Origin of the sequence: Nonomuraea sp. NPDC050153, from assembly GCF_044460125.1 — a bacterium.
Classification (GTDB): Bacteria; Actinomycetota; Actinomycetes; order Streptosporangiales; family Streptosporangiaceae; genus Nonomuraea.
Genome location: NZ_JBITJQ010000011.1, coordinates 1 through 226,030, shown reverse-complemented (window position 1 = coordinate 226,030; position 226,030 = coordinate 1). Strand labels below are relative to the sequence as shown.

Sequence of the window (226,030 nt, the reverse complement as noted above, 5' to 3'; positions counted from 1 at the left end):
GGTGTTCGGCCCGTCCGGGACGACGTTGTGGATGCCGCCCGCCTGCGCCTCGACCCGGTCCAGCACGAATGCCGAGAGGTCACGCACGTCGATCAACTGCAGGCCGCGGTCAGGGTCGCCGGGCGCGATCACCCGGCCGCCCTCCGCGATCCTGGTCAGCCACCACGGCAACTGGCCCAGGTTGTCGTACGGCCCCACGATCGACCCGGCGCGCGCGACCAGGCAGGCGCCAAGCCCGTAGGTCTGCTCGACCGCCAGTTCGCAGCCGCGTTTGTGAACGCGCAAGTTCTCCAGGTCAGCCGGGTCTCCGTCCTGGTCAGCCGCACCGGGCCAGGTCGCGGCCGACTCGTCCGTCGATGCGGCGTTCCAGGTCCGGTAGACGGCCGTGGTCGAGACGAACGCGTAGAAGGGGGCCGACCCGGCCGTCGCCCGCGCGGTGCGCAGGACGTGGGCCGGCACCAGGCCGCCCGGGTCGATGACCGCGTCGAAACCACGGCCGGCGAGCGGCCGGACACCCTCGTCCGTGGACCGGTCGCCGCGAAGCGCCTCGACGCCGTCGACGTCCTTGCCGGTCAGCCCGCGATTGAAAGTGGTGACCTCGTGTCCCCTGCCGAGGGCGTCGCCCACGATGGTACGGCCGACGAACGATGTTCCGCCGATGACCAACAGCCTCATGTTCCCACCCACTTGATCGTCGTTGACAACAGATGTTGTCGCCCGCATCATGGTGAGGTCGTAAACAAGTGTTGTCAAGGGAGTCGCCGTGGAGGGCATGTCCGACGCGCACCGAACCGATGTGACCACCGCCGTCGAGCAGCTGGCATGGACGATGGCGCGGAAGATGCTGCAGCTCGAACCGGACGCCGGGCCTCGCTCGGACCTGCCGGACGCGGACGTGCGGCAGATGTGGCTGGCCGCGCTGACCTCGTTGCTGGCGATCCGGGACAGCGCGGAAGTGCTGGCGGCCTCCGCCGCGCTGTCCGCGGCACAACGCGGCGCCGACTATCCCGCGATCGGTGACGCGGCCGGGATGACCAGGCAAGGCGCCCGGCGCAAGTGGCCGGGTCTGGCGGGGCTCAGCGATGAACGGCAGCGCAAGCTCCGCTGGTGGAGCCGCCGCGGGGACCAGTTCATACAGTGTGTCCGTGCCGTGCTGGCGACGTCGGAGGAAGGGCCGCGCCTGGCCGCCCTCCGCGAACGGCTCGACGACATCGAGCAGTCGTCTCCGGCGCAGCGGATCGACGCATTCGACATGGCGCTGGTGGACGCGCATACGGTGGCGGTGGGCGCTCCCGCGCCTGCCGGGCCCACGGCGGAGCGCGCGAGCGGGCTGCTCGCCGCGCTGACCGCCGACGCGTATGCCGCCATGAGCAGCCATTCGTCCCTGGTGGTCCGTGAGGACCTCGTCTGTGGGACGGACGGCTGCCCCTCGGAGCCGATCGTGGAGCTGTGGCGCCCCGACTTCGGTGACCGGCCCGTGCCTGCCTGCCGCGAGCACGCCGTCGAGGCCCTCAGGCAGCCGGCCACCAGGATCGTGGCCGCTCACCAGCCGGACGTCGCGCTCTCGGTGTTCGCCGAAGCGCACCCCGCACACTAGGAGGCGGCCGGTCGGCTTCCCTCCGACCGCCGCCCCGAACACGCCGGAAAGGACCCGCAGGCCGATGTAACCCCAGGCCAACGGCGCCGGATGCGAAACCCGGGTTTCCACGCGTCCACCGCCCGTCACGTTTCGACCCCTGCCCGGCACCCGTTCTACGACCTCGGGTACCGGTACGCAGGGCTCTCGTCGATCGGTGGGGCGGGTGCGCCGGCTCGATCGAGCTCAGCCGGTCCGACCTCCGCGCGGTCACCGCCTACGCGCTGGCGTGCGCCCGGCCCGCATCGGATCGGCCGCTCATGCCGCACGAGCGTCCGAGCTCACCGCCGGAGACGATCCCACCGTCGGAGCCGACCGCATCGCGCAGTCGCGGATAACGTCGTGATGGAGGTCCTGAGGCGTTACCCGGCCGCGCCGCCTGGCGGTGGGCGCGTCGGTGAGCTGATCCGCCAGTTGGGCGCGTCGCCCGGGGCCGGCTGACTTCGAACCCTCGCACCACCACACGGACACGGGGCCGGTTGCCGTGGTCCCGGACGTCTCCGCTTGAGCACGCGCGGCAGGCGGGCCGGCCTCCTGGCGGAAATCCAGACGACACCTCATGATCGGCGACAGTAGAGTGCTTGCTGTGCGGGACGAGGTCTACGAATACAACCAGGAACGCTGGGAAGCCCTCGTGGCGGCGGACGCCCTGTTCACCCGTCCCATGCTCGACCTGGACGCGGAGAAGGCCCGCGCTTACCTGGGTCTGGAGAGGCTGGGCATCGCCGGCGACCTGGCGGGCCGGAAAGTGCTCTGCCTGGCGGGAGGAGGAGGCCAGCAGTCTGCGGCCTTCGCCCTGCTCGGAGCGGACGTGACGGTTCTCGACATCTCGTCCGGGCAGTTGGAGCGCGACCGTTTGGCCGCCGAGCACTACGGCGTCGACGTGCGCACGGTCCAAGGAGACATGCGGGACTTGTCGGCCCTGGATGGCGCTTCGTTCGATCTGGTCTGGCATCCGTACTCGCTGACGTTCGTCCCGGATTCCCGGGTCGTCTTCCGCGAGGTCGCCAGAGTCGTCGCAAGAGGCGGCCACTATTACGTGATGTGCGCCAACCCGTTCTTCTCCGGGCTTACTCACGACTCGTGGAACGGGGAGGGCTACACGCTCAAGCAGCCGTACACGGACGAGGCCGCGACCTCCTATCCCGACCAGGACTGGGTTTACGACGGGAAGCCGGCCGGCGGCCACATCTGCGAACCCAGGGAGTACAGGCAGACGCTGGGCCGAATTGTCAACAGCCTCATTCAGGTGGGCTTCGTACTGACCTACATTTCCGAAGTCCGCAACGGCCACCCCGATGCGGAACCGGGAAGCTGGGTGCACTTCACTTCGGTAGCCCCGCCGTGGCTGGAATTCGTCTGGCAGTTCCACCCCGGCATCCTCGAAAGATGAGGGTGACTTCCTGCGCTACCGCCACGGCGCCGACAAGCGGGAGCCGGAGCGCTTCGCCGCGATTGCGTCATCCAACTGCAGGCGGCCGCGTAGCTCGGGCTCGGCTCGGGCTCGGGCAAGGCGTGCTGGATGGTCGGCGAGTACGGGTGGATGGGGGCGGCTCAGCTCATGCCGACGGTCTGCCGCTCGGGCTCGACGACGGCGACGATGCGGTCCTGGTCTCGGGAGCAGGGCCGGCCGAGGTACTTCGTGGAGATCTGGTCGATGAGCTCCCAGGCCGGGTCGCCTTCGAGGCATTCGATGACCCGGCCGCGGCCTTGGCGGGGCTGGGCGCCTACTTCGCGACGGTGTCGATGGCTTCATGATCCCGGGTTTGACCGTCCAGAACCTCCGTCTGACGAGCTCAAGCTGTGGCCGGCGATGCGGGAGGCCGGCCTTTGTCGCATGTTTCGGCCGCTGTCGGCGGGAACGGGGTTTGAGAGGCCCGCCGGCGCCGGCTACGACTGGGGGAGACTGTCATGGGCACGCAGCAAGACGTGATCGCGGTCCTGGTCACCGACCATCGTGCGGTCGAGCAGATGTTCGCCGAACTCGACGGCATGAGGGGCGAGATCGGCGAGGAGGCCAAGATCCTGGTCGAACAGGTGGTCATCGAGCTCACACGGCATTCGATCGCCGAGGAGGCGCACCTGTATCCGGCCGTGCGCGAGCACGTTCAGGGCGGCGACAAGCTGGCCGACCAGGAGATCGCCGAGCACTCGGACGCCGAGCGGACCATGAAACGGCTTGAGGGCCTGGAGCCCGGTGACGCCGGCTTCTGGCCTGCCGTAGACCTGCTGATGAGCCAGATCCGTGCCCACGTCCGAGAAGAGGAGAACGATCTGTTCCCGCGGCTGCGCGAGGCCTGCCCGCCCGAGGAACTGAGGGAGCTGGGGGCCAAGGTGGAGCGGGCCCAGAAGATCGCTCCCACCCGGCCCCGCCCGGCCGCGCCCGGCGCCTCACCGGCCGGCAAGCTGACGGCGCTGGGGGCAGGGCTGGTGGACCGGATCCGCGATGCGCTGACCGGCCGCGGGCGCTCTTGACCGGCGGACGATCTCCGGCCCGGCGCGAAGTCCGCCGCGCGACCGATGGCCGGCCTGCCGTCCCCCACGCGGGCACGGCTCCGGCGGGCGGGCCTCCTCAGCAGCAGGTCGACGCCCGGGGCTGCCCGGCTCCGCTCTCGACCGGGGCCGGTTCCTAGGCCGCCTGCTCGGCCGTGGTGCAGCAGGCCGACCCGGTCTGCCTGGTCAGGGTGTCGGCGTCGGCCTTGACCACGTACACCTCCCACGGCTCGGCGCCCGGGCCGGTGACCCAGACCTTGTCCTGCAGGGCGTAGCAGCAGGAGGTGTCGTTCTCCTCGAACGTGGCCAGCCCGGCGTCCTTGAGCCGCCGGGCGGCGGCGTTGACCTGGGCGGTGTCCTCGACCTCGACGCCGAGGTGGTCCATGCGGGTCGCCTCGTCCGCCTCCCCTTCGATGAGCACCAGCTTGAGCGGGGGCTCGGCGATGGCGAAGTTGGCATAGCCGGGGCGGCGCTTGGCCGGTTCGACGCCGAACAGCTTGGAGTAGAAGGTGATCGAGCTCTCCAGGTCGGCGACGCGAAGGGCGAGCTGAACGCGTGACATGCCGGTCTCCCATCTCACTGTTTCGACGAATGTCTAATCAGCTCGAGTTTGCGCCTCTGCTTAGAAATCTGTCAAATTAGAGGTATGTCGAAGCAGGAGTTGCCGCTGCTCACCTCCGAGTGCTGCACGCCACTGGTCGCCGAGCCGGTCGCGGAGGACGAGGCGGCCGAGCTGGCGCGGGTGTTCAAGGCTCTGGGCGACCCGATCCGGGTGCGGCTGCTGTCGCTGATCGGCGCGCACGAGGGCGGCCGCGTCACCGGCACGGGGGTGTGCGTGTGCGAGCTGACCGGCGCGTTCGCGGTGACCGCGCCGACGATCTCCCACCATCTCAAGGTGCTGCGCGAGGCCGGCCTGATCGACAGCGAACGGCGCGGCACCTGGGTCTACTACTGGATCATCCCGGCCACGCTCAAGCGCCTGACCGGCGTGCTCGCCCTGCCCGAGACGCTCACCGCGGACGCCCGGTGAACCTGGCCCGCCGGGGGCTGGCCGAGTTCGCCGGCACCGCGGCGCTGGTCGCCGTGGTGGTCGGCTCGGGCATCATGGCGACCGGCCTGTCGCGCGACGTCGGCGTGCAACTCCTGGCCAACAGCCTGGCCACCGCCGCCGGCCTGGCCGGGCTCATCGTGGTGATCTTCGCCTTGACCCGGCAGGGCCGCGCCGCGCTGGCGCCGGTCGGGGTCGGGGGCTACATCGGCGCCGCCTACTGGTTCACCTCTTCGACGTCCTTCGCCAACCCCGCCGTCACGGCCGGCCGGGCCGTCACCGACACCTTCGCGGGGATCGCGCCCGCTTCGATGCCCGGTTTCATCGCCGCCCAACTGGTCGGGGCCGCGCTCGGCGCCCTGCTGCTGGCCGCCCTCTATCCGAACGCCAGGGCTCCCGTCCCTGGCCCCGTACGCCAGGCGGCCGTCACCGACCTGCCTCGCTAGGGAAACGTCGTTCGGGTGCGGGTGCGCGACGCCGGCCGCTCCGAGGTGGCCGCGACCTTCCTCGCCCACCTGGCCCGCACGGTCACGGCGGCGTCCGGAGCGAGGTCCCCGGGTAAGGCTGCTCGACGGTGACCCGAGTGCCGTCCGGCCCGCGCGCCCGGTCGATCGCGCCGGCGTGAGCCGGTGGCCTTGGTCCACCCGAACGGCCCGGGAACCGTTCCCCCTCGCTCCGGAGCGGCGGAGCATGGGGAGGACGGCGCCTTGGCCGGGATCTCAAGCACCAGCCGGCCTGTGGTCCGCGGAAAGGCTCAGTCCACCAGGCCGGCGCGGTAGGCGACGATGGCCACCTGCACTCGGTTGGTGACGGCGAGCTTGTCGAACAGGTGGGAGATATGGCTTTTGACCGTTGCCTCGCTCATGTGCAGGCCGGCCGCGATCTCGGTGTTGGAGCGGCCGAGCCCCACCTCGGTGAGCACTTCACGCTCGCGGCCGGTGAGGGTCTCCAGCCGGGCGAGCGCGTCACGGCGGCGCCGGATGGGCGCGTCGGTGGTGACCCGGTGGATCAGCCGCCGCGTCACCTGCGGGGACAGCATCGAGTCACCGCCGTGCGCGATGCGGACGGCACGGATCAGGTCGTGCGGCGAGGTGTCCTTGAGCAGGAATCCGCAGGCCCCGGCCTCCAGCGCGGTGAAGACGTGCTCGTCGCTGTCGAACGTGGTGAGGATCACGACCGCGGGCGCACGGACGAGCCGGCGGATGGCCTCGGTGGCGGCCAGGCCGTCGGTCCGCGGCATCCTGATGTCCATGAGGATGACGTCCGGCCCCAGGCGGTGAACGGCGTCGACCGCCTCGTCCCCGTCCGCGGCCTCCCCCACGACCTCCACGTCGGGTGCGGATTCGAGGATGAACCGCAGCCCGGCGCGGATCAGCGACTCGTCATCCACCAGCAGTGTCCTGATCATGTGTGTCCCTCGCGGACGCGTCCCACGGCAACCGGCCCTCCAGACGCCAGCCTCCCGCATCGTCGGGCGCGCTGCGAACCGATCCGCCGATCAGCCGGAAACGTTCCGCCAGGCCCACGAGACCGGCCCGGGCGCCGGGAGGGCGCGCGGCGGGGCGGAGTGATCGCTCGTTGGTGACCGTGATCGTGACGCCGTCCTCCGGGCTCCCGGTCACCGAGACGGTGACGGGTGCTCCGGCGGCGTGCCTGTGCGCGTTGGTCAGCCCTTCCTGCACGAGCCGATAGGCGGCCCGGGCCGTGGCCACCGGCAACGGGTCGAGGTCGCCGCGCAGCGTGACGGTGTTGCCGGCCGACGCCCAGGACTCCACCAACCGCCGCAGGTCGGGAAAGCCGTCGTCGTGTCCGGCCCGCAACACGCCCACGATCTTCCGCAGCTCTTCGAGGGCCTCCTGCGCGGTGCCCCGGATCAGCGCCGCCTCCCGCTCGATCCGGGCCGGTTCCGCGCCGGGGTTGACCTCCAGGCCGCCGGCGTGCAGCGAGATGAGGGTGACCTTGTGCGCGAGCACGTCGTGCATCTCCCGGGCGATCCGGCCGCGTTCGGCGGCCTTGGCCTGTTCGTCGCGCAGGTGCTGTTCGGCCTCGGCGCGCTCCGCGCGTTCCCGCAGTGATCTGGTGAGCTCGCGGCGGGTGGCGACGTACCCGCCCGTCACCAGCACGGCGGCGGTGGCGACCGTCGCGGGGACCAGCGCGTCCGTGCCGAACCTGCCGCTGTCGACCCACTGCTGCGCCAGGAATCCCGTCACGCCGATCGCCGCCAGCGCCGCGAACCGCGAGCCCGGCCGCGCTCCCGCGCCGGAGAACAGGCCGATCAGCAGCGGCCCGGGGTTGCCCGACAGCGCGTACGCGCCCGCCCCGATGGCGGCGACCGCGGTCGGCCACCGATCGCGGAACCACACGGCACCCGTGGCGACCAGCCCGGCCGCCGCGATGACCACGCGGGGCAGCGGCGCCCACGGCGTCTTGACCGCCAGGACGGTCAGGAACAGGCAGACCGTCACGGAGGCCGCGCTGATCGCGTGCGGGCCCGGGGTGAGGACCCGCCGCAACGCCTTCCGGTACGTCACCATCGGCCCAGCGTAGGCCAGGGCGGCGGCGCGTCACCTCCTACGAGCGTCGGTGCCGGCCGTCCGAAAATCTCCGACTTTAGTGTGATGCGGCGATGGCCGTGATGGCGATGTGGCCGCGCCCTCGCAGGCGCGAACGTTGATGACCCCGACAACGTCAGGAGTCACGCCATGCGGCCAGTCCCCCTTCCACGCCTGCTGCTCATCGCCGCGCTGTCGCTCGCGGCCCTCTGCTTCCCCACCACGGCGGCGGCCTCGGCGCGCGTTCCGGACACCCGCGAGCTGACGGACTTCTTCGACACCGCGATGGCGAGAGGACTGGAGGCCAACCACGTGCCGGGCGCGGTGGTTTCGGTGGTGGGCGCCGGTAAGACCCTCTTCAGCAAGGGGTACGGCCTGGCCGACCGCGAGAACGGGACGCCGTTCGACCCCGGCGCCTCGTTGGTGCGGATCGCCTCGATCACCAAGCTGTTCACCTGGACCGCGGTGATGCAGCAGGTGCAGCAGGGCCGGCTGGACCTGGACGCGGACGTGAACCGCTACCTCACCACGTTCCGCATCCCCGCGACGTACCCCCGGCCGATCACGCTGGCGCACCTGATGAGCCACACCGCCGGGTTCGAGGACCGGACCATCGGCACAGGCGCGCGCAGCAAGGCCGACGTGCTGCCGCTGGGCACGTATCTCGCCGAGAACGTGCCGGCGCGGGTGCGCCCGCCCGGAGAGGTGTCGGCCTATTCGAACTACGGCGCGGCGCTGGCCGGCTACATCGTGTCGCAGGTGAGCGGACAGCCCTACGACCAGTACGTGAAGGACCGCGTCCTGGACCCGCTCGGCATGCGGCACAGCACGGCCTCCGAGCCGGTCCCCACTCCCCTGGCCGCCGGCCAGGCACGCAGCTATGACTACGAGGAGGGGACGTACCAGCGCAAGCCCTTCGTCTTCGACAACCTGCCGCCCGACGGATCGATCAGCGCCACCGCGAACGACATGGCCCGCTTCATGATCGCCCATCTGCGGAACGGGCAGATCCTCGACGAGCCCACCGCCCGTCTCATGCACCAGCGCTCCTTCGCCGCCGACCCCCGCATCGACGGGTACGCCCACGGATTCAAGGAGCAGACCGTCAACGGGCATCGCGTGATCATGCACGACGGCAGCTGGGAAGGCTTCCAGAGCGTGCTGCTGCTGGTGCCCGACGCCGATATCGGCCTGTTCGTCTCCACCAACAGCATCGGCGGCATCGATGCCGTCACCGAGCTCCTGCCCGCCTTCTTCGACCGTTTCCTTCCCGGCGAGCGCGCCGCGCCCTCCGCCCCTCCCGCCAAGGCGGCCACGCCCGTGGCGGGCTTCTACAAGCCGGCCCGCACCGTCGAGTCGACCATCGAGAAGGTGCTCACCCTCACCAACTCCTTCCGGCTGCGGGTCGAGGGCGGCGGGAGACTCGCCTTCAAGGGCATGACCTGGAGCCCGCTGGCCCCGGGGCTCTATCAGCAGGACGGCGGCTCCCAGCGACTGGCGTTCGTCACGAGCGGCGCCGGCGTCACGTACGCGGCCACCGACGGGCCCGCCTACGAACTCATCCCCTGGTGGGACACCCCTCCGGCCAACGTCATCGTCGTCCTGGCGTTCGCCGTCACCGCTCTGACGGCCGTGCTCGGCCTGCCGCCGGCCGCCGCGGTCCGGCGGCTGCGCGAACGTCCCTCCAGAACGCCGCGCGCCTGGCGCGCCGGCCGCCTCCTCGCCGGCCTGGCCGGCGCCGTCGGGCTGGTGTTCATCGTCCTGTTCGCGCTGACCCTGACCGGCGACACGAGCATCCTGTACGGCGTGCCGACGTCCCTCCGGCTTCTGCTGCTCCTTCCCCCGCTGTTCCTCATCCTCACCATCGCCGCGATCACCACCACCGTGATCGGCTGGAGACACCGGCACGTCGGCGTCCTGGCCCGCGGTCACCAGGTGGCCCTGCTGGCCGGAATGCTGGCCCTGATCTGGTTCTGCCTGCACTGGAACCTGCTCGGCTGGCAGTTCGGCTGATGCCGGGCGGGCGACCCGACGTCACTCCATTGACACGTCTCCGTGAGGAGATCCACGATCCGATCGAATCGATTCGCTCAGCACGTCGGCCGACCTTCCGCCAGACCAGCCTTCATATGCACCGCGCGTTCGCCGCCCGGCTCCTGGCCGTGCTGCTCTCACCTACGCGGGCAACAGTCCCCGGGACCACCAGCTCATCGCCCGCCACAGCGGCAAGTGCGTCGACGTCAGCACCATCTCGACCGCACCCAGGGCCCCTGTCCACCAGTGGACCTGCAACCCGGCGGGCCAGGCCGGTCCGCCCAACCAGACCTGGCGGCTCCGGGGCCGGTGACTCCCGGGGTTACGTCTCGCTTCGCCTCTCGTGAGCGGCGGCCAGCAGCTCGGCCCCGTTTACGTCGCCGATCACGATCGCGCGCTCCATGTGCACCGCGCGCCGCACGGCCGGCGCGCCGCGCTCGAACTCGGTGGCCCGCCCCACCATCACGGGCAGCCCCGCTCCCGCGCCGGCTCGGCGACCGCCGCCGGCAACCGGCTCTTGCCGATCCCCGGGTCCCCGGTCATCAGCATTGCCCACGAAGATCGCCGGTCTCACCCCATCTCCATCCCGCTCAGCGGCCCCGTCAAGGATTACGTGATCTCCCCGAAGATTCCGCCAAGCAGGGGGCGCCGAGGACGCGGAGGGTAGCCACGGCAGAACGGATGGTGAACTGCCCGTGAATCTTCTTGATCATGCACAGGGCCCTTCTGCGGCTTCTGCTTGGATCATTCCTGGCCGTAAATGACCGGAAATGGCGTTAACAAGTAGGAGAGATGCGCATGGCAGCCCCGGATCAGCCCGATTTCCTCGACCAGTTCGCCGCCCTGCGAGAGACGGCGGTAGCGGCGAACGGCCTGGTCGAGGTGGAGGTCGACGGTACGAGCGACCTGGTCGGACTGGAGATCGATCCGAGGGCGATGCGCCTTTCCTCGCGCGAGCTGGGGGCCGCGATCAGGGACGCGTTCGGGCGGGCGCGCGAGGCCGCGCAGGAGCGGGCCACGCAGGCCGTCCCCGAGGCACTGCGCCAGGAGACCCCCGAGCTGACCGCCCTGCTCCAGGACGTCAAGTCCGACGCCCACGCCCGGATGGACGAGATCCTCGTCGTCGCGAACGAGCTGACCGCGCGGCTCGATCGGCTGATGCAGCCCAGGTCGTGAACGTCAGGCCCACCGAAGCAGACGATGTGAAAGTTCGAAGATGAGCGACACCGACAGGGAGACCCAGGTCGTCTACGGCACCCGGCTGGCCTCGGCCGACCGGCTGTCGGAGGCCGCCGACGGTCTCGAACGCGCCCTCCACGCCTCTCTCGCCCGGGCCCGCAACGCGGGGAGCACCGGCGACCCGGATGACCTCAGCGAACAGTTCGACGCCGAGTTCGCCGAGCTGCCCGGTCTGGCGCGGGACGCGTACGCCGCCACGGCCAGACTCCTGCGCGAACGCGCGGACAAGGTCGGTCTGTCCGAGCGGAACTACGCGAAGGCCGAGCACGCCGACGTGGAGTCCGCCCGCCACCTGAGCACCGCCATGGAGGAGCTGTGACCTGGGAACTGCCCCCCTCGCTCCGGTGGGTGCACAGCCTGGTCGCGGACGAGGCCCACTGGCCCCGCGACGAGATGACCCGCCTCGACGGGGCCGGCGGGCTGATGGATCTCGCCGCTGCCAACCAGGGCACCCAGTCGCAGGCGGGGTCGGCCGTCGCCGGCGTTCGGGTGGCCGGCAACGTCGGCTCCGACGTCGACGTCTTCGAAGACTCGTACACCTTCGAAGAGCCGCGGATGAACGACGGGGCCCTGGCCGGCCTCATAGCGGGCGCCGCGACGACCGTCCACGTGGTGCTCAAGACCATCTGGAAATGGCTCGTCGTCATCGCCCTCATCGTGTTGCTGCTCAACCTCATCCGCGCCTTCACCCTGAACCCGGGGCTGGGCGCGCTGCTCAGCAGGCTGCGCGTCGCGGCGACGCGCAAGGAGCTCAGGGCCGCCCGGGGCCAGGTGAAGAAGAACATCGCCACCAGCGCGGTCCATCCCATCCGGACCGCGAAGGCGCTGCTGAGCGCGCTGCTGGACTTCCTGCTGGCCAGGCCGGGCACGCTGCTGCTCGCGAGCGGTACGGCGCTGCAGACGCTCTTCGTGACGGCCGGCGCGCTCGCCCTCGACCCCTTCGACGACAACCCGCAAGCGCGCCGGGACGCCGAGCGCGTGCTGGAGCAGACCCCCGAGGGCCGGGCGGCGCTCGCCTACGCCAGGGAACACGGGATCACCACCCTGTATCAGAGCGACCGCAACATGGCGTGGTCCAGCTACGACCCGCAGCTCAATGTCATCCGTATCGGCGGATCCGACACCGCCAGCCCCGAGGGCCTCGCGGGAGAGTTCGTCCGTCAGGTCACGGTCGCCAAGGACAGGTGGGACACGCAACCGGAGGGAGACAACTACGACGCCTGGAACAACGCCCGGGAGAAGGAGGAACAGGCGGCCAACGAGGCCGCGTACCGCATGGGCAGTCAACTCGGCCACGAGGAGGCGGCCCGCGAGAGGTACCTCAAGGACAACGACAACGCCTACGAGAACTACGGCTCGGGCAGCTACGAACGCGGAACCGAGTACCTGAACCAGAACGGTCTGGGGGCGGCGATCCTCGAATGGCCTTACAGAAAGGTCGAAGGACTGTTCAACGACGGCCCCCTCGACTGGAACCCGTGACCCCATGACTCCTCGCCGACCTCGTTAGTGCTCGGAGAAGCGGCCACATCCTGTCCGCTTCCCTTGAGAGGATGATCCGCAAGCGAAGCTGACGACCGGCGAAGGAGCACATCATGTCCGTACGGCATGATCCAATGACCGTACTCGACACCCGGGCACTCAACCGCGCGACGCTGGCGCGGCAGTTGCTGCTCGATCGCGCCGGCTTACCGGTGCGGGACGCCGTCGCGCATCTGTGCGGCCTGCAGGCGCAGGAGCCGCAGGAGCCGTTCGTGGGGCTCTGGTCGCGGCTGCGCGCGTTCGAGCCGGCGGCCCTCTCGGACCTGCTGACCGAGCGGCGCGTGGTGCGGACCATCCTCATGCGCCGTACCGTCCATCTCCTCACCGCGGAGGACGCGCTGGCCTGGCGCGCCCGCCACGACGCCATGCTGCGCCAGCGGATGCTCGGGGTCTACCGCCGCGAGCTCGACGGGGTGGACCTCGACGAGCTGCTGGCGGCGGGCCGGGAAGTGATGGCCGACGGGGAGCCGCGCTCGATGTCGGAGATCGGGCGGGCGGTCGCCGGCCGCTGGCCGGCGCCGGGGCCGCGTGTGCTGGGCGAGATGCTGGTCGCCGCCCTCATCCCGATGGTGCAGCTGCCGCCGCGCGGGTTGTGGCGGACGAAGGCGGGCGTAAGCAACGTGCCGCTGTCCTCCTGGCTCGGGCGCGAGATCGACCCGCCCGCCCCGAACGGCTCGGACCCGGTCGGCGAGGCGCTGGTGCGGCGCTACCTGGCCGCCTACGGCCCGGCGGCCTCGGCCGACCTGCGCGCCTGGTGCGGCCTGGCCGGGCTCCCGGGCGCGGTGGCCGCCGTACGCCACGAGCTCGTCTCCTTCCGCGACGAGCGCGGCCGGGAGCTGCTGGACCTGCCCGACGCGCCGCGCCCCCACGCCGACACGCCCGCGCCGGTACGGTTCCTGCCCGCCTTCGACAACGCGATCCTCGGCTACCACGACCGCGGCCGGATCATCGACGACGCCCACCGCGGCCTGTCGGTCGCCGGCGCCCGGGTGGTCCTGGTCGACGGCCGGGTGGCCGCGACCTGGACAGTCGAGGCCGGCACGGTGGCCGTCACCCCGCTGGGCCGGCTGTCCCGGGCCGACCGGGACGAGGTTGCCGAGCAGGGGCGGGAGCTGGCGGCGTTCCTCTCCGACCAGGACAGCCACGGGGTGCGGATCGACGACTGAGGTCTGTGTAAACTCCTGGGATGCCGTCCTCCCTCGGGCGAAGTACGCTCCGTGGCACGTGGGGCACCGTCCTGCTGCCGTTACGAGACGACGACTCGATCGACTTCGCCCGCCTCGCCGACGAGATGGACGTGCTGGCCGGGGCCGGCCTCGACGGCCTCTACGCCCACGGCACGGCCGGTGAGTTCCACGAGCTCACCGACGAGGAGTACGTGCGGGTCAACGAGGTGCTCGCGGGGCGCAGCGGCGGCCTGCCGTACCAGATCGGCGCGAGTCACATGAGCGCCGCCACGACGCTGCGCCGGGTCGGGCTGGCCCGTGGGCTGGAACCGGCGGCCATCCAGGTGACCCTGCCCGACTGGGTGCCGATGTCGCGCGACGAGGTGCTGGGGTTCGTCGAACGGGTCGCCGAGGTGGCCGCTCCGGTCCCGCTCGTGCTGTACAACCCACCGCATGCCAAGACCCGCCTCGGGCCCGGCGACTTCGCCGCGCTCGCCGCCGGGGTGCCGGCGTTGATCGGGGTGAAGGTGGCCTCGTGGGAGGCGGTCGGGGAGTCGGAGCTCGCGGTGTTCGTGGCCGGCCATCAGTACGCCGGCGGGGCGCGGCAGGGGGCGAAGGGGTCGTACTCCAACATCGCGGCGTTCAGTCCCCGGGGCGCAATGGCCTGGCAGCGGCTCATGGGGGCCGACCCCGACGCGGCGCTCGACGTCGAACGGCGCATCGCCGCGTTCTTCGCGGCGCACGTGGAGCCGCTGGTCAGGCAGGGATACGCGAATCCCGCGCTGGACAAGTTCCTGGCGCACGTCGGAGGGTGGGCCGACATCGGCACCCGAGTGCGCTGGCCGTACCGCTCCGTCGACGCCGCCCACGCCGCGGCCCTGCGCCCCGCGGCCCGTCGCGACCTGCCCGAGCTGTTCCCGTAGGACTCAAAGAAGGCGGGCGGGCCTCCGGCTCAGCCGACGAGGCCGGGACGGGGTGTGAGGGCGACGGCCAGTTCGGCGAAGGCGGTGGCCGTGGGGAGGGGGTCGGCGGGCAGGGCGAGGAGGATGGTGCGTTCGGCGGCCGGGTCCAGCGGGATCGCGTGCACGCCCGGGCGGTGGGCGGGCAGCGACAGTTCGGGGACGATGCTCACCCCGAGCCCTTCGGCGACCATGGCCAGGATGCTGTTGGTGTCGCGCACGCGGTAGTGGCATTTCAGGATCGCCCCCGCCGCCCGCGCGAGCGCCGTGATCAGCGGCTCGCAGCCGCCCGTGGACATGATGAACGGGTGCCGGGACAGTTCGGCCACCGGCACCGAGTCGCGGACGCCCAGCTCGTGGCCGCTGGGCAGGACGGCCAGCATGCGGTCGGCGGCGAACGGCCGCGCCACGGCGTCGGCGGGGATCGCGGCGGCCCCGGCTGACACGGTCGCGATGTCCGCCGCCCCCGTTTCGAGCCATTCCAGTACCTCGTCGTCCGAGCCCTCCATCACCGTGAGCCGCACCTGCGGACAGGCCTCCCCGAACCGCCGCAGGATCGGCGGCAGCAGCCGGACGTTGGCGCTGGGGATGACCCCGACGCGCAGGGTGCCGCGATCGTGTTTCCGGGCCGCGGCCACCTCCTGCTCCAGCGCTTCCACCTGGGTGAGGATGAGCGTGGCGCGGCGGCACACGGCACGCCCGGCCGCCGTCAGGCTCACCCCGTGGTTGCCCCGCACCAGCAGCGCGACCCCGAGCTCGCTCTCCAGGGCGCGCAGCGCGTGGCTGACGGCGGACTGGGTGGTGGCCAGTTCCTCGGCGGCCCGGGTCATGTTGCCGGTCCGGGCCACCGCCTGCAGGATCCTCAACTGGGTGAACGTCACAGCGCCGCCCGCAGCAGGCCGACGACCAGGGGGTGCGGGGCGCCGGGACGCGAGCGGGCCTGCGGCACGAACAGCGTCGCCACGTAGTAGGGGTGGCCGGGGATCTCCAGCACCCGGGCCTCGCCGTCGCCGTCCGCGCCGGTGACCGCGAAGCCGCCGTCGTGCAGGGTCCCCTGCCGGCGAGGGTCGAGGCCGAAGTTGCAGTAGTACTGCTCCTCGACCTCGGCCCGCCCGTACAGCGCGGCCACCCGGGAGCCGGGGACCAGGGTGACAGGCATGGTCCTGCCCGCCAGGGAGCAGGTCAGCTCCGACACGAACAGGGTGGAGGCGTACGGGTCGTACTCGGCGTGCTGGGCGTCGGCATGGCCGAGCACGTGGCGGGCGTACTCGATGATCATGTGCTGGCAGCCGCCGCACGTCCCCAGGGTGGGCACGCCGTGCTCGCGGCCGTGCCGCAGCGCGGCGAGGGCGCCGCGCAGGCTCCGGTACGGGCTGCCGGGCGCGCACCACAACACGTCGGCGGCCTTGACCTCGGCCAGGTCGGATTCGAGCGGTTCGGTGGCCAGCCAGCGCACGTCCACCCCGATGCCGAGGTGCGCGGCGGCGTGGCGCAGCGCGTCGTCGGTGGCCACGTGCGGGGGAAACGCGGGGTCGCGGTCGCCGATGACCGCGACGCGCAGAGATCGGTCCATGGCCCTCACTATGCGAGAGCCCTGCCCTGAACGCCAATGCCGGACCACGCGTACGCCATGAGCGATCGCTCATGTCCACCTGGGCACCGACGTGCTGTTTCGCCGTTCTGACTCGCGGCCGGGCGCCCCGGCGGGCGCCGCGGACACCCGGCCGGGCGTCACTTGCTGTGGCGGATCGCCGCCCGTACGGCGGTGTAGATGACGACCCAGAGCACCGCCATGGAGATGAGGAGTTGGATGACGATTTCGACGACACCGAAGCCGGCCATGCCCGCACCGTACGGGGCCGTGGTTGCGGATCTGTTGAGGATCGGTTGAACCGGCGTCCGTGGACAGGCAGAAAACCGCCGCCACCCATATGCGTCGCATATCAATCACACCAAAGGCGATTCACGCCGCGGATTGCCAGGAAACAGGGCGGAAACCCACCCTTGACAGACCTGACAGCGTGCCCATAACCTCCCCGTGTTTATATCGATTTAATACGGCGGAGGCCGAGACGATGAGACCCCCCGGCGGCTTCCGCCGCGCCCTCACCACCGCCCTGGCAGCGCTCCTCGCCCTGCCGCTGGCGGCGTTACCCGCCGCCGCGGAGCCGTACGGCCGGATCCGGCTCGAACGCCTCGACCGCGGGCTGGTCGCGGCCACGACCGGCGACGGGGTGTACCTGAGCTGGCGTCTGCTCGGCAGCGAGGTGACCGGGCACGGCGCGACCGGCATGACGGGCGCCGACTTCAAGGTCTACAGGGACGGCCGCCCCATCGCGACCGTCACCGACAGCACCAACTACCTCGACCGCGGCGCGACGGCGGGCTCCGAGTACCGCGTGGCCCCGATCGTCAAGGGCAGGGAGGGCCGCCACAGCTCCGCGGCCACGCCTTGGGATAAATCGTTTTACGACCTGCCGTTGAAGAAGCCGGCCGACGGCGTCACCCCGGCCGGGGAGGCGTACACGTACGCGGCCAACGACGTGAGCGTCGGCGACGTGGACGGCGACGGCCAGTACGAGTACGTCGTCAAATGGGACCCCTCCAACTCCAAGGACGTCTCCCAGCGCGGCTACACCGGCAGCACCTACATCGACACCTACGAGCTCGACGGCACCCTGCGCTGGCGGCTCGACCTGGGCGTGAACATCCGCTCCGGCGCCCACTACACCCAGTTCCTGGTCTACGACCTCGACGGCGACGGCCGTTCGGAGATGATGCTGAAGACCGCCCCCGGCACGAAGGCCATCCGCTACGGGGCGGACGGCCGGGTCGCCTCCGAGCATTACGTCACCATGCCGCGCCAGGACGTCAAAGCCGGATATTCGCACCGCGACGACTATCGCAAGAGCGCCGCGGACTATTTCGACTATCTCATCGAGACTTTCGCGAAATGGCAGGAGCATCCCGAGGTGGTCGCCGGGCGCTGGCCCAAGACCCTGGAGGAGGCCTTCGGCATCGAGCCGACCAACCGGTATCCGCTCTCCCATGAGGACGCCGTCGAGCTCGCCACGTACTTCGTCGACGTCTACGCGCCCAAGCGCAGCGGCAACAACCGGCTGCGGGAGTTCGCCGGATTCGTCATCACCGGTCCTGAATACCTGACGGTGTTCGACGGCGGCTCCGGCCGGGAGCTGCAGACGATCCCGTACAAGCCGGGACGCGGCGACGACGGGCTGCTGTGGGGCGACTACGCGATGGCCAGGATCGAGCCGGGCAACCGGGTGGACCGGTTCCTGTCGTCGGTCGCCTACCTCGACGGCCGCCGCCCTTCGGCGATCTTCGCCCGCGGCTACTACACCCGCACCACGCTCGTGGCCTACGACTGGGACGGCCGGCGGCTGAAGGAGGTCTGGTACGTCGACAGCGGCCACGTGCCGATGTCCAACCCGTTCAACGGCGCGCCGCACGGCGTCCCGGGCAGCAACCCGAAATATGCCGACCTGACCACGCAGGGCTTCCACTCGATGAGCGTGGCCGACGTGGACGCCGACGGCCGTCAGGAGATCGTCTACGGCTCGGCGACTATCGACGACGACGGCGATCTGCTGTACTCCTCGTTCGCGACGGCGCCGCCGCAGAGCAACGTGCCGGGGCAGAACGTCCGGCTCGGTCACGGCGACGCCATGCACGTCGGTGACTTCGACCCCGATCGTCCCGGCCTGGAGATCTGGACGGTGCACGAGGGGGGCCCGTACGCCCCGTACGGATGGGCGCTGCGCGACGCGGCCACCGGCGAGGTGATCCACGGCGGCTACAGCGGCGTCGACACCGGCCGCGGCATGGTCGGCGACATCGACCCGGCGGTCCGCGGCGTGGAGACCTGGTCCTCGATGCCGCCGAACCAGGCGATCGAGGCCGGACTGTGGTCGGCGCGCGGCGACTACCTGGGCCGCTCCACGCCCAGCACGAACATGAGCATCCGCTGGGCGGCCGACATGACGACCCAGCTCGTCAACGGCACCGCCACCACGGTCCTGCAGACGCCGACGATCGACGACTGGAAGCGCGGCACGCTGCTGACCGCCGAGGGCACGCTGGCCAACAACTGGACGAAGGGCAACCCCGGGCTGGTCGCGGACGTGTTCGGCGACTGGCGGGAGGAGCTGCTGGTCCGTACGGCCGACAGCGGCGCGCTGCGGATCTACCTCAGCACCGAGGTGACCGGGCGCAAGCTCTACACCCTCATGCACGACCCGCAGTACCGGGTGGAGGTGGCCAGGCAGCAGACGGGCTACAACCAGCCGGCGTACCCGAGCTTCTACTTCGGCTCGGACATCGACTGGTCCCGCGTCCCCCTGCCCCGTCCGCGGTGACGCCGCTCGGCCCCCGGCCGGGCCTGGCCGGGGCGCCGCCGGTACGCGTGCTGGTGGGTGAGCGGCGACATGTGAGCGTGGATCGGGCCCTGCGTTTCCTGGGCGTCGGGCGGGCGTCGCTGACCGTCGTACCGTCCGACTCCTGGGCGCGCATGGACGTGGCCCGGCTGCGTGAGCTGCTCGGAGAGGGCCCGGCGATCGTCTGCGCGCAGGCCGGCGAGATCAACACCGGCGCCTTCGACGAGCTGGACGCCGTCGCCGACCTCACCACGCGGGCCTTCGCCGATGCGTTCATCCGTGTCACCGCCCCGCGAGCCCGACAGCGCGCTATGTAAAAGATTCTAGACATGAAGTCTGCGCTGCTTTACATTCGATGCATGGCATCCGAAGAGAGAAGCGCGTGGGTCATGCTGGTGGTCTCGGTCTGCGGCTATGGGGCGTACCTCGCGGTCATCCTGAGCCGGGCGCGCACCATCCCCCTCACCGACGTGCCGTACGTGGCTCCGCTGTTATGGAGTGTCGGCGGCGCGATCGTGGGGTCGATCCTGCTGGTGATCGTGGTCAGCATGTTCGCGCCCGGCGACGCCGGTAAGAAGGACCAGCGCGACCGGGAGATCTACCGGTACGGCGAGTACGCCGGCCAGTCGTTCCTCGTCGCCGGCGCCATCGCGGCGCTCCTGATGGCGATGGCCGAGCTGGACCACTTCTGGATCGCCAACACGCTCTACCTGGCGTTCGTCCTGCAGGCCGTGCTCAGCTCGATCGTCAAGATCGTCGCCTACCGGCGGGGGCTGCCGTCATGGTGAAGTCCACGAAGGTCACGAACTCGATCCGCGCGCTGCGGTTCGCGCACGGCGAGATGACGCAGGCGGAGCTGGCCGACCGGGTCGGGGTGACCAGGCAGACCATCATCGCCATCGAGCAGGGCCGCTACTCGCCGTCCCTCGAGATGGCCTTTCAGGTCGCGCACGTGTTCGGCGTGCCGCTCGACGACGTGTTCCAGTATCCACACGGTGAACAGGAGAAGTGACGTGAAAGCCATCATTCGGGACGCGTACGGCCCGGCCGACGTCCTGCGGCTGGGAGAGGTGGACAAGCCGGTGCCCGGCGATGACGACGTGTTGTTACGCGTCCACGCGGCCGGCGTCGACATGGGCGTCTGGCATCTCTTGGAGGGGGTGCCGTACCTCATGCGCCCCGCCATCGGCTTCCGCAAGCCCAGGAATCCCCTGATCGGCAACGACATCGCGGGGGAGGTCGAGGCGGTCGGCGCCGACGTCACCAGGTTCAAGCCCGGCGACCGCGTGTTCGGCACGTGCGACGCCGCTTTCGCCGAGTTCGTGCGCACGCCGCAGGACAGGCTCGTGCCGATCCCGGAGAACCTCACGTTCGAGCAGGCAGCGGCGCTGCCGACGTCCGGGATGACCGCGCTGACGGCGCTGCGTGACGCGGGGAAGGTGCGTCCCGGGCAGCAGGTGCTGGTCATCGGCGCCGGCGGGGGCGTGGGGACGTTCGCGGTGCAGCTGGCCAAGGCCTTCGACGCGGAAGTCACCGGCGTGTGCAGCACGTCCAAGGTGGAGCTCGTCCGGTCGATCGGCGCGGACGACATCGTGGACTATACGGTCGAGGATTTCGCGGACGGCAAGCGCCGCTACGACCTCATCATCGACATGGCGAGCAACCGCTCGCTGTCACACCTGCGGCGGGCACTCACCCCGCGCGGTACGTTCGTCATCGTCGGCGGGGAGGAGGGCGGCCGGTGGCTGGCGGGAATGGACCGGCTGCTCCGTGCGGTCCTGCTGGGCCCGTTCGTCCGCCACCGGCCGAGGGTCGTCTTCGCCTTCCCCAAGCTGGAGCTGCTTGAGACGCTGGCCAAGCTCGCGGAGCAGGGCAAGATCACGCCGGTTGTGAGCAAGACATTCCCGTTGAGGGAGACACCCGAGGCCGTCCGCGAGCTCGCGAAGGGCCACGCGCGCGGGAAGATGGTCATAACCGTCAAATGACGTTCACCGTGCAACGGACTCCGGGGCAACTCCACAACAAGCGCCCCGCCGGCCCTGGGAAATTTCCATGCCGGTGACATACCTCCGCTATACCGCACGTCCCTAGGTTTCTCTCATCTCAGAAACCACACTAGATAGGGGCCAATCCATGCGCGGAGCAAAACAGCTCGGCATCCTCGCCGCCGTCACGATCAGCACCAGCGCTCTGCTGGGGGGAGTCGCGGCTGCCGCTGATGAGATCCCAGAGGACGCGGCCGTCGCCAGCTCCGAAGTGGACGTCATCTCTTCCAGGGAAACGACCATGCCGGATACGAAGGGCACGGGCGTTCCGGCGATCAAGTGCAAGACGTACCAGACCACCAGAACAGCGAAGAATGCCTTCGGGTCGACGCAGTTCAAGTTCCATCAGAAGGTGACCTGGTGCTACAACGGCAAGAAGATCACGTCCGCGTCATCGAAGGCGTGGGCGGACAGCCTCGCAAGTGGGTGGAACTACAAGGGCGTCCAGTCCACGGAAACCTCCGGCGGGGCTGGAAAGGCCTCCTACACCGCTTGGCGGCAGGGCAAGTTCTGCCTCGTCGTCCCCGGCACCGGCGAGCGCTGCATTTCGGAGAAGCGGCCCTGGATTGAACAGAAGGTCACGAAGACCGGCGGCGCCTCGTCCTCGGGGGGCATGTGATCGGCGGGCGTGGGAACACCAGGTCGGTATTGCCGGCCAGCGGCAGCCCTGAACGTCTCTCACATGCCTGAAGGACTGCGGGAACCCTGGATACTCGTGAAGGCATGTGAGAGATCAGCAAACCTGCCTCACGAGGTCGTTCGAAGTGAGCGGACGCGTCAGCCCTCCCGGACTGGGAGGAGCCGCGGATGCGGCGGGCGTCGGACCGGTTGCCGGACGGCCGGTGGCAGGTGCGCGCGGAGGGCGTCTCAGAGAGCACCCCGGTGCCCCTCTGATGGAAACAGGGCCTTTCCCGCAACCTGGCAGCGCCAGTAGGCCCTCACTTCTGGATCGAACGGCACCTCCCGACCGCTGACCTGGGAGGTTCCGGCCCCCGTGGAGGGCACATGGGGAGAGCCAGGAGCTGAACGTCGGCGGCCGGCTCAGCCGGAGGCCGGCCGTCCTGGTTGTGGCGAGGTAGTGGTGCAACGCGCGGCGGGTGGCGGCCGCCCGATCGCTCTCCTGGACGATGTCGTCGGCTTGTTCGCGGGCGTAGAGGCGGACGAGGTCGTGCATCCGGTAGCGGCCCGGTCCCGCCGATTCGAGCAGCCGGGCATCCAGGAGGCGGTCCAGCGTGGCCTCCACCGTGCGCTTCACCGACGCGGCGCTCCTCACCCGCCGCGCCCGGCGATGAGCGGACCCGGCGGCCAGTTCGGCACCCAGGCGCCATAAGGGGTCTCGTCTGAGAAAGTTACGCATTTCGCGGAACCCACGGCAGAAACACTCGTACGTGCCATTCTTAATGCCATAACTCCGGCACGGCCAAGAAGAACACCACTCGGGAGTAAATGGAACCTTACGCCTACGGGCGGGGGCTGAGCGGGAGGCAGAGGACGAGACGAGCCCCGTGGGTTCCGGGAGCGGGGTCCTGGGCTGTCAGGGTGCCGCCGTGGCTCTCGGCGATCAGGCGGGCGATCGGCAGCCCGAGCCCGAACCCGCCGGCGTCCCTGCTGCGCGCGCTGTCCAGCCGGGCGAATCGTTCGAAGACGGCCGCACGCCGGTCCGGCGGGATGCCGTCCCCGTCGTCGGCGACCTCCAGCACCGCCGTGCCCGAGGCGAACCCGCCGTCCTGCGCACCGAGCTCGTACTCGCGCCGGACGACGAGGGTGATCGTGCTGTCGGCGTGGCGCTCGGCGTTGTCAAGCAGCCTGGTAACCAGTTCGCGCAGCCGCGACGGCTGGCCGGTGACGAGGACGTCCGGCGCCAGGTGGTCGACGACGGTCTTGGTCCAGGGCCGGCTGCTCTGCGCCATCGACGCGATCTCCGCCAGGTCCACCAGCTGGAGTGGTTCGCCCGCGCCGCGGTCCAGCCCGCTGAGCAGCAGCAGGCCGGAGGCGATCGCTTCCAGCCGCTCCACGCTGGACAGCACGGCGTTCGACAGCGTGGGCACATCGGTGTCCTCGGGCGCTATCAGCGCGTCCTCGATCTGGACCCGCATGGCGGCCAGCGGGGTGCGCAGTTCGTGGGAGGCGTCGGTGCTGAAGCGCCGCTGCTCCTCCAGCGCCCGCTCCAGCCGGTTCAAGTACTGGTTGACGGTGCCGGCCAGGTAGTGGATCTCGTCCTTCGCCTCAGGGACCGGCACTCGGGCGCTGAGGTCGGCGTTGCGGATGTCGTCGAGGCGTCGTTGGATGTGGGCCACCGGCGCGAGGGAGCGGGCCACGATGTGCCGCGCCCCCAGCGCGGCACCGCCGGTCAGCAGCACCGTCATGCCGACGAGCAGCGGCAGGAGCCCCGGGTGGACGTAGAACGGCACCGTCGGCGCCGCGGTGTAGACGGTCCAGTCGCCGTCGCTGCGATGCACCCGCTGCGCGACCACGACGTCGCACGTGCCGGAGAACACGGTCCCGCAGATCACCGTGCTGGCCGTGCGCCGCGGCGGCTCCGGCACCAGCCGGGTCATCGCGGGCTTGCCCCGCAGGTCGTCGCTGGCGGCGACGACCTTTCCGTGAGAGTCGACCACCTGGACGGGGCGGATGAGGTCGCGCGGGATGGCGGGCAGCGGATCCACAGGGTCACCGCGCTCGACGTAGTACGCGGTCACTTCCCCATCTGCCGTCACTTCGTCGATGAGGCCCAGCGTGGCCGCGTGATGGGCCACGTTCAGCAGCACCACGGAGAAGACGCCGCAGAGCAGGCAGACCGCCACGCCCGTGAAGAGCGCCAGACGGGTCCGCATGCTCATTCCGTTGCCTAGTCTCACGTTCAGTCCCCGTGTTCCTCCCCCGCACAGGTTCTCCTTGCCGATGGCCGGTGTGCCAATCGCCCAGCTCGGCAACTGTTCTTCCAGGTGCGGCGGCGCCGGCGACCTGACGCCGGGGGCCAGGGCATTCCTGGAAAGGCACCGACAAGCAGCGCTGCGACAGAGTAAAGGTTCCATTTCTCCGAGCGGTTTCGACGACCGCTAGAAGGAGAGCGAAAATGCCGGGGCTTTCCCGAGCGGCCGGCCTGGGCCGGCCGCTCGGACGGTCACCTGGTCACGACGGCCGGATCCGGTAGGCCCGGATGATCGTCTGCTCCGCCGTGTTGCCCGCCCGGTCCACCGCTCGGGCGCGCAGGGACACGTACCCGTCGCCGGCCGGGTGGCGCAGGACGGCCGCCGACCCGTGGATCGCGGCCTCGGCCCAGGTGGCGCCGTCGTCGTAGGAGACCTCCACCGACAGCCGCCTGACGGGACGGGCGGTGCTTCCCTCCAGCGGCTGAACGGTCACCGGCACCGTGAAGCGCCGCCCGGACGGGGCGGAGTTCTCGGCGTCGAGGGCGGGGCCGAAGCGCACGACCGACACGGGCAGCCGCGCGGGCGTGTCGCCCGCGACGTGCCCGGACCGGAACGTCCACACGCCGGACACGCGCGTGGACAGCGTCGCGGGTGCTCCGCGTTGGCTCTCGACGACGAGCCGGTAGGCGGCCTCCCCCGCCGGTACGGTGAAGCTCGTCCTGATCTCCGGCTGCTCGCCCACGAGGGCGCCGTCACGGTACAGGGCGGTCCGCTGCGTGGCCCGGGTGGAGTTGCCGAGCGACCCTCGGCCGTCGCCGTACATGAGCAGGTCGGTCGAGATGACGTCGCCGGCGCGGCTGACGCCGCTCAGGTCCTCCGCGTCCGCCCAGGGCAGCGCGGGCGAGAAGACGCCGCGGTTCCAGAGCTCCGTGTACGCCCGACCGGGCCGGTAGGCCGTGAAGGGCGAGTCGAACCGGTTGAGCCGGCCGTCGGAGCCGTACTCGAACAGGAGCCGCTGCCAACGGATGCCGTCGTCGGTGTTGACGTACTCGACCTGCTCGAACGGCGTGCCGAACGTGGTGGGAGCCAGGAAGGCGAAGACGCTGCCGTCGCGCGGCCAGGCACGGCTGTACCTGTTGGCCTCCGCGTCGGGCAGGTGGCGGGCGATCCCGGTCCGGACGGCGGCCAGATCGCGCTGCGCCACGCGCCGCTCGAACCCGTCGACCATGCCCCCGGAGTGGAACCAGGTCAGATGGTAGACGTACGGGCTGCCGACCCGGGCGGCGGCCCACAGGCCGGCGACCTTGGTACGCACGCCCGGATAGGCCCGGGCGGGGCCCAGCTGAGCGGTGAAGGTGTCCTCGTAGGAGCCGCCGATCCAGCCCCAGACACGCGACGTGCCGTTGGCCACCCGGTACTGGTAGACGATCTCGGCCTGCAGCGGGACGGCGTCCGCGCGGGGAGGCGTCAGTGAGATCGGCCGGCCCAGCCGCGCGTCGGCCTCCACGGTCTGCGACCGGTCCAGGTCGAGCCCCGGGTGAACGAGGAGCGTCCTGCTCCGGCCGTCGCGGATGGAGGTCCTGATCAGCCATCTGCCCTTGGGCAGCCGCAGGGTGACGGGCCCCTCGGGGTTCTCCAGGTCGATCGGGGTCTGGTCGGCGTCCAGGCGGTACAGCGTCGTGTACGCCTCGGTGGCCGGCCCGCCGTTCCTGCCGGTGAACCTGAGGGTGAGGTCGTAGCTCTCCTTCTCCTTGTCGACCCCGACCGGCGTGCTGAGGACCAGGTCGCCGTCGCCGGTCGCGACGACGTGCCCGCTGAGGAAGCCGTCGGGCCCGCCGACGCGGGTGTCGGAGGTGACGGTGGCCTCGGCCTGCCCGCCCGCGGGGACGGTCAGCGTGGCCGGTGTGACGCTGAAGGACCTGTCGCCGCGTACCTCCAGGCGGAGGGTCAGCGGCTGCTGCCGGTGGTTGCGGTAGACGATCTTCTTGCCGGCCGGCTGGTCGTCGTCGTGCGGCCACGCCTGCCGTCCGAAGCCGAGGCCGGGAGGTTCGGCGGTGAGGGCCTGGCTCGTGCCGCGGCCGGCGTCGACGAGACCTGCGCCCTGCGCGAAGACCCCGATGCCCGGCAGCGGCCGGGCGGTGCCCATGAGGGCCGCCTTGAGCGTGCCGCCCTGCCAGTCCGGATGCGCCCCGGCCAGCAGCGCCGCGACGCCGGTGACGTGCGGGGTGGCCATGGAGGTGCCGGACATGGCGACGTAGGAGCCGTCGCCGGGGCTGTCCTTGCCGCGGGCCGCGGTGATGTCCACGCCGGGGGCGGTGATGTCCGGTTTGAGGCCGTCGTCGCCGACGCGCGGCCCGCGGCTCGCGAAGTCGGCCTGCTCGCCGGACTTGGTGACGGCGCCGACCGCGAGCGCGGCGTCAGCGCTGGCGGGCGAGCCGAGCGTGCGATCGCCCCCGGAGTTGCCGGCCGCCACCACGAACAGGGTGCCGTGACGCTCGCTGAGCGTCCGCACGGCCTCCTCCAGCGGGTCGAGCGCGGGGGTGTCCGGGCCGCCGATGCTCATGTTGACGACTCTCGCGCCCTGCTCGACGGCCCACTGCATGCCCGCCAGGATGGCCGAGTCCGTGCACCAGGTCGACTCGCACACCTTGCCGTCCAGCAGCGTCACCCCGGGGGCGACGCCACGGTACCTGCCGTCCGAGGCGGCGCCGCTGCCCGCGATGGTGGAGGCCACGTGCGTGCCGTGCCCGATCACGTCGCGTTCGTCCTGGGCCTCGGTGAAGTCGGCCCGGGCCGCGACCCGCCCGGCGAGGTCGGGATGGGTCGCGTCGATCCCCGTGTCCAGCACCGCCACCTTGACACCCTGGCCGGTGTGCCCGCGCTCCCACGCCTGCGGCGCGCCGACCTGCTTGACGCTCACGTCGAGCGAGACGCGCCGACGCCCGTCGAGCCAGATCCTGCCCGTGCCGCCCGCGAGCGCCTGCCACGTCCGCGCGGCCTCGCCCCTGCGCTGCCGTACGGCGAAGCCCCGCACCGCGCCCAGCGGCCTGAACCCGCTCATCGCGCGGACGGCCGGCGCGGGACCGGCGGCCCCGGTGACGAGCAGCGGGAGCTCCTCGCGGCCGTCGTCGTATCCGAGCTCCAGCAGCCCGGTCACGTCGAACAGCCGGGGGTCCAGCCGCCCGGCCTGGACCAGCGGCGCGGCGTCGCCGGGTAAGACGCGCAGCCGCCCCCGCGCCTCGTCGGTGAGGAAGGTGACCTTCTCCCGGCCCTCCCCCGGCTCGACGATCGCGCTCGTCGGGCCGGTCACGGTCACCTTGTCGCCGGTGACCAGCGTGACCGTCCGCACGCCGGTCTGTTCTCCGGCCTGCTCTCCGGCCCGTTCTCCGGCTTGCGCGACCGCCGGTGGCGGGACGGTCAGGGCCGCGGCGAGCACGGCGACGCCGGCCCACCTTGTCGTTGTCCGCACGCAGTTCTCCGATCATCGGGGAAACGTCACTACGTACTGGCCGGTGATCGGGAGTTGTTACCGTCAGCATGCCGCCGGTGCGAGGAGAGGTCCGGCTCGATGGGGAAATAGGCGTCCATGCCGCGACGCCCAGTGCCCGGCCTCGGTCGTGAGCCGCTGACTGCCCGGTCCTTGACCCTTTCGGCCCTGCTCGGGACCGTGCGATTCCCGCGGTCGGAGCCGATCTTGGGCGGCGACCGGCCTCTCAGGGCTTGTCGTCGGTCCAGCCCGCCTTGATCAGCGCGGTGGAGTTCCACATCGTGCCGGGCTCGAAGCCGGCCTGGAGGCCGCGTGGCTTCACCGCGACGTACTCGCTCGCCAGGGCCTGCCCGGTCGCCTCGTCGATGATCAGCCGGTGCTCCGCGACGCCGCCGCCGAGGGTCGGCTCGTCGATCGCCACGGCCGTGCCGGTGCGCCCCTCGGCGTCCGTGACGTCCTCGATGACCCGTACGTCGTCGAGCTCGGCCAGCATGCGGAACGCGGCGCCGCGCACCTCGGGCGTCACCGGCATGTCCATGATCAACCCCGCGCTGACCGCGAACAGCCACGCGTCACCCGACATCGGCACGTCGGTGTCCTGCCCCTTCCAGGCCAGGAGCCGTTTCTTGAGTTTGCCCGGGTCGCCCGGCAGGTGGCGCAGGTCTTTCATGGTGACGTTGCGGCCCAGCCAGAACACCTTGTCCCCGTCGGTCAGCGGGCTGTGGCCGGTCCTGGCCCGGCCCGGCGACGTCTTCAGGACCATGGGCTTGGGCTTCCCCGGGACCGTGACCTCGATGGAGGCGGGCGATCCGGCACGTTCCCACGCCTGCCGGTCCGCCTCGGTGGCCGGGCGGGCTCCGAGGGACTGCTGGCGGCCCCACTGCTCCTGGCCGGCACCGGTGGCGCTGGGCGTCCAGCCTTCGCTCCGCTGCTGGTCGAGAACCCGGTAGTCGCCCTTGGCCGCGGCGAACAGGGTCCGGCGCACCGACACGGTGTGCCAGTACCCGCCCGTGCCCTCCGGTTGCCGCTCCGCCCTCGCGGCCGCGGCCAGCAGCACCTCCCGGGCCGACAGCGTCACCGTCTGCCGGGTGCTCGACGGCTTGTCGGGGGCTCGCGGCGGGGACGCCGTGCCGTTCATCGAGACGACCACGGCCACCGCGGTGACGGCCGCAGCGGCTCCGGCGAGCCCCAGGCTCCATACGGGCCGCGCGGGCCTGCGCCGGCGACGGACCGGCCGGGGCTGCGCCATGGCGCGGGAGAGCTCGGCGGTCCTGGTGCGGGGGTCGATCGGCCGGTCTCCGAGGTGGGCGGGCCGGGCTGCCCTGAGTTCGTCGATGGGGTTCATGACCACTCCTCGTTGAGGTTCCGGACGTGGGGCACGGGCTCGCGCCGGGGGCCGGCGTCGGTGGCCTCCATGGCCTGCTTGAGCCGTTTGCGCGCGCGATGCAGCCGTACGCGGAACGCCGCCGACGAGCAGCCGACGACCCGCGCGCCCTCCTTCGGCGACAGCCCGTGCCAGGCGACCAGGACGAGGATCTCCCGATCGTCCTCGGGCACGGCGGCCAGCGCGCGCAGCACGCCCATCCGCTCGGTCACGTGATCGGCCACGTCGCCCTCGGCCCAGGCCCGCAGCTCCGCCGTGATCGCCTCGCGGCGCACCTCGGCGCGCACGTTGTCGCGCAGGACGTTCCTGGCGACGCCCAGCAACCACGGCAGCGCCGGATCGGGCACGTCCTCCAGCCGCCGCCAGGCGATCGCGAAGGTCTCGCTCACCACCTCGTCCGCCACCTGGCGGCCCGCGCGGCTCACCACGTAGGCCCACACCCGTTGTCGGCATTCGTCGTACATGCCGGTGAACCGGTGCTCATCATCTGACACCGCCCAGCCCCTTCGTTCGGGATGCGTTCTTCTGACACCACGAAGTGGCCGCGACGCTCCCGTTGTTACACGTCGAGGGCCTCGAAGATTCCGGACGGTCCCTTCAGCTGATCGGGACGGTGAGACGGCGGCTGGTGGGCGGCGGCTCCTTGCGCTCGCCGAGGAGGGTCATGAGCTGGTCCATGGCCACCTGGCCGAGCTTCTCGCCGTCCACGTCGATCGCGGGGACGTCGCTCAGGCCCAGGCTGTCGACGATCATGCGCTCCGAGCTGACCACGACATCGCGGATTCCGCGGCTGAGCAGGGCGAACATGAGGCCGAGGCCGATCGAGGTCGCGTACGGGACCACGGCGGTGGCGCGGGCGGCCACCACGGCCTCCGCCGTCTCCACCCCGGCGGCGAACGTCGAGGGGTAGGGGCCGAGCATGGTCAGCGTCGCGCCGCTCGACTCCGCCGCGGCGCGGATGGCCGCCTGGCGCTGGCGATCCTGCCAGGAGCCCGCCGGGCCGCCGACGTACACGATGCGCTCGTGGCCCTTCTCGGCGAACCAGCCGACGAGCGAGCCGAAGGCGGTCGCCGTGTCGGCGACCGCCGAGGTCATGCCCTCGATCTCGCGGTCGATGAGCACGGTCGGCTTGAACGACGCGGCGGCGCGGACGATCTCGTCGGAGCCTCGGGGCGCGGTGAGCAGGAAGCCGTCGACCTGATGCGCGAGTTGCTCGACCGCGGCGAGCTGGGCCGCGTGCTCCAGGGAGTGCACCGCGATGGTCAGCTGCATGCCCGAGTCGGCCGCGCGTGCCTGGGCGCCGCCGATGATCGGGGTGAAGAAGGTGTTGTCGAGCGTGGGCACCACCACGGCGACCACTCCGGTCCGCCCGCGGGCAAGCTGGGTGGCTGCCCGGTTGGGGACGAATCCCAGCTGCTCAGCGGCTGCGCGGACGCGGGCCACCGTTTCCGGGGCGGCCAGGTCCGGCCGGCCCAGGGCGCGGGAGGCCGTCGTCTTGGAAACCCCGGCCAGCGCGGCGACGTCCGCGAGTGTTGGCAATGATCCTCCTTGGGTCGTTTACCGGGAATTCACATGGGGGTTTGTGCGCGAGGCCGCTCATAATCTATGGTCAGGCTCCTGGAACCGGTTCCGCAACCGGTTCCAACAAGCGTACGCCACGGAGAAAGGACGCCGACATCTCCCGCAAATCGGCCCTTCTGCTGGTGCCTGGTCTCGTCCTTCTCGTGGCGGGTTTCCTCATCCCCTCCGCCGCGATGCTCTTCGCGCCGCCGGACGTGCCGACCAGCGAGATCTTCGCGCGCCTGGGCAAGATGCTCACCGATCCCTACGACCTGGAGGTGATCGGGCGCACGGTCGGGCTGGCCCTGGCTGTCACGATCATCTGCGTCGTCCTCGGCTTTCCCATCGCCTACTGGCTCGCCCGCTCGCCGTCCCGCTGGAGCGGCGTCTTCCTGGCAGTGGCGATCTTCCCATTGATGCTGAGCAACGTGGTGCGGACGTTCGGCTGGCTGGTGATCCTCGGCTCCAAGGGGGCGCTCGGCCGGCTGCTCGTCCAGCTTGGCATCGTCGACGTGGCGCCGCAGCTGCTCTACACCAAGCCGGCGATCGTCCTCGGCCTCACCCAGCTGTTCCTGCCGCTGGCGATCATCTCCTGCTACTCCGCCGTCGCCCAGGTCGACCCCGGCCTGGACGACGCCTCGCGCGGGCTCGGCGCGGGCAGGATCCGCACGATGTGGAACGTCGTCATCCCGCTGACCATGCCGGGCATCGTGGTGGCCGCCACCCTGGTCTTCGCGGGGTCCGTCACCGCCTACACCACGCCTTATCTGCTCGGCGGGTCCAGCCAGCGGATGTTGTCCACCCAGCTGTTCAACTACGCGAGCACCACGCTCGACTGGGCCTCCGCCTCGGCGACGGCGCTCATCATGACGGTCCTGGTCTTCCTGGTCTCCGGGCTGTCCTCGCTGATCGGGCGGAAGGGGGCCACCTCATGAAGCGGCCCATCACGGCGGCACTCGCGGTCATCGGCTACGTCATCATGATCGTGCCGATCATCTTCGTGGTCGCCACCGCCTTCACCGCCGGAAGCACCCTGAGGTTTCCGCCCGACGGGATCTCGCTGCGCTGGTTCGGCGAGGCGCTCGGCTACGAGCCGTTCATCGAGGCCGCGATCTCCAGCCTGGAGCTCGCCGTGCTCGCCGGCGCGCTCGCGCTGCTGATCGGCGTGCCGGTCACGCTCGCCGTCCATCGTGGCAAGCTGCCCGGCAAGGGCCTGGTCGAGGGGCTGTTCCTGTCGCCGCTCATCGTCCCCGAGCTGGTCGTCGGCCTCGCGCTGTTCCAGCAGCTGATGGTCGGCCTGGGCCTGGACAACTTCAGCACCCTGCTGGTCGGGCACACCGCGCTGATGCTCCCCTACGCGGTACGCGTGACCGGCGCCTCGCTCGCCCTGGCCGACCCTGTGCTGGAGGAGGCCGCCCGGGGTCTGGGCGCCTCGCCGCTGCGCGCGTTCTTCAACGTGACGTTGCCCGTCCTGCGTCCGGGGATCTTCTCCGCCGGGCTGCTCAGCGTGGTCACGTCCTTCAACAACGTGCCGCTGTCGCTGCTGCTGCAGGGACGCGACTTCCGGACGCTGCCGGTGACGATGCTCGACTACGTGCAGCAGTCCTATGACCCGATGGTCGCCGCCGCTTCCACCCTCATCCTGGCCGCCACCGTGGTCATCGCGGTGATCGCCGAGCGCACGGTCGGATTCGCCAAGATCTTCGGAGGGATCAGCCAATGACCGCCGCCGCCGAGTTGATCGGAGTCACCCAGAGGTTCGGCTCCTTCACCGCCGTCGATCAGATCGACCTCGCCGTACCGGCCGGGAGGCTGACGACGCTGCTGGGCCCGAGCGGCTGCGGCAAGACCACCACGCTCAGGATGATCGCGGGCTACTCGGCGCCGACGTCGGGGACGATCCGCATCGACGGGGTCGACAGCACGCGCATGCCGCCGGAGAAGCGGGATCTGGGGATGGTCTTCCAGTCGTACGCGCTGTTCCCGCACATGACGGTGGCCGACAACGTCGGTTACGGGCTCAAGCTGCGCAAGGTGCCGTCCGCGGAAAGACGGTCGCGGGTCATGGAGACGCTCGACCTCGTCGGGCTCGCGCACCTGGCCGGCCGCAAGCCGAAGAAGCTCTCCGGCGGGCAGCAGCAGCGGGTGGCGCTGGCCAGGGCGATCGCGATCAGGCCCAAGCTCCTGCTGCTCGACGAGCCGCTGTCCAACCTCGACGCCCGCCTGCGCGTCCAGATGCGCGCCGAGATCAGGCGCATCCAGGCCGAGACCAGGCTGACCGTCATCCTCGTCACCCATGACCAGGACGAGGCGCTGGAGATGTCCGACGAGATGGTCATCATGAACGAGGGCAGGATCGTGCAGCAGGGCTCTCCCCAGGAGGTCTTCCCCCGTCCGGCCGACCGCTTCGTCGCCGAGTTCCTCGGCTACGAGAACTTCCTCACCGCGGCCGACGGCACCCCTCTGACCATCAGGCCCGAGCATCTGCGCATCGCCGAGAACGGCCCCGGCCTCGACGCGAAGGTCGTCGACGTGGCCTTCCGCGGCGTCGACCTGCTGGTCTCGCTCGACGTGGTCGACCCGTCGGGCGAGACCGTCCGGCTGCTCGCCGACGTGCGCGGCGGCCAGGCCCCGACACCCGGATCGAGCGTCACGGTGCTCGCGCCGGACGACCGTCTGGTCTCACTCCCCCGCTGAAAGAAGGAACGCTCCCATGCCCACACGCCGTGCCGTACTGGCCGCTGCCCTGACGGTCCTCGCCGCAGCCGGATGCTCCGCCTCCGGCTCGGGCTCCGATGCGAAGCAGGCCGATCAGAACACCATCGTCGTCAGCACCTTCCCCTTCGGCGTGAAGGAGTTCGAGCAGGCGGTCGTGGCTCCGTTCACCAAGCAGACGGGGATCAAGGTCGAGCTGGACACCGGATCCAACGCCGACCGGCTGTCGAAGCTGAAGCTCGCCAAGGGCAAGCCGGAGGCGGACGTGGTGCTGATCTCCGACTACTTCGCCGCGCTCGGGCAGAAGGAGGGCCTCTTCCAGAAGGTCGACGTGCCCAACATGAAGACGCTCGCGCCGTTCGCGACCGAGGGCACCTACGAGGGGCCGGCGTACACGCACCAGCTCAACGGGATCATCTACAACACCGGCAAGCTCAGCCGGCAGCAGGCCGCCGACTGGGAGCTGTTCGCGAACGCGGCGAACAAGGGGAAGGTCGCGCTGCCCGACATCTCGGTGACCGCCGGACAACTGATGATCTCGGGGGTGGGCGAGTCGTACGGCAAGGGCCCCTACGACATCGACACCTCGCTGAAGACCCTGGCCGGCTGGGCGCCGAACATCCTGCAGTTCTACACCTCCTCGACCGAGGTCACGAACCTGCTGACCCAGGGCGAGATCGTCGCCGCCGACGCGCTGAGCGGCTTCGCCACCAAGCTCGTCACCTCGGGCGAGCCGATCGCCTGGACGGCTCCCGCCAAGGGCCGCTACATGGCCACCAACCGGGCGATGATCCCCAAGGGCGCGCGCAACCAGCAGGGAGCGGCGAAGTTCATCGACTACATGCTGTCGGCCGAGGCGCAGAGCGCCATGGCGAAGGCCGTCGGTGACCTGCCCACGAACCCGAAGGCCGAGATCCCCGCCGACGTCGCCAAGGTGACGGGCGAGGCGGCGAAGGACCCCGTGGCCGCCGGGTTCAAGACCCTCGACCCCGCCCAGCTCGTCGACACCCGCGCCACCTGGGTCGACCGCTTCACCCGCGAGGTGGCCGGCAAGTGAACCTTGACCTGATGCCCAAGGTCGACCTGCACTGCCACCTCATCGGCACCGTACGCGCCTCGACCTTCGCCGAGCTGGCCAGGCGGGAGCGGCTCGACCTGCCCGACACGCCCGAGCGGATCTACGCGGACGTGAACTCGCGGCCGCCGGACCCGGCGCTCTACCTGAACACCCGGATCCCGGTGCCGCAGGGCACGAGCGCGGACGAGCCCGCGGTCTCCTACTCGCTGTTCCAGGTGTCCTCGTGGGTTCTCCAGGTCCTGCGCGACGCCGACGATCTCACCAGGATCACCTACGAGGCGTTCGAGGAGGCCCACCGGACCAGCGCGACCAGGCATCTCGAGGTCTCCTTCGACGCGCTGACCGAGCATCAGGAGAAGCTCGGCTACGCCACGGTGGTCGAGGCGTACGCCGAGGGCATCAGGATGGCGGAGCGCGACTTCGGCATGTCGGGCCGGCTCATCGCGGCCGTCGACCGGAGCACGTCGGGCGAGGAGGCGCTCTCCTGGGTACGCACGGTCGTGGACCACCCGCACGACTACGTGGCGGGGATCGGGCTGGACAACCTGGAGACCGCCGGGCCGCCCGAGCGGTTCGAGGCCGCCTTCCGGCTCGCCGGAGAGGCCGGGCTGCGCCGCACCGCCCACTCCTCCGAGCACGCGCCCGTCGCCGTCAACACGCTCACCTGCCTCGACGTGCTCGGGTGCGACCGGATCGACCACGGCTACTTCGTGCTCCAGGACGACGAGGTCGTCGCCAGGGTCAGGGACGAGCAGATCCCGTTCACCGTCATCTCGACCACCTCGCGGCGCTCGTGGCGGCCGTGGCGGCGGGCCTCGATCGCGGCGATGATCGAGGCCGGGCTCAACGTCATCCCCGCTTCCGACGACCCCGGGATGTTCCCGACGTCGCTGGCGGAGGAGTACCGGATCCTCTCCGATCAGCTCGGCGTACCGGATGAGCGGTTGCGGGCGATGGCGCTGGCCGGGGTGGAGGCGTGCTGGCTGCCCGAGCCCGAGAAGGACGCGCTGCGCAAGCGCTTCGAGAGCGAGCTCGCGGAGTAGGCATGTCTCAGAGGTGCGCCACCGCGGTGTGGGCGTGGCCGCGGCTGCCGCCGAGCTCCACCTTGACCGCGCCCTTGGACCTGCGCACGCTGCGGTCGTTCTCCTTGACCGATTTCACCCGCCAGGGCAGCTTGATCCGCACCTCGTCGGCGGTCCTGGACGGGTCGGAGACCGCGAGCCGTACCCGCTCGCTGTCACGGTGGAGCAGCAGCGCGCAGGGGCCGTCGGCGGCGAGCGGCCCGTCCGCGGTCTCGACGGTCCCCGCGCGCCAGAAGACGGCGGCGACCACGTTGTCGCGGGAGATGGCCTGCACGGCTCCGGAGTTGGCGAGGATCTCGACCCGGCCGCGGTAGGCCGCGGTCTGCGTGACGGAGGCGTCGGGCAGCACGGCGTACGCGTAGCGCGCCCTGCGCGGATCGACGCCGTGGTCGATGAGGATCGTCGTGTAGTGCCTGGTGATGGCGGTCTTGTCGCCTCCGGTGGTGGCGCCCTTGTCGATGTCCCGCCAGCGGCCGGTGCGCTTCTTGCGGATCACCTTCGCGTCGGCGCCGCCGAGCACCGCGTAGCCGGCCACGCCGGACAGGTGGACCCAGCCGTCGCCCTGAGTCAGGGGCGGATGCGTGTCGTGGGTGTTGCGGTTCTCCACGATGGTCTCGACGCGGCGGCCGTCGGAGGCGGTGATGCCGGTGCCGAGGGCGATCACCGCGTCATCGAGGAGGAACCACGCCTTCTTGGCCCGCAACGAGGAGCCGTCGGCGATCAGCTTCATGGCCGCCACGCCGTACTCGCCGTCGAGTGCCACGCCGCCCGCCCACGGGGTGGGCGGTAAGCGCCGCTTGCCGTGCCGGAGATCGGCGCGTCTGCGGGTGTCGACCGTCGTGCCCGGCAGCCGGTACGGGTCGATCGTGGGCCACAGCTCGTCGTTCCAGTGGGTGAGGTCGCCGGTGTAGAGGTAGGTCATGCCGTCGCCGGTGTGCCAGCCGTGCAGGTTCTCCCGGTTCATGGCCTCGGCCGCGCCGATCCGCTCCGAGCTCATCGCGATCGCGTAGGCCCAGGTGGGGCGGCGGTGCACGACCCGGTCCATGTCGGCGAAGACGTACGTGCCCGTCATGCGCGGGCCGACCGGCACCGACGGGTCCGCCAGCAGGGCCCTGGCCTCCGCGATGCTCGGCAGCGGCGCGAGCGTGTCGTAGGGGATGGCCTGGTTGCGGGTGAGCCAGCCCTTCACCAGCGGACGCCAGCGCTGGGCATAGCGCTCGGGCGCCGCCTCCAGCAGGTTGAGAACGGCCTCGACCGTCTTCTGCCCCGAGTGGTAGTCGCGGTGGCCCTGCACCGAGATCTGCCGGCCGCGTACGCAGTCCATCATCAGCCCGTCGAAGACGAACGGGATGAACGAGCGATCCACGATGTCGAAGACGTTCCCGATCCCGGTGATCTCCCACGGTGACCTCGCGAGCATGGCGATCAGCTTGGCCACGCTCTCCAGGTAGTCCACGCCGTAGCTGCCGTTGTAGGGGTACACGTCGTGCTGGATGAACGACCCGTCGCGGTAGAACCCGTCGCCCGGCCCCCTGGTCGGCCGCAGCAGGTCGGAGACCGCGTCCCTGGCCCGCTTGATCAGGCGCGCGTCGTGGGTGAGCAGTCCGCGCATCGCCACCGCCATGGCCTTGCCCGCCCGGTTGGCGCCGGTCTCGACGACGCCGGGGTGGCTGACGCGGCGCTCCGGGTCGGGGCACCAGCGGCGTAACGGGCGCAGCCAGCGCACGAGGCGGTCCTTGGGCAGGCCGTCGTACAGCAGGGCGCAGGTGTCGGTCAGCGCGCGGGGGACGCCGATCTCCCACCAGTACCAGTTGCTGCCCCGCCGGTCGAGCCCCTCGTGGTAGGCGTGCTCGTACAGGAAGTCCAGCGCGCTGACCGCGGTCTCGGCGACCTGCCCGTCCCGGTGCATGGCGGTGCCCGGCGTGGCCCAGCCCAGCGCCAGCGTGCGCATGCGGTTGTAGGCGCGGTTGAAGTTGCCCGTGCTGGGGTCCGCGAGCGGCAGGTCGGGCCACAGGCTCGGGCGGCCGGGGGTGGGCTTCAGCTTGCGCAGCACCGCGTAGGCCGAGCCCTCGACCGCCTGCGTCTTGTCGGTGTAGGCGGCGTTGTACGACCCGCCGGCCAGCATGCTCACCCACCGCTCACGCGCGGCGTCGAACGCGGCGGCGCCGACCGCCTCGGCCGGCCTCTCCCACAGGGCGAGGCCGGCTACGGCCGCGGCACCCAGCAGGGCGGACCGCCGGCTGAGGGGGTGGTGGGTCATGAACGCCTTTCCGCTGATCGGGCAAATCTCAGATGAAAGGATCATATGTCGAGGTGGTGCGGGTCCGGTGCGCCCGCAAGGGCTGAGGCGGCCCCCTCCCGGCGCGCACCGATGGCGGTGGACCTGGCGTCCGCACGACGCGTCCATGACTCCGCGAGTGAAGTCGACGAGGCTCTCGTGAAATCAGGAACCTCCTTGGCGAGCGTACGCGTCCGCCAGGTCACCGGCCTGGGGCCGAACGGCCGCGTCGGCCCGCCCAAACGGTTGAGAGCAGCCGTACCTAGGTGAGCGTTTCGTCCTCGCGCTGGCCCTGCACCGAGCGCATCATGACCTGCCGCGCGCGCGTGAGGTGTTCGCGAAGCTCTCTGATGCCCGCGTCGACGTCGCCCTTGACGGCGAACTCGAGGAGCCTGACGTGCTCCATCACCGAACGCTGGAGGTCGGAGACGGGCCGGATCGACAGCCTGAAGAGCACGGAGAAGGTGGGGCTGTACTGGTCCCAGAACGCCTCCAGCCGACCGTGTCCGGCGTTGCGGTAGTAGGTCTGGTGGAAGAGGAGGTCCGCTTCTCCGAAGAGGGCGATGTTCTGCGTGGCGGCCGCGTTCTCCATCGTCCGGATGGCCTCGCGCGCCGGGTCCCACCTGGAGTCGGGGCCCTCGGTGGTGGCGGCGCGTTCGAAGGCGAGCTGCTCCAGGGCGAGCCGGAGCGAGTAGAGCTCGTCGATGTCGGACGGGCTGAGGCCGACGACCAGGACGCCTCGCCGGCGGCCGTCGCGGACGAGCCGTTCGACGGTCAGCCGCTGGAGGGCTTCACGGACGGGGGCCCGGCTGACGTCGTACTCGTCGGCCAGCGCACCCTCGACGAGGTGCGTTCCTGCAGGTAGGACGCCGGTGATGATGCGGGCGCGGAGGTCGTCGGCGATCCTATCGCCCAACGATCCCTGTCGAATGGTCGCTGCTGTGGACATGCCTCTCCGTCGATCATGGGCCCCGGCTGGGTGATGGTCACATTCTGGCACAAGCTCTAGTGAGACCGTTGACGGTCGACCGTCGACCAAACATATACTCTCGGCACTCGCGGCTGTGAGCTGCGGCCCAGGAGCCGGATGTGGCGTGAACGAAGGAGCAACGATGGCCTGGAGAAAAATGACGCGGGCCGGCGCGGCCTGTGTCGGGGTCCTCGCGATGGCGGTGTCGATCGGCGCCTGCTCGTCCTCCGGCGGCTCCGGTGGGAAGGGCACGATCACCGTGTGGATGAAGAAGCAGTTGATCGACGGCCAGAACACCGCGTTCACCGACCGCGTCAAGGAATACGGCAAGGCGAAGAACGTCGACGTCAAGGTCGAGGTCATCGCCTACGAGGACTTCTACCCGAAGTGGGCCGCCGCGCTGGAGTCGGGGAACGTCCCGGACGTCTCGTTCTTCGGCTACCAGGAGATCGGGCAGTTCTACTCGCAGAAGGTGCTGCGTGACGTCACGTCCCTGGAAGGCAAGATCGAGCAGGCCAACGGGAAGATCTCGGACACGCTGAAGAAGCCGGTGACGTTCGGCGGGGCCATGTACGGGATTCCGGCGTGGTCCGAGACGCAGGTGCTGATCTACCGCAAGGACCTGCTGGAGGCCAAGGGCGTCACCGCCGCGCCCAAGACCTGGGACGAGTTCCGCGCCGACGCCGCGAAGGTGACGGACACGGGCAAGGGCGTCTACGGGGCCGGGATCGGCTACGGGCAGAAGAACAGCGACGCCGAGTTCTGGACCCGCGCGGTGGCCTGGTCGTACGGCGGCTCGCTCGACGCGGCCCCGCAGGAGGCCGCCGCCGCCCAGCCGGCCAACGTCCAGGCGGCGAACTTCATCAAGGGCGTCTTCGACGACCGCTCCGCCCCGCCGGACGCGCTGAACTGGGACGACGCCGGCAACAACCGCTCCTACCTGTCCGGGCAGTCGGCGATGGTGTTCAACGCCGGAAGCCTGCTCGCGACGCTGAGCAAGGAGGCGCCCGAGATCTACGCCAAGACCGGGGTCGCGCCGTTCCCCGCGGGCCCGAAGGGCGTGGTGGCGCCGGGGATCATGAACACCTTCGGCATCTTCTCCGCTGCCAAGAACCCGCAGGGCGCCGAGGACCTGATCTCCTTCCTCATGCAGAAGGACTGGTACGGCAAGTGGACCGATCTGGGTGCCCCGCTCGCCATCCCCGTCTACGACGCGATGCGTTCCGAGGGCGTGTGGGCCAAGGAGCCGAACAAGGCGTTCGCCGACTCCGTCAACGGCGCCACCTATCTGGGCTCGCCGAGCCAGTACAGCCCGGCCGCGGGTGAGATCTACAACAACCGCCTGGTGAACAAGACGTTCCAGGAAATGCTGATCAAGGGCGTGGGCGTCGAGACGGCTCTCGGGTCGCTCCGCAAGTCCGCCGACCAGTCATACGCCAAGTAGGGAGATACCCATGTCGCGCGCGGCGGTGTCGCGTCCCGCGGATGCCTCTTCACCCGAAGGCACCGCCTCGGCGCCCGTGGACCCCGGTCCGGGACGGACGGCCGGCCGCCGTCCGGACCGGACGGGGGGTGTCCTCGGCTACGTCTTCGTCTCCCCCATGATGTTCTACCTGCTGCTGATCATGGCGGTGCCCCTGCTGTGGGCCGTCTGGGTCAGCCTGACCGACAAGCGGGTGGGCGCGCCGGGCGAGTTCGTCGGCCTGGCCAACTACGGCGACCTCCTGACGGACGGCCTGTTCTGGCGGACCACCTGGAACACCCTCGTGTTCACGCTGGGCGCGGTCGTGCTCAAGGTCGTCTTCGGGCTCGCCATGGCGCTGGTCCTCAACGAGAAGTTCCGCGGTCGCGCCCTGTTCCGGGTGCTGCTGTTCCTCCCGTGGACGGTGCCCACGATCGTGTCCGTCTTCGCCTGGCAGTGGATGTTCTCCGACGTCGGCGGAGCGTTCAACGCGATCCTGCGGATGGTGGGCCTCGCGGACGCGCCGGTCCCGTGGCTGACCGACCCGCATCTCGCCATGGTGTCCGTGATCCTCGTGAACGTCTGGCGGGGGACGCCGTTCATCGGCATCGCGATCCTCGCAGGGCTGGCGGCCGTCTCCCAGGAGCAGTACGAAGCCGCCCGGGTCGACGGCGCGACCGCGTTCCAGCGCTTCTTCCACATCACCCTGCCGTCCGTCAGGAACGTCATGATGCTGGCCTCCGTCATCACGACCATCTGGACGCTGAACGACTTCGAGATCATCTGGCTGCTCACGCGCGGCGGCCCCGCCGACGCGACCCAGGTCTTCTCCACGCTCAGCTACACCCTGGGCTTCCAGAACCTCGACATCGCCAAGGCGACGACCATCTCCATCCTCTCCATCCCCCTGCTGGTCATCTTGATCAACTACGTGACCAAGCGGACCCTGAAGGACCAGGACTGACCATGCCCGTGTTGAAAAAGGTGTTCCTGTACGGGGTGCTGATCGTCATGACGACGATCGCCCTCTTCCCGATCTACTGGATGCTCAACACGTCCCTGAAGTCCAACGCGGAGATCTACCAGGTCAACCCGACGTTCTGGCCGGAACGGATCACCTTCGACTCCTACGTCACCCTCTTCGAGGGATCCTTCCCCCAGCAGATCGGCAACAGCTTCGTCGTCGGCCTGACCGTGTCGATCCTGTCGATCGTCGTCAGCGTGCTCGCCGCGTACGCAATCGCCCGGCTGAGGTTCCGCGGCCGGAAGGTGATCTCGAAGAGCGTGCTGTACGCGTACCTGATGCCCCGGGCCGCGCTGTTCATCCCGCTGTACATCCTCGTCTCCCAGCTGCGCCTGTCCGACTCGCTGTGGGCGCTGGTGCTCGTGTACCCCACGATCACGATCCCGTACGCGACGTGGATCCTGGTGCCCTACTTCGCCTCCGTACCGCTCGCGCTGGAGGAGGCGGCCATGGTCGACGGCGCCAGCCGGCTGCGCGCCATGTTCCGGGTCACCCTTCCCCTCTCGGCCCCCGCCATCGCGGCGACCCTCGTCTTCAGCTTCACCCTGTGCTGGAGCGAGTACCTCTACGGCCTCGTGATGATCAACTCGTCGGAGCGCAAGACCCTCCCGCTCGGGCTGGCGGACATGATCAACGGCGACGTCTTCGCCTGGGGTCCGCTCATGGGCGGCGCCGTCATCGCCACCCTGCCGATCGTCGCGCTCTATCTGGTGGCGAACCGCTGGATGGTCAGCGGCCTGGCCCTCGGCGGAGTGAAATGACCAGCCGGCCGGCCCCGACCGTCAGCATCGCCCAGCTGGAACGACGCGTCAGCCGCATCATCCTGGCGCTGGGCGGCGAGCCTGACATCGCCGCGGAGGTGGCGCGGCACCTGGTCCGCGCCGAGGCGTCCGGGCACGCCTCGCACGGCGTCCTGCGCCTGCCGCAGTACCGCGCGGAGGTCGCCCGGGGCGTCATCGTGCCCGCGGCCCGGCCCAAGATCGTCCATGACGGCGGGGCGACCGCGGTGGTCGACGCGCACCACGGGTTCGGGCACTACTCCACCGCCTTCGCCACCGCGCTCCTCGCCGATCGCGCGACGGAGCACGGCATCGCCGCGGTGGCGGTCCGCCGGACCACGCACATCGGCCGGCTCGGGGAGTACAGCGAGCGGCTCAACGCCCGCGGGCTGCTGTCGATCATCACGGTCGGGGCGGCCGGGCCGGGGATCGGCTCGATGGCCCCCTTCCGCACGAAGTCCGGTCCGCATCTGAACTCCAACCCCTTCGCCCTCGCGTTCCCCGCGGCCCGGCACGACTTCGTCTTCGACGGCTCCATGTCCAACATCGCCGAAGGGAAGGTGCACGCGGCACGGGACCGCGGCGTGAGCCTGCCGGAGGGCGCCATCCTGGACGCCGAGGGAAAGCCGTCGACCCACCCCGGCGACTTCTACGACGGCGGGACCCTGACCCCGCTCGGCGGTGACCTGGCCGGTCACAAGGGGTACGGCCTGGCCCTCGCGGCGGCCCTCCTCGGTGGGCTCGCCCACGCCGACGGCTCCAGCCCGGATGTCACCGGCATCGCCGCCACGGCCGCCGCGCGGCCCGACGCCCCCCGCATCGGCGGCACCACCCTCCTCGCCGTCGACCCCCGCTCGTTCGGCAGCCGGGCCGAAAGCTACAGCAAGACCGTGGGCCAGGTGCTCGACGCCTTCCGCGACTCCGGGGCTATGGTCCCCGGCGACTTCGAGGCCGACCGGCGCGGAGACGGCGAGCACCTGACCTTGGAGAGCCGCACCGAGCAGACGCTCGCGCGGCTCGAAGCAGACCTGGGAGACCTCCTTGACCATTCCTGACACGCACTCGACCCAGCCCTCCGTCGGAGCCGGCCGGACCGTGATCGTCGGCCCGGTTCGCTACCAGGAGCTGTGCGGCGACGGCCGGCGGCTGCTCCTCGACGCCGGCTTCACCCTCGTGGAGAACGAGACGTCCATCCCGTGGACCGCCGACGACCTCGCGCCGCTGATGCCCGGCGCCGACGCCGTCGTGTGCGGCGTCGAGGAGTACACCCGGCAGATGATCGAGATCGCGCCGAAACTGCGCGTCATCTCGCGCCTGGGGGTCGGGCTCGACAACATCGATCTCGACGTCGCGCGGGCGCACGGGGTCGACGTCGTCAACGCCCCCGGCGGCAACGCCGCCGCCGTCGCCGAGCTCGCGATCGGGCTGATGCTCGCCGTGCTCCGCAAGATCCACCTGATGAACCGCGACATCAGGCTCGGGCAGTGGGACCGCTACGTCGGCAGCGAACTCGCCGGCAAGACCGTGGGGCTCGTCGGATTCGGCGCCACCGCCCGGCTCCTGGCCACCCGGCTGCGCGGCTTCGAGGTCACCGTGGAAGCCTACGACCCGGCGCCGGACCAGCGCGCGGCCGACGAGCTCGGCGTCACCCTGCGCCCCCTGGACGAGGTCGTCCGGCGGGCCGACATCCTGAGCCTGCACGCGCCGCACACGCCGAAGACCTACCACCTCGTCGGCTCCGACGCGCTGGCGGCCATGCGCCCCGGCGCGATCCTGATCAACACCAGCAGGGGCGCGCTGGTCGACGAGGACGCGCTGGCGTCCGCCCTCAAGGAGGGGCGGCTGGCCGGAGCCGGCCTCGACGTGTTCGAGACCGAACCCGTCTCCGCCGCCAACCCCCTGCTCGGCCTGGACACCGTCGTGGCGACCACGCACGCCGCCGCGGACAGCAGGGAGGCGTACGAACGCATCGGCCTGTCGTCCGCCCGAGCCATCATCGACGTCTTCTCCGGGCGCACGCCACCCACCCTCGCGAACTAGCCGCCGCGAACCACCCTCACCTCACAGGAGCCCACCATGACCCGCCGCGACATCATCACCGCGGTCCCCGTCGCCTTCCACCAGGACGGCCGCCTCGACATGGACGGCTCACGCGCCATCCTGCGCTACGTCGCCGCCTCCGGCAACGAAGGCGCGTTCGTCGTCGGCACGACCGGCGAATTCCCCTCCCTCTCCCTGGCCGAGCGCGGCGAACTGGTCGCCGCGAGCGTCGAGGAGCTCGCGCCGCACATGAGGGTGATCGCCCACGTGGGCGCTTCGAGCCTGTACGAGACGCTCGCCCTCATGGACCAGGCGCGCGCCGCCGGCGCGACCGAGGTCGCCGCCATCACCCCGTACTACCTCCCCACCACCGAGTCGGCCCTTCTCGACTTCTTCACCGCGGTCTCCGACGCCGCCGACGGCCTCGACGTCTACGTGTACGTCTACCGCAAGCGCACCGGGAACTTCATCGAGTCCGCGCTCATGGCGAAGATCGCGGCCCTGCCGAACATCGTGGGCGCCAAGGTCAGCGAGGAGCCGCTGGCGCAGATCGCCGCGTACCGCGAAGTGGTCCCCGCGAACTTCACCCTCTACACCGGCGCGGACAGCGAACTCGGGCGCGCCGCCGACTTCGGCGCGCAGGGCGTGGTCTCCGGGGTGAGCTCGGTGCTGCCCAAGCCGTTCCGCGCGCTGGCCTCCGCCGCGGACTCCGGCGACGCCCAGGCGCTCGAGCGGGCGCAGCAGGCCGTCGACGACGTCGTGGACGCCGTCGCCGGTGACATGGCCCGGATGAAGGCGGTCTACGGCCTGCTCGGCATCCCCGCGGGCACCACCCGCATGGCCATCGAACCCCCCTCCCCCGAGGTGCTGGCGAACCTGGCCCGCGTCGTCGAACTGTACGGCTGACCGTTCCGGCGCCCCTGCGGGCGTCCGCAAACTAGTAGTATTTATTGTCATATTCATATTACCGTGCGCTCGGTCACGCTGGTTCCCGTGCGCCGGGCGGGGCACCGCCCGGCGCCGCCCGCGTCCCGGAGGTCTAGCGTCCGGCCTGCTCCCCGTGCACCTTCTTGGCCAGGTCGACGTCCGCGATGGAGCGCTCGATGAGCGCCCGCATCGCGGCCTCGGCCCCCTTCGGCCGCTGCCGGCGCACGGCCAGCAGCACCTCGGCGTGCTTGTCGGTGGACTCGCTGGTGAGCGTCGTGTGCACGAACTGGTCGCGCAGCCGCAGCCCGGCCTCGATCGCGGTGGCCATCTGCGCCATCAGCTCGTTGTGGGCGGCGCGCAGCAGGGCGTGGTGGAAGGCCAGGTCGGCCTCCACCTGTTCGCCGGCCGGCCGGCCCACGGCCTCTCGCATGGCGGTGAGGGCGTCCTCCAGATCGGCCAGGTCGCGATCGGTGCGGCGCAGGGCCGCCATGCGGGCCACCGCCGGCTCGACGGTCAGCCGCACCTCCCCCAGTTCGTCCAGGAATCGCTCGTCCACCCGGTCGGCGAAGCGCCAGCGCAGCACGTCGGCGTCGAGCAGCGCCCACTGCTCGCGCGGCGCGACGAACGTGCCGCGCCGAGGCCGGGCGCCCACCAGGCCCTTGGCGGCCAGCACGCGCAGCGCCTCCCGGACGGCGGTCCTGCTCACCCCGAACCGTTCCTGCAGCGCCGCCACGTCGAGATCCTCGTCAGGCGCGATGTCGCCGGTGACGATGGCCGCGCCGAGACTGCTGACCACCCGGTCGTGCGCACCGGATCTCCCGATCTCCGTCATGGCGGAATCATGCCATATCCGCACCCCTGACCGCCGTTCCCATAGATCACCCACGTTACCCATGAAGCATACTAGTGTAAAAAGTAATCATACTTATTATTGACATCGACGAGGTGGGGCGGCATCCTGCTCGTCAAGTCCCGTATCCGGGCAGATCAATCCCCCCACTGAAGGAGTCGACGATGAGCGACGTGACGCGGCGGACATTCCTGCGCCGAACCGGCCTGATCGGCGGTGGCCTGCTCGCCGCGCCGGTGCTCGGCGCCTGCGGCGGTGGATCGAGCGGCGGTGGTCCGGCGGTGAAGTCGGGCGCCGTGACGATCAACTTCTGGACCCACGACCCGGGCTACGTGAAGACCTTCACCGAGTCCGCCAAGCGGCTCACCGACGCTCCGAACGGGGCCTTCGACTACACCCTGAAGGTCACCCAGGCCGACAGCGAGGCCCTGGTCACCAGGATGATCTCGCAGGGCGCGGCCGGCACCGGCACCCCGGAGATGATCGGCATCGTGATCAGCGTCTTCCCCCGGGTCATGACCGCCGGCATCGGCAAGCAGCTGCTGCTCGACCTGGACGGCGTCGTCGCCCCGGTCAAGGACGACCTGCTGCGGACCGCCCCGTACACCATCGACGGCAAGCTGTACGCCCTGGAGTCCGACACCTGCCTGAGCGTCCTGTACTACCGCGAGGACGAGTTCAAGAAGAACGGCATCCCCGAGGACGTCGCCACGTGGGAGGAGCTGGCGGAGATCGGCGCCCGCCTGCACAAGAAGACCGGCCAGTCGCTCGGCACGGTCGCCACCGGCGACAACACCTCCATCACCAACGCGTTCCTGCAGCTGCTGCTGCAGCGCGGCGGCGGCTACTTCGACCAGGGCGGCAACCTCGTCCTGGACTCCCCCGAAGCCGTCGAAGTGCTCGACTTCATGGCCAAGGGCGTGGCCAGCGGTTTCCTGCTGGCCCTGCCCGACCCGTACGGCGCCCCCAACACCGCCGCGCTCAAGAACGGCAAGCTCATCTCCACCGTGATGCCGAACTGGTACAACGTCTACGGCTTGCAGGCCAACGTGCCCGAGCAGAAGGGCAGGTGGCGCATCCGCAACCTGCCCCGCTTCGCCGGCGGCGGCCACCTCGCCTCCGCGCTCGGCGGCACCGGCTTCGCCGTGCTCAAGGACAAGCCCGCCACCGCGGCCGCCACCGAGCTGCTCAAGCAGACGTACCTGACCAGGGAGGGCCAGCTGCTGCGCTTCCAGCAGGGCGGCTTCCTGCCCACGCTCAAGTCGCTGTACCAGGACAAGGAGTTCCTCGGCACCGAGGACGCCTACCTGGGCGGGCAGCGCCTGTTCGACGTCTACACCCCCGCCTCGCAGGACAGCCCGACCTTCTACCAGCACCCCCAGCTCAACGTGCTCATCGAGGCGCTGGGCGGCCCCATGCTGGAGACGCTGCAGGGCAAGAAGAAGGCCGCCGACGCGATCAAGGAGGCGGTGGCCGCCTTCAACAGCAAGAAGGCGAACTGAGGTGCCGGCTCTCACGCAGCGGCGGGCGCTGGCGCCCTACGCCTTCATCTCCCCGTTCTACCTGCTGTACGCGCTGTTCCTGCTGGTCCCGATCGGCATCGGCGGCTACCTGAGCCTGACCGAGTGGGCCGGGCTCGGCACGCCGCTGTGGGTGGGGCTCGACAACTACACCCGGCTGTTCGGCGACGACAGTTTCCTGCGCGCGGTCGTCAACACCGTCCTGTACGTGCTGTTCTCCGTCTGCGTCGTGGTGCCGGTCGCGCTGCTGATCGCCCAGGCGCTCAACGTACGCGGGCTGCGGGGCCGGGACTTCTTCCGGTTGACGTTCTTCATGCCCGTGGTGCTGTCGCCGATCATCATCGCGCTGGTCTTCACGCTGTTCTACGACCGTGAATACGGCCTGCTCAACGCCGCGCTGCGCGGCTTCTTCGGGTGGGGCGGCATCGACTGGCTGGGCGAGCCCTCCTGGGCCAAGGTCAGCGTGATGCTCCTGGTGCTGTGGCGCTGGACCGGCTACCTGACGATCTTCTTCCTGGCCGGGCTGAAGAACATCCCGCGCGAGCTGTACGAGGCCGCCGCCATCGACGGCGCCGGCCGCCTGCACAGCTTCTTCAACGTCACCCTGCCCATGCTCAGGCCGGTCACCGCGTTCGTCGCCGTCACCGTCATGGTCGGCACCGCGCAGATCCTGGAGGAACCCATGCTGCTGACCAAGGGCGGCCCGGGAGAGGCGACGTTGTCGGTGGCCATGTTCATCTACCGCGAGGCGTTCACCCGCCAGCAACTCGGCTACGCGGCCGCCGCCGGCGTCGTCATGTTCGTCATCGTCTTCCTGATCGGGCGCACCGCCAACGCGGTCTTCGGGGTGGGGAGGGAGAAATGAGCGCCTCGCACGCCAGGCGCGTCCGGGCCAGGCCCGCCCGCCGCCGGCCCGGACTCGTGTACACGCTGCTCGCCGCGCTGGTGGTGGTGTTCGCCCTGCCGCTGCTGTGGGCGCTCAGCTCGTCGTTCAAGCGCCGGGGCGACATCTTCGTCTACCCGCCGCAGCCGCTGCCCTCCCCGTTCACGCTGGAGAACTACGCGCGGCTGCTGGAGACGCAGCCGTTCTGGGGCTGGTTCGCGACCAGCACCGTCGTGGCCGTGGTGTCCACCGCGGTGTCGGTGTTCGTGTGCTCGCTGGCCGGGTTCGCCTTCGCCAAGTACCGCTTCCGCGGCAAGCGGCTGCTCTTCGACATCATGTTCAGCTCCATGGCCGTGCCGTTCGCGGTGATCGTCGTGCCCTTGTTCGTCATGCTCATCAAGGCCGGCGTCACCGACGTCTACTTCAGCCTGATCGTGCCGTGGGTCGCCCCCGCGTTCGGGATCTTCATGATGCGCCAGTACGCCGAGCAGGCCGTGCCCGACTCGGTGCTGGAGGCCGCCCGCATCGACGGCGCCTCGGAGTTCGGGCTGTTCACCCGCGTGGTGCTGCCCCTGCTGCGCCCCGCCCTGGGCGCGCTGGCCGTGTGGAGCTTCCTCAACAGCTACAACAGCTTCTTCTGGCCGCTCATCGTGGTCTCCGATCCCGCCCAGTACACCCTGCCGCTGGGCATCCAGGCGCTGTACGGCGCCGAGAGCCGCCAGGTCGACCTGGTGCTGGCCGGCAGCGTGCTGGCCGCCATCCCGAGCCTGGTCATGTTCATGCTGCTGCGCAAGCAGTTGCTCGACGGCCTGACGGCCGGGGCCGTCAAATCCTGAGGAGCCGACCTTTGTCCGAACTGACCATCTCGCTCTGGGACTTCACCTGGTACACCAGGACCGGCCCCGGCGAACCCTTCGAGGACCTGGACCGCGCCTTCGCCGACGCCGTCGCGCGCGGCTACAACACCGTGCGGATCTGCGCCATGCCGTACCTGCTGTTCGGGTCCGGGCTGGACACCTCCGCGCTGACCTTCGCCCCCTTCGGCCGCGGTTACGGCCTGCGCACCCGCTGGTACGACGTGCGCGAGAGCGCGACGATCGACGGCCGCGCCCACCTGCTGGCGCTGTTCCAGGCCGCCCGCCGGCACGGCTGCCGGGTGATCGTCTCCTCCTGGGAGTACCAGCAGAGCTCCAGCTTCCTGAGCGATCCGGCCTGGTACGAGGCGCTGCGGGCGGTTCCCGCCGACCGTCGCGCCCACGCGCTCGCCCGGGCGCTGGCCGACCTGGTCGACTTCGTGGCCGGGCACGGCCTGGCCGAGCGGATCGCGTTCGTCGAACTGCACAACGAGATCCAGTCCACCTGGCTCACCGAAGCGCTCGCGCCCGGCGAGCCCCGGGTGCTCGGCCTGCGACCGTACCTGGAGCGGGCCGTCGACACGTTCAAGGAGCGGCATCCGGACACGCCCGTGACCGTGAACTACGCCCGGGTGCCGCATGCCGAGATGCGCGGCATCCCGGGGAACGTCGACGTCGCCGTCTTCCACCCCTACGTCTACGGGGTGCTGGACGAGCTCATCGAGACCTTCGCGCTGCGCGACACCTCGGTGCCGTTCCCGCAGGAGCGCGCCCGGCGGGAACTGCTGCGCCCGGACGCCCCCGACCTGGAGGACTGGCGTCCCGAGCAGGCCTGGCGGAGCGCGGCCACGGTGGTCCCGGCCCGCGAGGTCTATCTGCACGACTGGTGCGACCCCGCCCGGTTCGACCGCTGGTTGTACGACCGGTACGCCGTCTACCGCTACGGCATGGCCGAGAGACTGCGCCTGTGGATCGAGGTGGCCGCCGACTGGGCCGCCGCCCGCGGTCTTCCCCTGGTGTTCGGCGAGGGCTGGGTCGGGTACACGCCGCTGCACGGCACGTTCGAGGAGGGCACGGTGGGAGCGGAGATCTGCCTCCAGGCCGTCGCGCACGCCCGCCGGGTCGACGCGTGGGGCACCGTCGTGTGCTCCAACGCCGCTCCCCAGCACCCCATGTGGGCCGACGTCGAGCTGCAGCGTCGCGCCAACGCCCTGTTCACCGGAGGCCGCTGATGGGTCGCTTCGCCGGCAAGGTGGCCCTGGTCACCGGCGCCGCGTCCGGCATCGGCGCCGCCACGGCCACCCGGCTGGCCGCCGAGGGCGCGCACGTGCTGCTCGCCGACGTGGCCGACGAGCGCGGCGAGCGCCTGGCCGGCTCCCTCGGGGGCACCTACCTGCACCTCGACGTCGCCTCGGCCGCCGACTGGGCCGCCGCCCATGAGACGGTGACGGGTCGCTTCGGGCGTCTGGACGTCCTGCACTGCAACGGTCCCGGACGCGTCGTCCCCGCCCGCCCGGCGCACCAGCTGCCCGAGGCCGACTGGGACCTGCAGATCGACGTGGTGCTGAAAGCGGCCTACCTGGCGGCCCGCTCCTTCTGCCCGCTGCTGGCCGAGACCTCCGGGGCCCTGGTGATCACCTCGTCGGTGCACGCGAGGACCGGGATCCCCGGCTGCGCCCCGTACGCCGCCGCCAAGGGCGGGCTGGAGTCCCTGACCCGGCAGCTCGCCGTCGAGTACGCCCCCCGCGTACGGGTCAACGCGGTCGTCCCCGGCCCCGTCATGAGCCCCGCCTGGGACGGCATCGGCGAGGAAGGACGCGCGGCCACCATCGCCGAGACCCCCGCCGGCCGCTTCGGCACCCCCGAAGAGGTGGCCGCCGCCGTCGCCTTCCTCGCCGCGCCGGAGGCCTCGTTCGTCACCGGCGCCTGCCTGACCGTCGACGGCGGCTGGAGCATCTCCACCACCTCCTCCTAGAACGGACCCCCATGAAGATCGTGTCCATGGACACCTTTCTCGTCCCGCCGCGCTGGCTGTTCCTGCGCGTGCGCACCGACGAGGGCATCACCGGCTGGGGCGAGCCGGTCGTCGAAGGACGGGCGGAAACCGTGCGCGCAGCCGTGGCCGAGCTGGCCGACCACCTGATCGGCGCGGACCCGCTGCGCATCGAGGACCACTGGCAGGTCCTCACCAAGGGCGGCTTCTACCGGGGCGGCCCGGTGCTGTCCAGCGCGGTCGCCGGCATCGACCAGGCATTGTGGGACATCGCCGGCAAGGCGGCCGGGCTGCCCGTGCACGCCCTGCTCGGCGGGCCGGTGCGCGAGCGGGTGCGCATGTACGCCTGGATCGGCGGCGACCGTCCCACGGAGGTGGCCGACCTGGCGGCGGCGCAGATCGAGGCGGGGTTCACCGCCGTCAAGATGAACGGCTCGGCCGAGCTGACCGCCATCGACACCCCCGCCCGCACCATGGAGGTCGTCGAGCGCGTCGCCGCCGTGCGCGCGGCCATCGGCCCCGGCCATGACCTGGTCGTGGACCTGCACGGCCGCGCCTCCACCGCCATGGCCCGGCGGTTGCTGCCGCTGCTGGAGCCGTACCTGCCGCTCTTCGTGGAGGAGGCGGTGCTGCCCGAGCACTCGCGCAACCTGGTCGCCCTCGCCGCGGGCACCTCGATCCCGCTCGCGACCGGCGAGCGCCTGTACTCGCGCTGGGACTTCCGCGACGTCATCGGGCACGGTATCGCGGTGGCCCAGCCCGACGTGAGCCACGCCGGCGGAATTTCGGAGGTCCGCCGGATCGCCGCGATGGCCGAGACCTACGACGTGGCCATGGCCCCGCACTGCCCGCTCGGCCCCATCGCGCTGGCCGCCAGCCTGCAACTCGCCTTCGCCGTCCCCAACTTCCTCATCCAGGAGCAGAGCGTCGGCATCCACTACAACCAGGGCAACGACGTCCTGGACTACCTCGTCGATCCCGGCCCGCTGACCTTCACCGCCGGGTACGCCGCCCGCACCGTCCGCCCCGGACTCGGCATCGAGATCGACGAGGCCGAGGTGGAGCGGATGGCCCGGCAGGGCCACCACTGGCGCACCCCGCTCTGGCGGCACCCCGACGGCTCCTTCGCCGAGTGGTGACGCGACATCACGACCTCCGCCATCCCACGAGAAGGAGCCCTTCATGAGACATCCACGGGCGATCATCGCTTGTTTGACCACCATGGTGCTGTTACTCGCCGCGTCACCCGCCACGCCCGCCGCCGCGCAGCACCGGTTCCTCAAGGGAGGTGACATCACCATGCTCAACTGGGTCGAGGACAGCGGCGGCGTCTACCGCGACGCCGACGGCCGCCGCCGCGACCCGCTGGACATCATGCGCGACAACGGCGTCAACCTCGTCCGCCTGCGCCTGTACAACGACACCGGCCCCGACCACCCGCGCATCGGCTACCCCGACGACCACCTGCCCGACGGCTACCAGGACGAGAACGACATGCTCGACCTGGCCCGCCGGGCCGCCGCCTGCGGCATGCGGATCCAGCTCACCTTCCACTACAGCGACTACTGGTCCAACGGCGCCATCCAGGACATCCCCAAGGACTGGCGGCAGGTCACCGCGCTGCCGGAAGAACAGGCCGTCACCGCGCTGGAGAGTTACGTCCACGACTACACCAAGCGCGTCCTGCGGCGGATGAAGGCCCAGGGCACCACCCCGCAGTTCGTCTCCCTCGGCAACGAGATCCAGGGCGGGATCCTCTTTCCGTACGGGAAGTCCTACGGCCAGAGCGACCCCTTCGCCAAGCTGGGCCGCTTCCTCAAGGCCGGGTACCGCGCGGTCAAGGAGGTGTCCCCGTCCACCCAGGTCATCCTCCACCTGGACGACGCCGGCAACGACGGCAAGTACGAGTGGTACTTCGGCGAGCTGGACAGGCAAGGAGTGCCCTACGACGTCATCGGCGCCTCCTACTACCCGTACTGGACGCAGAAGGACATCCCCACGGTCCTGGGGTTCTTCGACCGGATCAGCGCCCGCTTCGGCAAGAAGATCATGGTGATGGAGACCGGCGTCAACTGGAACCCGGTCACCCACGACGGCGTCGAAGGCCAGCTCATGGACAACGGCCCCGTTCCCTACCCCGAGACGCCGCAGGGCCAGCACGACTTCCTCAGCGCGCTGTTCGCCGGGCTCAAGAGCGTCCGCGACGGCGCCGTCCTCGGCGACCTGTACTGGGACCCGGTGATGATCCCCGCACCTGGGGTGGGCTGGCAGGTGGGCGGGCCGAACGTGGTCAGCAACACCACGCTGTTCGACTTCCGGGGCCGGGCGCTCCCCGCGCTGAAGGCCTTCAAGAACAGCTGACGGCCGCGCTCCCGGCCAACCAGGTCAGCGTCGGCCGCCGCCGTCCGGGCTGGGCACCCCGGGCCTGGTGAGGCTTTCGGGTCTGACGATCCGGTCGTAGAGGTCCTCCGCGATGCCGCACTGGAGTGCGGCATCGCGGAGCGGGAGGTCGTTGTCCAGCGCGTGGTGGGCGATGCGGGCGGCCTGGTCGTAGCCCACGACGGGGCTGAGCGCGGTCACCATCATGATCGAGTGGTCGATGTAGTGGCGCAGCCTTTCGGTGTTGAGCTTGGCCCCTTCGACCAGGTAGGTGCGGAAGTGATCCATCATGTCGGCCAGGATTCGCGCCGAATGCAGGACGTTCTTGATGATGACCGGGCGGAAGGCGTTCAGCTCGAAGTTGCCCTCGGCGCCGGCCATCGAGACGGCGGTGTCGTTGCCGGCCACCTGGATGGCGACCATCAGCATGGCCTCGGCCTGGGTCGGGTTGACCTTGCCGGGCATGATCGACGAGCCGGGCTCGTTGGCCGGCAGGATCAGCTCGTGCAGGCCGGTACGCGGCCCGGAGCCGAGCCAGCGCAGGTCGTTGGCGAACTTGAACAGCGGCACGGCCAGGGCGCGCAGCGCCGCCGAGGCCCGTACCAGGTCGTCGCAGGAGGCCTGGGCGGCGAACTTGCTCGGCGCGCTGACGAAGGGGCGCCCCGTGAGCCCGGCGATCTGCTCGGCCACCTCCTCGCCGAACCCCGGCGGCGCGTTCAGCCCGGTGCCGACCGCGGTGCCGCCGATGGCCAGCCGGTACAGCCCGATGCGGGTGCGTTCGAGATGGTCGATGGCGTCGCCGAGCTGGGCGACGTAGCCCGACCACTCCTGGCCGACGGTCAGCGGCGTGGCGTCCTCCAGATGGGTACGCCCGATCTTGACCTCGTGCTCCCACCGCCGGCTCTTGGCCGCGGCGCTCTCGCGCAGCCGGGTCACGGCGGGCAGCACGTGGTCGTCGACGGCCTCCGCGGCGGCGATGTGCATGGCGGTGATGAAGGTGTCGTTGGACGACTGGCCCATGTTCACGTGGTCGTTCGGGTGGACGGGGTCCTTGCTGCCCAGCCTCCCGCCGACGAGCTGGATCGCCCGGTTGGAGATCACCTCGTTGACGTTCATGTTCGACTGGGTGCCCGAGCCGGTCTGCCACACGTACAGCGGGAACTCACTGTCCAGCTCGCCGCTGATGACCTCGTCGGCGACCCGGCTGATCAGGTCGGCCTGCCAGCGGGGCAGCCGGCCGGCGCGGGCGTTGACGATCGCGGCGGCCTTCTTGATGTAGCCGTAGGCGCGGTAGACGGCCTTGGGCATGCGGTCGTCGCCGATGCTGAAGTGGATCAGCGACCGCTGGGTCTGCGCGCCCCAGTAGTGCTCGGCCGGGACCTCCACCTCGCCGAGCGAGTCGTTCTCCGTCCGGGTGCCGGTGGCCCGCAGCCCGATCGGCACCTCACGGACCCGCGGCGCGGTCACAGCCCGTTCCCGTGGACGCGGCGGTAGGCGGGCCGCCACATGCTCTCCAGGACCCGCTGCACGGTGTCGCGCAGGTCGACGCGGGCCAGGTGTTCCTCGGCGGCCCGGTTCGCGACGGCGACGGCGACGGTGGCGGAGACTTCGCGCAGGTTGTCCACCTGGGGCAGCAGGGACGCGCCCGGGGCGGAGACGTCGACCATGTCGCCGACCGCCTCGGCGGCGGCCTGCAGCATGCCGGGGCTGACCCGGCGGGCCCGCGCGACCACCACGCCCAGCCCCAGCCCCGGGTAGAGCAGGGCGTTGTTGGCCTGGCCGATGGCATGGGTGACGCCCTTGTACGTGATCGGCTCGATCGGGATGCCGGTGGCGATCAGGGCCCGGCCGTCGCTCCAGCGGATCAGGTCGGCGGGCATGGCCTCGATGCGCTCGGTCGGGTTGGAGATCGGGAAGATGATCGGGCGGTCCACGCCCGCCGCCATGGTGCGCACGATCTTCTCGGTGAACGCGCCGTGCGCGGTGGAGGTGCCCAGCAGCATGGTCGGCTTGACGCGCTCGACGACCTCGGCCAGCGAGATGCCGTGCCCGTCGCGGGCCCAGCCGGCGACCTCGTCCGGCGGGCGGGCGTAAGACCGCTGGTAGTCGCGCAGGTCCGTCATGTCGTCGGTGAGCAGGCCCTGCTTGTCGATCGGCCAGATCCGCCGGGTCGCGGTGTCGAGGTCCAGGCCGTCGCGGACCATCGCGTCGCGCAGCTGGTCGGCGATGCCGATGCCGGCGGTGCCCGCGCCGAAGATGACGATCCGCTGCTCGCGCATGGGGGTCCGGGACACCCGGACGGCGCTGAGCATGGCGGCCAGCACGATGGCGCCGGTGCCCTGCATGTCGTCGTTGAAGGTGCAGACGCGGCCGGTGTACTTCTCCAGGATCCGGCGGGCGTTGGACGGGCCGAAGTCCTCCCAGTGCAGCAGGGCGCCGGGGAACATCCGGGTGGCGGTGGTGACGTAGGCGTCGATGAAGTCGTCGTAGCGCTTCCCGCGTACCCGCGCGTGCCGGTTGCCGACGTAGGCCGGGTCGTTCAGCAGCGCCTCGTTGTCGGTGCCCACGTCCAGGGCGACCGGGATGACGCGGGCGGGGTCGATGCCCGCGGCGGCGGTGTAGACGGCCAGCTTGCCGGTGGCGATGCCGATGCCGCCGCCCACCCCCCAGTCGCCGATTCCCAGGATCTCCTCTGCATCGGAGGCGACGATCAGGTCGACGTCGTCCGGGCCCAGCCCGGTGTTCGTCAACGCCCGCTCGATCCCGGCGGGGTCCTCGACGGACAGGTAGACGCCCCTCGGGCGGCGGTACTCGTGGCTGTAGCCCTTGATCGCCGCGGCGACGGTCGGGTCGTACACGACGGGCAGCATCTCCCGCAGATGATCGACCAGCAGCCGGTAGTAGAGCACCTCGTTGCGGTCCCGCAGCGCCTCCAGGTAGACGTTCTTGAGCAGGTCGCTCGGCTGCGCACGGTACTGCAGGTACATCCGGCGCACCTGCTCGTCCAGCGACTCGACCGCCGTTGGCAGCAGGCCTTCCAGGCCCAGCTCGGCGCGCTCCTCCGGTGAGAACGCCGTGTCCTTGTTCAGCAGCGGCTCGTGCAGCACCGCCTGGCCCCGCAGGGACGTCACGTAACTCCCGTCCGGCTGTTCGGCGAACATGAAGCTCACCAGATCCGGCTTCCTCTTCCCCGGTGACATCGTCGGCATCCCCCTGTCAGCACAGCGCCGGTCACGGCTGAGCCGCTCCTGTCGCGGATGCTGCCCCGGCCAGGCCGGTGGACGCCGAGCCGCGCCTCATGAATGCCTCAAATCACAACAAATCAGCGGCAGCGATCGGGGTGCCCAGATGTTCATCAATGAGACTTTTGTGCGTTATGTCGCACCCGTCCCCGTTCGGCAGGATCTAAGGGTGACAACCGATCAAGAGCGCCGCGGCCTCGACAGGGGACGGTTCCTGTGGGAGTTCGTCAGGTCTCCCCTGCGGACGGCTTCGGCGGTGCCGAGCTCGGCGTGGCTGGCCGAGCGGATGGTGGTGGGGATCCCGGAGCGCGGGGAGCCGGTGGTGGTGGAGCTCGGCGCGGGGACGGGCGCCTTCACCTCCGCCGTCCAGCGGCGGCTGGCCGGCCGGGGCAGGCACGTCGTGGTCGAGCTCAACGACCGGTTCGCCGCGGGGATCGCGCGGGCGTACCCGTCGGTCGAAGTGATCTGCGAGGACGCCGTGCGGCTGCCCGAGCTGCTCGCCGAGCGCGGCGTCGGGCCGGCGGACGCCATCGTCAGCGGCCTGCCGTGGGTCGCCTACGCCGGCGAGCCTCCCCTGATCGAGTCGGTCCCCCGGGCGCTCGCCTCCTCCGGGGTCTACACGCAGTTCGCCTACAACTGGACCCGCTGGGCGCCTCCGGCCAGGCATCTGCTCGACGGCCTGCGGACGGAGTTCGAAGAGGTCATGACGAGCCGGACCGTCTGGCGCAACCTGCCGCCCGCGGTGGTCTACCTCGCCCGCCGCCCCCGGCGGGTGTGAACGGCTCCCGGGTCAGCTCCACCAGCCTCCGACGACCTCGACGCCCTCACGCTCCAGGGCCTCGTGCCACACCGGGTCACGCAGCAGCCGCGCCTCCCAGGTCCGCACGATGCCGTCCGGTCCCGTGACCGCGTCCTCGCGGGACGGGTGCAGGAACAGCTCGCTCGTGCCCTCGGGGAGGGCCGCGAGCCGGCGGAGGTAGTCGTCCCGCAGCCGCTCGTAGCCGCCGAGCTCGTGTGCCGTGCGCCGGTTGGTCGCGATCGTCTCCGGGATGGCCACGCCGAGCGCGTCGGCGAGCGCGACGGCCTGCTCATGCGCCGCCGCGAGCTGCGGCGGGAGCGGCCCGCCCAGGTACGGTTCAGGGTCGCGGGGCAGCCGGAAGGCGAGGCCGTGGCGCGCGCACCACTCGAGCGTCTGGGCCAGCCACGATCTGCCGTGCAGCCCGTAGAGGGTGCCGGCGTGGGAGTCGGCCGCCTCGGGCACGAGGCCCCGGTCGCGCATCCAGCGCAGCTGCGCGTCCGCCTCCCGTACGACGTCCCCGGCCTCGCCGCGGGCTCCGAGGACGAACGGATCGTCGCTCAACGTCCCGTCCGGATCGACGAGGCTCGCCGCGCCGTCGAGCGGCCGCCAGCGCGGGACCCCGCGCTCGCTCGTGAGCGTCACGTGCAGCCGCGGCAGGACGCCGAGCCCCCGGACCCGGTCCGCGGCTCGCTGCCCGGCCGGCGAGACGCAGATGAGCGTCGTCGCGCTGACGTGGCCCTCGGCGAGCAGCGCGACGATGACCTCGGTCGTCCCGGGCTCCCGGCCGAGATCGTCGGCCGTGATCACGACCCGGCGGGTCACCGGGGGCGCTCCGCGGCGGGCTCGTCCACGGGACCGGAGGGCGGCGGCTCGACCGGATCGGCCGCCCCGGGCGGCGGCTCCAGCGGGACCGAGACGAACCGCGCCGCGACCGCGCCGATCGCCGTCAGCACGAACGGGTACCCGCATAAGTACACCCGGAACGCGAGCCCGGGGTCGGCGCCGGGGTCGTCGCCCGAGTTGTAGCCGAAGAACACGCCCAGCGAGGTGAGCGCGAGCCCGGTCACGATCCCGTTGAGCCGGGTGAAGAAGCCGAACGCGGACAGGAAGAGCCCTTCGCGGTGCTCCCCGTTGCGCGCGGCGTCGGCGTCCAGCACGCGCGCGACGATGAGGTCGTTCGTCGCGAGCATCCCCGACCATCCGGCCCCGACGAGCACCCCGGCGGCGATCGCGGTGACGAGGTCGGTGGCGAAGAACAGGGCCGCGAAGCCGGCCGCGAGGACCGCGAAGGCGAGCCGCCAGGTCCGCAGGGCGCCGCGGCGGGCGACGACGCGCGTCCACACCGCCAGGCCGCCCGCCGTGACGAGGATGACGATGCCCTGAAGGTAGAGCGCGTTCCCGACCGGGAGCCCGAGGGAGTAGCGGACGTACAGCTGGATGCCCGCGAGCACGAGCGCCATGGCCGTCCCGTAGCAGGCGCCGGTGAGCCCGACCGTCCAGAACATCGGGTTGCGCACGATCGACCACACGCTGGGCAGCAGCCGCGGCCGCTCGCGCGTGGAGTAGCGGGGACTCTCGCGGGCGCCGAGCGCCATGAACACGATCACGACGAGCGCGACCGCGCCGTAGATGATCGCCGTGATCTGGAAGCCCTGGGTGGACTCCTCGGTGCCGAACACGCCCGTCGTGAGCAGCGGGGTGACCGCGAGCGAGATCACCAGCGCGATGAGCTGGAAGCCCTGGCGCAGCCCGTTGGCGACGGCCCGGTCGCGCTCCCGCGGATAGAGCTCCGGCAGCAGCGCGCCGTAGTTGGCGTTGAGCATCGAGTCGAAGGCCTCGCACAGGATCGCGAACACCGCGAACCAGAGCACGAGGCCGACGCCCCGCAGCGAGGCCGGCGCGGAGAAGAACGCGATCATGCAGGCCGTGAGCATCGGCGCGCCGACGAGCAGCCACGGCCGGCGGCGGCCGAACCGGCTGCGGGTGCGGTCGGAGAGGTGGCCGAGCAGCGGGTTGTCCAGCGCGTCGATGACCGCGTAGATCACCATGACCACGCCGTACGCGCGGACGTCGAGCCCGAGGATGTCGACGTAGAAGAGGATCATCGATCCTTTGATCATGTTGATCGGGATGGAGGTGCCGAACATCCCGATGGCGTAGCGCCACGCCGGAGTCCGCCCAGGGGCGGTGGCCGTACCGGGCTGGGACACGCGATCACCTTCCTTGCCGCGCCGGACGTCGATCGCCGATCCCGAGCATGCCAAGAACATGCCCGGCCGCACAAAGGGCCGGTGCCACGTCGCCGGACTCCATGGAGCTATTCATGGAGCTATGTGGAGCGGAACATGGAGCCATCCTGGTACGGTGGCGGCATGTCGGGCGAGTCCGGGCCGCGGCGGCGGGCACGGGGTGAGGTCGAGACCCTCCCCAGCGGATCGCTGCGGGTCAGGGTCTACGCCGGCGTCGATCCGGTGTCGAAGAAGCGCGACTACCTCGTGGAGACGGTGCCTGCCGGCCCGCAGGCGGCCCGGCGGGCCGAAGAGGTGCGCGCCCGCCTGCTGCGGGAGGTGGCCGAGCGCCGGGCGAGCGCCGCACGGGCCGGCGAACGGCGCGCGACTCCCGGCGCCCCAGGCGCGAAGGCGACTCCCAGCGCGAAGGCGGCTTCCGGCGGAAATGCGGCTCCCGGCACCCCCGGTGGGAACGCGGCGCGACGGCGGCCGCGCGGCGCGTTGACGGTCGCAGCAATCGCGCGGCTGGCCGGGGTGTCGCCGCCCACCGTGTCGAAGGTGCTCAACGGGCGTTCCGGGGTCGCGCCGCAGACCCGCCGGCGCGTCGAGGAGCTGCTGCGCGAGCAGGGCTACCGGCGCCCCGAGAAGGTCGTCCGGGCCGCCTGCGTCGAGGTGGCCCTCTACACCCAGCAGAGCCACGTGACGGTGGAGATCATGCGCGGGGTGAAGGAGGTCGCCGTCCGCCACGGCCTGGCCGTCGGCTTCACGGACGTGCTGCGGGAGGCGTCGACCGGGCGCAACTGGGTCCAGGACCTGCTGGCCCGGCGCCCGACCGGGGTGATCGCCGTGCACGCGGGCGTCATCCCCGAGCACGGGCTGCTCGGCGCCGGCGCGATCCCGCTCGTGGCCCTGGATCCCACCAGCGAGCCGCTGCACCCCGTCCCGTCGGTGTCGGCGGCCAACCGGCGCGGCGCCTTCGCCGCGACCCGGCACCTGCTCGACCTCGGCCACCGGCGGATCGCGGTGATCGCCGGACCGCTCGAACGCCTGTGTGCCCGGGCCCGCCTCGACGGCGTGCGCGCGACGTTGCAGGCCGCCGGGGTGCCGCTGGACGAGCGCCTGGTGCGGGCCGGCATGTGGTTCTCCTTCGAGGACGGCTTCAGCCACGCCCGGGAGCTGCTGCGCCTGCCCGACCCGCCGACGGCGGTGCTGTGCGGCAACGACCTGCAGGCGTTCGGCGTCTACGAGGCGGCCCGGCAGGCCGGCGCCGGCATTCCGGGCGACCTCAGCGTCGTCGGCTTCGACGACATCTCCTACGCCCGCTGGTGCGGGCCGCCGCTGACCACCGTGCGGCAGCCGTTCGCCGAGATGGGCGCCACCGCGGCCGAGCTGGTTCTCGCCCTGGCCGCCGGTGAAAGTTTCACCCAATCCCACATCGAGCTGGCGACCGCTCTCATCGTGCGTGACAGCACCGCGCCGCCGTCCGGCCGCTGATCCCGCGGGCCTCGCGGGTCTCGCGGGCGAAACGATCCTTGCTTTCACCGATTGTTCCTGTCATTCTCACGGCAGCCACGCAGGCGGGCCGAAGGGAGTGGCCATGTCGCACGGATTCCGGCGGGTCGCGCAGGCATCGGTGGCGCTGGCGGCGCTGCTCGGCGCCGGCGCCGTGATCGACTCGCCGTCGTCGACCGCGTACGCGGCCTCGGCGGCCACCGTCAACGGCGCCGGCGTGCAGCAGCCGATCGACGGGTTCGGCATCTCGGAGTTCTTCGGCCGGTCCGCCATCATGCACGGCTCGCAGGGACTGTCCGCGCAGCGTCAGAGAGAGATCCTCGACCTGCTCTTCAACCGCACCGGCGGGGCCGGGTTGAGCATGCTGAGGTTGGGCATCAGCTCCACGTCCAGCTCGATCCAGCCGACCGACCCGGGCGGCCCGAACGCCACCCCGCGCTACGTCTGGGACGGCAACGACGAGGGTCAGGTGTGGCTGGCCAAAGAGGCCAAGGCGTACGGGGTGAACCGCTTCTACGCCGACGCCTGGAGCGCGCCCGGCTACATGAAGACCAACGGCGACGAGGCCAACGGCGGCAGCCTGTGCGGCCTGGCGGGCGCCTCGTGCTCCGGCGGCGACTGGCGGCGGGCGTACGCCGCCTATCTCGTGCAGTACGCCAAGTTCTACGCCCAGGAGGGCGTCACCATCAACGACCTCGGGTTCACCAACGAACCCAACTGGACCACGTCCTACTCCTCGATGCGGTTCACCCCCGCGCAGGCGGTGGAGTTCGCGAAGATCCTGGGCCCGGTCGCCGGCGCCGCCGGGCTGAGCATGACCTGCTGCGACGTGGTGGGCTGGAGCGGGCAGCGCGACTACACCACCGCGATCGCGGCCGACTCCGAGGCGCACCGGTGGGTCGCCACCCACACCGGCCACTCCTACGGCAGCGCCCCGACCACGCCGCTGCCGGTCAGCGGGCGGCGCACCTGGATGTCGGAGTGGAGCCCGGACGGCACCACCTGGAACGAGAACTGGGACGACGGCAGCGGCTACGACGGCTTCACCGTCGCACAGGCCATCCACACCGCCCTGACCGGCGGCAACGTCAACGGCTACATCTACTGGTACGGCGCCTCCACCGGCGCCACCCGCGGCTTCATCCAGATGAACGGCGACTCCTACCGCGTCTCCAAGCGGTTGTGGGCGATGGCCGCCTACAGCCGGTTCATCCGGCCGGGCGCGAACCGGATCGCGGCGACCACCTCCGACGGCAACCTGCGGTTGTCCGCCTACCGCAACGGCGACGGCTCGATCGTGGTCGTGGCGCTCAACGCGGCCGGCAGCGCCACCGAGGTCTCGTACGCCCTGCAGAACACCGGGATCACCACCGGCACCGCGACGCCGTACCTGACCAACGGCTCCAGCAGCATGGCCGCGCAGGCGCCGATCGCGGTGGGAGGCGGCGCGTTCACCGCCACCGTGCCGGCCCGCTCGCTGGCGACCTACGTGCTCCGCCCCGGCGGCACCGTCACCCCGCCACCCGTCACGCCGCCACCCGTCACGCCGCCACCGGTCACGCCGCCGCCCGGCGCGGCCTGCCGGGTGATCTACACGACCAACGCGTGGAACACCGGCCTGACCGCCGACCTCGCCATCGCCAACACCGGTGGCAGCCCGATCGGCGGCTGGTCGCTGACGTTCACCCTGCCCGCCGGGCAGAGCATCACCTCCGGCTGGAACGCCACCTACAGCCCGGCGAGCGGCCAGATCACCGCCCGCAACGTCAGCCACAACGCGACGATCCCGGCCGGCGGCTCGGTGAGCGCCGGTTTCCAGGCCACCCACACCGGCAACACCGGCGAACCCACCCAGTTCACCCTCAACGGCACCGCCTGCGCCGTGACGTAGCCCGACCGCCCGTCGACGCTCGCCCCGACCGGCTCCGCCTGTCAGGTCCTGCCGCCGGCAGGCTACGCCTGGCCGCCCTCCCGGGGCCCGGACTCCGCGTCCTTCGCCAGATCGAGCGTCTCGACGATCCACGCGTCGAACTCCATCGACGCCCGCACCCAGCTCACCGTGCTGGCCACGAAGTGCTCCAGCGCCACGCCGTCGCCCACCAGCATCTGCACCTCGCCGACCAGCCGGACCGAGCCCTCGTCACCGGTGTGGGTGTAGACCTTGGGCCACAGCGTGCGGCGGTTCCAGTCGTCGATCGTCTCGTGCAGCCGCGGCTTGTCCTCGATGCCGTACGGACGATCGTAGAAGGTGCGGACCGAGTAGACCTGCTGGTTCCCCTCACCGCGGAACATGAAGTACGTCCGGTAGTCCTCCCAGGGCGCCGCGAGATCGCCCTCGTCATCCACGACGTACTTCAGCTCCATCTGCTCCAGCAACTGCTTGACCATGTCCTGGTCGGGCACGATCACCGGCCCGGCGGGCTCTGACCGGTCGGGTTCGACGCTCATCATGAAGATCCTTTCCTGGGTTCCCGCCATCTTTCCCTATCTCGGGCGGTGAGGAGGAACGCACAGGAAACCGCACGCCCGTACCTGCTCCTAGACCAGGCGGGTGACCTGCCCGGAGTCGAGGGAGTAGTACGCACCCACGATCTTGAGCTGTCCGCGGGCGACGCGCGGGGCGAGCAGCTTGCCGGCCTTCAGCCCGGCCACGGTCCGGGCGGTGTTGATCCTGATCATCTTGTCCACGTCGCCCCGGGCGCTCCTGTACGCGGGGCGGAGGGCCTCGACGATGCGCTGGAGGTCGCCGGGCAGCGCGGTGCCCTGGTCCAGCGCGTGCGCGGCGGCGGTCACCGCCCCGCAGCGCTGGTGGCCGAGCACCACGATCAAGGGGGTGTCCAGTTCGACCGGCCCGTACTCGACGGCTCCCGACACGAGCGGGTCGATCGTCTGCGCGGCGCTGCGCACGCCGAGCAGGTCGCCGAGGCCCGCGTCGAAGACCAGCTCCGGAGGCACCCGGGAGTCGATGCAGGAGACGACCACCGCGTACGGCTCCTGCTTCCGGCCGACCTCGGCCCGCCTGGCGAGGTCCTGGTGGGGGCGGATCGCGGCATCGGCGGCCCAGCGCCGATTGCCCTCCCTGAGCTTGGCCCAGGCCGCGTCGGGGGCGGCGGGCCGCGTAAGGCCGTGCGCCGGCCCGCCGTCCAGCAGCAGCCCTCCGGCCACCAGCCCGGCGGCGCCTAACAGGGCGCGACGGTTCATGATCTTAGGCATGCATACAGTATGCAGTATGAAATCAGAAGCACAACGGCCGGGATCGCGGACCGAGCCGCGCGTGTGGGGAACGGCCGGTCCCCGACGCCTCAACAAAGGGCCGGGTCGGTCTCTCCCGCCGCTTCGGGGAACGCGCCAGGCGTCCCCTCAGCGTCCGCGACCTGCTGGAACTCCTGCCCCGCCTGATCCTGCCGCAAGAGGCACATCAGGCCACCCGCTTCGCGGGCCTGGTCATCGTGCCCGCGGGGTCGACGACGATGCCGATGACGTCCAGGTCGGCGACCATGCCACGCAGCGCCGGAGCGGTGAGCAGTACCCATCGCTGGTCGGGCCCGAGCACCTTGGCCAGCTTGAGCGGCGAGGAGAACGCGACCGCCGTCCGCTTGCCCGAGGCCGTGCGGAACAACCGAAGGGTCAAGGCGCACGTGCCCACCGTGACGGGGACGCACAATCGGGGCTCTGACATCTGCTTCCTTCCAGCGAAGAGTCGTACCCGGCAGACGCTAGAGCCATCACCGGCCACAATCCGCGATCATTACGAAATTCGGACGCCGGCCGCGGAAATACTGACGCGACGTTGACGACGGCGGACCGGCCCTTCAGACGGACGGGCGTTCATCGCCACCCGCGCGCTCCAGGAGCACCTGGAGCGCGCCCGGCTACGGCCCTGATGAACCGTACTCGCGCCACTCCCGATCCAGCCGCAGGGCGGCGTGGCGGGCGGTCCACCACGGCAGCAGCGCCCCCACGACCAGCCAGCTCAGCGCCCCGGCGGGGACGGCGGCCACCAGGGCGCCGAAGACGACCTCCACCGCCCCGATCGGCCGCGGCGCCAGACGACCCCGGCCGTCCAGCCACACCCGGGCCGTCGTGTCCGAAACCCGGTCCAACGGCCCGCGAACCCAGCCGCCCTGCTGCCCACCGTCCCAGACCACCCGCGAGACGATGGGCCGCTCCTCGACGACCCGCGCGATGACCGGCCGGTGCGCGACCTCGTAAGCGTCCATCTCGCGCAGGAGCGAGCCGGCCGCCAGCAGCCCGGCCAGACAGCCCGCCAGCACCGCGACCAGCGCCGTCAGACCGTGCGGCCGATGGCCGCCGGCCGCCCACGCCCACTCGCCCGCGGCGCTCATGAGACGCGGAACCTCATCCGGCACACCACCGCGTCGGTACGCCGCCGCAGCGCCCTGGCCAGCACCGCGCCACGCTGGTTCTGCAGCATCCGCTGCCAGGCGTGCTCCGGCTCGACCTCGGCGATGAGCACGAACACGTGCGGCTCGGGCACCTGCGCCAGATACGTCAGCAGCGGCTCGTCAAGGTGCCGGTGCGCGTCGAACAGCTGCACCAGCTCCACGCCCGGATCCCACCGATCCCAGTCCTCGACGAACGCCCGCGCCTGCCGCTCGTCCTCCGGATGGGTGACGTTGACGGCCACCACCCGATCGCCCAACGACAGCGCCGCCGACAACGCATCGCGCGTCAACCGGGTGACCGCGTGCACCGGCACCACCACCAGCGAACGGCGCGGCCGCGGCGGCTCGGGGGTCCTGCCCAGCTCCAGCCGCCCGCCGATCCGCGCGTACGAGCGGTGCACCCACTCCATGCCGGCCACCATCAGCGGCAACGCCACCACGATCAGCCAGCCGCCCTCACCGAACTTCGACGCCGTGACCACGATCGCGGCCACGAAGGTCAGCAACGCGCCGAACCCGTTCAGCCCGGCCCGCCACCGCCACCCGGCGGGCCGCTCGCCCACCCAGTGCCGCACCATGCCGGCCTGCGACAGCGTGAATCCGACGAACACCCCGATCGCGAACAGCGGCACCAGCAGGTTCATCTCGCCGCCCGCCACGATCAGCAGCAGCGCGCTGGTGACGGTCAGGAACGCGATGCCGTAGCGGTGCACCTGCCGATCGGCCCGCAGGGCGAAGAAATGCGGCAGGTTGTTGTCGCGGGCCAGCAGCTCGGCCAGCACCGGCAGACCGCCGAAAGAGGTGTTGGCGGCCAGCGCCAGCAGCACCACGGTGGCGAACTGCACCACGTAGAACAGCGGCCCGTCCCCGAGCGAGGCCCGCGTGACCTGGGCGAGCACGGTCACCCCGTCCACCGGGACGATCGCGAACTTCTCGATCAGCGCCGCGATGCCCATCAGCATGACCGCCAGCAGGGCGCCCAAGGCGACCTCGGCCCGCTGCGCCCGCCGTACCCGGGGCTTCTTGAAGGACGGCACGGCGTTGGCGATGGCCTCCACGCCGGTCAGCGAGGCACAACCGTTCGCGAACGCCTTCAGCAACAGCAGCACCCCGACCGTCTGCAGGCTGCTCACCTGATGGGAGACGTCCACGGCGGGCTCACCACGGATCAGCCCGGCCACGACGACGAGCAGGATCGCACCCACGTAGATCGCGGTGGGCGCGATGAACGCGCGGGCGCTGTGCGCGATCCCGCGCAGGTTGACCGCCGTCACCAGCGCCAGCACGCCCAGGCACAGCCACACCGTGTACGGCAGCAGCTCGGGGAAGGCCGAGGTGAGCGCGGCCACCCCGGCGGCGACCGAGACGGCGACGTTGAGCACGTAGTCGATGACCAGCGAGGCCCCGGCGACCAGGCCGGCCCGGCGGCCGAGGTAGGTCTTGGCCACCCCGTAGGCGCCGCCGCCCTCGGGGAAGGCGGCGATGACCTGCCGGTAGGAGAAGGTGAGCACGGCCAGCAGGCCCGCGATGGTCAGCGTGACCGGGATGGTGAACCCGAGCCCGGCGCCGCCCGCCAGGGCGAGCACCAGCACGATCGCCTCGGGCCCGTACGCCACCGACGCCATCGCGTCCAGCGACAGCGCGGCCAGCCCACCGATGACAGTCAGCCGATGCCGTTCGCCGGTATCAGCAGGCTCCTTGGCAGCAGAGGGCGTTTTCACAATCGACATGGAGAATGCTCCTGAATGAGGGTTTCGTCCCCATGTTGGGCCCGGCGCGAGCCTATGGGCCCCATCCATATGCATTCCTTACACGCTCAGCGCAAATAACTACGCGAAACGTACGGGAGCGGGTCAGCCGACGTGGACGCGCGGCCTGCGTTCCGGATCCGGCTCGCCCGCACCCGGCTACGAGCTCGACGGCCGCCGGGTTCAGTGCCGGGCCGTCTGCATCAGGCGCAGCGCCGCCTCGGCCGTCTCATACCGCCAGGCGGCCACGACGTGGTCGAAGCCATGCGCCTGGTCGCGTTGGGCGCGCAGTCTGTCGATGATCGGCTCGATGCGCTCGGCCTGCGCGTCCAGCAGCGGGCGCGGGTCCGCGCCCGCTCGCTGGAGCAGGGCGAACTTGGTCAGGAACTCGGTGCGGATGTCGCGGATGTGCTCGACCGGGCACATCAGCCACCCGTCCACGGCCGACCTCCCGGCCGCCGTCGTGGTGAAAACCGTACGCCGCGGACCACCCTGCCCCGGCTCCTCGCCGCACGGCTCGATGAGGGCAAGGTCGGCGAGCCGATCGAGCGCACGGTAGACCCGGGGCCGCGGCACCTGCCAGATCGCGCCGACCGCACCGGTGGGAGCCGTGAGCCTCGCGACGGCGAAGCCGTGCGTGGGCCCCTCCGCCACGAGCGCGAGCACGACCCACTCGGTGAGTGACAACGCGCGAGAGTCCACACGCTCAAGGGTAGGGCCAGTCGCGGAGTTCAGGAGGCCACCAAGTAGTCTCTGGTGGACTAGCCACGGCTGCGGAGGTCTGCTTTGTGAGGGACAACGAGGCCGGCGCCTTGATGCGTGGCCCCGGATGAAGCCCGCCCCGAACGCCATCTGCCTCGGCGGCCCCTACGACGGCATGCTGACCCACATCGACCAGGACGTCGGCATCGTAGAGGTCGTCGCCTTCGAGCCGGACAGCTCAACGCGCAGCGCCCCCTATCGGGTCACGACCGGTCGCGTCCACCATCCGTCGTGCGCCACCCCGTTCGTCGTGTTGAGCTGGGTCGAGACCGCCGACGGCCGGCCCTGACCGTTTCCGGGCGCGCGCCGGCCGCGCTCGGACGGGGTCAGCCGCGACCACGGGCCGTCGAAGGCGCGGCGGGCGGCCCGTACGGCGCGTTCGACGTCCTCGGCGTCGGCCTCGGCCACGTGGGCGAGCGGCCGGCCGGTGGCGGGGTTCGGGGTGGCGAAGGTCTTGCCGGAGGCGGCGTCCACCCACCGGCCGTCGATGAAGAGCTGCCGAGACGTCGCCACGAAGTCTTCGACGCTCTTGTCCAAGGTCACCGTCATCAGCGTCGGCTTCCTCTCGAGGAACGTGCGCCCGCCCGGGACCCGGCCTGGCCCGGTCGACCGAGCTGGAGCTTGGTAGTCCCTATGAGACTACTGACGGCGGAAGAAGGCAAGAGGGGACGGTCGCCACCAGCCGCACACCGCCGGCGGCTGCTTCACGGGCGCGCCGATCCGCGGCTCCGCGCTCCGGGAATGGCGCACGAGGTCGCCGTCCAGCGCCTGGGCGTCACGCGCCGCCCGGCTCGGCGGTCCGCTCCCACATCGACTTCATCTCGGCGAACCCCTGCTCCATGATGCCCACCATGGCCTCCCGGGCCCGCTCTCCGTCGCGCCGCTGGATCGCCTGGGCCACGTCGGTGTGCAGCTGCAACGCCTGCTCGTCCGGGTGGTGCGGCATCAGGTGGTAATGGTGCCGGCCGGCGAGCACCTCGGCGACGATCAGCTGCAGTTTCGCGAACATCTCGTTGCCGGAGGCGGCCAGCACGCGCCGGTGGAACTCGATGTCCAGGGTGAGGAAGCGCTCCTCGTCGCCGGCCTTCCCGGCGGCCCACATCCTGGCCGCGAGCCCGACCAGCTCGCTCGCCTCGTCGTCGTCGATCCGCTCGGCGGCCAGCCAGGCGGCGTGCGGCTCGATGGCGGTGCGCAGCTCGGTGATGGAGCGCAGCTGTGCCATCCGCCCGTCCGAGGCGAGCCGCCAGCGGATCACCTGCGGGTCGAAGACGCTCCACACCCCGGCGGCCTGGATCATGATCCCGACCCGGCGCCGGGTCTCGACGAGCCCCATGGACGCGAGCACCCGCAGCACCTCGCGGATCACCGAGCGGGAGACCTGGTAGCGGTCGACCAGGTCTTCGATGCTCAGGACGGAACCGGCGGGCACGTCGCCGCTGCAGATGGCGGTCCCGAGATGGTCGAGGACGCGTGCGTGCAGCCCAGCCTCGGCAGGGGCGTGCCGGGTGGGGGCGCCCCCCGCGGTGAACTGATTCACAAATAGAGCATATCAGTCGGAGCCAACCCTTGAATAAGTCAGCTTTTTTGGCCTAGCATCCCGGCACTAAGCAGATGTTACGAGCGTGTGTCGCTCTTCCGGGGGGCGGCGACCATGACAGGAAGGCGGGATGACGTGCGACGTCGATCGATATTCGGTACATCTCTGGCCGTGGTTGTCGCCATGGGCCTGTCCGCCTGTGGCGGTGGCGGCGACGGCGGGTCCAAGACGGTCCGCGTCACCCTGGCCAACCACGTGTGGACCGAGAACATCAAGCAGGCGCTGCCCGAGTTCGAGAAGCAGACCGGGCTCAAGGCCGAGATCACCCAGCTCGGCGAGGACCAGCTCTCCGACCAGTACAACGTCAAGCTGAACGCCGGCTCGTCCGACATCGACGTGATGATGTACCGCCCCCTTCAGGAGGGCAGGCTCTTCGCCAAGAACAAGTACCTGGCCGACCTGTCGGACCAGGTGAAGGCCGCCAAGGACTGGGACTTCGGCGACTTCCAGGCCGGCCCGGTGGAGGCCACCACGCACGAGGGCAAGCCGGTCGGCGTCCCGATCATCACCGAGCAGGAGGTCCTCTACTACCGCAAGGACCTGCTCGCCAAGGCCGGGCTGAGCGCCCCGCCGAAGACCCTCGACGAGCTGAAGGCCGCCGCCGCCAAGGTCAAGGCGGCCGAGCCGGACGTCGCCGGCTTCGTCGCCCGTACCGGCAAGTCGGCGGCGGTCACCCAGTTCTCCAGCTTCCTCTACAGCTTCGGCGGCGACTTCGTCGACGGCGGCGGCAAGGCCGCGGTCAACAGCGACGCGGCCAAGCAGGCGTACGCCTACTACGGCGGGCTGATCAAGGACTCCGGCCCGGCGAACGTCAGCACCGACATGGGCTGGCCCGAGGCGATGGCCATCTTCACCCAGGGCAAGGCCGCCTTCTACACCGAGGCCAACTCGCTCTACAAGAACGCCACCGACCCGGCCAAGTCCAAGGTCTCGGACCAGGTCGGCTTCGCGCCGTTCCCGGCCGGGCCTGCCGGGTCGAAGCCGTACAACATCCCGTCGTGGGCGCTGGGCATCAACTCCAGCTCGGAGAACGCGGGCAACGCCTGGAAGTTCATCGAGTGGGCCACCAGCAAGGCGCAGACGCTCGCCCAGCAGAAGTCCGGCGTGCCGGGCGCCCGCAGCTCCGTCTGGGCCGACCCGGAGAGCACCTCGACCTTCCCGAAGGACCTGGTGGAGGCCATCGCGGCCAGCACCAAGGCCGGGGTGGGCCATGACCGGCCGCTGGTCGTGAAGGTCGCCGAGTCCCGCGAGATCGTCGGCCAGCCGATCGTCGACGCGATCACCGGCAAGGACGCCGCGGCGGCCACCGACACGGCCAACGCCGCGTTCCAGAAGTTCCTGGACGACGAGGCCAAGTAGGCCCGCCCACCCCTGGAGACCTCATGGCAACGATCACCACCACCGAGCCGCCGCGCAGCGCCTCCGCCGCCTCGGACACGCCCGGCTGGGTGCGCTGGGTCGACGACCACCGCAAATGGCTCTTCGCCGCGCCCGCGATGGCCTTCGTCGCCGCGCTGCTCGTGTTCCCGCTGGCCTGGACCGGCTACCTCAGCCTGACCGACGCCGAGGGATCCGTCCGCGCGGAGAGCGAGTTCGTGGGCCTGCGGAACTACCTCGACGTCTTCTCCGACACCGACCGGTTCTGGCCCGCAGTCGGACGGACCGCCGCGTTCACCGTGGTGGCGCTGCTGTTCGAGGTGGTGCTCGGGATGGCGGTCGCGCTGCTGCTCTGGCGGCCGTTCAAAGGGCAGCGGTGGGTCCGGGTCGCCATCCTGATGCCGCTCGTCGCCACCCCGGTCGCGGTCGGCATGATGTGGCGGCTCATCTTCGACCCGAACATCGGCCTGGCCAACCAGGCCCTCGGCTGGGTCGGCATCGGGCCCCAGCCGTGGCTCGCCGGCCGGTACTCGGCCCTGCCCACCACGATCTTCATCGACGTGTGGCAGTGGACGCCGATGGTGGTGCTGATCCTGCTCGCCGGGCTCGCCTCGCTGTCGGACGAGCCGCAGGAGGCGGCGCGCATCGACGGCGCCAGCACCTGGCAGCGTTTCCGGCATGTCACCCTGCCGCTGCTGATGCCCACGCTGACCGTGGCGGTCCTGCTGCGCGGCATCGACGCGCTGAAGACCTTCGACGTCCTCTACGCCACGAAGGGCCGCGGCGGCGGTTCGTTCCACGAGGTGGAGACGTTGAACGTGTACGCCTACGGCCTCAGCTTCGACTACAACGAGTACGGGGTCTCCTCCACGGTCCTCATCCTCTTCTTCCTCATCATCATCGGGGCGATGTGGGCCCTGACCGCCCGGCGCAAGGAGGCGCAGCGATGAAGCCCCGGCCCGCGTACCAGGTGTTCCGGGTGGTGGCGCTCACCTTCGTGGTGCTCGCCCTGCTCGCGCCGCTGCTCTGGATGGTCGCCGCGTCGTTCAAGACCAACGTCGACATCTACGACCCGGGCAAGGCGCTGGTCTTCTCCCCCACCCTCGACAACTACGCCAAGGTGCTCCAGCAGGCGAACTACGTCGAGTTCATCGTCAACAGCCTCTGGGTCGCGTTCGCCGCCACCGTGGCGTCGCTGATCCTCGGCGTGCCGGCCGCGTACTCGATGAGCCGGTTCAACATGAGGAAGTCCGCGCTGGTGGTGCTGATGGCCCGGGTCATCCCCGGCGTCTCGCTGCTGGTGCCGTGGTACTACGTCTTCTCCAACCTGAAGATGGTCGGGGGCTTCGGGGTGCTGATCATCAGCCACATGTTCGTCTCGCTGCCGCTGGTGGTCTACATCATGATGGGTTACTTCGACAGCCTGCCCGAGGAGCTGGAGGAGGCGGCGCTGGTCGACGGGCTGACCCACGTGGGCGCGTTCCGGCGCATCACCCTGCCGCTGTCCGTGCCGGGCATCGCCACCGCCGGGATCCTGTCGTTCATCTTCTCCTGGAACAACTTCATGTTCGCGCTCGTGCTCTCCGACGCGGACACCAAGACCCTGCCCGTGGCGATCTTCGACTTCGTCGGCTACGCCAGCATCGACTGGGGCGGCCTGATGGCCGCGACCACCGTGGTCACCCTGCCGATCATGGTGATCGCCCTGTTCGTACAGAAGTACGTGGTCTCGGGCCTCACCGCCGGCGCGACGAAGGGCTGAGCGGCATGACGACCATCGCGCGCATCGAGACCTTTCTCGTCGCCCCCCGCTGGCTCTTCGTCCGGGTGGAGACCGGCTGCGGGATCGTCGGCTGGGGCGAGGCCACCTGCGAGGGGCGCTCCGAGACCGTCCGCGCCGCCGTCGACCAGCTCGCGGAGCTGCTGATCGGCCGGGACGCGCTGCGCATCGAGGACCACTGGCAGGTGCTGACCAAGGGCTCGTTCTACCGGGGCGGCCCGATCCTGGCCAGTGCCGTGGCGGGCCTCGACCAGGCCCTCTGGGACATCGCCGGCAAACACTTCGGCGCCCCGGTGCACCAACTGCTCGGCGGCCCGGTCCGGGACCGGATCCGGGTGTACGGCTGGGTCGGCGGCGACGAGCCCGGCGAGGTCCGCGACCACATCGCCGCCCAGATCGAGGCCGGGCTCACCGCGGTGAAGATGAACGCCTCCGGCAGGATGAGCCCGGTCGCCTCGGTCGCCGAGCTGAACGGCGTGGTCGCCCGGGTGGCCGCCGCCCGCGAGGTGCTCGGCGACGACCGCGACGTCGCCGTCGACTTCCACGGGCGGTTCACGCTGGCCAACGCCCGCCGGGTGGCGCCGCTGCTGGAGCCGTACCGGCCGCTGTTCCTGGAGGAGCCGGTCGTCCCGGAGAACTCGCACCTCATCGGCGAGTTCGTCCGCTCGACGACCGTGCCGGTGTCGACCGGGGAACGGCTCTACAGCCGGCAGGAGTTCCTGCCCGTCTTCCAGGCCGGCATCGCGGTCGCCCAGCCGGACCTGTCGCACGCCGGCGGCATCACCGAGGTACGCAAGATCGCCGTGCTCGCCGAGGTGTACGACGTGCAGCTCGCCCCGCACTGCCCGCTCGGCCCGATCGCCCTCGCGGCCTGCCTGCAGGTCGGCTTCGCCACGCCGAACTACCTGATCCAGGAGCAGAGCATCGGCATCCACTACAACCGTGGCGCCGAGGTGCTCGACTACTGCCTGGACAAGGCTCCGCTGACGTTCGTGGACGGTCACGTCGAGCGGCTCACGGCGCCCGGCCTGGGCATCGAGGTCGACGACCAGGCGGTCCGCGCCGCCGGCAGAAAGGGACACGCCTGGCGCAGCCCCATCTGGCGGCATCCGGACGGCTCGTACGCGGAATGGTAACCATGGTCCTCGGAGTGGCCCTCGAACCGGCCCTCGAACGCACCGCCGACGCCAGAAAGGCACCCGCGTGGAGATCATCGCAGCGGACGTCATCGTCACCAGCCCTGACCGCAACTTCGTCACCCTCAAGATCACGACGAACGAGGGGATCACCGGGCTGGGGGACGCCACCCTCAACGGGCGCGAGCTGGCGGTCGCGTCGTACCTGTCCGACCACGTCGTCCCCCTGCTGATCGGGCGGGACCCGCATCGCATCGAGGACACCTGGCAGTTCCTCTACCGCTCGGCGTACTGGCGGCGAGGGCCCGTCACCATGGCCGCCATCGCGGCCGTGGACGTGGCGTTGTGGGACATCAAGGCCAAAGCCGCCGGGATGCCGCTCTACCAGCTGCTCGGCGGAGCCTCCAGGAACGGGATCATGGCGTACGGGCACGCCTCCGGCCGGGACCTGCCGGAGCTGTTCGACTCGATCCGCGAGCACCTGGAGATGGGCTACCGGTCGCTGCGGGTGCAGACCTCCGTGCCGGGCATCAACGCCGTGTACGGCGTGGCCGCCCAGCCCAGCGCCGGCGGCACGCGCTACGACTACGAGCCGGCCCAGCGCACCGCGCTGCCCGCCGAGGAGGACTGGGACACCCGCGCCTACCTGCGCCACCTGCCCGGCGTCTTCGAGGCGGTGCGCAACGAGTTCGGCCCCGAGCTGCCGCTGCTGCACGACGGGCACCACCGGATGACCCCCATCCAGGCCGCCAAGCTCGGCAAGGTCCTGGAGCCGTACGACCTGTTCTGGCTGGAGGACTGCACCCCGGCGGAGAACCAGGAGGCGCTGCGCCTGGTCCGGCAGCACACGACCACCCCGCTGGCCATCGGGGAGGTCTTCAACACCGTGTGGGACTACCAGACCCTGATCCGCGAGCAGCTCATCGACTACGTCCGCTCCGCCGTCACCCACACCGGCGGGATCACGGCCATGCGGAAGCTGCTCGACCACGCCGCCCAGTACCAGATCAAGTCCGGCATCCACGGCCCGACCGACATCTCCCCGGTCGGCATGGCCGCCGCGCTGCACCTGGACCTGGCGATCCACAACTTCGGCATCCAGGAGTACATGCGGCACGGCCCGGCGACCGACGAGGTGTTCCGGCAGTCGTTCAGCTTCGCCGACGGCTACCTGCACCCCGGTGAGCTGCCGGGGCTCGGGGTGGAGCTCGACGAGGAGGCCGCGGCGCGGTTCCCGTACCGCCCGGCGTACCTGCCGTTCAACCGGCTCAAGGACGGCACCGTCCATGACTGGTGAGCACCGGCCCACCCGGCACCTCGTGGTGATGGGCGTGTCGGGCGTGGGCAAGACGACCGTGGCCCGCAGGATCAGCGAGCTGACCGGGCTGCGGTTCGCCGAGGCGGACGAGTTCCACCCCGAGGCGAACGTGGCGCGGATGCGCGCCGGCATCCCGCTCGACGACGCGGACCGCTGGCCGTGGCTGCGTGACCTGGCGGCCTGGATGGCCGCCCGGCACGCCGAGGGCGTCTCCACGGTGCTGGCCTGCTCGGCGCTCAAGCGCTCCTACCGGGACGTCCTCCGGCAGGGCCCGCCGGACGTGGAGTTCGTCCATCTGCACGGGCCGGCGAGGCTGATCCGGGACCGGTTGACCCGCCGCACCGGCCACTACATGCCGGCCGCGCTGCTCGACTCGCAGCGCGCGGCCCTGGAGCACCTCGGCCCGGAGGAGTCCGGGATGGTGCTGGAGGCGACGCTGTCGCCGGACGAGCTGGCGGCGGCGGTGGGGGCCCGGCTCGGCCTGCCGCCGGCGTGAGCCGTTCACCCGCCTCTGACCTCAGCGGCCCACGGCGGCCGGCACGAAGGACTCCAGCCGGTGCAGAAGGGCGGCCATCTCGGCCTCGGGCAGGCGGGTGGTGTCGGCGCTCAGGGCCACGCCGAGCGTGCCCTTCCAGCGCATCAGGTCAACGCAGAAGGCGCAGCTGCGCCGGTCCACACCCGGCAGCCACTCCAGCTCGGACTCCCCGTCCGCGCCGCCCGGGTCCTCGCCCGGGCGCAGGTCGTTGAAGCAGCACGACGGGAACATGGGCACGCCCCGGTCGGCGCTCATCCGGTCGACCATCGCGTGCAGGGCCAGCGAGTCGTAACGGGCGCGCCGGTAGGACGCGAGAACCGCCGGGTACGCGCTCGCCAGGGTCTCGGTGAGGGTGCCGCCCGGGCCCAGGGTGAACAGTCCCAGCTGGTCCAGGCTGGTGACCAGGTCCCGGGTCCGGCCGTCGAAGCGGTTGTGCACGATCGGGGTGATCGCGCACACCTCGTGCCCGGTCAGCTCGCGCAGCAGCATGGCGACCGCCACCAGCAGGACCGTGGCGGTGCTGACGCGCGTACGGCGGGCGAGTGCCCGGGCGGCCCGGTCGAGCCGGGGCGAGGACAGCACGGCCCGCGCGAACCTCGGCGTCGTGCCGCTCCCGACCACGGCGGGGAACACGGCGGACGGCACGGTCCGCAGCAGCGCCTCCCACTGCGCGATCGACCGGTCAGAACGGGCCGAGCCCGCCGTTTCCTCCCGTACGAGGTCGAGCAGCTGCGCCGACGGCGGTCGCGCGACCGCCCCGCGGAGCAGCAGCATCCGCAGGTCGCGCACCACCACGTCCGCCGCGCGCCAGTCCGCGACGACATGGCTGATCACGAGCGCCACGTGGGTGGCGACGCCGTCGCGGACCACGAATCCGGCGCGCAGCGGCTGCTCGCCGTCGCCGAAGGACCGTCCGGCCAGGCGGGCGAGGAGCTCCGCCGCGGCATCGTCCGCCTCGCCGCGGGCGGCCTCGGCCAGCTCGATCGACAGGGTCCCGGCCGCCGCCACCTCCTGGTAGGGCCCGGCCGCGCCGAGCCGTACCAGGGATCGGAGCGCGTCGTGCCGGGCCACCACCTCGACCAGGGCGGCGGCCACGGCCCCGGGGTGGCGCGGGCCGCCCGCGCGCGGGACGGCGAGCAGCCGGGGCACGTTGAAGTAGTGCGCGCTGTCCGGCCCCACCTCGTGGATCGCCCCCCAGACGTCCCGCTGACCCCACGCGAGCCCCGCCGTGCCGGAACGGTCGGAGGCGAAGTCCACCGAAAGCCGCATGGCCCTCCTAGCTCGGTAAATTCCGGGCCGCTGCTCCCAGCTCGGACAGCCGCAGGCTCGGGTCCTCGCCCGCGCGCGACACCACGCGGGCGAACGCCTCCGCCAGGCGGTGCGCGGTGGCGGCGTCGAACAGGTCGGTCGAGTACTCCAGCCGGCCGCCGATCCCCTCGGGCCCCCGGTAGACGTCGAGGGACACCTCCACCCGGGCCCGGCCCAGGTCCGGCTGCGGATACACCTCCACGGCCAGGTCCCCCAGCTCGGTACGGAGCATGTCGCCGGTGGGCAGGTTGTGGGTGAGGTTGAACATCGCCTGGCACAGCGGCGGGCGGCTCAGGTCGCGGGGCACCCGGAGCGCGCCGAGGATGCGGTCGAGGGAGGTTCCGGCGTGGGCGAGGGCCTTCAGGGTGCTGACCCGGGTCCGCCGCAGCAGTTCGGCGAAGGGCGGATCCCCCGACAGGTCGGCCCGCGCGACGAGCGTGGTGGAGAAGTAGCCGATCAGCGGGGCCAGCTCGGGCCGGTCCCGGCCGGCCACGGGCACGCCCACGCAGAAGTCGTCCTGCCCGGCGGCCGTACCCAGCGTGACCTGCCACGCGGCGAGCAGGGCCATGAACGGGGTGGCCCGGTGGGCGCGCGCGAGGAGTTCCAGGCGGGTGGCGTCCGCGTCCGGCACGGTCACGCCGGCCTTCGCGCCGCGGCCGGTCCAGCGGGCCGGGCGGGGGCGGTCGAGCGGCAGGTCGAGCGGCGGCGCCCCGGCGAGGCGCCCGGCCCAGAAGTCCAGGTGGTCCCGGCCCTCCTCGGCCCGCCGCCGCTCCGCCACGGCGAAGTCGCGGTACTGCGCGGGCAGCTCGTCCAGCAGCGGCGCACGGCCTTCCCGATGGGCGTTGTAGCATTCGCCGAGCTCGCGCATGAGCACGTCGAGCGACCAGTGGTCGACCACGATGTGATGCAGCACGATGCACAGGACGGCGTCGTCGGCGGCCAGGCGCAGCAGGCCCGCCCGCCACGCGGGGGCCGCCGCGAGGTCGAACGGCCGCCCCGCGTAGCCGACGATCGCCTGCCCGGTGCCGGAGGCGGCGGGGTCCAGCCGGTCCAGCCGCACCTCGCGGGGCTCGTCCACGACCTGCGCGGGCAGGTCGCCGTCCAGCACGAAGCGGGTGCGCAGCACCTCGTGCCTGGCGGCGATCTCGGTGAACGCCGCGGCGAGCGCGGTCTCGTCGACGGGGCCGCGCAGGCGTACCGGCCAGGTGATGTGGTAGGCGCAGTCGCCGGGGTCGAAGCGTTGCAGGAACCACAGCCGCTCCTGCCCGGTGGACAGCGGCCAGGTGCGCTCCTCCCGGTCGCCGAGCAGCGACTTACGCAGCGCCGCGCGGCGTTCGGGAGGTAGCGTGGCCAGGCGCCGCAGCAGTCTCTCGCGCTCGGCGGTCATCCGTGGTTCGTCTCGGGGCTCACGAGCCCTCCTCGTTGATCGGGCAGCCAACGTGGGAACGCTCCCAAAAAGGCTAGGTTCCACCTCCGGGCAGGTCAAGATCTTCCGCCGCGACTCGACGTGAAGCGACCGCGACGGAAGGCGATCCGCGCACGTAAACGCGGCTGTTCTGCGCGCTTCATGCTCGGCGCTTGACAGTCTGGAAAGCTCTTCGTCGACCATTGTCGGGCCCCGTGGTGATCGATAGACTGCGTGGGAGCGCTCCCAAAACGCTGCCCTCCTCAAGGAGTGCCGATCGTGCCAGAAGGACTGCTGGAAGAGATCACGGAGGACCTGTCCGAGGACGACCTCGGGCTGCTCCTGCTGATCCGGCACTTCGAACGCAAGCTGCTCGACCTGTTCGGCCAAGGGCTCGTACAGGGGACCACCCACACCTGCCTGGGGCAGGAGTACGTGCCGGTCGCGCTGGCCCCGCTGCTGGGCGAGCGGGACTTCGTCTTCAGCAATCATCGCGGGCACGGCCACTACCTGGCGCGCTTCCGCGACCCGTACGGGCTGCTCGCGGAGATCACCGGACGCGAGGGCGCGGTCTGCGCAGGCGTGGGCGGCAGCCAGCACATCCTGTCCGGCCGCTACCTGTCCACCGGGATCCAGGGCGAGAGCCTGCCGGTCGCCGCGGGCGCGGCCCTGCGACTGCGGGACGCCGAGCCGGGCACGCTGGCGCTGGCGTACATCGGCGACGGGACGTGGGGCGAGGGCGCCGTGTACGAGGCGCTCAACATGGCCGCGCTCTGGCGGCTGCCGCTGGTCGTGGTGACCGAGAACAACGGGATCGCGCAGACCACGCCGACGTCGGCGCAGATGGCGGGCACGATCGGGGATCGGGCGCGGGCGTTCGGGTGCCGGTTCCTGCACGTCGGCTCGCGGCACCTCCACGAGATCCGGGACGCGCTGCGGCCGCTGTTCGAGCGGACCAGGCAGGGTGCGGGGCCGCTGGTGGTGGAGTTCGCCACGCACCGGCTCGGGCCGCACAGCAAGGGCGATGACACCCGCTCGCCCGAGGAGCTCCGGCACGCCCGCGAGCACGACTGGTACCCGCGCGAGGGCGCCCCCGTCTCCCCCCGCTTCGCCCGCATGGACGCGGAGGCGCGTGCGTTCGTCGAGGTGGTGGCCGGTGAGGTGCTCGCGCGGCCGTTGTCGGCGCGGGCGGCGCGGGAGGGCTGAGGGCGGTGCGGGTCGCGGAGAGCCTCAACCGGGCGTTGCACGAGGTGCTCGCCGACGACTCCTCCGTGCGGGTGCTCGGCGAGGACGTGCTCGATCCGTACGGCGGGGCGTTCAAGATCACGAAGGGCCTGTCCAGCCGATTCCCCGGCCAGGTGCTGGCCACCCCGATCAGCGAGAACGGCATCGTCGGCGTGGCGGGCGGCCTGGCGCTCGCGGGCGGCAAGGCCATCGTCGAGATCATGTTCTCCGACTTCGTGGCCCTGGCCTTCGACCAGATCGTGAACTTCGCCGCCAAGTCGGTCTCCATGTACGGCAGGCCGCTGCGGCTGCCGCTCGTCGTACGGTGCCCGTCCGGGGGCGGTCGCGGCTACGGCCCCACGCACAGCCAGAGCCTGCAGAAGCACTTCATCGGCGTGCCCGGTCTCGCGGTGTACGAGGTGTCCCCCTTCGACGACCATCGCGCGCTGTTCGGCGAGATGCTCGCCCGCGGCGAGCCGTGCCTGCTGTTCGAGGACAAGATCCTCTACACCCGGCAGGTCTTCGGCGGCGGGGTCGTGGACGATCTGTTCCGGTACGACGTGCTGCCGGGGTCCGGCGGGGTGACCCGGGTGTACCTGGACGATCCGGAGCAGGCCGACTGCGTGATCATCGCGCCGGGCGGGGTGGCGCACCGGGCCCTGGCCGCGATGCGCACGCTGCTGCTGGAGCGGGAGCTCACCTGTCTGCTGCTCGTGCCGCGGCGCCTGTACCCCTTCGACGCGACCCCGCTTTCGCCACTGCTGGAGCGGGCCGGCGCCGTGGTCGTCGCCGAGGAGAGCACCGCCGGCGGCACCTGGGGGGCCGAGGTGGCGCACCAGGTGCACTCCCGGCTCTGGGGGCGCCTGCGGCGTCCCGTGTCCCTCGTCCACTCGGCGGCCGGCGTGATCCCGGCGGCCGCCCATCTCGAGCGTGACGTGCTGGTGCAGGACACCGCGATCGTCCGCGCCGTACGGGAGCTGCTGCCTTGACCGAGCTGCGCGTGCCCAAGCTCAACAACAACGACACCGAGTACCTGCTGGTCGAGTGGCTGGCCGAGGACGGCGCCGGGGTGCTGAAGGGCGATCCGGTGGTGGTGCTGGAGACCTCCAAGGCGGCCGAGGAGCTGGCGGCCGAGAGCGACGGCGTCCTGCGGCGGACGGCGGAGACCGGCGCGACCTGCAGGCCCGGGGAGGTGATCGCCTACGTTTCGGACGGCTCCGCGCCCGCGCCGGCGGTCGCCGATCCCGGTGCGGCGGCCGGCGCCGGGGGACCGTTCGTCACCGCGCCCGCCCAGGCCCTGATCGACGAGCACGGCGTGGACCCGGCGCGGATCCGCGCGCTGGGGAAGAAGGTGATCAAGCGCGCCGACGTGGCGGCGCTGCTGGACGACGGCTCCACGTCCCAGATGCAGGCCCAGAAGCGGGCCCAGATGCAGGTGCAGCCGCTGCCGGCCGTTCAGCGGGCCGTGGCCGCCGCCGTGACCCGTTCCCACCGCACGATCCCGGCCGCCTTCACCGCCGTGAAGCTGGACGCCGGCCCCGCGACAGCCCGCGCCCGCGCTCTCAGCAAGGAGGCCAGGGCTCTGATCGGGCTGCCCGAGCTGCTGGTCTCGGCGGTCGCGTCGCTGCACGGGCAGTTCCCGATGTGCTTCGCCGAGGTGGTGGTGGCGGACGGGCCCGCCGGCGAGCCGGCCGTACGCCCCTCGCCGGCCCCGAACGTCGGCGTCACCGTGGACGTCGGCACCGGCCTGTACGTCCCGGTGCTGCGCGACGCCGGCCGCCTGTCCCTCAAGGAGATCGCGGAGCGGCTGGCGGCGTACCGGACGAAGGCGTCGCGCGCGGCCTTCCGCGAGGACGACCTGGCGGGCGGGAACATCGTCGTCACCCTGCACACCGACACGGCGGTGCTCCTCGCCGTGCCGATCGTGTTCCCGGGGCAGACGTGCGCGCTGTCGCTGTGCGCGCCGCAGCACGAGCTCGCCCTCGACGCGGCCGGAAATGTCGTGAAACGCACCACGGTCACCCTCGGGCTGGCGTTCGATCACCGCCTCGTCAACGGGCGCGAGGCGGCGATGTTCCTGAACGCGGTACGGAAGGCCATCACCCCCTGAGCAGAGCGCGCCGCGCCTCCTCCTCGCTCATCGCGTCGATCTCCTCGACCAGCAGGTCCTCGACGGCCTCGGCGAGCTCGGCCACGGTGGCGCAGCCGAACACGACCCGGATCGGCACCTCCACCTCCAGCATCGCCCGTAGCCGCGCCGCGACCCGGGTGGTCATCAACGAATGCCCGCCCAGCTCCAGCAGGTCGTCCAGCACGCCGACCCGTTCGAGGCCGAGCACCTCGGCCCAGATCTCGGCGACCAGCGCCTCGCTGTCGGTGCGCGGCGCGGTGTGGTCCGTCCCGGTGACCCGGTCCGGCTCGGGCAGCGCGGCCCGGTCGACCTTGCCCCGGGAGGTGAGCGGCAGCTCCGCCGTCCGGGACCACCGGGTCGGCACGAAGCCCCTGGGCAGCCTGCCCGCGGCGTGCGCGCGCAGCTCGGCGGGAGCGGCGGGGCCGGTGTAGTACGCCACCAGGTCCTCGCCGCGCGCGGCCACGGCCACCTGCCCGGCGCCGGGGTGCTCGCGCAGGGCGGCCTCCACGTCGCCGGGCTCGATGCGCACGCCGCGCACCTTGACCTGGTCGTCCAGGCGGCCCAGGAACTCCAGCAGCCCGTCCGAGCGCCACCGCGCCCGGTCGCCGGTGCGCAGGCGCCGGGCGCCGGGGTCGCCGTACGGGTCGGGCTCGAAGACGGCGGCGGTGCGGCCGGGCAGCCCGGCGTATCCGCGCGCGACCCCGGCGCCGCCGATCGCCAGCTCGCCCGCCGCGCCCGGCGGCACCGGCTCCCCCCGGGAGTCCAGCACCCGCACCGAGGTGGCCGACAGCGGCCGGCCGATCGGCGGGCGCCCGCCCGGGTCGGTCCCGTCCAGCTCGGCCCAGGTGGCGATGACCGTGGCCTCGGTCGGCCCGTACGTGTTGACCAGCCGGACCCCGGGCCCCTCGCGGTGCCATCGCGCGACGGCCGCCCCGTCGGCCTGCTCACCGCCGAGGATCACCAGCCGCAGCGCGGGCGGCCACGCCACCTCGCCCGGCGACTCGACGAGCCGGTGCCAGTACGCGGTCGGCAGGTCCAGCACGGTGATCCGCCGTCCGTCCGGCCCGGCCAGCAGGCCGGGCAGGCTCGCGGGGCCGTCCGGCAGCGGCACCACCGCCGCCCCGGACGCGAGCGCCGGGAAGATCTCCTCGACGTGGGTGTCGAAGCTCAGCGACGCGAACTGCACGACCTGGTCCCCGGGCCCCAGGCCGTACTCCCGCCGCATCCAGGCGACCCTGGCCGCCACCGAACCGTGCTCGACGAGCACCGCCTTGGGCAGCCCGGCGGACCCCGAGGTGGTCAGCACATACGCGATTCCCTTCATCGGCCCCTTGGCCGCGCTCCTCTCGGCCACGGCGCGCACCCGGTCCTCGCCGACCAGCCAGGCGGCACCCGCGGCGGCCATGGAGCCGGCGTGCCGGGCGGGCGGGTCGGCGGGGTCCAGGGGCTGGTACGCGGCGCCCGCCCGCCACACGCCCAGCAGCGTGGCGATCACCTCGGCGGACGGGGCCAGCCGCACGGCCACCACGTCGCCCTCCCGGACGCCGCTCTCCCGCAGGGTCCCGGCGACCGTGCCGGCCTGCTCCCAGAGGGCCGCGTACGAGACCGCCCGATCGCCGCACCGCACGGCGACGGCGTCCGGCGTCCGGCGCGCCACGTCCGCCACCAGCTCCAGCACGCCGTCCGCGACCGGCCCTGCGGGCCCGGCGGCCAGCTCGGCCATCGCCTTCTCGTCCCGCGCGGTCCACGCGGGAAGCCGCGAGATCGGCGTGTCCGGCCTGGCCACGGCCCCGGCCAGCAGCGTCAGGTAGCGCTCGGCGATCGTGGCCACCTCGCCGGCCTCGAACACCGCGCCGTCGTACCCGAAGCAGATCGCCAGCTCGTCCCCCGCCGGCCAGACCTCCACGAGCAGATCCACCACGATCTGCTCGTGGCGTCCCGCGAAGTCCGACACCCGGACTCCCCCGTACACCCGGTCCTGCCCGGCCGCGTAGTCCTGCATGATGAACACGGTCGGCAGCAGCGTCTCGACGCCGCGCGCCAGCCGCTCCAGCAGCGGCGCGGGCCGGCCCATCGCCTCCAGCGCCGCCCCTTTGACGCGCCCGAGCAGCTCGGCGAACGTCGGATCGCCCGCCAGGTCGCCGCGCAGCGGCAGGGTCTGGGTGAGGTAGCCGACCATCCGCTCCAGCTCGACCCGGTCCCGCCCGGCGACCACGGTGCCGACGACCAGGTCGCGCTGCCCGCTGTGGCGGGACAGCAGCGCCTGGTACGCCGCCATGAGCACCATGAACGGGGTCGCCCGATGGGCCACGGCCAGCCGCTCGACCTCGGCCAGGCGCCGCGCGTCCAGCCGGGCCCAGTGATGGCCGCCCTCCCGGACGGCCGCGCGCGGACCGGGGCGGGCGAAGGGCAGCTCGGTGACCGGCGGCGCGGCCAGCCTCCCGGTCCAGTACGGCATGGCCTTGTCCGCCCTGCGCCGCTGCCAGCGCGCGTAGTCGCTGGAGCGGATGGGCAGGCCGGGCAGGGTCGCGGGGCGGCGCTCCACGGCGGCGGCGTAGTGCTCGCCCAGGTCGTCGAGCATGATCTCCAGGGAGTGCCCGTCGGCCAGGATGTGGTGCAGCGTCAGGCACAGCACGTGATCGTCCGGGGCGATCTCGATGACGGCGACCCGCAGCGGCACACCCGCGGCCAGATCGAAGGCGGCGTTGGTGCGCTCGGCGACCAGCGCGCCCACCTGCTCCTCGGCCGCCGCCGGCCACTCGATCGCCGGCGCCCAGCCGACCGGCCCGGCCACCGCCCAGGGCGTGCCGTCCTCCTCCACGAAGGCGGTCCGCAGGCTCTCGTGCCTGGCCACGAGCGCCCCGACGGCGCCGGTGAAAGCGTCGCGGTCGAGCGGGCCGCGCAGCCGCCGTACCAGGTACATCGTGTACGAGGCGTCGCCGGGCTCCAGCCGCTGGAGCATCCAGAGCCGTTCCTGCGCGGGCGACAGCGGCGCCCTCATGACCCGGCCGCCAGATCGTCGAACAGCCCCTGGAGCTCCTCGGCGCTGAGGCCGTCGAGCTGGTCGCGCAGCGCGGCCACGTCGGCCAGGCTGAGCTCGGCGTCGTCCAGGTCGTCGAGCCGGGCGGCGAACCCGGCGATCGTCGGGCGCTCGAACAGCACGACGATCGCCACCTCCAGGCCGTACCTGGCCTGGACCCTGGCGATGATCTGGGTCGCGGCCAGGGAGTGGCCGCCGAGCTCGAAGAAGTCGTCGTCGGCGCCGATGGGCTCGGTGGCGCCGAGCACGTCCGCCCAGATCTCGGCCAGGTCGGACTCGACCGGGGTGGCCGGGGCGCGGAAGGCGGCGGTGCCGGGGCGCGTCCACGACGGGGTGGGCAGGGCGGCGCGGTCGAGCTTGCCGTTGGGGGTGAGCGGCAGGGAGGTCAGGGTCGTGTGCCGAACCGGGATCATGTAGTCGGGGAGCGACGCGCGCAGCCGTTCGCGCAGCGCGGCCCAGTCCACGGCCTGCGCCCGCGGGACCAGGTAGGCCACCAGCCGCCCGTCGCGGACGGCGACCGCGGCCTGCCTGACCTCGGCGGACGCGCGCAGGATGGCCTCGATCTCGCCCAGTTCGATGCGGAATCCGTGGATCTTGACCTGCTGGTCGGCGCGGCCGAGATACTCCAGCCGGCCGGCGGGCGTGATCCTGGCCAGGTCACCCGTGGCGTACATGCGGGCGCCGGGGGTGCCGGCGTACGGGTCGGGCAGGAAGCGCGCGGCCGTCTGAGCGGGCAGCCCGTGGTATCCCCGGGCGACCCCCGCGCCGCCGATGTGCAGCTCGCCGACCTCCCCGTCGGCGACCGGCCTCCCGTTCCCGTCCAGCAGGTGGAGCGAGGTCCGCCCGATGGGCGATCCGAGGTCCACGGCCTCGGGTCCCGGCCGCACCCTGCCCGCCGTGGACCACACGGTGGTCTCCGTGGGGCCGTACACGTTCCACAGTTCGGCGCCGCCGGCCAGCAGCGCGTCCGCGAGATCGCGGGGCAGCGCCTCGCCGCCGCACAGCCGGGTCCTGATCGTCGCGGGGACTCCGCCGGACTCCAGCAGGATCCGCCAGCCCGCCGGCGTGGCCTGCATGATCGTGACGCCCTCGGCGGCGGCCCGCTCGCGCAGCGCCCACCCGTCGGAGACCTCGGCGGTGGCCGCGATCACCACCCGGCCTCCCGTGAACAGGGGCAGCAGCAGCTCCAGGACCGAGATGTCGAACGACAGCGTGGTGACGGCCAGCCACCGGTCCTGCGGCCCGATCGGCAGCAGCTCGGCGAACGACTCCAGCAGGTTCGCCACGGCCCGGTGCGGCACCGCCACCCCTTTCGGGCGGCCGGTGGACCCCGAGGTGAACATCAGGTACGCCAGCCGATCTCCATCGGCCGGAACCTCCGCGGACCGGGCGGGAGCGCCGTTCAGCGGCCGGCCCCCGGGTGAGAGCGTGACGACGGTGGGAACGCCCTCCAGCAGCGCGGGATCGACGCCCGCCTGCGTCAGCACCACTCCGATGCCCGCGTCCTGGCGCATCATCCGCAGCCGTTCGGCCGGGAAAGCCGGATCAAGCGGCACATAGGCCCCGCCCGCCGCCCACACGGCGAGCATCGCCACGAGCATCCCGGTGGTCCGCTCCACGCACAGCCCCACGGGCGCCTCGGGGCCGACGCCGTGCCCGCGCAGCACGGCGGCGAGGTCTTCGACGCGCCGGTGCAGCTCCCGGTAGGTCACCTGACCGTCGGAGCCGGTCACGGCCACCGCGTCGGGCGCCTTGTCCAGCCACCGCCATATCGTGCCCGCTGCGCCGTTCGCGGGGGGCGGCGTCGTGTCGTCACTCAACGTCGGTATCGCCTTTCAGTCTCGCAGGCTGAGCGGGCGCATGTCCGTCCAGACGGTCTCGATGTGCGCCAGGCACTCCTCCCGCGTGCCCGCGAACCCGGCGTCCGACCAGCCGGGCGGCAGCTCGCGATCGGCGGCCCAGATGGAGTACTGCTCCTCGTGGTTGACGACCACCCGCGTCTCGGCACTCACGTGTTCTCCTCGCTGACCAGTAGCGTCTCGACCTCGCGCAGCGTCGCCTCGATCGCCTCCCGGGGCAGGAGGGCGGTGTCGGCGAGCAGGTCCAGCCGGCAGGTGTGGGTGGCGGGCCCGACGGTGCAGAACACCTCGGCGTCCACCTCCGGCCAGGCCCCCACCGGGAAGATCCGGCCGGGGCCCGCGGGCGGGCGCGGCGGCAGGTTGGGCCAGCCCCCGGTGACCCGGACGTCGTTGAAGTAGGCGGTGGGCGGCGGCCCGGTCTCCCCGATCAGCGCCCGCTGGGCGGCCGGGTCGTAGCGGGCGTGCCGGTACGACGCCAGCACCCCCCGGTGCGCGTCCCGCACCACCTCGGCCAGCGGCGCGCCCGGGGCCACGTCCAGGACCAAGATCCCGTCCTGGACGAGGGTGGCCACCATGGGCGCGAGCCGGGGGTCGTGCCGGTTGCCCACGATGAGCTGCAGCGCGACCGTGCCGCGGCCGGTCAGCCGCGACAGCAGCGCCGCGTACGCACCCAGCAGCACGCTGCTGGTGCTGACCGCCCAGCGCGCGGCCAGCCGGGTGGCCGCCGCGCCGAGGGCGGCCGACTCCATGCCGAGCTTGACGAACCTGGGCTCCTCGGGCACGCCCGGCGGCGCGGCGAACAGCGGGCGCGGCATCCGGTCCAGCGCCGCCCGCCAGTATCTGAGCGCCCGCTCGCCGCGCGCCGCGCCCTCGGGGGATCGTTCCTCCGCGGCCAGGTCGAGCGGCTGCGGCGCGGCCCGCGGCAGCGGCTCACCGGACAGCAGCCGCGGCCACTCGCCGGCGATGACGTCGAGCGCCAGCCCGTCCACGGCCATGTGCGTGAACGCGAACGCCACCGCGCGCGGCCTGCCGCCGTCCATGACGACGGAACAGCGTACGGGCGGCTCGTTCGCGTAGTCGAAGCCCTTGCCGGCGAGCTCGGCGGCGATCTCGCCGGCCAGCGTCCTGGGCCGGGCCCCGGCGGCGTCGACCAGCTCGACCGTCAGCCGCCCCTCCCCCGCGACCCGTTGCGCCATGCCGCCCTGGGCCTCCGGCCCGGCGAGCCAGTTCGTGCGCAGGCTCTCGTGCCGTCCGATCAGCCGCGACAGGGCGGCGAGGACGGCCGGCAGGTCGGGCTTGCCGTGCACCGGCAGGGCCCACGGCAGGTTGAAGTAGGGGTCGCCGGGCGGCAGCCATTCGGTGAGCCGCCAGATCGCCCGCTGGCCCCAGGTGAGCGGGCCCTGTCCGGACCTGGCTCCGCTGAACTCGGCCGTCACGATCATGACGGGCGGCCCGCCAGCCGGGACAGGTGGCCGACCAGCCCGTCGAGCGTGTCGAGGCTGCCGTCGAACTCGATGTCGAAGCCGAACGCCTCCTCGATCGCGTCGATCATCCGGATGTGGCCCAGCGAGGTGAGGCCGAGCGCCGTCAGCGAGCAGTCGGCCGCCAGCACCTCCGCCGTGGTGAGCTCGCCGTCGCTGGCCCGGGCCACCAGCGCGGCCACGCGCTCCCTCAGCATGCCTGCTCCCGCAGGCGGGCGACCTCCGCCGCGATGCGCGTCGCGGTGGCGTCGTCGATGAACACCTCGAAGGAGAGCTCCACGCCGAACCGCTCCCTGGCCCTGGCCATGATCTGGGTGATCGTGAGGGAGTGGCCGCCGAGATCGAACAGGTCGTCGTCGGCTTCCACGTCGTCCAGTTCGAGCTCCTTGGCGAAGATCGCCTGGATCTCCCGTACGAGGTCGGCGGGTACCGGCCCGTCCTCGACGGCGACGGCAACGGCCGTGACGGTCGCCGCCGGAACGGGGCCGGGCAGCGGCAGCCGGTCCAGCGGCGCCTCCGGATCCGCGGCGACCGCCACCAGCAGCGCGGCGAGGTCCTCCCGGATCCGCTCGGCCCCCGCCCGGTCGAGGAGCGCCGGGTTGTACTGCAGCCGCGCCGCCGTGCCCGCCTGGTCGTCGACGATCTGCAGGTGGAGCGTGTTGCGCACCCAGCCGTTGAACATCATCCACTCCACCGACGCGCCCAGCCCGGGGAAGAGCGGGCTCGTCTCCGGCCGCCGCCGGTAGCTGAGCGACACGGGGGTGAGCGCGGCGCGCGGGCCGATCCCGTCCACGGCCCTGGCCAGCGGGACCCCGCGATGCCGGTACAGCCGCCGCAGCTCGACCCGCAGGCTCCGGGCGAACTCGCCGAACGTGCCTCCCTCGGGCGCCCCGATCACGGGCAACTCGTTGACGAAGGCGCCCACGTGGTCCCGGCTCAGCTCGGTCCGCGTCGACAGGTCCACGCCGACGGCGGGCCGCGCGTTGCCGTACGCGTGCAGCAGCGCGACGAACGCGGCCAGCACCGCCTCGAACCGGGTGACCTCCAGCCGCTCGGCGAGCCCGCCGAGGTCCTCGACGACGAAGTCGAGTGCGGAGCCGGGCGCCGCCGCCACGGACACCCCGCTCAGGCCGGGCAGGCACAGCTCCCGCTGCTCCTGCCACCGGGCCGCCCAGTACCCCTGCGCGGCCGGCAGCGCGTCCGCCAGCCTGGCCCGCTGCCGCACCGCCACCTCCGGGTACGCCGCCCCCAGCGGCGCGGGCGCGGCGCCCCCGTACCAGGCGGCCAGATCCCGCAGCAGGATGTCCTTGGACTCCCCGTCGAACACCGCGTGATGGGCCTGGAACAGCAGCACGTGCCGCTTGGCGTCCTCCCGGATCAGCGTGAACCGCGCCGCGGGCCCTTCGACCGGATCGACCGGCCCGTCCAGCTCCTCGTGAAGGTCGCCGCCTTCGCCCATCGGCGGCACCGCCCGGGCGAGCACCCGCAGCTCACCACCGTCCTCGGCGAGCACGCCGCCCAGCACGGGATGTCGGCGCGCCACCTCCGCGCACGCCTCCCGCAGGGCCTCCACGTCGAGCGGCCCGTCCAGCCACACGGCCAGCGGCATGTGAAAGGCCCGCCCGGCGATTCCGGCCCGCTCGGTGAGCCACATCCCCTGCTGCGCAGGGGAGGCCGGCCACGATCCGGTCATCTCCCGCCTTCTTTCTCCGCAGTGCCCACCCTGGGGCCCGTTTCCATCACTGAGTCCGCCTGCTTCAGCAGGTCGCGCAGGTCGGACTTGACGACCTTGCCCGAGTGGTTCCGGGGCAGGCGGTCCACGAAGATCACTCGTGCCGGCAGCTCGTGCGCGGCCAGCCTCGTCATCAGAAAGGCCCGCAGCTCCGTCACGCGCGGCGCCCGCGCGCGGGGCACGACGGCGGCGGCGAGCACGGTGCCCAGCACGGGGTGCGGCACGCCGGCGACCGCCGCCTCGGCCACGTCCGGGTGCTCGTGCAGCGCCGCCTCCACCTGCACGGTCGACACCTTGAACGCCCCGGACTTGACGACGTCGCTCTCCCGGTCGACGAGATACAGGTAGCCGTCCGCGTCGAGGTAGCCCACATCGCCCATCCGCACCCATCCGTCGCGGAAGGTGTGCGCGCTGGCCTGCTCGTCCCGGTAGTACGAGCGCGCGGCGGCGGGAGAGCGCAGCCAGATCTCCCCCGTCTCCCCGTCCGCCAGCGGCGCGCCGTCGGAGCCGGTGACCCTCAGACCGCTGCCGAGCGCCGGCCGGCCCAGGGCCGCGGGCCGCGACGGGTCGTAGATCATGACGGTCTGGGCGGGCGCCGCCTCGGTCGAGGTGTAGTAGTTCGTCACGGTCGCCTTGGGGAAGGCCGCCGCCAGCCGCGCGCACAGCGCCGCCGGCAGCGCCGAGGCCGCCGACCCGAGCAGGACCACGCCGGAGAAGTCGTGCCGTTCGTGCAGCCCGGCGTTGAGCAGTTCGAGGGCCATGGCGGGCACCAGGAACACGGTCCCCACCCGCCGCGACTCGATCAGTCTGGCGAACCTGCCCGGGGTGAACCGCGCCAGGGTCAGCACCGCCGGCCGCGCGTCCAGCGCGTTGAGCAGCATGGCCTGGCCGGCGTTGGTGCCGATCGGGAACGCGTGCAGCAGGAGCCGCGAATGCCCGAACCGCCGGCGGTTGGCCCGGGTGGCGCTGCCGTAGGTGAGGTTGACGTGGGTGGCCGCCACCGCCTTGGGCCGGCCCGTGGTGCCGGAGGTGTAGAGGATCTGCGCCAGATCTCCCGGCTCCGGCGGCTCGGGCTCCCGCGAACCGGGCTCCAGCTCGTCCGGCACGGCGCTCCAGTACGCGCCGTCCGGCGGGACGGCCGGTCCCTTGCCCGCGTGCAGCACGCCGGTCGCCGAGCAGTGCTCCAGCATGTACGCCACCTCGGCCGGAGCGAGCCGGTCGGAGATCGGCACGGCCACCCCGCCGGCCAGCTGCGCGGCGCAGTAGGCCACGGCGAAGTCGGTCCAGCTCTCGGCCCCGAACAGCAGCCCGACCCGGTCGCCCCGCCGCACCCCGCGCCGGACCAGCCCGCGCGCCAGCGAGTCCGCCCGCGCCCGCCATTCCGCGAACGTCAGCGTCCCGCCCCCGGCTACCTCCAGCGCGACCCGCTCGGGCTCCTCCGCGGCCCGCCTGGCGAGCAACTCCGGAACGATCATGACTCTCCCCCGGCTCGCCGCCGCAGCTCCTGAACGCCGACCAGATCGTCGGGCAGCGCGTCGGGCACCTCGCTGTCGAACCGCGCCAGCACCCGCACCCGCAGGGCGGACACCGCGATCAGCGCGATGGCCAGCCCGAAGGCCACGTACATCAGCCCGATCCCGCGCCCGTCCCCCGTCCCGAGCAGCGCGCCCGCCGTCGCGGCCAGCGGCCCGTCCGGCGCCATGAGCGGCTCGAACACCGCCGCCCCGTACGGCGCTACCAGCCCGAACCCGATCGGCAGCGTGGACCAGGCGACCAGCGTGTTGAGCGCGATGACCCGCCCGTGGAACCGCTGCGGCACCTTGACCTGGATGATCGTCGCGTACACCCCGTTGAGCAGCGTCAGGCACAGCGACATCCCGAACGCCCCCGCGGCGATCGCCACCAGATCCGCCCGCACGCCGACGACCACGCAGAACATCGCCAGCGCGAGCGTGAACAGCAGCACCCCGCGCAGCCGCCGCCGGCTCGGCCCGCCCCACACGGCCATCAGCAGCCCGCCGGCCAGCACGCCGATCCCGCCCGCCAGCGACACCCGCCCGACGTCCTGCAGCGTCGCGAACGACAGCACCAGCGGCGAGATCATCAGGAACAGCGGCGACAGAAACACGTTCAGGACGGCGAAGAACACCAGCATCCCGCGGAAGCCCCGGTTTCCCCAGGTCAGCCGCCAGCCGCCGGCGATCTCCGCCATGACCGTCTCGCGCCGCCGCCACGCCATGCTCCGGGGGAAGCGGACCGCCAGCACAACCGCGACCGCGAACACGTACGACAGCACGTCGACGACCAGAATCCCCTCCAGCCCGACGACCGCCATCAGCCCGACCGCCAGCAGCGGCACCACCACCTGGGCCGTGCCGGTGACGAGCTGCATCACGCCGTTGGCATGGCCCAGGAACCGTTTGGGGACCAGCTGCGGGATCGCCGAGGCGTACGCGAACCGCTGGAAGGTCAGAGCGACCGACAGCAGCGCGAGCAGCGGGTAGATGTGCCAGATCGCCAGGTTGCCGGTCCACAGCAGCACCCCGAGGACCAGCTGCACGCCGCCCGCGGTGACGTCTCCGGCGAGCATCACCACGCGCCGGTCGTACCGGTCCACGATGGCCCCGGCCAGCGGCGCGACCAGCATGCCCGGCAGCAGGCCGAGCACCGCGAACAGCGCGAAGTCCGCCAGCGAGCCGGTGGTCGTGTAGATCCACAGCGGCACGGCGAACTCGGTCAGCGCCGACCCCACGATCGAGACCAGCTGCCCGGCCGCGACCAGCGCGAACCGCCCCATGCCCGGCCGGACCCGGCGGGCCGAGCCGTCCTGCGCGTCCGCGGAGGACGGCACCCGGCGGGCCGCGGAGCCGTCCGGTACGTCCGCGGAGCTGCCCGGCACGGCTGTGGAGCCGTCCGGCGCGGCTGCGGAGCCGTCCGGCGTGGGTGCGGAGCCGTCCGGTGCGGCTGTGGAGGACACGCCCTCCAGCCACCACGTCGACCGCGCCGTACGCGCCAGCCGCTCGGACCGGCCCTCGGTGATGGCGCGGTGCGTGCCGGTCACGATGGCCGCGAGCTCCTCCGCCCGATATTTCAGGAAAAAGTGCCCCGCCTCGTCCAGCACGACCAGGGCCGTCAGCTCCGACAGCACGTGCCACTCGCGGTACCGCTCCTGGTAGAACTCCATCGCCGGGTCGCGCTCGCCGGCCAGCGCGATGACCGGCGCCCGCAGCGGGGCCCCGTCCGGCCCCGCCGCGGACTCCTCGAACATGCGGGTGAAGTACCGCTCCGCCTGCCGGGTGCCGCGCCGCCGGTTGCGGACCATGAGGTCGAGCTGGTCGCGGCCGACCTCCTCCACGTCCAGGCCGGCGGAGCGCAGGTCGTCGATCCAGGCCTGGTCGCCGCGCATGCGCTCCATGAGCTCGGTCAGGCGCGCCAGGCGGCCGCGGGGGCGGGCGAAGGGGAAGACGCCGCCGAGATACACCGCCTCGACCTCGCGGCCGGCGTCCTCCAGCCTGCGGGCGATCTCCGCCGCCAGCATCACGCCGAGACCGCAGTGGCCGTACAGGGTGACGGGGCCCTGGATGTCGTCGAGGATCTCCCGCACGCACCCGTCGGCGACCTCGTCCAGCGGCCTGGCCTCCTCGCCGAGTTCGTGGCCGGGCACGGCGATCGAGTACAGCGCCCAGTCGGCCGGCAGCGCGTCCGCGAGCGGCTGGTAGATGACCGCGCTGCCGCCCCCGTACGGCGCGCAGACCAGCGTCGAGGCGGCCGTCCTGGCGGGGGTGAGCCGGTGCAGCAGGCGGCGCGGGCCCTCACCGGCCGACTCCAGCAGCGCGGCCAGCTCCCGCACGGTGCGGTGCTTGAACAGGTCGAGCACGGTGACGCCGCGCTGCGGCGCCTCCTGCCTGAGCCGGGCCACCACCCGCATGGCCAGCAGGGAGTGCCCGCCGAGCTCGAAGAAGTCGTCCGTGGCGCCGACCTCGGTGACGCCGAGCAGTTCGCTCCACACGTCGGCGACCGTCTGCTCGGTGGGGGTCCGCGGCGGCTCGAACCGGCCGGTCGTCTCCGGCGCCGGGTCGGGCAGGGCGCCGCGGTCGACCTTGCCGTGCGACTTGAGCGGCGGCGGCTCGTCCAGCCACACGTACCTGGCGGGGATCATGTAGTCGGGCAGCCGCTCGGCCAGCCACGCCCGCACCTCGGCGGCCTCCGGCCGGACCTCGGCATCACCTGCCAGGTAGGCCACCAGCAGGCCGCCGCGCAGGTCGGCGATCACCGACGTCACGGCGGGGTGCCGGCCGAGCACCGACTCGACCTCGGCCAGCTCCACCCGGTAGCCGCGGATCTTCACCTGCAGGTCGCGGCGGCCGAGGAACTCCAGGTTCCCGTCGGGAAGGTGACGCGCCTGGTCGCCGGTGCGGTACATGCGAGCGCCGGGCGGACCGTAGGGGTCGGGCAGGAACCGTTCCGCGGTCAGGGCGGGACGGTCGAGATATCCCCTGGCCAGCCGGTCCCCGCCGAGATACAGCTCCCCGGCGACGCCGATCGGCACCGGCTCCAGATGCTCGTCCAGCACGTACGCCCGCGCTCCCGGCAGCGGCCTGCCGATCGGCAGCGTGGTGGTCGTGCCGACGTCGCCTCCGACCGGGCCCTCGACCGGGTACGTGGTGACGCCCACCGTCGCCTCGGTCGGGCCGTAGTGGTTGACGACCCGGCAGCGCCCGGACGCGGCCAGTTCCTCGGCCCAGTCGCGCGGCGCCGCCTCGCCGCCGAGGATCAGCAGCTTGCGCGGCAGCACGTCGGCCTGCAACGCGGCCAGATGCGACGGAGTGATCTTGAGGTAGTCGATGCCCGCGTCCCGGACGTACTCGGCCAGCTCGTGCCCTGCGGTGCGCGACGGGATGATGTGCAGCGTGCCGCCGGTCATCAGGCACGCGTAGAAGACCGTCACCCCGAAGTCGAAGGCCGGCGACTGCGGCAGCGCGTACGACCCGCCGGGTTCGATCCCCAGCCGTTCCCGCAGGCCCGCGAGATAGACGAGCGCCTGCCGGTGCTGGATCGCGACGCCCTTGGGCCTCCCGGTGGTGCCGGAGGTGTAGATGACGTAGGCCAGGTCGTCGGGGGTCACCTCATGAGGGACCGGCGCCTCGTCTCCGTCGGGCTCGTCTCCGTCGGGCTCATCTTCATCGGGCTCGTCGAGGCCGACCGTGAGCAGCCCGCCGGGCAACCGCCCCCTGGACGACGCGTCGGTCACCGCGATCCGCACCCCGGCGTCCTCCAGCACGTACGCCAGCCGCTCGCCCGGATGCTCCGGATCCAGCGGCAGGTACGCGGCCCCCGCCCTGAGCACGCCGAGCACCGCCACGGCCAGTCCGGCCGACTGCTCCAGGCACACCGCCACCCGTTCCCCGGGCCCGGCGCCGAGCGCCCGCAGCCGCCGGGCCAGCCGATCGGCGCGGGCGCCGAGCTCGCCGTACGTGAGCGAGACGTCCCCCGCGACCACCGCGACTGCTCCGGGATCCTGTCCGGCGACGACCTCGTGCAGCAGCCGGACCCCGGCGGGCGGCGCCGGCTCGGCGACTCCGAGGGCCAGCACGCGCCGCCGCTCGTGCGGGTCGAGCAGCGGCAGCCGGGAGATCGGCCGGTCGGGGTCGGCGACCGCCGCCCGCAGGAGCGTCTCCAGGCATCCCGCCAGCCGCCGCGCCGTGTCCTCCCGGAACAGCGCGGTGCTGTAGGCGAGCTGCCCGTGCAGCCCGCCGCCGCCCTCGAAGAGATAGAGCGCCAGGTCGAACCGGCTGGCCACGGTGGGGATCGGATACGGCTCGGCGCCCAGCCCGGAGGTGTCCAGGGTGCGGCCGCGATAGTTCTGCAGGGCGAACATGGTCTGGTAGACCGGCGTGCGGCTGACGTCCCGCTCGACGGCCAGCTCGGTGACGAGCCGGTCGAACGGCAGCGCCTGGTGCGCGAAGGCGTCCAGGGTGGTGTCGCGGACCCGGCCGAGCAGTTCGCAGAAGGTCGGGTCGCCGCGCAGGTCGGCCCGGACGGCCAGGGTGTTGATGAACGGCCCGACGACCGTCTCCAGCTCGGGCAGCTCCCGCCCGGACACCGGCGACCCCACCGCGAAGTCGTCCTGCCCGGCGAACCGGCCGAGCAGCACCTGGAAGGCGGCGAGCAGCGTCATGTACGGGGTGGCCCGGTGCGCCTTGCCCAGCTCCGCGATCGACGCGGTGAGTCCGGGGTCCACGACGACGTCCACGGCGGCGCCGGTCCAGCGCTGCTCGGCGGGCCGGGGCAGGTCGGTCGGCAGCTCCAGGGCGGGCACCCCGTCCAGCCGGGACACCCAGTGGCGCACGTCGTCGTCGAAGGTCCGGCCGCGCTGCCAGTGCGCGTAGTCGCCGAACTGCAGCGTCGCCGGCGGCAGCTCCCGGCCCGCGTGCAGCGCCAGCAGCTCCTGGAACAGGATGTCGCACGACCAGCCGTCGGTGATCGCGTGGTGCATGGTGAGCAGCAGCACGTGCTCGCCGGGGGCCGAGCGCACCAGCAGGGCGCGCAGCAGCGGCGGGCGGGCCAGGTCGAACGGCCGGGTCAGCTCCCCGTCGATCTCGCCGGGGTCGTCGGTGACGCGGAACTCCACGACCGGCTCCTCGGCGACCACCGCCTCCGGGCGGCCGTCCGGGGTGGTGACCAGGATGGTGCGCAGGCTCTCGTGCCGCCGCGTGAGCTCGGTGAGCGCCCTGGCCAGGGCGTTCTCGTCGAGTTCGCCGGTCAGCCGGACCGCGAACGGCACGGTGTAGGCGGCCGTGCCGGGCGCGTACTGCTCAAGGAACCACAGTCGCTCCTGCATGGCCGACGGCGGCGGCGCGGTGCCGGGGTCGCGGCGGGGGACGCTGACCTTGGCGGCGCGCGCTCGAAGCCGACGCTCCAGCAGAGCCTGCTTGGCGGGTGAAAGGGAGCTTCTGGTCACGCGTCTTTCTCCTCTCCGCGGCGATGACGCGGATGTGCTGTAGCCATGACGGCGAAGCCTGCAGAGGCCGTGGGAACGCTCCCACGAGGGAGGCTAGGTTTCGACCCTTACGAGGTCAAGGGCTAGATCCGCATTTCCGACTGCCCGTTGTCACCTAACAAGCACAATTCGCGATGCGTGCACGTCGTCCCGCAGTTTCGGGATGCTCTGTCTTTCGCGTCCTTGACAGTTCGGAAAGCTTGTCGTCATCTATCTGGGAGCGCTCCCAGCATCATTTCCCGGCGTGGATCTCTTGCCTAGAATGAGGTTCTAGAAGCAGGCTTGGGCCCATGATTATCGAGTACGCCGACCGCGTGTGGCGCGGCGAATCGGACGACAGCGTCGTGGACGCGGGCGTGCAGGGCACGGGAATTCAGCCGATCGCCGACGGCCTCGGCTGGTGGCCGGGATTCGGCAACGTGACCGCGTTCGAGACCGAGGGCGAACTGGTGCTGTTCGACACCGGCAGCGCGTTCTCGGCGGCGAAATTGCATGAGGACGTACGGGCCTGGACGCGAGCGCCGCTGACCACGGCGTTCTACTCGCACGGGCATGTCGACCATGTCCTGGGGACGGGACCGTTCGAGGAATCGGGGCCGCCTGCCACGATTTATGCCCATAAAGCGATTGTTGATCGGTTTGAGCGTTATGTACTGACAAATGGCTATAACTCGGTGATCAACCAGCGGCAGTTCCAGGCCGCTGGGCTCCGCTGGCCCACCGGCTACCGCCGTCCGGACGTGACCTACACCGACACGCTGACCGTGCGGCGCGGCGGGCTCACGTTCGACCTCTTGCATGCCAAGGGCGAGACCGACGACGCGACCATCGGCTACGTGCGCGAGCACAGGCTGCTGCTGACCGGCGACCTGTTCATCTGGGTGACGCCGAACTGCGGCAACCCGCAGAAGGTGCAGCGCTATCCCAGGGAATGGGTGCACGCGTTGCACCGGATGGCGGCCATGGACGCCGAGATCCTGCTCCCCGGCCACGGCGCCCCGATCTTCGGCCGCGACCGCATCCGGCAGGCGTTGCTGGAAACCGCCGAATGGCTGGAGTCGCTCATCACGCAGACCCTGGAACTGCTCAACGCGGGCGCGCGACTCGACGAGATCGTCCATTCGGTGAAGCCGCCGGAGCGGCTGGCCGACCGGCCCTATCTGCGGGCGCGGTACGACGAGCCGGAATTCGTCGTACGCAACCTGTGGCGCCTTTACGGCGGCTGGTACGACGGAAACCCGGCCCATCTGAAGCCCGCTCCCGACGCGGTGCTGGCGAAATCGGTCGCGGAACTGGCGGGCGGGGCCCAGGCCCTCGCGGACGCGGCGCTCAAGGCCCTTTCCGAAGGCGACGAGCGGCTGGCCGGGCATCTGGCGGAAATGGCCGCCCTGGCGGCGCCGGACGACGCGGGGGTGCATCGCGTACGCGCGGAGGTCTTCTCCACCAGAGCGGCCGGCGAGCTGTCCCTCATGGCGAAGGGCATTTTCGCCTGGGCCGCGGCGGAGTCCAGCCGGCGCTCCTGAGAGCCGCCCCGCCTCCATCGACGGCCGCCCGGGCCCCGGCCCCTCGCCCACGGGCTGAGCGCGGTGGACGGGGCGGGCCGGCGCGTGACTTCGGCGCTCCGGCCCGTACGGGAACGGCCCGCGCCCGCGTCCCGGGTCGGGGCGGGTCGGGTCGGGTCTGCGGCGGATGTTCTGATGACGAAGGAAGAGCCGGGGAAGTTCACCGAGGCGATTTTCCTGACAACTCTCCTGGATGTCAGGCGTTGCGCGGGACCACCAGGCCGGATTCGTAGGCGAAGACCACGAGTTGTGCGCGGTCGCGGGCGGCGAGCTTGGCCATGGCCCGGTTGACGTGGGTTTTCGCGGTCAGGGAGCTGATCACCATGCGCTCGGCGATCTGGTCGTTGGACAGGCCCTGCGCGACCAGGGCGACGGCCTCTCGTTCGCGGCCGGTCAGCTCCTTCAGCCCCGTCCCGGCGCCGGTGCGGAGCGGCTGGGTGACGTACCGGTTGATCAGCTTGCGGGTGATCGACGGTGCGAGCAGGGCGTCACCGCGCGCGGCGACGCGTACCGCGTGCAGGAAGTCCTCCGGGACGATGTCCTTGACGAGGAATCCGGCGGCGCCTGCGCGCAGCGCGTTGAAGACGTATTCGTCCAGGCCGTAGTTGGTCAGGATGACGACGTGCACCCCGGCCAGGGCCGGGTCCGCGGCGATGCGCCGGGTCGCCTCGATGCCGTCGGCGACCGGCATCTGGATGTCGATGAGCGCGACGTCGGGCAGGTGCTCCCTGACCAGGGCCAGGCCCTCCTCCCCGTCGGCGGCCTCGGCCACCACCTCGATGTCGTCCTCAAGGTCGAGGAGCGCGCGAAACCCGCTGCGGATGAGCGGCTGGTCGTCGACCAGCAGGACCCTGATCATGACGTTCGGTCCACGGGAAGTTCGGCCTGGACGGTGAAGCCGCCCTCGTCGCGGGGTGCCGCCCGCAGGTGACCGCCGAGGGCGGTGACCCGTTCGCGCATTCCGAGCAGCCCGACGCCGGGCACCGGGGCGGCGTCCGGGGTGGCCTTGCCGTCGTCATCGACGCGTATCGCGAGGGTGCCGGGGCCGTAGTCGATCCGGACCGACGCCGTCGCGGCGGCGGCGTGCCGGGCGATGTTGGTGAGCGACTCCTGAACGATCCGGTAGCCGGTCCGATCCACCGCGACCGGCACGTCCCGCCGTTGTCCCTCGATCGTCAGCGTCGCGTCGAGGCCGGTCGTCCGAGCCCGTTCCACCAGTTCCGCGACGTGGTCGAGCCCACGCGGCGGGGTCGTGTCGTCGTCGCGCAGCGCCTCCAGGGTCGCGCGCAGCTCCCGGGTCGCCTCACGCCCGGCCTCCTGGATCGCCAGCAGGGCCTCCGGCACCTGTTCACCCCGCTTGCGGGCCACGTGGACCGCGACTTCGGCCTGCACCTTGATGATCGAGATCTGGTGGGTGAGCGAATCGTGCAGCTCCCGCGCGATGTGCAGCCGCTCCTCGTCGGCGCGGCGGCGCGCGGTCTCCTCCCGGGTGCGTTCGGCTTCCTCCGCGCGCCGCTCGGCCTGGCGCAGCGCCTCACCGGCGGCGCCGGCCGCGATCAGCCAGGCCAGCTCAAGGGCGCCTCTGGCCTGCGCGAACGCCTCACCCGTGTCGTGCAGGCCGGAGGCCAGGGCCGCGAGAGGAAGAAGGGCCAGCATGGCCACGCTCGCCGCCACCGTGACGGCGCGGTGTCCCGCCCGTACGGCCGCGTACACCGCGAACAGGTACGCGACGGCGGGCGTGTCGAAACCGGCCGCCTGGTAGCCCACCGCGCACAACCCGGTGACGGCCAGGACGAGAACCGGAGCCCGGCGGCGCGCGGCCAGCGCCAGGCCGCCGGCCGCCAGCAGCGCGTAGCCGAGCAGGTCGAGGTACGTGGTGGAGTGCTGCCCGGACAGCCCGTTGAACAGCAGCGTCGCCGCCACGCCGACGGCGATCACCCAGTCTGTGAGGCCGGCCCGTCCTGTGCTCATGCGCGCACCTTAGCCCGGATTCCGGTGCGGGCGACTCCTGCGCGCGGATGACCGCCGGCTACCGCACCTGCGGTACCTTCGCGGCTCCTGCGGCGTCGGCGGTAGCCGGGTACGGCGTCGGCGGCAGTACGAATTGCCCACGTACGCACGACGACCTGCGGTGGATCCGACGGACATCATCAGGCCACGACCAGTCCCAGGAGGAGAAGGAGCACCTCATGTCCATCCGTCACCCGCTCGCCGCCGCCACTGTGGCCGCCGCCTTCGGAACTCTCGCGGTCGCCACGCCGGCGGCCGCGACCGTCCTGGTCCAGCCGGACCCCGTCAGCGCCTACGCCTTGACCACCGGGCGGCTCTGGTCCCTGGTGGCCGCGGCGCTGGGGCTGGCCGGCGTGGTCGTCGGCGGGCTCGCGCTGGCCCGCTCCGCCGGCCGCACCGGCACCGGCACCGGACGGCGCGGGTCCGTCGTGGCCCTGGTGACGGGGCTGGCCGGCGCGGTCATCGGCGGGCTGGTCGTGGCCGCCGCCGAGGGTGGCCCCGGCACCGGCTACGGCATAGTCGGGGGCTATGCGGCCCTGGTGGTGGGGCTGGTCGCCATGGCCCTCGGCGGGCTGGCCATGACCCGCTCACGCCGCACCACCTGACCGAACCGCTCACCGGGCCGACTCACCAGGCCGACTCACCGGGCCGACTCACCGGGCCGACTCACCGGCTCAGCAGAGCCGTGGCGATGGCGACCTGGGCGGGTCCGAGCGCGGTCTTGCCGTCTTCGATGTCCCACAGCGCGTTCTGCAGCACGCGGCCGAGACTCCAGCCCACCGCTCGCTCCCGCTCCAGGCCGAGAACCTCGGTCAGCAGGTCGAAGCGGCGCAGCACCGCGCGAGTCACGTCACCGCCGGCCTCGACCTCCTCCCACCGGTTGTCCAGCGCCGGCAGCAGCTCGAACCCCGGGTCGCCGGCCAGGGGTTCAGGGTCGATGGCCAGCCAGGGTTCCCGCTCCCCGGCCAGGACGTTGTCGTAGTGCAGGTCCCAATGAAGCAGCCGGTCGCCGGGCTCGCCGACGAGTTCGGCCACGGCGGAGGCGCAGGTGCGTACCAGCCGCTGTTCATCGGGGTCGCGCAGCGCCGGCACGGCCTGCGGGACCTGGTCGAGCATGGCCGCGGCGATGTCGGACAGCCGCCGCAGCTCCCCCGGGGCGGGGAGCGAGGTCAGGCGGGCCATCAGCTCGGCCAGGATCCGCACGGCCACGTCTTCGTCAGCCACCGAGGACAGGGGCCGGGCCGCGTCCAGGCGTTCCAGCAACTGCGTGGCGCTGTCGTCGTCATGGTCGAGCAGACGCACGATGCCGTTGCCGTCCCAGGCCAGCAGGCCCGTGGCGGTGCCGGCGGTCTCCTCCCGGAGCTGCTGAAGCTTGAGGACGGCAGGGGTCCCGTCGGCCTGAAGCACGGGCAGGACCAGCGAGGCCATGCCGTACGCGGGCGGGCCGTCGGGCCGCAGCCCCCAGCGGTCCAGAAACTCGGCGCCGAGGCGGGGCAGGTCGGCGATCCAGGCGCGCGCCTCCGCGCCGTGCGCGCCGTAAGACGCGGCGAACGCGTCAGGGACGTCGATGGAGGTCGACGTGTGCATGAAAGACATCTCCTTCGTGGGGTCCAGGGTCGATCTGCGACGAACGAAGGAGGTCACGGAGGTGCCCGGCTGCCGGGCAGGCGTCAAAGCATGTCCCCACCCTATCCGCTCATCTGACGCCGGGACGTCCGCGGCGATCAAGAACCTGTCCGCGCCGACGTGCGCGGCCCGCCGCCGGGGGGGTTCCTGGACGGCCCGGCCGTCGAGCGATTACGCTGGTACCGATCCGTTCCTACGGGCCAGATACGCCCCTAGCTGCGAAAAGGCGATGCCATGACTGCCGCCCGGTGCGACCGGGGCAGGTAGCGGTCTTGCTCCACCCCGGTCTTCCACGACCGTCGGGTCCTTGAGGACCTTCCCTGTGTGGTGCGCGCTCGCGCGCATCCGGATCGCCTTGGAGCACATCCACATGTCATCAGATTCCGCTCACCCTTCCGCGTCCTGGTACGCGGACTTCTTCACCGAACTGCCCAACGCCTTCTGGCGGGCGGCCGTCCCGCCTGAGACCACCAAGGCCGAGGTCGACTTCGTCATCCGCGTCGGCGGTCTTCACCCCGGGGCCCGCGTACTGGACGTTCCCTGCGGGAGCGGCCGGCACAGCCTCGCGCTCGCCCGCCGTGGATACCACGTCACCGGCCTGGACATCTCGGCGGAGGCCCTGGCCTTCGCCGGCCGGGCCGCCGCGGCCGAGCGGCTGACGCTCGACCTGCGCGAGGCCGACATGCGGCACCTGCCCGCTCGGCCGGCCGCCGACGCCGCCGTCTGCATGGGCAACAGCTTCGGCTACCTCTGCCACGACGCCAACCGCGCGCTGTTCGCCGGCCTGTACGCGGTGATCGCCCCGGGCGGCTTCCTCGTCGTCGACTACTGCGCGGTGGCGGAGGCGCTGCTGCCGCATCTGGAGGAGAACGGTCTGCCCATGTCCGCGGGCGGCATCACCGTCGAGGCGAGCAACAGCTACGACGCCCTCAACGGCCGTCTGCTCACCTCGTTCACCTTCCGCCGCGGGGAGGAGGAACAGCACGGCACCTCGGTGCAGCACGTCTACACCGCGGCCGAAACGGCCCGGATGGCGAGGGAAGCGGGCTTCGCTCACGTCGAGATGTACGCGGATCCCAACGGCACCCCCTTCGGGCTCGGCAGCTCGCGACTGCTGCTGATCGCGCGCCGCTAACCGGGTCACCTGTGCCCAGTTGAGCCGTCGGCGCCGCTGCCGGGGCCGGATGCGGCAGCGCCGGCGGCACGTATGCGAAGGCGGGGCCGGCCGTGGTGCCGTCCTCGCCGGGCATCCGCATCAGGGCCTGGGCCTGGCCCTTGAGCGTGAACATGGTGCCGGTGGCGGCCCCGAGCCGGTCCGGGCCGCCGTTGAAGGTTTCGTCGAGCCGGCTCAGGAGGGTGCAGCAGGTGTTGTCGGAACTCCTCCTGCGCGGTGCGGACGGCGCTGCCCGGAGCGTGGTCGGCCGACCGCGGGTTGCGCCGCATCGGGAGCACGCCGTTCAGGTCCACCGGGAGCGCGTCGCCGGTGGGGCCGGACCGCGGGGTGTCGCCCCGCCGGCACCGGCGGCCCAGCTTGAGCTCCTGGAACCGGTGGTAGTGCGCGACCTCCTCCCGTTCGGGGTGGAAGACGTCCTGGTCACCGTCCCCGACTCCGTCCAGGGCCTGGCTCTCGCCCTGGTCGCCGTCCCAGATCCCGGCGTGGGTGATGCCCTCGCCCTGCTCGACGATCTCCTCCAGTGCTCCCAGCGCGGACTCCGGATCCACGACGCGAACAGCCAACCTGCCGTGTGCCGGAAGTGGCCGGCGTTCACCTGGCGCGCGGGATTGCCGGAGAAGACCTCCTGCTCGCCGAGCCGGTCGAGCCCTTCCTTGATCGCGACGTAGAACTGCCCGATCGGCTCGTAGCCGGCGCCCTCCGCCGGGGCACCAGATGGCGCCGGCTGTTCGATCCGCAGGCACGGCCGCCTGCCGCCGTCATGCCTTGGAAGTCGGCCGCGCTCAGGACGGGCGCGGGGTGCTGGGGTCCTTGAACTGGGCGAGCTCTTCCTCGTACGCCTCGCCGACGGACCTTACTTGGCCGCGTTCTACGCGAGCCAGTCGCGGTAGCGGATCGTGCCGAGCCTGGCGTCGTCGCCGGGCACGAGCGTGCGCTCCCCCGGCACGCTGCCGAAGTAGGTCGCCTGCGGGTCGGCGACCACCGTGCGCGAATCGCCCCAGGCCGCCAGCGCGTCGCGGAAGAACTCGTCCATCCGGGACCGCTCGGGCCCGCCCACCTCGACCCGGCCGTTCAGCGGCTCTCCGGCCGCCACCCGGCCGACCGCCTCGGCGACGTCCTCGCCCGCCATGGGCTGGAACAGCACGGGCGCGATGCGCACGGTGCCGCCGTCGGTGGCGTCGTCGGCGATACCGCGCACGAACTCGAAGAACTGCGTGGCGTGCACCAGCGAGAACGGGATCCCCGACTTCTCGATCAGCTGCTCCTGGGCGATCTTCGCCGCGAAGTACCCGTTCTCCGGCATCCGCTCGGTGCCCACCACCGACAGCGCGACGTGATGGCCGACCCCCGCCTTGGCCTCCGCGGCCAGCAGGTTACGCGTGGAGGTCTCGAAGAACTCCATCACCGCGGCCCGCTCGAACGACGGCGAGTTCGACACGTCCACCACGACCTGCGCACCCGTCAGCACCTCGGCCAGGCCCTCGCCGGTGAGGGTGTTCACGCCGGTCTGCGGAGCCGCCGCCACCGCCTCGTGGCCGTGTTCCCCCAGCTTCGCCACCAGCTTCGACCCGATCAGGCCGGTCCCACCGATCACCACAACCTTCATGAGGAACCCTTCTTCCCTGTTCGCCGGGGCATTCGATTGCCAACCGGTCGCCAGCTAAGACCGGACAGCCTTCGTACCCGTGACAATCTCCGCGAAATTTCTTTCGCGGACCACCGGCGCTGACGATGACGGGCTGCTCCGCGGTGCTCATAGGTGTGCCTTTCCGGTGTTCAGGGCGGCCTTGATGACCTCGACGGCCTGGGCGACGGCGGCACCGGCCGCGGCGGTCGAGCGGACGGGGTTGAGCATCATGAAGTCGCGCAGCGTGCCGTTGTAGCGGACGCTGGTGGTCGGCACCCGGCCTCGGTGAGCTTGCGCGCGTAGGCTTCGCCCTCGTCGGGCAGCACGTCGTTCTCGTCGACGATCACGAACGCGGGCGGCAGCCCGGCCAGGTCCTCACGCTGGGCGGGGTCGGGGGTGTACGCGTCCGGGTGATCCACTGGGCGGTGGCGTCCGCCTGCTCGATCGCCACCGGGTAGCGGGCCTCGGGCGAACGGTCGTACTCCACGAACACGACCGCGGCGCCCGCCCCGACGGCGAGCTCGCGGACGAGGCGGTCGTGGGTGCCGGCGTTGCCCAGCACCCACCCGCCGCCATGCACATACAGGAACGGGGGCTTGGAGGTCGCCTCTGCGAGTTCCTGGGCCGCCGGTTCCAAAACGTACTTGCTCCCGCGAAGTTCCCCGTTTCTCAGTTCGGAGTGGTCTCCGCTCAAACAAGGCAGCCACCGGAATCTGTGACAGCACCGGCCCACGTTCCTGTCACAACCCGCGCGGTCGTCCGGTCATAGGGGGCGGGCGGCCACGGCCTGACGCCGTTCGAGCGAGTCCGGTCCTGCCCGTGGCGCACGGCCCGCCCACACCGGCCCACGCACCATCGTTCACCAGGCGGCGATCATGACCCTCCACCAGACTCACCAGCACCACGACCCACGACCACCGCTGCGCTGGATGGCCCACGCCGCCTGCCAGGACGCCGACCCCGCCCTGTTCTTCCCGATCACCTGGGACGGTCACCCCGGCCGGCCCGACGAGCAGGCACGACGTATCTGCCGGACCTGCCCCGTACAGGCGGCCTGCCTCGACTGGGCGCTGCGCACCGGCGAGCCCGACGGCGTGTGGGGCGGCACCACACCGGCGGAACGCCGCCGGCTACGCGCCCGCCTGCGGCAGGCCACGGCCTGACCGCTCCCGCTCGAACGGCGTCAGGCCGTGGCCGCCGCGCCTTCGAGCAGCGGGGTGGGGAGCTGTTTGCGTGAGGCGATGCCGAGCTTCGCGAAGACCTTGCGCAGGTGCCGTTCGACGGTGTGCGGGCTGATGAAGAGCTGAGCGCCGAATCACCGCCCGAACGGGGCGAACCCTTCCGCACCCACCGCCGCACCACCTGCCCCTGACCACTTCGGACCCCGATCAGGAGGGGCTGATCCAGGCAACCTCGGCGCGGGCGGCGGACAGGCGGCCATCGGGTTGCGGAGCCGCTCGCTGTGAGCGTGCCGGCCGAGGCACCGCTCGACATGAGTATTCGGCCCGAGATGCCGCTCGTCGTGGGCGTGCGGGCCGAGGCGCCGCCCGCCGTAAGCATGCGGGCCGAGGCGCCGCCCGCCGTAAGCATGCGGGCCGAGATGCCGTTGCCGTACGCGGGGCCGGGCGCCTCTTGCGCCGGCACGCGGCGAGCAGGTACCCGGGCGGGCACCTGCTCGCGGGGTCAGGCGCGCTCGAAGGGGAGCACTTCCGTCAGGTGGAGGATCAAGGCCCCGGGGTTCCTGGTCTGCGTCATGATCCTTCCAGGTCCGGTGAACTCGAAGACCAGGCCCTCGCCGGACTTGAGCGACTGGACCGTCTTGCCTTCGACCGCCCGGCGCAGCTTGCTCTTGACCGTCTCGTCGTAGGCGACCAGGTGGCCCGAGTCCACCACGATCTGCTGCCCGTCCGCCAGCTCGATCACGTCCATCGCGCCGTAGCAGCCGAGCACGACGGCGCCGTCGCCCTGCGCCTTGATGAGGAAGCCGCCCTCGCTGCCGATGAGGTTGGACATGCCACCCCACTTGGTGACGATCTCCACGCCCTCACTGGACGCGATCCACGATCCCCTGGTCAGCAGGAGCGCGGTGCTGCTTCGTACCTCGGCGGGCTGGACATCGCCTGGCAGGTGATGCGCCACGTCCACCCAACCGCCACCGTCCGGAGCGGTGTAGCGAGTGGTGAACAGCGACTCCCCGCCCAGCGCCGAACGCGCCAGCCCGCGCAGCAGGCCGCCCTCCATCTTGGCCTGGAGCTGAACCCCCGCGCTCGTCGCGAACATCGCGCCCGCCTCGACGCGCAGCGTCTCCCCGCCCTCCAGATGGCAGCGCGCGACCGCGAACGAACCAGGGTGCCGGATCTCGGTTTTCATGCGTCCCTCCCTCTCGATCGTCTTGCTTCGGAGCGACTTTGCCGGACAGGCCGTACACAACTCGTTGACAACCCGCAGCCGTGCCCGCCGGGACCGCGATCAACGTGCGCGTGGCCGGCGGCCGGACGCCTCGACGACGGCCGCCAGCCGCTGCGAACGGCTGGGGCATGGCCGCGCGGCTCAGGATTGGAGGACTGGGAACGGCGAGGTCAGGGCCGCCCGACTCCGGGTTCGAGGGCTGCGATGCGCGGGGCGCCGTCGGCAAAACCGTCAAACGCGGCCGCACCCTCGCGGCACTGCAACAATCCGGACGACCAAGAACAAGCTCAGGCGTCGAACGTGATGACGATCTTGCCCCGGGCCTTCCCGGCGGCGAGGGTGGCCAGGCCGTCGGCGGCCTGTTCCAGCGGCAGCACGGTGTGCACGTCGATGGCCAGGCTGCCGGCGGCGGCCTGCTCGGCGAGCGGCGCGGTGGTCTCGCGGACCGGCTGGGCGAACACGGTCGTGCCGGTGAGTCCGGCGGCGGCCAGGGCGTCGGCGTCCGGGGCCATGGTGGTCGTGGCGACCTTGCCGTCCTTGCGGACCGCGTCCAGCGGGACCTCGGCAGAGGTGTGCCCGACGAGGTTGACCAGCGCGTCGACGCCGTCACGGTAGGCGTCCTTGACCTGTTCGGCGACGGATCCGATGGTGTAGTCCACGACGGTGGCCGCGCCGAGCGCGGTGAGCCTCTCGGCGTCGGCGGCCGTGCCGGTGGCCACGACGGTCGCGCCGCGGGCGGCCAGCAGCTGGACCGCGTACAGTCCGACACCGCCGGTGGCGCCGTTGACCAGCACGACCTCGCCCGGCTGCGGGTCGACGTAGTCGACGGCCGCCGCGGCGGCGGCCGCGGCCAGGGGCAGCGCGGCGGCCGTGACGAAGTCCAGCGCGGCCGGCTTGACCGCCACGGTGGCGGCGGGCAGCAGCGCGTACTCGGCCAGGGTGCCGACCTGGACCGGCGGGGCCAGCAACACGTGGCCGAACACCTCCTGCCCCGGCTCGACGTGGTCGACGCCTTCGCCGACCGCCTCCACGACGCCGGCGGCGTCGCGACCCAGGACCAAGGGGTACTCGTGCGGCATCATGGCGGCCGTCATCCCGGAGGCGATGGCGTTGTCGAGCGGGTTCAGCCCCGCCGCCCGCACCTTGATCAGAACGTGGCCGGGCGCCACCTCCGGCGTGGGCAGATCGCCGATCGTGGGCCGCTCACCGGCGGCGGGGACGTGTAGTGCACGCATGACGGTTCTCCAGAACAGGAAAGGGGGCAGGACCGTACGCCACCCGCAGATAAGTGGCGCACCTGCGTCACTTAGACTAGCAGCCGTCTGACCTCGTCATTCCGGCACATTAGGATCACGCCATGGGAGATTCCGGACTGCGCGCGGACGCCGAGCTGAACCGGCAGCGGATCCTGGCGGCCGCGCGCGAGCTCTTCGCGAGCGAGGGCACCGAGGTGTCGATGCGCCAGATCGCGCTGCGGGCAGGCGTCGGCGAGCCCACGTTGCGCCGCCGGTTCCCGTCGAAGAGCGCGCTGCTGGCCGAGACCTTCCAGGACCGGGTCGCCGCGTACGCCGACCTCGCCGAGACGGCGCTGGACGACCCCGATCCCTGGCACGGCTTCGCGACGTTCGTCGAACGCATGGCGGGCATGCAACTCGCCGACCGGGGCTTCGCCGAGGTGCTCACCATGAGCTTCCCTGCCTCTCTCCGGTTCGCCAAGGAGCGCCGTCGCGGATACGAAGCCATCCAGCGGGTCATCGGGCGCGCGCAGCAGGCCGGTCGGCTGCGGGACGATTTCGTGGCCGAGGATCTGATCATGCTGCTCATGGCCCACGCGGGCGTGGTCGCGGCGGGCGGCGACCAGGCGGGCCGATTCTCGGCCAGGCTGCTCGCCTACCTCCTGCACGCCGCCAGGGCCAGCGCGGAGGCGGAGCCGCTGCCGGTCCCGCCGTCCCCTGCCGAGGCGTACGGGGCGCTGCTCCGGCTGCGCCGCGCGAACGCTCCGGGACCGGCCGCGCTCCGCGATCAGGGAAGAGCGCCGCGGCGACGGACGATCGGCGAGGAAGCGCATTGACGTATGCGCACGGGACGGGGTTCGCTCCACATGCACTCGAAACCGCACGCCAGAAGGAGCCGGCGGACCGGGAGCGCAGCCTTTGCCAACGCTCACAGGACTCGGACCACGGCCGATCTCCCGCTCGTCGCGGAGAAGGGAACGGAGACATCCATGGTGCGGATGATGCGTTTGCTGAGCGGCCTGGTCGCCGCGCTGGCGCTGGTCGCGGCCACGGTCTACGTCACGCGTGCGGCCGGCGCGGAGTCGAACGGCGGCGTACGGGTGATGCCGCTCGGCGACTCGATCACCGACGGGTTCGCCGTGCCGGGGGGCTATCGCATCGACCTGTGGCAGAAGCTCGTGGCCGCCGGCTATCGGGTCGACTTCGTCGGGTCCCTGTTCAACGGGCCGTCGAGCTTGGGTGACCACGACCACGAAGGCCACTCCGGATGGCGCATCGACCAGATCGACGCCAACATCGTGACCTGGCTGCGCACGTACCGGCCGCGCACGATCCTGCTGCACATCGGCACCAACGACATCTACCAGAACCCGAACGGCGCCTCCTCCAGGCTGGCTATGCTCATCGACCGCATCACCGGCAACGCGCCCGACGCCGAGGTGTTCGTGGCCACGATCATCCCCCTCAACGGCGCCGACCCGACCGTCAGGGCCTACAACTCGGCGATCCCCGGCATCGTGCAGTCCAGGGCCGCGGCCGGCCGCCGCGTCCACCTGGTCGACATGTACAGCGCCCTGACCACCGCGGACCTGGCGGACGGCGTCCACCCCAACGCCGGCGGCTACGGCAAGATGGCGAACGTCTGGTACAACGCCCTGCGTTCGGTGCCCGGCAGCCTGGAGGGCGCGCCCACGCCGACTCCGACGCCTCCTGGGCAGGACGGCGCCTGCGGCGCGACCTATCGGACGGTCAACACCTGGAGCGGCGGCTTCCAGGCGGAGGTGACCGTACGCAACAGCGGGTCGACCTCGCTGAACGGGTGGACGGTGCGCATGACCCTGGCCGCGGGGCAGGCCGTCACCAACCTGTGGGGCGGCGTGGCCACCGGCGCCGGCGGCGCGATCAGCGTTCGCAACGCCTCCTACAACGGCAGCCTCGCGGCCGCCGGCACCACGACGTTCGGGTACGTCGCCACCGGCAACGGCGCCACCGCGCCCACAGGTATCGGCTGTTCCAGCCCCTGAGCACACATCAAGATATCGACGACGTCCGTCATGAATTTAAAACAATTTCTCGGCTGAGAGCGTCTTGATTAGTGGTTTGACCAGCGCCATAGAGAATCATGATGCGTGCTAGCCTGTTTCACGTTCTGGGCTGCGATGAGCGGAGGCGGGTCGGGTGAAGCCGCGGTCGATCGTGTTCGATCTCTATGGCGACTACTTGCGCTACGACGGCGGCGCGGCCCCCTTGCAGACCCTCACCGATCTGCTGGCCGGTTTCGACATCCCGGAGGCGACGACCCGCGTGGTGATGGCGCGGCTGCGCAAGGAAGGGTGGTTCGACACCGAGAAGCAGGGCCGGACCACCCTCTACCGCCTCACCGACCAGAGCTGGCGCCTGCTCGACGAGGGGCGCAGGCGCATCTTCCAGCGCGAGCGCGAGCCGTGGGACCGGCAGTGGCGCGTCGCCATCTACCACGTTCCCGAGACCGACCGCACCGCCCGGGAGCGCGTCCGCAAGAAGCTGAGATGGCTGGGCTTCGGGCCGCTGGCGCCGTCCACGTGGATCTCTCCCCACGACCGCCTGCAGGAGGTCGCCGAGGAGCTCGCCCAGGAGCCCTCGGTCCGGCTCGACCTGCTGATCAGCCGGTCCATGGGGGCCGCCGCCGACATCGACATGGCCAACCGGTGCTGGGAGCTCAAGGAGCTGCACCTCGCCCTGCTCGCCAAGCGGGACGCCTACCGCGCGCTGCTGGCGCGCTTCTCCTCGGTGCCGCCGCGCGGGCGCGAGGCGCTGGTCGAGCGCATCCGCCTCGTGCACGACTACCGCATGCTGCCCTTCGACGACCCCGATCTGCCCCTGGAGCTGGTGCCCGCCGGCTGGGTGGGACGCGACGTGCACGATCTCTTCCTCGACCTGCACGAACGCCTCGCTCCGGAGGCAGAGGACTTCTGCGCTTCCCTGGGCGTCGGCCCGCTGAACAAGGCGGCCGCCCATGCGTGACAGAGTCGGGGCCATGGACCCTGCCCTTGTCACGCCCAAAGTAGCTGCTCCAGCCCGGTAAGCGCCAGAATTGTTTCATCTCATTGACGGTCGTCTTATTGCTGTGTAACGTCGGCGACACCTTCGGCCGTGCGCCGAACCCTCTGGTTCTCGCTCCGTGGAGTGATCATGGACGCTGTAGCGCATCCCCCGTCCATCCGCCGCAAGGGCAGCCTGCCCGTCGTCGCCATCTGTTTCGCCTCAATCGTCTTCGACGGTTACGACCTCATCGTCTACGGATCGGTCGTGCCGAACCTGCTCGCCGACAAGTCATGGCACCTGTCGCCCGCGCAGGTCGGCGCGATCGGCAGCTACGCCCTCATGGGAATGCTCATCGGCGCCCTGGTCGCGGGGGTGATCACCGACATCGTCGGCCGCCGGAAGATCGTGATCGCCAGCGTCACCTGGTTCTCGCTCGCCATGATCCTCTGCGCCCTCGCACCGTCCCCTGAGCTGCTGGGCCTGTTCCGCTTCGTGGCCGGGCTCGGGCTCGGCGGCGTCGTCCCCACCGCCATCGCGCTCACCGTCGAATACGCCCCGAAAGAACGGCGCAACCTCTACAACGCCCTGATGTACTCGGGCTACTCCGTCGGCGGCATCCTGGCGGCGGTGCTGGCGCTGACGCTGCTGGCGGAGCACGGATGGCGGCTGATGTTCTGGATCGGCGCCGCGCCGCTGGTCCTGGTCCTGCCGCTGGCCATCCGATACCTGCCCGAATCGGCGAACTTCCTGCTGGCCAGGGGACGCCGCGCCGAGGCCGAAGCGCTGGCCGCCCGATACGGGCTCGTCCTCGACGAGATCGCCGCGGGCGAGGCCGGCGCCGAGCAGGAGCCCGCGACGCGTACGCGCTCGATCGCCGTGCTCTTCCGGCGCGAGAACCTGGCGGCCACGGCGCTGTTCGGCGCGGCCAGCTTCTGCGGCCTGCTGCTGGTCTACGGCCTCAACACCTGGCTGCCGCAGATCATGCGCGCGGCGGGCTACCCGCTCGGCTCCTCGCTCCAGTTCCTGCTGGCCCTGAACCTGGGCGCCATCGTCGGCACCATCATGGTGTCCTTCCTGGCCGACCGCGTCGGCTCGAAGATCGTGACCGTCGGCGCCTTCCTCGCCGCGACCCTGTGCCTGTATCTCCTGAGCCTGCGCCTCGGCACGGGCGTGCTCATGGCGTGCGTCGCCGTGGCCGGGCTCGGCAGCGTCGGCACCCAGATCCTCGTCAACGGCTACGTCGCCACGCACTTCCCCGCGTCCGTACGGGCGACGGCGCTGGGCTGGTCCCTGGGAGTCGGCCGGCTGGGCGCCATCCTCGGCCCGCTCCTGGGCGGCTGGATCCTGGGGTCCGGCCTCGGCGTGGAGTGGAACTTCTACGCCTTCGTGCTGCCCGCCCTGCTGGGCGCGGTCTTCATCGCCGCGGTGCCGGGGATGCGCGCCGGCCGGGCCGCCGCCGGCCTCGCCCGGCGCGAGACGGTCGGGGGGACCACCGCATGACCACTCCGCACCCGGAGATCACTGCGGAGGAGCAGGCGGGCCACCGCGACACCAGGGCCAGGGGGAACTGATGCGCATCGCTGTCGCGGGAGGCGGCCCGGGCGGGCTGTTCTTCGCCACCATGATCAGGCGGCTCGTGCCGTCGGCCGAGGTCACCGTGTTCGAACGAAACCGGGCCGACGACACCTTCGGCTTCGGGGTCGTCTTCTCCGACCGGACCCTGGCCGGCATCCACGAGGCCGACCCGGTGCTGCGCCAGGCGCTGGACGAGCACGGCCGCCACTGGGACGACATCGAGGTCAGGCTCAAGGGCGAGCGCGTCCGCTGCGGCGGGAACGGCATGGCCGCCATCGTCCGGCGCACCCTGCTCCTGCTGCTGCAGGAGCGCGCCAGCGACGTCGGCGCCGATCTGCGGTTCGCCACCGAGGCACGGCTCGACGACCTGGCGGGGTACGACCTCGTCGTCGCCGCCGATGGAACCGGCTCGCGGATCCGCGACCTGCTCGACTGCGGCAGCGAGGTGGAGAGCGCCACCGCCAAGTTCATCTGGTTCGGCACGGACTACCTCTTCGACGGGCTGACGTTCGTGCACGAGCGCGGCCCGGACGGCGTCTTCGCCGTGCACGGCTACCCGATCTCGGCCGAGGCGTCGACGTTCATCGTGGAGACCGACGAGGCGTCCTGGCGACGGGCGGGGCTGGACGCGTTCGACGTCACGCAGCCGCCCGGCCCCAGCGACCTCGCCTCCAAGGCGTACCTGGAGAAGCTGTTCGCCGACCAGATCGACGGGAAGCGGCTGCTCACCAACAACTCACGATGGGGAAATTTCCGGACTCGCCGTACTAAACGGTGGCATACCCTGACGCCGCAGCCGGTCGTGTTGCTGGGTGACGCCGCACACACGGCGCACTTCTCGGTCGGTTCCGGCACGAAGATGGCGATGGAGGACGCGGTGGCGCTCGCTCGCGCGCTCGCCGAGCACGGCGACGACCTGCCGGGCGCGCTCGCGGCCTACGAGGAGGCCGCGCAGCCGTCCGTACGGCAGGTGCAGGACGCCGCCCGGCCGAGCCTGTCCTGGTGGGAGCACTTCGGCCGCTACTACGACGCCTTCGAGCCGTGGCAGTTCGCCTACCACTTCCTGTCGCGCAGCATCACCGACGCCCGCCTGGCCCGCCGCGCCCCGGAGTTCGTCGAGGCCAGTCGCGGCAGGTGGGCCGCGGCGCACGGCGCCGAGCCGCTGGACACCCCGTTCGAGAGCGGCGGATGGCAGGTCGGGAGCCGGCTCGTCCAGATCACCGCGGATGCCGGCGCCACGCCCACGGCGGCCGGCGACCTCCCGCTCTCGGCCACCCCGCTGTCGGGACCGTGGGGTGCGCTGCTGCACGCGCCGGACACCGAGGCCGGGCTCCCCGACGCCGTCGCCCGCCTGGCCGGCCTTCCGGGGTCCGCGGTGCTGGTCGCGGTGGCCGGCGGCACGCCGCTGACGCGCATCTTGCTCTGCGAACAGGCACGCCTGCACCATCGGCTCCCCGCGCTGACGATCGAACCGGCCCTCGACCGCGACCGCGCCCACACCCTGGTGCTGTCCGGCCGCGCCGACCTCGTGGGGGTTCCCGCGTGAGCACCACCACCGCGATCTCAGGGAAGCCGAAAGCCACCGACCTCGTGGGGGTTCCCGCGTGAGCACCACCACCACGATCTCAGGGAAGCCGAAAGCCACCGACCTCGTGGGAGTCGCCGCGTGACCGCCACCGCCACCACCACGGGGATCTCGGGGAAGCTGAAAGCGCTGTTCGCACCGCGCGGCATCGCCGTCGTCGGGGCGTCCCGCCATCCGCACAAGCTGGGCGCCACGCTCGCCCGCTCGCTGTCCGGGTTCGCCGCCGCCGGGGGCCGGCTCGCGCTGGTCAACGGCCGCGACGACACCATGTACGCCTCCGTCGCCCAAGCCGCCGCCGACGGCCCCGTCGACCTCGCGATGATCTGCGTGCCCGCCCCCGCCTGCGCCGACGCCCTGGCGGCTGCGGCAGCCGCGGGAGCCCGCGCCGCCGTGATCCACGCCGGCGGGTTCGCCGAGACGGGCGAGGCCGGAGCCGCCTGGCAGCGACGTCTGGCCGGCGTCGTCGCGGAGACGGGCATCCGGGTGCTGGGCCCGAACACGAGCGGCTTCCTGGCCCCCCACGCCGGCCTCACCGCCACCTTCGTCCCCGGCGCCGCACAGGTCCGGCCCGGCAGGGTGGCCGTCGTCGCGGCCAGCGGCGGCGTCAACCACGCCCTGGCGTTCCTGCTGGCCGAGGCCGGGCACGGCATCAGCCTGGCCGTGGGCCTGGGCAACGCCGTCGACGTCGGCGCCCCCGACGTCCTGGACCATCTCGCCGACGACCCCGCCACCGGGGCCGTGGCGCTGCACATCGAGTCGGTCACCGACGGCCCCCGTCTGGTCGCCGCCGTGCGCCGGCTCACCGCGCGCCGCCCGGTCGCCGCCCTCGTGGTCGGCCGCAACGACGTCGGCGCCTTCGCCGCCTCGCACACCGGCGCGCTGGCGACGTCGTGGCGCCTGACCCGTGCCGCCCTCGCCCAGGCCGGCGCGGTGCTGGTCGACGACGAGCGCGAACTGGTGGACGCCGTCGGCGCCCTCGCCGTCGCCCGCCTGTCCCCTCGGGCGAGCGCGGGAGTGGGCGTCGTGACCGCGCAGGCCGGCCCCGGCCTGCTGCTCCTGGACGACCTGCGCGGCCGCCGGGCCCACGTCCCCGAGCTGTCCGCCGCCACCCGGGACACCCTGGCGGAGCTGCTGCCGCCGCTGACCTACCAGCGCAACCCGGTCGACACCGGCCGCCCCGGCCCCGGGCTGGGGCGCGTCCTGGCCACGGTCGCCGCCGACCCGGGCGTGGACGTGATCGCCGCGTACACGCTGCACGAGCCCGACGCCGTCGACATCGTCGCCGCCGTGCGGCAGGGCCGGACCTCTGAGGTGCCGATGGTGCTGGGCCTGGCCGGGACCGGCGAGGAGGTCGCCCGGGGGCGGCAGGCCCTGCTGGAGGCGGGTGTCGCAGTCGCGGCCGACCCGCGCGGTGTCGCCACGGCCACCGCCGCCCTCCTGGCCGACGCCCGCGCCCGCGCCGCCCAACCCCGCCGGCCGGCAGTACTGGACGACCTTGACGCCGGCGATGGCGGCCCTCGTGGAGATGCGCGTGGCGCCGGCCCCGGTTCCCCCGAAGGCGTCGCAGGCCCGCACGACGAGCATCAGGCCAAGGAACTGCTCGGCCGGATCAGCGTGGCGAGCATGCCGCGCCGCGCCTGCCGGGACCGGGCCGCGGCCCGCGCGGCGTTCGCCGAGCTCGGCGGGCCCGTCGCGGTCAAGCTGCTCGACGCCGAGGTCCTGCACAAGACAGAGCTCGGCGGCGTGCACCTGAACATCGCCAGCCCGGACGAGCTGGAGGCGGCGCTCGACCGGCTGGATGCCGCCGGCGCCCGCCGCTACCTGATCGAGAAGATGGCGCCACCCGGGGTCGACCTCATCGTCGGCGCCCGCCGCGACCCCGTCTTCGGCCCGATCGTGCTCGCCGGTCTGGGCGGCACGGTGGCCGAGGCGCTGGCGGACGTCGCCATCCGGCTCGCCCCGCTCAGCCTCGCCCAGGCCGCCTCCATGCCCGCCGAACTGGCCGGGCGGGCCCTGCTCGCCGGGTGGCGCGGCGGCCCCGTACTGGACGTGGACGAGCTGAGCCGGATCGTGGTCGCCCTCGGCGGCCTGCTGGCCGCCAACCCCCTGCTCGACGAGATCGAGATCAACCCGCTGAGACTCACCGCCGACGGTCTCGTCGCACTCGACGCCGTGATCATCCCCAGGGAGGCCGACGATGCCCAGCCCCATCTCTGACCACGTCGTACCCTGGCCCGACGCCGAGGCGCGACGTTACGCCGCCGAAGGCTATTGGGCCGGAGTCCCGCTCGGGCACCTGCTGCGCGAGGTCGCCGGCCGGACCCCCGGCGCGCCCGCCCTGATCGACCCCGTGGCCGGGCTCCGCCTCACCCACGCCGAGCTGGCCGAGCGCGCCGACGCGGCCGCCGTACGGCTGCTGGAGCTGGGCATCGGCCGCGGTGACCGCATCGTGGTGCAGCTCGGCAACGGCTGGGAGTTCGTCGTCCTCACCCTGGCGTGCCTGCGGGCCGGGATCGTGCCGGTCATGGCCCTGCCCGGGCACCGGCGCGCCGAGCTGGGCTACCTGGCCACCCACGCCGAGGCCGTCGCGATCGCCGTCCCCGACCGCATGCGCGACTTCGACCATCAGGGGCTCGGGCACGAGCTGGCCGACGAGGTGCGGGCGGCCACCGGCGCGGACTGGCACGTCCTCGTCGCCGGGGACGACCTCGGCCCCGCGAGCGTCGACCTGCGCGCCCTGTGCGCGCCACCCGCCGAGCCCGAGGCCGACCGCGCCCGCCTGGACGCGAGCGGTCCCGGCAGCCGCGACGTCGCCGTCTTCCTGCTGTCCGGCGGCACGACCGGCCTGCCCAAGCTCATCGCCCGCACCCACGACGACTACGCCTACAACGCCCTGGCCAGCGCTGACATCGCCGAAATGGACGTCGGCACCGTCTACCTGGTGTCCCTGCCCGCCGGGCACAACTTCCCGCTCGCCTGCCCCGGCCTGCTCGGCGCGCTCCTCAAGGGCGGGCGGGTCGTCACCCTGCCGTCGCCGGAGCCCGCCCGCGCCTTCGCCACGATCGCCGCCGAGGGCGTCACGCACACGGCGGCGGTCCCCGCCATCGCCCTGCGCTGGCTGGAGCACGCGGCCGAGCACGGCGCCGATGCCCTCCGTACGCTGCGGGTCCTGCAGGTCGGCGGCGCCCGCATCGCCGACGAGCCGGCCCGCAAGGTCAAGCCCACGCTCGGGGCGACCCTGCAGCAGGTGTTCGGGATGGCGGAGGGCCTGCTCAACTACACCCGCCTCGACGATCCCGACGACATGATCTGCACCACCCAGGGCCGTCCGCTGTCGCCGGCCGACGAGGTGCGCCTGGTGGACGAGCTCGACAACGACGTCCCCGAGGGCGAACCCGGCCTGCTGCTCACCCGCGGCCCCTACACCCCGCGCGGCTACTACAAGGCCGCCGAGCAGAACGCCCGTGCCTTCAGCGCCGACGGCTGGTACCGCTCCGGCGACATCTGCCGCCGCACCCCCGAGGGCAACCTGATCGTCGAGGGCCGCGACAAGGACATGATCAACCGCGGCGGCGAGAAGATCTCCGCCGAGGAGGTCGAGAACCTCATCTACCAGCTCCCGGCGGTCGGCCAGGTCGCCGCCGTGGCCATGCCCGACAGCGTGCTCGGCGAACGCGTCTGCGTGTACGTCGTGCCCCGCCCGGGGGCGAGCATGACGCTGGAGGACATCCGCGCGTGGATGGAGGGCAGCGGCGTGGCCCGCTTCAAGATCCCCGAACACCTGGTGATCGTCGAGGAGCTCGTCTCCACCAAGGTCGGCAAGATCGACAAGAAGGCCCTGCGCGCGGACATCGCCCACCGACTGTCCGCGCAGACCGGCACCTGAACGACGGCGCCGTACGGCGGCCGGACCCGCGCCTCGACGGCGTTCCTCGACGAGGCCGAGGTGACGGTACAGCCGCGCGGCCCGCGCCCGTTGCGCCCGCTGATGCGCGTCGCAGGCATGGGCCCGAACCCGGAGTCCGCCGTCGACGCGTGGCGGCGCATCGAGACCTTCTTCGCCCGCCACCTCAAGGAAGCGGAGTCATGAGCACGCCCCGAACGGACGGCGAGCAGGGCCGCCGTACTGTTCCTGAGCGTTGTGGCCGCGACCGGGCGGAACACCCGGCCGCTCGCGAACCCCCCAGGAGCCCGCCGGCGCTTCCCGATCGCCTGGCATTGCCATATAGTGGCAATCAAGCTGGCTGCGAGGAGGGTCATGAGCGCCACGGAGACCACCACCGCCTCCTACGAGGAGCTGGAACAGGCCGTCCTCGACCACTACGGGATCGAGGCCACGCACCACCACCTCGCCCTGGAGCGCCCGGCCGTCACCGGGCACGTCCTGGAGTACGGCCGAGGCGTGCCGGCGATTCTGATGCACGGCGGCGACGGCGAGGGATGGAACTTCGCGCCGCTGATGGCGGAGATGGCCGGCGACCTGCGGATGTTCGCGATCGACCGGCCGGGCTACGGGCGCAGCGGCTACCTCGACTACAGCAAGGTGCCGGACCTGCGCGCGCACGCCGTCGACTACCTGACCTCCCTGATGGACGGGCTCGGCCTCGAGTCGGCCGTGCTGGTGGCCTCGTCGTTCAGCGGCATATTCGCGCTCCCGTTCGCGCTGGCCCATCCGGAGCGGGTGCGGGCCATCGTGATCCCGAGCTACGCGGCGGGAGTGTCGCGGTACGCGGCCTGGGGCATCCGGGTGCGGGCCACGTCTCCCCGCTTCGGACGTGGCTACACCGAGGCCGGGCGGACGCCGGAGGGGCAGGAGAATCTGCACCGCAACCTGTGGGGCATACCGCCCGGCGCCCTGCCCGGCGTCTTCTATCAGGCCCGGTCAGCCGGCTCCCAGCTCCCGGGCTGCGAGAAGAACTGGCAGTACCTGCGCAGCCGCATCATCGGCCTGCGCGGCACCCGCCCCGAAGCCTGCTACGAGGACCGAGCTGAAGCGGATCGAGCGGCCCGTGCTGGTGCTCTGGGGCGACGACGAGCGCAACGCGGTGGGCCCGTTCCGCAAGGCGACGTCGACGTTGCCTGACTGCCGTTTCGTCGTGATGCCGAACGTCGGGCACTTCCCGCACATGCAGGCGCCCGCCAGGACGGCTCGGTCGAGGCGCTGCGGCCCGAGCAGCTGGAAACGGCACGCCTGAGCGACGCACTCGCCGGCGTCGCCGACCGGTGGTCAAAGCTGCATGGGCTCGCCGTCCAGATCACGACGACCGGTACGGCGCGGCCGATGGTCCCGGAGGCCGAGTTCGCGCTGCTGCGCACGGCACAGGAGGCGTTGGCCAACGTGGCCAAGCACGCGCACGCGACCAGGGTCGGGCTGACACTGTCCTACCTGGAGCACGAGGTCGCGTTGGACGTACGTGACGACGGCAAGGGCTTCGATCCTGCGGGCCTCGAGGCCGGCACGGCCGCAAACGGCAGGTCACGGCCGCTGTCCCGCAGCGGCGGGTTCGGCCTGACCATCATGGGTCAGCGCGTCGAAGGGCTGTCCGGCACTTTGCTGATCGAGTCCGAGCCCGGCACGGGCACCGGGATCTCGGCCTGCATTCCCACCCTGCCGGCCGGGAGCCACGCATGACCGATCGCACGGCCGAGACCCCGATTCGATTGCTGATCGCGGACGACCACCCCGTGGTCAGGGACGGGCTGAGCAGCATGTTCGCCTCCGCGCCCGGATTCGAGGTGCTGGGCGAGGCCGCGGACGGCGCCACAGCCGTACGGCTCGCCCAGGAGCTCCGGCCCGACGTGATCCTGATGGACCTGCGCATGCCGCGCATGGACGGGCTGACCGCGATCACCGAGCTGACCAGGCTCGGCGTCACCGCGCGCGTGCTGGTTCTGACGACCTACGACACCGATACCCACGTCCTTCCGGCGATCGAGGCAGGTGCGACCGGCTACCTGCTCAAGGACTCCCCCCCGGGAGGATCTGCTGCGAGGTGCGCGGGCCGCCGCCAATGGCGAGAGCGTGCTGTCCCCTTCGGTGGCGGCACGGCTGATGAACCGGGTCAGGACACCCGCGCCGCAGCTGCTCAGCCAGCGTGAGCTCGAGGTCCTCGAACTCGTGGCGGCCGGGAACACCAACCGTGAGGCGGCCGCCCAGCTGTTCATCACCGAGGCCACCATCAAGTCGCACCTTCTGAACATCTACGCCAAGCTCGGCGTGGGGGACCGCGCCGCTGCCGTCACCGAGGCGTTCAACCGGGGTCTGCTCGTCCCGCGAACGCCCGAACAACCCTGACCCTCAGGGCGATCCTTCAGCCCAGGAACGCTGCGCGTAGCGAAGATCTGGTCCAGGGCGATCCAGCCCGGTCGAGCGCCACGGCTGATCACCGGCGCGCACCGCGCCGCGCTGCTGTCGGCCGGGCGCCCAGCAGCGTCTCGAAGTCCTTGTCGGCGAAGCCCTTGTCGCAGATCAGCAGGATACCGTCGTGCTCTGCCGCCACGCCCGCGTCGACTTCCAGCATCGCGGCCAGGACCTCACGCTCGCCGATCTTCGGGTCGGCCAGCGCCCGAGCGCCCACAGGATCGGCATCCCGGCCGGCGCGCACACCACGTACAGCTTCAGTCCCCAGTAGAACCGCGAATGGCTGGCGCAGTAGCCGTAGCCCACCCATCCGGCCGGGTCCGAGCGCTTGACCGTCGGGCGGGACATGCCGTCCGGTGGACCATCCATCAGCGCGTCAAAACGCAATGGGCCTACCTCGATCATTGACTGCGGCACACGGTCCTCCTATTGCTGCGGGACAGGTGAACGAAAGGCCGCCACAGGCGTCGGCTACGTACGTGGTCCACTGATCGCGGGCGCATTCTCCTCTCCCCACTCCCGCAACGCCGCGATCACCGTGCGCAGAGCCTCGCCTCTCGGCGTGAGCACGTACTCGTGGTGAGCTCCGCCGCTGGGAGCCGGCACGATCTTCAGGATCCCGGCGTCGACAAGAGTGCGCAGACGCGCGGCGAGGATGTTCTTGGCCACGCCGAGCGTCCGATGGAACTCGCTGAATCGGCGATCCCCGTCAAGCGCCGCACGGACGATCAAAAGCGACCACCAGTCGCCGATCACGTCCAGCGCCCGGGCGACGGGGCAGATGTCGCCGTCCAGACGCGTTCGTCGCACCATGCCACACCCTCTCGTTCGGTTTCAAGATGCTACCGGCCTAGCGACCTGGCAGCAATGTGGTACGTGGCTCGGCGAAGTGGTCGCGGACGAGATCGAGGGTGCGCCCCTGGTCGTGTTCATCGCCGATGGGGCTGATCAGGAGGTCCGTCGCTCCTGCATGGGCGAAGCGGGCGAGCTCCTTGGCCACCATGTCCTCGTCTCCGGCGATGATGGTCTCGTGCAGGCCCGACAGCCCCTGTAGGTCCAGCATGGCGCGGTAGCTGGCAAAGCCGGCCGCGAAGCCGAGTTGCTCGGCGACCTGGCGACGCACACCGTCGGGGTCGGCCGTGACGGCCACGAGAGTTGCGGCCACGACGCGGGGCTCTCGACGGCCTGCCTCCCGTGCGGCCTCGGTGATGCGTGGCACGATGTGGTCGGCCAGAGCGGCGGCGCCGGTCCAGGTGGTGACGGTGCCGTCGGCCAGCTCGCCGGCGATGCGGAGCATGGCGGGGCCGAGCGCGGCCAGCAGAACGGGCGGTGGGGTGACGCCGGGTACGTCGACCTGGCCGGAGACCGACAGGGTCTCACCGCGGTACTCAACCGGCTCTCCACGCAGCAGGGGCAGCAGCGCGGTGAGGTACTCGCGCGTGTGCCGGGCGGGCCGATCGTAGGACAGGCCGTAGGAATCTTCGATGATCTGCTTGTGGCTGGGCCCGAGGCCGAGCGTGAAACGGTTGCCGCTGACCGCCTGCGCGGTCAGCGCCTGGACGGCCAGCGCGAGGGGGTGGCGAGGGTAGGTCGGAACAACCGCGGTGCCGACCTCGATCCCGGCTGCCCCGCGGGCGCCGAGGCCGGCCACGGTGATCGCGTCCAGCGAGGTGAGCTGGCTGAGGAAGGCGCTGGCGAACCCGGCTTGGGCGGCGGTCTTGATCTTTGCCAGCAGGGCGTCCAGGTCTGTGCCGATGGTGTTGAGGTAGACGCCGACACGCATGAGGACTCCTTTAACATGAAGCGGACCTTCCGCTTCTGGTTTCGCAGGGTACAGTAACCTGAATCTGATATTCCGGATAGAGGTGACACCTTGCGAGCCGATGCCCGTCGCAATCGCCAGCGCATCGTCGGCGCGGCGCTCGGCCTGTTCGCCGAGCACGGGCCGGGCGTGTCAATGGAGGAGATCGCGCAGGCCGCCGATCTCGGCGTAGGCACGCTGTATCGTCATTTCCCCGATCGCCGCGCGCTCGTCGAGGACATCGCGGAAAGCACGCTGACAGCCCTGCGTGACCAGCTGTGCTCCTCCCGAAAAATGGGGCCTTGGGAGGCCCTCCTGGACATGGTGCGCTACTGCGCCGGGCAGCCCCTGGCGCTGGTCACCTCGCTCGCCGCCACCGCTCCCGCCTCGCCGAGCCGCGCACGGCTCACCGGCGAGATCGACGCCCTGCTGACCGACCTGATCAAGCGGGCGCAGCACGAGAACGACATGCGCAGCGACTTCACACCCGAGCAGATCGCCGGGCTGCTCAACGTCGCCATCTGCCGCCCGGGCGCCCGCGCGGACGATCCGCTCACCACGGTGCTCCTCGACGGCCTGAGAGAGACCCGACCGACTGCTACGTGATCCGCGTTTCCGTCTGCTCCAGGCTTACAAGGATGCAGCAGACACGCTCGCGGACCCCGCAGCAGAGGAGCGGTCCACGGTGGGACGAGGCCGGAGGTCCTCCTGACCGAAAGCCTGGCCTCGCCGAGCCGGTGGAGCAGCAACTCACCCGCAGGCAGCTCATGACCAGGATTGTTGACCAAGCAGGGGGCGTACCGGCGCGATCTTCTCCGCCGACCCGACTCCGTCGCCTACACGACCACCAGTCCGGACGGTCTGGGGGCTGTTCGCCGAGAACAGCCATAGTGAGGAGGCCCTCGCTCTGTTGCGCATCCATGCCGACAGCGGAGACCTTCACTCCGCCAGTCGACTGGCCGACTTTCTCGCTGAGCATGGGCGTGTGGAGGAACTCCACGCCCGAATCGACTCCGGCCTGGACACCGATTTCGCCGTCACTCCGCCGATCGAGTTTTCGCCAACCGCAGGCAGGCGGAAGAAGCTCTGGCGTGGCACGGACCCACGACGGGGAGAGGGAACTGGTCGACGCCGCAGGATTGGTTGGGCGCAGCGCGGTGCCGTCCTTTCCTACGCGCAGAGCGGCACGCGTGGCTCGCATGCCGCCGTGGCCAGAACTGTGCCTTTGGGTCCAACGAGCACGCTCTTGGAGTTCGAGGTGCCGATGCCGACGCCGAGGAACATCAGTTCTGCCCGGACAGGTCGTACTGCTTGTAGAGCTGGGCCGCGTTGTCCTTGGTGACCTGCGTGGTGCCGAGCACCTGCTTCTTCTCGGCCTGCTGGCCGTGCAGGATCTTGTTGACGGTGTCGGCGGCCTCCTTCGCGCCGGTCGGGTAGATGAAGGTGGCCGAGAGCTGGCCGAGCTGGACCGCGCGGATGCCGCCGTCGGGGATGGCCAGGCCGTCGATGCCGATGAACTTGATCTTGTCGGCCTTGCCCGCCGCCTGTGCTGCCAGGTAGGCGCCCAGCGCCATCGGGTCGTTGTGGCCGTACACGAGGTCGATCTGAGGGTGCTGGGCCAGCCACTGCTGCATGATCGGGGTGGCCTGCTCCTTCAGCCACTTGCCCTCGCGGTCGGCAATGATCTTGATTTTGGGGTTGGCCGCGATGGCTTCGCGGAAGCCCTTGTCGCGGTCGATCTGCGGCTGGTTGGACGTGATGCCGCGCAGCTCGACGACGTTGCCACCGTCCGGCAGCAACCTGACCGCCTCCTCCCCCGCCTTCCTGCCGATGAGGACGTTGTCTCCGCCGATGAAGGCGGTGTAGCACTCTGTGTTCACCGTGCGGTCCAGGACGATCACCGGGATCTTCGCGTCGCACGCCTGCTGCACGGCCGCGGTCAGCGGGGCCGGTTCGGTGGGCGAGACAATGAGCACGTCGACCTTCTGTGTGACGAAGTTCTGGACCTGGGAGACCTGCGTGGCGCTCGACTGCTTGGCGTCGGCGATGGGCAGCAGTTCGATGTCCGGATACTGCTTCAGGAAGTGCGCCAGTTGCAGGTTGAGCTGCGCCCGGTACGGCTCGGCGTTGTTCGACTGCGAGTAGCCGACAACGAACTTGGCCTTAGCCCCCGCGGAGGCGGACGGGGCGGGCGCCTTGGACGCGCACGCGCCGGCGAGCAGCGCGCACAACGCGATGGACGACACGGACACGATGGTCTTCTTCACGATCGAGACCCTCCTCGGAAGATTTTGAAGAGATCGGGGCGTTGCAGGACGACCGCCACGACGACGATCAGTCCCTTGGTCACGAGCTGCCAGTTGTCGCTGACGGCGTTCAGGCCGAGCACGTTGTCGAGCAGGGTCAGGATGAGAGCCCCGACGAACGTGCCTGCGATCGTGCCCTTGCCCCCCGCCAGCGATGCGCCGCCGATGACCGCGGCGGCAATGGCGTCCAGCTCGAACGACTGTCCGGCCTGCGGATCGGCCGAGGCGCTGTAGGCGGCGTCGATCGGCCCGGCGAACCCGGCGAGCATGCCGGACAGCGTGAACACCGCGATCGTGACGGCCGTGACGTTGACGCCGGACAGTCGGGCCGCCGTCGCGTTGCCGCCGACGGCGTAGACGTGTCGGCCGAACCGCGTCTTGGTCAGGAGCAGGTGGAAGACGACGCAGACCACGATGAAGGCCAGTACCGGGTAGTAGACCCGGCCGAACAGGTTGTGCCCGGGCGTGCCGAACAACTGGAACGCCTCCGCCTGGGGGGTCAGCTTGCCGTCGTCGCCGGCGATCTGGGTGCCGACGCTGACGTTGCCGCTGACCTGCCGGTCCAGGCCGCGTACGACCGACAGCATGGCCAAGGTCATGACGAACGACTGGATGCGTAGCCAGGCGGTGCCCGCACCGTTGAGGAACCCGAAGAACGCGCCCACCACCATGCAGACAGGCACGATCTGCCACGGCTCCAGCGAGAAGTTCGACAGCATCATCGCGGCCGTCATCGAGCCGATGCCCAGCAGCGACCCGACGGACAGGTCGATGCCGCCGGTCAGGATCACCAGCGTGACGCCGACGGCCAGGATGCCGCGCGAGGCGAAGGCGCCGATGGCGTTGGTGAGGTTCGTCTCGTTGAGGAACATCTCCCCCTTGGTGGCGATCCCCACGGCCAGGACCAGCACCAGGCCGATGTAGGCCTGTGCCGCGCCGAGGGCGGAAAGCGTGCGTCGCATCCGGTTCTCCCCCGGCGTCTTGGCAGGAGTGGGCGGCGCGGTCTTGGTGGTCACGGTGTCAACACCTCTTGTCGGGCCATCGCGGCCTCGAGAATCGCCTCCTGCGTGGCCTGGCCCCTGCGGAACTCGGCGGTGATCCGGCCCTCGCAAAGGACGAGGATCCTGTCGCACATGGCGAGCAACTCGGGCAGTTCGGACGAGGCCACCAGGACGGCCTTGCCTGAGGCGGCGAGTTCGGACATCAGCGCGTGGATCTCCGCCTTGGCCCCCACGTCGATGCCGCGCGTGGGCTCGTCCATGAGGATCAGCGACGGCGCGGTCAGCAGCCACTTGGCCAGCACGACCTTCTGCTGGTTGCCGCCCGAAAGGTTGCCGACGGTGAAGCGGGTGCCGGGCGCCTTGACGCGCAGCTCGCGTACCTGCTGCTCGACGGCGGCCCGCTCCCGTCTGGCGTCCACCGTCCCGAACCGCAGGAACCGTTTGAGCGAGGGCAAACTGGCGTTGAAGGCAATGGTGTTGCCGAGGACGAGGCTCTGCGCCTTGCGATCCTCGGCGACCAGCGCCACACCGCGCCTGATCGCCCGCCCGGGGCTCTTCGGACGGTACGGCCGGCCGCCCAGGCTCATCAAGCCCGCCGCCGGCCGGTGCACGCCGAAGATCGATTCCAGCAGTTCGCTGCGTCCCGCGCCCATCAGGCCGGCAATGCCGACAATCTCGCCCGCCCGTACGGACAGGGAGACCTCGCGCAGCGCGGTACGGCCCGAACCCGGCTCGCCGGGCGCCGACAGCCGCTCCACCCGCAGCAGTTCCTCTCCCGCCGACGCGCCCTCGGGGCGCGGGAACATCTCGCCCAGCGGTCGGCCGACCATCATCTGGATCAGCTCGTCCCTGTCGATGCCGGAGCGCTCGCCGATGCAGCGGCCGTCGCGCAGGACGACCACCCGGTCGGCGATCTCCTCCAATTCCTCCAAGCGGTGCGAGATGTAGATGACGGCCACGTTGCGCCTGGTCAGGTCGCGGATGACCGCGTACAGCCGCTGCACCTCGGCGTCGGCCAGGGCCGAGGTGGGCTCGTCCATCACCAGGACGCGGACGTTCTGTGACAGAGCCTTGGCCACCTCGATGAGCTGGCGTTCAGCGATCTTGCACTGCTTGACGAGCGTGCGCGGCGACAGGTCGAGCCCGAGGCCACGCAGCAGCTCGGCGGTCCGCGACTCCATGCCCTTCCGGTCGAGGAGTGCGCGTTCGCGGCCGAGGAAGATGTTGTCGACGACGGACAGCTCGGGCACCAGGTTGAGCTCCTGGTGGATCATGGCGATTCCGTGTCGCCGCGCCTCCTTGGGCGAGTGGATGGAGGCGGGCCGGCCGCCGATCTCGATCTCGCCCTCGTAGTCCTTGAACACCCCGGCCAGGATGTTCATCAGCGTCGACTTGCCGGCGCCGTTCTCCCCGAGCAGGGCTACCACCTCGCCCTCCGCCACGGTGAGCGACACCTCGTCGAGGGCACGAACCCCCGGGAAGGACTTGCCGATGGCCCGCATCGCCAGAATCGTCACCGCACGCTCCAAGCCGCGTAGGAGGCCGCCGACCAGGGGGTCTTCGGGGTGAGCCGGACGGTGATCTCTCTCTTGCCGCGGGTCACGCTCGCCGGGATCTGGTAGACGTCCTCCAGCCATCGGCGGGTCTGGTTGCCCAGCGGCTGCACCCAGTCGGCCAGCCGCCGCCCGTCGACGGTGACCTCGGCATGCTGCCCCGCGACGCTCTGGTCACCGGTACGCCGCAGCTCGACGCCCCGGTTGTCTCTGTCGATCTTCAACGTGAAGCCGGCCGGGCCCTCGGTGACGCGCTGTGTGGCCCTGAGCGTGACGGCGTTCTTCAGGTCGCCCTCGAAGGCGGACTCCAGCGTCGTGACCTCGCCCTGGCCGGTGTAACGGTGGGCCCTCTCGCTGGCCTGGTCGCCGACCGTGAGCGCGTCGGTCTGGACCGTGGCGGGACGGCCGGTGCCGTACCAGTAGGCGGTGGAGGAGTAGACGCCCTCGACGTTGTTCGTCCACCCGTGCTCGATGTCGAACGCGATTGCGGTGCCGAACGGGACCGCGTCGCCGATCATCAACCGGTACGCGCCGGTGCAGTCGTTCCCGGCCGCGCAGCCGGTGGGCGGGGTCAGGTGAGCCGGGTTGCCGTGGAAGGGGGTGGTGAAGGTCTCGCGGTTGAAGTACCAGCCGGCCTGGTAGAAGTCCTCGGTGCCGGTGCCATGCAACTGCGGGGTACGCGAGCCGTCGACGTGGACGCGCTCGTCGCCTTCCAGGTAGTTGCGGTTGACCGGCCCGCGCATGGTGTGGCTGACACCGGCGAACTTGCCCTGTCCCGAGGCGCGCAGGAAGGTCCAGCTCTCGCCCGGCGTGGTGGCCCCCGACCGGGACTGCGTCCTGAAATAGCCTGCATTTCGTGACATCGTCTGGGGGGCGGACGTCACCGACGTCTTGCCGTCGATCGTCCGGGCCGAACTGTTGTAGAGCTCGACGGTCGCACCCGTCCGGTACGGCATCGGCCACCAGGACGACATCGTGCTCGTCTCCGCGTCGATCGCGGACATCAGCGACGCGACCGGCATCATCGCGTGCCCGCTGCCGAAGAACTCCCCGACCGGCGAGTCCACGGTCCTGACACCGTCGAAGCTGATCCGGAGCCGCAGCCCCTCAAGGATCTCCTGCGCCGTGCGCACCTTGGCGAGCTGCTCCTCCTCCAGCGGGTAGCCGAACGTCCGCACGCCCTGCCAGGTCTGGCCGGCGATGGCGTACCCGTGCGCCGCCTCGTCAGCGGCGTCGCCCACGTCCACGGTGTCGGTACGCCGGTCGTCGCTGTCCACCCAGTACGTGAACTCGTTGTAGTCCAGGTCGGAGGAGACGAAGACGTTCTTGACGGTGATCCGCGACTTGCCGCGGGTGGCGGAGGCCGGCAGATCGGCCACTTCCTCGGCCCAGAGCCCGGCATGCCCCGGCTCGCTGGGCACCCACCGGGCCACCTCCTGACCGTCCACCAGGATCGTGGCCGCCTGGTTGCCGATGGCCGGGTCGATGCGGCGGGTCAGGCGTACCCCGTCGTTGGCGGGGTCGATCGCGACGGTGAACTGGCTGAACCCGTTGGCCCCGAACGCTCGCCCCTCGTCGGTCTCCGTCCTCGACCGTACGTGCTCGGCCTGCGGCAGGCTGAGCACGATCGCGGACAGCAGGCCCGAACCGAGGGTGCGCGCGAGCCGTACGGACCGGCCGGGGGCGAGCTTGATCGAAGTGTCCTGCGTCCGCACACCCGGGAGCGCCGGCTTGGGGTCGCCGCCCGCCTTCAGGTTGTCGATCACGTCCTGCGCCTTGTCCGCCGGATCGAACGCGCGAACGCCCTCTGCGTCGGCGAACGTGCGGTAGGAGACGTGGTAAAAGAGTGGATTGTGCTCGGTGGTGATCCTCATGGAGCGGGTGTACGGCATCGGCACCTCGACATAGACACCGCCGGAGCTCTGGTCGGCGTTGCCCACGAGCGGATGGACGAAGGGTGCGCCGAGTTTGCCGTCCACCAGGTCCTGCAGGGGAGCGTCCACGATCTTCCTGCCGTCGAGCTCGATCGTGATTTTGCCGGTCCTGGTGACGTCGCCCTCATCCCTGGTGAACCAGATCGCCCCGACCTCGCCGGCGCCGGTGTGCTCGGCGATCACGCAGCCCGTCGGCGAGGTGCTCAGGCATGAGTAGCGGCCTCCGAACCCGTCGTCGTTGTCGCCTGCCCTGTCGAAGCTGGAGAACTGCTTGGTCTGCACGCCCACCGGCAGCTCCGCCAGCCGATCGAGCCGACGATAGACATCCCAGCCGACCGGCCCCTTGTCGTTCACGGCGTGCGCCGGAACCGCTAAGACGCCGGCGGACAGCGCCACCACCGGCAGGAGGTACCTAAACCGCGGCATCGCCGAACCCCTCGAACTCGACACCGAGCTGCCTGCATACCGCTTCGAGCTCGGCGATGTAGTCACCGGGCACCGCGTGGATGTGGTTGGAGCCGAACCGCCCGAGGAACTCGGTGGCCGGCACGTGCAGCCTGGTGAACGCATGCGGCCACTCGAACGTCGACTGCCTGGCCATCGACTCGTTCGTGGCGTCGTCGTACAGCTCGAAGTCGCCGCGCATGACGTGCATGCGGTAGACGCCGTCCCTGCGGGTGAGCCGCGCGAAGGTGGCTGCGCCCGGGGCGGCCAGGTGGTGCACGCTGGCGCCGCCCGCCGGGAAAAAGAACACCTCGGGATAGAAGTGCGTCTTGGCGAGGTTCTCGGCGGGGTCGTCGGAGCGGGCGGCGTACCAGGTGGCGTGCTGGCCCGAGTTGCACAGGTCCCACACGTCCTTGTCCGCGTGGTAGTGCCTGACGTCGGCGAACAGGACGGGATCGCCGCTCAGCAGTTTGAGGATCTGCATGGTGAGCGCGCCGTCCATGTCGGCCTCGGTCGCGCAGACATGCGTGTCTTTCGGGCCCTCCCAGTCATACGGGTCGTTGAGGAAGGACTCGGCGATGTCCATCGTGGTGAAATGGGTGGTCAGCTCGGGCTGGCCCTTGATGCCGGAAAAGTCCAGGTTCCACTCGTCGATGAGCTCGCGCATCGCGTAGTACGTACGGATCTGGCGCTCGAACAGCTCAGGCGTGAGCTGCTTGCCGTCGTAGTGGACGTTGCCCCTGGTCTCGAGCCATTCCCGACCCTCCTTGACGCGGCTCTGGGACGCGTTCTCGCTGCGGCGGACGATCTCCCACTGGTCGATCTCCTCGACGTCCACGCCGAAGGTGCGCATCCACTGGTCGGTGTTGGCGACTGCCGTGTACATGCCCATCGGCCGGCCGCCGATCCTGCCGAACGTCGACCCGCGCAGCCCGCGGACGGCCTGTGCGGCGCGCACCTCGGTCAGCACCCGGCTCCTGACGGCCGGATCCTCGATGTCGCCCCAGGCGCGGGAGTGCACCCGTCCGATCTGGTCCAGCCCGCCGCCGCCGGCCAGCATCCCGACCATGCCCGGCTGAGCCGGATCGATGTTCGCCATCAGCAGCAGAGGGCCGGGGGTCGCCTCCGCAGCCAGCATGGTGAAATGTGGAAAGGCCCAGACGGCGTAGTTGAAGATCGTCAGGTCAGGGCGCCGGTCCGCCAGCCATCGTGCCTGCAAGGTGGCCAGTTCGTTGGTCCACACGATCTCCGGCGCCACGATCACCTCGTGGCCCTCCTTGCGCAATGCCTCGGCCAGGGCCGTGGTGGCGCCGTTGATGTGATCCACTAGATCGCGGGCGACGAAGTCCCGCCCGTCCGAGATGCTCAGCATTCCGATACGTGCCACGGATTCTTGTCCTTCCACGCCAAGAAATCGATTGCTGAGAAATCGATTTCCCTTCAAGCTAGATCTCGTCCCTCGGACCGTCAATGCCGCTTCACATCACAGAATCGCAACGGTGAACGTTGCCCCTCGGCCCCCGGCGCGCCGGGGCCCCTGCAGTCAGCGGACCGTCAAGTGGCGCGCGGACGGGAGCTCTCGCGGGGGTGCAGTTCCGTCTGCAGCACCATCCGCGCCACCGGGCGAGCCGGATTCTCGATCCGGTCCGCCAGCAACTGCGCCGCCGCCCGTCCCAGCTCGTACGTAGGCTGGCTCACCGTACTGAGCGCAGGCCGGAACAGCCGGGCCCAGGGGATGTCGTCGAACCCGATCACCCCCACCCGCGCGGGGATCGGCACCCCCCGCTCCATGAGACACTCCACCGCCCCCACGGTCATGAGGTTGTTGGCCGCGAACACCGCGTCCACCTCTACGCCCTCGTCCAGCAGCGCCCCCATGGCCGAATATCCCCCTTCTTCCCGGAAATCGGCGTGCCGGATCAGGGCACGGTCCTGCTGCAGGCCGAAGGCCCGCAGGGCCCGCTGGTAACCCCGTAGCCGCTGCATCGCGGTGGACGTGCGACGCGGTCCCGTGATGCAGGCGATGCGGCGGTAGCCGGACTCCAGGAGATGGGCGGTCGCCGACTCGGCGCCCTTTTCGTTGTCCACCAGGACGGCGTCGACCTCGGTCTCGGCCAGTTCGCGGTCGATGGTGACCACGGCGGTGCCCGCGGCGACCAGGTCGCTGATGTCGGTGGAGTCGTCGGCGGGCGAGATGATCACGCCGGCCATGTTGTCGGCCAACGCCACCGCGATGTACTCGGCCTCCCTCGCCCGGTTCTCGTCGGTGTTGCAGAGCACGACCGAGTAGCCGAACTGGCGTCCCCCGTCCTCCACCCCCCGCACGAGCGAGGTGAAGAACGAGTTCCCGACGTCGGAGACGAGGACCGCCCACAGCGTGGTCTGCCTGCGCCTGAGGTTGCGCGCCACCCCGTTGGGCCGGTAGCCGAGCTCGCGGACCGCCGCGTGCACACGCGCCGCCAACTCGGGGTTGACCGTGGTGTGGCCGTTGAGCACACGGGAGACCGTCGCGGCGGAGACCCCGGCGTGCCGCGCGACATCTTGGATTTTGAGCAACCGCATCCCATTTCCTGGTCCAGGCAGATGGTCTGGAGCAGCTTACCGCCCTAGGTGGAAATCGATTGCTCTCGCTCTAGGAGCGGCAGCCCTTCCTTGACGGGCGGCGAAGCCCGAACGAATGGCGAGGGAAGGTCTTGCCTCCGCCTCCGCAGGCTGACAGCAGCAGTGTCGTCCTGACCGAACCCAACACTACGGCACCGCCACGCAGCAGCGATCGGCGAGTCACTCCTCTCGAAGGCCGACATATCCCATCCTCCTGATCCTGAGAACACTCGGGACATCAAGCAATCGATTTCGCAAAATATAGAAACAGACACAATCAGCGTCAAGAACTCCCTGGATACAGCATGCTAAGGATAGGAATCGATACCCTCTTCGACCGGTGAGGCGAGGCGTGCGGGCGCCCGCTGCCTGATCGCAAAGATCTCCGTCGACGACCGGGCCGAGGCGGCCGTCGCTCTCGAATCGGGGTGAGAATCGATGTCAAACAGGTGGCGGGCGTGTGATGTTCGACTTGCCCGCCTGGTCGTCGGATGCGAACGTCGCCAACCGCCCCGGCCGGGAGCGTTTGCCCGCCGGTCACCCGTCTGGATGGACCAACTCGGGCGACCGGCGGCCTGCGTCACATCAGATATCCGCAGGGGATGTCGGAGGCGGTGCCCGCGACCTCGGTCCAGTCGGTCCAGGTGTCGGGGCCGGCCTGTCTTCGGGAGAAGATGTGGGTGCCTGCGGGAGTTATGGCGAACGCCTGCAGATGGTTCCCCGCGGTGTTGCCGAGCGCCGGGACGCAGCCGGCCGGGCCGCCGAATTGCTCCCAGGGCTGCCAGGCTCCGCTTGGAGCCGTCTGCTTGCGCAGGTAGACGCCCGCGTTCCCTGGACCGAGTGCGAAGACGTGCAGTCTGCCGTCAACGCCGGTGCCGACAGATGGGCTGCTTCCCGTGGGGCCACCGAAACTCTCCCAGTTCGACCAACCGCCGTTGGCGGTGAGTTGCCAGCGGTGCGCGATGCCGGCTCCGCCCGGGGCGGTGGCGAACACCTCCAACCGCCCATCCGCGTTCCTGCCGACCACCGGGACTCCCCCGGCGGGGCCGCCGAACGCCGGCTCCCAGTCACTCCAGCCACCATTGGGCGCCACCTGCCATCGGTGCGCGATCCCGGTTCCGCCCGGGGCCAGCGCGAAGACCTCAAGGCGGCCGTCGGCATTCTGGCCAACAGCGGGTACGGAGCCCGTCGGGCCGCCGAACGCGCCGTTCCACGCACTCCAGCCGCCGTTGGGAGCCAACTGGTAACGGTGGGCGATTCCGGTCCCGTTCGGTGCGACGGCGAAGACCTCCAGTCGCCCGTCCGCGGCTCGTGCCACCGTGGGCGCGCCGGCGGCCGGGCCGCCGAACGACTCCCAGGCGCTCCACGGCCCGTTGGGGCTCAGTTGATAGCGGTGCGTCATGGCCCCGCCGTCCGGCGTGACGGCGAAGACCTCCAGGCGGCCGTCGGCGTTCTGTCCCACGGTGGGCACGCCGCGCAGTGCCTCACCGAACCGTTCCCAGTCGGTCCAGGTGTCCGGCCCGGTCTGCCGCCGGTGGTAGAGGCCACTGCGGTCGCCTGCCACCACCCACATCTCCAGAAGCCCGGACGCGTTGCGGGCGATCGCCGGGTTGGCCGCGGGCGTTCGCAGGTAGTCTCCCGGCCCCCAGGTGAGCGGCGCTATGGACAGCCCGTTGTGCCACCAGCCGCTCTGGGTGACCCACCATCCTGTGGCGTCGTCCTGGACGACCTCCGTCGCGTGGGCGTTGACGCGTCCGGCGAAGTCCTCGATCCGGAAGTTCAGCGGATCACGGCTGCGGTAGACGTCGGTGCCGTTGTAGCCGGCCCGCGGGCCGATGAACAGGTACCACCAGTCGCCGCGCCGGATCACCTGCGGTGACTCGGTAACCACGTACCCGTCGTGCCAGTCGGCGAAGGCGACCCCACGCTCGCTCCAGTTGATCAGGTCGGTACTCGTCCGGTAGGCGACGATCGGCCGCCCGGTGCCGAGGCGGTCGGACGTGGCCGTGTAGTAGATGACCCAGTGGTCATCCACCCAGGCCACGTAGGGGTCGCGGGCGTTCTCCCCATCGCGGAACAGCGGGCCGGAGGCCAGCTTCTTCCAGTTCCACAGGTCGGTCGATGTCGCGACGCTCATCACCGTACTGCGCAGGTCGGTGCCGCCGCCCGCGTAGAACATGTAGTACGTGCCCGCGCCGTTCGGCTCGATGACGTGCGGCGCCCACATGTGTGTCTCTTCGGTGTATCCGGCGCCGCCGGTGTACAGGACCGGTGCCCGATAGGTCCATTGCCCGGTCAGGGTCTTCGAGGTGGCGTGCGCGATCTGATCCTCGTCCTCCCATGCAGGCAACCCCGGGCTCTCGGGTCCGGTGATCCCGAACATGTGCCATGTTCCGTCATGGCCTCGGATGATCGAGTGGTCGTTGATGTACGTCCGGTGGGTCGCATCCCAGTTCGGCGGGGTGTAAATCTTGCGGAACTCACCGTTGAACACGTACTCCCGGCCGTCTGGTGCCGCTGCCGCCGGGGCGCTCAAGCCTGAGACCGCGACGAGCGGGACGAGTAAGGCAGCGATCAGAGATCGGGCTAAGCCCATGGAGCCTCCTTGATGGAGAAGTTCTCTGTGTCGTGTGCTCAGCGGCCTCGGGCCCTTCGCCGGTCCCGGCAGCGCCGGAACCGGCCGTCAACGGTGGCCGCTCAGCGACTGCTTTCGCGCACGCCCGCGGGGGGAAGGGGTCGCCCGCCGCAAGCTCGCGCAACGTGCGTCGGCCGCGATCGATCGGACATGGGCTGACCAGGCACATCCTTCGGGGCTGTCGACGACATGCGGCCGGCCAGGTCTTCGAGTGTGCCGAGAAATCGATTGCTCAATCACAGTTAAAGCGGCCCACAGTGAGCTGTCAATGCATGGCGCACAACTGCGGGAAATCGATTTCGCAAGGCGGTGAATTCAGCGGAGCGGGCGACCTGAGGTGGCCACGGTGACGAGGGCTCGCCAGTGGTGACGTACAGTGCGCAGCGCGACGGTGAGAGGCATCGAGTCCGCGGGTGCCCAAAACTCATCCGTCGATCCGACCTGGTGGCGCGGTCGTCGGTTAACGGCACTGGACGGCACGACCATGGATGTAAGAGCCGGCGGTAAACGGCCGGGGATCTTCGGAGCCATCTGGCCGGATTGGTGATCCGTCGGTAGCGACGTTGCCCAGGTAGGCGTGAGGTCGATCAGCTCTTTCTGCCGGTTGCGCCGTGGATGATGCGGTGGATGGTGGAGCGTCCGACGCCGTACTCGGAGGCGAGGTCGGCGAGGGAGACCTCGCCCTCGGCGTAGCGACGCCGGATGGAGCGGCGCGCGGGCTCGGGCAGTTTGGGCTGCTTGCCCTGGAGCTTGCCGTTCTTCTTCGCCAGGGCCATGCCTTCGCGGGTGCGCTGGTGCCCGATGTTGGCTTCGAATTCGGCGACCATCGCGAGAGTCTGTAGGAACAGGCGGCCGAACGGGTCGTTCCAGTCATAGACCGAGCCGCCCAGCCCGAACAACACGCCGCGGCTGGACAGATCGGTGAGGATCTCGTTGGCCTCGGCCATGTTGCGGGCGAACCGGTCGAACTTGGTGACGGTGAACACCGACCTGTCCCATACGGCGGCGAGGGCCTGGTCGAGGCCGTTCCGGTTGCGTCGGGTGGTGCCGGAGAAGCCGCGGTCGATGTAGATGTGGTCCTCAGGTACTCCGAGCGCGAGCAGCTGCTCGGTCTGAATGATCACGTCTTGTTCGTCGGTGGAGCAGCGCGCGTAGCCGACGCGGGTTCCGTTCACGCCTGCCAGTGTTCCGAATAGGGCCCCTTCACTGGAACAGCTATACGGAACACCCTGACTTGGGGTCTGTTCGGGCCGGGTGGTGTTCCGGTGGGGGATCCCCTTACGGAACACCACTCTGATCAACGACACTCTCCTGCTCGTGCTGACCGTCGCCTGAGTGCGATCGGCGCAGCCCGTCCAGCACGAGGGTGATGACACCGTCGGCCTCGGCCCGCCACCCGGAGCGGTCATGGGCCGCACCGATGCCATGCAGTGCCATCATGACGGCACCGGCATCCACGTCGTCGCGGACGGCGCCGTCCTTCACGGCGGCGGCCACCAGGTCGGTGACAGCCTGCTCCAGCGCCCGGCTACCCTCGGCGAGCGCACCCGAGCCGGTGGCCATGAGCGTGGCCAGCGTCCGGGCGAGGCCCTGGTGGGCATCCATGTAGCCGACCATGCCACGCAGGAAGGTCGCCAAGGCCTCCTCCGCAGGCAGCGTGGCCTGCAACTGGCGGGCGCGGTCGCACAGCGTGGCGACCTCCTCGTGATAGACCGCCTCGGCCAGTGCCTCGCGAGTGGGGAAGTGGCGGTACAGCGTGCCGGTGCCCACTCCGGCCAGGCGGGCGAAGTCATCGAAGCGCAGGTCGAAGAAGTCTCCGGCGTCGAAGACCTCTCGTGCCTTGGTGAGCAAGGCCTCGCGGTTGCGCTGGGCGTCGGCCCGCAGCGGCTTGTCGGTGGTCATGCGCTACCTCGCGTTGACAAGTGGAGATGACCTCCATATTTTGAAAAGTGGAGATGGCCTCCAAATCGATCGTATCCCACGGGGTGCAGCGTGAAGATCCTGATGTTCGGCCGAGGTGTGATCGCCACCGTCTACGGCTGGGCCCTGCAACAGGCGGGACATGACGTCGAGTTCTACGTCCGGCCAGGCCGCGCTGCGACGTACGGAGACGCGGTGGACCTCGACCTGCTCGATACGCGGCGCCGGGTGTGGGGGCAGCGCGTCGTCGAGAAGTGGCCGGTGCGCTACCGCGAGGCGCTGGAGCCGGACCACGACTTCGACCTGATCGTGCTCAGCGTGCCGCACCACCGCCTCGCGGAGGCGACGGCCTTCCTGTCCCCGCGAGTGGGCCAGGCCACGGTGCTGGTCTTCGGCAACATCTGGACCGAGCCGCTGGCCGCGATCGGCGCACTCCCGCTCGACCAGATCGCCTGGGGCTTTCCCCAGGCCGGTGGCGGTTTCGGCGCGGACGGCGTGCTCCACGGGGCACTGCTGCCGTCCGTCATCTTCGGCACACTCGGCCGGCCCCCGACCGACCGGGAACGGGCCGTGCGCCAGGCGTTTCGCGAGGCCGGGCTCCGAATTAAGGAGCAGCCTGACTTCCGCCGCTGGCTGTGGGTCCATTTCGTGTCGGATGCCGGCCTGTTCTCGCAGGGCCTGCGGCTGGGTTCCCTGTCCAAGCTGGCCGGGGCGACGGGCGACCTGCGCGAGGCGCTGCTGGCCGGCCGCGAGCTGCTGCCGCTCCTCAAGGCGCGCGGCGTTGACCTGCGACGTCACCGGGGCGGTGTGCTGCTGTTCCGGGCGCCCACCTGGCTGACGGCCCCCGTGCTCGCCTGGCTGACTGCTCATGTCGCGCCCGCGCGCGTGAGCCTCACGGCGCACTCCGACCCCGACGCCGAGGAGCCGCGCGAGGTCTGCCGGGACACCCTGGCCGAAGCACGACGGTTGGGCATCTCGGTACCGCGACTGGAAGCGGCGGAACCGAACTTCGCCCGCGAGGTGACAGGCTGAGTGAGCGGGGTGGGCCGCCCGCCTCGGGCGAACATGCGCAGCAGGTCATAGGCGCGGACCTGGTTGGTGACCAGCGATCCCGCGACCCGGGTCATGTCCGACCACTGGGTATAGACCTTCTGCCGGTTGATCTTGTTGCGGGCGATCGCCTCCAGCGGCCCGTACGCCGGCGTCGTCCTTCGGGCACGTCGGCGCGCCAGAACCTTTGGTCGCCCAGGTCGGCGAAGCGGGGCGCGAACCGGTAGCCGAGCATGGAGAAGATCCCGAACACCGTGTCCGAATCGGACGCCTGGTCGGTCGTGACGACCTCGGGCTGCGGCCCGGCGTCGATGTTGATCAGCGTGTCGCGGATGTACAGCGAGTCGCGCGGCGTGCCGGGCACGACCATCTGCCCGATCCCCATCACTTGATCATTTACTGGGGCAGAGCACTTATTCGATGGGTGCAGTATTCCGTGATCAGTACTGCCAGATGGCGTTGCGACGGTGTCGCGCGGGGTGGACTTCGAGATCATCGATAGCCTCGACGGCGAGAGGGCCATCGGTTGTGGCGTTGGCCCTCCGGCGGATGGCTTCGAGCCTGAGGCGCAGGCGTTGGCGTGCCTGGCGCTCCTCGATGTCGGCCCACTCTGATACCGACTGGTCCCGCGGGTCGGCCCTGGCCCAGGAGTAGACGTCGACTTTGCGGCGGAGGGACATCGGGAGTGGCCGGTGACCGGCCCATCGTGCCTGTCGCAGGCATGCGGCACTGTAACGGAGATCGACTATCGTCACTGATCGCCATGGGATTCCCCTCAGGCCACCCCCGTCGAGAATCGGACGATCAATGTGATGGGCAGTGCGGGACATGAGGCTCCCTGGGTAGCACCGCCAGGTATTTCCTGGCGCACTACTGGAAGCCGGTCGGTCCCGTTGATCTCTGGTGAGTCATGGCGCGACCATAGCATTGCGGGCGGCGAGGTAGGCGCTCCAGTCCCGTTTGGCGACGTTGGCCCACCGGACGGCGGTGTTGATGTGCAGGCCGAGAATGTCGGCCAGGACCGGCGCGGGGATGTCCTCGACCAGGGCGATGAGGGCGGCGTTGCGGGCTGGGCGGGTGTCGATGCCGTGCTCGAGGAGTTTGCCGCCGAACCCGGAGCTCGCGGGCCGGCCCGGGACGCGGCCGGGAAACAGCCAGGTGACGGGGACGGCCATGCGGGTGCGGTTGACCGGGGCAGCGGCCAACTGGCGTAGGAGGTTCGCGAGCCGGGGCGGGATGACCAGCGGGTGGCGTCCGACGTTCAGGTAGGTGCCGTCGTCCTGATCGCGCAGGTGCTCGGCGCGCAGCTGCCGGATGCGTGAGATGGGCATGCCGAACAGCAGGGGCAAGGCTCCGGCGGCCCGGACGTCGAGTGGCAGGGCGGTGTCGGCGAGGCAGCGCTGGAGCTGGTCCCAGCGCTCTTGCTCGTCCAGGATGCTGGCCGGGTCCTGGACGGGGATGGCGGGGATGGTCAGGCGGGTGGCGATGCCGCGGTCGGCGGCCCAGCCCAGGAAGTAGCGGATGGTGTAGGCGTCCAGAGCCAGCAGCTTGGCGTCCAGATGGGTCTCGACGGGGTCGGTGAGCGACAGGGAGGCGAGCACGTCCTCGCCGATCACCTCCCACGCCTTGCCGTCCAGGACACGACCTGTGCGTATCGTCTGGACTTGGCCAGTCCAGTCCATGATCCTTTTGGTGGTCCTTCAGGGCTCGCCGGAGGGGTCGGTCATGGCGCGGAAGGCGTTCCACGTGGTCGACATCGAAGAGATCTTGATGCATTGGCATGGCGGCCGTTCCGTCAGAGAGATCGCCAACAGCCTGGGCGCGGCGCGTAACACCGTGGCCAGGTACGTGGCAGCCGGAGCGCCGTGATACACAACCGACGTGCAAAACATCTTGGAGTTCCCCGAGGTCCTGCGGCTGATCGAAGACCGCTCGGCCGCGTTCCGCGCCGCGATCGCGTCCGCCCCCGACCTTGACGTCCAGGTCCCGACCTGCCCGGACTGGACGCTGCGCGAACTGGCGCAGCACCTCGGCGACGGCCGCCGCCGCCAGGCCGCCATCGTCGCAGCGGGCCCGGGCGCTGAGCCCCCGGCGAGGACGGACCCGAAGGGCGCCCCGACCGCGCCCCGCGACCGCGAAGCCCTGGACGCCTGGCTCGCCGAGTCGACCGAGCTCATGCTCGACGCGATGCGCGAGGCCGGCCCGGACCGCGGCTGCTGGACCTGGTGGGGCCGCTCGCAGGCCCCGGAGACCAGCGGAGCCGTGGCCCGGCACCAGATCCAGGAGATCGCCGTCCACACCTACGACGCCCAGCTCACCCAGGGGGCCGCACAGCCGCTGCCGACGGACGTCGCGGTCGAAGGCGTCGACGAGTTCCTGACGACCGTCTCGGCGACGACCGTCCCCTGGCCGTTCAAGCCGGCGACCATCGACCTGCACACGACCGAGGGCCGCTCCTGGCGCCTGACCCTCAACGCCGACGGCGTCCGCTGCGACGACCTCGCCGCCGACGCGGAGCCGGGCGACATGGCGATGCGAGGCGCAGCGAGCGAACTGGTCCTCTACTTCTACGAGCGCGTCCCGCTCGATGGCCTGGAGACCACCGGCGACACCGAGCCGATGGAGCAGCTCGCAGACTGGGACCCGAACGTGTAAAACGCGCACTTGTGACGCATCTGTCGGTGGTGCGCGCGCTCCTGCGGGCGCCACTGGGCCCGGGGTTGCGGACATCGCGCCGCTGCGGGCCTGCTGTTCAAGGTCGAAGGGCGCACCTGCGGGCGGCTCGCGCTCGACTGGGGACAGTGCGCGGCGGGTGCAGATTGCTGGGACTGACCTCGTAGATCAAGCAGCGAGTCGGTAGCGGGCCCGGTGGGCATCGCCCTGACCGTCGAGGCGATGAAGCACGCGCCCGACACCCTGACCCACCGCGGGCACAAGGTGCTCATCGTCATCGCCGAGAACGCTCGCGACGCCACCCGCCAAGCCTGGCCCGGCATCGATTCGGACCCCGAGTTCATCCGCCACCCGGATCAAGAGCCGCTCCCAGCGGTATGAGGTGATTCAGGCGCTCATTGCCAAGGGAGCGCTCCGCCAGGTCAGCGGCGGGCACAACGGCCACCGCGCGGTGTACGAGATCCCGCCGCTCGATCCCGAGGTGATCGCCCAGGGTCCGGAGAATCCGGACCCTTCGGCGGTGAAGCGTCCGGAGAACCGGGACCCTTCGCCCGTGCTGAAGGGTCCGGAAAACCAGACCGAAGGGTCCGGGAAAGGCGGCGGTAGCGTCCGGGAAAGCCGGACCCCATCCCCTCAATCCCCTCAAGGCTCCTCATCTCCGCGCGGGCCAGCGCGGGTGGTGATGAACATGCTCGGCGTCGACCGGGTCGAGGCTGAGCAGATCGTGGCCGCGATCGAAGCCGACAAGCGGCCGCGCAACGTGCTCGGCTACATCACCGCGCTGGCCCGCAACGACGACCTCGCGGACTGGCAGGGCCACGTCCGCGAACAGGACGCCCGTCAGCTGGCGCGCGGCCGCCGTCGACCGGCGCACGCGGCCCTGCTGCCCGCACGGCGAACCCGGCGGCGCCGACCTCAACCCGCGCTCCGGCCGCCCCTGGTGCGCGCTGTGCCGGGTCGGCATCCCCGCCGACGTCGACCTGCCGCCCACCGGAACCGGCCCATGACCACGCGAGAGTTTCCCGACTTTCCGGACAGGTCTACGCGCGCGCGTGAGCACACCCCCGGCCCGGCACGCACGCCTGTGACCCGCAACGCAGCTTGACCGGGAATCTGCAACATTATTTGGCCGCATATCACCCGTAGCGACGGGGCTGGGACCTGATACATCGGAACCGGGTCGTGCGCTTAGCCTCTTGTCCGCGCGAGTCTCCGGAGAAGCGCTTGCGCGCTGACAAGCCGGACGCGATTCCGCCGCCCGCAGGCGCTGACAGAAAGGAAGGTGGTGAGCGTGCGTGCCCGGGGCGGCCCGTCACGGGAGCGGACGGTCGCTGAGCCGGCAGCCGCGTGGCCGCTCGGGGCGTTCGCTGGTCCAGCCGGCCTCAGGTGCCCATGCCTGATAGTCCATGAACGTCCCCTTGGCGAGCCCCTCCGTGCTCTCGGCCGCGACCGCGACGTTTGCCGCCAAGACGGTGCCGGTGTGTGGGTCGAGGATGGTGGTGTACCGCTGCGCCACCTCGTCATCGGTACCGAATTCGGCGGTGAAGCCCTCGCTCTTGATGAAGGTGACCTCGATTCCCGGCCGTCCCAGAGGGTCGGTGATCGAGCCGCGCACCTTGGTCGTCGGCAGTCCGGCGAGGAGACGCAGGGTGGCTGCCCTGACCGAGGGCTTGACCGGGAGCTCCAGAAGGTGGGAGGAGGTGGAGAGGAATTCTTCGAAGCTGTCCTTGGGCTGGCTGTCCTTTCGGGTCTTCCAGAAGGTTCGCAGTTTCTCCCGGAGTTGCTCGGCGTCGCCGGGCAGCGCCGCGAGGTCGGCCAGCGTGAGTTCACCCAGTCGTCTGTCACCGAGCACGCCGCCCGGCTCGGCCGCGCGCGTGTAAACACACTGTGAGGGCTTGGACCGCAACTGGACTTTCGCGCAGTTGTCCGGCATGCCGCCCGGCGTGCACACGCGCTGGACCGTGACCGGAGAACCCGCCGCTCGCCACGCACGCTCGTCGGCCTCGGTGGCGGGACGGACGAACTGCTGCCGCTGCTCCGCTTGAACGGGGTCGCCGGGGTCGCGCGGTTGCCAGAGGTCGATTCGTGACGAGGACAGGACGTTGAACGTTTCGCCGCCCGCCCGGACCCTTGTCAGCCCATTGTTGAGTAGCGGCCTGCGCCAGTAGTCGCCGCGTTCGTCCGGCAGTTTCGCGATCTGGTCCGCCAGTTGGAGCAGGGCATCGTTGCCGGCTGGGGGCGCGAGCACCGTTGCGGGAACAGCGGTCATGTTCGACACCAGCGTGACGACGGCCATGACGACGGCGATCGTTGTTGCGGCCGCTCCCAGGGTCCATCCCCAAGTGAGGCCCCGCCGATTCGCTCTACCTGGCCGTACCGGCTTGCGCTGGGCGGCGGCAAGTCGGAGGCGGGCCTTCTCGACCACCTCCGCCGAGGGCGGCGGAGCGTCAGGCAGCGCTCTCGCCAGGAGTCTCAGCTCATCCATGGGTCTCCTCCAAAGGGTTGACGTCGCCGAGTGCCTTGCGGAGTTGCTTGCGAGCGCGGTTGAGCCGGGAGGCCACCGTCCCCGCTGGGACCCCCAGGGCGGCGGCGACCTCGGCGTGGCTAAGGTCGCCCAGCACGCTCAGCAGCACGACGTCGCGGTCCCCACGATTGAGCCCGGCCAGCGCCCCCGCCAGCTTGCCGGTCAGCTGGCCTGCGGCCACGCGGGCCAGGGCTGCGTCCTCGGGACTGTGCTCGGGACTGTGCCCGGCGCGCTCAGCCGTCCGGCTGAGCGCCTTCCATCTACGGATCTCGGTACGGTGGTGCCGTGCGATGAGGTGGGTGGCGATGCCGTACAGCCACGGACGCACCCCGCCGCGCGAGGCGTCATAGCCACCCCGATAGGCCGCCAGGAACACCTCGGCGGCCAGGTCGTCAGCGACGTCGTCGGACAACCGCCTGACGATGTAGCGGTGGATCTCGGAGAAGTGCGCATTGAAGATCTGCTCGAAGTCCACCCGTAGATCGGGTGGGTCGGCCAGGTCAGGTGGAACGGCCATGCAGGCGTCTCCGCTGGGTCAAGTGAACGATGGTCGCCCTTTCTTGCCCGAAGTGCCTTGATGCTTTCACGGACGGTCGCTGAGCCTCTCGCCTATGTCTGCCGGAGGCTATCCAGATCCATTCAGTCACCGCCTGATCGCCCGCGATGCTCTCGCCATCGGAATCAACTGTCCACCCGTCGCTGGCCGTGCGTCACCCTGGGTGACAGGGCTCTGCCGGTCTCGAATCCATGCTTTCAAGACGCGACCCGGGCGCACCCCCGGCAGCGACATCCCCGCAGGTCGGCCAGTCTCATAAGTTGGTCTCGAAAGCGGTTCTCGTAACCCTTGTCACGGCGTCAGCTTTCGATACCGTGAGGTTCGTGGACTTCGGCTATGCCCGGGTCAGCACCACTGCTCAAGATCTCACCCGGCAGATCGACACCATCAAGGCCGCCGGCATCCCCGAAGAGCTCATCTGGTCTGATCGGCGTACCGGGGCCACGATGGCCCGCGACGGCCTGGAGGACCTGCTGCGCCGCGTGCCGCCGCACGCCGGTCACTGGATCACCGTCGCGGGACGAAAGCCCGGTGCGGACGACGCCCGCCCCCGCGGCCTCGGTCGGCAGGCCATCCTGTCGAGCGCGGAGATCCTGTCAGCGGAAACGCGGACTTCGTCTGTAGGCTGAGCGCCGCTCAATCGCCGATCCGCGAAGGGGTGGTCATGGAAGCCGCTACTGGAGATCTCGCCACCTGGGTCGGGGTTGTCGTCGCTCTCGTGTTTTCCTTCACAGCCTTCGTGGTGTCCCTGGTCTCGCTCAAGTACCAACGCGACTCTGCCAAGGCGGCAAAACGAGCCGTCGAGGAAGCCAAGCGGTCGGCAGTCGCCGCCGAAGAGTCGGCAGCGGCCGGTTCGCGGTCGGCGGACGCAGCGGAGCGCTCGGCGCTCGCTGCCGAGCAGGTCGCTGAGATCGAGGCGATGCGGGAGATGCAGCTGACGGTCGCGTGGGAGGTGACGTGCGCGTCGCAGTTCGCCGCCTATCTTCGGAACACCGGCACCGAGACTGCGACTGGCGTGACGGTCGATACGACCGTCCCCGGTGTAGACCAGGCCCCAGACGGTGTGACGCCGAAGCCGGGCGCTTCAGCCAAGGTGATGATCAGCTCGTCACTGGTGCACGACACCCCACGGGAGATCAGGGTGACCTGGGATGGCGCTCCCTCGCCGGTCGCCGTCGCTGTCCCTCCGTGGCGAGCGCCAGCGACCGCAGCCTGACGTGCGGTGCTAGACAGAGACATCGTGAAGGGAGAGGCGCAATGGAGCAAGGCACCCGCGGCGAGCTCATCAGTCGGCTGGCCGAGGCGATCAGGTCCGTCACGACCACGCACCCGCTGCGGGTCGCCATCGACGGGCCGCCCGCGGCCGGCAAGACCACGCTGGCCGACGAGCTCGCCGTCGTCCTGCGCGCGCAGGACCGCGAGGTCATCCGCGCGACCATCGACGACTTCCTCTTCCCCCGTGCACACCGCTACCGACGCGGCCAGTACTCGGCCGAAGGCTGCTACTTCGACGCCCACGACCACGCCGCGCTGTGCCGGGTCCTGCTCGATCCGCTGGGCCCAGGCGGAGACCGAAGGTTCCAACAGGCGTTCTACGACAGAGAGACCGACACCCCATCGTCCCCGCCGGCCACGACCGCCTCCGCAGACGCCGTCCTGCTCTTCGACGGCGTCTTCCTCCTGCGCCCAGAACTCATCGACCGGTGGGACCTGCGCATCTTCGTGTCCGTCCCCTTCGAGCAGACGGTAGATCGCGCCCGGGATCGAGGCGCAGCGCTGGCCGGATCCACCGCCGACACCGCCGAAATCGAACGGTCCTGGCGCCACCGCTATATCCCCTCCCAACAGCTCTACTTCGCCACAGCCCGCCCGATCGACCACGCCGACATCATCGTGCACAACGACCAGCTCCAACGGCCGACCTGGGAAGTCCGACCACACTCATCAATACACAGGGTTTGACAATTGCTCCAACGCCGCGGAGACCCCGGACGATGGCCTCGCGGTGCGGGAAGATGCCGACCACGTCGGTGCGGCGGCGGATCTCCTTGTTCAGCCGCTCCTTTAACCGGCTCTGGTCTTCAGGGCGAGGCGGTGGAGGAGATCGCGGTTCAGCGCTCGAGGCGGGAAATGTGGTCGGTGCGTGCGTCGGCGACGCGGGCATGGCGCGCCGTCTCGCTGTCCCAACCGCGATTGTCGGCGTCGGCCTGGAGTGCTTGGACATCGGTGAGCTGGCTGCGCAGGGCGTCAGTGAACTCGGGGCCGGTCACGAAGTTGTCGCAGGTTTCGCAGATGTTGGCGTAGGGGCAGGCGCCTGCGGCTTCGTGTCGGGAGCAGTAGCCGTGAGCGACGCGGGTTTTGAGCATTTCGTTGTTCAGCCAGGTCACCTTGTCCGGGACGATCGGCTTGCCGGCTGGGGTCAGGGTGAATTGGCGGCGCATCCTGCCCATCGCTTCGTCGTAGGCGGTGCGCAGCGTCGGGGAGGCCAAGGTCGCGTAGCGGATGGTCATCTGCGGGGTGACGTGCCCGAGCAGAGCCATCAGTGCCTGCAGGCTCATACCGGCGTAACTGGTGGCCCAGGTGTGGCGGAGCTGATGTGGGGTGACGACGAGTACGTCGCCGTCGGGCGTGCGGAGTCCGGCCAGTTCGGCGGCGGCGAGCAGGCCGTTGCGCAGCCGGGTCGCGCCGAGTCTGCGGCCATGCTGGGTGAATAGGAAGTCGGTCGGTGTCGCGGTGCGTGGATGCGGCAGCGGTCGGTGAACGCCGCGCAGCGTGGCCCATTCATCCAGCGCGGCGAGGGTGTCGGCGTCCAGGGGGACCATGCGTTCGGTGGCCGGCTTGCCGAGCGGGACTTTCAGCCAGGTCCCGGTGGGACCGTAGTCGATGATGCTGCCGATCTCCAGGTCGAGCAGGTCGCCGACGCCCAGCCCAGCACCGCGAAGAACGGGCAGGGCCAGGCGGGCGAAATCGTCGTCCAGGCGGGAGACGGCATTCATCAGGGCGGCATCGATGTCGGGCGGCAGCGCCCGGGGCAGCGGCTGGTCGAGTTTGGGGATGTCGGTCTGTTACTTGACGGACGTGCCGGTGACCAGCGGCAGTGAGATCGACGTGCCGGCCAGGTCGACGGTGACCTTGGCCCCGGTGCCGGGTTCGACGTCCTCCCCGGTGCCGTTGCCGGACACGTCGCGGTTGAAGTCGTCGTTGGTCCCGGTCAGCACCAGGCCCAGCCGGTGCCCCGCCTTGAACTCGTAGTCCTGCGGCAGCATCTTCCAGGTGATCTGGTACGGCTTGCCCGGCGTCAGCGGTGTCGAGCGGCTGAGTGACTTGTGGTTCTGCGCGTCCAGGATTCCGCGGGTGACGACATTGAGGCCGGAGGTCTCCAGGTTGTCGCCGGCCTTGAGGTAGCAGCCGTCGTCCTCGGCCGTGCTCTGGCCGACGCAGGATTCGCCGCCGATGAACGTGAGGCCTTGCGCGGCCGTCAGGCTGTTCTCGAGGTAGTCGATGCGGGTGTCGGTGCCGTAGTCGACGAGCAGGACGCCCAGGTTGGCGGCCGGCTTGTCCAGCGTGAGGCGCAGGCTCACCGTCGGCGTTCCGGACACCCTGATCGCGGTCTTCAGCGGCGGGGTCAGGTAGGCCAGCCGGTTGGAGTTGGCGGTGGCGGGGTCGGCGGCCATCGCGACCTCGGTCTGAGCGGTGTCGAGGTAGTTGCCGGCGCCGGTCGAGGGTGTGCGGCCCAGGGAACCGTCCTGCTGCGGCCTGAAGGTCACGTTCTGCGTCGGCGCCGGCCAGTCGGCCTGGGTGATCCACCGGTCCGGGCCGAGCTGCACGTCAACGCGCGGCTGCCGCATGATGTCGTTGGCCACGCTCATGAGTTCGTGGTCGAACCACTGGTGCAGGGTGTCCACCCACACGTCGCGGCGGGCCCAGAACGGTTCGAGGTGCCCGTACTGCGTCACCCACATCTTGCGCTGAACGGTGGAGGGCAGCAGGGCCCACCACTCGGGGATCTGGTTGCTCGTCACGTTGCGGTCCTGCATGCCCATCACCGCGAAGACGCTGGCCCGGATGTTACGCGCCTTGGAGACCGACCCGGTGCGGTAGTTGCGCTCGTGCCAGTAGGCGTTGTAGTTGCCGGTGGCGTCGTCGGAGTCTTCGCGCAGCTTCTGGCGTACCGCCGCGCATTTCTCTGCCGGATCCTTGTCGACCCGCTTGGACTGCCAGGCCGCCGCGTCCTTGAACCAGGTCAGGACGCCGTTGATGCGCGAGTTCTCGTATCCGCTGGTGTAGCCGGCGATGTTCACGATCGTCGCCAGCCCTTGCACGCCGGTGCCGGCGACGGCGGCGCCGAGCGCTCCTTCGTAGGAGTGGCCGATCATGCCGGTGCGTCCGGTGGTCCAGGTGGCTGTGACCGGTGCGCCCTGGTCGTCGTAGGCGCTCGCCCGGCCGTTCAGCCAGTCGACGACCGCCTTGCCGCCCAGCACGTCGGGGGCGCCGTAGGAGGCCGGGCAGCCCTCGGACAACCGGGTGCCGATCATGTCGACGGACACGAACGCGTACCCGCGGGGCACGAAGTAGTTGTCGTACCACATCGGGAACTTCGTCACGTTCCCGTTCGCGTCGTAGGTCTTCTTCTCGATCTCGTAGCCGACGCCCGGTTCGTCGTAGTACGGGGTCTCGTGCATGACCACCGGGACCTTGAGCCCGGAACCGGACTCCTTCGGCCGGATGATGTCCACCCGGATCAGATCCTTCTTGCCGTCGCCGTCGCTGTCGACCGGCGACTGCACCCGTACGTGCTCACGGATGGCGTCAGCATAGGAGAAGACGGGCTGCGTCACCCCATCGGAGACCTTGATCTTCGGCTCCGCCGTCGCGGAGGCGGCGGGAGCACCGGCGATCACGAGCGCGGTCGTGAGGGTGACCGCGGCGAGAGACCGTCGCGAGGTTAACATGTGTATCCCTTCTAGAGTCGGTTGCTGTCATCGGTGAAGCCATCGCCGGCGCCATGTGGCGTTTCCCGCTTGTCAATGCGGGCGTGCCGGCCAGATCAGCGGGATCAGCGTCGGATGGCGGAGCACACGGAGGTGGCGGCGAGCTTGCCGCCGGACGGTGGCAAGCTCGCCATGGCTCGGGCGAACGGCGAGGGTGCGGCGAGCCTGGCTCGGCATCCCTGGCAGGGATCGGCCCCTGCCTGCCCCGCTCTCGTCGTCGTGTCATGGAGGGCCGGACAAGGTCCCCGTGACAAGCTTCAGGCAGACGTCCTATCGAGCGGCGCCGAGGGCTTCGGTGATCTTGCGGGTCATGTCCGCCACAGTGGGGCTGGGCCGGCCCTGGTGAGGGCGGGCGGCCGCGTCGACGGCGACGAGGACGGTGCGGCGGAAGTTGTCGGCTTCGGCCGGATCCTGCTCCTTGAGCAGGCTCATGGCTGCGGTCAGGGCCGGCAGCACCTGGTCGGCGATGGCGGCCACCGACTTGCTGTCCAGCTTCATGTCCTTGGGGTACTCGGCGAGCACGTGCCCGACCAGCCCGGTGGCGGAGGACAGGGCGATGGAGCCCTCGGTGGCGGCCTTGTGGGGCTTGCCGGCGGCATCGGCGGCGGACATCAGCGTGACGGCGCCGTAGGCGGCGGTGCGCAGGGTGAGCTTGTCCTGATCGGTCAGGGTGATGGACATGGTGGTGCGCTCCTTTGAGGTTGTTCTGAGGTTCGATCGAACGGACCGATGGTGAAATGCGTCCTGGTGGTGCCCGGGATGTCTCGACCGCTGAGGCCAGGCCAAGTTCGATTCCGTGCGGAAACGTCGACAGTTCGGCCGCCAGAGCTGGACCGTTGGGTGCCGTGAGTCCCGTGAGCGGAGGGCGGGGCGTACCGGGCGGGGGCTCGGTGTCAGTCGTCGATGGCCTGGTAGAGGGTGGTCCAGAAGTCGTGCATCAGCCGTATCGAATGCGGGGCGGACGCGCCGACTTGGGTGAGCAGGACGCCGGTGAGCTGGTTGGTGGGATCGGCGTAGGTGGACGTGCCGCTGCCGCCGTCCCAGCCGAACTGGCCGATCGGCGCGTAGTCGCCGCGGTAGGTGCGCACCGCCATGCCAAAACCCCAGCCGCCATGCTGCCCCTGGCCGAAGGAGAGGTGGACGTTGTCGGTGGCCATGGCGTGCCGGGCGGCTTGCTGCTCGGGGGTGAGACGGTTGGTGGTCATCAGCTCGACGGCGGGCCGCGACAGGATCCGCTCGCTGCCATGAACCCCGCCGTTGAGCAGCATCTGGAAGTAGGCGTGGTAGTCATCGGCGGTGGAGACCAGCCCGCCGCCGCCCTGGAACGCCGGCGGCCGGCTCCACCGTCCGCTCTCGGCCTCGTCCCACACGTGGAACTCGCCGGTCTGCGGGTCGGGCGCGTACAGGGTGGGCAGTCGGTCGATCTGGTCGGCGGGCACGTGGAAGCCGGTGTCCTTCATGCCGAGGGGGTCGAAGATGCGTTCGCGCAGGAACGTCTCGAACGACTGGCCGGCGACCCGGGCCACCAGCACGCTGAGGACATCATGGCTGATCTGGTACTGCCAGCGCTCGCCGGGCTGGTACATCAGCGGAAGCTCGCCCAGGCGGCGCATCCACTCATCCGGTCCGGGCATCGGCTCCGGCAGATTGGGCGTGAGCCCCTGCTCGAAGACCGCGCCCATGATCGGGGTGCCCAGCGACGTCATGTCCATGCCGAGCCCGAACGTGGAGGTCAGCAGGTCGCGTACGGTGATCGGCCGCCGCGCCGGCACGGTGTCGTCCAGCGGGCTGTCGATCCGCTTCAGCACCTGCCGGTCGGCCAGCTCCGGTAGCCACGGCTCGACCGCATCGTCCAGCCGCAGCCGGCACTCATCCAGCAGCACCATCGCCGCCGCCATCGCGACCGGCTTGGACGTGGAGGCCATCCGGAAGATCGTGTCCCGGCGCATCGGCGCGCCACCGTCCTGGCGCATCGTCCCGATCGTTTCGACGTGCGTCTCCTCGCCCCGGCTGACCAGGGCGACGATTCCGGGAATCTTCCCGGATTCGACATGCCGGGCCAGCACCTCGCGCAGTCTGTACAGCCCAGTCTTGGACAAGCGGCTGTTGCTCTGTCCCATCATGAATCTCCTTACCTACAGTGTTCGATCTTGCAAGACGCCGTGATCGCCGAACCGTTCAGGCATCCACCATCGCCGACCGCCCTGATACCGAGCCGTCGCCGTCCTGACACCACTGCTGACACGACACCGCTTGGCCGACGACGGGCGCGATGATGGTCATGCCCGGCTGCACCAGCGGTCGAGGGCGGCGTGGGCGGGCTGCCACTGGGTGTCGTAGGCGGTGCGGGCGGCCTCGGGCAGGGTGGCGAGCACTCTCGCGGTGGTCTGCGGGTCGGCGTTCTCCAGCAGCCACGGCAGCAGCCGGGGTGCGTCGGCGCCGACCCGCCGGGCGTGGATCTGGTCGAAGGCCGCCCACTGCCTTGCGGTGAGAGCTCGCCGGATGAGCGGAATCACCGCGTCCTCCTCATGCCCGAGATGCCCGCGCAAGCCCGTGACCAGGGAATCGGCCAGATCCCCGAGCCGGACCTGGTCGGCTTCGGGGTCGGCCAGCAGCTCGTCGACCGTCGCGATGACCTGGTCGATGGCTGCGTGTTCGGCCTCCATCGCCTCCAGCGGCACCAGGTCGTCCGGCCGGTCGGCCAACTGCCGGCGCAGCGCCGGCCAGAGCATGTCGTCTTCGGCACGGTGATGGATGCGCACGGATCGCGTGAACAGCTGCCAGCCGATCGCCGTGCGCAGGATACGCCTGGGATCATCGTCGATCCGGACGGTGACGCGGGCGATGTGCTCCAGTTCCCGGCGCAGAGCATGGTGCATGGCGTACATCGCCGTCATGTCCAAGGGCATGGTCAGGTCCGAGTGGTGCCCACGCATACGCTGCGGCGGTTGCTCCGGCCGGTGCGCCGCCCGACGATCTCGGGCCGCTCAGGGGATATCCAGCCCTGGTTGACGGCCTTGAAGAGGGCCCCGCTGTCTTTCATCCCGTCGGGACGGGCAAAGGCGGGGTTGGTCATATGCGCTCGCATGATGCTGCTCCTGTGGAACGAGGGATCGGGAAACACACGTGAGGTCAAGAGTTGTCGGCTCACGTGGACTGTTCCGGTCGATTCCACTGTGCTGAGACGCCGCGTCTCGATCAACGCCGACTTCGAGCACCCAGCGATAACCCGCGGGTTATCACAACGCGAGGACGTCGAACCCTTCGCCTGGCAGCCCGTATTACCCGCTGATGCGAAGGCGCGTCATCATCTCTATCCTTCGTATGCCGTCGGGCGATGGGCCGATTGAGCAACGGATCGGGGCAGGCATGGAGATACGTGATATCGAGATCTTTCTGACCCTGGCCGAAGAGCTCCACTTCGGCCGGGCCGCGGACCGGCTGCACGTTTCCCAGGCGCGGGTCAGCCAGGCCATCAATCAGCAGGAGCGCCGCCTGGGTGGCGCGCTGTTCGACCGCACCAACCGCCGCCAGATCCGCCTGACCCCGCTGCCGCCAACTCCGCGACGACCTGCGACCGGTCTACGCGGGCCTGCGCGACAGCCTCGAACGCGCCCACCTCGCCGCCCGCGGCTCACCCACGTCCTGCGCGTCGGCATGCTCCCCATCAACACCTATGACCTGCGCCCCTACTGGGGCACCTTACGCGCCCGCCATCCTCAGTGGCAGCTGCAGATCCAGCACGCCTCCTTCGTCGATCCGTTCGCCGGGTTACGCCGCGGCGATCTCGACATGCTGGTCTGCTGGCTGCCGGTCGAAGAACCCGACCTGACGGTGGGCCCGGTCCTGTTCGCCGACCCGCGAGTGCTGGCCGTGGCCGCCCGCATGAGGCGCTTCTGGAGCCGGCCCGACATCGCCTACCTGCCCGTCCGGGACATCGACGCCCTGCGATATGCCCTGGTGTGGCGTACCGAGACCGAGAACGACCCGATCCGGGCCCTCGCCCGAGTCGCCGCCGACATCGGCACCCTTGCCACGTGAGCCGCGCATCCTGGGAAGGAACGGGCTTCGCCCGAACGCCTTAACCCCAGCCGACCCCCGCCGCAGAACCACCCACCGACGCGGAAGCCTTGGCCAAGGTGATCGGAGCCGATCTCGTATCGATCCACCCACCATGGTTTCGTGACGTGCCCGTCCGCTTCCACCGTTGTCTGTAATGTTCCTGATGCGGTCGGCCGCGACCGGGTCGGTGGTGATGCACCCCTGGGTGCCCACCTGGCCAGTGCTCGTATAGCCGCCGGTCGGCCAGCGCATCGGCCGGATAACGATTGCCGTCGGGGCCAGTTGTGATCCCAGGTTGTGATCTTCTTCTGGCACGATCGCCGACCATGAAGAAGACGATCACCATCGTGGCGGCCTGCGGCGCACTGATGCTGGCCACCGTGCCCGCTCAGGCCGCGCCGAAGGACCCTGTCAGCGCGTTGAAGGCCAAGCTGGTGCCCGGGCACGGCGTGCGGTTCACCGACACCGTCACCTGGTCGGACGGCACCGACAATCGGGGAGCCCGGGACAACAAGGGCAGCTTCCAGTTCGGCAAGAAGGGCATCGCCGCCTTCGACATCACCATGGACTACGGCAGCGACGACAAGGAACGATTCATCTCCGTCGGCAAGACCGGCTATTACTCGGGCGGTCGCCTGGAAGGCCTGCTTCCCAAGGGGAAGACCTGGTTCAAGACCGGTGGCGGCGCCATTCCCGACTCCTGGGCCCAGTTCCTCAATCCGGCCGAGCCGAAGACCTTGGCCGCGTTGATCAAGAACGGGAACACGAAGGGGAACTCCGTCACCGGCTCGATCACGCTGAAGGAACTCAAAGCGGTCTCGGCCTGGGTCAGCGGCGCGAGAACGGGCAAGGAGAACGACGGCGTCAAGATCGCTTACACCCTTACCCTGTCCTCGGCGGGCCTGGTGAGCAGGGTGCAGACGTCGTACACACTGTCACGCGACGGAGAGCTCGACGAGGTCACCGTCGACAGCCGCTACACCGGGTGGGGCAGCAAGGTGTCGATCAAGGCACCGGACCCCGACACGGTGACCAGCAAGTTCCGCTGACCCCCACCTTCCGCCAGCACCCAGGGCACGATCGCACCACCGACGCGGACGTCCTCATCTCAATCACGCCACCCTCGATTCGGGGATGCGGGTGAGCTTTTCGAGCCGGTTGTAGCCGGCTCGAAAGTTCCGGTGCCGGCCAGCTCACCCGCGCTGAGCTCGATCCCTTCGTACGCCAGCACGGTCCGAGCCGGATCGGCAACGACCCTCTGGTGCTCGATCCGTCTGTTCGCGCTGTCGGATATGGTGCGGCTGACATCCATAACGCATCCGCCTGCGGGCAACCGCAGAGCCGTGGCCTCGACCGGGAGAACGTCGAGGTCTCCGCGCCGGCACTGCACCTGATCGCCGCCGCGATCACCTATCTCAACACGCACCTGATTCAGAACGTGCTGCGTGATCCGGCCTGGCGAAAACGGCTGAGCCCGGCTGACCGGCGCGGGCTGACCGCCCTGTTCTGGTCCCATCTGAACCTGTATGGGCGCTTCGAGCTCGGCCGGGAGGTCACCTGCCAGACGTCCCGGATGAGCTCCGGGCCGAGGCCCCCACCCGGCTCAAGGTCTTTCGTTGAGCCGGCGGAGGGCCTCCTGCGCGTCAGGTTGTCCGGCTTGTGCGGCCAGCGTCACCCAGCGCTGCACCTCGGCCGAATCGTCAGCATAGCTCTGCAGGAGCCTGGCCATCGTGTACATCGACTCAGGATCGCCTCCGTCTGCGGCGATCCTGGCCCACCCGATGGCGCCGTCGACGTCGTCGCGGGCGTGGGCGGCCCGGCCGAGATAGAACGCGGCGCGGGTGTAGCCGGTGTCAAGCGCCCGGTGGAACCATCGCCCGGCCTCCTCGTGGCCGCCGCGCTCCTCGCAGAGGAGCCCGAGGTTGCACATCGACGGAGCCTGGCCCGCGGCGGCCGCTCGCCGGTACATCTCCTCGGCCCGCTCGCGGTGGCCGTTCTCGGCGAGGAACACCCCATAGTCGTGCATCACCGGGCCGTGGCCGGCGTCGGCGGCCCGCTGATACCACAACTCGGCGCGCTCCACGTCGCCCCGGGCGTCGAACGTCATCGCCAGGGCACCCAGGGCGTCGGCCTCACCGGCCTACTCGTCAGCGGCGGCGCCGCCGTCACCGGACGCTGGTACGGCGGTGCCGGTGATCGCGCCGTCCAGGCTGGAGCGCTTGAGATCGAGCGTGTTCAGGTCGCATCCACGCAGGTCGACGCCGGTCAGGTCACACTCGCGGAACGAGGTGTGGTCGAGCCTGGCACCGGCCAGAACCGCGCCGGTCAAGGTCGCCGGCTGGATCATTGCGCTGCCCAGCCGGGTGAAGGCGATGGCCGCGTCGACCATCTCGCTGTAGCCGAACCCCGCCCTGGTGAGGTCGGCGCCAGCCAAGCCGGCCTCGGTCAGGTCGGCGCCGGAGAAGATGGCGCCGCGTGCGGAGACCCGCGACAGGTTCGCGCCGGTGAGGTCGGCGCCGGCGAAGACCATCTGGTCGAGGTTCAGTCCGCGCAGATCGGCGCCGGAAAGGTCGAGGTCCTCCTCCGCGTGGTCGGCGCGCCACTGGTTGAAGGCGTGCGGCCCCTGCTTCAGGATCCCGATGACCTCTGCCGTCGCGCCATCGGCCACCGCTCCGGGACGCTCCGCCCGTCCAGGATCGTCGAGGGCGGAGATCTCCTGCCTCGCGGCGGCGACCTCCGCGGTGAGTTCCTCTTCGTCGGGATACATCTCCGCCATCGCCTCCACCATCGTGAGGCGAGTGCCCAGCAGCCTGCGCGCGTTGTCCCGGTCGTCGTCCCTCTCGGCCAGGCCGGCGAGGCGTTGGAAGGCCAGAGCGGCTTCCAGGGCCGCTTCCGGGCTCATCAGCGCCTGGAAGAGCCGGGTACGGATCATCGAGCACTCGGACCAGGTCTCGTACTCCTTGTCCTTGTGCTCCGGCAGGTCGAGCGCGCGGTACACCTCGCCGAGGCGCTGCAACGAGCCGGCGAGCCGCTGGTCGGCCTCCATGAAGGTGGGATGCTCGGCCGCCAGTTCGCGGTAGATGTCCACGGCGACCGTGAGCACGGCCTCAGCCTCGACCAGGTGGCCGTCGGCGAACCGGGCCTGGCCGCAGCTGTCGTGCGCGGCGCCGAGGCAGAACCTGGCCTCGTCGCGCTGAGGGTGAGTGGCGGCCCACTCCTTGACGGCGGGCAGCGATCGTTCGGCCACCTCTCGCGCGGCGCGCGGGAAGTCGTGCCGGAGCAACATGGCGATCAGGTGCTCACGAAGGAGACTGTGGTAGGCCGCCGGCACGTGCGGCGCGATCTCTCCCAGGAGCGCCATCCCCGCGTACTCGTGGTCCGTCTCCAGGCTTTCGGCGATGGCGCGGGCGAAGCTCGTCAGGTCGTCGATCCCCTGCACCGCTATCAGGTGCCGGCAGACGGCGACATAGTCGTCGAACGTGCCGTCTTCGTGAGTCCGGCTGTAGTGCATGTTCATGGCGCGTTCGTGGCGGTCGGCGATGGCCGGGCCTTGGTGCGGTGCCAGTGCCTCCGCGATCCAGCGATCGGCGAAGTAGACGGTGCCGCCGTCCCATCCCTCCCACGCGCTGAGCAGCCCGAGCTCGGCGAGCCTGTCCGCGGCAGCCTGCGTGCTCTGGAGCGCCTTGCGCTCGGGCTTCGGGCGGGGCCTGCGGTCCGGCTCGCTGGTGTCGCAGGCGACGGCCAGGTCGTAGGCGGTGAACGGGACGGTGGCGATCGCGGCCTGGAGCAGGGTCTCGCGCTGCGCCGCCGTCAGGTCGGCCAAGACCAGATCGACAGGTGCGGCCCCCGGCGTCACGGCCGCGAGCCGCGCCCCCGCGCCCCCAGGGTTGGCGGACAGCCAGTCGTCGATGAGTAGCAGGGACCGCTGATGTCCCGCGGTCGTGCGGACCACGCGCTCCCGGGTGACCGGATCGACGGTGGACAGGAAGGGCAGTCCGGCCGCCAGTACGGCCCCCGAGCCGAAGTCCAGGGGGCCGAGCCGTAAGACGCCCAGCCGGTTGTCCGTGGGCAGCGGCATCCGGCTGGTCACGAGCACCCGACCCCGATCGGCGGCCTGGCACAGCCGGTCGAACACCTCGGCGAAGCCGGGATCCAGGAAGCCCGTGCTGTCGAGGTTCCGGCTCAGGTCGTCGAAGAGCAGGACCAGGGGGAAGCTCTCCAACAGCCGGCAGGTCGTGTCGAGCATCTCGTCGTCCGACGGAGCCAGGCCGATGGCTCCCATCATGCGCGTCTGTTCCGGGGAGAGCTGCTCTCCCCAGCCTAAGAAGGCCTCCGTGACGCCTCGGAACAGCGTTCGCGGAGACCACCTGCCCACCGTGGCCGCCACTCCCCAGCCATCGGTCCGAAGCCGCTCCAGCACCTGGCGGGCCAGGGCACTCTTGCCCGTCCCCGCGTCACCGGTGATCACGAGCCCGGCCGGGCCGGCGGCCAGCGTCGTCAGCGCGGCACGTACGTCCTGCTCTCTCACCAGACCGGGCGGTCCCAGCCGCCGCGCCTCCGGGCTCATGTCCGCATCCACGTTCACGACCATCCTCCAGCAGGTACGACGCATTCGACCGATCAATCCCCGATGCCGGAGGAGCCTACTTGATCATCGGCGATCGAATGAGCCAGTTGAAGGACCAGGCCCGGGCGAACTGCGCTCCGCCCCGCGCGAGCAGTCGCGGGCGCACCTTCTCCGCCACCACCCGCCGGACGGGAGAGCCCGTCAAGGCCGAGCCCCCGCCTCCTCCACGAGATCAAGGTGGACCTCCATGTCCTCCAGCGGCGCGTTCAGGTCGTCGATGTAGTCGCCGAAGCGGCGCACGTTGTCCTCGTGGTAGGGAGACATGATGGCCACCTCGGTGCGCTGCACCGTCTCGAGCAGAGAGCGTTCCGGCAGCCGCCCCTTGACCGTCGTGGCCAACTTGAGCGCCTCGGCGACCGGCGGGCCGAGGCTCCGGCGATCATCGCCCTCCGGGCCGGAAGGCAGCGCAACCGGCAGGATGCTGCCAGTTGATATGATCGAGTGGTGGCCACAGAGACCGAGCGGCACCTGCGGGCCGACGCCGCACGCAACGCCGAACGGATCGTGCGCGCCGCGCACGCAGCCTTCACCGACGACGGCCCGGACGTGTCACTCGAGGAGATCGCCCGCCGCGCCGGAGTGGGCATCCGGACGCTCTACCGCCACTTCCCCCGCCGGGGCGACCTCATCCAGGCCGTGCTCGACCAGCGGGTGACCGAGGATCTCATGCCCGCGATCCAGCGAGCGCTCGACGACGACAACCCGCTCCACGGCCTGACCACACTGATCGAAACCGCACTCGCCATGGTCGCCCGCGAGATGAACACCCTCACCGCCGCCAAGAGCACCGACTCCCTCACCCCTGACCTGTCCACCGCCTACTTCGAGGCCATGACCCAGCTCATGCGCCGAGCCCAGCAGGCCCGCCTCCTGCGCGCCGACCTCGTCCCGGACGACCTCACCAGGATCATGGCCATGCTCACCGGAGTGCTCTGGAGCATGGACCCCAAGACCGAGGGCTGGCGCCGCTACCTCGGCTTCGTCCTCGACGGCCTCTCCCCCGCCACCGCGACCGTCCAGCCCCCGGCCGTGCCCGTGGTGCGGGACCCGCGAGCGGGCAGCCTGTTCGACTGACCCGTCCGGCGGCTGATGAGCCGGCGTCACTCGGGGATGGTGACGAGGACGCGGCCACGGCCGCCGGCGTCCACGCGCTCGTGGGACTTGGCGATGTCCGCCAGCGGGAAGTGACCGCCGACGTCGACCCGCACGGCACCGGCGGCGGCCGCGGCCGTGAGGTCGCGGGCGGCGTGCTGCTTGGCCTGGAGGGGGAAGTCGTCGCTGCCGAGCAGGCGCACCGTCACGTTGGCGAACAGCAGGGGCCAGAACGGCAGCTCGGTCCGGTCGGCGCGGGTGGCGTAGGCGGCGATGACCGCGTCGTTGGCGACGACCGCGACGTCCAGGTCGGCGTTGTCGGACAGGGCCACCTCGATGATGCGGTGCACGCCCCGCGGCGCGTGGGCGCGGATCGCCTCCGCCGCGTCGCCGCGGTCGAGCGCCACGGCGTGGGACACCACGGAGGAGTCGACGCGGTCGAGGTCGCCGGTGCGGGTCACGGTGCCGATCACGGTGGCTCCGGCCCAGCGGGCCAGCTGCGCGGCCAGCGAGCCGACGGCCCCGAGCACGCCGTGCACCAGCACGATCCGGCCGTCGACCGGGCCGTCGGCGAACACCGCCCGGTGCGCGGTGATCCCGGGGATGCCGAGGGCGGCACCGAGGTCGTCGCCGAGGTGGTCGGGCAGAGGCACGGCCAGGTGGCCGGGCACGACGGTGTACTGGGCGGCGGTGCCGAAGGGCCGGTAGGACTGGGCGCCGAACACCCACACGCGCTGCCCGACGCGGCGCGCGTCGACGCCCTCGCCGACGGAGTCGACGACCCCGGCCGCGTCGCTGTGCGGGATGACCCGGGGGTAGGGCATCGACGAGCCGAGCCAGCCGCGGCGCTTCTTGGTGTCGCCGGGGTTCACGCCGGACACGCGTACGCGTACCCGGACCTCGCCGGGGCCCGGCCGCGGGTCGGGCAGCTCGCCCACCCGCAGGACGTCGGTGGCGGGTCCTTGCCGGTCGTACCAGGACGCGAGCATGTGCGACCTCCATGGGTCCGTCAGTCGGTGTGCCGATCCGGCGTGGCCGGGCCGGCGTCGAGCATCTCGTGCAGCCACGCGCGTTCGGCGTGGCTGGTGGCGCGGGCGATCCGGAGCATGCCGCGGCGGTAGGGGTCGGCGAGCTCGTCGGCGCGCATCGGACGCTCGCCTTCGTAGAAGAAGCTCGCCGGTTGTTCGAGGAACTCCACGCAGGAGGCCCGACATGATCGCCGCGCCCGCGTAGCAGCCGACCGAGGTCGAGGCCAGGCCGGAGGCGAGGATCGCGACGGCGAAGACGGCGCCGATGGCCGGGCCCAGCACATGGGAGATGGCCGCCTGGGCGCCCTCGATCGTGCCGACGCCCGGAACGCCGTACAGGTTGGCCGCGGCCAGCAGCAGCAGCGCGATGTTGACCGAGCCCGCGACGACCAGGGCGATGGTCACGTCCCACCTGGTCGCCCGGAGCAGGCGCCGGGTCCTGGCCGGGTCCGGGTCGAAGCCGTGACGGTCACGGGCGAGCGAGGAGTGCAGATAGACCGCATGGGGCATGACCTCGGCCGGATGCGGCCACCTCCGGCGAGAAGTGCCATTATGTGGCAGGTGGCCAAAGTGACAATGGAAGGTGGACCGTGCCGAAAGTCCGATCGGAAAGCACGCAACCCCTGCGCTCCGCCCAGCGGATGCTGGACGTGCTGGGCTCCTTCTCGATCGCCAAGTCCTCACGCACGCTGACGGAGATCAGCGAGGAGCTCGACCTGGCGCCCAGCACGGTGCGGCGGCTGCTCCTGGTCCTCGAAGGGCACGACCTCCTGATCCTCGACCGCGAGACGGGCCGGTACGGCATCTCCCCGCGCATCGCCCGGCTGGAGATGATCGCCCGGGCGCGCAGCATCATCGCGGTCGCCGCCCCGATCCTCGCGCGGCTGTGCGACGAGACGAAGGAGACGGTCATCCTCGACGCGCTCGACGGCGGCGAGTGCGTGCACATCGACGCCCACCACGGGCACAAGCTGATCTCCGCCTACAACCCCGCCGGCACCCGCTTCCCCTCGTGGTCGGGGCTGGCCGGCGGCCAGGTGCTCCTGGCCTGGGCGTCCGAGCAGCGGCTGCGCTCGCTGGTGCCCGGCCCGGACGAGTGGCGGACCGAGGGCCGCAGCCGGTTCGCGACGTTCGAGGAGTTGCACGAGGAGCTGCAGCGCGTACGGCGCCGGGGCTACGCGGTCAACGACCGCGGGACCGACCCGGAGGCCTGGGCCGTCGCCGCGCCCGTCTGGTCCTCCAGGCACGCCGTGGACGCCGCGATCTCGATCGTCATCCCCAGCTCCCGGGCCAAGCGGGCCTACACCCAGCAGCTGACCGCGGCGGTCAAACAGGCCGCCGACGAGGTCACGGACGCGTGGGGGCCCATGGCCAAGGAGGCCTACGGCGATCCGCCGCACCCGCGCTGAGCCGCGCGTCACGTCGACCGCCCCGCTCGTGGGGGCGGCTGGATGAAGGGCCAGGGCGACGACTCCCGGCGGGCGTCGACCGGCACCGCGATGAGCGCCGGCCGCGTGGCGCGGCCGGCGCTCTCGTCTCACCCCGTCACCAGGAGCCGACGTACTTGGCGATGGTCTCGCGCATGAAGGTCGCCGACTCGCGCGCGCGCTCCTCCCAGGCGAACACGCACGAGGTCATGACGTTGTCCGCGCCGTCCGCGAACCCGAGCCGGTTCAGGGTCGCGAAGAAGGCGTCCCAGTCGACCTCCCCCTGCCCGATGTCCAGGTGCTGGTGCACCCGGGCCGTGGAGCCCGGCGGGTTGACGATGTAGCGCAGCCCGGACGAGGCGGTGTGGTCGAAGGCGTCGGCCAGGTGCAGGTGGGTCATGAGCGGCCCGGCGTACTCCATGATCTCGACCATGTCGCCGCCCATGTGGAAGGTGTGCGGGGCGCAGTACAGGAACGACACGAGCGGGGAGTTGATCCCGCGGACCATGTCGGCGGCGACCTTGCCGTCCTCGACGAAGTCGTCCGGATGCGGTTCGAGGCGCAGCCGCACGCCCTCGCGCTCGAAGATCGGCAGCAGCTCCTCCATCGACCTCCAGAACTTCGCCTCCGACAGGCTCGCCTGGTCGGGACGGCCGTTGAACTCGCTGTTCATCACGTCGCAGCCGAGGTCGACGGTGATCTGGATGGCCCGCTTCCAGTACCGGACGGCCGCCTCGCGCTCGTCCTCGTCGGGGCCCGACCAGCGGTAGAGGGGCAGGTTGGAGGCGACCTTCACGCCGGCGCCGTCGAGGGCGTTCTTGAACGCCCTGACCTTCGCGTCGTCCGCCCGCGGGTGCAGGAAGAACGGCATGAAGTCCTCGCGCGGCGACAGCTCGATGTACTCGTAGCCGAGATCGGCCACGACGCCGGGCAGCTCCAGCAGCGGCACGGACCGCAGCATGTAGGGGTCGAGGGCGATCTTCATGCTGACGCCTCCAGCTCCGCGAGTTCCGCCTCCAGGTCCGCCATCGCCTCGCCGCCGGCCATCAGGTCCGTGATCTGCTCGCGCGTACGTTCGCCCTTGCCGAAGTCGTCGGCCTTGCGACCGTGGATCAGGACCGCGAAGTGGTCGCCGACCATCATGGCGTGCAGCACGTTGTGGGTGACGAAGATGACCGCGACGCCCTTGGCGCGGGCCTGCATGATGATGCGCAGGACGTGGGTGGCCTCCTTGACGCCGAGCGCGGCGGTCGGCTCGTCGAGGATGAGGATGTTCGCGCCGAAGTAGACGGCACGGGCGATGGCCAGCGCCTGGCGCTCGCCGCCGGACAGGCTGCCGACGAGACGTCTGCCGTCGGTCACCCGCGTGATGCCGAGCGACTGCATCTCCCGGACGGCGATCTCACCGGCCAGGCCCTTGTCGAAGCGCTTGAAGGGGCCCCAGCCCTTGGTGGGCTCGACGCCGACCCAGAACGAGCGGCCGACGCTCATGAGCGGGAAGGTGCCGCCGAACTGGTGGACGGTGGCGATCCCGTGCGCGCCGGCGTCGCGCGGGCTTCTGAAGTCGACGGACTGGCCGTTCACCTCGATGGTGCCGCTCGTGGGGGCGTGGAACCCGGAGAGGATCTTGATCAGGGTGGACTTGCCGGCGCCGTTGTCGCCGAGCAGGCACAGCACCTTTCCCGCGTGCACCTCCAGGGAGATGTCCTGCAACGCGTCGGTGCCGACGAACGACTTGCCCACGTCTGTGAGGCGCAGGAGCGGCTCGGTCATGATCAGCCCTTCTTCCCGGTGCGCGGCGCGTACGACAGCGCCAACCGGCGGAACGTGTTGTTCATGAGGACGGCGGCCAGGATGAGGACGCCGAGGATGAACGACGCCCAGTCGGAGTTCCACCCCGTGTAGTAGATGCCCTGGTTGACGATCGCGAAGGTGAGCGTGCCGAAGACGACGCCGACGACGGACCCGTAGCCGCCGGTCAGCAGGACGCCCCCGACGACGACCGCGATGATGGAGTTGAAGACGAAGGATTGGCCGTTGGCGACCTGGGCGCCGTTGTAGAGGATGGTCTGGATCACGCCCACCAGGGCCGCGCCGAAGCCGCTCCCGACGTACAGGGCGATCTTGAGCCGGTCGGTGGGGATGCCGGCCGCGCGGGCGCTCACCTTGTCGCCGCCCACCGCCATGATCCAGTTGCCGTACCTGGTCATCTGGAGCATCCATCCGACGCCGAGCGCGACCAGGATCCACCAGAGGACCGCCACCTCGAACTGGCCCGCGATGAGGGTGCCGAAGACCGCCTTGGACGCCGGGTCCGGGTTGATGGCGACGCTGGTCGTGCCGGTGATCACGCGGGAGAGGCCGAGGGTGAGCCCGGCCATCCCGAACAGGGTCGCCAGGGTGACGACGAACGACGGCACGTTGGTCCGCGTCACGATGAGCCCGTTGAGCAGGCCCGCCGTCACGCCGACGCCGAGGGCGAGCACGATGCCGAGGATCATCGGGGCGCCCCAGTGCCCGGAGACGATGGCCAGGGTCATCGAGCTTGCCGCCAGCACGGAGCCGACCGACAGGTCGAGCTCGCCGGCGATCATGAGCAGGCCGACCGGGACGGCGATGATGCCGAGCTCGGCGGCGACGTTCAGCCAGGCCGCGGTGCCGGCGGGAGCGAGGAAGTTGACGCCGCCGAAGACGGCGAAGAAGACGAAGACCCCCAAGGTTCCGATGAGGGCGCCGGCCTCCGGCCGGTAGGTCAGATTGCGCAGGGAAGGTCCCGACGACGTCGCCGCCGCTGCGGTGCGGGCCGTGCCGGAGATCTGGACGGTCATTGCTCGTACCACCTCAAGTGGGTATCAGCGGACACCGGCCTTGACACCGGAGATCGCGGCGTCGACGTTGCCGGCGTTGACGATGGCGGGCCCGGTCATCAGCGTGTTCTGCGCGACGCGGAGCCCGTAGGCGTTGTAGGCGTAGGCCTGCGACACGGCGAGGTAGCCCTGGAGGTAGGGCTGCTGGTCGATGCAGAAGAGCTGCTTGCCGGCCTTGATGCGGTCGAGCTGGGCCTGGTTCATGTCGAACGTGCCGAGCTTGATCTTCGCGCCGCCGCCGGCCTGGTCGATGGCTGCGGCCGCGCTGTCGGCGTCCACGGTGCTGATGGTGATCACGCCGTCGATGGCGGAGTCCTTGAGCAGGGCCGACTTGATCGCCTGGGTCACGGCCGTCGGGTTGCCGAAGTTGGAGGAGGGCAGCGGCACCTGGGTGGACTTGCCCCCGCCGCCGCTCATGCCCTCGGCGACGCCCTTGCACCGGGCTTCGGTGTTCACGGCGCCGGGGAGGGTGTTGACGCACAGGACGTTCTTGGCGCCGTTCTTGGCGAAGAACTCGCCGCCGGCCTTGCCCGCCTGCTGCTCTTCCGAGCCGGTGTACGTGAGCGCGCCGACGTTCGCGGCCTGCTCGGCGCCTCCGGCGTTGAACAGGAAGACCGGCACGCCGCCGCCGGAGGCGGTCTTGAAGGCGTCGTTCTGGGCCTCGGGGACCCAGTCGGCGCCGACGATGGCGGTGGCGCCCTGGCTCTTCGCGCTGAGGATGAGCTTGGCCGCGTCGGGGCCGAGGTTGTCGTAGTTCTGCGGGCCGAGCCACGTCACCTTGCCGCCGCCGGCCTGGACGACCTTGGCCGCGTCGTCCACGCCGCGCTTGACCGCGGACCAGAACGGGTCGTCGGACTTGCCGCCGACGACGAAGATGGACACCTTCCCGCCGCCGGACCCGGCGGTGTTCGCGGCGGCGCTGGAGGCGCCCGCGCTGGGCTGGGTCGCGGTGCCGCCGGTGGCCTTGCCGCTGGCGCAGGCGGCCAGGGAGGCGGCGGCCAGGAGACCGATCGCCGTCAGTGCGAGGCGGCCGGGACGCCGCCGGGGTCGTGTGCCTTCCATTTCTGCGGTACTCCTTCGACGTTCTAGCGGCCCGCGGCTTCGAGAAGGGTCCTGGCCGCGGTGGCCAGGCCCGCAAGCTGGTCGAGTTCCTGGTCTTCGTGCTCGATGTTCACGGCCATGTCGGCGTCCACCTTCTCCAGCGCGCGCAGGAAGGCGGCCCACCAGGTGACGTCGTGGCCGCGGCCGACGGCGACGAAGTCCCAGGAGGAGTTCCGCGGCCAGCGAGACAGCGTGTACGGCCCGCCAAGGCCGACGGCCCCTGGCTCGTCCGGGTGGACCCGGCCGAAGCGGTCGTCGAGCACGCCGTTCACCCGCGCCGCCGGGTTGATCCGGGTGTCCTTGGCCGCGGCGTTGTAGACCAGCGAGCCGAGGTGGCCGATCGCCTCCACGGGGTCGATGCCCTGCCAGAACAGGTGGCTGGGGTCCATCTCGGCGCCGACGTGGGTCGCGTCGACCTCCTCGACGAGCCGCTCCAGCGTCGCCGGGTTGTAGACGACGTTGTGCGGGTGCATCTCGATCGCGACCTTGACGTCGAAGTGGGCGGCGCGTTCCTGGACCGTCTTCCAGAACGGGATCGCGACCTCGTTCCACTGGTAGTCCCGGACGTCGAGATAGGCGCTGTCCCAGGGCAGAACGTTCCATGCCGGGTTGGTCCCGGTGGCGCTGGCGGCCGGCGTGCCCGACATGGCGACGACGCGCTTGACGCCCAGGAGGGCGGCCAGTTCGAGGGAGCGCAGGAGGTCGGCGGAGTGCTTCTCCCGCACCACGGCGTTCGGGTGCAGGGGGTTGCCGTTGCAGTTGAGCGCGGTGAGCGTGATCCCCTGCTCGGCGAAGAGCCCGAGGTAGTCCTGGCGGGCCTGCTCGCCGGCGAGGATGTCGTCGATCGGGAGGTGGGGCTCGGGGATGAACCCGCCGGAGTTGATCTCCGCGCTGTCCAGGCCCATCCCCTTGAGAACGGCCAGGGCCTCGGTGAGCGGCTTGTCGTGCAGGCAGGCGGTGTAGGCGCCGAGTTTCATGGGTTCGCTTTCTGATCAGGGGGTGTGCGAGGGGACCTTGACTTCGGCGCCGCCGTTGAGCGCCGACTCGGTGATGGCGGACAGGAGCCGGAGGTTGTGCAGCCCGTGCTCGAACGAGGGCACCCGGGGCAGCCGGTCGAGCCCGGCCACCTGCTCCAGGAACGCCCGGGCCTGGAAGACGAACAGGTCGTTCTGGCCGTATCCGACCCCGGGGAAGTCCATGGGCAGGCCGCCGGTGAGGTAGGGGTGAGCCGGGCCGACGGGCACCTGCCGGTAGCCCTTCGTGGGGCCGTCCACGGCGCGGTCCATGTAGCCGAACTCGCCCGGCCGCAGCAGGTCGAACGTGGCCGCGGCGTTCTCGGCGAACAGCTCGAAGCCGAGGGAGTTGGCCAGGCCGAGCGCGACGCGGGAGGCGGACATGGTCGCGGTGGCGCCCGATTCGAAGGTCGCGGTGAAGGTGACGAGGTCCTCGTTCTCGACCGGCTCGCGCTGGTCGCTCAGCTCCGCCGCGGCGTGCCCGACCGCGGCGCCCAGCGGCAGCGCCCGCTCGGTGACGAACGTCGACAGGACCGTCCCGCGCACGGACCGGATCGGGCCGCACAGGAACTCGGCCAGGTCCACGAGGTGGCTGCCGATGTCGGCGAGCGCGCCCGAACCGGGGCCGCCCTTGTACCGCCAGCTCATCGGGCCCGAGGCGTCGGCGCCGTAGTCGCACCAGTAGTGGCCGTTGAAGTGGATCGGCCGGCCCGTCGCCCCCTCCTCGACGAGCCGCCTGACCGCCCCGATCGCGGGCGAACGGCGGAAGGTGAAGCCGACCCCCGCCTGCAGCTCCGGCCTGGCCCGGGCCGCGGCGACCATGGCCTCGGCCTCCTCGACGGCCGGCGCGAAGGGCTTCTCGCACAGGACGTGCTTGCCCGCCGCCAGGAGCCCTTCGACGATCTCCCGGTGCAGGTGGTTGGCGACCACCACGCTCACGACGTCGATGTCCGGAGCTTCGGCGACGGCCTGCCAGGACGTCTCCGCCCGCGCGTAGCCGAACCGGCGCGCGGTCTCCCCCGCGAAGTGCTCGTTCACGTCGGCGATAGCCACCAGCCGCACGTCCGGCAGGCCCGGGTCGTACGTCGTCGTGGCGCTGCGATATCCGGCGGCGTGCGATCTCCCGGCCATTCCGGCACCGATGACGGCAACACCGATGTGGTCGTTGAACATGCCGGCTCCCTCGATCATGGGCGTAACTGAATAGGGGCGTCCGCCTCGCGTAAACCGCCCTCTCGACCGGTTTGGAAACCGGTTTAAGTGAATGCGCCGAGCATGCGACTTATTACAGGCATATGTCAAGGGTTTGTGCTGACAAACCCTTCGGCATTATCGTGCTCGCATGGCCGACCAGACCGCTCCGGAACCGCCCCGGCCAGGGCGCAACCGGCCCACGATCCTCGATGTAGCCGCCGCCGCGGGCGTGTCCAAAGGGCTGGTCTCGAAGGTGCTCAACGGCTCGGTGGGGCCGAGCGCCGCCACGACCGAGCGCGTCCTGGCCGTCGCCGAGCGCCTGGGATATCGCAGGGACAGGACCGCCACGCTGCTCGCCAAGAGGCGGACGCGGCTCATCGGCGTGACCATTCTCCCCAGCAACGTCTACCACGGGGAGCTCGCCGAGGAGATCCAGTCGATGGTCGACGCGGCGGGCTACGAGACCGTCCTGGGGGCCATGACCGCCACCCACGACGAGCGGCGCGCGATCGAGACGCTGATCGACTTCCGGTGCGAGGCGCTCCTGCTGCTGGGGCCGACGATGCCGGAGGACGAGCTGGCCTCCCTGGTCCGGGGCATCCCGACGGTCTGCGTGGGGCGCCCGCTCGACCTGCCGGACGTGGACGTGGTCCGCGCCGACGACGAGCGGGGCATCGCCGACGTGGTCGATCACCTGGTCGCGCTCGGCCACCGGCGCATCGCGCACGTCGACGGCGGTCCGGGGCACATCGCCGCCTTCCGGCGCCGCGCCTACGAGGCGGCCGCGCGGCGCCACGGGATCGAGCCCGTCGTCCTGCCCGGAGGGCTCACCGAGCGCAGCGGGGCGCAGGCGCTGGAGCACCTCGATCCCGGCGCGGGCGTCACCGCCATCGTCGCCTTCAACGACCGCACGGCTCTGGGGCTGATCGAGGCGCTGGAAAGCGCGGGCGTAGGCGTGCCGGCGGACATGTCGGTGGCCGGCTTCGACGACAGCCTCATGGCCCGCCATCCGCGCATGGCTCTGACGACCGTGAGCCAGCTCCCGCTGGAGCAGGCCCGGCTCGCCGTCCAGGCGGCCATAGACCGGCTGGACGGACCGGACCGGGACCGCCGGGAAATAGTGCTTCCCACGCGCCTGGTCGTCCGCGGCAGCACCGGCGTCGCCGGATAATGCCGCGGTTATGGGAATTCCGGCCGAGAATATGATCTCGGCTAATTGATCGCGGTGGTGTCAGTCGTTCTGCGGGAAACCGAGATTGAGCCCGCCGTGCGACGGGTCGAGCCAGCGGGAGGTGACGACCTTGCCGCGGGTGAAGAAGTGCACGCCTTCGGTGCCGTGCGCGTGGGTGTCCCCGAACAGGCTGTTCTTCCAGCCGCCGAAGGAGTAGTACGACACCGGCACCGGGATCGGCACGTTGATGCCCACCATGCCGACCTCCACCTCGTTCTGGAAGCGCCGCGCCGCACCGCCGTCGTTGGTGAAGATGGCCGTGCCGTTGCCGTACGGGTTGGCGTTGATGAGGCCGAGGCCCTCGTCGTAGGAGCGCACGCGGACGACGGACAGCACGGGGCCGAAGATCTCGTCGCGGTAGATGGACATGTCGGGCGTGACGCCGTCGAACAGGGTGGGCCCGAGCCAGAAGCCGTCCTCCCCGCCGTCGAAGTCCCCCTCGCGGCCGTCCACGACGAGCCGCGCGCCCGCGGCGACCCCCTCCTCGACGTACCCGGCGACCTTGTCACGGTGCTGGCCGGTGACCAGCGGGCCCATGTCGCAGCCGCGGGTGCCGTCGCCGGTGCGCAGCTTGCGCATCCGATCGGTGATCTTCTCGACGAGCTCGTCGGCGATGGTGTCGACCGCGACGAGCGCCGAGATCGCCATGCAGCGCTCGCCGGCCGAGCCGAAGCCGGCGTTGACGGCGGCGTCGGCCGCCAGGTCGAGATCGGCGTCGGGCAGCACGAGCATGTGGTTCTTGGCGCCGCCGAGGGCCTGCACCCGCTTGCCGTGCGCGGTGCCGGTCTCGTGGACGTAGCGGGCGATCGGGGTGGAGCCGACGAACGAGACGGCCTTCACGTCGGGGTGGGTGAGCAGGGCGTCCACGGCCTCCTTGTCGCCGTGCACGACGTTCATGACCCCGTCGGGCAGCCCCGCCTCGGTCCACAGCCGGGCCACGGCGACGGCCGCCGAGGGGTCCTTCTCGCTGGGCTTGAGTATCACCGAGTTGCCGCAGGCGATGGCGACCGGGACGAACCACAGCGGCACCATCGCAGGGAAGTTGAACGGCGAGATCACGGCCACGACGCCGAGCGGCTGCCGGATGGAGTAGACGTCGACCCGGGTCGAGACGTTCTCGCTGAACCCGCCCTTGAGCAGGTGCGGGATGCCGCACGCGAACTCGGCGACCTCCAGCCCCCGGGTGACCTCGCCGAGCGCGTCGTCGAGAACCTTGCCGTGCTCGGCGGTGATCAGCTCGGCGATCTCGTGCTTGCGCGCGTGCAGCAGCTCGCGGAAGGCGAACAGCACCTGGGCACGCTTGGCCAGAGAGGCGCCGGCCCAGCCCGACCAGGCCGCCTTGGCCGTGGCCACGGCCTGGCCGACGAGCTCGGTCGAGGCGAGGTCGACGCGGCCGCTGAGGGCGCCGGTCGCGGGGTTGTACACGTCCCCGGCGCGCCCGGCGGGGCCCTCCCAGGAACGGCCGCCGATGAGGTGGGTGATACGGGTGGTCAACGTGCCGGTCCTTCCGGGTCGCGAGATGCCGGGGCCACATGGGGGCGTTGCGCGGCCTTGTGCGTCGTGTACCGCTCGTAGGCGCGGCGGGTGGAGTCGAGTTCGCTGACCTGGCTGACGGGGACGTCCCACCAGGACCCGCTGTCCGGGGCGTGCACCGCCGGGTCGGTCTCGACGTGGATGACGACGGGCCCGCCGTCGGCCGGAGCGGCCTTGGCGTCCTTGATCGCCTGTTCGAGCTCCTGCGGGTCGCGTACCTCGATGACGGTGGCGCCGAAGCTGCGGGCGCTGGCGGCCAGGTCGACCGGCAGCCGGTCACCGTCGAGGCGGCCGGTGGCCTGGTCGCGGAAGCGGTAGCCGGTGCCGAAACGCTGGGAGCCGAGCTCCTCCGACAACGAGCCGATGGAGTGGAAACCGTGGTTCTGCACCAGGACAACGATGATCTTGACGCGTTCCTGCACCGCCGTGACCAGCTCGGCCGGCATCATCAGGTACGAGCCGTCGCCCACCATGACGAACACGTCCCGGCTCGGGTCCGCCAGCCGGACGCCGATGCCGCCCGGGATCTCGTAGCCCATGCAGGAGTAGCCGTACTCGACGTGGTAGCCCTTGCGGTCGCGGACCCGCCACAGTTTGTGCAGGTCACCGGGCATGGATCCGGCCGCGCACACCACCACGTCCCGCGGGTCGGACAGCTCGTTGACGCGGCCGAGCACGGTGCCCTGGGTGAGCACGCCGTCGGCGAGGGCCTGGGTGACCTCCGCCGGCGGGTGGTAGACGGCCTCCACCCGCGCGTCCCACTCCCTCCAGAGCGCGGACTGCCGCTCGCGGTAGGACGGCTCCACCTGGTATCCCTCCAGCGCCGCCGTGAGCGCGGTCAGCGCCTGCCGGGCGTCGGCCACGACCTGCAGGCCCGCGAGCTTGCCGGCGTCGAGGCGGGCGACGTTGACGTTGACGAAGCGCACGTCGGGGTTCTGGAAGGCGGTGCGCGAGGCGGTGGTGAAGTCGCTGTAGCGGGTGCCGACCCCGATGACCAGGTCGGCCTCCCCGGCCAGGGCGTTGGCGGCGGTGGTGCCGGTCGAGCCGACCGCGCCCATCGCCTGCGGGTGGCCGTGCGGCAGCGCCCCCTTGCCGGCCTGGGTCTCGCCGACCGGGATGCCGGTCGCCTCGCAGAAGGCCCGCAGGGCGTCCTCGGCGCCGGAGTAGTGCACGCCGCCGCCCGCCACGACGAACGGCCGCCGGGCCGCGGAGATCAGCGCCGCGGCGTCGGCGACGTCGGCGGCCTCCGGCAGGGGCCGGCCCACCCGCCAGACCCGCCGCTCGAACAGCTCCAGCGGCCAGTCGTACGCCTCGGCCTGCACGTCCTGGGGCAGCGCGATCGTCACCGCGCCGGTCTCGACCGGGTCGGTCAGCACGCGCATGCCGTTCAGCAGCGCCGCGGGCAGCTGCTCCGGCCGGTTGACCCGGTCGAAGAAGCGCGACAGCGGGCGGAAGGCGTCGTTGACGGTCACGTCCGCCGCGTACGGCACCTCCAGCTCCTGCAGCACCGGCCCGGCCACGCGCGTGGCGAAGGTGCCCGACGGCAGCAGCAGCACCGGGATCCGGTTGACCGTGGCCAGCGCGGCCCCGGTGAGCATGTTGGTCGAGCCGGGGCCCACGGACGCCGTGCACGCCCAGGTCTGGAGGCGGTCCTCGTGGCGCGCGTAGGCCACGGCCATGTGCACCATCGCCTGCTCGTTGCGGGCCAGCACGTACGGCAGCCGCTCCGGCCCGCCGGCCAGCTCGTCCTGCAGCAGCGCCTGCCCGAGCCCGGCGACGTTGCCGTGCCCGAAGATCCCGAGGCACCCGGCGAACAACCGCCGGCGATCCCCGTCGCGCTCGGTCCACTGCGCGGCCAGGAAACGCACGACGGCCTGCCCCACCGTCAACCGCACGGTGCCAGATGTCGCCGAGTCCGCGACAGTATTCGATGTCGCCGAGTCCGCGACGGCCTTCATCGGGATCCTCCCATCGGCAGCCGGGGATCGACGTCCTGACCGGCCCAGGTTTGGCGTACCCAGCCGTGGGCGGGGTCGTCGCAGATCAGCCAGGCGCGGGTGGCGCCGGGGCCGGCCATCACGTTGAGGTAGTACAGGTCGTAACCGGGCGGGGCCATCGCGGGACCGTGCCAGCCGTGCGGCACGAGGACGACGTCCCCGGTGCGGACCTCGGCGAACACGTCGATGGGCCGCTCGGCGGTGCCGTAGACGCGCTGGTAGGCGACCGCGTCCGCGCCTCCGGGGGCGCCCGGCTCGGCGCGTACCTCGAAGTAGTAGATCTCTTCGAGCTCGGTCTCCGCCCCGTCCCGCTCCTCGTCGTGCTTGTGCGGCGGATAGGAGCTCCAGTTGCCCGCGGGCGTGATCACCTCGCAGGCGATGATCGAGTCGGCGTCGAGCACCTGCGGGACGCCGAAGTTGCGCACCTCGCGCGAGGCCATGCCGGCCCCGCGCAGCTCGACGGGCACCTCGGCCGCGGCCACGTGCCGGAACGGCAGCGGCTGCGCGGCCTTCGCCCCGCACAGGGCGATCTTCGCCGGGCGGTCCCCTGCCTCGATCGTCAGGCGGGAGCCCTTCCCCACGTACGCGACGTCGGTGGGCCCGGCGAACACGCTCTCCCGCCCGGCGAGCCGGGCCTCGTGCCGCCGCCCCTCGTGGTCGGCGACCGCGAGGTCCGCGCCGCCCGCCAGGGGCACCACGATGACCTCGCTGTCCCCGGTGTCCAGCTCCACCTGCGCGTACGGCTCCAGCGTGGCCACCCGCAGGCTCGTGTGCTCCCACCCGGGGACGGCGTCGGTGATCGACACCTGGAAGGCGCCGTCGGCGGTCGTGCCGTAGGTCCGGACCCAGCGTGCGTTGTCGTTCATGATCCCTCTCCGTGTACGAGTGCGGCGGCGATGTCGACCGCGGCGGCCACGTCGCCGTCCGGCGGAAACAGCAGCGCCCTGCCGACGACCAGCCCGCGCACGGCGGGCAGGTCCAGCGCCCGCCGCCAGCCGGCGTAGGTCTCGTCCGGATGGCCGGTGGGGTCGCCGCCCAGCAGCAGGGTCGGCATCGTCGTGGCCTCCATGACGCGTTCCAGGTCGTCGACCACGGGCAGCTTCAGCCAGGTGTGCCGGCTGGTGGCGCCCAGCCCGGCGGCGATGTGGACGGAGGTGATGGCCGAGTCGGGATCGAGCAGGTTCTGCACCCGCCCGTCCGCCCCCCGGACCGACAGGAACGGCTCCACCATCGCCATGACGCCGTGCCCCGCCAGCTCGGTGACCACCCGGCCGCAGGCCTCCAGCGTGGCGACCGTGCCGGGGTCGTCCAGGCAGATGCGGGTGAGCATCTTGCCGCCGTCCAGGCCGCGGGCGGCGATCTCGCTCGCGGTGTAGGCGGTGAAGCGGTCGTCCAGCTCGAAGACGGCGCCCTGCAGGCCGCCCCGGTTCATCGAGCCGATCGCGACCTTGTCCTCCAGCGCCCCCATCAGCAGCAGGTCGTCCAGGATGTCGGGGGTGCCGAGCACGCCGTCCACGCCGGGGCGCGACAGCGCGAGGGCCAGGCGTTCCAGCAGGTTGCCGCGCGAGGCCATGGCCTGGCGGTCGCCGCGGGCGCCGAGCGCGCCGCGGGCCGGGTGGTCGGCGGCCACGATCAGCAGCCTGCCGTCGGCGCCCACCAGGTCGCGCCGCCGGCGGGCGGCCCACCCGTCGGCGATCCGCCGCGGCTCGCGTACCCGGATCTCGGTCAGATCGCCGATGCCGGGACGGCGCGGCGCCTGGGTCGTCATCGTTCTTCCTCCCCGTTCTGCGGCAGGGCGCCGCTCAGCCCCGCCTCGACTTCGGCCTCCGTCGGCATCGCGTCGGCGCATTCGAGCCGGCCGGCGACGATGGCGCCGGCCACGTTCGCGAAGCGCAGGATACGGGTCAGCGCCCAGCCGCTCAGCAGGCCGTGCACGAGCGCGCCTCCGAAGGCGTCGCCGGCGCCGAGCCCGTTCACCACCGCGACGGGGAAGGGCGGCACCTCGACACGCTCGTCCGCGGTCGCCGCGAGCACCCCCTTGGGGCCCTGCTTCACGATCGCGAGCTCCACGCCCCGCTCCAGCAGGGCGTCCGCGGCCCGCTGCGGATCGCTCTCGCCGACCGCGACCTCGCACTCCTCCCGGTTCCCAACCGCCACCGTGACCTGCTCCAGCGCCTTGCCGATCTGCGCGCCCGCCTCACCGGCGTCCGGCCAGAACATCGGCCGGTAGTCCAGGTCGAGGACGGTGTGCGCGCGCCGGCCGCGGGCCTGCCACGCGGCGAAGTGCGCCGAGCGCGACGGCTCCTGCGACAGCCCCGTGACGGTGGCCCAGAACACCCCCGCCTCGCGCACCGCCTCCAGCGGGACCTCGTCCGGCTCGATCATCAGGTCGGGGGCGGTCGGATACCGGTAGAAGTACAGCGGGAAATGGTCCGGAGGGAAGATCTCGCAGAACGTCACCGGTGTCGGCGGGCCGTCCACCTCCCCGGCGAAGGCATCGTCCACGCCGAAGCCGCGCAGCGCCCGGCGCACGAAGCGGCCGAACGGGTCGCGGCCGGTCCGCGTGATGATCGCGGCCCGGCGGCCGTACCGGGCCGCGGCCACCGTCACGTTGGTCGCGCTGCCGCCCAGGAACTTGCCGAACCGCTCCACGTCCTCAAGGCCGACGCCGTGGTCGAGCGGGTAGATGTCCACCCCGCACCGGCCCATGGCCACCAGGTCGTATGACCGCGTCATCGCGCACGCCCCCGCCACACGATGCCGGGCCGTCGGCTCTGCCGCCGGTACGCGCTGCGGTCGCCCGGCGGTGGGGTGAACGGGGTGGTCATGGCTGCTGGATCCCTTCCGTCTCGGAAACGCGACAACTCTCGCGACCTCGGGCCCGCCCCTGGACAGAGCGGTCGGCGACGCTGTCAAGCCTGCCTGACCGCGACGGCTTGAGTCAAGACTTTGTCCTGACATATTGGCGTAATGTCATACTGCCGTGGCGCCGGTCCAAGCCGGCCCGTCGATGATCAGCACGGCCCGGACGTCGATAAAGTGCGGTCGTGCCCTCATCCCCCAGACGCCGGCTCCTGAGCTTCCTCCCGCTGGCCGGCCGGCCATGGCTGGCGGCCCTTACCGTACTCGAACTGTTCCTCCTGGCGGAGCCGACCGCGGTGGCCCTGGTGACCGGTGAGCTGGTGGGCCGCCTGGCGCAGGGCGTGGCCCGGCGGGACGCCGCCGCGGGCGGCATCGGCGCGATGCTCGCGCTGCTCGGCGCGCTGCTGGTCACCGGCAACGTGCTCCGCTCGATGAGCCGGCCGCTGGCCGAGCGGGTGGGCCGGCGGATCGACGCCGCGGTCCGGGAGGAGCTGACCTCCCGCGTGCTGGCGCTGCCGGCCCTGGACCGGGTGGAGGACGTCGCCGTCCAGAACGAGCTGACCACCATGCGCTCGCCGCTGCTGACCTGGAGCGACGAGGGCATCGGAGCGGCGGCGGCAGGCCGGTTCCGCGCCGGGCTGACCATGGCCGGGCTGGTAACGGCGATGCTGGTGCTCTCCCAGGTGGTGTGGTGGTGGGGCCCGGCCACGGCCGTGGTGGCGCTGCTGCTGGGCCGCTACCGGGCCGGCATGTGGCGGGAGTTCTTCGCGGTGGTGTCGGGCACCATGCCGGCCGCCCTGCGCGGGCGCGCGTGGGCCGCGATGATGTCGGACAGCCGGGACGCCAAGGAGGTCCGGATCTTCGGGCTGACCGGCTGGCTGGAGCAGCGCGCGGACGAGAACATCGCCGACGCCACGCGGCGGGTCATCGATTCGCGGGTGGCCCTGCTCCGGCGCGAGATGTCGGTCTTCCTCGGGTGGGCGGCGACCGCGTCGGTGGTGTACGTGGCGGTGGCCACCTCCGGCGAGGTGTCGGTCGGCCGGATCGCCGCGACGATCGGCGCGGTCTCCGCCATGTTCGTCATCTCCATGTCGAGCCAGGGCGAGGACCTGGACGAGATCGCGATGCCCGCCGTGGACGCGGTCACCCGGATCCGAGCGCTCGCCCCCGGCCTGGAGCCGCCGCCCGGACCGGACGGCACCGGCGAGATCGCCCTTCGGGACGTGGAGTTCGGGTACGGGGAGGTGCGCGTGCTGAACGGCGTGACGTTAACGCTCACACCCGGCGAGGTGATCGCGGTCGTCGGCGTGAACGGAGCGGGCAAGACGACCCTCGCCAAGCTCCTCACCGGCCAGTACCGTCCGTCGAGCGGCTCGGTGGCCACCGAGCCCACGGCGTACGCGGTCTACCAGGACTTCAACCGGTACGAGCTGAGCGCGTACGACAACATCTGGATCGCCGCGCCGGAGGCGACACGGGAGCAGGTCGAGGCGGCGGCCCTGGCGGTGGACGCGACCAGGCTGATCGAGAAGCTGCCCAGGGGGTGGGAGACGGTGCTCTCCCCGAAGTACGCCGGCGGCGGCGACCTGTCGGGCGGCCAGTGGCAGAAGATCGCGCTCGCCCGGGCCGCGCTGGCGGCCGCGTGCGGGGCGCGGCTGCTGGTGCTGGACGAGCCGACCGCCAACCTGGACATCGAGGCCGAGCTGGAGGCCTTCGACCGCATCCGCCAGGTGCGGGGCCGCGCGACCGTGGTCCTGATCTCCCACCGCTTCTCCACCGTGCGGAAGGCGGACCGGATCGTCGTCCTGTCCGGCGGCCGGATCACCGAGGACGGCACCCACGACGAGCTGCTCGCCGCTGGCGGGGAGTACGCGCGCATGTTCCACCTCCAGGCCAGGCAGTTCGAGGAGACCGCATGAGGTTCACCGAGATCCGCACGCTGCTGGGCGAGTGCCTGCGCCACGCGCCGGGACGCACCTGGCTGGTGCTCGTCCTGACCCCGCTGGGCGCGATCACCCCCGGGCTGACCGCCCTCGGCCTGCAATGGCTCGTGGACGGCGTGCTGTCCGGAGCCCGGCCGCTGGTCATCGGCGGGGCGGTCTGCGCGGCGGCGGCGGGCGCCTTCGCCCTGGCCGGGACTCGCGTCATGCAGGTGCAGACCGACCTGCTGGGCAGCGAGGCCGGCCCCGTGCTGGACCGGCGGATCATCCGCTGGTGCGCGACCCTGCCGACCACCGCGCACCTGGAGGACGCCGACTCGCTGCGCCGGATCGAGCAGATCCGCGGGCTCGGCCAGCGGACCGTCACCACCGGGCTGGCCTCCCTGTTCGTGGTGCAGAGCGGGATCTGGCTGGTCATCACCACGATCCTGCTGGCCGGGGTCCATCCCGTGCTGCTGGCGCTGCCGCTGTTCGCGGTGCCGTCGATCCTGCTCACCCGGACCAGCTCGCGCAGGGCCGAGACGGCCAGGGCGGAGACCGCCGAGCGCAACCGGGCCGAACAGCACCTCTTCACCACGATCACCGAGGCGAACTCGGCCAAGGAGCTGCGGCTCGGCGCCTCCGGCGCGCACGCCGCCGCGATCGCACGCCGCCTGCGCGAGGAGCGGACCGCGATCCTCTGGCGGGCCACGCTCGCCGTCGGCGGCCTCACCCTGATCGGCTCGCTCGTCTTCGTGGCGGCCTTCCTCGGCGCGCTGTTCCTCACCGTTCAACTCGCGCTCTCCGGCACGGTCAGTCCGGGCGCGCTGCTGCTGGTGGCCACGCTCGGCGGCCAGATCAGGGGCCAGCTCGACCTGCTCACCCATGCGCTCACCCGCTCCGCCTACGGCCTCACCCTGGCCGGCCACTACCTGTGGCTGCGCGACCTGCACGCGGCGGGCACCGGCGGCACGCTCGCCCCGCCCGGCCGGCTGCGCGACGGCATCACCCTGTCCGGCGTGGACTTCTCCTACGGCGGGCCGCCCGTGCTGCGCGGCATCGACCTGCGGCTGCCCGCCGGGGCCACGGTGGCGCTGGTCGGCGACCACGGCAGCGGGAAGACGACGCTGGTCAAGCTGCTGTGCGGGTTCCACCTGCCGACCGGCGGAAGCGTCACCGTGGACGGGACCTCCCTCACCGAGCTGGATCCCGCGGCCTGGCGCGAACGCGTGACCGCCGCCTTCCAGGACTTCAGCCGGTTCCCGTTCCTGGCCCGCGAGGCCGTCGGCGTGGGCGACCTGCCCAGGATGGACGACATCGGGCGGGCCGCCGAGAAGGGCGGCGCCGCCCAGGTCTTCGCCCGCCTGCCGGAGGGCGAGCGGACCCGGCTCGGCAAGGCCCTCGGCGACGGCGTCGAGCTCTCCGGCGGCCAATGGCAGAAGATCGCCCTGTCGCGGGCGTTCATGCGGCCGAGGCCGCTGCTCGCCGTGCTCGACGAGCCGACCGCCGCGCTCGACGCCGCCAGCGAGTACGAGGTCTACCAGCGCTACGCGGAGGCGGCCCAGGAGTGGCAGCGCGCCACCGGCGGGATCACCCTGCTGGTCTCCCACCGGTTCGCCACCATCCGGATGGCCGACCTGATCGTCGTGCTCGACGGCGGCCGGATCATCGAGTGCGGCACGCACGCCGAGCTCATCGACCTCTCAGGCCGATACGCCCACCTGTACGACCTGCAGGCGTCCGCCTACCGGTGATCGCTCACGGGTGGCGGGAGAGGTAGCCGCCCATCGTCCGGAACACCTCGTCGGCCGGCAGGTCGGTGCCGTCCTCGGTGCGGACCCGTTCGACCACCAGGCCGTGGCTGCGGCCGCGGCGGGCCTCGGCGCCGGCGACGATGACGATGCCGTCACCCTCGCGAATGAACACCCGGCCCGGGGTGCCGCCGTAGACGCCCTTGGAGACCGAGGCCTTCAGGACGCGGACGCGCTCGCCCCTGTAGTAGGTGAAGGCGTTGGGGTAGGGGTCGGACTGGGCGCGCACCAGCCGTTCGATGTCCTCGGCGGGCCAGGTCCAGTCGATGTTGCTGTCGTCGATCGAGCGCTTGTGGAAGAAGCTGGCCTTGGAGCGGTCCTGGGGCGTCCACTCGGTGCGGCCGGAGGCGATGAGGTCCAGGGCCTCGGCGACGATGGGGGCGATGAGGTCGACGGTGCGGTGGAACAGGTCGGTGGCGGTGTCGTGCGGGCCTACCGGGACGGCGCGCTGCACCACGATGTCCCCGGCGTCCAGTTCGGCGTTCATCATGTGGGCGGTGACGCCGACCTCCTTCTCGCCGTTGATGAGCGCCCAGATGAGCGGGGAGAAGCCGGCGTAGGCCGGAAGCAGCGAGTCGTGCACGTTGAGGATGCCGCGCCGGGGCAGGGTGAAGATCTCCGGGGGTATCCAGGTGCGCCAGTTGTTGGCCACGATGAGGTCAGGCTCGACTTCCTTGAGAGCCAGCAGGACGTCGTCGTCGGGGCGGTTGCGCAGCAGGACCGGGACGCCGTTGGCCTCGGCCAGCTCGGCCACCGAGTCGCTCCAGATCTTCTCGTATGCGTGGTCGCTCTGGGGATGAGTGACCGCCAGCACCACGTCATGCCCGGAGTCCAGCAGGGCTTGGAGGGTGCGATGCCCCCAGGTCTGGTAGCCGAACATCACGACCCGCATCAGCGCTCTCCTTGTGAGGTGAGTGGAAGAAAGGTTAGGCTCGCCTAATTAGGCGAGCCTAACCTAAGTTTGATTGGGATTCCACCCATGGCTCCCCATTCCGGACCGCTCTCTCGAAAGGCCTTTCATGCCCACTCCCGAGCAGCCCGTCCACGACCTCGTCGGCATCGGTTTCGGACCGTCCAACCTCGCCCTGGCGATCGCACTGCGCGAGCACCAGGCGCGAACCGGCGAGCGAATTGACGCGGTGTTCCTGGAGAAGCAACTCTCATTCGGCTGGCACCGCGGCATGCTCCTCGAAGGCACCACGATGCAGGTCTCCTTCCTCAAGGACCTGGTCACCATGCGCGACCCCACGAGCGAGTTCAGCTTTCTGTCCTACCTCAAGTCGCGCGGCCGGATGCTGGACTTCATCAACCACAAGACGATGTTCCCCTCGCGCGTGGAGTTCCACGACTACCTGGAGTGGGCCGCGGCACCCTTCGCCGGCCAGGTCGAGTACGGCTCGGAGGTCGTCGCGGTCACTCCCGTCGCCGGCGACGGCGCGGTGGAGTACCTCGACGTGGTGGTCCGCCAGGGCGACGGGGAGCTCAGCACCCGCCGCACCCGCAACCTGGTCGTGGCCGTCGGACTGGTGCCGGTGCTGCCCGACGGGATGGTCGGCGACGAACGCGTCTGGCACAGCGAAGAGCTCCTGGACCGGCTCCCCTCGCTCACGGACCCGCGCCGCCTGGTGGTGGTGGGCGCCGGCCAGAGTGCCGCCGAGGTGACCGACCACCTGCACGGCCGCTTCCCCGACGCCGAGGTGTGCGCGGTGTTCTCCAAGTACGGCTACACCCCCGCCGACGACAGCTCCTTCGCCAACCGCATCTTCGACCCCGTCGCGGTCGACCACTACTTCGGCGCGCCCGAGACGGTCAAGGAACGCCTGGACGCCTACCACGCCTCCACGAACTACTCCGTGGTCGACCTCGACCTCATCGACGAGCTGTACCGCAGGCACTACCAGGAGAAGGTGCGGGGCAAGGAGCGGCTGCGCATCCTCAACGCCTCCAGGCTCGTCGACGTCGCCCGGGACGCCAAGGGCGTGCGCGCCACCGTCGAGTTCCTGCCCACCGGGGAACGGTCCGTCCTGGAGGCCGATGTGGTCGTCTACGCCACCGGCTACCGGCCCGGCGACCCGCTGACCCTGCTGGGCGCCATCGGCGACCACTGCGAGCGGCTGCCCTCGGGCGCCCTGCGCATCGAGCGCGACTACCGGATCGCCACCTCCGCGCATCTGCGCTGCGGCATCTACGTGCAAGGAGCCACCGAGCACACGCACGGCCTGAGCTCGACGCTGCTGTCCAACACCGCCGTGCGGGCCGGGGAGATCGTCGACGCCGTGGCCGGACGGCTGAGCGACACCGGCCGCAGCACCTACGCGTTCTCGCGCTGATTCTCGCCGTGGTGACGGCCGGCCGCATCGGCCGTCACCGCCCCGGCTTACGCGAGCACCCAGGCGACGTCCCTGAGCAGGGCGTGCCGCCAGCCCGCCCGGTCGTGACCCGAGGCCGACCGTGAGACCCGCACGGTCGCGCCGGCCTGTTCGGCCAGCGTCTCGACCAGCTCGCAGTGCGGCAGCATCCGCGTCTCGTGCTCCCCCACGTCGAACGCGGCCCGCAGCCCGGACAGGTCGGGGCGCCGCCGCAGGCGCTCGGCGATGCTGCCGCCGACCGGGCCGCCCATGGGGTCCGCCAGGGCGGCGGCCTCGGGCGTCCACCAGAACGACCCCGACTGGCAGGCGACGCCGGACACCAGCTCCGGGAACTCCAGGGCCGCGTACATCGCGCTCAGCCCGCCGAGGCTCTGCCCGGCGACCACCAGCCGGTCCGTGTCGGCGGGCACGCCGCTCTCGGCGACCAGCGGCAGCAACTCGTCCCGGACCGCCTCCCACAGCTCGGGCCCGCACCCGAACTCGGCGTCCCTGGCCCGCGCGGGCAGGAAGACGAGCGTGACGGCGGGCATCTCGCCGCAGGCGACGGCCGAGTCGAACGCGGTCATGGCCGGGTGCAGGTACAGCCAGTCGTCCCCGTCGAGCAGCAGGACCACCGGCCCGCCACCGCCCACCGGATGGACGCGCACGGTGCGCCGCCCGCCGAGCCGTTCGCCGGCCCAGCGGAAACGGGTGCGCGGCAGGGGCAGGACGTCGGCGGCGCCGACGGCCGACCAGTGCGGCTGGGCGGGGGCGTCGGGGGTCGCGGCGATGGACCGCTCCCCGCCCGCGCCGACCGGGTTGAACGGGTCGGCGCACGCCGCGTCGTCCGTCAGGAACTGGTACGTCACCCGCAGCCGCGCGGGCATGGCCACCTCGGCGTACCAGCAGTCCGTCCCGCCCCACCGGCGCAGCGGCACCGGCTCCGACCAGCTCTCGAAGCCGACGCTCGCCGGGGACCCGCGCCACAGGAACAGGGTCGCCCAGCCGCCGTCGGCGGGCACCGACGCGGGCGCCCCCGCCGCCGCCCAGAACTCGTCGGTGCCGGGCTCACCGGGCAACCCGAACCTGGCGAAGGTGTTCTCCATCCCACTCCGTCCCTACCGTCGACCATTGGCTAAGGATAGACTTACCTAAGTTCTATGATCGAGACGGCCGCAGAGCGCGGACCATGCGGCGTCCGGGCGGGCGCCCCAATGGATCGACCCGTGGGATCAAAGGGATGACGCACGTAGATGAGCACGACTCTGGAGAAACGTCCCACGTCCGTGGCCACGCAGGCCCGCCGTCGGCGGGTGATGGGCTTGGGCACGCTCGCGGTGGTTCTCCTGGTCGCGGCGGCGGTGTCGCTGGCCGTCGGCGCGCGCGCGTTGAGTCCGGCGGAGGTCTGGCACGGGTTGTTCCCGACACCGAGCTCCGACCAACGGCTCACCGAGATCACGCTCATCGTGCAGACCGTACGGGTGCCGCGGACCGTGCTCGCGCTCGTGGCGGGCGTCGCCCTGGGGGTCAGCGGAGCGCTGATCCAGGGCTTCACGCGTAACCCGATCGCCGACACCGGGTTGCTGGGGGTGAACTCCGGAGCCTCGTTCGCCGTGGTGTCGGTGATCACGCTGTTCGGGCTCTCCAATCCGTACCAGTACGTCTGGTTCGCCTTCCTGGGGGCGGCGGCCGCGGGGGCCGTCGTGTTCGGGCTGGCGAGCATCGGCAGAGGCGCGGGCAGCCCGCTGACGCTCGCGCTGGCCGGGCAGGGGGTCGCGGTGTTCCTGGCGGCGATGACCACGGCGGTCGCGTTATCGAACCAGGCGTCGCTGAACGCCCTGCGGTTCTGGAACGCGGGCACCGTGGCCGGTGTCGGATTCGACGTCATCTGGCCGGTGACCGCGTTCGTCGCGGCCGGGCTGCTGCTGGCGCTGACCACGCTGCCCGCCCTCAACCTGCTCAACCTGGGTGACGACGTGGCGCGGGCGCTCGGCGTGAACCTCGCGCTGAGCCGGACCGTCGGCATCGTCTCCGTCACCCTGCTGGCCGGCGCGACGACGGCGGCGTGCGGGCCCATCGCGTTCCTCGGGCTCATGGTGGCCCACATCGCCCGGTATCTCACCGGCCCGGACTATCGCTGGCTGGTGCCGTGCGCGGGCCTGCTCGGCGCCGCCATCCTGCTGACCTGCGACATCGTGGGGCGCGTGGTGACCCGGCCGGGCGAGTTGCAGGCCGGCGTCGTCGTGGCTCTCGTCGGCGCCCCGTTCTTCGCGGCGCTGGTGTGGCGCGGAAAGTTCAAGACGGTATGAACGAGACAGCGGTGAAGCGGTCGGTGGCGCCGGGCGTGCGGCTCGGCCGCGCGTCGTTCGTGTGGCGGCCCTGGATGGTGCTCGTCACGCTGCTGCTGGCGGTGGCGGCCTTTCTGATGTTCTGCCTGTCCATCGGCGTCGGGGACTTCCCCATCGGCCTGTCCCAGGTGATCGCCACGCTCTTCGGCCAGGGTGAGCGGGTCGACGAGTTCGTGATCATGGATTTGCGGATGCCGCGCGCCCTGGCCGGGCTCGTCGTGGGCGTCGCGCTCGGGCTGTCCGGGGCGATCACGCAGTCCATCGCGCGCAACCCGCTGGCCAGCCCGGACGTCCTGGGGATCACCGGGGGCGCGAGCGCGGTCGCGGTGTTCCTGGTGACGGTGTCGGGCGGGGCCGCAACGGTGATCGCCGACTCCGTGGGCCTGTCCGCGGCGGCGCTCGTGGGCGGCCTCGGCACCGGCCTGACGGTGTATTTCCTGGCGTGGCGGCGCGGGATCGACGGCCTGCGGCTCATCCTCATCGGCATCTCGGTGAGCGCCGTGATGGAGGCGATCACGGCCTGGCTGCTGGTCACGGCCGACATCCGGGACGTGGCCCGGGCCCAGGCCTGGCTGGTCGGCTCGCTGGACAACCGCTCGTGGGGCGAGGTCTGGGTGGCGCTGTGGTGCGCGCTCGCCCTCGTGGCCGTCGTGTCGTGCGTCGCGTTCCAGCTCAGGCCGCTGCACTTCGGTGACGAGGTCGCGGCGGGCCTCGGTGTCCGGTACTCGATGGTGCGGGCGGTCCTGCTGCTGTGCGCGGTGCTGCTGGCCGGCGTGGCGGTGAGCGCGGCCGGCCCGGTGCCGTTCGTCGCGCTGGTGGCGCCGCAGGTGGCGATGCGCCTGTCGCGGTGTCCGACGCCGCCGCTGGTGGCCTCCGGGCTGGTGGGCGCGCTGCTGCTGATCGGCGCGGACCTGGTGGCGCGTACGGCGCTGCCGGTCAGCCTCCCGGTCGGCGTGGTCACCGCCGCGATCGGCGGCCCCTTCCTCGTCTACCTGCTGGTGCGGGCGAACCTCAAAAAGTAAGGTTAGGCTAACCTTATCTCCACGTGTTACGGTTTTTCTGCTCCTAATAGGGCTTGCAGCGGATTGCACTGAAAGCAAGGGATTCCTGATGCTCCTCCGACGAACAACAGCTACGAAGACCTTGCGGCGGTTCGCAGCGGTGTTGTCCGCTGCGGCTCTCGGCGTGGGCCTCGCCGCCGGATGCGGTTCCGGCTCGGCGGACAAGCCGAGCACCGAGACCGCGGCCACCGCGGCCCCGGCCGCCACGGCGGATGGCGCGTTCCCGGTCACTGTGGAGCATGCGTTCGGGTCCACGCAGGTCACCAAGGCCCCCCAGCGGGTCGTCTCGGTCGGCTACACCGACGACCAGGCCATCCTGGCCTTCGACATCAAGCCCGTCGGCATGGTCGACCAGTACCCGAACCCGCCGGGCAAGACGCCCGACGTCAACACCCAGTGGCCCTGGGTCAAGGACAAGTGGGGCGACACCCGCCCCGAGGTCATCATGAACAACGGGGACTCCGGCCCCAACTACGAGAAGATCGCCGCCCTGCGGCCGGATCTGATCATCGCGGTCTACTCCGAGATCGACCAGGCCGCCTACGACCGGCTCTCCAAGATCGCTCCGACGGTGGCCCGCACCAAGACCGAGAAGGAGCCGTTCAGCGCGCCGTGGCAGGACAACGCGCTGCACATCGCCAAGGCGCTCGGCAAGGCCGACGAGGGCGCCAAGCTGGTGCAGGGCATCCAGGACAAGCTCGACACGGCCAAGAAGGAGCACCCCGAGTTCGCTGACCGCACCGCCGTCGCGGTGTCCTGGTACAAGAACTCGGTCGCGCCGTTCACCACCACCGACGTGCGCGGACGGCTGGTGTCGGGCATCGGCTTCAAGGGCACCCCGGAGATCGACAAGATCGCGGGCGGCAGCTTCTACACCGTGCTCTCCCCCGAGCGCATCGACCTGATCGACGTCGACCACATCTTCGTCATCGCCGACCAGGCGGACCAGACGGCGCTGAAGAACTTCAAGCTGTTCGCCAACCTGCCCGCGGTCAAGAACGGCAAGGTGTCGTACCTGCTGGACAGCGAGGGCCCGGCGATCGGCGCGGCCATGTCGCAGGGCACCCTGCTGTCCCTGCCGTACGCGATCGACGAGCTCGTCAAGTCGGCCGCCTAGGGATGCCGGTGAACGTGTCCTGTCCCCGGCCTGTCGTGGTCCGGGCGTGAGCACCACCGACACGCGCCCCGCCTCCGTCATCCTGCGCACGGCGACCAGCCGCGAGGCCACCCGATGGGTCGCGGCGTACTGCCGCGAGGCGTCCGGGCTGACGACCGCCACCGTGCTCACCGCGGTGGCGGGGGCGGCGCTCCAGGTGCTGCCCATGTTCCTGCTCGGCCAGGTGGTCGACGGGGTGGTCGCGGGCGAGCCGCCGTCGATCCTGGTCACGATCGGGGTGCTGATGGTGGCCGCCGCGCTGCTCGGCTCGACGGCCACCACGGCGTCGACGTACCTGATCGGGCGGCTCGGCGCCGACCTGCTCGCACGGCTGCGGGAAGGGGCCGTCCGGGCGGTGCTGGGCATGCCGAGCGCGCGGATCGAGCAGGTCGGCCGGGGCGACGTGCTGTCCAGGGTCGGCGACGACGTGGCCGTGGTGTCCAAGGGCATCCGGACGGCCATCCCCATGGTGTTCTCGTCGGGGGTGCTGGTCGTCATCGCCACGGTCGGCATGTTCGGGCTGGACTGGCGGCTCGGGCTGGCGGGCGCCTGCGCGCTGCCCGCGTACGTGCTGGCCCTGCGCTGGTACCTCCCCCGGTCCGCGCCGCTCTACCAGCGGCAGCGGGAGGCCCAGGCCGATCGCGCGCAGGCGCTGATCAGCGGCCTGAACGGGATCGACACCGTCCGGGCGTACCGGCTGGAGGGGGCCTTCCGCGAGCAGGTCACCCGCGAGTCGTGGCGGGTGCGCGATCTCGGCGTCGAGGTGTTCCGGGTCTTCGGCCGGTTCGTCGGCCGGGAGAACCGCGCCGAGTTCATCGGGCTGGTCCTCATCATCGTGGTGGGGTACGTCCTGCTGGAGGCCGGTGCCGTCACCCTGGGCGAGGCGTCGGTGGCCCCGCTGCTGTTCCACCGGCTGTTCAATCCGCTGGGCGCCATCCTGTTCACCTTCGACGAGGCGCAGAAGTCGGGCGCGAGCCTGACCCGGCTGGTCGGGGTGCTGGGCGAGGCCACGGAGGACAGGCTGGTGGGCCGGGTGGCCGCCGCGCCGGCGGACGCCGGGCCGTACCCGGTGACGGTCGAGGGGCTGACGTTCAGCTATCCCGACTCCGAGCGGCCGGTCCTGCTGGACGTCGACCTCGTGATCCCGGCGGGCGGTTCGCTCGCGCTGGTGGGGGCGACGGGCGCGGGCAAGACGACCCTGGCGGCGCTGATCGCGGGCATCGGGACCCCGCAGGCGGGGTCGGTGCGCATCGGGTCGACCGATCTGGCCGGCCTGGACGAGGCCGGGGCGCGGGCCCTGGTGAGCATCCTGACGCAGGAGACGCACGTGTTCGCCGGTCCGCTCGCCGACGACCTGCGGCTGGCCGCGCCGGAGGCGACCGACGCCGAGCTGATGGACGCGTTGCGCAGGGTCGGCGCCGACACCTGGGTCGCGGCGCTGCCCGACGGGCCGGCCACCGTGGTCGGCGAGGGCGGCGAGCGCCTGGACGGCACCAAGGTCGCCCAGCTCGCCCTGGCCCGGCTGGTGCTGCGCCGATCGCCGGTGGTGGTGCTGGACGAGTCGACCGCGGAGGCGGGCAGCCAGGGCGCCGCCGAGCTGGAACGGGCCGTGTCGGCCGCCTGCCAGGGCCGCACCACGCTGTTCGTGGCGCACCGGCTGACCCAGGCGATGGCGGCCGACCGCATCGCCGTGCTGGACGCGGGACGCGTCGTGGAGCAGGGAACCCACGAGGAATTGGTGGCTCTGGGCGGCAGGTACGCGCGGCTGTGGCGCGCGTGGCAAGAACCTTCATCCTTCGAAAGGGACGGCTGAGTCTTCGATGACGGAACCGAGCACTCGTCTCGTACTGCTTTCTCCCGCCCGCCTGGCCGACGTGCGCCGGCGGACCGGCGAGTACTCCGACGCGACCATCGCCAGAGCGTGCGCCATCGGGCTGGCCTACTGGGCGACGGGCCAGGGCCCCGACAGCCTCGACCTCACCTCCGGCACCCTGTTCGCCGACGTCCTCGGATGGGCCGACAACGGCGGGGACGGGGTCGGCGGCTGGGAGGTCGGCGCGGACGGCCGCAGCATCACCGTCCCCGAAGGCGTCGTGCCGGCCGACGCGCAGCTCGCGCTGGACGACCTGGCCGACTTCCCCGATCGGCCCATCGGCACCATCGGCCCGTCCAGCGTGGCGGCGCGGCTCGCGGCCCTGGCCGGGTGGAACGACACCAAGGCCGACCGGGCCCGCCCGACGATCGTGGAGATGTTCCGCGAGCAGGCCCGGACCAGGCCGGACGCCGTCGCCATCGTCGACGAACGGCGGTCGCTGACCTACCGCGAGGCGGCCGAGCTGTCCAACCAGCTGGCCCACCACCTGATCGGCCGCGGCCTCACCGCCGAGCAGATCGTCGGCATCTCGCTGGGCCGCTCCGCCGAGATGGTGATCGGCCTGCTGGGCGTGCTCCAGGCGGGGTGCGCGTTCGTGCCGCTCGATCCGCAGTGGCCCGCCGCGCGCCGGGCGGTCGTCATCGCCGACGCCGGGGTCGTGCTGCAGCTCAACGACTCCGGCGAGCACGACGCGGGCGAGCCGGAAGCCGTGGCGATCGACCTCGACGACTGGCGGTTCGGGTCGTGTCCCGCCGATGACACCGAGGTCGCCATCCCCGGCCCCGCCCTGGCCTACGTGATCTTCACGTCCGGGTCGACCGGGCGGCCCAAGGGCGCGATGATCCGGCACGAGGCGATCAGCGAGCGCCTGCTGTGGCAGAGCAGGGAGATCCTGGGCTTCGGCCACGACGACGCGTCGCTGTTCAAGGCTCCGCTGTCGTTCGACATCTCCATCAACGAGATCTTCCTGCCGCTGGTGTGCGGCGGCCGGCTGGTGGTGCTGCGGCCCGGCGGCGAACGCGACCCGCACCACCTGCTGAGCGTGATCGCCGAGCAGCGCGTCACCTTCACGTACCTGGTGTCGTCCATGCTGGACGTGCTGCTGGAGATCGAGGGCGACTCGGGAAGCCTGGACAGCCTGCGGCACGTGTGGTGCGGCGGCGAGGTGCTGACCCCGGAGCTGTACGAGCGGTTCCGCACCCGGCTCGACATCCCCATGTACCACGGCTACGGCCCGGCCGAGACGACGATCGGGGTCTCGCACGTCATCTACCGGGGCGCGGCCGAACGCCTGTCGACCTCGATCGGCAAGGCCAACCCCAACACCGAGCTGTACGTGCTGGACGACGAGCTGCGCCCGGTCCCGATCGGCGTCGGCGGCGAGTTGTACGTGGGCGGCTTCCTCCTGGGCCGCGGGTACGTCAACGCGCCCGGCCTGACGGCGGCCCGGTTCGTGGCCAACCCCTTCGCCGCGGACGGATCCCGCCTGTACCGGACCGGCGACCTCGCGCGGTTCGCCCCGGACGGGTCGCTGGACTTCCTCGGCCGGGCCGACAACCAGATCAAGATCCGCGGCATGCGGCTGGAGATCGAGGACGTCGAGATCGGTCTCGCCGAGCACCCCCGGGTCCGGCACACCTGCGTCGTCGCGAAGAAGAACGCGGCGGGCGGCACCTACCTGGTGGGCTACGTGATCCCGGTGGCCGGGAGCGCGGACCTGCGGGCGGACGAGGTCAAGGCGTGGGCCGCCGAGCACATGGTCGAGTACATGGTGCCCGCGCACGTCGTCGTGATGAGGGAGTTCCCGCTCACCGCCAACGGCAAGCTGGACCGGGGCGCGCTGCCGGAGCCGGCCGTCGAGACGGGCGCGATCGTCCCGCCGACCACCGAGAACGAGCGCCTCGTGTGCGCGGCGGTCGCGTCGGTGCTGCGGCTGGACGAGGTCGGCGTCAACCAGAACTTCTTCCGGCTCGGCGGGGACAGCATCCTGGCGATCTCGCTGCTGAGCGCGCTGCGCGACGCGGGCCTGCACGTCACGGCGACGCAGATCTTCGCCAGCCGCAACGTGGGGGCGCTGGCGGCGACGGCCAGCCGTGAGGACGTCTCCGCCGTGGACCGCGGGGACGTCGCGACCGGTTCCGTCGCGGGGGCGCCCATCGTGCAGTGGCTCGGCGAGAGCACGGACGCGGTCGACGGGTTCGTGCAGTCGGTGGTGCTGAACACCCCGGCGGACCTGACCGCCGACGCCCTCGGCGAGCTGCTCGCCGCCCTGGCCGGGCGGCACGACATGCTGCGCGCCAGGCTGGTGCGCGGCGACCGCTGGGGCTTCGACATCCCGCAGGCCGGCCGGGCCGCCGCGGGGTGGCAGACGAGCGACCGTCCGCTCGACGAGTGCGTCGAGCTCGCCACCGGCGGGCTGGACCCGGACAACGGCGTGATGCTGCGCGCCGTCTGGCGGCCCGAGGCGCGGCAGCTGGTCCTGGTCGCCCACCACGTGGTGATCGACGGCGTGTCCTGGCGAATCCTCATGGACGACCTGGCCACGGCGTGGCGGCAGCTCACCTCGGGCACGCCGGTCGAGCTGCCCCCGGTGGGCACGTCGTTCCGGCACTGGACGCGGCTGCTGGAGCGGGCGGCGTTCGACGCGGACCGCGGCTACTTCCAGCGGCCGCTGCCGGGGGCGGACGGGCCGCTGGGCCGGCGACCGCTGGCCGAGTCCGACGTCGTCGCGCGTGAGAGGGTCAGGTCCGTCTCGGTCGACCCCGAGGTCACGGCCGCGCTGCTGGGCGAGATCCCCGCGCGGTTCCACGCGGGCGTCAACGACGTGCTGCTGACCGCGCTCGCCGTCGCCCTCGCCCGGTGGCGCCGCGACCTCGGGCAGGATCAGACGTTCGCGCACATCGAGCTTGAGGGCCATGGCCGCGAGGGACGGTTCGTGGCGGGCGCCGCCGGCTACGAGCCGGACCTGTCGCGGACCGTGGGCTGGTTCACGACGCTGTTCCCGGTGACCGTGGACCCCGGCGCGACAGCCGACTTCACCAGCCCCGACTACCTGTCCGCGGCGCTCAAGGCGGTCAAGGAGGACCTCGCCCGGGTGCCGAGCAACGGCCTGTCCTACGGCGCCCTCCGGTACCTGGCCGGCGCCGGGTTCGCCGCGCCCGCCCCGCAGGTGCTCTTCAACTACCTGGGCCGCTTCGACGCGGGCACGTCCGGGGACTGGCAGCTCGCGGGCGCCACGGGGCAGCTGGGCGAGAAGCGCGACCCGCGGATGCGCCTGCCGCGCGTCCTGGAGTTCAACGCCATCGCCGAACCCGGCGCGACCGGCGCGTACGAGCTGCTCACCACGATCTCGTGGCCGGACGGGGTGCTCACCGGCGAGGACGTCGCCACGATCGGCGAGCACTACCTTGCCGCTCTTAACGGGCTGGCCGCGCTCGACCGGGGCGGCCACTCCCCCAGCGACTTCGGCGCGGTGGCGCTCACGCAGGCCGACGTCGACGCCCTGGACGGTCCGGCGCTGCGGGACATCCTGCCGCTCACCCCGTTGCAGGAGGGCCTGTACTTCCACTCGGTCTTCGACGACGACTCGGCGGGCAGCTACGTCGAGCAGCAGATCATGACGCTGGACGGCGAGGTGGACGCCGACCGGCTCGCGGCGGCGGCCACCCGGCTGCTGGAGCTGTACCCGAACCTGGCCGCGCGGTTCGTGGCCCTCGCCGACGGCCGGGTGGTCTCGGTGCTGGAGAGCGGCGTGGAGGCGCCGTTCACCACGCTGGAGCGCCCCGGCCTCACCGAGGACGAGATCCGCGACTACGCCGAACGGGACCGCCGCGCCGGGTTCGACCTGGCCACCGGCCCGCTGATGCGCTTCACCCTCATCCGCACGGGTCCCGGCGGGAACGTCCTGGTGCAGACCGTGCACCACATCATCGCCGACGGCTGGTCGGTGCCCCCGATGCTGCGCGCGCTGCTGACCGAGTATCACGCGCCGTGGACCGCGTACTCGCAGGGCGGCTTCCCCGACTACGTGCGCCGGCTGGCCGCCCGCGACGACAACGAGAGCGACCGGGTGTGGCGCGATCAGCTCGCCGGCCTGCCGGGCGCTTCGCTGGTCGCCGAGGGGCACGCCCCGTCCGGCCGGTTCGCCGACACCGCCGCGGAGCCGGGCGACGACATCGACGCGGCCGCCCGTTCGGCGGGAGTGCCGCTGAGCGTGGCCGTGCACAGCGCGTGGGCGGTGACGCTGGGCGGCATCCTCCAGAGCGAGGACGTCGTGTTCGGCTCCACGGTGTCCGGGCGGGACGCGGACGTGCCCGGCATCAAGGACATGGTGGGGCTGCTCATCAACACGATCCCCGTACGCGCCCGATGGGACGCCCGCACCACCGCGGGCGAGCTGCTCGCCTCGGTGCGCGACCACCAGAGCGCGGTGCTGCCGCACCAGCATGTCTCCCTGACCAGGATCGGCCGCCAGGCCGGCAGCGGTCCCCTGTTCGACACCCTGGTGGTGTTCGACGTGGCGACCGACGTGGACGGGCTGCGGCGGCCCGGCGACGAGTTCGCCATCACCGGCATCGTGAACGAGGGCGCCCCGCACTACCCGCTGACGCTGGTCGTGGAGCGCGCGCTCGACGGCCGTCCGCGCTTCAACCTGATCTACGACAGCGAGCTGCTGCGGGAGACGCGCGCCCGGGCGATCCTGCGCGCGTTCACCCAGGCCCTGACCGGCCTGCTCACCCGGCCGGACGACCTGGTGCCCCGCGGCGCCCGGCAGCCCGCGAAGGTCAGCCCGGCCACCCTGGGCGAGCTGTTCGACGTCGCCGCGAGCCGCGCCCCGGCCGCCACCGCCGTCACCCAGTGCGGGCTCGACGGCGGCACCCGGTCGCTGACCTACGGCGAGCTGGCGGAGGCGAAGAACGAGCTGGCCGCGGCGCTGCGCGCGGCCGGGGTCGGGCCCGGCAAACGGGTCGCCGTCGCCGTACCACGCTCCCTTGAGCAGGTCGTCGCCCTGGTCGCGATCGTCACCGCGGGCGGCGCGTACGTGCCGCTGGATCTGGCGTACCCGGACGAGCGGCTGGAGTACATCCTCGCGGACGCCGCCCCGCAGGTCGTCCTCGTGGACCGCGAACACCGGGACCGCTTCACGGAGCTGTCGGCCCGGGCGGGTCTGGCGGCCCGCGTGCTCACGCAGGGGGACGACCTGCCGCTGGACAGCACCGCGCCCCAGGTCGGCCGACACGACCCGGCGTACGTGATCTACACCTCCGGATCGACCGGCAGGCCCAAGGGCGTCGTCGTGCCGCACTCCAGCGTGGTGACGCTGCTCGCGAACACCCAGCCCGACATGGGCTTCGGCCCGCGGGACGTGTGGGTGCAGTTCCACTCCTACTCCTTCGACTTCGCGGTGTGGGAGCTGTGGGGCGCGCTGGCGTACGGCGGTGAGCTGCTGGTGCCCGAGTACGGGCTGACCCGCTCCCCGGTCGACTTCCACCGGCTGGTCCGCGAGCGCGGAGTGACCGTGCTCAACCAGACCCCGTCGGCGTTCTACCAGTTCATCGAGGCCGACCGGCACGCCGGCGAGCCGGTCGCCGCACTGCGCCGGATCATCTTCGGCGGCGAGGCGCTGGACCTCGGGCGGCTGCGCGGCTGGGTCGAGCGGCACGGCACCGACTCGCCCGAGCTCGTCAACATGTACGGCATCACCGAGACCACCGTCCACGTCACGCACCGGGTGCTGACCGAGGAGGACTTCGCCGTCGGCGGCGACGTCAGCCCGATCGGCGGCCCGATCCCCGGCCTGGTCACCTACCTGCTCGACGACCGGCTCAGGCCGGTGCCGCCGGGCCGGGTGGGCGCCATCTACGTCGCCGGCGACCAGGTGGCGCTCGGCTATCTGGGCAGGCCGGGGCTCACCGCGAGCCGGTTCGTGGCGAACCCGTTCGCGGGCGACGGCTCCCGCATGTACCACACGGGCGACCTGGCCCGCCGCACGCTCGACGGCGAGCTGGAGTTCGCCGGCCGGGCCGACGACCAGGTGCAGCTCAAGGGGTTCCGCATCGAGCTGGGCGAGGTGGAGTCCGCGATCAGGCAGCTCGACGGCGTGGTCGACGCCGCCGTCACCGTGGCCGGCAGCGGCGACCACCTGGTCGCGCACGTCGTGGGCCGGGTGCCCGACGACGTCACCGGCCTGCTGTCGGCGAAGCTGCCCGTGCACATGGTGCCGGGCCGGGTGCTGCGGGTCGGCGCGCTGCCGCTGACGGTCAACGGCAAGCTGGACCGCGAGGCCCTGAGCGAGCGCGCTGTACAGGCCCTGAGCGCGCAGGTCCTGGGCGAGCGCCCGGCGCCGGACGGCGCCCCGGTGCCCGTGAGCGATTCCGCGCTCGCCGCGCTGGTCGGCGTCTTCGCCGACGCGCTGCCCGGCTGCGAGGTGGACGGCGACACCGACTTCTTCCGGGCCGGAGGCGACAGCATCGTCGCCATCACCGTGATCAACCGGGCCAGGGCGCTCGGCCTGCCGATCGCCCCACGGGACGTGTTCCTGTTCAGGACGCCGCGCGCCCTCGCGGAGCACCTGGGGACGCGCGCGCCCCAGGCTACGGAGTCCGTGCCCGCGGCCCGCGAGGACGGCCCGCTGACACCGACGCCGATCATCCTGCGCCAGCGGGGGCTGGGCGGCTCTCTCGCCCGGTTCGCCCAGGCCAGGACCCTGGTGGCGCCCGAGGGGACCGAGCTCGCCGACGCCGTACGCGCCGCGAACGCCGTCGTGGCCGCGCACCCGGCCCTCCGGCTGCGGCTGCGCGTCGAGCACGGCGTGTGGGCGCTGCGCACCGAGCCCGCCCGCGAGGTCGCCGTCGCCCGGACGGACGCGACCGACGCGACGGCCGTGGCGAACGAGGCCGCCGGACGGCTCGATCCCGAGTCCGGTGAGGTGATCGCGTTCTCGTGGCTGGCGGCGAGCCGGACCTTGGTAGTCACCGTGCACCACCTGGCCGTGGACTCGGTGTCCTGGCTGGTCCTGCTGGACGACCTGGCCGCCGCCCTGCGCGGGACGGCCCTGACGCCGCCGACCACGTCCTACGCCGAGTACGCCGACGCGCTGGCGGCCCGGTCCGTCCAGGTGATCGACGGCATCGAGCACTGGGTCTCCACGCTGGAAGCGCCCGCGCTGCTGCCCGTGGTCGGCGGGCTGCGCGAGATCACGGTCGAGGTCGCGCCCGACGTGACCGCCCGCGTGACGCGTACCGCGCCCGCCGCGCTCGGCCTCGGCCTCACCGAGCTGCTGTGCGGCGCGCTGCGGACCGCGCTGACGCGCGTCCAGCCGTCCCCCACCGATCTCGCGATCGAGCTGGAGCGGCACGGCCGGGTCCCGGTGCTCGAACACCACGACTACACCCGTACGGTCGGCTGGTTCACCTCCATCGCGCCCGTACGGCTCACGGCGCACACCGACCCGGTCGCGGCGGCGCGCGAGCTCGCCGAACGCCAGCCGGACGAGCGCGGGCACGTCGCCTACGGCCAGCTCAGGTACCTCAACCCGCAGACGGCGCCGCTGCTGACCGCCCGCCCGCAGGTGCTGTTCAACTACCTGGGCCGGGGCAGCGAGTCCCAGGCGCTCCACGTCACCGGCGGCGACCCGGGCAGCCCGTACGCCGTCGAGGTCAACGCCTGGATCGACGCGGCCACCGGAAGCCTGCGCGCGACCTTCACCCTCGCCGAGGGCGTCCCCGACGAGCTGGCCGAGCACTGGCGGCACGCTGTGGAGCGGATCGCGGACGCCTCCGCGACGGCCGAGTGGACGGCGCCGGTGACCCCGCTCCAGCGGGGCCTGTTCTTCCAGGCCCAGCTGGCGGGCCCGGCCGGGCACTACGTCGCCCAGAACTACTTCACCTTCGACCGGCGCCTGGACACCGGCGCCCTGGCCGAGGCGATGGCGTACGTGATCGCCCGGCACCCGGTCGTGGGCGCCGGCTTCACCACCGACGCCGACGGCAACCCGGTCCAGGTCTTCGCGGCGGGCCGGCGGGTCGATGTCCGCACGGTCGACCTGTCGACCGACCCTGAATCGGACTCGGCGGTCGAGGCCCTGCGCGCCCGGGACCGCGACACGGGCTTCGACCCGGGCGAGCCGCCGCTGATCCGGCTGACCGTGGTGCGCCTGCCCGGCGAGCGCGACGGCCTGCTGCTGAGCTACCACCTGATGTTGTGGGACGGCTGGTCACGCGAGATCGTGCTGCGGGACCTGTTCGACGCCTATCAGGCCGTCGTCGCGGGCGAGCCGCTGGACCCGTCCCCGGCCACGCCGAGCTTCGAGGACTACGCCCGGGCGCTCGACGCCAGGGACCCGTCCGCGTCGGAACGCTTCTGGGCGGAGCACCTGACCGGCCTCCCCGGCCCGACGCTGCTCGCCGGATCGTCGCCGTCGCTTCCTGACAGCCTGCCGCCCGCCCTCGTACGCACGCTGTCCGCCGAAGCGTCGCAGCTGCTGCGGGAAGCGGCCAGGACGCACGGCGTCACGCTGAACTCGGTGCTGACCGGCGCGTTCGGTCTGCTCCTGGGCGCGCACACCGGCCGGAGCGACGCCGTGTTCGGCGTGACCGTCTCCGGCCGCGAGGGCGAGGGCCTGTCCGGCATCGTCGGCGTGCTGCTCAACACCGTGCCCATGTGGACGCGGGCCCGGCCGGACGACCCGGTCCGCGGCTACCTGTCCGCCGTGCAGGCCGCCAGAGTCGCCGCGATGGAGCACGAGCACCTCGGGCTCGGCGAGATCCAGCGGGCCAGCGGGCACGACACCCTGTTCGACAACCTGTTCGTGCTCCAGAACTTCCTGGACATGGACGCCTTCGCCGCCATGAACGCCAGGCACGGCATCACCGGGGTGCGGGCCGACGACTCCACGCACTACCCGTTCACCTGGGTCGTCACGCCCGGCGAACAGCTCACGGTCAAGCTGGAGTACCGCGACGGCGACGCGGAGCGCGCCGGTCACCTCCTGGGCGACTATCTGCGCGTGCTCGACAACCTGGCCCGCGCGACCGGGCCGGTGGGCGCTCTGCCGGGCCTGGGGCCGGAGCCCGAGCCGGCCGGGCGTACGGACGTCGGCACGGACACCGTGGTCGACCGGTTCGACCAGGCGGCGGAGCGCGGCCCGCAGCGGGTCGCGCTCGTGGCCCACGGCCGGACCATGACGTTCGCCCAGCTCAGGGAGCGCAGCCGCGCGGTGGCCGGGGTGCTCGCCCGGCGCGGCATCGGCCCCGAGAAGACCGTGGGCCTGGCGATCCCGCGCTCTCTCGACTCGATCGTGGCGCTGTTCGCCGTGCTGCGCGTCGGCGCCGCGTACGTGCCGCTGGAGCTGGACCACCCCGACGAGCGGATCGCCGCGATCGTCGCGGACGCCCGCCCGGACGTGATCCTCACCGTGAGCGCGGTCTCCCCCCGGCTGACCGGCGACCTGATCGAGCTGGACCGCCCCCTGCCCGAGGCCGCGCCGTTCACGACGTTCGCGCCGGACGACCCGCACCGCCTGCGGCACCCCGCCTACACCATCTACACCTCCGGATCGACCGGGAAGCCCAAGGGCGTGGTGACGGAGTACGCCGGGCTCACCAACATGCTGATCAACCACCAGCGCCGGATCTTCGAGCCGGTGCTGGCGGAGCACGGGCACCGGGTCTTCCGGATCGCGCACACCGTGTCGTTCGCGTTCGACATGTCGTGGGAGGAGCTCCTGTGGCTGGCCGACGGCCACGAGGTGCACATCTGCGACGAGGAGCTGCGGCGCGACGCGCCCCGGCTGGTCGAGTACTGCCTCGAACACGGGATCGACGTCATCAACGTGACCCCCACCTACGCGCAGCAACTGGTCGCCGAGGGGCTGCTCGACGACCCCGCGCGGCGGCCCGCGCTGGTGCTGCTGGGCGGCGAGGCGGTCACCCCGGCGTTGTGGCGCCGCCTCGCCGAGACCGAGGGGACGGTCGGCTACAACCTGTACGGCCCCACCGAGTACACGATCAACACGCTCGGCGTCGGCACCTTCGAGTGCCAGGACCCGGTGGTGGGCGTGGCGATCGACAACACCGACGTGTACGTGCTGGACCCCTGGCTGCGGCCGGTGCCGGACGGCGTGCCCGGCGAGCTGTACGTGTCGGGCATCGGCATCGCGCGCGGCTACCTCGGGCAGAGCGCCCAGAGCGCGCACCGGTTCGTCGCGTGCCCGTTCGGCGAGCCCGGCGAGCGCATGTACCGCACCGGGGACCTCGTGCTCCGGCGGCCCGACGGGAACCTGATGTACCTGGGCCGCACCGACCAGCAGGTCAAGATCCGGGGGCACCGGGTCGAGCTGGGCGAGGTCGAGGCCGCGTTCGAGGCGCACCCGGCGGTGCGGTTCGCCGCCGCGGTCGCCCAGCCCGATCCACAGGTCGACGGCGCGTACCGGCTGGCCGCCTACCTCGTGCTGGGCGGCTCCGACCTGGCGGCGGTCGCCGCCGAGGTGGGCGCCGGGCTGCCGGACTACCTGCGGCCCACGCACTACGCCCAGGTCGACGCCATCCCGCTGACGGTGAACGGGAAGGCCGACGCCAAGGCGCTGCCGGAGGCCAGGCCGTTGGGCGCGCTGACCACGGCGGCCGAGCGTGGCCCGGCGACCGAGACCGAGACCGTGGTGTGCGAGTTCTTCGCCGAGGCGCTGGACCTCGACGATGACGAGGTCAGCGCGGTGAGCGACTTCATGTCCCTCGGCGGGCACTCCATGCTGGCGGTGCGGCTGATCGGGCTGCTCCGCCGCGAGTACGGCCCCGTGGTCACCGTACGCGACCTGTTCACCCTGCGGACCCCCGAAGCGATTGCCCGGCACCTCGATGACAACTCCTGACAAGCACACGGGGTCCGGCATCCTGCGGACCGCGCTGCGGCGCAACGCGGGCGCCATGGCCTGGGGCACCGTCCTCATGGGCATGTACCAGGCCGGCGAGACCGCCTTCCCCATCGCGCTCGGCCTGATCGTCGAGCACACGATGCAGGAGCGCAGCCTCGGCGCCCTCGGCTGGTCGATCGCCGCGCTGGCGGTGATCATCACGACCGTGTCGATGTCGTGGCGGTTCGGGATGCGCATCCTGCAGAAGGCCAACACGACCGAGGCGCACCGCTGGCGGGTGCGGGTCGCGGCCTGCGGCCTCCAGCCGGTGGCCAGGGACGTCGACCTCAAGTCCGGCGAGGTCCTGACCATCGCCACCGAGGACGCCGACCAGACCGCCGACATCATCGAGGTGGTGCCGCTGCTGATCAGCTCGTTGGTCGCGGTGCTGATCACAGCGGTCACGCTGGGCATGGCCAGCGTCTGGCTCGGCGTGCTGGTGATCGTGGGAACCGTCGCGATCCTGTCGATCCTGAGCGTGTTGTCCAAGCGCATCGGCACCGGCACGCGCGAGCAGCAGGCCCGGGTCGCGCGGGCGGGCGCGAAGGTCGCCGACCTGATCACCGGCCTGCGCCCGCTGCACGGCTTCGGCGGCAACCACGCGGCGTTCCTGTCCTACCGGAAGGTCAGCACGGAGGCGAAGAGCCAGGCGATCACCGTCGCCAAGGTGAACGGCGCGTACGCCGGCACCGCGCAGGCGCTCAACGCGATCCTCGCCACCGCCGTCACCCTGATGGCGGGCGGGCTGGCGTTCACCGGCCAGATCACCATCGGGCAGCTCGTCATGGCCGTGGGGCTGGCGCAGTTCATCATGGAGCCGCTCAAGCTGTTCTCGGAGATGCCCAAGTACGTGATGATCGCGCGGGCGTCGGCCGAGCGGATGGCGCTGGTGCTGGCCGCGCCTCCCGTGATGACCCCGGGGCCGGAGCTCCCGTCCGCGGGCGGAGACCTCGAGGTCGACAGCGTCCGGTACGGGTCCCTGCGCGAGCTGAAGCTCCACGTGCCCGCGGGCGAGTTCGTGGCGATCGCCGCCTACCAGCCGCGCGCGGCGGCCGATCTCGCGTCGATCCTGGCCGTGCACGTCCCGCCCGGCACCTACGAGGGCGTGGTGCGGGTCAGCGGGCGGGAGCTGGCGGACCTGTCGATCGAGGCGGTCCGCGAGCGCATGCTGGTGAACCCGTACGACGGGGAGATCTTCGCGGGCACCCTGCGCACGAACATCGACCCGGCGGGCACCGGCCGCATGGTCGCCGAGGCCGTCGAGGCGTCCATGCTGATCGACGTCGTCGCCCTCCACCACGAGGGGCTCGACTACGGCGTCCGCGACCGCGGCGCCAACCTGTCCGGCGGGCAGCGCCAACGGCTGTCGCTGGCCCGCGCCCTCGCCGCCGACGCCGACATCCTCGTCCTGCACGACCCGACGACAGCCGTCGACGCGGTCACCGAACAGCTCATCGCGCGCAACCTCGCGCAGCTGCGCCGCGGCCGCACCACCATCGTGATCACCAGCAGCCCGGCCCTGCTGGACGCCGCCGACCGGGTCCTCGTCCTGGACGGCGGCGTCATCACCGCGGAGGACACCCACCGCAACCTCCTCACCTCCGACGAGACCTACCGCCTGGCCGTGGCCCGGTGACATGAGTACAACCCAGAAGGGATCGAGCATGACCACCAACCCGTTCGACGACACGGACGGCCGCTTCCTGGTCCTGGTCAACACCGAGAACCAGCACTCCCTGTGGCCCTCGTTCGCGCAGGTCCCCGGCGGCTGGACCGTCGCCTTCGCCGAGAACACCCGCGCCGCCTGCCTGGACTACATCGAGAGCCACTGGACCGACCTGCGCCCTCGGTCCCTGGCCGAGACCGTGGACAGCTGACCAGGGACGGCTGACCGGAGCTCAGTTGAGCGCGCAGCTCACCCGGGGCGGCGTGTTGGCCGCGTTGTTCCAGGTCGCGATGAAGCCGAACGCGGTGGACGCGCCGGCCGGGAGGCTGCCGTTGTAGGCGGCGTTCCGGGCCGTGACGGTGGCGCCGTTCTGCGTGAGCACGGTGTTCCACGATTCACGGGCCTGCTGGCCGTCGGCGAAGGCGAGGGTCGTCGTCCAGGCGGAGGCCGCGCGCGAGGAGGTGTTCTTCACGGTGACCTCGGCCTGGAAGGCGCCGCCCCACTGGGAGATCACCCGGTAGGCGGCGGTGCACAGGCCGTCGCCGGGGGGCACGGTCGGGGTCGGCGAAGGGCTGGGCGAGGGGCTGGGCGAGGTCGGCGGGATCACGCCGTCGAGCACCCGCGCGAGGGGCGGGAACCAGCGGTCGGCCATCTTCCGGAAACCGGTGTCGTTGGGGTGCACCCCGTCGCCGGTGTCCGTGGCCGGGTCGAAGCCGGTCCACTGGTCGACGACGACTATGGGCGACCGCGCGGTCGTCAGGCCGGCGGCCCAGCCCGGGATGGCGTTGTCGAGCGCCGTCACGCTGGCCGCGCAGGTGGGGCAGCCGGACGGGTTCATGGGGATGATCTGCGCCACGATGATCTTCATGTCGGGGTTGCTCGCCCGCATCTGGCCGACCAGCTTCGTGTACGCGGCCAGCACGGTCGAGGTGGGGATGAAGCCGCCCCACATGTCGTTGGTGCCCAGGTGCATGAGCACGATGTCGGGCCTGGCCGCGGCCAGCCACGGCGGCAGCTGGTTCTGGTCGGCGATGCCGGTGGCGGAGTAGCCGCCGTGGCCCTCGTTGTCGCCGTCGTAGGAGTACCCGTAGTTGCAGCCGCCGTCGGGGTCGCTGCCGACGAAGTCGATACTGGAGTATCCGGCGGTCTGCAGCTGGTGCCAGAGCAGGGCGCGCCAGCAGCCGGGGCCGGCGGTGATGGAGTCGCCGAGCGGCATGATGCGTACGGGCGCCGCCGCCGACGTCGCGGGCAGGGCGGCCCCGAGAGTGACCGCCAGGAGGAAGGCGGTGAGGAAGGAGTACAGGTGGGATCGGCGAAGCATCGGTGACTCCCCGGGGGAGGACGGCCCGAGCCCGCCTGGTGGCGGGCTCGGGCAGGGGTTTTACGAGTACGGGTTCTGGGTGAGCAGGTGTGCCTTGAAGCCCTCGCCGTACGTGCTGGTGGGGGTGCCGTTGTAGTCGGTGATGAGGACGTTGCCCTGGCCGCAGCCCCACGGGTTCCAGGTCCAGGCCGTGTATCCGACGCCGTGCGCGTCGGCCCAGGCCATCACCTGGTCGATGTAGTCGTGAGCGCAGGAGTTCTGGCCGATCTCTCCGGCGTGCACGGGCACCTGCGCGGCCACGGCGCCGACCTGGCTGTCCCAGCAGGAGACGTTGGAGCAGGTGTTGAAGTTGTACGTGTGCCAGGCGGCCATGAGGTTGCCGGCCGGGTCGGTCGGCCTGTAGGTCAGCCACTGGCTCAGGTCGTTGGACCAGGCCAGGCCGCCGAGCATGATCACGTTGGTGGCGCCGGTGGCGCGCACGGCGTTGACCAGCGACTGCATGCCGGCCACCTGGTAGCCGATGCCGGTGCAGGTGCCGCCGTCGCGCCAGCAGGTCCAGCCGGCGGTCGCGTTCCAGTTCGCGGCGGCGTCCGGGTAGGGCTCGTTGAACAGGTCGAAGACGACCGCGTTGTTGCCCTTGAACGCGTTGGCGACGCCGGTCCAGAACGTGGGCGCGTACTGCGCGTCGGGCATCGGCTTCTGGCAGGTCGCCGCGGTGTCGGAGCAGCCGGCGCCCTGACCGGTGTACTGGCCGTAGTTCCAGTGCATCTCCACGATCGGCGTGACGCCGTTGTTCACGAGCAGGTTCACGTAGTCCTTCACGTTCTGCTGGTACGTGGCGCCGCTGGGCGAGCCGTTGGTGCCGACCCAGCACTCCTCGTTCAGCGGGATCCGGACCGCGTGGATGTTCCACGCCTTCATCGCGTCGATCGAGGCCTTGTCCACCGGGCCGCCGTCCCACATGCCCTTGCCCTGCACGCAGGCGAACTCACCGCTGGCCCGGTTGACGCCCAGCAGCCGGTAGGTGTTGCCGTTGCCGGCGACCAGCTTGTTCCCGGAGACGCGCAGAGTCGGTGCCGGGAGATCGGTGCCGTCGTCGTCATCGGTCTCGGTGGCGTTGACCGTGACGGTGGTCAGGCCGGAGGAGGCGACGCTGATGGGCCGCGTGCCGTTCATCCTGTCGGTGTCCTGCGCGGCGCGGAGCGTCACGGTCTGCGCGGTGTTCCAGTTGGCCGTGGTAAAGGTCAGGCTCGCGCCGGCGCTCACGGTGATGTCGCCGTCGCCGGTGCCCGCGGTGCTGGTGACCGTCACGTTGCCGGACGGCTGGGACTGCAGGCGGACCGTGTAGCCGGCGGTGCCGCCCTCGGGCACGTTCACGCTGGCCGGGGAGACCACCAGGGCCTGCTGCTGCGGGCCTCCGTTGCCGTTGCCGACGCACGAGACGCCGGGCGGAGGGTTGTTGGCGCCGCCGGTGTAGGTGCCGTTGAAGCCGACGGTCCACGTGGCGCCGGTGCCCTTGGCGGCGTTGTAGGTGGTCGGGTTGACGGTGATGGCCGCACCCGCCGGGGTGGGCGTGGCCGGGGTCGGCACGCCCTCCCACATCTGGGTGATCACCTGGTTGTCGGGGAAGTCGAAGCTCAACGTCCACTTGGTCAACGGGTCACCGGTGTTGACGACCGTGATGTTGGCGCCGAAGGCGCTGCCGTTGTCCCAGCTCTTGGTGTAGGTGGCCGAACACGACACGGCGGCGTCGGCGGGCGTCCGCACGGTGGCGAGCCCGAATCCGGCGAGCAGCACGGCGGCCGCTGCCGTCGAGGCTCTACGCCACAAGTTCCGGTGGATAGGCATTTGGGGTTCTCCGTGACGAGATCGAGAGTCGGCAGCCGAGACCCTCCACGAATGGGAGCGCTCCCAAACGATCTGCCTGACCGGTCCGATGCGCAAGAACCACGCCGATGCCGGAAGCCGGGCGGCCACGTCCACCTTGAACAAGGCGGCGAACGCTGCTGAAACTTTCATCCCGGGCTTCCCCGGCTCCCGTCAGCGCGGCCCGCGCGGCAGCTCGTACGGCTCCCCGCAGAAGTAGCGGTTGAGCGCGTCGACGGCGGCCGGCAGCATCCGCGCCACCGCCGGATCGTTGCGCTGCACGTTGACCGACAGCGTCATCCGGCGCCTGCCTGCGGCGTCGGCGAAGCTGAAGGTCTGGTAGCCGGTGGCGTGCGGGCCGCGGATGCCGTCCCAGGTCCCGGGCAGGTAGGAGCGCGTCATCCCGGCCGGGCGGGCCGTCCGCGAGTTACTCCCTTCCTTTGACCTTTCTGACTTTCAGCCGTGAATTCTCATTCGTTCAGCAAGGCACGAAGGAAATTTTCGGCACGCCCTCCAGAATCCCCCATTGGCCCGGCTGGCTGCATCCGAACCAGCGCTGCCCGATGAGCGTCTGCCCGTCGTAGTAGCTGAGTACGGTGAGGTTGTCGCCCCCTGGCGGAGGCGGCGGAATGGCGTGAGCCGGGGCCGATCCGACGGCGAGCGTGCCGGCGATTAACATCGCCGCGATAATCCCCTGCTTGATTCTCACGAAGTTTCCTCCAGGGCGACCGGCTTTTCTGATCAAGGCGAACTTCATTCTCGCCGTTCCCCGAATCCTGTCAACGGCCGAATGCCGGTCATTTCGCCGGCGTGCGAAGTTGCCCGGATCGGCCCGTCAGACAAGCGCGTATCGCCTTGGCGCGTTCCTCGGTGAACACCCCGGAGTCCAGCAGGTCGAGGATCGACAGGACGCGACCGCCCGAGCCCCAGCTACCGTCCTCGATCACCCGGAAGTTCACCCACCACGCCGGGGACGGGGCCGGCAACCCGCAGGCCGCGGCCAGTGCCGCCAGGATGCGTTCGACGGCCTCGGCGCGGACCTCGCGTCGCCAGTCGGCGTCCATGACCGCCACGTCGACGACCATCACGTCCTGTCCGGCGTCGGTGAGCAGGGTGCCGCCGATCGCCATCATGTCGGGCGCGCGCTCGACGAAGTGGACCTGGAAGCCCACCCGGGCGGCCTCCGCGAGCTGCCCGACCTCCGGCACCAGGACCGCGTCGGTGAGCGTGCGCGCCAGCAGGCGCCGCTGTTCGACGGTCAGCCGTCCCTGCGGCGTGGTCACCGTGATCACTGTCATTGTTCTCTCCTGTGGCGAGTCGTCCTCGGCGGAGTGAGGGTCACCCCTCCGACGAGGTGTCCGGATGGGCGGGCAGGGCGAAGTAGGACCGGAGCGCGGGCGGCAGGGCCGCGGGATCGGGTTCGAAGATCTCCAGCAGGAGCCGGTCGGGGCCCTCGGCCATGGCGTAACGGGCGGTGGGCTCGTGGCGGATGGGGGTGACCGAGACGTCCATGGCACGCAGCCGTTCCACGACCGCGTCCAGCTCGTCGGTCTGGATGCCCAGGTGGTGGACGGTGGAGCGTTCGGTGGTGCGGGGAGGCTGGTCATAGAGGTGGATGCGGCCGGCGCCGACCGTCAGGAAGACGTTGCGGGCGCCGGCGAAGACGCCGTCGTGGACCACCTGGGCGCCGAAGCCGTCGCGCCAGAAGGCGATGGTGGCGTCGATGTCGCCGGCCATCAGGTGGGCGTGGTGCAGGTTGATCATGATGTGGGCCCGTTTCCGGTCGGGAGCGGGTCGCGGGCCAGGACGAGTTTGGTGGTGCGGGCGGCGTAGGCGGTGGGGGCGTCGTCCCAGTCTGCGAGCAGGGTGATGACGTTCTCGGCGGGGAAGCCGGTGCGGTGGACGAACTCCAGGAGGTCGGGCAGGGTGGCGCGGGCGTGGGAGACGCCCACGCGCAGGGTGGTGTCGGTGGCGTACATGCGCATGAGGGGGACGCGGGTGCCGGTCGCGAGGTAGTAGCCCACGGCGGTGCACACGCCGCCGGGGGCCGTCGCGGAGAGCGCCCTGCGCACGCCCGGGGCGCGTGAGGTGGCCTCGACGACGACGTCGTAGCGGCCGCCGGCAGGGCCGGCCAGTGGCCGGGCTTCGGCGCCGAAGGATTCGGCGATCTCGCGTCGCCCGGGGTTGTCGTCGAGGTAGTGGACGGTTTCGGCGCCGTGGGCGCGGGCGAGCCCGGCGGCGTACAGGCCGATGCTCTTGGCGCCGCCGCCGAGGATGAGCACCCTTCCGCCTTCGCGGTGGGCGAGCGGGGGGACGACCGTACGCCAGGCGTCGGCGAGGTTGTCGCCGGCCGCGGCCACGCGAACCGGCGGAACGCCGTCCGGGACGGGGACGAGCATGTGGTCGGCGTGGGGGACGCGGATCCGGTCGGTGACCATGCCGCCCCACGGGCCGCTGGCGGGGCCGAAGCCGTAGGCGGCGAGGGTGCCGCTGGTGGTGGTGGCGCATTTGGAGGTGAGCCCGGCCAGACAGCGGGGGCAGGTGCCGCAGGAGATCGCCCAGGGGACGACGACGCTCTGGCCGATCCGGACCCGTCGCACGCCGGACCCGACGGCGACGACTTCGGCGACGCATTCGTGGCCGATCGGGAAGGGCCCGTGGAAGGGGATCTTCCCGCAGATGGAAGCGACGATCGGATCGACGAGGCCGAGCGCCATCCCGGCTTGCAGCGCTCGCGAGACCGGCCGGTGGATCGGCAGGGTGTCACCGTCGCACCGGCCGGCCAGGAACGGGCGAACGATCGCGTCGCCCGGCTCGGCCAGTCGCGGTGCGGCACGCTCGCGCCAGACCAGGCGTCCGCTGCGCAGGAAGACGAGCTCGCGCACGCCGTCGCCGGTCATCGCGGCCGTCGCAGGCCGGGGAACAGGACCGCCCGGGGCTGCCCGGAGGCTTCGGCGAGGGCCCGCCCTTCGGCGAACGCGAGGCGGCCGGGCAGCCCGGGGAGGCGGAGGGGCACAAGCCCGCCGCCGCCGGGCAGGTGCTCACGCATCCGTCGCGTCCTTGGCCAGGGCCTTCAGGTCCGCGTACCGGATGACCGACCCGCCCGCTCCCCAGGTGCCGTCGGCCTGCTCGTGGATGAGCACCCACACCCGCAGCGCGTCGGAGTCCGTCAGCCCGGCCGCCTTCAGCACGATCCGCGTCGCCTCCTCGACGAGCCCGCTCTTACGCCGGTCCGGCAGCGCCCCCTCCGGGACGGTGACGTCGACGCGGAAGCGCGGCAGGTCGTCCTCGGCGGTCGTCTGCGCCTCGGCGGGCGGTTCGTGGAGATAGCTCCACGCCTGGGCGCGGAAGAACGCCGTGTCCGGGGCGCCCTCCCAGCGCAGCAGCGCCCGCGCGAGCTCCCGCTGGACCTCCGCGCGGCCCTGGTCGGTCAGCGCCCCGGACGGAGCGGTGAGCCGGATCATCGGCATGGGCTGCCTCCTGGTGCCATCTGAGTTATGACGGTCGTTATAACCGCTGCTCACGGTAGGCTATAACGACCGTCATAATCAACCTGGGGTTACCACATGGCACAGCGGGAACCGCGCTCACGGGAGCGGATCATCTTCGGCGCGGCCGACCTGATCCGGCGGCGCGGCCTGGCCGGGAGCACGGTCCGGGACCTGGCCGCGCACTCCGGCGCGCCCCTCGGCTCCACCTACCACTACTTCCCGCGCGGCAAGCAGCAACTGGCCGCCGAGGCAGTCCGCTTCGCCGGCGACCTGGTCACGCGGGTCCTGGAGCGGGAGCTTCGGGCCGGACCGGCGGCCGGTCTGCGCGCGTTCCTGACCCTGTGGCGGCAGACCGTCCTCGACAGCGACTTCCGCGCCGGCTGTCCCGTCCTGGCCGTCGCGGTCGAGGAACCTCCCGCCGACGGCCCTCCGGAGGCGATCGACGCGGCCGCCGACGTGTTCAGGACCTGGGAACGGATGCTCGCCACGGCATTGCGCGAGCACGGCGCCGACCCGGTCCAGGCGTCCCGGCTGGCGACCCTGATCGTGGCGTCGACGGAGGGCACGGTGGCGATGTGCCGGGCTCAACGCGACATCCGCCCCCTCGACGACGTCACCGCCCAACTCGAAGCACTGGTCCGGCACGCGACCGGCGGCTGATCGGCCGGCCCAGGGCCCGCCCCCTGCGGCACGGCCGGCGCGCTGCGGCCGGTGATCGCCTCTCCCACCTGGCCGAGCACTGTTACTCTCGCGACCAGCCGTCCTACCGTGTGTGACGATGGGTAAGAAGTTTGGGATACTTCGCCCCGGCACTGGTGCATCCCATCACGAGTCACCACGGAGGCGAACGAATTGGCGCTGGACAGGGAGGGCGGGGAGAGCGGCGAGCCCGGACGAGGGTTCGACGGGCGGTTCCGGTTGGAGCAGGAAGCGGCCGAGGGCAAGGGCGAGGTGCTCTTCGCCTACGACGAGGAGCTGAGCCGCCCTGTCGTGCTCAAGCGCACCCATTCGGGCGAGGCCCGCGCGCTGGCCAGGCTCGTCCATCGCCACATCGTCACCGTCCATGACGTCCTGACCGTCGATGACGGTCCTCGGGCCGGCACGTGGCTGGTCATGGAGCGGGTGCCGGACGGCAGCCTGTCGGGCAGGAGGTTCCCCCACCGGGAGGCGGCCCGGATCGGCGCGCAGATCGCCGGCGCGCTGGCGGCGCTGCACCGCAACGGGCTGATCCACTGTGACGTGAAGCCCGCCAACATCGTCATGGACGCCGAAGGAACGGCGAAACTGACCGACTTCGACGCCGCGCGGCGGCTCGGCGGCGCGGAGACGATCTCGCCCGACCGCCCGATCTCCTACACGCCCGACTACGCCGGACCCGAGCTCATCAGCGGCCGGCCGGACGCGGCCTCCGACGTGTTCTCCCTCGGCGCCACCGTCCACACCCTGGTCGCGGGGAACCCCCCTCGCCCCTGGGCGCACGGCGGCGTGACGGCCGGTGAAGGGGACGAGCGCGTCGTGGAATGGGGGACGCACCACGGCGTCATCGAGATGAGCGCGGAGGTCGGGCCGCTGCGCCCGGTGCTGACGGCGATGCTGCAGAGCGACCCGGGCAGGCGGCCGACCGCCGGCGGAGCCGGCGACGCGCTGCGCGACATCGCCGACCCGCCCTCGCTGTGGCGGAAGACGCGCACCGCCGCCCGGCGCCGCTGGCAGGCGCTCACCGCGCTCGCGGCCGCCTCGGCGCTGGCCGTGACCGGCACGGCCTGGCTCGCCGACCGCGATGATCACCCCACCCCGCCCGCTCAGACCTCCCCGGCCACGGCGGCCGGCTCGCCCAGCGCCAGGGCGGTGACGGAGGCAAGGATCGTCGTGTCCAAGGGTCCGTCGACGACCTACGGCGACTGCCGGAAGAACTGCGCCTTCGTCGAGTTCCGGGCCACCGGCCTCAGACCGGGCACCAAGTATCGTTTCCGGCCGTACACCAGCAACTGGGGCGCCTTCAACCCGGGAGCGTCGTTCACCACCGACGAGAACGGCGAGCAGCACACCGACAACCGGTTCCCGTGCGACGCGGTCGGCCAGAAGGTGTGGATCGTCGCCGAAGGGCCGGACGGGGAACGGGTCGTCTCCAACAAGTTCGCCTGGGCAGTTGGGTGATCATGGGGCCCAGGCGGGCGCGGGCGACCTCGCGGCGGAAGGACCCGGCCGGCTCGGCCTCCACCGCTCCCGGCTCGACCAGCGACACCCGCACGTGCCGGGGCTGGATCTGGGAGGAGCGGCACGCGGGCGGCCCCGGACCGCGACGGTGCGGGGCCGCACGCGCACGTCAGGTCCGGGCGTCCGCGCGGTCGCGCTCCTCGACGAGCTGAAGGGCGACGTCGATGATCATGTCCTCCTGGCCGCCGACGTAGCCGGCCTCGCCGACCCGCTGCAGGATCTCGTGGGCCGGTACGCCGTACCGCTCGGCGGCGCGCTCGGCGTGCAGCAGGAAGCTGGAGTACACCCCCGCGTAGCCCTGGGTGATCGCCGAGCGGTCGGCGAACGGCAGGCGGTTCAGGAACGGCTTGACCACGTCCTCGGCGGCGGCCAGCGCGCCCTGCACGTTCACCCCGGTCGGGATGCCGAGCCGCTCGAAGGTGGCGACCAGCACCTCGGTGGGCGAGTTGCCCGCCCCGGCGCCCAGCGCGCACAGGGCTCCGTCGATCTGGCGGGCGCCGTTCTGGGTGGCCAGCACCGAGTTGGCGACGCCGAGCGAGAGGTTCTGGTGGCCGTGGAAGCCGACCTCCGCCTGGTGGCCGATCTCGTCGACCAGCGCGCTGACGCGGGCCTGGGCCTCGCCGAGCACCAGGGCTCCGGCCGAGTCGACCACGTAGACGCATTGGGCGCCGCCGTCCACCATGATCCGCGCCTGGGCGGCCAGCTCGGCCGGACCGACGCGGTGCGACAGCATGAGGAAGCCCACGGTCTCCATGCCCAGCTCGCGGGCGGCGGCGAAGTGCTGGAGCGACACGTCGGCCTCGGTGCAGTGGGTGGCGATGCGCGCCACCGAGGCCCCCGCGCCGTGGGCCTTCCTCAGGTCCTCGACCGTGCCGAGGCCGGGCAGCAGCAGGACGGCGATCCTGGCGTCGCGCGCCTCGTCCACCGCGGCGCCGACCAGCTTGATGTCGTCCTCCAGCGAGAACCCGTAGTTGAACGACGAGCCGCCCAGCCCGTCGCCGTGGGTGACCTCGATGACCTCCACCCCGGCGCTGTCCAGGGCGTGCACGACACCGCGTACCTGCTCCTCGGTGAAGCGGTGGGCCATCGCGTGGCTGCCGTCGCGCAGGGTGGAGTCGGTGATCCTGATCTTGGCGGTCATGCGCCCACCTTCGCGAGTCGCTCGCCGACGCGGGCGGCCGCGGCGGTCATGATGTCGAGGTTGCCGGCCCACGGCGGCAGGTAGTCGCCGTTGCCGCGCACCTCGAGGAAGACGGCGACGCGGGCCATGCCGTTCCAGATCTCGCGCGGCGGGTCGAACTGCGGCTCGGCCCGCAGGGTGTAACCGGGCACGTAGGCGGCCACCTCGGCCGCCATCGCCTGGATCGACGCGCCGATCGCGGCGGTGTCGGCGTCGGCGGGGATCGCGCAGAACACCGTGTCCCGCATGATCATCGGCGGGGTGACGGGGTTGAGGATGATGATCGCCTTGCCCTTGGCGGCGCCGCCGACCGTCTCGATCGCACGGGCGGTGGTCTGGGTGAACTCGTCGATGTTGGCCCGGGTGCCCGGACCGGCCGAGCGGGAGGCGATGGAGGCGACGATCTCGGCGTACGCCACGGGGACCACGCGCGAGACGGCGTGCACGATCGGGATCGTCGCCTGCCCGCCACACGTGATCATGTTGAGGTTGGGCGCGTCCGACAGCGTGTCCAGGTTGACCGGCGGGCACACGAACGGGCCGACGGCGGCGGGGGTGAGGTCGATCGCGGTGATGCCCGCTTCGGCGTAGCGGGGGGCGTTGGCCGCGTGCGCCTTGGCGGAGGTGGCCTCGAAGACCAGGTCCGGCAGGGTGTCCTGGGCCAGCAGCCAGTCCACGCCGCCCGCCGACGCCTCGACGCCGAGCGAACGGGCCCGGGCCAGGCCGTCGGAGCCGGGGTCCACACCCACCATGGAGTGGACCTCGACGGCCTGGCTGCGCAGCAGCTTGACCAGCAGGTCGGTGCCGATGTTGCCGGGGCCGACGATGGCCGCCGTCAGCCTGCTCACGATGCCTGCCCGAAGTTCGCGGTGACCGCGCCGAGCCCGGCGAAGGTCGCCGTCACGACGTCGCCCCGCTCCACGGGGATCGCCGCGGTGACCGAGCCGGGCAGCACGACGTGCCCGGCCTCCAGCACCACCTTGCGCTCGCCGAGGACGTTCGCCAGCCACACCAGCGCGTTCAGCGGGGATCCGAGCACGGCGCCGCCGGCGCCCGTCTGGACCAGTTCGCCGTTGCGGTGCAGCAGGCAGCCGGTCAGCGCCAGGTCGACGTCCGCGAGCTTGGTCGGCCGGTTGCCGAGCACGAACCCGCCGCTGGAGGCGTTGTCGGCGATGGTGTCGGCCAGCGTGATCTTCCAGTCCGCGATGCGCGAGTCGATGATCTCCAGGGCGGGCAGCACGAAGTCGACCGCGGCCGCCGCCGTCGCGGCCGTCACGCCCGGACCCGCCAGCGGTTTCCTGAGGACGAAGGCGATCTCGGGCTCGATGCGCGGCTGGAGGAAGCGTCCGGCGTCGATGGGCGCGCCGTCCATGTAGGCCATGCCGTCGAGCAGGTGGCCGTAGTCGGGCTGATCCACGCCGAGCTGGCGGCGCATCGCCGCCGAGGTCAGGCCGACCTTGTGGCCCACGATCCGGGCACCGGCCGCCTGCCACGCCTCTACCTGGGCGAGCTGGATCTCGTACGCGGCCGAAACCGACATATCCGGATATGTCGTGGTGAGTGGCGCGATCGGGGTCCGCGTGGCGTACGCGTCCAGCAGCCCGGTCGCGGCGTCACCAATGGAACGAGGGTCCATCGTGATCCTTCCGTTGTTTCTCCCGGGCAGACCTTGCTGGTCGAAGGCGGCGTCGGGCAAGTGAACCGTCCCACCAGGCGGGACACGTCGGCTGCGCGGCCTCGTTCTTTGCCGAAGCGCCTATCGGGGCGCGAGCGCGGCGAAGGCTTCGTCCAGGAGCTCGACGAGGTCGAGCCGGCCGTCGGACGCGGTCCAGTGGTCGACCGCGATGTTCAGGCAGTCGAGGGCGGCGGCCACCCGCACGGACAGGGCCAGCGCCCCAGGTTGAGGGTCGGCCGTGCGCTCGGCCAGGGCCTGGACCAGGTAGGGGCGCCAGCAGTGCTGCTTCTCCAGGTGGCGCGCGCACAGAGCGGGAGTGTCCCTGATGAGGCGGGTCGTCGCGAGGGTGCCGGCGGGGTCCTGGTGATAGAGCTCGATGACGGCGTCGAGCGCCCGCCGCAGCGCCGTCCAGTCGTCCTCGCCGGCGGGGCGGGCGCGCAGGGCGTCGGCGACCTTGTCGCCCTGAGCGTCGAGGGCGCTGACGACGGCGTCCTCCTTGGTGCCGAAATAGCGCAGGAAGGTGCTGCGGGAGACCCCGGCCGCCTCGGCCAGGTCGTTGATCGTGACCTGGTCGAAGCCCTCGCGCATGAACAACTCGAAGGCCACCTGGGCCAGCTCGGCCCGCACGGCGGCCCGTGCGATGTCTCGCGTGCTCGTCCGCGCTGCTTCGGCCACCCGGCGATCCTACCTCTCATTCGGACCGGCTTGCAGAGACAGAACCATGTAGCTAACCTGACACTCAGTTTCACCTTCGAAATATAGGCTCATCAACCTTGAGGAGACGTGACATCGTGATCCAGACTCTCGGACTCATCGGCAGCGGCATGATCGGCGGCGTGGTGGCCCGTCTCGCCGTCGCCGCCGGCATGGACGTCGTCCTCAGCAACTCGCGCGGCCCGGAATCCCTCGCCGACCTCGTCGCCGAGCTCGGCGAGCACGCGAGGGCGGCCACGCCCGCCGACGCCGCCCGAGCCGGCGACCTGGTCGTGGCCACCATCCCCTTGCACGCCTACGACCAGCTCCCGGCCGCCGACCTGGCCGGCAAGACCGTCATCGACACGATGAACTACTATCCCGACCGCGACGGCCGCATCCCGGAGCTGGACGCCGGGACGGCGACCTCCAGCACCCTGGTGCAGCGGCACCTGACCGGCTCCCGCGTGGTCAAGGCGTTCAACAACATCGACTTCCACCGCCTGGCCACCCTCGCCCGCCCCGCCGGCGCCCCCGATCGCAGCGCCCTGCCCGTCGCGGGTGACGACCAGGCCGCCAACGCCCAGGTGGCGCGGCTTCTGGACCTGCTCGGCTACGACGCGGTGGACATCGGCACGCTCGCCGAGAGCTGGCGCAGCCAGCCCGGCACCCCCGTCTACGTCGAGCCGTACTTCCCGGCGGAACGGCCCGAGGGGCTGAGCCCCGACGAGACGTACCGGTGGTTCCTGGACACTCCCGGAGCCACGGTGCCCGCCGACGAGGTGAAGAAGCTGGCCGACCTGGCCGACCGGGACGCGGCGCCCGCCGGGGGCTGAGCGCGTCCCCTGACCGCCGGGCGGGCTGGTCGTGGTCGCCCTGCCTCGTTCAGGAAGGAGCCCGGGTGCTGACGCGCGGGCCGTCGTACTCGGTGTCTCCGACGTGTTCCAGCCAGGTGGCGCCGTCGCCTTCCCAGATCGCGAGATGGGCCATGAACTGGTCCGGGGCCGCACCGTGCCAGTGCTCCTCGCCCGGCGGCGTGTGGACGATGTCGCCGGGATGGGCCTCGATGATCTCGCCGCCGCGCGACTGGATCAGCGCGACCCCCTCGACGATGTAGAGGGTCTGGCCCAGGCCGTGCGAGTGCCACGCGGTACGGGCGCCCGGCGCGAACTTGACCATGTTGGCCCGCGCGCGGGAGGGGTCCTCGCCCCGGTAGATCACGTCGGCCCAGGCGTCGCCGGTGGACCACTCGGCGGGCAGCTTGGTGGTCGGCGGCTGCTTCAGGATCCTCATGCGTGCCTCCCGTGCCGTATGCGATCACCCTTCTGCCCATGAAACACCTGCTCAAGCCCGCTTCGGCGGCCCCGCCGCTGTCAAGAATCCGTAACCTGGCGCAGCCGTTCCAGCGCGTCCGGATCGCTCAGCGCCGATCCCACGGCCACTCCCCTGCAGCCCGCGGCCAGGAAGGCGGCGGCGTTGCCCGCGTCGACGCCTCCCGTCGCGACGAAACGGACGCCGGGGAACGGCGCGAGCTGCGCCTTTATCCAGTCGGGCCCGAGTTGCGCGGCGGGGAACGCCTTCAGCCAGGTGAAGCCGTGGGCCAGGGCGGCGGCGATCTCCGTGGACGTGGCCACGCCCGGCAGGTGCGGCAGCCCGAGCCGCAGCGACAGCGCCACGACCTCGGGATGCAGCCCGGGCGCGACGGTGAACGCGGCCCCCAGGTCGCTGACGGCGGTCAGCTGCTCGGCCGTGGTCACCGTTCCCGCTCCGACGCTCCTGCCGTCGGCCCGGGCGGCGTCCAGCGCCGCGCGCAGGGACGGCAGCGCGTCGGGCGTCTGCACGGGCACCTCGATGAGCTCGACCCCGAACGCCCAGGCGCGCTCGCACATGGCCACGGTGGCCGCGGGGTCGAGGTTGCGAAAGATGCCGAGAACCGGGCAGCGGTCCAGGTGGGTGCCGAAGAAGTCATCGGCGTCCATATTTGTCTCCTCCCCAGCCGAGGCTCTTGGAGATCTCGTGAGCCGCGTCGCGCAGGTCGTCGACGTACGCGCGCAGCTCTTCCAGCGGTACGACCGCTCGCAGAGCGGTGATGGAGATGCCGAGCGTGACCTTGCCGCGCGCGTCGAAGACCGGCAGCGCCACGCAGTTGATGTAGTCCTCGTGCTCGCCGTCGTCCTCGGCCCAGCCGCGCTCTCTCGTCAGGGAGAGCTCCGCCTCGAGCGCCTCGGCGGTGGTGATCGTCGTGGGGGTGAACCGGGTGAACGTGGTGCGCTCCATGACCCGAGCCCAGGTCCTGGCGTCCTGGTAGGCGAGGATGACCTTGGCGACGGCCGCGGTGTGCGGCTGGGCGGGCAGTCCGATGCGCGAGCCCATGGCCACGGTGCCGCGCCCGTCGATCTTGTCCACGTAGATGACCTGGTCTCCGACCAGCTCCCCCAGGTGGACCGTCTGGCCGTAACGCTCGCTCAGGCCGTGCAGGATCGGGTGCGCGAGCGAGCGGGCCTCGACCTGGTCGAGCGCGAGCTGGCCGAGCGCGATGAGCTGGAAGCCCATGCCGTACATGCCACCGGCGACGCGCCGTACGAAACCGCCCTCCTCCAGCGTCTGCAGCAGGCGCAGGGCGGTGGATTTGTGCACGCCGAGGTGCTCGGCGATCTCGCCGAGCGTGCGGTGACGCAGGGAGACGAACCCGACGATGTCAATCGCCCGTGCGACTGTCTGCGACATGCTGGTGTGCTCCTTGTTCGAGCAGCGAGACGATCTCGTCGGCGGGAGGAAGGTCGGCCAGGTCTGCCGGGGACGTCAGGACGCGGGAGGCCGCGTAGTGTCCCAGCCGCAGTCGGGTGAGCTCGTCGCGGCCGTCGAGGAAGCCGCTCAGCCAGCCGGCCGCGAAGGCGTCCCCCGCGCCGACGGCGTCGAGCACCTCGACCGGCGTCGACGGCGCCCGATGGACGCCCGCCGGGGTGAAGGCGACCGCCTCGATCGCGGCGTCCTTGACGATCAGGTACGCGGGCCGGTCGACGAGCCGGCGCACGCTTGCGGCGTCGGAGGTGCCCCACAGCGCCGCCGCCTCGTCGCGCCCGACGAAGACGATGTCGGCGCGCTGGGCGAGCTCCAGCAGCACGGCGGAGGCATCGGTGCCGTTCCACAGGCGCGGCCGGTGGTTGACGTCGAAGCTGACCGCGGCCGGCCCCAGCGGCCGGTCGAACACGATGTGCCTGGTCAGCTCCAGGCACTGCGGGGAGATGGCCGCCGTGATGCCGGAGATGTGCGTGACCCTGGACGGCCGCGCGGCCCAGCCCGCGACCTCGGCCACGGTCATGGCCGAGGCGGCCGAGCCCCGCCGGTAGTAGTAGACGCGGGTGCCCGAGGCGGTCGGGTCCTTGAAGTACACGGCGGTGGGCCGCTCGTCGTCGCGACGGACCAGATCGACGTCCACGCCGTGCTCGCGCAGCGCGTCGAGGATGAGGTCGCCGAGGGGGTCGCGGCCGACGGCGCTCGCCCAGACCGTGGCGTGGCCGAGCCGGGCCAGCAGCGCGGCGACGTTCGACTCCGCGCCGCCGGGGCGCAGGATGAACGCGCTGTCCGCGTCGAGGCGGCCGCCCGGGGTCGGGGTGACCATCACCATGGTCTCGCCGATCGCGAGCACGTCCGCGGGGCTCATCGGCCGCTCACCGTTCGCAGGCGCTGGAGCCGACGTACCTGCGCTTCCACACGGGCTTGACGCACACCTCTCGACACCCTGATCAGGACCTGCCCGTCCGGGAGCTCCGGGATCGGGACGTCCTGTCGAGCGAGCCGATCCACCTCCGCCCACGTGATCACCCGCATAAAGCACTCCTCGTTGCAAATATCGCAACACCAATGCTGCATTTGCAATATAGCCTACAGGGCATCTCGAAGGAGCGGAGGATGGAGATCTTCCGGGTCGAAGCGCGGCACCTGGCGCGGCCGGTCACGCTCGCCGACGGCACCACCGGGCTCGGCTACAGCCGCTGCCCCGAAGACCTTCGACGGGGCGCGCGGTTCCGCCACAGGCGGGGCGGCCGTCAGGAGCCCTTGCGGTCGGCCGCGGCCACCCTGCGTTCCCACGCGGCGTGCCGCTCGGGCGTCCAGGCGGCCTCCGGCGCGTGCCACGAGACCGGCGTGGCGCCGGTGGCGGTCGACAGCCGCTCCGCCAGGTCGTCGGCGAGGTGGGCCCGGCCGGTGGCGCGCAGATGCTCCATGTAGCGGACCGGGTCGTTGTAGTAGGTCGGCCCGACCTGCAAGGTCGTCTGCATGGGGTCGGGCAGCGCGCCGGGCCGCCCCGCGTAGGTGTGCCACCATTCCGACAGGTGCGTACGCATCCGCGCCGCGAGCTCCGGCTCCTTGTCGATGAGATCGGTGGTCAGATGCGGGTCGGCGGTGACGTGGAACAGTTGCTCCCACTCGGCGCGGAAGCTGCCCGGATGGTAGGTGCGGATGTAGAGGTGGTCGCGGGTGCGTACCGACCGCTGGTAGGTGTGGGCGCCGTGGCCGAGCACCAGGTAGGGACGCGACGCGATGGCCGAACCGCGCACCGCGTCGGCGAACGAGGCGCCCTGCCACCCGCCCGGGATCGGAACGCCGAGCAGCTCGCACAGCGTGGGAGCGAGGTCGATGTTGTACAGCAGGGCGTCGCAACGGCGCGCGTCCTCGGGCAGGTCGTCGGTGAGGCCGGGCCAGTAGACGACCAGCGGCACCCGGTGGACCGGCTCGTTGGCGTGACCGTGCTCGGCGTAGGAGCCGTTCTCGCCGAAGGACTCCCCGTGATCGGCGCTCACGATGATCGCGGTCTCGCCGGCGATGCCGAGCTCCTCCAAGGTGGCCAGCAGCTCGCCGAACAGGCTGTCCCAGTACATGATCGTGCCGTCGAACCCGTTGATGAGGTGCTCGAAGTCGGCGCGGGTGCGGATGGCCTCCGGCATGTTGTGCGGCACCGGGGAGCTGCGCGGCAGGACGGAGTAGTGCAGGTCCAGGGCGCTACGCGGCCCGTAGACCTCCGCGTGGCCGTCGATGGCGGCCTGGTCGGGCCAGGCCGGTGGCGGGCCGGAGGCCGCCGCCCGCTCGGTCCAGCCCGGCTCGGTCAGGTACGGCGTGTGCGGCTCCCAGTACGTCAGGTGCAGGTACCAGTCGTCCTCGTGCGCGTGCCGGCGGATCCAGTCCAGCCCGACCCGGTTGATGTCACGCCCGTCCTCGTCGTTGAGCTCGTTGCTCGCCCGGATCGACTCGCGGAAGTTGCCCAGGAAGTAGTAGGCGCGGTGCCGCTCGGCGAACATCGACACGGCGGCCGTGTAGTAGCCGTGCTGTCCGAGCCGCTGGCCGAGCAGCGGACGCTCCGGATGGTTGCCGTGGCCCGCGTCCAAGCGGAACCTGGCGGCCTCGCCGAAGTGCCCGACGACGCCGTTCGTGATGCCGAACTGCCCGCTGGTCAGCGCGGTGCGCGAGGGCAGGCAGGGCGAGTCCGAGCAGTAGTACCGCTCGAACACCACGCCCTTGTCGGCCAGCGCCTGCAGGTTGGGCGTGGTCGGCCGCCGGTATCCGTAAGGCTGCGTGTGGTCGGCCCGGAGCGTGTCGACGTCGATGTAGATGACGCGCATGGAAACCCTTCGAGTGTCGGTCAGTCGAGATCGCGGGCGCAGCGGAAGCCGGTGTTGCCTCCGGCGCTGTCCGGCGTGTTGTGCGAGCGGGCGGCCACCCGGTAACGGTTGCAGTAGGAGGAGTGGCAGAGGTACGAGCCGCCGCGCGTCACCCGGTCGGTGCCCGACGGCGGCCCCGCCGGGTCCCGCGCCTGCGCGGGGTGATCGGTGCCCCACCAGTCGGCGCACCACTCCCAGACGTTGCCCGCCATGTTGTGCAGGCCGAAGTCGTTGGGCGCGAACGCGTGCGCGGGCGCGGTGCCCGCGTAGCCGTCCTCGGCCGTGTTCGTGACCGGGAAGCGGCCCTGCCAGATGTTGGCCAGATGCTCGCCGCCGGGGGTGAGCTCGTCGCCCCACGGGTAGCGCCGCTGGTCGTGACCGCCTCGGGCGGCGTACTCCCACTCCGCCTCGGTGGGCAGCCGCTTGCCGGCCCAGCGGGCGTAGGCGTCGGCGTCGTGCCAGGAGACGTGAACGACCGGATGATCGCCGCGCTCCTCCAGCCCGCTGCCCGGCCCCTCGGGGTGACGCCAGTCCGCTCCCCGCACGGCTGCCCACCACGGGGTGACCTCGGGCCGCGGCGAGATCCGGCGCAGTTCCCGGTTCAGGAAGCGGACGAACACGTAGGACCAGCCGATCCGTTCGGTTTCGGTCACATAGCCCGTCTCATCCACGAATTCGGAAAAATCATCATTCGTCACCGCGCAGCGGTCGATGAGGAACGGCGACAGCTCCACCGTCCGGACCGGACCCTCACCGTCGGAGGGAAAGCCCTCGGCGTCCTCGGTCCCCATCCGGAACCGCCCGCCGGAAAGCCGCACCATCCCGGCCTCGGAGCCGCGCCCCGCCCGCCGGGGCGGCCCGGCCGCCACCGACGCGCCGGAGGGCGGGCGGCCGGGGGCGCAGCAACCGCTCATGCCACCGCTCCGACGGCGGCCGGCTGCGCCGCGGCAGTGGGCAGGGCGCCCTGGGCGAGGGCCCGTCGGGGGATCGGCGGCTGGGCGCCGCCCTCTCGGCAGCGCCGCGGTGGATGGCTCTGCATGCCTGTGCGCATGTTGGTACTCCTCGTAAGCCGAAGACGGCGCGGCCTACGGGCAGGCTGCGCTTGCGTCGTCATGCCGACCGAAGCGCGGGCACTTCTGGAAGGTCAGGCCTTCGTGTTCGGGAAGGTCTCGAGACGCAGCAGGCTCGCCTCGAAGAGCCCGCACATGTCGGTCGCGGGGTCACGGAGCCACTGCAGTTGCAGGCCGTTCATCAACGAGACCAGTTCGACGGCCGTGGCGGCCGGATCGAGGGACGGGGGCATCCGCCCCTTCTCCTGGTCGGCGATGATCAGCCGGGCGATCCGGCCCCGGACTCGCCGGTTGCGCTGGTAGAAGAAGTCGTGGGCCGGGTGCGCCGGGTCGAGGCTCTCGGCCGCCTGGACCGTGAACAGCCGGACGAGGCCGGGTTGGGTCTCGTTGCGGCGGCAGAACGCCGTCAGCCATTGCCTGGTGGTGACGTCCACGCCCTGGAACTGCGCTTCGACGTGCTGCTCGTCCTGAAGGTCGCGCTGCTGGAGCACCGCGAGGATGAGGGTCTCCTTGCTGTCGAAGTGATGCAGCAGCCCCGGCTGGGACACCCCGACCTTCTGGGCCACCTCCGCCAGGCTCGTGCCCCGGAAGCCCGCGATGGCGAACGCGTCCGCGGCGACGGCGAGGATCTGCTCCCGCCGCGCGGCGGCCGGGCGGCGAACCCGGCCGTTTTCCGCTCGTGCCATGCGTGCCTCCCCTTGTGGATGACCCATAACTTACCGAGTACTCGGTAGGTAAGGAAGTGCTACTCGCAAGTAATTTAGGCGGGAGGTCGCGTCCAGCTGCCGTGAGGGCCCGGGCACCGCCGCAGTGCCCGGGCCGAGAGGTCGAGAGGTCTACTTGAGGCTGTCCGGGACGCCGGACTTGTCGCCGAGGCCGGCGAGGTAGTCCGCGTACTCCTTCACGTTGTCCTTCTTGACGAGCTTGCCCTGCAGCGTCTCGTCGGCCTGCACCTGCTTGCCGCCCAGCACGTCGGAGGCCAGCGAGATCACCTTCTGCCCGAGCGCGAACGGCGACTCGGCGTTCGTGGCGTACATCTCGCCCGCCGCGACGGCGGCCAGCGCGTCGGCGATGCCGTCGTTGCCGACGACCTTGACCTTGCCCACCAGGTTGCGGGCCTTGAGGGCGGACAGGACGCCCATGGCCATCTCGTCGTTGGCCGCGTACACGCCGTCGATGTCGGGGTTGGCCTGCAGCACGTTCGTCATGACGTTCAGGGCCTTGGCGCGGTCGAAGTCGGCGGCCTGCGTGGCGACGACCTTGATGTCCTTGTGCGTGGCGATCTGCTGCTGGAAGCCCTTGCTGCGGTCCTGGGCGACGTTGGTGCCGAGGATGCCCTGGATCTCGACGACCTTGCCCTTGCCGCCGACGGCCTCGGCCAGCGCGTCGGCCGCGTTCTTGCCCGCCTGGACGGCGTCGTAGCCGACGAACGTGGCCAGCTTGCCGCCGGACGGCTTGCGGTCGAAGGCCATCACGGGGATGCTCGCCGAGTTCGCCTGGGTGACGGAGCTGCCGGCGGACTGGCTGCCCACCGGGTCGAGGATGAGGATGCCGGTCTGCTTGGAGATGGCGGTCGTCGCCTGGTTGAGGAAGGTGGCGTCGGAGTTGTCGGCGTTCTGCACGTTCAGGGTGATGCCGCTCTTGGCGGCCTGGGCCTCGGCGCCGTCCTTCACGCTGATGAAGAACGGGTTGCCGAGCGTGCTCATGATGATCGTGGCGTCCTTCTTGCCGGACGCCGCGGGGGCGCCCGTGGTCGTCTCCTCGCCACCCCGGCTGCAGGCGGTCAGGGAGACGGCGGCCAGGATCGCGACGGCGACGAGTTTGCGGGGAGTGCGCATGGCTGTTCCTTCTAGATGTGCTGGGCGAGTTCGGGAGTGCGTACGGGGGATTCGGCCCTGCGCGGCACGAGCCTGCGCAGCAGGTCCACGTTGCGGTCGAGGAAGACGGCCAGGAGGATGACCAGGCCCTTCACCACGTCCTGGAGGAACGGGGAGACGTCGAGCAGGTTCATCCCGTTGTCGATGACGCCGAGGACGAGCGCCCCGACGAGGGTGCCGAGCAGGGTGCCGCGCCCGCCGGCCAGGCTGGTGCCGCCGATGATGACGGCCGCGATCGCGTCCAGCTCCAGCCCGGCGCCGGCGGTCGGCTGGGCCGTGGACAGCCGGGCGGTGATGATGAACCCCGCCAGGGACGCCAGCACGCCGCTGATGACGAAGGCGAGGATCTTGACGCGGTGCACCCTGATGCCCGACAGCCGGGCGGCCTCGACGTTGTCGCCGGTGGCGTAGACGTAGCGGCCGAAGCGGGTGCGGGCCAGGACGTACCCGAAGATCCCGAACGCCACCAGCATGATCCACACCGGCACCGGCACGCCCGCGAACCTGGCCTGCCCGATCCCCTGGAAGTCGTAGTCCGTCACCGGGATGGGGTTGCCCGAGGTGACGTGCAGGGTGAGCCCCGCGAACACCGACATCGTGGCCAGCGTCGCGATGAACGACGGCATCCTGGTCCTGGTCACGAGCAGGCCGTTGACCAGCCCGATGGCCGCCCCGGTCGCCAGGCCCGCGGCCAGCGCGGGGATCAGCCCGTACGGGCCGAGCGTCAGCGCGGTGACGACGGCGGAGAAGCCGAGCGCCGAGCCCACGGACAGGTCGATCTCGGCGAGGATGATCACGTACGTCTGCCCGGCCGCGAGCAGCGCCGCCACGGAGGTCGCGAGCGCGACGTTGAGCAGGTTCGTCGGGGTGAGGAAGACCGGCGAGGCGACCGAGAGGACGATCCCTACCAGGAGGAGCATCCACACCGCGCGCAGCCGGCCCGCGACGGTCTTGAGCTTCGAGGTCATGCGGCACCTACCAGTGCGTGCTTGAGGATGGACTGCTCGTCGAGGTCGTCGCCGGTCAGCTCGGCGACGAGCCGCCCCTCGCGCATCACGACCACGCGGTCGGACATGGCGACGAGTTCGGGCAGGTCGGAGCTCACGAGCAGGACGGCGACGCCGTCCGCGGTGAGCTGGTTGATGATCCGGTAGATCTCGGTCTTGGCCCCGACGTCCACGCCCCGGGTCGGCTCGTCCATGAGCAGCACCCGCGGCCTGGTCATCACCCACTTGGCGAACAGGGCCTTCTGCTGGTTGCCGCCGGACAGCGAGCTGACCGGGACGGACGGCGAGGCGGCGCGCACCCGCAGCTCCGAGATGACCGCTCCGGTGGCCGCGCGCTCCTTGCCTCGCCGTACGACTCCGCTCCCGGGGCTGAACTCGCGCAGCGAGGCCAGCGACACGTTCGACTCGACCGACTGGCCCATGCACAGGCCCTCCGCCTGCCGGTCGGGCGACAGGTAGGCGATCCGGCTGCCGATCGCGTCCTGGACGCTCGCGACGCGCACGCCGGCGCCGTCCACGAGCACGGATCCGCCGGTCAGCGGCTGCAGGCCGAACAGCGCGCGCAGCAGGTCGCTGCGCCCGCAGCCGACCACGCCGCCGATGCCGACCACCTCACCGGCCCTGACCTGGAGATCGATGTCGTGGAAGCGGGCGCCGCCCCCGCCGCGGACCTCCAGCACCACCTCGTCCCTGGCGTTGCGCTCCTTGGGGTAGAAGTCGTCCACGGCGTCGCCGACCATCGCCGTGACGACCTTGGCCGGGGTGAGCTCCCCGGTGGGGGCGTCGAGCGTGACCCGGCCGTCGCGCAGCACGACGATGCGGTCCGACAGGGCGAAGACCTCGTCCAGCCGGTGGCTGATGTAGATCACCGAGACGCCGGCCTCGCGCAGCCGGTTCACCTGGGCGAAGAGCTGCTCGGACTCCTGCTCGTCGAGCGCCGCGGTCGGCTCGTCGAGGATGATCAGCCGCAGCTCGTGCGTCATGGCCTTGGCGATCTCGAGCATCTGCCGCTCGGCCACGCTCAGCTCGCTGACCTGGCGATGCACGTCGATCTCCATGCCGAGCCGGCGCAGCGCTCCCCTGGCCTCCGCGGCCATGCGCTGCTTGGAGACGAACAGGCGGCCGAAGGCGCGCTCTCGGTCCAGCACGTACATGTTCTCGGCCACGCTGAGGTGCGGGAACAGGTTCTGCTGGAACTCCTGGTAGATGACCTCGATGCCGTGCGCCATCGCGGCCTGCGGATCCTTGAACACCGTCGCGGTCCCGTCGATCAGCAGCCGCCCGGAGTCGGGCTGGTGCGCGCCGGAGATCACCCGGGTGAGCGTGGACTTGCCCGCCCCGTTCTCCCCGACGAGCGCCACGACCTCGCCGGGACCGACGTCGAAGCTGACGCCGCGCAGGACGCTGTTGTCGCCGAAGGACTTGCGCACATCGGCAAGCTGGAGATGCATGCCAGGCTCCCGATCAGTACACGACGCCCGCGGTGAGCAGGACGTTGGCGTACGGGGTGAACTCGCCGGAGCGCACGGCCGCCCTGGCCCCGGCGGTGGCCTGCTTGAACGCGGTGTGCGGGACGAACTCCAGCCTCAGGCCCAGCCGGTCGAACCGCTCCTCGATGGCCGCCAGCATGTCCGGGCTGTGCTGCTTGATCTCCTCCGACAGCAGCACGCCCTCCACGGCCACCTCGTCGAGCACCGCGTCCAGCAGGTCGAGGAAGCGCGGCAGGTTCTCCCTGACGGCCAGGTCCACGCGTTCCACCTCTCTCGGGATGGGCAGCCCCGCGTCGGTGACGACGAGCGTGTCCGTGTGGCCGAGCTCGGAGATCACGCGGGCGAGCTGGGCGTTGAGCGTTCCCTGGTTGCGCCTCATCGGGTGGCTCCTTCCATAGAGGTGTTGATCAATGGCTCGACCTCGTCCATGCCGGGGAGCGAGGGGCTGGCTCCCGCCTTGGTGGTGGCCAGGGCGCCGGCGGCCATGCCGTACTGGATGGCGGTGTCCGCGTCGAGGCCGGCGGCGAGGGCGCCGCCGAAGAAGCCGGTGAACGCGTCGCCGGCCGCGGTGGTGTCCACGGGCGTCACGGCGTACGCGGGGAAGTGGCGGGTGCGCTCCTTCGTGACCGACAGGGCGCCGCCCGCGCCGAGCGTGATGATCGCGTGGCCCACGCCGCGCTCCAGGAACCAGCCCGCGGCCCGCTCCGCCGAGGCCAGGTCGGTGACCTGCACGCCGGTCAGCACGCTGGCCTCGCTCTCGTTCGGGGTCACGATGTCGAGGTACGGCCACACGTCGTCGGGCAGCTCCTGGGCGGGCGCCGGGTCCAGGACCACCGTCAGCCCGGCCGCCGCGCCCGCCCGCGCCGCGTGGCAGGCGACCTCCGTCCGGATCTCGAGCTGGAGCAGGAGGACGCCGACCCGGTCGCGGACGCGCTCGATGCTCTCCGTGACCATCGCCTGGTCGAGGGAGGCGTTGGCGAGCGGCGTGATGACGATGTCGTTCTCGCCGGAGGCGTCCACGCGGATGTGGGCGACGCCCGTGCGGCCCTCCACCGTGCGGACCTCGGTGAGCGTGACGCCGTGCGCCTCCAGGCCGGACAGCACGATGTCGCGGAACGGGTCCTGGCCCACGCAGGCGGCCATCCAGGTCGGCGCGCCCGAGTGGGCGGCGGCCACGGCCTGGTTCGCGCCCTTGCCGCCGAGCACGAGGGTGAAGTCGTCGCCGAGCACGGTCTCACCGCGCCGCGGCAACCGCCGGCTGAACGCCGTGACGTCCGCGGTGATGCTCCCGACGACGAGAACACCGGTGGGTTCCATGGGGGTTCCTCCAGATTCGGGGATGGGTGAGCCGAGGTCACGGCCCATGCGCCGTGCCCTTGGGGTGCGGGGTCGATCAGATCCCGGCGGGGTGCCAGACCGTCTTGGTCTCCATGAACGCGGTCATGCGTCTCGTCCCGCGGCCCTCGTCCGCGGTGAGCACGCGTTTGAAGTTCTCGGCCGCGGCCTGCTCGCAGGCCGGCTTCAGCTCGGGGGACGCCACGCCGGTGAGGTCGAGCCCGTTGACGTCCATGTGCGCCGCCAGCCACGGGGCCAGCTCGGCCTGGTGCCCGGTGAGGACGTTCACCACGCCGCCCGGCAGGTCGGAGGTGGCCAGCACTTCGGCGAACGTGATCGCGGGCAGCGGCGCCCGCTCCGCGGCGACCACGACGCACGTGTTGCCGGTCACGATCACGGGCGCGACCACCGACACCAGCCCGAGCAGCGGGTCAGCGGGCGCGATCACGGCCACCACGCCGGTCGGCTCGGGCGAGGACAGGTTGAAGTACGGGCCCGCCACCGGATTGGCCGCCCCGCGCACGGCGGCGATCTTGTCGGACCAGCCCGCGTACCAGACCAGCCGGTCGACTGCGGCGTCCACCTGCTCCAGGGCCGCCTTCTTGCCGCCGCCGAGCTCGTCGGCGAACTGGGCGCGGCGGCCCTCCAGCATCTCGGCGACGCGGTAGAGGATCTGCCCCCGGTTGTAGGCGGTGGCGCCGGACCAGCCGGGGAACGCCTTGCGCGCGGCCACCACGGCGTCGCGGGCGTCCTTGCGCGAGGCCCTGGCGGCGTGCTCCGTTCTCGTCACGGGGTAGGACCTGCCGCTCTCCGAGCGCGGGAACGCTCCACCGATGTACAACTTGTACGTCTTGCGTACGGTCACTCGCCGATCAGACATCGAGGTACGCCTCCAACCCGTGCAGCCCGCCCTCGCGGCCGTACCCGGACTCCTTGTAACCGCCGAACGGCGAAGCCGGATCGAACTTGTTGAACGTGTTGGC

Annotated in this window: 203 protein-coding genes and 7 pseudogenes (1 of these 210 cut by a window edge); 91 read left to right on the top strand and 119 right to left on the bottom strand. The window is 71.3% G+C overall.

Annotated features, from left to right (window positions below; translation table 11 throughout):
• Positions 1-675, bottom strand: the 5' portion of a protein-coding gene (locus ACIBQ1_RS27370; protein ID WP_397281854.1) for an NAD-dependent epimerase/dehydratase family protein. Its footprint begins 354 nt before the window's first position; only the first 675 of its 1,029 coding nucleotides appear in the window; the start codon lies at positions 673-675; its stop codon lies beyond the left edge, outside the window.
• An 88-nt stretch (positions 676-763) separates the two neighbouring features.
• On the opposite strand from ACIBQ1_RS27370, the gene ACIBQ1_RS27365 reads away from it, so the two are divergent.
• From ACIBQ1_RS27365 to ACIBQ1_RS27355, 3 genes are all read left to right on the top strand, one after another.
• Positions 764-1,597, top strand: a complete 834-nt coding sequence (locus ACIBQ1_RS27365; protein ID WP_397281852.1) for a hypothetical protein — start codon at positions 764-766, stop codon at positions 1,595-1,597.
• A gap of 598 nt (positions 1,598-2,195) precedes the next feature.
• Positions 2,196-3,029, top strand: a complete 834-nt coding sequence (locus ACIBQ1_RS27360; RefSeq protein WP_397281850.1) for a class I SAM-dependent methyltransferase — start codon at positions 2,196-2,198, stop codon at positions 3,027-3,029.
• A gap of 518 nt (positions 3,030-3,547) precedes the next feature.
• Positions 3,548-4,111 carry a hemerythrin domain-containing protein gene (locus tag ACIBQ1_RS27355; protein WP_397281848.1) on the top strand — a complete coding sequence of 188 codons (564 nt, stop codon included), beginning with the start codon at positions 3,548-3,550 and terminating at the stop codon, positions 4,109-4,111.
• Positions 4,112-4,265: 154 nt separating this feature from the next.
• On the opposite strand, the gene ACIBQ1_RS27350 is transcribed toward ACIBQ1_RS27355, so the two are convergent.
• Positions 4,266-4,691, bottom strand: a complete 426-nt coding sequence (locus ACIBQ1_RS27350) for an ArsI/CadI family heavy metal resistance metalloenzyme (protein ID WP_397281846.1) — start codon at positions 4,689-4,691, stop codon at positions 4,266-4,268.
• Between the two features lie 84 nt (positions 4,692-4,775).
• Between ACIBQ1_RS27350 and ACIBQ1_RS27345 the strand changes: the two genes are divergently transcribed.
• Together ACIBQ1_RS27345 and ACIBQ1_RS27340 are read left to right on the top strand one after the other, a co-directional pair.
• Positions 4,776-5,159 (top strand): ArsR/SmtB family transcription factor, encoded by a 384-nt coding sequence (locus tag ACIBQ1_RS27345; RefSeq protein ID WP_397281845.1) that lies wholly within the window; start codon positions 4,776-4,778, stop codon positions 5,157-5,159.
• A complete protein-coding gene (locus ACIBQ1_RS27340) occupies positions 5,156-5,623 on the top strand; it encodes a hypothetical protein (RefSeq protein WP_397281843.1) in 468 nt (155 codons plus the stop codon). Before ACIBQ1_RS27345 ends, ACIBQ1_RS27340 begins: the two co-directional genes overlap by 4 nt.
• 308 nt (positions 5,624-5,931) lie before the next feature.
• Here the strand turns inward: ACIBQ1_RS27340 and ACIBQ1_RS27335 are convergent, their stop codons facing one another.
• Positions 5,932-6,585, bottom strand: a complete 654-nt coding sequence (locus ACIBQ1_RS27335; protein ID WP_397281842.1) for a response regulator — start codon at positions 6,583-6,585, stop codon at positions 5,932-5,934.
• Complete coding sequence (locus ACIBQ1_RS27330) at positions 6,560-7,711, bottom strand: sensor histidine kinase (protein WP_397281840.1); 1,152 nt, start codon at positions 7,709-7,711, stop codon at positions 6,560-6,562. The genes ACIBQ1_RS27335 and ACIBQ1_RS27330 overlap by 26 nt, the downstream gene beginning before the upstream one ends.
• 168 nt (positions 7,712-7,879) lie before the next feature.
• On the opposite strand from ACIBQ1_RS27330, the gene ACIBQ1_RS27325 reads away from it, so the two are divergent.
• Both ACIBQ1_RS27325 and ACIBQ1_RS27320 read left to right on the top strand, forming a co-directional pair.
• Entirely contained in the window at positions 7,880-9,742 is a 1,863-nt protein-coding gene (locus ACIBQ1_RS27325) for a serine hydrolase domain-containing protein (RefSeq protein WP_397281838.1), read from the top strand.
• Positions 9,743-9,809: 67 nt separating this feature from the next.
• Positions 9,810-10,076 carry an RICIN domain-containing protein gene (locus ACIBQ1_RS27320; RefSeq protein ID WP_397282007.1) on the top strand — a complete coding sequence of 89 codons (267 nt, stop codon included), beginning with the start codon at positions 9,810-9,812 and terminating at the stop codon, positions 10,074-10,076.
• Between the two features lie 9 nt (positions 10,077-10,085).
• Here ACIBQ1_RS27320 and ACIBQ1_RS27315 read toward each other — a convergent pair whose 3' ends face one another.
• Positions 10,086-10,337 carry a hypothetical protein gene (locus tag ACIBQ1_RS27315; RefSeq protein ID WP_397281837.1) on the bottom strand — a complete coding sequence of 84 codons (252 nt, stop codon included), beginning with the start codon at positions 10,335-10,337 and terminating at the stop codon, positions 10,086-10,088.
• A gap of 224 nt (positions 10,338-10,561) precedes the next feature.
• Here ACIBQ1_RS27315 and ACIBQ1_RS27310 point away from each other — a divergent pair, with 224 nt between their 5' ends.
• The 5 genes from ACIBQ1_RS27310 (at position 10,562) to ACIBQ1_RS27290 (ending at position 14,633) form a co-directional block, all read left to right on the top strand.
• Positions 10,562-10,939: a YbaB/EbfC family nucleoid-associated protein gene (locus ACIBQ1_RS27310; protein ID WP_397281835.1), complete on the top strand. Its 378-nt coding sequence runs from the start codon at positions 10,562-10,564 to the stop codon at positions 10,937-10,939.
• 40 nt (positions 10,940-10,979) lie between these two features.
• Entirely contained in the window at positions 10,980-11,321 is a 342-nt protein-coding gene (locus ACIBQ1_RS27305; RefSeq protein WP_397281833.1) for a hypothetical protein, read from the top strand.
• A complete protein-coding gene (locus ACIBQ1_RS27300) occupies positions 11,318-12,484 on the top strand; it encodes a hypothetical protein (protein ID WP_397281832.1) in 1,167 nt (388 codons plus the stop codon). The genes ACIBQ1_RS27305 and ACIBQ1_RS27300 overlap by 4 nt, the downstream gene beginning before the upstream one ends.
• Before the next feature lie 134 nt (positions 12,485-12,618).
• The gene (locus ACIBQ1_RS27295) at positions 12,619-13,710 is read left to right on the top strand and encodes a winged helix DNA-binding domain-containing protein (RefSeq protein WP_397282005.1); all 1,092 of its coding nucleotides are present in this window, start codon (positions 12,619-12,621) and stop codon (positions 13,708-13,710) included.
• Between the two features lie 20 nt (positions 13,711-13,730).
• Positions 13,731-14,633 carry a dihydrodipicolinate synthase family protein gene (locus tag ACIBQ1_RS27290; RefSeq protein WP_397281830.1) on the top strand — a complete coding sequence of 301 codons (903 nt, stop codon included), beginning with the start codon at positions 13,731-13,733 and terminating at the stop codon, positions 14,631-14,633.
• A gap of 29 nt (positions 14,634-14,662) precedes the next feature.
• Here ACIBQ1_RS27290 and ACIBQ1_RS27285 read toward each other — a convergent pair whose 3' ends face one another.
• On the bottom strand, positions 14,663-15,535 hold the full coding sequence (locus tag ACIBQ1_RS27285; protein ID WP_397281828.1) for a LysR family transcriptional regulator: 873 nt from the start codon (positions 15,533-15,535) through the stop codon (positions 14,663-14,665).
• An 11-nt stretch (positions 15,536-15,546) separates the two neighbouring features.
• Positions 15,547-16,242 carry a hypothetical protein gene (locus ACIBQ1_RS27280; RefSeq protein ID WP_397281825.1) on the bottom strand — a complete coding sequence of 232 codons (696 nt, stop codon included), beginning with the start codon at positions 16,240-16,242 and terminating at the stop codon, positions 15,547-15,549.
• A gap of 502 nt (positions 16,243-16,744) precedes the next feature.
• On the opposite strand from ACIBQ1_RS27280, the gene ACIBQ1_RS27275 reads away from it, so the two are divergent.
• From ACIBQ1_RS27275 to ACIBQ1_RS27250, 6 genes are all read left to right on the top strand, one after another.
• Positions 16,745-19,045: a rhamnogalacturonan lyase gene (locus ACIBQ1_RS27275; RefSeq protein ID WP_397281824.1), complete on the top strand. Its 2,301-nt coding sequence runs from the start codon at positions 16,745-16,747 to the stop codon at positions 19,043-19,045.
• Positions 19,042-19,380: a hypothetical protein gene (locus ACIBQ1_RS27270; RefSeq protein WP_397281823.1), complete on the top strand. Its 339-nt coding sequence runs from the start codon at positions 19,042-19,044 to the stop codon at positions 19,378-19,380. The genes ACIBQ1_RS27275 and ACIBQ1_RS27270 overlap by 4 nt, the downstream gene beginning before the upstream one ends.
• A 42-nt stretch (positions 19,381-19,422) precedes the next feature.
• Complete coding sequence (locus ACIBQ1_RS27265) at positions 19,423-19,851, top strand: hypothetical protein (protein ID WP_397281822.1); 429 nt, start codon at positions 19,423-19,425, stop codon at positions 19,849-19,851.
• On the top strand, positions 19,845-20,075 hold the full coding sequence (locus tag ACIBQ1_RS27260) for a helix-turn-helix transcriptional regulator (protein ID WP_397281821.1): 231 nt from the start codon (positions 19,845-19,847) through the stop codon (positions 20,073-20,075). The genes ACIBQ1_RS27265 and ACIBQ1_RS27260 overlap by 7 nt, the downstream gene beginning before the upstream one ends.
• A gap of 1 nt (position 20,076) precedes the next feature.
• Positions 20,077-21,048, top strand: a complete 972-nt coding sequence (locus ACIBQ1_RS27255; RefSeq protein WP_397281819.1) for an NAD(P)-dependent alcohol dehydrogenase — start codon at positions 20,077-20,079, stop codon at positions 21,046-21,048.
• Positions 21,049-21,196: 148 nt separating this feature from the next.
• Positions 21,197-21,727 carry a hypothetical protein gene (locus ACIBQ1_RS27250; protein ID WP_397281818.1) on the top strand — a complete coding sequence of 177 codons (531 nt, stop codon included), beginning with the start codon at positions 21,197-21,199 and terminating at the stop codon, positions 21,725-21,727.
• Between the two features lie 841 nt (positions 21,728-22,568).
• On the opposite strand, the gene ACIBQ1_RS27245 is transcribed toward ACIBQ1_RS27250, so the two are convergent.
• The 5 genes from ACIBQ1_RS27245 to ACIBQ1_RS27225 form a co-directional block, all read right to left on the bottom strand.
• On the bottom strand, positions 22,569-23,942 hold the full coding sequence (locus tag ACIBQ1_RS27245; RefSeq protein WP_397281816.1) for a sensor histidine kinase: 1,374 nt from the start codon (positions 23,940-23,942) through the stop codon (positions 22,569-22,571).
• A 298-nt stretch (positions 23,943-24,240) separates the two neighbouring features.
• Positions 24,241-27,450, bottom strand: coding sequence for a S8 family serine peptidase (locus tag ACIBQ1_RS27240; protein ID WP_397281814.1), 3,210 nt, complete (start codon positions 27,448-27,450; stop codon positions 24,241-24,243).
• Positions 27,451-27,694: 244 nt separating this feature from the next.
• Positions 27,695-28,813 (bottom strand): CU044_5270 family protein, encoded by a 1,119-nt coding sequence (locus ACIBQ1_RS27235; RefSeq protein WP_397281813.1) that lies wholly within the window; start codon positions 28,811-28,813, stop codon positions 27,695-27,697.
• Positions 28,810-29,346: an RNA polymerase sigma factor gene (locus ACIBQ1_RS27230; RefSeq protein ID WP_397281811.1), complete on the bottom strand. Its 537-nt coding sequence runs from the start codon at positions 29,344-29,346 to the stop codon at positions 28,810-28,812. The genes ACIBQ1_RS27235 and ACIBQ1_RS27230 overlap by 4 nt, the downstream gene beginning before the upstream one ends.
• Positions 29,347-29,449: 103 nt before the next feature.
• Positions 29,450-30,391: a LacI family DNA-binding transcriptional regulator gene (locus ACIBQ1_RS27225; protein WP_397281808.1), complete on the bottom strand. Its 942-nt coding sequence runs from the start codon at positions 30,389-30,391 to the stop codon at positions 29,450-29,452.
• Positions 30,392-30,576: 185 nt separating this feature from the next.
• Here ACIBQ1_RS27225 and ACIBQ1_RS27220 point away from each other — a divergent pair, with 185 nt between their 5' ends.
• Genes ACIBQ1_RS27220 through ACIBQ1_RS27200 form a run of 5 tightly spaced genes read left to right on the top strand, consistent with a single transcriptional unit; the run spans position 30,577 to position 35,248 of the window.
• A complete protein-coding gene (locus ACIBQ1_RS27220) occupies positions 30,577-31,347 on the top strand; it encodes an ABC transporter permease (RefSeq protein ID WP_397281806.1) in 771 nt (256 codons plus the stop codon).
• The gene (locus ACIBQ1_RS27215) at positions 31,344-32,135 is read left to right on the top strand and encodes an ABC transporter permease (RefSeq protein WP_397281804.1); all 792 of its coding nucleotides are present in this window, start codon (positions 31,344-31,346) and stop codon (positions 32,133-32,135) included. Before ACIBQ1_RS27220 ends, ACIBQ1_RS27215 begins: the two co-directional genes overlap by 4 nt.
• Positions 32,132-33,109: an ABC transporter ATP-binding protein gene (locus tag ACIBQ1_RS27210; protein ID WP_397281803.1), complete on the top strand. Its 978-nt coding sequence runs from the start codon at positions 32,132-32,134 to the stop codon at positions 33,107-33,109. Before ACIBQ1_RS27215 ends, ACIBQ1_RS27210 begins: the two co-directional genes overlap by 4 nt.
• Before the next feature lie 16 nt (positions 33,110-33,125).
• Positions 33,126-34,184 (top strand): ABC transporter substrate-binding protein, encoded by a 1,059-nt coding sequence (locus ACIBQ1_RS27205; protein ID WP_397281801.1) that lies wholly within the window; start codon positions 33,126-33,128, stop codon positions 34,182-34,184.
• Positions 34,181-35,248, top strand: coding sequence for an adenosine deaminase (locus tag ACIBQ1_RS27200; RefSeq protein ID WP_397281799.1), 1,068 nt, complete (start codon positions 34,181-34,183; stop codon positions 35,246-35,248). The genes ACIBQ1_RS27205 and ACIBQ1_RS27200 overlap by 4 nt, the downstream gene beginning before the upstream one ends.
• A gap of 7 nt (positions 35,249-35,255) precedes the next feature.
• Here ACIBQ1_RS27200 and ACIBQ1_RS27195 read toward each other — a convergent pair whose 3' ends face one another.
• Together ACIBQ1_RS27195 and ACIBQ1_RS27190 are read right to left on the bottom strand one after the other, a co-directional pair.
• Positions 35,256-37,547, bottom strand: a complete 2,292-nt coding sequence (locus ACIBQ1_RS27195) for a polysaccharide lyase 8 family protein (RefSeq protein ID WP_397281797.1) — start codon at positions 37,545-37,547, stop codon at positions 35,256-35,258.
• Between the two features lie 280 nt (positions 37,548-37,827).
• On the bottom strand, positions 37,828-38,481 hold the full coding sequence (locus ACIBQ1_RS27190) for a GntR family transcriptional regulator (RefSeq protein WP_397281795.1): 654 nt from the start codon (positions 38,479-38,481) through the stop codon (positions 37,828-37,830).
• A gap of 196 nt (positions 38,482-38,677) precedes the next feature.
• Between ACIBQ1_RS27190 and ACIBQ1_RS27185 the strand changes: the two genes are divergently transcribed.
• Genes ACIBQ1_RS27185 through ACIBQ1_RS27160 form a run of 6 tightly spaced genes read left to right on the top strand, consistent with a single transcriptional unit; the run spans position 38,678 to position 44,746 of the window.
• Positions 38,678-39,979: an ABC transporter substrate-binding protein gene (locus ACIBQ1_RS27185; protein ID WP_397281793.1), complete on the top strand. Its 1,302-nt coding sequence runs from the start codon at positions 38,678-38,680 to the stop codon at positions 39,977-39,979.
• A 10-nt stretch (positions 39,980-39,989) separates the two neighbouring features.
• Positions 39,990-40,961, top strand: a complete 972-nt coding sequence (locus ACIBQ1_RS27180; protein ID WP_397281791.1) for a carbohydrate ABC transporter permease — start codon at positions 39,990-39,992, stop codon at positions 40,959-40,961.
• A 2-nt stretch (positions 40,962-40,963) separates the two neighbouring features.
• Positions 40,964-41,782, top strand: coding sequence for a carbohydrate ABC transporter permease (locus ACIBQ1_RS27175; RefSeq protein WP_397281789.1), 819 nt, complete (start codon positions 40,964-40,966; stop codon positions 41,780-41,782).
• Positions 41,779-42,855, top strand: a complete 1,077-nt coding sequence (locus ACIBQ1_RS27170; protein ID WP_397281788.1) for an Ldh family oxidoreductase — start codon at positions 41,779-41,781, stop codon at positions 42,853-42,855. Before ACIBQ1_RS27175 ends, ACIBQ1_RS27170 begins: the two co-directional genes overlap by 4 nt.
• Positions 42,842-43,840, top strand: coding sequence for a phosphoglycerate dehydrogenase (locus tag ACIBQ1_RS27165; RefSeq protein ID WP_397281786.1), 999 nt, complete (start codon positions 42,842-42,844; stop codon positions 43,838-43,840). The genes ACIBQ1_RS27170 and ACIBQ1_RS27165 overlap by 14 nt, the downstream gene beginning before the upstream one ends.
• 36 nt (positions 43,841-43,876) lie before the next feature.
• Positions 43,877-44,746, top strand: a complete 870-nt coding sequence (locus ACIBQ1_RS27160) for a dihydrodipicolinate synthase family protein (RefSeq protein WP_397281784.1) — start codon at positions 43,877-43,879, stop codon at positions 44,744-44,746.
• A 133-nt stretch (positions 44,747-44,879) separates the two neighbouring features.
• On the opposite strand, the gene ACIBQ1_RS27155 is transcribed toward ACIBQ1_RS27160, so the two are convergent.
• Positions 44,880-45,599 (bottom strand): FadR/GntR family transcriptional regulator, encoded by a 720-nt coding sequence (locus ACIBQ1_RS27155; RefSeq protein ID WP_397281782.1) that lies wholly within the window; start codon positions 45,597-45,599, stop codon positions 44,880-44,882.
• A 182-nt stretch (positions 45,600-45,781) separates the two neighbouring features.
• Here ACIBQ1_RS27155 and ACIBQ1_RS27150 point away from each other — a divergent pair, with 182 nt between their 5' ends.
• The 7 genes from ACIBQ1_RS27150 to ACIBQ1_RS27120 are packed head-to-tail and all read left to right on the top strand — an operon-like array spanning position 45,782 to position 53,228.
• Complete coding sequence (locus ACIBQ1_RS27150) at positions 45,782-47,119, top strand: ABC transporter substrate-binding protein (protein ID WP_397281780.1); 1,338 nt, start codon at positions 45,782-45,784, stop codon at positions 47,117-47,119.
• Position 47,120: 1 nt separating this feature from the next.
• Complete coding sequence (locus tag ACIBQ1_RS27145) at positions 47,121-48,002, top strand: carbohydrate ABC transporter permease (RefSeq protein WP_397281778.1); 882 nt, start codon at positions 47,121-47,123, stop codon at positions 48,000-48,002.
• Entirely contained in the window at positions 47,999-48,856 is an 858-nt protein-coding gene (locus tag ACIBQ1_RS27140) for a carbohydrate ABC transporter permease (protein WP_397281776.1), read from the top strand. Before ACIBQ1_RS27145 ends, ACIBQ1_RS27140 begins: the two co-directional genes overlap by 4 nt.
• 11 nt (positions 48,857-48,867) lie before the next feature.
• On the top strand, positions 48,868-50,106 hold the full coding sequence (locus ACIBQ1_RS27135) for a cellulase-like family protein (RefSeq protein WP_397281775.1): 1,239 nt from the start codon (positions 48,868-48,870) through the stop codon (positions 50,104-50,106).
• Positions 50,106-50,849 carry an SDR family NAD(P)-dependent oxidoreductase gene (locus ACIBQ1_RS27130; protein ID WP_397281774.1) on the top strand — a complete coding sequence of 248 codons (744 nt, stop codon included), beginning with the start codon at positions 50,106-50,108 and terminating at the stop codon, positions 50,847-50,849. Before ACIBQ1_RS27135 ends, ACIBQ1_RS27130 begins: the two co-directional genes overlap by 1 nt.
• Positions 50,850-50,860: 11 nt before the next feature.
• On the top strand, positions 50,861-52,006 hold the full coding sequence (dgoD, locus tag ACIBQ1_RS27125) for a galactonate dehydratase (RefSeq protein WP_397281773.1): 1,146 nt from the start codon (positions 50,861-50,863) through the stop codon (positions 52,004-52,006).
• Between the two features lie 43 nt (positions 52,007-52,049).
• Positions 52,050-53,228: an arabinogalactan endo-beta-1,4-galactanase gene (locus tag ACIBQ1_RS27120; protein WP_397281771.1), complete on the top strand. Its 1,179-nt coding sequence runs from the start codon at positions 52,050-52,052 to the stop codon at positions 53,226-53,228.
• A 24-nt stretch (positions 53,229-53,252) separates the two neighbouring features.
• Here the strand turns inward: ACIBQ1_RS27120 and ACIBQ1_RS27115 are convergent, their stop codons facing one another.
• Positions 53,253-54,713 carry a class II fumarate hydratase gene (locus ACIBQ1_RS27115; protein WP_397281770.1) on the bottom strand — a complete coding sequence of 487 codons (1,461 nt, stop codon included), beginning with the start codon at positions 54,711-54,713 and terminating at the stop codon, positions 53,253-53,255.
• A complete protein-coding gene (locus ACIBQ1_RS27110; protein WP_397281768.1) occupies positions 54,710-56,446 on the bottom strand; it encodes an NAD-dependent malic enzyme in 1,737 nt (578 codons plus the stop codon). The genes ACIBQ1_RS27115 and ACIBQ1_RS27110 overlap by 4 nt, the downstream gene beginning before the upstream one ends.
• Before the next feature lie 211 nt (positions 56,447-56,657).
• Between ACIBQ1_RS27110 and ACIBQ1_RS27105 the strand changes: the two genes are divergently transcribed.
• On the top strand, positions 56,658-57,266 hold the full coding sequence (locus tag ACIBQ1_RS27105; RefSeq protein WP_397281766.1) for a class I SAM-dependent methyltransferase: 609 nt from the start codon (positions 56,658-56,660) through the stop codon (positions 57,264-57,266).
• A 12-nt stretch (positions 57,267-57,278) separates the two neighbouring features.
• Here the strand turns inward: ACIBQ1_RS27105 and ACIBQ1_RS27100 are convergent, their stop codons facing one another.
• A complete protein-coding gene (locus ACIBQ1_RS27100) occupies positions 57,279-58,109 on the bottom strand; it encodes a carbohydrate deacetylase (RefSeq protein WP_397281764.1) in 831 nt (276 codons plus the stop codon).
• Positions 58,106-59,497 (bottom strand): MFS transporter, encoded by a 1,392-nt coding sequence (locus ACIBQ1_RS27095; protein WP_397281762.1) that lies wholly within the window; start codon positions 59,495-59,497, stop codon positions 58,106-58,108. Before ACIBQ1_RS27095 ends, ACIBQ1_RS27100 begins: the two co-directional genes overlap by 4 nt.
• Positions 59,498-59,632: 135 nt before the next feature.
• Here ACIBQ1_RS27095 and ACIBQ1_RS27090 point away from each other — a divergent pair, with 135 nt between their 5' ends.
• On the top strand, positions 59,633-61,009 hold the full coding sequence (locus ACIBQ1_RS27090) for a LacI family DNA-binding transcriptional regulator (protein ID WP_397281760.1): 1,377 nt from the start codon (positions 59,633-59,635) through the stop codon (positions 61,007-61,009).
• Positions 61,010-61,112: 103 nt separating this feature from the next.
• Complete coding sequence (locus tag ACIBQ1_RS27085; protein ID WP_397281759.1) at positions 61,113-62,918, top strand: cellulose binding domain-containing protein; 1,806 nt, start codon at positions 61,113-61,115, stop codon at positions 62,916-62,918.
• 62 nt (positions 62,919-62,980) lie between these two features.
• On the opposite strand, the gene ACIBQ1_RS27080 is transcribed toward ACIBQ1_RS27085, so the two are convergent.
• The 8 genes from ACIBQ1_RS27080 to ACIBQ1_RS27045 all read right to left on the bottom strand — a co-directional run bounded on the left by ACIBQ1_RS27080 (position 62,981) and on the right by ACIBQ1_RS27045 (position 69,480).
• The gene (locus ACIBQ1_RS27080; RefSeq protein ID WP_397281757.1) at positions 62,981-63,478 is read right to left on the bottom strand and encodes a YbjN domain-containing protein; all 498 of its coding nucleotides are present in this window, start codon (positions 63,476-63,478) and stop codon (positions 62,981-62,983) included.
• Between the two features lie 87 nt (positions 63,479-63,565).
• Entirely contained in the window at positions 63,566-64,240 is a 675-nt protein-coding gene (locus ACIBQ1_RS27075; RefSeq protein ID WP_397281756.1) for a carbonic anhydrase, read from the bottom strand.
• A gap of 205 nt (positions 64,241-64,445) precedes the next feature.
• On the bottom strand, positions 64,446-64,706 hold the full coding sequence (locus ACIBQ1_RS27070) for an SAV_915 family protein (RefSeq protein WP_397281755.1): 261 nt from the start codon (positions 64,704-64,706) through the stop codon (positions 64,446-64,448).
• Between the two features lie 193 nt (positions 64,707-64,899).
• Entirely contained in the window at positions 64,900-65,373 is a 474-nt protein-coding gene (locus ACIBQ1_RS27065; RefSeq protein WP_397281753.1) for a hypothetical protein, read from the bottom strand.
• The gene (locus ACIBQ1_RS27060; protein WP_397281751.1) at positions 65,370-67,163 is read right to left on the bottom strand and encodes an APC family permease; all 1,794 of its coding nucleotides are present in this window, start codon (positions 67,161-67,163) and stop codon (positions 65,370-65,372) included. Before ACIBQ1_RS27060 ends, ACIBQ1_RS27065 begins: the two co-directional genes overlap by 4 nt.
• A 201-nt stretch (positions 67,164-67,364) precedes the next feature.
• Positions 67,365-67,883 carry a PadR family transcriptional regulator gene (locus ACIBQ1_RS27055; RefSeq protein WP_397281749.1) on the bottom strand — a complete coding sequence of 173 codons (519 nt, stop codon included), beginning with the start codon at positions 67,881-67,883 and terminating at the stop codon, positions 67,365-67,367.
• 255 nt (positions 67,884-68,138) lie between these two features.
• Positions 68,139-68,492 carry an aldehyde dehydrogenase family protein gene (locus ACIBQ1_RS27050; protein WP_397281748.1) on the bottom strand — a complete coding sequence of 118 codons (354 nt, stop codon included), beginning with the start codon at positions 68,490-68,492 and terminating at the stop codon, positions 68,139-68,141.
• A gap of 226 nt (positions 68,493-68,718) precedes the next feature.
• Positions 68,719-69,480 (bottom strand): FadR/GntR family transcriptional regulator, encoded by a 762-nt coding sequence (locus tag ACIBQ1_RS27045; protein WP_397281746.1) that lies wholly within the window; start codon positions 69,478-69,480, stop codon positions 68,719-68,721.
• A 171-nt stretch (positions 69,481-69,651) separates the two neighbouring features.
• On the opposite strand from ACIBQ1_RS27045, the gene ACIBQ1_RS27040 reads away from it, so the two are divergent.
• The 6 genes from ACIBQ1_RS27040 (at position 69,652) to ACIBQ1_RS27015 (ending at position 75,647) form a co-directional block, all read left to right on the top strand.
• On the top strand, positions 69,652-70,899 hold the full coding sequence (locus ACIBQ1_RS27040) for an ABC transporter substrate-binding protein (RefSeq protein WP_397281744.1): 1,248 nt from the start codon (positions 69,652-69,654) through the stop codon (positions 70,897-70,899).
• A gap of 23 nt (positions 70,900-70,922) precedes the next feature.
• Positions 70,923-71,867, top strand: coding sequence for a carbohydrate ABC transporter permease (locus ACIBQ1_RS27035; RefSeq protein ID WP_397281742.1), 945 nt, complete (start codon positions 70,923-70,925; stop codon positions 71,865-71,867).
• Positions 71,864-72,679: a carbohydrate ABC transporter permease gene (locus ACIBQ1_RS27030; RefSeq protein ID WP_397281740.1), complete on the top strand. Its 816-nt coding sequence runs from the start codon at positions 71,864-71,866 to the stop codon at positions 72,677-72,679. The genes ACIBQ1_RS27035 and ACIBQ1_RS27030 overlap by 4 nt, the downstream gene beginning before the upstream one ends.
• 5 nt (positions 72,680-72,684) lie before the next feature.
• Positions 72,685-73,833: a galactonate dehydratase gene (gene dgoD / locus ACIBQ1_RS27025; RefSeq protein ID WP_397281738.1), complete on the top strand. Its 1,149-nt coding sequence runs from the start codon at positions 72,685-72,687 to the stop codon at positions 73,831-73,833.
• Positions 73,834-73,900: 67 nt separating this feature from the next.
• Positions 73,901-75,130, top strand: a complete 1,230-nt coding sequence (gene manD / locus ACIBQ1_RS27020; protein ID WP_397281736.1) for a D-mannonate dehydratase ManD — start codon at positions 73,901-73,903, stop codon at positions 75,128-75,130.
• The gene (locus tag ACIBQ1_RS27015) at positions 75,120-75,647 is read left to right on the top strand and encodes a gluconokinase (RefSeq protein ID WP_397281734.1); all 528 of its coding nucleotides are present in this window, start codon (positions 75,120-75,122) and stop codon (positions 75,645-75,647) included. Before manD ends, ACIBQ1_RS27015 begins: the two co-directional genes overlap by 11 nt.
• A 21-nt stretch (positions 75,648-75,668) precedes the next feature.
• On the opposite strand, the gene ACIBQ1_RS27010 is transcribed toward ACIBQ1_RS27015, so the two are convergent.
• Entirely contained in the window at positions 75,669-76,955 is a 1,287-nt protein-coding gene (locus ACIBQ1_RS27010; RefSeq protein WP_397281732.1) for a condensation domain-containing protein, read from the bottom strand.
• A gap of 7 nt (positions 76,956-76,962) precedes the next feature.
• The gene (locus ACIBQ1_RS27005; RefSeq protein WP_397281730.1) at positions 76,963-78,381 is read right to left on the bottom strand and encodes a condensation domain-containing protein; all 1,419 of its coding nucleotides are present in this window, start codon (positions 78,379-78,381) and stop codon (positions 76,963-76,965) included.
• A gap of 297 nt (positions 78,382-78,678) precedes the next feature.
• Here ACIBQ1_RS27005 and ACIBQ1_RS27000 point away from each other — a divergent pair, with 297 nt between their 5' ends.
• Genes ACIBQ1_RS27000 through ACIBQ1_RS26990 form a run of 3 tightly spaced genes read left to right on the top strand, consistent with a single transcriptional unit; the run spans position 78,679 to position 81,733 of the window.
• On the top strand, positions 78,679-79,605 hold the full coding sequence (locus ACIBQ1_RS27000) for a thiamine pyrophosphate-dependent dehydrogenase E1 component subunit alpha (protein ID WP_397281729.1): 927 nt from the start codon (positions 78,679-78,681) through the stop codon (positions 79,603-79,605).
• A gap of 5 nt (positions 79,606-79,610) precedes the next feature.
• Positions 79,611-80,612 carry an alpha-ketoacid dehydrogenase subunit beta gene (locus tag ACIBQ1_RS26995; protein ID WP_397281728.1) on the top strand — a complete coding sequence of 334 codons (1,002 nt, stop codon included), beginning with the start codon at positions 79,611-79,613 and terminating at the stop codon, positions 80,610-80,612.
• Positions 80,609-81,733, top strand: coding sequence for a 2-oxo acid dehydrogenase subunit E2 (locus ACIBQ1_RS26990; RefSeq protein WP_397281726.1), 1,125 nt, complete (start codon positions 80,609-80,611; stop codon positions 81,731-81,733). The genes ACIBQ1_RS26995 and ACIBQ1_RS26990 overlap by 4 nt, the downstream gene beginning before the upstream one ends.
• Here the strand turns inward: ACIBQ1_RS26990 and ACIBQ1_RS26985 are convergent.
• The 8 genes from ACIBQ1_RS26985 to ACIBQ1_RS26950 are packed head-to-tail and all read right to left on the bottom strand — an operon-like array spanning position 81,723 to position 96,827.
• The gene (locus ACIBQ1_RS26985; RefSeq protein WP_397281724.1) at positions 81,723-84,755 is read right to left on the bottom strand and encodes an amino acid adenylation domain-containing protein; all 3,033 of its coding nucleotides are present in this window, start codon (positions 84,753-84,755) and stop codon (positions 81,723-81,725) included. The two genes, ACIBQ1_RS26990 and ACIBQ1_RS26985, sit on opposite strands and share 11 nt — an antisense overlap.
• The gene (locus tag ACIBQ1_RS26980) at positions 84,752-86,614 is read right to left on the bottom strand and encodes an amino acid adenylation domain-containing protein (RefSeq protein ID WP_397281723.1); all 1,863 of its coding nucleotides are present in this window, start codon (positions 86,612-86,614) and stop codon (positions 84,752-84,754) included. Before ACIBQ1_RS26980 ends, ACIBQ1_RS26985 begins: the two co-directional genes overlap by 4 nt.
• Before the next feature lie 15 nt (positions 86,615-86,629).
• Positions 86,630-86,806 (bottom strand): MbtH family protein, encoded by a 177-nt coding sequence (locus ACIBQ1_RS26975; protein ID WP_397281721.1) that lies wholly within the window; start codon positions 86,804-86,806, stop codon positions 86,630-86,632.
• Positions 86,803-88,095: a condensation domain-containing protein gene (locus ACIBQ1_RS26970; RefSeq protein WP_397281719.1), complete on the bottom strand. Its 1,293-nt coding sequence runs from the start codon at positions 88,093-88,095 to the stop codon at positions 86,803-86,805. The genes ACIBQ1_RS26975 and ACIBQ1_RS26970 overlap by 4 nt, the downstream gene beginning before the upstream one ends.
• Positions 88,092-88,331, bottom strand: coding sequence for a phosphopantetheine-binding protein (locus ACIBQ1_RS26965; protein WP_397281717.1), 240 nt, complete (start codon positions 88,329-88,331; stop codon positions 88,092-88,094). The genes ACIBQ1_RS26970 and ACIBQ1_RS26965 overlap by 4 nt, the downstream gene beginning before the upstream one ends.
• The gene (locus tag ACIBQ1_RS26960) at positions 88,325-89,827 is read right to left on the bottom strand and encodes a condensation domain-containing protein (protein ID WP_397281714.1); all 1,503 of its coding nucleotides are present in this window, start codon (positions 89,825-89,827) and stop codon (positions 88,325-88,327) included. The genes ACIBQ1_RS26965 and ACIBQ1_RS26960 overlap by 7 nt, the downstream gene beginning before the upstream one ends.
• Entirely contained in the window at positions 89,824-91,341 is a 1,518-nt protein-coding gene (locus ACIBQ1_RS26955; RefSeq protein ID WP_397281713.1) for an AMP-binding protein, read from the bottom strand. The genes ACIBQ1_RS26960 and ACIBQ1_RS26955 overlap by 4 nt, the downstream gene beginning before the upstream one ends.
• Positions 91,338-96,827 (bottom strand): amino acid adenylation domain-containing protein, encoded by a 5,490-nt coding sequence (locus ACIBQ1_RS26950; protein WP_397281711.1) that lies wholly within the window; start codon positions 96,825-96,827, stop codon positions 91,338-91,340. Before ACIBQ1_RS26950 ends, ACIBQ1_RS26955 begins: the two co-directional genes overlap by 4 nt.
• A gap of 383 nt (positions 96,828-97,210) precedes the next feature.
• Between ACIBQ1_RS26950 and ACIBQ1_RS26945 the strand changes: the two genes are divergently transcribed.
• Positions 97,211-98,389, top strand: coding sequence for an alkyl sulfatase dimerization domain-containing protein (locus tag ACIBQ1_RS26945; protein ID WP_397281710.1), 1,179 nt, complete (start codon positions 97,211-97,213; stop codon positions 98,387-98,389).
• 235 nt (positions 98,390-98,624) lie between these two features.
• Here ACIBQ1_RS26945 and ACIBQ1_RS26940 read toward each other — a convergent pair whose 3' ends face one another.
• Both ACIBQ1_RS26940 and ACIBQ1_RS26935 read right to left on the bottom strand, forming a co-directional pair.
• Positions 98,625-99,287 (bottom strand): response regulator, encoded by a 663-nt coding sequence (locus ACIBQ1_RS26940; protein WP_397281709.1) that lies wholly within the window; start codon positions 99,285-99,287, stop codon positions 98,625-98,627.
• Complete coding sequence (locus ACIBQ1_RS26935) at positions 99,284-100,399, bottom strand: sensor histidine kinase (RefSeq protein WP_397281707.1); 1,116 nt, start codon at positions 100,397-100,399, stop codon at positions 99,284-99,286. The genes ACIBQ1_RS26940 and ACIBQ1_RS26935 overlap by 4 nt, the downstream gene beginning before the upstream one ends.
• 218 nt (positions 100,400-100,617) lie before the next feature.
• Between ACIBQ1_RS26935 and ACIBQ1_RS26930 the strand changes: the two genes are divergently transcribed.
• Positions 100,618-101,043 carry a DUF6223 family protein gene (locus ACIBQ1_RS26930; protein WP_397281706.1) on the top strand — a complete coding sequence of 142 codons (426 nt, stop codon included), beginning with the start codon at positions 100,618-100,620 and terminating at the stop codon, positions 101,041-101,043.
• A 61-nt stretch (positions 101,044-101,104) separates the two neighbouring features.
• Here the strand turns inward: ACIBQ1_RS26930 and ACIBQ1_RS26925 are convergent, their stop codons facing one another.
• Positions 101,105-102,025, bottom strand: a complete 921-nt coding sequence (locus ACIBQ1_RS26925) for an aminoglycoside phosphotransferase family protein (protein WP_397281704.1) — start codon at positions 102,023-102,025, stop codon at positions 101,105-101,107.
• A 409-nt stretch (positions 102,026-102,434) separates the two neighbouring features.
• Here ACIBQ1_RS26925 and ACIBQ1_RS26920 point away from each other — a divergent pair, with 409 nt between their 5' ends.
• Positions 102,435-103,199, top strand: coding sequence for an SAM-dependent methyltransferase (locus ACIBQ1_RS26920; RefSeq protein ID WP_397281702.1), 765 nt, complete (start codon positions 102,435-102,437; stop codon positions 103,197-103,199).
• Positions 103,200-103,204: 5 nt separating this feature from the next.
• Here ACIBQ1_RS26920 and ACIBQ1_RS26915 read toward each other — a convergent pair whose 3' ends face one another.
• The 5 genes from ACIBQ1_RS26915 to ACIBQ1_RS26895 all read right to left on the bottom strand — a co-directional run bounded on the left by ACIBQ1_RS26915 (position 103,205) and on the right by ACIBQ1_RS26895 (position 105,502).
• Positions 103,205-103,981, bottom strand: a complete 777-nt coding sequence (locus ACIBQ1_RS26915; protein ID WP_397281701.1) for a ferritin-like domain-containing protein — start codon at positions 103,979-103,981, stop codon at positions 103,205-103,207.
• A gap of 125 nt (positions 103,982-104,106) precedes the next feature.
• Positions 104,107-104,844, bottom strand: a complete 738-nt coding sequence (locus ACIBQ1_RS26910; RefSeq protein ID WP_397281699.1) for an SDR family oxidoreductase — start codon at positions 104,842-104,844, stop codon at positions 104,107-104,109.
• Between the two features lie 147 nt (positions 104,845-104,991).
• Positions 104,992-105,141 carry a hypothetical protein gene (locus ACIBQ1_RS26905; protein WP_397282010.1) on the bottom strand — a complete coding sequence of 50 codons (150 nt, stop codon included), beginning with the start codon at positions 105,139-105,141 and terminating at the stop codon, positions 104,992-104,994.
• Positions 105,093-105,284 carry an alpha/beta hydrolase fold domain-containing protein gene (locus tag ACIBQ1_RS26900; protein WP_397281697.1) on the bottom strand — a complete coding sequence of 64 codons (192 nt, stop codon included), beginning with the start codon at positions 105,282-105,284 and terminating at the stop codon, positions 105,093-105,095. Before ACIBQ1_RS26900 ends, ACIBQ1_RS26905 begins: the two co-directional genes overlap by 49 nt.
• Positions 105,209-105,502, bottom strand: a complete 294-nt coding sequence (locus tag ACIBQ1_RS26895) for an alpha/beta hydrolase fold domain-containing protein (RefSeq protein ID WP_397281696.1) — start codon at positions 105,500-105,502, stop codon at positions 105,209-105,211. The genes ACIBQ1_RS26900 and ACIBQ1_RS26895 overlap by 76 nt, the downstream gene beginning before the upstream one ends.
• 238 nt (positions 105,503-105,740) lie before the next feature.
• Between ACIBQ1_RS26895 and ACIBQ1_RS26890 the strand changes: the two genes are divergently transcribed.
• Positions 105,741-106,028, top strand: a complete 288-nt coding sequence (locus tag ACIBQ1_RS26890; RefSeq protein ID WP_397281694.1) for a WhiB family transcriptional regulator — start codon at positions 105,741-105,743, stop codon at positions 106,026-106,028.
• A gap of 20 nt (positions 106,029-106,048) precedes the next feature.
• On the opposite strand, the gene ACIBQ1_RS26885 is transcribed toward ACIBQ1_RS26890, so the two are convergent.
• From ACIBQ1_RS26885 to ACIBQ1_RS26875, 3 genes are all read right to left on the bottom strand, one after another.
• Positions 106,049-106,162: a hypothetical protein gene (locus tag ACIBQ1_RS26885; RefSeq protein ID WP_397282003.1), complete on the bottom strand. Its 114-nt coding sequence runs from the start codon at positions 106,160-106,162 to the stop codon at positions 106,049-106,051.
• A gap of 386 nt (positions 106,163-106,548) precedes the next feature.
• On the bottom strand, positions 106,549-107,235 hold the full coding sequence (locus ACIBQ1_RS26880) for a TIGR00266 family protein (RefSeq protein ID WP_397281693.1): 687 nt from the start codon (positions 107,233-107,235) through the stop codon (positions 106,549-106,551).
• A 326-nt stretch (positions 107,236-107,561) separates the two neighbouring features.
• Positions 107,562-108,509, bottom strand: a complete 948-nt coding sequence (locus tag ACIBQ1_RS26875) for an NADP-dependent oxidoreductase (protein WP_397281691.1) — start codon at positions 108,507-108,509, stop codon at positions 107,562-107,564.
• 122 nt (positions 108,510-108,631) lie between these two features.
• On the opposite strand from ACIBQ1_RS26875, the gene ACIBQ1_RS26870 reads away from it, so the two are divergent.
• The 11 genes and pseudogenes from ACIBQ1_RS26870 to ACIBQ1_RS26820 all read left to right on the top strand — a co-directional run bounded on the left by ACIBQ1_RS26870 (position 108,632) and on the right by ACIBQ1_RS26820 (position 120,988).
• The gene (locus ACIBQ1_RS26870; RefSeq protein WP_397281688.1) at positions 108,632-109,345 is read left to right on the top strand and encodes a TetR/AcrR family transcriptional regulator; all 714 of its coding nucleotides are present in this window, start codon (positions 108,632-108,634) and stop codon (positions 109,343-109,345) included.
• 162 nt (positions 109,346-109,507) lie between these two features.
• Positions 109,508-110,533 (top strand): cellulose binding domain-containing protein, encoded by a 1,026-nt coding sequence (locus ACIBQ1_RS26865; protein WP_397281686.1) that lies wholly within the window; start codon positions 109,508-109,510, stop codon positions 110,531-110,533.
• A gap of 154 nt (positions 110,534-110,687) precedes the next feature.
• Positions 110,688-111,512 (top strand): PaaX family transcriptional regulator C-terminal domain-containing protein, encoded by an 825-nt coding sequence (locus ACIBQ1_RS26860; RefSeq protein ID WP_397281683.1) that lies wholly within the window; start codon positions 110,688-110,690, stop codon positions 111,510-111,512.
• A 168-nt stretch (positions 111,513-111,680) separates the two neighbouring features.
• Positions 111,681-113,033, top strand: coding sequence for an MFS transporter (locus ACIBQ1_RS26855; protein ID WP_397281681.1), 1,353 nt, complete (start codon positions 111,681-111,683; stop codon positions 113,031-113,033).
• 70 nt (positions 113,034-113,103) lie between these two features.
• Positions 113,104-114,654, top strand: a complete 1,551-nt coding sequence (locus ACIBQ1_RS26850; protein WP_397281679.1) for an FAD-dependent monooxygenase — start codon at positions 113,104-113,106, stop codon at positions 114,652-114,654.
• A 120-nt stretch (positions 114,655-114,774) separates the two neighbouring features.
• Positions 114,775-116,910 carry an acetate--CoA ligase family protein gene (locus ACIBQ1_RS26845; RefSeq protein WP_397281677.1) on the top strand — a complete coding sequence of 712 codons (2,136 nt, stop codon included), beginning with the start codon at positions 114,775-114,777 and terminating at the stop codon, positions 116,908-116,910.
• Entirely contained in the window at positions 116,891-118,579 is a 1,689-nt protein-coding gene (locus ACIBQ1_RS26840) for a (2,3-dihydroxybenzoyl)adenylate synthase (RefSeq protein ID WP_397281675.1), read from the top strand. Before ACIBQ1_RS26845 ends, ACIBQ1_RS26840 begins: the two co-directional genes overlap by 20 nt.
• A gap of 60 nt (positions 118,580-118,639) precedes the next feature.
• Complete coding sequence (locus ACIBQ1_RS26835; RefSeq protein WP_397281674.1) at positions 118,640-118,783, top strand: hypothetical protein; 144 nt, start codon at positions 118,640-118,642, stop codon at positions 118,781-118,783.
• Positions 118,784-118,951: 168 nt separating this feature from the next.
• Positions 118,952-119,888, top strand: a pseudogene (locus ACIBQ1_RS26830) (alpha/beta fold hydrolase).
• An 86-nt stretch (positions 119,889-119,974) separates the two neighbouring features.
• The gene (locus tag ACIBQ1_RS26825) at positions 119,975-120,325 is read left to right on the top strand and encodes a sensor histidine kinase (protein ID WP_397281672.1); all 351 of its coding nucleotides are present in this window, start codon (positions 119,975-119,977) and stop codon (positions 120,323-120,325) included.
• Positions 120,322-120,988: pseudogene (locus tag ACIBQ1_RS26820) on the top strand (response regulator). The gene ACIBQ1_RS26825 and the pseudogene ACIBQ1_RS26820 overlap by 4 nt, the downstream one beginning before the upstream one ends.
• A 139-nt stretch (positions 120,989-121,127) precedes the next feature.
• On the opposite strand, the pseudogene ACIBQ1_RS26815 reads toward ACIBQ1_RS26820, so the two are convergent.
• The 3 genes and pseudogenes from ACIBQ1_RS26815 to ACIBQ1_RS26805 all read right to left on the bottom strand — a co-directional run.
• A pseudogene (locus ACIBQ1_RS26815) lies at positions 121,128-121,411 on the bottom strand (IS982 family transposase); the annotation flags it as partial.
• Positions 121,412-121,525: 114 nt separating this feature from the next.
• Positions 121,526-121,867, bottom strand: a complete 342-nt coding sequence (locus ACIBQ1_RS26810; protein ID WP_397281670.1) for a winged helix-turn-helix transcriptional regulator — start codon at positions 121,865-121,867, stop codon at positions 121,526-121,528.
• Between the two features lie 37 nt (positions 121,868-121,904).
• Positions 121,905-122,837: an LLM class F420-dependent oxidoreductase gene (locus tag ACIBQ1_RS26805; protein WP_397281669.1), complete on the bottom strand. Its 933-nt coding sequence runs from the start codon at positions 122,835-122,837 to the stop codon at positions 121,905-121,907.
• A gap of 90 nt (positions 122,838-122,927) precedes the next feature.
• On the opposite strand from ACIBQ1_RS26805, the gene ACIBQ1_RS26800 reads away from it, so the two are divergent.
• Positions 122,928-123,461 carry a TetR/AcrR family transcriptional regulator gene (locus ACIBQ1_RS26800; protein ID WP_397281667.1) on the top strand — a complete coding sequence of 178 codons (534 nt, stop codon included), beginning with the start codon at positions 122,928-122,930 and terminating at the stop codon, positions 123,459-123,461.
• Between the two features lie 677 nt (positions 123,462-124,138).
• Here the strand turns inward: ACIBQ1_RS26800 and ACIBQ1_RS26795 are convergent.
• The 9 genes from ACIBQ1_RS26795 to ACIBQ1_RS26755 form a co-directional block, all read right to left on the bottom strand.
• The gene (locus ACIBQ1_RS26795; protein WP_397281665.1) at positions 124,139-125,122 is read right to left on the bottom strand and encodes a substrate-binding domain-containing protein; all 984 of its coding nucleotides are present in this window, start codon (positions 125,120-125,122) and stop codon (positions 124,139-124,141) included.
• Complete coding sequence (locus tag ACIBQ1_RS26790; RefSeq protein ID WP_397281662.1) at positions 125,119-126,177, bottom strand: ABC transporter permease; 1,059 nt, start codon at positions 126,175-126,177, stop codon at positions 125,119-125,121. The genes ACIBQ1_RS26795 and ACIBQ1_RS26790 overlap by 4 nt, the downstream gene beginning before the upstream one ends.
• Positions 126,174-127,679: a sugar ABC transporter ATP-binding protein gene (locus tag ACIBQ1_RS26785; RefSeq protein WP_397281661.1), complete on the bottom strand. Its 1,506-nt coding sequence runs from the start codon at positions 127,677-127,679 to the stop codon at positions 126,174-126,176. Before ACIBQ1_RS26785 ends, ACIBQ1_RS26790 begins: the two co-directional genes overlap by 4 nt.
• Entirely contained in the window at positions 127,676-130,075 is a 2,400-nt protein-coding gene (locus tag ACIBQ1_RS26780) for a glycoside hydrolase family 172 protein (protein WP_397281659.1), read from the bottom strand. Before ACIBQ1_RS26780 ends, ACIBQ1_RS26785 begins: the two co-directional genes overlap by 4 nt.
• Positions 130,062-131,480 (bottom strand): L-fucose/L-arabinose isomerase family protein, encoded by a 1,419-nt coding sequence (locus ACIBQ1_RS26775; RefSeq protein ID WP_397281657.1) that lies wholly within the window; start codon positions 131,478-131,480, stop codon positions 130,062-130,064. The genes ACIBQ1_RS26780 and ACIBQ1_RS26775 overlap by 14 nt, the downstream gene beginning before the upstream one ends.
• A 167-nt stretch (positions 131,481-131,647) precedes the next feature.
• On the bottom strand, positions 131,648-132,655 hold the full coding sequence (locus ACIBQ1_RS26770) for a LacI family DNA-binding transcriptional regulator (protein WP_397281656.1): 1,008 nt from the start codon (positions 132,653-132,655) through the stop codon (positions 131,648-131,650).
• A gap of 619 nt (positions 132,656-133,274) precedes the next feature.
• Positions 133,275-135,290, bottom strand: coding sequence for a family 43 glycosylhydrolase (locus ACIBQ1_RS26765; protein ID WP_397281654.1), 2,016 nt, complete (start codon positions 135,288-135,290; stop codon positions 133,275-133,277).
• A 626-nt stretch (positions 135,291-135,916) separates the two neighbouring features.
• A complete protein-coding gene (locus tag ACIBQ1_RS26760) occupies positions 135,917-136,504 on the bottom strand; it encodes a recombinase family protein (RefSeq protein WP_397281652.1) in 588 nt (195 codons plus the stop codon).
• A 103-nt stretch (positions 136,505-136,607) separates the two neighbouring features.
• Positions 136,608-137,231 (bottom strand): TetR/AcrR family transcriptional regulator, encoded by a 624-nt coding sequence (locus tag ACIBQ1_RS26755; RefSeq protein WP_397281650.1) that lies wholly within the window; start codon positions 137,229-137,231, stop codon positions 136,608-136,610.
• Between the two features lie 90 nt (positions 137,232-137,321).
• Between ACIBQ1_RS26755 and ACIBQ1_RS26750 the strand changes: the two genes are divergently transcribed.
• Positions 137,322-138,281: a ketopantoate reductase family protein gene (locus tag ACIBQ1_RS26750; protein ID WP_397281648.1), complete on the top strand. Its 960-nt coding sequence runs from the start codon at positions 137,322-137,324 to the stop codon at positions 138,279-138,281.
• A 56-nt stretch (positions 138,282-138,337) separates the two neighbouring features.
• Here ACIBQ1_RS26750 and ACIBQ1_RS26745 read toward each other — a convergent pair.
• The 3 genes and pseudogenes from ACIBQ1_RS26745 to ACIBQ1_RS26735 form a co-directional block, all read right to left on the bottom strand.
• Positions 138,338-138,391, bottom strand: a pseudogene (locus ACIBQ1_RS26745) (hypothetical protein); the annotation flags it as partial.
• On the bottom strand, positions 138,373-138,669 hold the full coding sequence (locus ACIBQ1_RS26740; RefSeq protein ID WP_397282001.1) for a Tn3 family transposase: 297 nt from the start codon (positions 138,667-138,669) through the stop codon (positions 138,373-138,375). The pseudogene ACIBQ1_RS26745 and the gene ACIBQ1_RS26740, both read right to left, overlap by 19 nt.
• Positions 138,670-139,207: 538 nt before the next feature.
• Positions 139,208-139,981: a hypothetical protein gene (locus ACIBQ1_RS26735; protein ID WP_397281647.1), complete on the bottom strand. Its 774-nt coding sequence runs from the start codon at positions 139,979-139,981 to the stop codon at positions 139,208-139,210.
• Between ACIBQ1_RS26735 and ACIBQ1_RS26730 the strand changes: the two genes are divergently transcribed.
• The 4 genes from ACIBQ1_RS26730 to ACIBQ1_RS26715 all read left to right on the top strand — a co-directional run bounded on the left by ACIBQ1_RS26730 (position 139,980) and on the right by ACIBQ1_RS26715 (position 142,077).
• Positions 139,980-140,168, top strand: coding sequence for a hypothetical protein (locus tag ACIBQ1_RS26730; protein ID WP_397281645.1), 189 nt, complete (start codon positions 139,980-139,982; stop codon positions 140,166-140,168). The genes ACIBQ1_RS26735 and ACIBQ1_RS26730 overlap by 2 nt on opposite strands.
• A gap of 12 nt (positions 140,169-140,180) precedes the next feature.
• Positions 140,181-140,954, top strand: a complete 774-nt coding sequence (locus ACIBQ1_RS26725) for a maleylpyruvate isomerase N-terminal domain-containing protein (protein ID WP_397281643.1) — start codon at positions 140,181-140,183, stop codon at positions 140,952-140,954.
• 213 nt (positions 140,955-141,167) lie between these two features.
• Positions 141,168-141,353, top strand: a complete 186-nt coding sequence (locus ACIBQ1_RS26720) for a hypothetical protein (RefSeq protein ID WP_397281641.1) — start codon at positions 141,168-141,170, stop codon at positions 141,351-141,353.
• Position 141,354: 1 nt separating this feature from the next.
• Positions 141,355-142,077 carry a hypothetical protein gene (locus tag ACIBQ1_RS26715; protein WP_397281639.1) on the top strand — a complete coding sequence of 241 codons (723 nt, stop codon included), beginning with the start codon at positions 141,355-141,357 and terminating at the stop codon, positions 142,075-142,077.
• Positions 142,078-142,284: 207 nt separating this feature from the next.
• Here the strand turns inward: ACIBQ1_RS26715 and ACIBQ1_RS26710 are convergent, their stop codons facing one another.
• Together ACIBQ1_RS26710 and ACIBQ1_RS26705 are read right to left on the bottom strand one after the other, a co-directional pair.
• Complete coding sequence (locus ACIBQ1_RS26710; protein ID WP_397281637.1) at positions 142,285-143,457, bottom strand: CU044_5270 family protein; 1,173 nt, start codon at positions 143,455-143,457, stop codon at positions 142,285-142,287.
• Positions 143,450-144,013 carry an RNA polymerase sigma factor gene (locus tag ACIBQ1_RS26705; RefSeq protein ID WP_397281635.1) on the bottom strand — a complete coding sequence of 188 codons (564 nt, stop codon included), beginning with the start codon at positions 144,011-144,013 and terminating at the stop codon, positions 143,450-143,452. Before ACIBQ1_RS26705 ends, ACIBQ1_RS26710 begins: the two co-directional genes overlap by 8 nt.
• 362 nt (positions 144,014-144,375) lie before the next feature.
• Between ACIBQ1_RS26705 and ACIBQ1_RS26700 the strand changes: the two genes are divergently transcribed.
• The 3 genes from ACIBQ1_RS26700 to ACIBQ1_RS26690 are packed head-to-tail and all read left to right on the top strand — an operon-like array spanning position 144,376 to position 146,014.
• Complete coding sequence (locus ACIBQ1_RS26700) at positions 144,376-144,681, top strand: recombinase family protein (RefSeq protein WP_397281634.1); 306 nt, start codon at positions 144,376-144,378, stop codon at positions 144,679-144,681.
• A gap of 35 nt (positions 144,682-144,716) precedes the next feature.
• Positions 144,717-145,268, top strand: a complete 552-nt coding sequence (locus tag ACIBQ1_RS26695; protein ID WP_397281632.1) for a hypothetical protein — start codon at positions 144,717-144,719, stop codon at positions 145,266-145,268.
• A 41-nt stretch (positions 145,269-145,309) separates the two neighbouring features.
• On the top strand, positions 145,310-146,014 hold the full coding sequence (locus tag ACIBQ1_RS26690) for a cytidylate kinase family protein (protein ID WP_397281630.1): 705 nt from the start codon (positions 145,310-145,312) through the stop codon (positions 146,012-146,014).
• Here the strand turns inward: ACIBQ1_RS26690 and ACIBQ1_RS26685 are convergent.
• The 7 genes and pseudogenes from ACIBQ1_RS26685 to ACIBQ1_RS26655 form a co-directional block, all read right to left on the bottom strand.
• A pseudogene (locus tag ACIBQ1_RS26685) lies at positions 146,013-146,114 on the bottom strand (transposase); the annotation flags it as partial. The gene ACIBQ1_RS26690 and the pseudogene ACIBQ1_RS26685 overlap by 2 nt on opposite strands.
• Positions 146,115-146,163: 49 nt before the next feature.
• Positions 146,164-147,048, bottom strand: a complete 885-nt coding sequence (locus ACIBQ1_RS26680) for a tyrosine-type recombinase/integrase (protein WP_397281629.1) — start codon at positions 147,046-147,048, stop codon at positions 146,164-146,166.
• 69 nt (positions 147,049-147,117) lie between these two features.
• On the bottom strand, positions 147,118-149,004 hold the full coding sequence (locus tag ACIBQ1_RS26675; protein ID WP_397281627.1) for a CocE/NonD family hydrolase: 1,887 nt from the start codon (positions 149,002-149,004) through the stop codon (positions 147,118-147,120).
• Between the two features lie 309 nt (positions 149,005-149,313).
• The gene (locus ACIBQ1_RS26670; RefSeq protein ID WP_397281626.1) at positions 149,314-149,724 is read right to left on the bottom strand and encodes a hypothetical protein; all 411 of its coding nucleotides are present in this window, start codon (positions 149,722-149,724) and stop codon (positions 149,314-149,316) included.
• Between the two features lie 212 nt (positions 149,725-149,936).
• Positions 149,937-151,163: a serine hydrolase domain-containing protein gene (locus ACIBQ1_RS26665; RefSeq protein WP_397281998.1), complete on the bottom strand. Its 1,227-nt coding sequence runs from the start codon at positions 151,161-151,163 to the stop codon at positions 149,937-149,939.
• Between the two features lie 159 nt (positions 151,164-151,322).
• The gene (locus ACIBQ1_RS26660) at positions 151,323-151,940 is read right to left on the bottom strand and encodes a hemerythrin domain-containing protein (RefSeq protein ID WP_397281624.1); all 618 of its coding nucleotides are present in this window, start codon (positions 151,938-151,940) and stop codon (positions 151,323-151,325) included.
• Positions 151,941-151,954: 14 nt separating this feature from the next.
• Entirely contained in the window at positions 151,955-152,131 is a 177-nt protein-coding gene (locus ACIBQ1_RS26655; RefSeq protein WP_397281622.1) for a hypothetical protein, read from the bottom strand.
• A gap of 281 nt (positions 152,132-152,412) precedes the next feature.
• Here ACIBQ1_RS26655 and ACIBQ1_RS26650 point away from each other — a divergent pair, with 281 nt between their 5' ends.
• The 3 genes and pseudogenes from ACIBQ1_RS26650 to ACIBQ1_RS26640 all read left to right on the top strand — a co-directional run.
• Positions 152,413-153,084: a LysR family transcriptional regulator gene (locus tag ACIBQ1_RS26650; RefSeq protein WP_397281621.1), complete on the top strand. Its 672-nt coding sequence runs from the start codon at positions 152,413-152,415 to the stop codon at positions 153,082-153,084.
• Between the two features lie 347 nt (positions 153,085-153,431).
• The gene (locus tag ACIBQ1_RS26645) at positions 153,432-154,154 is read left to right on the top strand and encodes a hypothetical protein (RefSeq protein WP_397281620.1); all 723 of its coding nucleotides are present in this window, start codon (positions 153,432-153,434) and stop codon (positions 154,152-154,154) included.
• A 212-nt stretch (positions 154,155-154,366) separates the two neighbouring features.
• Positions 154,367-154,630, top strand: a pseudogene (locus ACIBQ1_RS26640) (Tn3 family transposase); the annotation flags it as partial.
• Positions 154,631-154,708: 78 nt separating this feature from the next.
• Here the strand turns inward: ACIBQ1_RS26640 and ACIBQ1_RS26635 are convergent.
• From ACIBQ1_RS26635 to ACIBQ1_RS26620, 4 genes are read right to left on the bottom strand one after another with little or no spacing between them, the layout of a single operon-like run.
• A complete protein-coding gene (locus tag ACIBQ1_RS26635) occupies positions 154,709-155,218 on the bottom strand; it encodes a tetratricopeptide repeat protein (RefSeq protein WP_397281997.1) in 510 nt (169 codons plus the stop codon).
• 27 nt (positions 155,219-155,245) lie between these two features.
• Entirely contained in the window at positions 155,246-157,690 is a 2,445-nt protein-coding gene (locus ACIBQ1_RS26630; protein ID WP_397281619.1) for a pentapeptide repeat-containing protein, read from the bottom strand.
• 58 nt (positions 157,691-157,748) lie between these two features.
• Entirely contained in the window at positions 157,749-157,877 is a 129-nt protein-coding gene (locus tag ACIBQ1_RS26625; RefSeq protein ID WP_397281618.1) for a hypothetical protein, read from the bottom strand.
• Complete coding sequence (locus tag ACIBQ1_RS26620; RefSeq protein ID WP_397281616.1) at positions 157,874-158,071, bottom strand: hypothetical protein; 198 nt, start codon at positions 158,069-158,071, stop codon at positions 157,874-157,876. The genes ACIBQ1_RS26625 and ACIBQ1_RS26620 overlap by 4 nt, the downstream gene beginning before the upstream one ends.
• A 105-nt stretch (positions 158,072-158,176) precedes the next feature.
• Between ACIBQ1_RS26620 and ACIBQ1_RS26615 the strand changes: the two genes are divergently transcribed.
• Positions 158,177-158,806, top strand: a complete 630-nt coding sequence (locus tag ACIBQ1_RS26615; protein WP_397281615.1) for a TetR/AcrR family transcriptional regulator — start codon at positions 158,177-158,179, stop codon at positions 158,804-158,806.
• 26 nt (positions 158,807-158,832) lie between these two features.
• Here ACIBQ1_RS26615 and ACIBQ1_RS26610 read toward each other — a convergent pair whose 3' ends face one another.
• The 3 genes and pseudogenes from ACIBQ1_RS26610 to ACIBQ1_RS26600 form a co-directional block, all read right to left on the bottom strand.
• Complete coding sequence (locus ACIBQ1_RS26610; RefSeq protein WP_397281996.1) at positions 158,833-159,813, bottom strand: NADPH:quinone reductase; 981 nt, start codon at positions 159,811-159,813, stop codon at positions 158,833-158,835.
• A 20-nt stretch (positions 159,814-159,833) separates the two neighbouring features.
• Positions 159,834-160,022 carry a hypothetical protein gene (locus ACIBQ1_RS26605; protein ID WP_397282009.1) on the bottom strand — a complete coding sequence of 63 codons (189 nt, stop codon included), beginning with the start codon at positions 160,020-160,022 and terminating at the stop codon, positions 159,834-159,836.
• Positions 160,023-160,080: 58 nt separating this feature from the next.
• Positions 160,081-160,362, bottom strand: a pseudogene (locus tag ACIBQ1_RS26600) (divalent metal cation transporter); the annotation flags it as partial.
• 80 nt (positions 160,363-160,442) lie between these two features.
• On the opposite strand from ACIBQ1_RS26600, the gene ACIBQ1_RS26595 reads away from it, so the two are divergent.
• Entirely contained in the window at positions 160,443-161,261 is an 819-nt protein-coding gene (locus ACIBQ1_RS26595; RefSeq protein WP_397281613.1) for an IclR family transcriptional regulator, read from the top strand.
• Between the two features lie 136 nt (positions 161,262-161,397).
• On the opposite strand, the gene ACIBQ1_RS26590 is transcribed toward ACIBQ1_RS26595, so the two are convergent.
• From ACIBQ1_RS26590 to ACIBQ1_RS26565, 6 genes are read right to left on the bottom strand one after another with little or no spacing between them, the layout of a single operon-like run.
• Entirely contained in the window at positions 161,398-162,264 is an 867-nt protein-coding gene (locus tag ACIBQ1_RS26590) for a sugar phosphate isomerase/epimerase family protein (protein ID WP_397281611.1), read from the bottom strand.
• Positions 162,261-163,052: an ATP-binding cassette domain-containing protein gene (locus ACIBQ1_RS26585; protein ID WP_397281610.1), complete on the bottom strand. Its 792-nt coding sequence runs from the start codon at positions 163,050-163,052 to the stop codon at positions 162,261-162,263. The genes ACIBQ1_RS26590 and ACIBQ1_RS26585 overlap by 4 nt, the downstream gene beginning before the upstream one ends.
• 2 nt (positions 163,053-163,054) lie before the next feature.
• Positions 163,055-164,107: an ABC transporter permease gene (locus ACIBQ1_RS26580; RefSeq protein ID WP_397281608.1), complete on the bottom strand. Its 1,053-nt coding sequence runs from the start codon at positions 164,105-164,107 to the stop codon at positions 163,055-163,057.
• Between the two features lie 24 nt (positions 164,108-164,131).
• Positions 164,132-165,208: a substrate-binding domain-containing protein gene (locus tag ACIBQ1_RS26575; RefSeq protein WP_397281606.1), complete on the bottom strand. Its 1,077-nt coding sequence runs from the start codon at positions 165,206-165,208 to the stop codon at positions 164,132-164,134.
• A 23-nt stretch (positions 165,209-165,231) separates the two neighbouring features.
• Positions 165,232-166,224, bottom strand: coding sequence for a sugar phosphate isomerase/epimerase family protein (locus ACIBQ1_RS26570; protein WP_397281604.1), 993 nt, complete (start codon positions 166,222-166,224; stop codon positions 165,232-165,234).
• 15 nt (positions 166,225-166,239) lie between these two features.
• Positions 166,240-167,451 (bottom strand): Gfo/Idh/MocA family protein, encoded by a 1,212-nt coding sequence (locus ACIBQ1_RS26565; RefSeq protein ID WP_397281602.1) that lies wholly within the window; start codon positions 167,449-167,451, stop codon positions 166,240-166,242.
• 151 nt (positions 167,452-167,602) lie between these two features.
• Here ACIBQ1_RS26565 and ACIBQ1_RS26560 point away from each other — a divergent pair, with 151 nt between their 5' ends.
• Complete coding sequence (locus ACIBQ1_RS26560) at positions 167,603-168,625, top strand: LacI family DNA-binding transcriptional regulator (protein ID WP_397281600.1); 1,023 nt, start codon at positions 167,603-167,605, stop codon at positions 168,623-168,625.
• A 60-nt stretch (positions 168,626-168,685) separates the two neighbouring features.
• Here ACIBQ1_RS26560 and ACIBQ1_RS26555 read toward each other — a convergent pair whose 3' ends face one another.
• The 5 genes from ACIBQ1_RS26555 to iolC are packed head-to-tail and all read right to left on the bottom strand — an operon-like array spanning position 168,686 to position 174,951.
• Positions 168,686-170,179: a CoA-acylating methylmalonate-semialdehyde dehydrogenase gene (locus tag ACIBQ1_RS26555; protein ID WP_397281599.1), complete on the bottom strand. Its 1,494-nt coding sequence runs from the start codon at positions 170,177-170,179 to the stop codon at positions 168,686-168,688.
• Positions 170,176-172,176: a 3D-(3,5/4)-trihydroxycyclohexane-1,2-dione acylhydrolase (decyclizing) gene (gene iolD / locus ACIBQ1_RS26550; protein ID WP_397281597.1), complete on the bottom strand. Its 2,001-nt coding sequence runs from the start codon at positions 172,174-172,176 to the stop codon at positions 170,176-170,178. Before iolD ends, ACIBQ1_RS26555 begins: the two co-directional genes overlap by 4 nt.
• Positions 172,173-173,081, bottom strand: a complete 909-nt coding sequence (gene iolB / locus ACIBQ1_RS26545; RefSeq protein ID WP_397281595.1) for a 5-deoxy-glucuronate isomerase — start codon at positions 173,079-173,081, stop codon at positions 172,173-172,175. Before iolB ends, iolD begins: the two co-directional genes overlap by 4 nt.
• Positions 173,078-173,983, bottom strand: a complete 906-nt coding sequence (locus ACIBQ1_RS26540) for a class I fructose-bisphosphate aldolase (RefSeq protein ID WP_397281593.1) — start codon at positions 173,981-173,983, stop codon at positions 173,078-173,080. Before ACIBQ1_RS26540 ends, iolB begins: the two co-directional genes overlap by 4 nt.
• The gene (gene iolC / locus ACIBQ1_RS26535; protein WP_397281591.1) at positions 173,980-174,951 is read right to left on the bottom strand and encodes a 5-dehydro-2-deoxygluconokinase; all 972 of its coding nucleotides are present in this window, start codon (positions 174,949-174,951) and stop codon (positions 173,980-173,982) included. The genes ACIBQ1_RS26540 and iolC overlap by 4 nt, the downstream gene beginning before the upstream one ends.
• 311 nt (positions 174,952-175,262) lie before the next feature.
• On the opposite strand from iolC, the gene ACIBQ1_RS26530 reads away from it, so the two are divergent.
• A complete protein-coding gene (locus ACIBQ1_RS26530; protein WP_397281589.1) occupies positions 175,263-176,996 on the top strand; it encodes an ATP-binding cassette domain-containing protein in 1,734 nt (577 codons plus the stop codon).
• Positions 176,993-178,750 (top strand): ABC transporter ATP-binding protein, encoded by a 1,758-nt coding sequence (locus ACIBQ1_RS26525; protein WP_397281587.1) that lies wholly within the window; start codon positions 176,993-176,995, stop codon positions 178,748-178,750. Before ACIBQ1_RS26530 ends, ACIBQ1_RS26525 begins: the two co-directional genes overlap by 4 nt.
• 4 nt (positions 178,751-178,754) lie before the next feature.
• Here the strand turns inward: ACIBQ1_RS26525 and ACIBQ1_RS26520 are convergent, their stop codons facing one another.
• A complete protein-coding gene (locus tag ACIBQ1_RS26520; RefSeq protein WP_397281585.1) occupies positions 178,755-179,699 on the bottom strand; it encodes a methionyl-tRNA formyltransferase in 945 nt (314 codons plus the stop codon).
• Positions 179,700-179,826: 127 nt separating this feature from the next.
• On the opposite strand from ACIBQ1_RS26520, the gene ACIBQ1_RS26515 reads away from it, so the two are divergent.
• Complete coding sequence (locus tag ACIBQ1_RS26515) at positions 179,827-181,137, top strand: lysine N(6)-hydroxylase/L-ornithine N(5)-oxygenase family protein (protein ID WP_397281583.1); 1,311 nt, start codon at positions 179,827-179,829, stop codon at positions 181,135-181,137.
• Between the two features lie 47 nt (positions 181,138-181,184).
• Here ACIBQ1_RS26515 and ACIBQ1_RS26510 read toward each other — a convergent pair whose 3' ends face one another.
• Positions 181,185-182,261, bottom strand: coding sequence for an alpha/beta hydrolase-fold protein (locus ACIBQ1_RS26510; RefSeq protein ID WP_397281581.1), 1,077 nt, complete (start codon positions 182,259-182,261; stop codon positions 181,185-181,187).
• Between the two features lie 147 nt (positions 182,262-182,408).
• On the opposite strand from ACIBQ1_RS26510, the gene ACIBQ1_RS26505 reads away from it, so the two are divergent.
• The 7 genes from ACIBQ1_RS26505 to ACIBQ1_RS26475 all read left to right on the top strand — a co-directional run bounded on the left by ACIBQ1_RS26505 (position 182,409) and on the right by ACIBQ1_RS26475 (position 200,379).
• Positions 182,409-183,464: a FecCD family ABC transporter permease gene (locus ACIBQ1_RS26505; RefSeq protein WP_397281580.1), complete on the top strand. Its 1,056-nt coding sequence runs from the start codon at positions 182,409-182,411 to the stop codon at positions 183,462-183,464.
• Complete coding sequence (locus ACIBQ1_RS26500) at positions 183,461-184,525, top strand: FecCD family ABC transporter permease (protein WP_397281578.1); 1,065 nt, start codon at positions 183,461-183,463, stop codon at positions 184,523-184,525. The genes ACIBQ1_RS26505 and ACIBQ1_RS26500 overlap by 4 nt, the downstream gene beginning before the upstream one ends.
• A gap of 139 nt (positions 184,526-184,664) precedes the next feature.
• Entirely contained in the window at positions 184,665-185,681 is a 1,017-nt protein-coding gene (locus tag ACIBQ1_RS26495) for an iron-siderophore ABC transporter substrate-binding protein (RefSeq protein ID WP_397281577.1), read from the top strand.
• 46 nt (positions 185,682-185,727) lie between these two features.
• Positions 185,728-187,533 carry an ABC transporter ATP-binding protein gene (locus ACIBQ1_RS26490; protein ID WP_397281575.1) on the top strand — a complete coding sequence of 602 codons (1,806 nt, stop codon included), beginning with the start codon at positions 185,728-185,730 and terminating at the stop codon, positions 187,531-187,533.
• Between the two features lie 7 nt (positions 187,534-187,540).
• A complete protein-coding gene (locus ACIBQ1_RS26485; RefSeq protein WP_397281573.1) occupies positions 187,541-198,460 on the top strand; it encodes an amino acid adenylation domain-containing protein in 10,920 nt (3,639 codons plus the stop codon).
• Positions 198,447-200,138, top strand: a complete 1,692-nt coding sequence (locus tag ACIBQ1_RS26480) for an ABC transporter ATP-binding protein (RefSeq protein ID WP_397281571.1) — start codon at positions 198,447-198,449, stop codon at positions 200,136-200,138. The genes ACIBQ1_RS26485 and ACIBQ1_RS26480 overlap by 14 nt, the downstream gene beginning before the upstream one ends.
• A gap of 28 nt (positions 200,139-200,166) precedes the next feature.
• The gene (locus tag ACIBQ1_RS26475) at positions 200,167-200,379 is read left to right on the top strand and encodes an MbtH family protein (RefSeq protein WP_397281569.1); all 213 of its coding nucleotides are present in this window, start codon (positions 200,167-200,169) and stop codon (positions 200,377-200,379) included.
• A gap of 21 nt (positions 200,380-200,400) precedes the next feature.
• Here ACIBQ1_RS26475 and ACIBQ1_RS26470 read toward each other — a convergent pair whose 3' ends face one another.
• From ACIBQ1_RS26470 to ACIBQ1_RS26430, 9 genes are all read right to left on the bottom strand, one after another.
• The gene (locus ACIBQ1_RS26470) at positions 200,401-201,489 is read right to left on the bottom strand and encodes a cellulose binding domain-containing protein (RefSeq protein ID WP_397281567.1); all 1,089 of its coding nucleotides are present in this window, start codon (positions 201,487-201,489) and stop codon (positions 200,401-200,403) included.
• A gap of 60 nt (positions 201,490-201,549) precedes the next feature.
• Positions 201,550-203,319 (bottom strand): cellulase family glycosylhydrolase, encoded by a 1,770-nt coding sequence (locus ACIBQ1_RS26465; RefSeq protein ID WP_397281565.1) that lies wholly within the window; start codon positions 203,317-203,319, stop codon positions 201,550-201,552.
• A gap of 210 nt (positions 203,320-203,529) precedes the next feature.
• On the bottom strand, positions 203,530-203,757 hold the full coding sequence (locus ACIBQ1_RS26460) for a hypothetical protein (protein ID WP_397281563.1): 228 nt from the start codon (positions 203,755-203,757) through the stop codon (positions 203,530-203,532).
• A 76-nt stretch (positions 203,758-203,833) separates the two neighbouring features.
• On the bottom strand, positions 203,834-204,112 hold the full coding sequence (locus tag ACIBQ1_RS26455) for a hypothetical protein (RefSeq protein WP_397281561.1): 279 nt from the start codon (positions 204,110-204,112) through the stop codon (positions 203,834-203,836).
• Between the two features lie 40 nt (positions 204,113-204,152).
• Complete coding sequence (locus ACIBQ1_RS26450) at positions 204,153-204,653, bottom strand: 4-oxalocrotonate tautomerase family protein (RefSeq protein ID WP_397281560.1); 501 nt, start codon at positions 204,651-204,653, stop codon at positions 204,153-204,155.
• Positions 204,654-204,693: 40 nt separating this feature from the next.
• Entirely contained in the window at positions 204,694-205,119 is a 426-nt protein-coding gene (locus ACIBQ1_RS26445; RefSeq protein WP_397281558.1) for a VOC family protein, read from the bottom strand.
• Entirely contained in the window at positions 205,116-206,255 is a 1,140-nt protein-coding gene (locus ACIBQ1_RS26440; protein ID WP_397281556.1) for a zinc-binding dehydrogenase, read from the bottom strand. The genes ACIBQ1_RS26445 and ACIBQ1_RS26440 overlap by 4 nt, the downstream gene beginning before the upstream one ends.
• Positions 206,252-206,404: a hypothetical protein gene (locus ACIBQ1_RS26435; protein ID WP_397281554.1), complete on the bottom strand. Its 153-nt coding sequence runs from the start codon at positions 206,402-206,404 to the stop codon at positions 206,252-206,254. Before ACIBQ1_RS26435 ends, ACIBQ1_RS26440 begins: the two co-directional genes overlap by 4 nt.
• Positions 206,397-206,825 carry a 4-oxalocrotonate tautomerase family protein gene (locus tag ACIBQ1_RS26430; RefSeq protein WP_397281552.1) on the bottom strand — a complete coding sequence of 143 codons (429 nt, stop codon included), beginning with the start codon at positions 206,823-206,825 and terminating at the stop codon, positions 206,397-206,399. The genes ACIBQ1_RS26435 and ACIBQ1_RS26430 overlap by 8 nt, the downstream gene beginning before the upstream one ends.
• Before the next feature lie 96 nt (positions 206,826-206,921).
• Between ACIBQ1_RS26430 and ACIBQ1_RS26425 the strand changes: the two genes are divergently transcribed.
• On the top strand, positions 206,922-207,506 hold the full coding sequence (locus ACIBQ1_RS26425) for a TetR/AcrR family transcriptional regulator (protein ID WP_397281550.1): 585 nt from the start codon (positions 206,922-206,924) through the stop codon (positions 207,504-207,506).
• A gap of 192 nt (positions 207,507-207,698) precedes the next feature.
• Positions 207,699-209,003 carry a serine/threonine-protein kinase gene (locus ACIBQ1_RS26420; protein ID WP_397281548.1) on the top strand — a complete coding sequence of 435 codons (1,305 nt, stop codon included), beginning with the start codon at positions 207,699-207,701 and terminating at the stop codon, positions 209,001-209,003.
• Between the two features lie 169 nt (positions 209,004-209,172).
• On the opposite strand, the gene dmpG is transcribed toward ACIBQ1_RS26420, so the two are convergent.
• From dmpG to ACIBQ1_RS26400, 4 genes are all read right to left on the bottom strand, one after another.
• Entirely contained in the window at positions 209,173-210,204 is a 1,032-nt protein-coding gene (gene dmpG, locus ACIBQ1_RS26415; RefSeq protein WP_397281546.1) for a 4-hydroxy-2-oxovalerate aldolase, read from the bottom strand.
• Positions 210,201-211,094 (bottom strand): acetaldehyde dehydrogenase (acetylating), encoded by an 894-nt coding sequence (locus ACIBQ1_RS26410; protein WP_397281994.1) that lies wholly within the window; start codon positions 211,092-211,094, stop codon positions 210,201-210,203. Before ACIBQ1_RS26410 ends, dmpG begins: the two co-directional genes overlap by 4 nt.
• Positions 211,088-211,879 carry a 2-keto-4-pentenoate hydratase gene (locus ACIBQ1_RS26405; protein WP_397281544.1) on the bottom strand — a complete coding sequence of 264 codons (792 nt, stop codon included), beginning with the start codon at positions 211,877-211,879 and terminating at the stop codon, positions 211,088-211,090. The genes ACIBQ1_RS26410 and ACIBQ1_RS26405 overlap by 7 nt, the downstream gene beginning before the upstream one ends.
• 120 nt (positions 211,880-211,999) lie before the next feature.
• Positions 212,000-212,593 (bottom strand): TetR family transcriptional regulator, encoded by a 594-nt coding sequence (locus ACIBQ1_RS26400; RefSeq protein ID WP_397281543.1) that lies wholly within the window; start codon positions 212,591-212,593, stop codon positions 212,000-212,002.
• Positions 212,594-212,691: 98 nt separating this feature from the next.
• Between ACIBQ1_RS26400 and ACIBQ1_RS26395 the strand changes: the two genes are divergently transcribed.
• Entirely contained in the window at positions 212,692-213,447 is a 756-nt protein-coding gene (locus tag ACIBQ1_RS26395) for an NADPH-dependent F420 reductase (protein ID WP_397281541.1), read from the top strand.
• A 49-nt stretch (positions 213,448-213,496) separates the two neighbouring features.
• Here the strand turns inward: ACIBQ1_RS26395 and ACIBQ1_RS26390 are convergent, their stop codons facing one another.
• The 14 genes from ACIBQ1_RS26390 to ACIBQ1_RS26325 all read right to left on the bottom strand — a co-directional run.
• The gene (locus ACIBQ1_RS26390) at positions 213,497-213,904 is read right to left on the bottom strand and encodes a cupin domain-containing protein (RefSeq protein WP_397281539.1); all 408 of its coding nucleotides are present in this window, start codon (positions 213,902-213,904) and stop codon (positions 213,497-213,499) included.
• Between the two features lie 80 nt (positions 213,905-213,984).
• Entirely contained in the window at positions 213,985-214,590 is a 606-nt protein-coding gene (locus ACIBQ1_RS26385) for a bifunctional 4-hydroxy-2-oxoglutarate aldolase/2-dehydro-3-deoxy-phosphogluconate aldolase (protein ID WP_397281537.1), read from the bottom strand.
• On the bottom strand, positions 214,577-215,338 hold the full coding sequence (locus ACIBQ1_RS26380) for an IclR family transcriptional regulator (protein WP_397281535.1): 762 nt from the start codon (positions 215,336-215,338) through the stop codon (positions 214,577-214,579). Before ACIBQ1_RS26380 ends, ACIBQ1_RS26385 begins: the two co-directional genes overlap by 14 nt.
• Positions 215,310-216,275 (bottom strand): sugar kinase, encoded by a 966-nt coding sequence (locus ACIBQ1_RS26375; RefSeq protein ID WP_397281534.1) that lies wholly within the window; start codon positions 216,273-216,275, stop codon positions 215,310-215,312. The genes ACIBQ1_RS26380 and ACIBQ1_RS26375 overlap by 29 nt, the downstream gene beginning before the upstream one ends.
• Positions 216,276-216,660: 385 nt before the next feature.
• Positions 216,661-218,229 (bottom strand): sulfatase, encoded by a 1,569-nt coding sequence (locus tag ACIBQ1_RS26370; protein ID WP_397281532.1) that lies wholly within the window; start codon positions 218,227-218,229, stop codon positions 216,661-216,663.
• Positions 218,230-218,249: 20 nt separating this feature from the next.
• Positions 218,250-219,182, bottom strand: a complete 933-nt coding sequence (locus ACIBQ1_RS26365) for a formylglycine-generating enzyme family protein (protein ID WP_397281530.1) — start codon at positions 219,180-219,182, stop codon at positions 218,250-218,252.
• 230 nt (positions 219,183-219,412) lie between these two features.
• On the bottom strand, positions 219,413-220,024 hold the full coding sequence (locus ACIBQ1_RS26360) for a TetR/AcrR family transcriptional regulator (RefSeq protein ID WP_397281529.1): 612 nt from the start codon (positions 220,022-220,024) through the stop codon (positions 219,413-219,415).
• Positions 220,025-220,174: 150 nt separating this feature from the next.
• On the bottom strand, positions 220,175-221,176 hold the full coding sequence (locus ACIBQ1_RS26355; protein ID WP_397281527.1) for a substrate-binding domain-containing protein: 1,002 nt from the start codon (positions 221,174-221,176) through the stop codon (positions 220,175-220,177).
• 11 nt (positions 221,177-221,187) lie between these two features.
• Positions 221,188-222,183: an ABC transporter permease gene (locus ACIBQ1_RS26350; protein WP_355376382.1), complete on the bottom strand. Its 996-nt coding sequence runs from the start codon at positions 222,181-222,183 to the stop codon at positions 221,188-221,190.
• Positions 222,180-223,673 carry a sugar ABC transporter ATP-binding protein gene (locus ACIBQ1_RS26345; protein WP_397281525.1) on the bottom strand — a complete coding sequence of 498 codons (1,494 nt, stop codon included), beginning with the start codon at positions 223,671-223,673 and terminating at the stop codon, positions 222,180-222,182. The genes ACIBQ1_RS26350 and ACIBQ1_RS26345 overlap by 4 nt, the downstream gene beginning before the upstream one ends.
• A gap of 13 nt (positions 223,674-223,686) precedes the next feature.
• On the bottom strand, positions 223,687-224,091 hold the full coding sequence (gene rbsD / locus ACIBQ1_RS26340; protein ID WP_397281524.1) for a D-ribose pyranase: 405 nt from the start codon (positions 224,089-224,091) through the stop codon (positions 223,687-223,689).
• A complete protein-coding gene (locus ACIBQ1_RS26335) occupies positions 224,088-225,029 on the bottom strand; it encodes a ribokinase (RefSeq protein WP_397281522.1) in 942 nt (313 codons plus the stop codon). Before ACIBQ1_RS26335 ends, rbsD begins: the two co-directional genes overlap by 4 nt.
• A 76-nt stretch (positions 225,030-225,105) precedes the next feature.
• Complete coding sequence (locus ACIBQ1_RS26330; protein WP_397281521.1) at positions 225,106-225,927, bottom strand: aldehyde dehydrogenase family protein; 822 nt, start codon at positions 225,925-225,927, stop codon at positions 225,106-225,108.
• The coding region (locus ACIBQ1_RS26325) for an aldehyde dehydrogenase family protein (protein ID WP_355376408.1) at positions 225,920-226,030 on the bottom strand (111 nt) is incomplete at its 5' end. The genes ACIBQ1_RS26325 and ACIBQ1_RS26330, both read right to left, overlap by 8 nt.

What these genes read in the sequence shown, in the direction of transcription:
- ACIBQ1_RS26705 (WP_397281635.1), bottom strand. Translation starts at nt 144,013, where the DNA reads ATGGCCGTTCCACCTGACCTGGCCGACCCACCCGATCTACGGGTGGAC.
- ACIBQ1_RS27325 (WP_397281838.1), top strand. Translation starts at nt 7,880, where the DNA reads ATGCGGCCAGTCCCCCTTCCACGCCTGCTGCTCATCGCCGCGCTGTCG.
- ACIBQ1_RS26450 (WP_397281560.1), bottom strand. Translation starts at nt 204,653, where the DNA reads ATGACAGTGATCACGGTGACCACGCCGCAGGGACGGCTGACCGTCGAA.
- dmpG (WP_397281546.1), bottom strand. Translation starts at nt 210,204, where the DNA reads ATGACCGCCAAGATCAGGATCACCGACTCCACCCTGCGCGACGGCAGC.
- ACIBQ1_RS26940 (WP_397281709.1), bottom strand. Translation starts at nt 99,287, where the DNA reads ATGATCAGGGTCCTGCTGGTCGACGACCAGCCGCTCATCCGCAGCGGG.
- ACIBQ1_RS27155 (WP_397281782.1), bottom strand. Translation starts at nt 45,599, where the DNA reads ATGACGGAGATCGGGAGATCCGGTGCGCACGACCGGGTGGTCAGCAGT.
- ACIBQ1_RS26520 (WP_397281585.1), bottom strand. Translation starts at nt 179,699, where the DNA reads ATGCGGGTCGTGATGTTCGGCTACCAGACCTGGGGGCATCGCACCCTC.
- ACIBQ1_RS26840 (WP_397281675.1), top strand. Translation starts at nt 116,891, where the DNA reads ATGCCCAGCCCCATCTCTGACCACGTCGTACCCTGGCCCGACGCCGAG.
- ACIBQ1_RS26585 (WP_397281610.1), bottom strand. Translation starts at nt 163,052, where the DNA reads ATGACCGAGCCGCTCCTGCGCCTCACAGACGTGGGCAAGTCGTTCGTC.
- ACIBQ1_RS26810 (WP_397281670.1), bottom strand. Translation starts at nt 121,867, where the DNA reads ATGGTGCGACGAACGCGTCTGGACGGCGACATCTGCCCCGTCGCCCGG.
- ACIBQ1_RS26850 (WP_397281679.1), top strand. Translation starts at nt 113,104, where the DNA reads ATGCGCATCGCTGTCGCGGGAGGCGGCCCGGGCGGGCTGTTCTTCGCC.
- ACIBQ1_RS26925 (WP_397281704.1), bottom strand. Translation starts at nt 102,025, where the DNA reads ATGCACACGTCGACCTCCATCGACGTCCCTGACGCGTTCGCCGCGTCT.
- ACIBQ1_RS26330 (WP_397281521.1), bottom strand. Translation starts at nt 225,927, where the DNA reads ATGTCTGATCGGCGAGTGACCGTACGCAAGACGTACAAGTTGTACATC.
- ACIBQ1_RS26670 (WP_397281626.1), bottom strand. Translation starts at nt 149,724, where the DNA reads ATGTCCATCACCCTGACCGATCAGGACAAGCTCACCCTGCGCACCGCC.
- ACIBQ1_RS26560 (WP_397281600.1), top strand. Translation starts at nt 167,603, where the DNA reads ATGGCCGACCAGACCGCTCCGGAACCGCCCCGGCCAGGGCGCAACCGG.
- ACIBQ1_RS27180 (WP_397281791.1), top strand. Translation starts at nt 39,990, where the DNA reads ATGTCGCGCGCGGCGGTGTCGCGTCCCGCGGATGCCTCTTCACCCGAA.
- ACIBQ1_RS26695 (WP_397281632.1), top strand. Translation starts at nt 144,717, where the DNA reads ATGGAAGCCGCTACTGGAGATCTCGCCACCTGGGTCGGGGTTGTCGTC.
- ACIBQ1_RS27120 (WP_397281771.1), top strand. Translation starts at nt 52,050, where the DNA reads ATGAGACATCCACGGGCGATCATCGCTTGTTTGACCACCATGGTGCTG.
- ACIBQ1_RS26345 (WP_397281525.1), bottom strand. Translation starts at nt 223,673, where the DNA reads ATGCATCTCCAGCTTGCCGATGTGCGCAAGTCCTTCGGCGACAACAGC.
- ACIBQ1_RS27195 (WP_397281797.1), bottom strand. Translation starts at nt 37,547, where the DNA reads ATGACCCACCACCCCCTCAGCCGGCGGTCCGCCCTGCTGGGTGCCGCG.
- ACIBQ1_RS26485 (WP_397281573.1), top strand. Translation starts at nt 187,541, where the DNA reads ATGACGGAACCGAGCACTCGTCTCGTACTGCTTTCTCCCGCCCGCCTG.
- iolD (WP_397281597.1), bottom strand. Translation starts at nt 172,176, where the DNA reads ATGAAGGCCGTCGCGGACTCGGCGACATCGAATACTGTCGCGGACTCG.
- ACIBQ1_RS26985 (WP_397281724.1), bottom strand. Translation starts at nt 84,755, where the DNA reads ATGAGGGCGCCGCTGTCGCCCGCGCAGGAACGGCTCTGGATGCTCCAG.
- ACIBQ1_RS26645 (WP_397281620.1), top strand. Translation starts at nt 153,432, where the DNA reads ATGAAGAAGACGATCACCATCGTGGCGGCCTGCGGCGCACTGATGCTG.
- ACIBQ1_RS26455 (WP_397281561.1), bottom strand. Translation starts at nt 204,112, where the DNA reads ATGAAGTTCGCCTTGATCAGAAAAGCCGGTCGCCCTGGAGGAAACTTC.
- ACIBQ1_RS27235 (WP_397281813.1), bottom strand. Translation starts at nt 28,813, where the DNA reads ATGAACCCCATCGACGAACTCAGGGCAGCCCGGCCCGCCCACCTCGGA.
- ACIBQ1_RS26920 (WP_397281702.1), top strand. Translation starts at nt 102,435, where the DNA reads ATGTCATCAGATTCCGCTCACCCTTCCGCGTCCTGGTACGCGGACTTC.
- ACIBQ1_RS27160 (WP_397281784.1), top strand. Translation starts at nt 43,877, where the DNA reads ATGACCCGCCGCGACATCATCACCGCGGTCCCCGTCGCCTTCCACCAG.
- ACIBQ1_RS26890 (WP_397281694.1), top strand. Translation starts at nt 105,741, where the DNA reads ATGACCCTCCACCAGACTCACCAGCACCACGACCCACGACCACCGCTG.
- ACIBQ1_RS26405 (WP_397281544.1), bottom strand. Translation starts at nt 211,879, where the DNA reads ATGGACCCTCGTTCCATTGGTGACGCCGCGACCGGGCTGCTGGACGCG.
- ACIBQ1_RS27060 (WP_397281751.1), bottom strand. Translation starts at nt 67,163, where the DNA reads ATGTCGATTGTGAAAACGCCCTCTGCTGCCAAGGAGCCTGCTGATACC.
- ACIBQ1_RS26710 (WP_397281637.1), bottom strand. Translation starts at nt 143,457, where the DNA reads ATGGATGAGCTGAGACTCCTGGCGAGAGCGCTGCCTGACGCTCCGCCG.
- ACIBQ1_RS27350 (WP_397281846.1), bottom strand. Translation starts at nt 4,691, where the DNA reads ATGTCACGCGTTCAGCTCGCCCTTCGCGTCGCCGACCTGGAGAGCTCG.
- ACIBQ1_RS26470 (WP_397281567.1), bottom strand. Translation starts at nt 201,489, where the DNA reads ATGCTTCGCCGATCCCACCTGTACTCCTTCCTCACCGCCTTCCTCCTG.
- ACIBQ1_RS26540 (WP_397281593.1), bottom strand. Translation starts at nt 173,983, where the DNA reads ATGACGACCCAGGCGCCGCGCCGTCCCGGCATCGGCGATCTGACCGAG.
- ACIBQ1_RS27110 (WP_397281768.1), bottom strand. Translation starts at nt 56,446, where the DNA reads ATGTCACCGGGGAAGAGGAAGCCGGATCTGGTGAGCTTCATGTTCGCC.
- ACIBQ1_RS26590 (WP_397281611.1), bottom strand. Translation starts at nt 162,264, where the DNA reads ATGAAGATCGCCCTCGACCCCTACATGCTGCGGTCCGTGCCGCTGCTG.
- ACIBQ1_RS26955 (WP_397281713.1), bottom strand. Translation starts at nt 91,341, where the DNA reads ATGATCGTTCCGGAGTTGCTCGCCAGGCGGGCCGCGGAGGAGCCCGAG.
- ACIBQ1_RS26385 (WP_397281537.1), bottom strand. Translation starts at nt 214,590, where the DNA reads ATGGACGCCGATGACTTCTTCGGCACCCACCTGGACCGCTGCCCGGTT.
- ACIBQ1_RS26770 (WP_397281656.1), bottom strand. Translation starts at nt 132,655, where the DNA reads ATGCGGTTGCTCAAAATCCAAGATGTCGCGCGGCACGCCGGGGTCTCC.
- ACIBQ1_RS27260 (WP_397281821.1), top strand. Translation starts at nt 19,845, where the DNA reads ATGGTGAAGTCCACGAAGGTCACGAACTCGATCCGCGCGCTGCGGTTC.
- ACIBQ1_RS27065 (WP_397281753.1), bottom strand. Translation starts at nt 65,373, where the DNA reads ATGAGCGCCGCGGGCGAGTGGGCGTGGGCGGCCGGCGGCCATCGGCCG.
- ACIBQ1_RS26805 (WP_397281669.1), bottom strand. Translation starts at nt 122,837, where the DNA reads ATGCGTGTCGGCGTCTACCTCAACACCATCGGCACAGACCTGGACGCC.
- ACIBQ1_RS27080 (WP_397281757.1), bottom strand. Translation starts at nt 63,478, where the DNA reads ATGATGAGCGTCGAACCCGACCGGTCAGAGCCCGCCGGGCCGGTGATC.
- ACIBQ1_RS26875 (WP_397281691.1), bottom strand. Translation starts at nt 108,509, where the DNA reads ATGCGTGCACTACACGTCCCCGCCGCCGGTGAGCGGCCCACGATCGGC.
- ACIBQ1_RS26475 (WP_397281569.1), top strand. Translation starts at nt 200,167, where the DNA reads ATGACCACCAACCCGTTCGACGACACGGACGGCCGCTTCCTGGTCCTG.
- rbsD (WP_397281524.1), bottom strand. Translation starts at nt 224,091, where the DNA reads ATGAGGCGCAACCAGGGAACGCTCAACGCCCAGCTCGCCCGCGTGATC.
- ACIBQ1_RS27010 (WP_397281732.1), bottom strand. Translation starts at nt 76,955, where the DNA reads ATGCGGCTTTCGGTGGACTTCGCCTCCGACCGTTCCGGCACGGCGGGG.
- ACIBQ1_RS27030 (WP_397281740.1), top strand. Translation starts at nt 71,864, where the DNA reads ATGAAGCCCCGGCCCGCGTACCAGGTGTTCCGGGTGGTGGCGCTCACC.
- ACIBQ1_RS27050 (WP_397281748.1), bottom strand. Translation starts at nt 68,492, where the DNA reads ATGACGGTGACCTTGGACAAGAGCGTCGAAGACTTCGTGGCGACGTCT.
- ACIBQ1_RS26365 (WP_397281530.1), bottom strand. Translation starts at nt 219,182, where the DNA reads ATGAGCGGTTGCTGCGCCCCCGGCCGCCCGCCCTCCGGCGCGTCGGTG.
- ACIBQ1_RS27015 (WP_397281734.1), top strand. Translation starts at nt 75,120, where the DNA reads ATGACTGGTGAGCACCGGCCCACCCGGCACCTCGTGGTGATGGGCGTG.
- ACIBQ1_RS26970 (WP_397281719.1), bottom strand. Translation starts at nt 88,095, where the DNA reads ATGATCGTGACGGCCGAGTTCAGCGGAGCCAGGTCCGGACAGGGCCCG.
- ACIBQ1_RS27175 (WP_397281789.1), top strand. Translation starts at nt 40,964, where the DNA reads ATGCCCGTGTTGAAAAAGGTGTTCCTGTACGGGGTGCTGATCGTCATG.
- ACIBQ1_RS27170 (WP_397281788.1), top strand. Translation starts at nt 41,779, where the DNA reads ATGACCAGCCGGCCGGCCCCGACCGTCAGCATCGCCCAGCTGGAACGA.
- ACIBQ1_RS26435 (WP_397281554.1), bottom strand. Translation starts at nt 206,404, where the DNA reads ATGCGTGAGCACCTGCCCGGCGGCGGCGGGCTTGTGCCCCTCCGCCTC.
- ACIBQ1_RS26335 (WP_397281522.1), bottom strand. Translation starts at nt 225,029, where the DNA reads ATGGAACCCACCGGTGTTCTCGTCGTCGGGAGCATCACCGCGGACGTC.
- ACIBQ1_RS26360 (WP_397281529.1), bottom strand. Translation starts at nt 220,024, where the DNA reads ATGGCACGAGCGGAAAACGGCCGGGTTCGCCGCCCGGCCGCCGCGCGG.
- ACIBQ1_RS26740 (WP_397282001.1), bottom strand. Translation starts at nt 138,669, where the DNA reads ATGGTCGTGCCCGGCACGCCGCGCGACTCGCTGTACATCCGCGACACG.
- ACIBQ1_RS26690 (WP_397281630.1), top strand. Translation starts at nt 145,310, where the DNA reads ATGGAGCAAGGCACCCGCGGCGAGCTCATCAGTCGGCTGGCCGAGGCG.
- ACIBQ1_RS26425 (WP_397281550.1), top strand. Translation starts at nt 206,922, where the DNA reads ATGGCACAGCGGGAACCGCGCTCACGGGAGCGGATCATCTTCGGCGCG.
- ACIBQ1_RS26390 (WP_397281539.1), bottom strand. Translation starts at nt 213,904, where the DNA reads ATGAGGATCCTGAAGCAGCCGCCGACCACCAAGCTGCCCGCCGAGTGG.
- ACIBQ1_RS26865 (WP_397281686.1), top strand. Translation starts at nt 109,508, where the DNA reads ATGATGCGTTTGCTGAGCGGCCTGGTCGCCGCGCTGGCGCTGGTCGCG.
- ACIBQ1_RS26755 (WP_397281650.1), bottom strand. Translation starts at nt 137,231, where the DNA reads ATGACCACCGACAAGCCGCTGCGGGCCGACGCCCAGCGCAACCGCGAG.
- ACIBQ1_RS26370 (WP_397281532.1), bottom strand. Translation starts at nt 218,229, where the DNA reads ATGCGCGTCATCTACATCGACGTCGACACGCTCCGGGCCGACCACACG.
- ACIBQ1_RS26500 (WP_397281578.1), top strand. Translation starts at nt 183,461, where the DNA reads ATGAACGAGACAGCGGTGAAGCGGTCGGTGGCGCCGGGCGTGCGGCTC.
- ACIBQ1_RS26375 (WP_397281534.1), bottom strand. Translation starts at nt 216,275, where the DNA reads ATGAGCCCCGCGGACGTGCTCGCGATCGGCGAGACCATGGTGATGGTC.
- ACIBQ1_RS27070 (WP_397281755.1), bottom strand. Translation starts at nt 64,706, where the DNA reads ATGTCAGAGCCCCGATTGTGCGTCCCCGTCACGGTGGGCACGTGCGCC.
- ACIBQ1_RS26650 (WP_397281621.1), top strand. Translation starts at nt 152,413, where the DNA reads ATGGAGATACGTGATATCGAGATCTTTCTGACCCTGGCCGAAGAGCTC.
- ACIBQ1_RS27085 (WP_397281759.1), top strand. Translation starts at nt 61,113, where the DNA reads ATGTCGCACGGATTCCGGCGGGTCGCGCAGGCATCGGTGGCGCTGGCG.
- ACIBQ1_RS27345 (WP_397281845.1), top strand. Translation starts at nt 4,776, where the DNA reads ATGTCGAAGCAGGAGTTGCCGCTGCTCACCTCCGAGTGCTGCACGCCA.
- ACIBQ1_RS27140 (WP_397281776.1), top strand. Translation starts at nt 47,999, where the DNA reads ATGAGCGCCTCGCACGCCAGGCGCGTCCGGGCCAGGCCCGCCCGCCGC.
- ACIBQ1_RS27210 (WP_397281803.1), top strand. Translation starts at nt 32,132, where the DNA reads ATGACCGCCGCCGCCGAGTTGATCGGAGTCACCCAGAGGTTCGGCTCC.
- ACIBQ1_RS26515 (WP_397281583.1), top strand. Translation starts at nt 179,827, where the DNA reads ATGCCCACTCCCGAGCAGCCCGTCCACGACCTCGTCGGCATCGGTTTC.
- ACIBQ1_RS26355 (WP_397281527.1), bottom strand. Translation starts at nt 221,176, where the DNA reads ATGCGCACTCCCCGCAAACTCGTCGCCGTCGCGATCCTGGCCGCCGTC.
- ACIBQ1_RS26930 (WP_397281706.1), top strand. Translation starts at nt 100,618, where the DNA reads ATGTCCATCCGTCACCCGCTCGCCGCCGCCACTGTGGCCGCCGCCTTC.
- ACIBQ1_RS27330 (WP_397281840.1), bottom strand. Translation starts at nt 7,711, where the DNA reads ATGGTGACGTACCGGAAGGCGTTGCGGCGGGTCCTCACCCCGGGCCCG.
- ACIBQ1_RS26380 (WP_397281535.1), bottom strand. Translation starts at nt 215,338, where the DNA reads ATGTCGCAGACAGTCGCACGGGCGATTGACATCGTCGGGTTCGTCTCC.
- ACIBQ1_RS27245 (WP_397281816.1), bottom strand. Translation starts at nt 23,942, where the DNA reads ATGCGGACCCGTCTGGCGCTCTTCACGGGCGTGGCGGTCTGCCTGCTC.
- dgoD (WP_397281773.1), top strand. Translation starts at nt 50,861, where the DNA reads ATGAAGATCGTGTCCATGGACACCTTTCTCGTCCCGCCGCGCTGGCTG.
- ACIBQ1_RS27205 (WP_397281801.1), top strand. Translation starts at nt 33,126, where the DNA reads ATGCCCACACGCCGTGCCGTACTGGCCGCTGCCCTGACGGTCCTCGCC.
- ACIBQ1_RS27305 (WP_397281833.1), top strand. Translation starts at nt 10,980, where the DNA reads ATGAGCGACACCGACAGGGAGACCCAGGTCGTCTACGGCACCCGGCTG.
- ACIBQ1_RS26575 (WP_397281606.1), bottom strand. Translation starts at nt 165,208, where the DNA reads ATGGAAGGCACACGACCCCGGCGGCGTCCCGGCCGCCTCGCACTGACG.
- ACIBQ1_RS26430 (WP_397281552.1), bottom strand. Translation starts at nt 206,825, where the DNA reads ATGCCGATGATCCGGCTCACCGCTCCGTCCGGGGCGCTGACCGACCAG.
- ACIBQ1_RS26660 (WP_397281624.1), bottom strand. Translation starts at nt 151,940, where the DNA reads ATGACGGCGATGTACGCCATGCACCATGCTCTGCGCCGGGAACTGGAG.
- ACIBQ1_RS27035 (WP_397281742.1), top strand. Translation starts at nt 70,923, where the DNA reads ATGGCAACGATCACCACCACCGAGCCGCCGCGCAGCGCCTCCGCCGCC.
- ACIBQ1_RS27295 (WP_397282005.1), top strand. Translation starts at nt 12,619, where the DNA reads ATGACCGTACTCGACACCCGGGCACTCAACCGCGCGACGCTGGCGCGG.
- ACIBQ1_RS26935 (WP_397281707.1), bottom strand. Translation starts at nt 100,399, where the DNA reads ATGAGCACAGGACGGGCCGGCCTCACAGACTGGGTGATCGCCGTCGGC.
- ACIBQ1_RS26855 (WP_397281681.1), top strand. Translation starts at nt 111,681, where the DNA reads ATGGACGCTGTAGCGCATCCCCCGTCCATCCGCCGCAAGGGCAGCCTG.
- ACIBQ1_RS26780 (WP_397281659.1), bottom strand. Translation starts at nt 130,075, where the DNA reads ATGCCGCGGTTTAGGTACCTCCTGCCGGTGGTGGCGCTGTCCGCCGGC.
- ACIBQ1_RS26910 (WP_397281699.1), bottom strand. Translation starts at nt 104,844, where the DNA reads ATGAAGGTTGTGGTGATCGGTGGGACCGGCCTGATCGGGTCGAAGCTG.
- ACIBQ1_RS26765 (WP_397281654.1), bottom strand. Translation starts at nt 135,290, where the DNA reads ATGGGCTTAGCCCGATCTCTGATCGCTGCCTTACTCGTCCCGCTCGTC.
- ACIBQ1_RS26680 (WP_397281629.1), bottom strand. Translation starts at nt 147,048, where the DNA reads ATGAATGCCGTCTCCCGCCTGGACGACGATTTCGCCCGCCTGGCCCTG.
- ACIBQ1_RS26610 (WP_397281996.1), bottom strand. Translation starts at nt 159,813, where the DNA reads ATGCTCGCGTCCTGGTACGACCGGCAAGGACCCGCCACCGACGTCCTG.
- ACIBQ1_RS27280 (WP_397281825.1), bottom strand. Translation starts at nt 16,242, where the DNA reads ATGGACCGATCTCTGCGCGTCGCGGTCATCGGCGACCGCGACCCCGCG.
- ACIBQ1_RS26870 (WP_397281688.1), top strand. Translation starts at nt 108,632, where the DNA reads ATGGGAGATTCCGGACTGCGCGCGGACGCCGAGCTGAACCGGCAGCGG.
- ACIBQ1_RS26655 (WP_397281622.1), bottom strand. Translation starts at nt 152,131, where the DNA reads ATGCGAGCGCATATGACCAACCCCGCCTTTGCCCGTCCCGACGGGATG.
- ACIBQ1_RS26565 (WP_397281602.1), bottom strand. Translation starts at nt 167,451, where the DNA reads ATGATCGAGGGAGCCGGCATGTTCAACGACCACATCGGTGTTGCCGTC.
- ACIBQ1_RS26525 (WP_397281587.1), top strand. Translation starts at nt 176,993, where the DNA reads ATGAGGTTCACCGAGATCCGCACGCTGCTGGGCGAGTGCCTGCGCCAC.
- ACIBQ1_RS27130 (WP_397281774.1), top strand. Translation starts at nt 50,106, where the DNA reads ATGGGTCGCTTCGCCGGCAAGGTGGCCCTGGTCACCGGCGCCGCGTCC.
- ACIBQ1_RS26665 (WP_397281998.1), bottom strand. Translation starts at nt 151,163, where the DNA reads ATGGGACAGAGCAACAGCCGCTTGTCCAAGACTGGGCTGTACAGACTG.
- ACIBQ1_RS26510 (WP_397281581.1), bottom strand. Translation starts at nt 182,261, where the DNA reads ATGGAGAACACCTTCGCCAGGTTCGGGTTGCCCGGTGAGCCCGGCACC.
- ACIBQ1_RS26675 (WP_397281627.1), bottom strand. Translation starts at nt 149,004, where the DNA reads ATGTTAACCTCGCGACGGTCTCTCGCCGCGGTCACCCTCACGACCGCG.
- ACIBQ1_RS27275 (WP_397281824.1), top strand. Translation starts at nt 16,745, where the DNA reads ATGAGACCCCCCGGCGGCTTCCGCCGCGCCCTCACCACCGCCCTGGCA.
- ACIBQ1_RS27005 (WP_397281730.1), bottom strand. Translation starts at nt 78,381, where the DNA reads ATGACCGCCGAGCGCGAGAGACTGCTGCGGCGCCTGGCCACGCTACCT.
- ACIBQ1_RS27250 (WP_397281818.1), top strand. Translation starts at nt 21,197, where the DNA reads ATGCGCGGAGCAAAACAGCTCGGCATCCTCGCCGCCGTCACGATCAGC.
- ACIBQ1_RS26965 (WP_397281717.1), bottom strand. Translation starts at nt 88,331, where the DNA reads ATGCTGAGGGAGCGCGTGGCCGCGCTGGTGGCCCGGGCCAGCGACGGC.
- ACIBQ1_RS26880 (WP_397281693.1), bottom strand. Translation starts at nt 107,235, where the DNA reads ATGAAAACCGAGATCCGGCACCCTGGTTCGTTCGCGGTCGCGCGCTGC.
- ACIBQ1_RS26570 (WP_397281604.1), bottom strand. Translation starts at nt 166,224, where the DNA reads ATGAAACTCGGCGCCTACACCGCCTGCCTGCACGACAAGCCGCTCACC.
- ACIBQ1_RS27360 (WP_397281850.1), top strand. Translation starts at nt 2,196, where the DNA reads ATGATCGGCGACAGTAGAGTGCTTGCTGTGCGGGACGAGGTCTACGAA.
- ACIBQ1_RS27075 (WP_397281756.1), bottom strand. Translation starts at nt 64,240, where the DNA reads ATGCCTAAGATCATGAACCGTCGCGCCCTGTTAGGCGCCGCCGGGCTG.
- ACIBQ1_RS26350 (WP_355376382.1), bottom strand. Translation starts at nt 222,183, where the DNA reads ATGACCTCGAAGCTCAAGACCGTCGCGGGCCGGCTGCGCGCGGTGTGG.
- ACIBQ1_RS27215 (WP_397281804.1), top strand. Translation starts at nt 31,344, where the DNA reads ATGAAGCGGCCCATCACGGCGGCACTCGCGGTCATCGGCTACGTCATC.
- iolB (WP_397281595.1), bottom strand. Translation starts at nt 173,081, where the DNA reads ATGAACGACAACGCACGCTGGGTCCGGACCTACGGCACGACCGCCGAC.
- ACIBQ1_RS26735 (WP_397281647.1), bottom strand. Translation starts at nt 139,981, where the DNA reads ATGGACTGGACTGGCCAAGTCCAGACGATACGCACAGGTCGTGTCCTG.
- ACIBQ1_RS26480 (WP_397281571.1), top strand. Translation starts at nt 198,447, where the DNA reads ATGACAACTCCTGACAAGCACACGGGGTCCGGCATCCTGCGGACCGCG.
- ACIBQ1_RS27335 (WP_397281842.1), bottom strand. Translation starts at nt 6,585, where the DNA reads ATGATCAGGACACTGCTGGTGGATGACGAGTCGCTGATCCGCGCCGGG.
- ACIBQ1_RS27150 (WP_397281780.1), top strand. Translation starts at nt 45,782, where the DNA reads ATGAGCGACGTGACGCGGCGGACATTCCTGCGCCGAACCGGCCTGATC.
- ACIBQ1_RS26460 (WP_397281563.1), bottom strand. Translation starts at nt 203,757, where the DNA reads ATGACGCGCTCCTACCTGCCCGGGACCTGGGACGGCATCCGCGGCCCG.
- ACIBQ1_RS27355 (WP_397281848.1), top strand. Translation starts at nt 3,548, where the DNA reads ATGGGCACGCAGCAAGACGTGATCGCGGTCCTGGTCACCGACCATCGT.
- iolC (WP_397281591.1), bottom strand. Translation starts at nt 174,951, where the DNA reads ATGACGCGGTCATACGACCTGGTGGCCATGGGCCGGTGCGGGGTGGAC.
- ACIBQ1_RS26505 (WP_397281580.1), top strand. Translation starts at nt 182,409, where the DNA reads ATGAGCACGACTCTGGAGAAACGTCCCACGTCCGTGGCCACGCAGGCC.
- ACIBQ1_RS26445 (WP_397281558.1), bottom strand. Translation starts at nt 205,119, where the DNA reads ATGATCAACCTGCACCACGCCCACCTGATGGCCGGCGACATCGACGCC.
- ACIBQ1_RS27265 (WP_397281822.1), top strand. Translation starts at nt 19,423, where the DNA reads ATGGCATCCGAAGAGAGAAGCGCGTGGGTCATGCTGGTGGTCTCGGTC.
- ACIBQ1_RS26580 (WP_397281608.1), bottom strand. Translation starts at nt 164,107, where the DNA reads ATGACCGTCCAGATCTCCGGCACGGCCCGCACCGCAGCGGCGGCGACG.
- ACIBQ1_RS26960 (WP_397281714.1), bottom strand. Translation starts at nt 89,827, where the DNA reads ATGACCGGATCGTGGCCGGCCTCCCCTGCGCAGCAGGGGATGTGGCTC.
- ACIBQ1_RS26440 (WP_397281556.1), bottom strand. Translation starts at nt 206,255, where the DNA reads ATGACCGGCGACGGCGTGCGCGAGCTCGTCTTCCTGCGCAGCGGACGC.
- ACIBQ1_RS26825 (WP_397281672.1), top strand. Translation starts at nt 119,975, where the DNA reads ATGGTCCCGGAGGCCGAGTTCGCGCTGCTGCGCACGGCACAGGAGGCG.
- ACIBQ1_RS27185 (WP_397281793.1), top strand. Translation starts at nt 38,678, where the DNA reads ATGGCCTGGAGAAAAATGACGCGGGCCGGCGCGGCCTGTGTCGGGGTC.
- dgoD (WP_397281738.1), top strand. Translation starts at nt 72,685, where the DNA reads ATGACGACCATCGCGCGCATCGAGACCTTTCTCGTCGCCCCCCGCTGG.
- ACIBQ1_RS27310 (WP_397281835.1), top strand. Translation starts at nt 10,562, where the DNA reads ATGGCAGCCCCGGATCAGCCCGATTTCCTCGACCAGTTCGCCGCCCTG.
- ACIBQ1_RS26730 (WP_397281645.1), top strand. Translation starts at nt 139,980, where the DNA reads ATGATCCTTTTGGTGGTCCTTCAGGGCTCGCCGGAGGGGTCGGTCATG.
- ACIBQ1_RS27090 (WP_397281760.1), top strand. Translation starts at nt 59,633, where the DNA reads ATGGAGCCATCCTGGTACGGTGGCGGCATGTCGGGCGAGTCCGGGCCG.
- ACIBQ1_RS27290 (WP_397281830.1), top strand. Translation starts at nt 13,731, where the DNA reads ATGCCGTCCTCCCTCGGGCGAAGTACGCTCCGTGGCACGTGGGGCACC.